Annotated in this window: 153 protein-coding genes and 3 pseudogenes (1 of these 156 cut by a window edge); 59 read left to right on the top strand and 97 right to left on the bottom strand. The window is 62.1% G+C overall.

The genetic code is table 11. From position 1 onward, the window contains the following. Together AC1D10_RS09585 and AC1D10_RS09580 are read right to left on the bottom strand one after the other, a co-directional pair. Window positions 1-267 (bottom strand): annotated as a pseudogene (locus tag AC1D10_RS09585) (adenylate/guanylate cyclase domain-containing protein); the annotation flags it as partial. A 187-nt stretch (window positions 268-454) separates the two neighbouring features. After that, the gene (locus AC1D10_RS09580; protein ID WP_477270928.1) at window positions 455-1,528 is read right to left on the bottom strand and encodes an aminopeptidase; all 1,074 of its coding nucleotides are present in this window, start codon (window positions 1,526-1,528) and stop codon (window positions 455-457) included. A 395-nt stretch (window positions 1,529-1,923) separates the two neighbouring features. Between AC1D10_RS09580 and AC1D10_RS09575 the strand changes: the two genes are divergently transcribed. After that, window positions 1,924-3,705, top strand: coding sequence for an adenylate/guanylate cyclase domain-containing protein (locus tag AC1D10_RS09575; protein ID WP_477270926.1), 1,782 nt, complete (start codon window positions 1,924-1,926; stop codon window positions 3,703-3,705). Between the two features lie 287 nt (window positions 3,706-3,992). Here AC1D10_RS09575 and greA read toward each other — a convergent pair whose 3' ends face one another. Beyond that, on the bottom strand, window positions 3,993-4,475 hold the full coding sequence (gene greA, locus AC1D10_RS09570) for a transcription elongation factor GreA (protein ID WP_477270924.1): 483 nt from the start codon (window positions 4,473-4,475) through the stop codon (window positions 3,993-3,995). A gap of 175 nt (window positions 4,476-4,650) precedes the next feature. After that, on the bottom strand, window positions 4,651-4,905 hold the full coding sequence (locus tag AC1D10_RS09565; protein ID WP_477270922.1) for a DUF1127 domain-containing protein: 255 nt from the start codon (window positions 4,903-4,905) through the stop codon (window positions 4,651-4,653). 163 nt (window positions 4,906-5,068) lie between these two features. On the opposite strand from AC1D10_RS09565, the gene AC1D10_RS09560 reads away from it, so the two are divergent. Then, window positions 5,069-6,502: a LuxR C-terminal-related transcriptional regulator gene (locus AC1D10_RS09560; protein ID WP_477270920.1), complete on the top strand. Its 1,434-nt coding sequence runs from the start codon at window positions 5,069-5,071 to the stop codon at window positions 6,500-6,502. A 189-nt stretch (window positions 6,503-6,691) separates the two neighbouring features. Here AC1D10_RS09560 and AC1D10_RS09555 read toward each other — a convergent pair whose 3' ends face one another. Together AC1D10_RS09555 and AC1D10_RS09550 are read right to left on the bottom strand one after the other, a co-directional pair. Further along, entirely contained in the window at window positions 6,692-7,777 is a 1,086-nt protein-coding gene (locus AC1D10_RS09555) for an alkene reductase (RefSeq protein WP_477270918.1), read from the bottom strand. 126 nt (window positions 7,778-7,903) lie between these two features. After that, window positions 7,904-8,692: an SDR family NAD(P)-dependent oxidoreductase gene (locus AC1D10_RS09550; RefSeq protein WP_477270916.1), complete on the bottom strand. Its 789-nt coding sequence runs from the start codon at window positions 8,690-8,692 to the stop codon at window positions 7,904-7,906. A gap of 110 nt (window positions 8,693-8,802) precedes the next feature. Here AC1D10_RS09550 and AC1D10_RS09545 point away from each other — a divergent pair, with 110 nt between their 5' ends. Beyond that, window positions 8,803-9,381 carry a TetR/AcrR family transcriptional regulator gene (locus AC1D10_RS09545; protein ID WP_477270977.1) on the top strand — a complete coding sequence of 193 codons (579 nt, stop codon included), beginning with the start codon at window positions 8,803-8,805 and terminating at the stop codon, window positions 9,379-9,381. A gap of 160 nt (window positions 9,382-9,541) precedes the next feature. Here the strand turns inward: AC1D10_RS09545 and AC1D10_RS09540 are convergent, their stop codons facing one another. From AC1D10_RS09540 to AC1D10_RS09530, 3 genes are all read right to left on the bottom strand, one after another. Then, complete coding sequence (locus AC1D10_RS09540; RefSeq protein ID WP_477270914.1) at window positions 9,542-10,546, bottom strand: NADP-dependent oxidoreductase; 1,005 nt, start codon at window positions 10,544-10,546, stop codon at window positions 9,542-9,544. A gap of 32 nt (window positions 10,547-10,578) precedes the next feature. After that, window positions 10,579-11,445 (bottom strand): alpha/beta fold hydrolase, encoded by an 867-nt coding sequence (locus AC1D10_RS09535; protein WP_477270912.1) that lies wholly within the window; start codon window positions 11,443-11,445, stop codon window positions 10,579-10,581. An 86-nt stretch (window positions 11,446-11,531) separates the two neighbouring features. Beyond that, window positions 11,532-12,347 carry an oxidoreductase gene (locus tag AC1D10_RS09530; protein ID WP_477270910.1) on the bottom strand — a complete coding sequence of 272 codons (816 nt, stop codon included), beginning with the start codon at window positions 12,345-12,347 and terminating at the stop codon, window positions 11,532-11,534. A 103-nt stretch (window positions 12,348-12,450) separates the two neighbouring features. Here AC1D10_RS09530 and AC1D10_RS09525 point away from each other — a divergent pair, with 103 nt between their 5' ends. Continuing rightward, window positions 12,451-13,017 (top strand): TetR/AcrR family transcriptional regulator, encoded by a 567-nt coding sequence (locus AC1D10_RS09525; protein ID WP_477270908.1) that lies wholly within the window; start codon window positions 12,451-12,453, stop codon window positions 13,015-13,017. 185 nt (window positions 13,018-13,202) lie between these two features. Here AC1D10_RS09525 and AC1D10_RS09520 read toward each other — a convergent pair. The 4 genes and pseudogenes from AC1D10_RS09520 to AC1D10_RS09505 form a co-directional block, all read right to left on the bottom strand. Beyond that, window positions 13,203-14,146 (bottom strand): annotated as a pseudogene (locus AC1D10_RS09520) (sigma-70 family RNA polymerase sigma factor). Continuing rightward, window positions 14,143-14,901: an SDR family NAD(P)-dependent oxidoreductase gene (locus AC1D10_RS09515; protein WP_477270906.1), complete on the bottom strand. Its 759-nt coding sequence runs from the start codon at window positions 14,899-14,901 to the stop codon at window positions 14,143-14,145. Before AC1D10_RS09515 ends, AC1D10_RS09520 begins: the two are co-directional and overlap by 4 nt. Before the next feature lie 273 nt (window positions 14,902-15,174). Further along, window positions 15,175-16,545, bottom strand: a complete 1,371-nt coding sequence (locus AC1D10_RS09510) for a glycosyl hydrolase (protein ID WP_477270904.1) — start codon at window positions 16,543-16,545, stop codon at window positions 15,175-15,177. Between the two features lie 308 nt (window positions 16,546-16,853). Next, a complete protein-coding gene (locus AC1D10_RS09505; protein ID WP_477270902.1) occupies window positions 16,854-17,051 on the bottom strand; it encodes a hypothetical protein in 198 nt (65 codons plus the stop codon). Between the two features lie 559 nt (window positions 17,052-17,610). Here AC1D10_RS09505 and AC1D10_RS09500 point away from each other — a divergent pair. From AC1D10_RS09500 to AC1D10_RS09485, 4 genes are read left to right on the top strand one after another with little or no spacing between them, the layout of a single operon-like run. Then, window positions 17,611-18,615, top strand: coding sequence for a sugar ABC transporter substrate-binding protein (locus AC1D10_RS09500; RefSeq protein WP_477270900.1), 1,005 nt, complete (start codon window positions 17,611-17,613; stop codon window positions 18,613-18,615). Next, window positions 18,612-19,616 (top strand): ABC transporter permease, encoded by a 1,005-nt coding sequence (locus AC1D10_RS09495; protein WP_477270898.1) that lies wholly within the window; start codon window positions 18,612-18,614, stop codon window positions 19,614-19,616. Before AC1D10_RS09500 ends, AC1D10_RS09495 begins: the two co-directional genes overlap by 4 nt. Then, entirely contained in the window at window positions 19,613-20,377 is a 765-nt protein-coding gene (locus AC1D10_RS09490) for an ATP-binding cassette domain-containing protein (RefSeq protein WP_477270896.1), read from the top strand. The genes AC1D10_RS09495 and AC1D10_RS09490 overlap by 4 nt, the downstream gene beginning before the upstream one ends. A gap of 39 nt (window positions 20,378-20,416) precedes the next feature. Next, window positions 20,417-21,502 carry a Gfo/Idh/MocA family protein gene (locus AC1D10_RS09485; RefSeq protein ID WP_477270894.1) on the top strand — a complete coding sequence of 362 codons (1,086 nt, stop codon included), beginning with the start codon at window positions 20,417-20,419 and terminating at the stop codon, window positions 21,500-21,502. A 128-nt stretch (window positions 21,503-21,630) separates the two neighbouring features. Here the strand turns inward: AC1D10_RS09485 and AC1D10_RS09480 are convergent, their stop codons facing one another. Next, on the bottom strand, window positions 21,631-21,969 hold the full coding sequence (locus AC1D10_RS09480) for a hypothetical protein (protein ID WP_477270892.1): 339 nt from the start codon (window positions 21,967-21,969) through the stop codon (window positions 21,631-21,633). Window positions 21,970-22,109: 140 nt separating this feature from the next. Between AC1D10_RS09480 and AC1D10_RS09475 the strand changes: the two genes are divergently transcribed. Further along, window positions 22,110-24,131 carry an amidase gene (locus AC1D10_RS09475; RefSeq protein ID WP_477270890.1) on the top strand — a complete coding sequence of 674 codons (2,022 nt, stop codon included), beginning with the start codon at window positions 22,110-22,112 and terminating at the stop codon, window positions 24,129-24,131. A 173-nt stretch (window positions 24,132-24,304) separates the two neighbouring features. On the opposite strand, the gene AC1D10_RS09470 is transcribed toward AC1D10_RS09475, so the two are convergent. From AC1D10_RS09470 to AC1D10_RS09460, 3 genes are read right to left on the bottom strand one after another with little or no spacing between them, the layout of a single operon-like run. Next, on the bottom strand, window positions 24,305-25,798 hold the full coding sequence (locus tag AC1D10_RS09470) for an aldehyde dehydrogenase family protein (protein WP_477270888.1): 1,494 nt from the start codon (window positions 25,796-25,798) through the stop codon (window positions 24,305-24,307). Between the two features lie 30 nt (window positions 25,799-25,828). Further along, window positions 25,829-26,473 (bottom strand): ThuA domain-containing protein, encoded by a 645-nt coding sequence (locus AC1D10_RS09465; RefSeq protein WP_477270886.1) that lies wholly within the window; start codon window positions 26,471-26,473, stop codon window positions 25,829-25,831. Between the two features lie 40 nt (window positions 26,474-26,513). Beyond that, the gene (locus AC1D10_RS09460; protein ID WP_477270884.1) at window positions 26,514-27,536 is read right to left on the bottom strand and encodes an LLM class flavin-dependent oxidoreductase; all 1,023 of its coding nucleotides are present in this window, start codon (window positions 27,534-27,536) and stop codon (window positions 26,514-26,516) included. A 319-nt stretch (window positions 27,537-27,855) separates the two neighbouring features. Between AC1D10_RS09460 and AC1D10_RS09455 the strand changes: the two genes are divergently transcribed. Beyond that, window positions 27,856-29,061 carry an ROK family protein gene (locus AC1D10_RS09455; RefSeq protein WP_477270882.1) on the top strand — a complete coding sequence of 402 codons (1,206 nt, stop codon included), beginning with the start codon at window positions 27,856-27,858 and terminating at the stop codon, window positions 29,059-29,061. Here AC1D10_RS09455 and AC1D10_RS09450 read toward each other — a convergent pair. The 12 genes from AC1D10_RS09450 to AC1D10_RS09395 form a co-directional block, all read right to left on the bottom strand. Next, the gene (locus AC1D10_RS09450) at window positions 29,058-31,082 is read right to left on the bottom strand and encodes a beta-N-acetylhexosaminidase (protein ID WP_477270880.1); all 2,025 of its coding nucleotides are present in this window, start codon (window positions 31,080-31,082) and stop codon (window positions 29,058-29,060) included. The two genes, AC1D10_RS09455 and AC1D10_RS09450, sit on opposite strands and share 4 nt — an antisense overlap. 15 nt (window positions 31,083-31,097) lie before the next feature. After that, the gene (locus tag AC1D10_RS09445; RefSeq protein WP_477270878.1) at window positions 31,098-31,574 is read right to left on the bottom strand and encodes a GNAT family N-acetyltransferase; all 477 of its coding nucleotides are present in this window, start codon (window positions 31,572-31,574) and stop codon (window positions 31,098-31,100) included. Between the two features lie 20 nt (window positions 31,575-31,594). After that, a complete protein-coding gene (locus tag AC1D10_RS09440) occupies window positions 31,595-32,533 on the bottom strand; it encodes an ABC transporter ATP-binding protein (protein WP_477270876.1) in 939 nt (312 codons plus the stop codon). After that, the gene (locus AC1D10_RS09435; RefSeq protein WP_477270874.1) at window positions 32,530-33,345 is read right to left on the bottom strand and encodes an ABC transporter ATP-binding protein; all 816 of its coding nucleotides are present in this window, start codon (window positions 33,343-33,345) and stop codon (window positions 32,530-32,532) included. The genes AC1D10_RS09440 and AC1D10_RS09435 overlap by 4 nt, the downstream gene beginning before the upstream one ends. Next, complete coding sequence (locus AC1D10_RS09430) at window positions 33,342-34,244, bottom strand: ABC transporter permease (protein ID WP_477270872.1); 903 nt, start codon at window positions 34,242-34,244, stop codon at window positions 33,342-33,344. Before AC1D10_RS09430 ends, AC1D10_RS09435 begins: the two co-directional genes overlap by 4 nt. Beyond that, complete coding sequence (locus AC1D10_RS09425; RefSeq protein ID WP_095091099.1) at window positions 34,241-35,224, bottom strand: ABC transporter permease; 984 nt, start codon at window positions 35,222-35,224, stop codon at window positions 34,241-34,243. Before AC1D10_RS09425 ends, AC1D10_RS09430 begins: the two co-directional genes overlap by 4 nt. A 183-nt stretch (window positions 35,225-35,407) precedes the next feature. Continuing rightward, a complete protein-coding gene (locus tag AC1D10_RS09420; RefSeq protein ID WP_477270975.1) occupies window positions 35,408-37,111 on the bottom strand; it encodes an ABC transporter substrate-binding protein in 1,704 nt (567 codons plus the stop codon). Between the two features lie 348 nt (window positions 37,112-37,459). Further along, window positions 37,460-38,347 (bottom strand): ABC transporter permease, encoded by an 888-nt coding sequence (locus tag AC1D10_RS09415; protein WP_477270870.1) that lies wholly within the window; start codon window positions 38,345-38,347, stop codon window positions 37,460-37,462. Beyond that, the gene (locus AC1D10_RS09410; protein WP_477270868.1) at window positions 38,344-39,303 is read right to left on the bottom strand and encodes an ABC transporter permease; all 960 of its coding nucleotides are present in this window, start codon (window positions 39,301-39,303) and stop codon (window positions 38,344-38,346) included. The genes AC1D10_RS09415 and AC1D10_RS09410 overlap by 4 nt, the downstream gene beginning before the upstream one ends. A gap of 76 nt (window positions 39,304-39,379) precedes the next feature. After that, window positions 39,380-41,017: an ABC transporter substrate-binding protein gene (locus AC1D10_RS09405; RefSeq protein ID WP_477270866.1), complete on the bottom strand. Its 1,638-nt coding sequence runs from the start codon at window positions 41,015-41,017 to the stop codon at window positions 39,380-39,382. Window positions 41,018-41,056: 39 nt separating this feature from the next. Then, window positions 41,057-41,833 carry a DUF427 domain-containing protein gene (locus AC1D10_RS09400; protein WP_477270864.1) on the bottom strand — a complete coding sequence of 259 codons (777 nt, stop codon included), beginning with the start codon at window positions 41,831-41,833 and terminating at the stop codon, window positions 41,057-41,059. Window positions 41,834-41,848: 15 nt separating this feature from the next. Next, window positions 41,849-43,207, bottom strand: coding sequence for an LLM class flavin-dependent oxidoreductase (locus AC1D10_RS09395; protein ID WP_477270862.1), 1,359 nt, complete (start codon window positions 43,205-43,207; stop codon window positions 41,849-41,851). A 156-nt stretch (window positions 43,208-43,363) separates the two neighbouring features. Here AC1D10_RS09395 and AC1D10_RS09390 point away from each other — a divergent pair, with 156 nt between their 5' ends. The 11 genes from AC1D10_RS09390 (at window position 43,364) to AC1D10_RS09340 (ending at window position 56,079) form a co-directional block, all read left to right on the top strand. Beyond that, entirely contained in the window at window positions 43,364-45,202 is a 1,839-nt protein-coding gene (locus tag AC1D10_RS09390) for a dipeptide ABC transporter ATP-binding protein (protein ID WP_477270860.1), read from the top strand. Window positions 45,203-45,370: 168 nt separating this feature from the next. Further along, window positions 45,371-47,284 carry an ABC transporter ATP-binding protein gene (locus AC1D10_RS09385; RefSeq protein ID WP_477270858.1) on the top strand — a complete coding sequence of 638 codons (1,914 nt, stop codon included), beginning with the start codon at window positions 45,371-45,373 and terminating at the stop codon, window positions 47,282-47,284. A 9-nt stretch (window positions 47,285-47,293) separates the two neighbouring features. Further along, window positions 47,294-49,186 (top strand): ABC transporter ATP-binding protein, encoded by a 1,893-nt coding sequence (locus AC1D10_RS09380; protein WP_477270856.1) that lies wholly within the window; start codon window positions 47,294-47,296, stop codon window positions 49,184-49,186. 104 nt (window positions 49,187-49,290) lie between these two features. After that, window positions 49,291-49,539, top strand: coding sequence for a hypothetical protein (locus AC1D10_RS09375; protein ID WP_477270854.1), 249 nt, complete (start codon window positions 49,291-49,293; stop codon window positions 49,537-49,539). 87 nt (window positions 49,540-49,626) lie between these two features. After that, entirely contained in the window at window positions 49,627-50,319 is a 693-nt protein-coding gene (locus AC1D10_RS09370; RefSeq protein ID WP_477270852.1) for a helix-turn-helix domain-containing protein, read from the top strand. Window positions 50,320-50,322: 3 nt separating this feature from the next. Beyond that, window positions 50,323-51,405 (top strand): extracellular solute-binding protein, encoded by a 1,083-nt coding sequence (locus tag AC1D10_RS09365; RefSeq protein WP_477270850.1) that lies wholly within the window; start codon window positions 50,323-50,325, stop codon window positions 51,403-51,405. A 76-nt stretch (window positions 51,406-51,481) separates the two neighbouring features. Next, window positions 51,482-52,339 (top strand): ABC transporter permease, encoded by an 858-nt coding sequence (locus AC1D10_RS09360; protein ID WP_477270973.1) that lies wholly within the window; start codon window positions 51,482-51,484, stop codon window positions 52,337-52,339. After that, on the top strand, window positions 52,336-53,124 hold the full coding sequence (locus AC1D10_RS09355) for an ABC transporter permease (protein WP_477270848.1): 789 nt from the start codon (window positions 52,336-52,338) through the stop codon (window positions 53,122-53,124). Before AC1D10_RS09360 ends, AC1D10_RS09355 begins: the two co-directional genes overlap by 4 nt. A 1-nt stretch (window position 53,125) precedes the next feature. After that, window positions 53,126-54,244, top strand: a complete 1,119-nt coding sequence (locus tag AC1D10_RS09350) for an ABC transporter ATP-binding protein (RefSeq protein ID WP_477270846.1) — start codon at window positions 53,126-53,128, stop codon at window positions 54,242-54,244. 30 nt (window positions 54,245-54,274) lie between these two features. After that, window positions 54,275-55,660: an NAD(P)/FAD-dependent oxidoreductase gene (locus AC1D10_RS09345; RefSeq protein ID WP_477270844.1), complete on the top strand. Its 1,386-nt coding sequence runs from the start codon at window positions 54,275-54,277 to the stop codon at window positions 55,658-55,660. 59 nt (window positions 55,661-55,719) lie between these two features. Beyond that, the gene (locus AC1D10_RS09340) at window positions 55,720-56,079 is read left to right on the top strand and encodes a cupin domain-containing protein (RefSeq protein ID WP_477270842.1); all 360 of its coding nucleotides are present in this window, start codon (window positions 55,720-55,722) and stop codon (window positions 56,077-56,079) included. Between the two features lies 1 nt (window position 56,080). On the opposite strand, the gene AC1D10_RS09335 is transcribed toward AC1D10_RS09340, so the two are convergent. The 11 genes from AC1D10_RS09335 to AC1D10_RS09285 all read right to left on the bottom strand — a co-directional run bounded on the left by AC1D10_RS09335 (window position 56,081) and on the right by AC1D10_RS09285 (window position 69,279). After that, complete coding sequence (locus tag AC1D10_RS09335) at window positions 56,081-56,335, bottom strand: BrnA antitoxin family protein (RefSeq protein WP_477270840.1); 255 nt, start codon at window positions 56,333-56,335, stop codon at window positions 56,081-56,083. 162 nt (window positions 56,336-56,497) lie between these two features. Further along, window positions 56,498-59,212, bottom strand: a complete 2,715-nt coding sequence (locus AC1D10_RS09330; protein WP_477270838.1) for a nitrate reductase — start codon at window positions 59,210-59,212, stop codon at window positions 56,498-56,500. 3 nt (window positions 59,213-59,215) lie between these two features. After that, window positions 59,216-59,551 carry a nitrite reductase small subunit NirD gene (nirD, locus tag AC1D10_RS09325; RefSeq protein WP_477270836.1) on the bottom strand — a complete coding sequence of 112 codons (336 nt, stop codon included), beginning with the start codon at window positions 59,549-59,551 and terminating at the stop codon, window positions 59,216-59,218. After that, window positions 59,551-62,001: a nitrite reductase large subunit NirB gene (nirB, locus tag AC1D10_RS09320; protein WP_477270834.1), complete on the bottom strand. Its 2,451-nt coding sequence runs from the start codon at window positions 61,999-62,001 to the stop codon at window positions 59,551-59,553. Before nirB ends, nirD begins: the two co-directional genes overlap by 1 nt. Window positions 62,002-62,021: 20 nt before the next feature. Beyond that, window positions 62,022-63,323, bottom strand: coding sequence for an MFS transporter (locus tag AC1D10_RS09315; RefSeq protein ID WP_477270832.1), 1,302 nt, complete (start codon window positions 63,321-63,323; stop codon window positions 62,022-62,024). Window positions 63,324-63,381: 58 nt separating this feature from the next. Next, window positions 63,382-63,579 (bottom strand): hypothetical protein, encoded by a 198-nt coding sequence (locus AC1D10_RS09310; protein WP_477270830.1) that lies wholly within the window; start codon window positions 63,577-63,579, stop codon window positions 63,382-63,384. A 403-nt stretch (window positions 63,580-63,982) separates the two neighbouring features. Next, the gene (locus AC1D10_RS09305; protein ID WP_477270828.1) at window positions 63,983-64,780 is read right to left on the bottom strand and encodes an ABC transporter ATP-binding protein; all 798 of its coding nucleotides are present in this window, start codon (window positions 64,778-64,780) and stop codon (window positions 63,983-63,985) included. A 10-nt stretch (window positions 64,781-64,790) separates the two neighbouring features. After that, a complete protein-coding gene (gene ntrB, locus AC1D10_RS09300) occupies window positions 64,791-65,681 on the bottom strand; it encodes a nitrate ABC transporter permease (protein ID WP_477270826.1) in 891 nt (296 codons plus the stop codon). Between the two features lie 79 nt (window positions 65,682-65,760). Then, entirely contained in the window at window positions 65,761-67,077 is a 1,317-nt protein-coding gene (locus AC1D10_RS09295; protein WP_477270824.1) for a CmpA/NrtA family ABC transporter substrate-binding protein, read from the bottom strand. 358 nt (window positions 67,078-67,435) lie between these two features. Beyond that, window positions 67,436-68,674 carry a CmpA/NrtA family ABC transporter substrate-binding protein gene (locus AC1D10_RS09290; RefSeq protein WP_477270822.1) on the bottom strand — a complete coding sequence of 413 codons (1,239 nt, stop codon included), beginning with the start codon at window positions 68,672-68,674 and terminating at the stop codon, window positions 67,436-67,438. A gap of 2 nt (window positions 68,675-68,676) precedes the next feature. Beyond that, a complete protein-coding gene (locus AC1D10_RS09285) occupies window positions 68,677-69,279 on the bottom strand; it encodes an ANTAR domain-containing response regulator (protein ID WP_379098428.1) in 603 nt (200 codons plus the stop codon). Between the two features lie 397 nt (window positions 69,280-69,676). On the opposite strand from AC1D10_RS09285, the gene AC1D10_RS09280 reads away from it, so the two are divergent. The 9 genes from AC1D10_RS09280 (at window position 69,677) to AC1D10_RS09240 (ending at window position 77,279) form a co-directional block, all read left to right on the top strand. Continuing rightward, window positions 69,677-70,726: a PilN domain-containing protein gene (locus AC1D10_RS09280; protein WP_477270819.1), complete on the top strand. Its 1,050-nt coding sequence runs from the start codon at window positions 69,677-69,679 to the stop codon at window positions 70,724-70,726. A gap of 2 nt (window positions 70,727-70,728) precedes the next feature. After that, window positions 70,729-71,328, top strand: coding sequence for a type II secretion system protein GspM (gene gspM, locus AC1D10_RS09275; protein WP_477270817.1), 600 nt, complete (start codon window positions 70,729-70,731; stop codon window positions 71,326-71,328). Further along, entirely contained in the window at window positions 71,325-71,918 is a 594-nt protein-coding gene (locus AC1D10_RS09270; protein WP_477270815.1) for a hypothetical protein, read from the top strand. Before gspM ends, AC1D10_RS09270 begins: the two co-directional genes overlap by 4 nt. 77 nt (window positions 71,919-71,995) lie before the next feature. Next, window positions 71,996-72,832, top strand: coding sequence for a hypothetical protein (locus AC1D10_RS09265; protein WP_477270813.1), 837 nt, complete (start codon window positions 71,996-71,998; stop codon window positions 72,830-72,832). Beyond that, window positions 72,829-74,484 carry a GspE/PulE family protein gene (locus AC1D10_RS09260; RefSeq protein WP_477270811.1) on the top strand — a complete coding sequence of 552 codons (1,656 nt, stop codon included), beginning with the start codon at window positions 72,829-72,831 and terminating at the stop codon, window positions 74,482-74,484. The genes AC1D10_RS09265 and AC1D10_RS09260 overlap by 4 nt, the downstream gene beginning before the upstream one ends. After that, complete coding sequence (locus AC1D10_RS09255) at window positions 74,484-75,701, top strand: type II secretion system F family protein (RefSeq protein ID WP_477270809.1); 1,218 nt, start codon at window positions 74,484-74,486, stop codon at window positions 75,699-75,701. Before AC1D10_RS09260 ends, AC1D10_RS09255 begins: the two co-directional genes overlap by 1 nt. Further along, window positions 75,698-76,168, top strand: a complete 471-nt coding sequence (locus AC1D10_RS09250) for a GspH/FimT family pseudopilin (RefSeq protein WP_477270807.1) — start codon at window positions 75,698-75,700, stop codon at window positions 76,166-76,168. The genes AC1D10_RS09255 and AC1D10_RS09250 overlap by 4 nt, the downstream gene beginning before the upstream one ends. Beyond that, the gene (locus tag AC1D10_RS09245; RefSeq protein ID WP_477270805.1) at window positions 76,165-76,536 is read left to right on the top strand and encodes a PulJ/GspJ family protein; all 372 of its coding nucleotides are present in this window, start codon (window positions 76,165-76,167) and stop codon (window positions 76,534-76,536) included. Before AC1D10_RS09250 ends, AC1D10_RS09245 begins: the two co-directional genes overlap by 4 nt. Continuing rightward, window positions 76,533-77,279 carry a PulJ/GspJ family protein gene (locus tag AC1D10_RS09240; protein ID WP_477270803.1) on the top strand — a complete coding sequence of 249 codons (747 nt, stop codon included), beginning with the start codon at window positions 76,533-76,535 and terminating at the stop codon, window positions 77,277-77,279. The genes AC1D10_RS09245 and AC1D10_RS09240 overlap by 4 nt, the downstream gene beginning before the upstream one ends. A 7-nt stretch (window positions 77,280-77,286) precedes the next feature. On the opposite strand, the gene gspG is transcribed toward AC1D10_RS09240, so the two are convergent. From gspG to gspD, 3 genes are read right to left on the bottom strand one after another with little or no spacing between them, the layout of a single operon-like run. Further along, window positions 77,287-77,772 (bottom strand): type II secretion system major pseudopilin GspG, encoded by a 486-nt coding sequence (gspG, locus tag AC1D10_RS09235; RefSeq protein WP_477270801.1) that lies wholly within the window; start codon window positions 77,770-77,772, stop codon window positions 77,287-77,289. After that, on the bottom strand, window positions 77,772-78,266 hold the full coding sequence (locus tag AC1D10_RS09230; protein ID WP_477270799.1) for a prepilin peptidase: 495 nt from the start codon (window positions 78,264-78,266) through the stop codon (window positions 77,772-77,774). The genes gspG and AC1D10_RS09230 overlap by 1 nt, the downstream gene beginning before the upstream one ends. A 2-nt stretch (window positions 78,267-78,268) precedes the next feature. Then, the gene (gene gspD, locus AC1D10_RS09225) at window positions 78,269-80,392 is read right to left on the bottom strand and encodes a type II secretion system secretin GspD (RefSeq protein ID WP_477270797.1); all 2,124 of its coding nucleotides are present in this window, start codon (window positions 80,390-80,392) and stop codon (window positions 78,269-78,271) included. Between the two features lie 87 nt (window positions 80,393-80,479). Between gspD and AC1D10_RS09220 the strand changes: the two genes are divergently transcribed. Further along, window positions 80,480-80,875, top strand: a complete 396-nt coding sequence (locus tag AC1D10_RS09220) for a KTSC domain-containing protein (protein WP_477270795.1) — start codon at window positions 80,480-80,482, stop codon at window positions 80,873-80,875. On the opposite strand, the gene AC1D10_RS09215 is transcribed toward AC1D10_RS09220, so the two are convergent. The 7 genes from AC1D10_RS09215 to AC1D10_RS09185 form a co-directional block, all read right to left on the bottom strand. Beyond that, complete coding sequence (locus AC1D10_RS09215; protein WP_477270793.1) at window positions 80,865-81,296, bottom strand: hypothetical protein; 432 nt, start codon at window positions 81,294-81,296, stop codon at window positions 80,865-80,867. The two genes, AC1D10_RS09220 and AC1D10_RS09215, sit on opposite strands and share 11 nt — an antisense overlap. 596 nt (window positions 81,297-81,892) lie before the next feature. Then, a complete protein-coding gene (locus AC1D10_RS09210) occupies window positions 81,893-82,654 on the bottom strand; it encodes a methyltransferase family protein (protein WP_477270791.1) in 762 nt (253 codons plus the stop codon). A gap of 130 nt (window positions 82,655-82,784) precedes the next feature. Further along, on the bottom strand, window positions 82,785-83,306 hold the full coding sequence (locus AC1D10_RS09205; protein ID WP_477270789.1) for a prepilin peptidase: 522 nt from the start codon (window positions 83,304-83,306) through the stop codon (window positions 82,785-82,787). 1 nt (window position 83,307) lies between these two features. Next, the gene (locus AC1D10_RS09200; protein WP_477270787.1) at window positions 83,308-83,856 is read right to left on the bottom strand and encodes a tetratricopeptide repeat protein; all 549 of its coding nucleotides are present in this window, start codon (window positions 83,854-83,856) and stop codon (window positions 83,308-83,310) included. A 68-nt stretch (window positions 83,857-83,924) separates the two neighbouring features. Next, window positions 83,925-84,881: a type II secretion system F family protein gene (locus AC1D10_RS09195; RefSeq protein WP_477270785.1), complete on the bottom strand. Its 957-nt coding sequence runs from the start codon at window positions 84,879-84,881 to the stop codon at window positions 83,925-83,927. A gap of 12 nt (window positions 84,882-84,893) precedes the next feature. Beyond that, a complete protein-coding gene (locus AC1D10_RS09190) occupies window positions 84,894-85,865 on the bottom strand; it encodes a type II secretion system F family protein (protein WP_477270783.1) in 972 nt (323 codons plus the stop codon). After that, a complete protein-coding gene (locus tag AC1D10_RS09185) occupies window positions 85,865-87,238 on the bottom strand; it encodes a CpaF family protein (RefSeq protein ID WP_477270781.1) in 1,374 nt (457 codons plus the stop codon). Before AC1D10_RS09185 ends, AC1D10_RS09190 begins: the two co-directional genes overlap by 1 nt. A 667-nt stretch (window positions 87,239-87,905) precedes the next feature. Here AC1D10_RS09185 and AC1D10_RS09180 point away from each other — a divergent pair. Then, window positions 87,906-88,085 (top strand): Flp family type IVb pilin, encoded by a 180-nt coding sequence (locus AC1D10_RS09180; RefSeq protein ID WP_477270779.1) that lies wholly within the window; start codon window positions 87,906-87,908, stop codon window positions 88,083-88,085. A gap of 852 nt (window positions 88,086-88,937) precedes the next feature. Further along, window positions 88,938-89,117, top strand: coding sequence for a Flp family type IVb pilin (locus AC1D10_RS09175; RefSeq protein ID WP_379098369.1), 180 nt, complete (start codon window positions 88,938-88,940; stop codon window positions 89,115-89,117). A 333-nt stretch (window positions 89,118-89,450) separates the two neighbouring features. Here AC1D10_RS09175 and AC1D10_RS09170 read toward each other — a convergent pair whose 3' ends face one another. After that, window positions 89,451-90,452 (bottom strand): phosphatase PAP2 family protein, encoded by a 1,002-nt coding sequence (locus tag AC1D10_RS09170; RefSeq protein WP_477270777.1) that lies wholly within the window; start codon window positions 90,450-90,452, stop codon window positions 89,451-89,453. Window positions 90,453-91,046: 594 nt separating this feature from the next. On the opposite strand from AC1D10_RS09170, the gene AC1D10_RS09165 reads away from it, so the two are divergent. From AC1D10_RS09165 to AC1D10_RS09120, 10 genes are all read left to right on the top strand, one after another. Further along, window positions 91,047-91,226: a Flp family type IVb pilin gene (locus tag AC1D10_RS09165; RefSeq protein ID WP_379098363.1), complete on the top strand. Its 180-nt coding sequence runs from the start codon at window positions 91,047-91,049 to the stop codon at window positions 91,224-91,226. Window positions 91,227-91,314: 88 nt separating this feature from the next. Next, window positions 91,315-92,391, top strand: coding sequence for a Flp pilus assembly protein CpaB (gene cpaB / locus AC1D10_RS09160; RefSeq protein WP_477270774.1), 1,077 nt, complete (start codon window positions 91,315-91,317; stop codon window positions 92,389-92,391). A gap of 76 nt (window positions 92,392-92,467) precedes the next feature. Beyond that, window positions 92,468-93,913, top strand: a complete 1,446-nt coding sequence (locus AC1D10_RS09155) for a type II and III secretion system protein family protein (protein ID WP_477270772.1) — start codon at window positions 92,468-92,470, stop codon at window positions 93,911-93,913. Then, entirely contained in the window at window positions 93,900-94,196 is a 297-nt protein-coding gene (locus AC1D10_RS09150; RefSeq protein ID WP_379098354.1) for a hypothetical protein, read from the top strand. Before AC1D10_RS09155 ends, AC1D10_RS09150 begins: the two co-directional genes overlap by 14 nt. 92 nt (window positions 94,197-94,288) lie before the next feature. Continuing rightward, the gene (locus AC1D10_RS09145) at window positions 94,289-95,785 is read left to right on the top strand and encodes a TadE/TadG family type IV pilus assembly protein (protein ID WP_477270770.1); all 1,497 of its coding nucleotides are present in this window, start codon (window positions 94,289-94,291) and stop codon (window positions 95,783-95,785) included. Window positions 95,786-95,790: 5 nt separating this feature from the next. Next, entirely contained in the window at window positions 95,791-96,318 is a 528-nt protein-coding gene (locus AC1D10_RS09140) for a TadE/TadG family type IV pilus assembly protein (protein WP_477270768.1), read from the top strand. Window positions 96,319-96,320: 2 nt separating this feature from the next. After that, complete coding sequence (locus AC1D10_RS09135; RefSeq protein WP_477270766.1) at window positions 96,321-96,959, top strand: TadE/TadG family type IV pilus assembly protein; 639 nt, start codon at window positions 96,321-96,323, stop codon at window positions 96,957-96,959. Continuing rightward, window positions 96,956-98,119: a CpaE/TadZ family protein gene (locus tag AC1D10_RS09130; RefSeq protein WP_477270764.1), complete on the top strand. Its 1,164-nt coding sequence runs from the start codon at window positions 96,956-96,958 to the stop codon at window positions 98,117-98,119. The genes AC1D10_RS09135 and AC1D10_RS09130 overlap by 4 nt, the downstream gene beginning before the upstream one ends. Beyond that, window positions 98,103-98,693 carry a L,D-transpeptidase gene (locus tag AC1D10_RS09125; RefSeq protein ID WP_477270762.1) on the top strand — a complete coding sequence of 197 codons (591 nt, stop codon included), beginning with the start codon at window positions 98,103-98,105 and terminating at the stop codon, window positions 98,691-98,693. The genes AC1D10_RS09130 and AC1D10_RS09125 overlap by 17 nt, the downstream gene beginning before the upstream one ends. Next, window positions 98,690-99,277 carry a hypothetical protein gene (locus AC1D10_RS09120; protein ID WP_477270760.1) on the top strand — a complete coding sequence of 196 codons (588 nt, stop codon included), beginning with the start codon at window positions 98,690-98,692 and terminating at the stop codon, window positions 99,275-99,277. The genes AC1D10_RS09125 and AC1D10_RS09120 overlap by 4 nt, the downstream gene beginning before the upstream one ends. Window positions 99,278-99,334: 57 nt before the next feature. Here AC1D10_RS09120 and AC1D10_RS09115 read toward each other — a convergent pair whose 3' ends face one another. Further along, window positions 99,335-99,871, bottom strand: coding sequence for a hypothetical protein (locus AC1D10_RS09115; protein ID WP_477270758.1), 537 nt, complete (start codon window positions 99,869-99,871; stop codon window positions 99,335-99,337). A gap of 405 nt (window positions 99,872-100,276) precedes the next feature. Here AC1D10_RS09115 and AC1D10_RS09110 point away from each other — a divergent pair, with 405 nt between their 5' ends. The 3 genes from AC1D10_RS09110 (at window position 100,277) to AC1D10_RS09100 (ending at window position 103,189) form a co-directional block, all read left to right on the top strand. Continuing rightward, entirely contained in the window at window positions 100,277-101,827 is a 1,551-nt protein-coding gene (locus tag AC1D10_RS09110) for a polysaccharide biosynthesis/export family protein (protein WP_477270756.1), read from the top strand. Further along, window positions 101,827-102,753: a hypothetical protein gene (locus AC1D10_RS09105; RefSeq protein ID WP_477270754.1), complete on the top strand. Its 927-nt coding sequence runs from the start codon at window positions 101,827-101,829 to the stop codon at window positions 102,751-102,753. The genes AC1D10_RS09110 and AC1D10_RS09105 overlap by 1 nt, the downstream gene beginning before the upstream one ends. 202 nt (window positions 102,754-102,955) lie before the next feature. After that, window positions 102,956-103,189 carry an alpha/beta fold hydrolase gene (locus AC1D10_RS09100; protein WP_477270752.1) on the top strand — a complete coding sequence of 78 codons (234 nt, stop codon included), beginning with the start codon at window positions 102,956-102,958 and terminating at the stop codon, window positions 103,187-103,189. Between the two features lie 244 nt (window positions 103,190-103,433). Here AC1D10_RS09100 and AC1D10_RS09095 read toward each other — a convergent pair whose 3' ends face one another. From AC1D10_RS09095 to AC1D10_RS09055, 9 genes and pseudogenes are all read right to left on the bottom strand, one after another. Beyond that, window positions 103,434-104,165 carry an ABC transporter permease gene (locus tag AC1D10_RS09095; RefSeq protein WP_477270750.1) on the bottom strand — a complete coding sequence of 244 codons (732 nt, stop codon included), beginning with the start codon at window positions 104,163-104,165 and terminating at the stop codon, window positions 103,434-103,436. Window positions 104,166-104,169: 4 nt separating this feature from the next. Then, a complete protein-coding gene (locus AC1D10_RS09090) occupies window positions 104,170-104,877 on the bottom strand; it encodes an ABC transporter permease (RefSeq protein WP_477270748.1) in 708 nt (235 codons plus the stop codon). 162 nt (window positions 104,878-105,039) lie between these two features. Next, window positions 105,040-105,837: a transporter substrate-binding domain-containing protein gene (locus AC1D10_RS09085; RefSeq protein WP_379098308.1), complete on the bottom strand. Its 798-nt coding sequence runs from the start codon at window positions 105,835-105,837 to the stop codon at window positions 105,040-105,042. Window positions 105,838-105,913: 76 nt separating this feature from the next. Beyond that, window positions 105,914-107,929, bottom strand: coding sequence for a DUF2817 domain-containing protein (locus AC1D10_RS09080; protein WP_477270971.1), 2,016 nt, complete (start codon window positions 107,927-107,929; stop codon window positions 105,914-105,916). Window positions 107,930-107,951: 22 nt separating this feature from the next. Next, on the bottom strand, window positions 107,952-108,962 hold the full coding sequence (locus tag AC1D10_RS09075; protein WP_477270969.1) for an FAD-binding oxidoreductase: 1,011 nt from the start codon (window positions 108,960-108,962) through the stop codon (window positions 107,952-107,954). Between the two features lie 6 nt (window positions 108,963-108,968). Further along, window positions 108,969-109,478: pseudogene (locus AC1D10_RS09070) on the bottom strand (FAD-binding oxidoreductase); the annotation flags it as partial. After that, complete coding sequence (hisC, locus tag AC1D10_RS09065) at window positions 109,475-110,596, bottom strand: histidinol-phosphate transaminase (protein ID WP_477270746.1); 1,122 nt, start codon at window positions 110,594-110,596, stop codon at window positions 109,475-109,477. The pseudogene AC1D10_RS09070 and the gene hisC, both read right to left, overlap by 4 nt. Before the next feature lie 43 nt (window positions 110,597-110,639). Next, window positions 110,640-111,770 (bottom strand): 2Fe-2S iron-sulfur cluster-binding protein, encoded by a 1,131-nt coding sequence (locus AC1D10_RS09060; protein WP_477270744.1) that lies wholly within the window; start codon window positions 111,768-111,770, stop codon window positions 110,640-110,642. Then, window positions 111,767-112,807 (bottom strand): aromatic ring-hydroxylating dioxygenase subunit alpha, encoded by a 1,041-nt coding sequence (locus AC1D10_RS09055; RefSeq protein WP_477270967.1) that lies wholly within the window; start codon window positions 112,805-112,807, stop codon window positions 111,767-111,769. The genes AC1D10_RS09060 and AC1D10_RS09055 overlap by 4 nt, the downstream gene beginning before the upstream one ends. 122 nt (window positions 112,808-112,929) lie before the next feature. Between AC1D10_RS09055 and AC1D10_RS09050 the strand changes: the two genes are divergently transcribed. Continuing rightward, window positions 112,930-113,856 (top strand): LysR substrate-binding domain-containing protein, encoded by a 927-nt coding sequence (locus tag AC1D10_RS09050; protein WP_379098293.1) that lies wholly within the window; start codon window positions 112,930-112,932, stop codon window positions 113,854-113,856. Window positions 113,857-113,996: 140 nt separating this feature from the next. Here AC1D10_RS09050 and AC1D10_RS09045 read toward each other — a convergent pair whose 3' ends face one another. The 13 genes from AC1D10_RS09045 to AC1D10_RS08985 all read right to left on the bottom strand — a co-directional run bounded on the left by AC1D10_RS09045 (window position 113,997) and on the right by AC1D10_RS08985 (window position 129,201). Further along, complete coding sequence (locus AC1D10_RS09045) at window positions 113,997-115,841, bottom strand: mechanosensitive ion channel family protein (RefSeq protein ID WP_477270742.1); 1,845 nt, start codon at window positions 115,839-115,841, stop codon at window positions 113,997-113,999. Window positions 115,842-116,218: 377 nt separating this feature from the next. Beyond that, on the bottom strand, window positions 116,219-117,535 hold the full coding sequence (locus AC1D10_RS09040) for a hypothetical protein (protein WP_477270740.1): 1,317 nt from the start codon (window positions 117,533-117,535) through the stop codon (window positions 116,219-116,221). A 237-nt stretch (window positions 117,536-117,772) separates the two neighbouring features. Next, the gene (locus AC1D10_RS09035) at window positions 117,773-118,783 is read right to left on the bottom strand and encodes an Lnb N-terminal periplasmic domain-containing protein (RefSeq protein WP_477270738.1); all 1,011 of its coding nucleotides are present in this window, start codon (window positions 118,781-118,783) and stop codon (window positions 117,773-117,775) included. 155 nt (window positions 118,784-118,938) lie between these two features. Then, complete coding sequence (locus tag AC1D10_RS09030; RefSeq protein WP_477270965.1) at window positions 118,939-120,195, bottom strand: alpha/beta hydrolase; 1,257 nt, start codon at window positions 120,193-120,195, stop codon at window positions 118,939-118,941. 339 nt (window positions 120,196-120,534) lie between these two features. Next, window positions 120,535-121,491: a DUF2950 domain-containing protein gene (locus tag AC1D10_RS09025; RefSeq protein ID WP_477270736.1), complete on the bottom strand. Its 957-nt coding sequence runs from the start codon at window positions 121,489-121,491 to the stop codon at window positions 120,535-120,537. A gap of 24 nt (window positions 121,492-121,515) precedes the next feature. After that, window positions 121,516-122,850 carry a DUF3300 domain-containing protein gene (locus tag AC1D10_RS09020; RefSeq protein WP_477270734.1) on the bottom strand — a complete coding sequence of 445 codons (1,335 nt, stop codon included), beginning with the start codon at window positions 122,848-122,850 and terminating at the stop codon, window positions 121,516-121,518. A gap of 294 nt (window positions 122,851-123,144) precedes the next feature. After that, on the bottom strand, window positions 123,145-124,179 hold the full coding sequence (locus tag AC1D10_RS09015) for a DUF2955 domain-containing protein (protein ID WP_477270732.1): 1,035 nt from the start codon (window positions 124,177-124,179) through the stop codon (window positions 123,145-123,147). After that, on the bottom strand, window positions 124,169-125,293 hold the full coding sequence (locus AC1D10_RS09010; protein WP_477270730.1) for an HlyD family secretion protein: 1,125 nt from the start codon (window positions 125,291-125,293) through the stop codon (window positions 124,169-124,171). Before AC1D10_RS09010 ends, AC1D10_RS09015 begins: the two co-directional genes overlap by 11 nt. A gap of 365 nt (window positions 125,294-125,658) precedes the next feature. Further along, entirely contained in the window at window positions 125,659-125,907 is a 249-nt protein-coding gene (locus tag AC1D10_RS09005; protein ID WP_477270728.1) for a hypothetical protein, read from the bottom strand. Between the two features lie 104 nt (window positions 125,908-126,011). After that, a complete protein-coding gene (locus AC1D10_RS09000; RefSeq protein ID WP_477270726.1) occupies window positions 126,012-126,671 on the bottom strand; it encodes a L,D-transpeptidase in 660 nt (219 codons plus the stop codon). Between the two features lie 68 nt (window positions 126,672-126,739). Continuing rightward, window positions 126,740-127,708, bottom strand: coding sequence for an ABC transporter substrate-binding protein (locus AC1D10_RS08995; protein WP_477270724.1), 969 nt, complete (start codon window positions 127,706-127,708; stop codon window positions 126,740-126,742). 381 nt (window positions 127,709-128,089) lie between these two features. Continuing rightward, window positions 128,090-128,536, bottom strand: a complete 447-nt coding sequence (locus AC1D10_RS08990) for a BA14K family protein (protein WP_477270722.1) — start codon at window positions 128,534-128,536, stop codon at window positions 128,090-128,092. Window positions 128,537-128,724: 188 nt separating this feature from the next. Then, window positions 128,725-129,201: a hypothetical protein gene (locus AC1D10_RS08985; protein ID WP_477270720.1), complete on the bottom strand. Its 477-nt coding sequence runs from the start codon at window positions 129,199-129,201 to the stop codon at window positions 128,725-128,727. A gap of 228 nt (window positions 129,202-129,429) precedes the next feature. Here AC1D10_RS08985 and AC1D10_RS08980 point away from each other — a divergent pair, with 228 nt between their 5' ends. Next, window positions 129,430-129,891 (top strand): hypothetical protein, encoded by a 462-nt coding sequence (locus AC1D10_RS08980; protein WP_477270718.1) that lies wholly within the window; start codon window positions 129,430-129,432, stop codon window positions 129,889-129,891. Window positions 129,892-130,077: 186 nt separating this feature from the next. Here AC1D10_RS08980 and AC1D10_RS08975 read toward each other — a convergent pair whose 3' ends face one another. The 7 genes from AC1D10_RS08975 to AC1D10_RS08945 all read right to left on the bottom strand — a co-directional run bounded on the left by AC1D10_RS08975 (window position 130,078) and on the right by AC1D10_RS08945 (window position 136,490). Further along, a complete protein-coding gene (locus tag AC1D10_RS08975) occupies window positions 130,078-132,042 on the bottom strand; it encodes a DUF3604 domain-containing protein (RefSeq protein WP_477270716.1) in 1,965 nt (654 codons plus the stop codon). 13 nt (window positions 132,043-132,055) lie between these two features. Next, on the bottom strand, window positions 132,056-133,102 hold the full coding sequence (locus tag AC1D10_RS08970; RefSeq protein WP_477270714.1) for a HupE/UreJ family protein: 1,047 nt from the start codon (window positions 133,100-133,102) through the stop codon (window positions 132,056-132,058). After that, window positions 133,099-133,974: a peptidyl-prolyl cis-trans isomerase gene (locus AC1D10_RS08965; protein WP_477270712.1), complete on the bottom strand. Its 876-nt coding sequence runs from the start codon at window positions 133,972-133,974 to the stop codon at window positions 133,099-133,101. Before AC1D10_RS08965 ends, AC1D10_RS08970 begins: the two co-directional genes overlap by 4 nt. Beyond that, window positions 133,971-134,105 (bottom strand): hypothetical protein, encoded by a 135-nt coding sequence (locus tag AC1D10_RS08960; RefSeq protein WP_477270710.1) that lies wholly within the window; start codon window positions 134,103-134,105, stop codon window positions 133,971-133,973. Before AC1D10_RS08960 ends, AC1D10_RS08965 begins: the two co-directional genes overlap by 4 nt. A gap of 249 nt (window positions 134,106-134,354) precedes the next feature. Further along, on the bottom strand, window positions 134,355-134,753 hold the full coding sequence (locus AC1D10_RS08955; protein ID WP_477270708.1) for a hypothetical protein: 399 nt from the start codon (window positions 134,751-134,753) through the stop codon (window positions 134,355-134,357). A 591-nt stretch (window positions 134,754-135,344) separates the two neighbouring features. Further along, the gene (locus AC1D10_RS08950) at window positions 135,345-136,145 is read right to left on the bottom strand and encodes a hypothetical protein (RefSeq protein ID WP_477270707.1); all 801 of its coding nucleotides are present in this window, start codon (window positions 136,143-136,145) and stop codon (window positions 135,345-135,347) included. A 129-nt stretch (window positions 136,146-136,274) separates the two neighbouring features. Beyond that, window positions 136,275-136,490, bottom strand: a complete 216-nt coding sequence (locus tag AC1D10_RS08945) for a hypothetical protein (RefSeq protein WP_477270705.1) — start codon at window positions 136,488-136,490, stop codon at window positions 136,275-136,277. A 214-nt stretch (window positions 136,491-136,704) separates the two neighbouring features. Here AC1D10_RS08945 and AC1D10_RS08940 point away from each other — a divergent pair, with 214 nt between their 5' ends. After that, the gene (locus AC1D10_RS08940) at window positions 136,705-138,420 is read left to right on the top strand and encodes a hypothetical protein (RefSeq protein ID WP_477270703.1); all 1,716 of its coding nucleotides are present in this window, start codon (window positions 136,705-136,707) and stop codon (window positions 138,418-138,420) included. Here the strand turns inward: AC1D10_RS08940 and AC1D10_RS08935 are convergent. Continuing rightward, on the bottom strand, window positions 138,385-138,855 hold the full coding sequence (locus AC1D10_RS08935; RefSeq protein WP_477270701.1) for a sensor histidine kinase: 471 nt from the start codon (window positions 138,853-138,855) through the stop codon (window positions 138,385-138,387). The genes AC1D10_RS08940 and AC1D10_RS08935 overlap by 36 nt on opposite strands. 491 nt (window positions 138,856-139,346) lie before the next feature. Between AC1D10_RS08935 and AC1D10_RS08930 the strand changes: the two genes are divergently transcribed. The 6 genes from AC1D10_RS08930 to AC1D10_RS08905 all read left to right on the top strand — a co-directional run bounded on the left by AC1D10_RS08930 (window position 139,347) and on the right by AC1D10_RS08905 (window position 143,716). Beyond that, complete coding sequence (locus tag AC1D10_RS08930; RefSeq protein WP_477270699.1) at window positions 139,347-140,105, top strand: SDR family oxidoreductase; 759 nt, start codon at window positions 139,347-139,349, stop codon at window positions 140,103-140,105. Between the two features lie 535 nt (window positions 140,106-140,640). Beyond that, window positions 140,641-141,477, top strand: a complete 837-nt coding sequence (locus AC1D10_RS08925; protein ID WP_477270963.1) for an alpha/beta fold hydrolase — start codon at window positions 140,641-140,643, stop codon at window positions 141,475-141,477. Window positions 141,478-141,567: 90 nt separating this feature from the next. Then, window positions 141,568-141,984 (top strand): cupin domain-containing protein, encoded by a 417-nt coding sequence (locus AC1D10_RS08920; RefSeq protein WP_477270697.1) that lies wholly within the window; start codon window positions 141,568-141,570, stop codon window positions 141,982-141,984. Between the two features lie 29 nt (window positions 141,985-142,013). Beyond that, window positions 142,014-142,466, top strand: a complete 453-nt coding sequence (locus tag AC1D10_RS08915; protein ID WP_477270695.1) for a CBS domain-containing protein — start codon at window positions 142,014-142,016, stop codon at window positions 142,464-142,466. Between the two features lie 86 nt (window positions 142,467-142,552). After that, window positions 142,553-143,011, top strand: coding sequence for a carboxymuconolactone decarboxylase family protein (locus AC1D10_RS08910; protein ID WP_379098275.1), 459 nt, complete (start codon window positions 142,553-142,555; stop codon window positions 143,009-143,011). A gap of 57 nt (window positions 143,012-143,068) precedes the next feature. After that, on the top strand, window positions 143,069-143,716 hold the full coding sequence (locus AC1D10_RS08905; RefSeq protein WP_477270692.1) for an HD domain-containing protein: 648 nt from the start codon (window positions 143,069-143,071) through the stop codon (window positions 143,714-143,716). 125 nt (window positions 143,717-143,841) lie between these two features. Here the strand turns inward: AC1D10_RS08905 and AC1D10_RS08900 are convergent, their stop codons facing one another. From AC1D10_RS08900 to AC1D10_RS08880, 5 genes are all read right to left on the bottom strand, one after another. Beyond that, window positions 143,842-144,540 carry a response regulator transcription factor gene (locus AC1D10_RS08900; protein WP_477270961.1) on the bottom strand — a complete coding sequence of 233 codons (699 nt, stop codon included), beginning with the start codon at window positions 144,538-144,540 and terminating at the stop codon, window positions 143,842-143,844. Beyond that, window positions 144,530-144,919 (bottom strand): response regulator, encoded by a 390-nt coding sequence (locus AC1D10_RS08895; RefSeq protein WP_477270690.1) that lies wholly within the window; start codon window positions 144,917-144,919, stop codon window positions 144,530-144,532. The genes AC1D10_RS08900 and AC1D10_RS08895 overlap by 11 nt, the downstream gene beginning before the upstream one ends. Window positions 144,920-144,921: 2 nt before the next feature. Continuing rightward, a complete protein-coding gene (locus AC1D10_RS08890) occupies window positions 144,922-145,563 on the bottom strand; it encodes a response regulator transcription factor (RefSeq protein ID WP_477270688.1) in 642 nt (213 codons plus the stop codon). After that, the gene (locus tag AC1D10_RS08885) at window positions 145,560-149,174 is read right to left on the bottom strand and encodes a PAS domain-containing protein (protein ID WP_477270686.1); all 3,615 of its coding nucleotides are present in this window, start codon (window positions 149,172-149,174) and stop codon (window positions 145,560-145,562) included. The genes AC1D10_RS08890 and AC1D10_RS08885 overlap by 4 nt, the downstream gene beginning before the upstream one ends. Window positions 149,175-149,736: 562 nt before the next feature. Beyond that, window positions 149,737-150,090, bottom strand: a complete 354-nt coding sequence (locus AC1D10_RS08880) for an SPW repeat protein (protein WP_477270684.1) — start codon at window positions 150,088-150,090, stop codon at window positions 149,737-149,739. 1,510 nt (window positions 150,091-151,600) lie between these two features. On the opposite strand from AC1D10_RS08880, the gene AC1D10_RS08875 reads away from it, so the two are divergent. From AC1D10_RS08875 to AC1D10_RS08860, 4 genes are read left to right on the top strand one after another with little or no spacing between them, the layout of a single operon-like run. After that, a complete protein-coding gene (locus AC1D10_RS08875; protein WP_477270682.1) occupies window positions 151,601-153,160 on the top strand; it encodes an ABC transporter substrate-binding protein in 1,560 nt (519 codons plus the stop codon). Between the two features lie 49 nt (window positions 153,161-153,209). Continuing rightward, on the top strand, window positions 153,210-155,012 hold the full coding sequence (locus AC1D10_RS08870) for an oligopeptide/dipeptide ABC transporter ATP-binding protein (protein WP_477270680.1): 1,803 nt from the start codon (window positions 153,210-153,212) through the stop codon (window positions 155,010-155,012). After that, window positions 155,009-155,872: an ABC transporter permease gene (locus tag AC1D10_RS08865; protein ID WP_477270678.1), complete on the top strand. Its 864-nt coding sequence runs from the start codon at window positions 155,009-155,011 to the stop codon at window positions 155,870-155,872. The genes AC1D10_RS08870 and AC1D10_RS08865 overlap by 4 nt, the downstream gene beginning before the upstream one ends. After that, complete coding sequence (locus AC1D10_RS08860) at window positions 155,873-156,862, top strand: ABC transporter permease (protein ID WP_477270676.1); 990 nt, start codon at window positions 155,873-155,875, stop codon at window positions 156,860-156,862. Here AC1D10_RS08860 and AC1D10_RS08855 read toward each other — a convergent pair. The 10 genes from AC1D10_RS08855 to AC1D10_RS08810 all read right to left on the bottom strand — a co-directional run. Next, complete coding sequence (locus AC1D10_RS08855; RefSeq protein ID WP_477270674.1) at window positions 156,852-158,717, bottom strand: PAS domain-containing sensor histidine kinase; 1,866 nt, start codon at window positions 158,715-158,717, stop codon at window positions 156,852-156,854. The genes AC1D10_RS08860 and AC1D10_RS08855 overlap by 11 nt on opposite strands. A 114-nt stretch (window positions 158,718-158,831) precedes the next feature. After that, on the bottom strand, window positions 158,832-159,488 hold the full coding sequence (locus AC1D10_RS08850; RefSeq protein WP_477270672.1) for a response regulator transcription factor: 657 nt from the start codon (window positions 159,486-159,488) through the stop codon (window positions 158,832-158,834). Between the two features lie 499 nt (window positions 159,489-159,987). Continuing rightward, a complete protein-coding gene (locus tag AC1D10_RS08845) occupies window positions 159,988-160,203 on the bottom strand; it encodes a (2Fe-2S)-binding protein (protein WP_477270670.1) in 216 nt (71 codons plus the stop codon). Window positions 160,204-160,264: 61 nt separating this feature from the next. Next, the gene (locus tag AC1D10_RS08840; RefSeq protein ID WP_477270668.1) at window positions 160,265-161,194 is read right to left on the bottom strand and encodes an MBL fold metallo-hydrolase; all 930 of its coding nucleotides are present in this window, start codon (window positions 161,192-161,194) and stop codon (window positions 160,265-160,267) included. A gap of 572 nt (window positions 161,195-161,766) precedes the next feature. Beyond that, on the bottom strand, window positions 161,767-163,389 hold the full coding sequence (locus AC1D10_RS08835) for an MDR family MFS transporter (protein WP_477270666.1): 1,623 nt from the start codon (window positions 163,387-163,389) through the stop codon (window positions 161,767-161,769). Between the two features lie 42 nt (window positions 163,390-163,431). Then, window positions 163,432-164,676 (bottom strand): HlyD family secretion protein, encoded by a 1,245-nt coding sequence (locus tag AC1D10_RS08830; RefSeq protein ID WP_477270664.1) that lies wholly within the window; start codon window positions 164,674-164,676, stop codon window positions 163,432-163,434. Between the two features lie 1,322 nt (window positions 164,677-165,998). Continuing rightward, complete coding sequence (locus AC1D10_RS08825; protein ID WP_477270662.1) at window positions 165,999-166,223, bottom strand: DUF680 domain-containing protein; 225 nt, start codon at window positions 166,221-166,223, stop codon at window positions 165,999-166,001. Window positions 166,224-166,627: 404 nt separating this feature from the next. After that, the gene (locus AC1D10_RS08820) at window positions 166,628-167,383 is read right to left on the bottom strand and encodes an ATP-binding protein (protein ID WP_477270660.1); all 756 of its coding nucleotides are present in this window, start codon (window positions 167,381-167,383) and stop codon (window positions 166,628-166,630) included. Between the two features lie 827 nt (window positions 167,384-168,210). After that, a complete protein-coding gene (locus AC1D10_RS08815; protein ID WP_477270658.1) occupies window positions 168,211-169,248 on the bottom strand; it encodes a trans-3-hydroxy-L-proline dehydratase in 1,038 nt (345 codons plus the stop codon). A gap of 106 nt (window positions 169,249-169,354) precedes the next feature. After that, window positions 169,355-169,558: the 3' portion of a GNAT family N-acetyltransferase gene (locus AC1D10_RS08810; protein ID WP_477270656.1), read on the bottom strand. Its footprint extends 234 nt past the window's final position; 204 of the gene's 438 nt are visible here — the last part of the coding sequence; the start codon falls outside the window, past its right edge — the gene reads right to left on this strand; the stop codon is at window positions 169,355-169,357.

Below are 169,558 nucleotides of genomic sequence, written 5' to 3'. Positions count from 1 at the left end.
GGCATCAGTTGTGCCCTCGTTGCGCTCCGCCATTCGGCGCTGGATCACGGCAGCGCACTGGACGGCATCGACGACGCTGGCGAACTCGACGAGCGCGCCGTCGCCCATGAGCTTGATAATGCGGCCGTGGTACTCCTTGATCGCCGGGTCGATCAGTTCGCGACGGCAACCCTTCAAGCGTTCGAGCGTGCCTACCTCATCCTCGCCCATGAGGCGGCTGTAGCCAACCACATCGGCAGCAAGTATCGCCGTAAGCCTTCGCTCCATACCTGCCTGCGCCCTCCCCGGTCGATCAAGCGGCTTTGCTGCAGCCTAATCTAGTCCCGCCTCCGACGCGAGCGTGCGCGACCGCTATCCCGAGGATGCTTGGCTGAGTGTCCGCTTTGGAGACGCCGAAATGCCGTGGGAGCGACCGACTCGCAAAGCCATTCCTGCACAGCGCCGCTTAGGGACTTCAGCTTGGACCGGCTCCATCACATGTAGCTGCCGCCTTGAGCGCTGCGGCGCGGTGAGCCCTGTCTAATGCTCCGATCCGTCGAACCGACGCGTAGAACCGTGGATAGTCGCCCGAACACAAGTCGAACAAGCGGAGAAACGTCGCCACCTGATCACTGTAAACGGAAGTCGCGGCGAGTTTCGCGTTGTTAATCGGAGCATTGAACCAGACATCATATCCCCGGTATCCACCCCAGCGCCTGTCGCGCATCTCGCGGTAGCGCATCCGCAGCCGTTCGATCGCGGCTGCCTTTGCAGCCCGCTTCTGGTCCGTGGTACCCGCGTCGACATAGATATGCGCCAGCGCGCCCCGGGTGTGCGACAGCAGCGCAAGAAATTCGGTCTTGCGCTTTCGATCGGCCTCGTAACGGCGCAATCCGGCGGTATCACCAGCCGCGCGCAGCCATTTCCTCACGCCGGTTGTTTCGACGGCAACAGCGAATGCCTCGTTGAATGCGGAATCGTCGTTCACATAGACGCGCTGGTGGGCCAGCTCGTGGAAAACCAGCCCTGCAAGATGCGTTTTATCTTGGCTGAGCATCGTGCTTAGCAGCGGGTCACTTGACCAGCCAAGCGTGGAATATGCAGTGATGCCCGTCACATAGACGTCCAGGCCCTGTCTTTGAAATTCGACAGCGGTTTCAATCGCAGACCTTTTGGAGAAGTATCCTCGGTACGGAACGCATCCGAACACCGGAAAGCACCATGTTCGTGGCGTCAGCGAGAATTCCGGCGCAGCGAAGATGGCCCATGTCACCGAGTCCCGACCAACGTCAACATAGCTGCGGTAGCTATTGTTATCCGGCAGCGCCAGTTCATCTGTCGCAAACTGCCGTATGGCGCTCGCCGATACCATTCGAGCGCGTAGTGCCTCAGGGGTCGAAGGATCGTCGATCAGCTCTCCGACATCCTGGCGCGCCGTCATGATCTCCACATGACCCTCCAAGGATTGCGCGTAGTAGGAAATGCTGGTGCAGCCTGTCACGCCGGACATCACGATCATCGCGGCAGCCGAACGAAAAAATGCACGCATCACGGTTTGCCCACAGCACTGCTCACACGTCCGGATAGGGCAAATGTCGCAACTACGCCCGGTCCCAAACAGTCGCACCAATTTGTTTGAGGTCCGGGATGGGTTTATGTCAGACGTTCGTCCTCGGCAAGGTTGGCACAATCTGGTCACTCGCTGCCAAATTGCCGAATGTCCGTCATAGGCCGACTCGGCGGCACGCGAGCTGTCCGCCTGGGAGGCCTTTTTTCCTCAAGCTTCCGGTCCGCATCCCACCAAAGAGAGGCACTTCCTATCGTTCGTTTTCCTATCGGATTTCCGGGTTTAACCCGGGCTATCGTACGTTGACGTGACCGCTCTATGCCGAGACGGGGGTCTCTGATCGGGCTATGGTGCTCGGCTGGACAGGGAAGGACGGAATGAGCGAGTCCCGAAAGCTTGCTGCAATCCTGGTCGCCGACGTCGTTGGCTACAGCCGGCTCGCCGGCGCGGACGAGGATCGCATTTTGGCGCGGTTGCGGGCACTTCGAAGCGACCTGATCGATCCCACGATCGCCGTTCATCATGGTCGCGTGGTCAAGCGTACCGGGGACGGAGCCCTCGTCGAGTTCCGCAGTGTGGTCGACGCGGTGCGCTGCGCCATCGAGGTGCAGACCGCCATGCTCGAACGCAATGCAGGTGTTACGCTCGAGCGCCGTATTGAGTTTCGCATCGGAATCCACATAGGAGACGTCGTTGAGGAGACCGACGGCGACCTCATGGGTGACGGCGTCAACATCGCGGCGCGCCTGGAAGGCGTCGCTGCCCCCGGCGCCATCTGCCTTTCGGAGGATGCCTATCGGCAGGTCAGGTCGAGGCTCGACCTCCTGGTCAGCGATCTCGGCCAAACCCAACTCAAGAACATCGCCGAGCCGATGCGGATCTATTCGCTCGAGGTCGGCGCCTCGGCGAAGGCGGGCGCTGTCACGCCCCTGGCCGCGCCCGTCCGACCTACCCCCCCGATAGGGCTTCCAGAAAAGCCTTCGATTGCCGTTCTGCCATTCACGAACATGAGCGGCGATCCCGAGCAGGAGTACTTTGCCGATGGGGTCACTGAGGACCTGATCACCGCGCTGTCGCGTATTCGGTGGTTCTTCGTGATCGCCCGCAACTCCTGCTTCGCCTACAAGGGGAAGTCCCCGGACATCCGCGCGGTGGCCCGCGAACTCGGGGTGGCATATGTGCTCGAAGGCAGTGTGCGCAAGGCAGGCAACCGCGTTCGTGTCACCGCGCAATTGATCGAGGGCGCCTCGGGCAATCATGTCTGGGCGCAACGCTACGACCGGGACCTGGAAGACATCTTCACCGTCCAGGACGAGATCACAACGACATTGGCCGGCGCGATTGAGCCGGAACTTGGCCGGGCCGACCGGGAGCGGGCAAGGGCCAAACGCCCGGACGACCTGCGAGCATGGGATCTTTGCCAGCGCGGCTTCTGGCACATCTACAGACGTACCGAAGCGGACCTTGCACAGGCGCAGCATTTTTTCCGCCAGGCGATAGAAGTCGATTCCGGCCTGGCTCGTGCCTATGCCGGTGCCGAGGAAGCCTGTTTCTTTCAGATCATAGGCGGCTACGTCGACACGGTGGATGCGAAAGCCAATGCACTTCGGTTGGCAGGGAGGGCAGTCGAACTCGACGGCCAAGACGCGTTCAACCGCTACGCTCTCGGACGAGCGCTGACGATGGTGCGTCGCCACGAGGCGGCCATTTTTGAGCTTCGCAAGGCGACCGAACTGGATCCAAGCTTTGCACAGGCCCACTACGCGCTCGGCATGGCGCTCTCCACCAGCGGACACCCGGAGCAAGCGTTGCCGCATATAGACATCGCGATGCGACTCAGCCCGCAAGACGCATACTATGGCCAGTTCTTGCTGCGAAAGGCGGAAGCCTGCCTCTTTCTGGGAAGGCTGGATGACGCGGTTGAATGGGCCCAACGGTCACTCCGCGAGCCCAATGTCCAATGGTCGCGGTGGGCCATCTTGTCTGCCGCTCAAGCACACCTCGGGCGCCTGGACGAGGCGCGGCGTAGCGTCGACGGGCTAAGGGCTCTGCGCCCCGATATAGATCTGGCATTCGTCCGCGACTATTGGCCGATCGCGGACATCGGAGCGCTTGATTGCCTGGTCGAGGGTCTACGAAAAGCTGGATTGCCGGACTGAACGCATGATCGCCGATATTGGCGCAAAACCGCTCGCGGTATGCTCGACGCGAAGGTCGGCTTTTCAGCCCAATCACCCCGAAAGGGGATCTTCCGCTGTCGGCCCGTTACTCGCCCGACTTGCCGCGGAATGAGGGGCTCGCGGTAGCTGTCAACCTCCATGTGACGGCGACGGGTGTAACTCGCTGCGCTTCACTCACGGAATATCAAACGTGACAGTGGTGGATGACCGTGACGAGGTCCAGAACGTACCTCAATTCGGTCGCGCGTCGTAACCCCGATGTCCAACTAGGAAATGGACAGGATCTCGATTTCGCGCTGCCCTAGCTGGACAACGTCGCCAACGGTTTTGCCAATCAGCGCGATGGCAACCGGCGAACCATGCGATATGGAAGCTTGAGACGGGTTGGCCTCATCCTCGCCGACGATGCGGAAGGTCTGAGTGCGGCCATCATCACGCTCGAAGGTAACGGTGTGTCCGAAGGCGATCACTTCATTAGAAGTGGGGACCGACATAAGCCGAGCCGTACGGACGCGTTCCGAATAATAGCGCATATCTCGAACCGGGACCGCCGACTGCCGTCGCCTCTCGTTGACATCTTCCAGCACGTTAGCGGCCTCGAGAGCCTGCTGAGCGCGAGCCAATTCATCCTGCAGCATCTTGAGGCCCGCGTCTGTGACGAGGTTGATCCGATCGGAGATAGGGCGAGCCGGCAGGATCGTTTCCGATGCTGCCTCGGCGCTTTCCTCCTTGGCAAAGGCTACGCTCAATTTGTCGGGACTCCGTGTCGAACACTATTAGTAATCGGATAACCTACAGCCGACAACAAAGTTGCAACAATTTGACGACTGGCTTGGGCAGAAACGGAATGTCCACGAGTGGTCGGTAGCGGCAGCGCTGCTCCCTTGCCTTCAATGCCAGAACCAGACGGTCCTCATTCGGCCTTCAGCGGCGCCAGAAGGGCTTGGCAATTTCCGCATTCACCTCAACCATGGTCAGCCCGATGTCGTCGATCAATTCGGGCGTCTCCCTGGCCATTCTTGCAAGCTGCCAGCGAAAATAGGCGCGCTTGTCCCATGCAGCGATCAGGCTCCTCAAGCCGTATCGGCCCGACGTCCCGGTCGCCACGACCGGCGGTACGCGAAGGTCGAGCTGCACGGCATCGCAAAGCTCGGATACGGTGGTCAGCATAGTTCTCATCCCTTTGCTCCTCGGCATGTGCCCTGTTAGGGGCATGCGAGAAGCTTCCGCCTCAGTCGGCGATCACGCCATCGGCCGGATGCTGTGTTTGGGGTCCTGCATCTGTAGTATTTTGCAGCAGATGCAGTTGAAACCGTGCGGATCCGATGGCAGGAAACCTTTCATGAACCGCATCGCGACGTCTTCACCGGCTGACGCGCTATCGGACCGCGAGCGCGCGGTGGCGGAAAAATTTGCCTCAGGTCTGACCTATCGCGAGATCGGCGAGGTGTTGTTCATCGCCCCTTCAACCGTCCGCACCCATCTCGCCGCGATCTATGACAAGCTTGGCGTCCGTAACAAGATAGCGCTCGCATCGCACTTCAACGGTCCCCAAGCCGCGCAGCCTGACGCATTTCCGTCCTTGTCCGACGAACTGCCGGTGCTCGCGGTGTTCCCGATCGAATGCCTGAATTCCGAAGAACGCTGGCACCGCTTTGCCGCCGGTCTGTCGTCGGATATCACCATCGACCTGGCGCGCTACGCGGATCTGCCGGTCATCGCTTTCCATACCATGCAAGCGCTGGGCAGCAAGCCCGCAGACTTCGCCGCCGACGGCAAGGCGTTGGGCGCCACCTATATGGTGTCGGGCCAGTTGCGCGCCGATGACCGTCGCATCCGCCTAACGATCGAACTGGCCGATGCGCTGAACGGCGTAAGCTTGTGGAGCGATCGCTTCGATCGCCCGATCGAGGACGTGTTCAACTTGCAGGACAGCCTGACCGACAGCGTCATCAATGTGCTGGCCGGCTGTGCTGGGGCTATCGCCACGGTCGGTCGCAACGCCATTCGCCGCAAGCCGCCCGCCAGTCTGCGCGCCTATGACCTCTATCTGCTGGGCGTCGAACAGCACAACACGTTCAGCCGCGCTGGCAATGCCGAGGCAATCAGGCTGTTTTCGCGCGCGCTCGAGCTCGATCCCACCTTGGTAAGGGGTTGGATTGAGCTCGCCTACGCCTATTCGATTCAGTCCTGTCACGGCTTCAGTGGCGATCTGAAGGGAGCGCTCGAGAGGTGGCGGACGGCGGTCGAAAATGCACTTCGGCTTGACCCAATGGATAGCAGCGCCCAGACTTGCCTCGGCGATCTCATGGGGTGCCTGGGCGATTTCGAGGCAGCGGAGCACGCCTACCGGCGCGCTTTCGAATACGGCTCCAATCATGCCGACACGCTTGCGCTGCTGGCTGGCAGCAGGGCGCTGGTCGCCGGCGATCCGGCCGAGGCGATATCGCTCATTGAGCGCGCCATGCGCCTCAACCCGCTGACCCCGCCCTGGTATTTCGGCATGCAGGGCCGAATCCTGTTCGCCGCCGGCAGGCATCGTGCGGCCATCGCATCACTACATAGGGGCACGCCGGATTCCCCAAATATACTGATGTTCCTGGCGCTGGCCCACGCGGCGGTTGGGGAGGGCTTGGAGGCGGCCGGGTTGGCGGCCCGGTTGCATACCGAGTTCCCGGAGTTTTCGGTCGAACGCTTCATCTCCGGCTACCCCGTGACCAACCCGGATGCCGTCAAGGCCATTCGTCAGGCGGCAAAGCTGGCGAAACTCGGATAAGTTGGCGCAGGAGCCGGGTGGCGCGCGCCGAACTGCTTTTCCCCCAACTCGGGCTTAGCGGCGCGGTTGTACCCCAGAAGCGCAGCTGGGACGTCGAGTTCGGACGCCCCAAGGTCGCCGCGTCCGCTTCGTGACGACCTGCCGGCCACAGGAGGGGAAGGCGCCGCGCAATAGCACGGCGCCTGTCGTTCAAGCGCGGCTGGAGGCAGCGACGAACGGATAGTCCGTATATCCCTCGGCGCCGCCGCCGTAGATGGTCTGCTGGTTCACCTCAGCAAGCGGAAAGGCAGTCTTCAGCCGCTCAACGAGATCAGGATTGGCGATATAGGGTCGGCCAAACGAAAAGAGATCCGCCGACCCCTGCGATAGTCGCGACGATGCGCGTTCGACGTCAAAGCCATTGTTCGCGATGTAGGTATTTCCGAATTTTGCTCTAAGGTCTGCGTAGCTGAAGGGAGCGACGCCCTGCAATCCGGCTGTCGCACTTTCAACAACATGGAGATAGGCAATTCCCAACTCGCCCAACTTTTCGGCAATGTAGTTGAATTGTGACTGCGGATCAGTTGAAAAGACCCCGTTAACCGGTGAGATGCGGACACCCGTACGCTCGGCTCCAACCTCCGCAGCCACAGCGGTCGCAACCTCGAGTATCATCCGAGCACGATTTTCGATCGAGCCGCCATAGGCGTCGGAGCGTTCGTTCGAACCGTCCTTGGCAAACTGTTCCAGCAGATAACCGTTGGCACCATGGACTTCGACACCATCGAAGCCTGCAGCAATTGCGTTGGCGGCTGCCCGGCGAAAATCAGCGATGATGCCATGAATTTCATCATGTTCAAGCGCGCGAGGTTCGGACACATCGACGAACGCATTGTTGACGAAGACTTTGGTCGCCGGCTTGATCGCTGAGGGCGCGACAGGCGCTTGTCCATTCGGCTGCAGATCCACATGCGACACACGTCCGACATGCCAGAGCTGCAAAAAGATATGCCCGCCTTTGGAATGCACAGCGTCGGTCACTTTTCGCCAACCGTGGATCTGGGCTTGCGTGTAAATACCCGGCGTATCCTGATAACCCTGCCCCTGCTGGGAAATCTGTGCACCTTCAGTTATGATCAAGCCTGCGGCGGCGCGCTGGGAATAGTATTTGGCGGCAAGGTCACCGGGGACGAATCCGGCGCCGGCTCTGTTACGAGTCAAAGGCGCCATGACGATACGGTTCGCCAAGGTCAGAGTGCCGAGCTTATAGGGTTGAAAAAGGGCGTTATCCGTCATTTTACGTCTTCCGTCTGGAGTTGCAGTCTCTGAGATGTCAGGTTTCGCGCTGGCAGACAGGCAGGCTCTAGCGACACCGGGTGCCTGTCCTCTTGGCGGAACGTTGCCGTCTCGCCACGGCGCTTTCTAAAGGGCAGTGCGGTAGCGTTCTGCGGCAAGGACTTGCGCAAATTCGGGAACCATCGTTTGGCGCGCGGCGTGATACGCATCCCACTTGGTGGCATCGTGCAGCGTTGGGATTGTCACACCCTCGCGCCGGTCGAAGCCGACCATTGCTGCGTCTACGAGTTCGTCTACTTCCATCACGGCCGGGAGCGTGTTGACGTCGATCCCAGCAAGCTCCCAGATTTCCGTTCGTGTCGCCGCAGGCAAGACTGCTTGTACATAAATGCCCTTGGAACCGAGTTCGAGGCTCAGTCCCTGGGAGAGGAACGTCACGAATGCCTTGGTCGCGCCGTAGACGGACATTCCGAATTCCGGTGCAAGCCCGACGACCGAGGAGACGTTGACGATCGCGCCGGAGCCTGCCTTGATGAACCGTGGCGCGACGGCACTGGCGAGGCGCGCAACCGCCGTCGCATTGAGCGCGATAAGCTGGGACAGATCACTGGCAGTTTGATCTACAAATGTCCCTCCTAGGCTCGCACCGGCATTGTTGACCAGGATCCCGATCCGATCATCGTCGCGCAGACGCTTTTCCACAGTTGCAAGATCGTCGGAGTTCGTTACGTCGGCCTGCAGAACATCGACGGCAACGCCATATTCATTGCGGAGCTGTTCCGAGAGAGCCTCCAGTCTTGCCTTGTTGCGGGCGACCAGAACCAGATCATGCCCACGTCGGGCAAAACGTTCTGCATACGCAGCGCCGATACCTGCGGAAGCACCGGTGATGAGGACGGTTTGAGTTTCAGTCATTCTCTTGCTCTCTTTCGACGAGGTGCTATATTGATGATGGCTATCATGATTGTTGCCTTAACATGATGACTATCATGAAAAAGTCAATGGCAAAGGTGGAGAAATCTGAAATGAAGGTTAGCCGCGAACAGATGGCCGAAAACCGCCAAAGAATCCTGGAGGTCGCAAGCCGATTGTTTCGAGAAAAAGGGTTTGAGGCAGTCGGCGTCTCGGAGGTCATGCAGGCCTTGGGACTAACGCATGGCGGCTTCTACGGTCATTTCAGCTCGAAGGATGACCTCATCGTGCAGGCGCTCACTCACGCGCTTGGCGAACGCAGTGGCGCGACACTTCCCCTTGGAGCATACATCGACGAGTATCTGTCGCCGCGCCACCGCGACAACAGGGCTGGTGGTTGTCCTATCGCCGGGCTTGTCGCCGACACGCTGCGCCAGACACCAGAGGCCCGTGCGGCGGTGACAGATGGCGTGCGGGTACAGCTAGACTGGATGAGTGAGAAGTCTACAGAGGCCGCCGAAGCCGATCGACGACGCCGGGCGATCGGAAGTTGGTCCGCGATGGTCGGGGCAACTATCCTGGCCCGGGCCATTGTCGATCCCGACTTGTCGAGGGAGATCCTAACGGAGACCCTGGCCTGGATCGATGACCGCCCCCGCCGGCCCGCCTCCGCACTTTCAGAACGTCAATGAGGAACTATGGCGCACGGTTTCCGTGTCTCGCCGCCCTGTGACATGGTCATGCCATCGCCGGAGCAGTCGTGCGCTGGCGTCCAAAACCCCTGCCTCCAGCCGCGCAGCCAGCATGGCGTCGCTCCGTTGCATCGCCCGTGAGCAAAGGTGAACACGGGTGCTATCGTTTCATGGTGACGACGACCTTGCCCTTGGCGCGCCCTGTTTCGACGTAAGCCAGAGCCTCATTGGTCGCTTCGAAGGGAAAGACCCGATCGACAACCGGGCGGATCGCTCCGGATTCGACGAGGGAGGTGATTTTGCTCAGCTGATCACCTTGCGCCCGCATGAACAGGAACGAAAACCCCACGCCCCGGCGCTTGGCTTTGCTCCGGATGCCGCGACTCAGCAGGCGCAGCACCAGCCTTAGCACCAGGTTCAGTCCCTGCTTCCTGGCAAATTCCGGATCCGGCGGACCGGAGATGGAGATGAGCTTGCCACCCGGTTTCAGCACAGTCAGGGACTTTTCAAGCGTCTTGGCGTCCTGGCTATTCACCACGACGTCGTAGCCCGACAGGACTTTCTCGAAGTCATCTTTCCTGTAGTCGACGACGACATCGGCGCCGAGACCCTTGACCAGGTCGGCACTCGCCGCGCTCGCTGTTGTCGCAACGGTCGCGCCGAGGTGTTTTGCCAGTTGGATGGCGAATGTCCCGACGCCGCCGGAGCCAGCCTGGATGAAGACCTTTTGGCCTTTCTTCATGTTTGCCCTCTCGATGAGAGCCTGCCAGGCAGTCAGGCCAACCAGAGGAATAGAAGCCGCTTCTTCCATGCTGAGGTTCTTTGGCTTCAGGGCCACGTCGGCTTCATCGATTGCTATGAATTCGGCGAATGTCCCGATCCGGCCATCACGCGGCCGCGCATAGACATCGTCGCCGGGTTTGAACTTGCGGACTTTCGGTCCCACCCGGACAATCGTCCCGGCCACGTCGTGGCCCAGGATGAAGGGCCGGCGATAGGGCAGGATGAGCTTGAACTCTCCGGTCCTGATCTTCGAATCCAGCAGGTTCACCCCCGCGGCATGGATCTCGACCAGGATATCGTTTTCCCCGAGCTGCGGCACCGGCATCTCGGCCAACCGCAGGATGCCTTTCTTGTTATATTTGTCGACGACGAATGCTTTCATGGCAGTTACTTTCTAAAATTGTTTCTTGGGCGCTAGGCCGCGAGGAAAGACTGGGCTTTCGGGACGAAATCGGCGTAGTTCTGGAAGACCCCGCCATGCCCGGCATCCGGGTAGATCACCAGTTGTGCCCCCGGGATTCGCCGGGCGAGATCGTGGGTATTGCTGCTCGGCACCATCCTGTCCTGGTCGCCATTCGCAACCAGGGTAGGAATGTGGATAGCGCTCAGATCTTGCGGCGCCTGCAGTCCATAGGCCCTGATCGCCTTGAGTTGCGCACCGAACGCGCTCAGCGATATCGGCTTGTCCCGGTTGGTCCGGCGCTCCTTCAACCGCTCCAGAAATGCGTTCGCGGCGCGCCGCCCATTCAGCGTCGTTGTGAAGAAGAGATAGTATTTCGGATCCCGAAAAGTCAGCGCGCCCTTGATCATGTCCACGATCGTCAGCGACGTCACCTTGTCGATGCCTTGGCCACCGGCCGGCCCCGTGCCGGCCAGGATGAGTTTGCGCACGAGCCTGGGCTCGGTCAGCACAATCTCCTGCGCCACGAAGCCGCCGAGCGAAAAGCCGAAGAGATCGACTTCTTCGAACCCCAACGCCCGGATAAAAGCGACCGCATCCCGTGCCATCTTGGAAATGGTCGACGGAGTTTTGCCACCCGAAGCACCAATGCCGCGATTGTCGAAGGCAATCACCCTCCGGGCCGCAGCGAGGCCATCGACAATGCGTGGATCAAAGTTGTCCAGCTGGGCGGCCAGATGGTTGAGCAGGATCACCGGCACGCCCGTCCTGGGCCCGAGTTCCCGGTAGACAAATGCGGTTCCGCCGACATCGACAGAGCGAGTTGGCGCGTCTTGGAACAATGCCGGGGAACGGGGCGGCTTATTGAGTGTATGTGTCATGCTTGGCACCTCCGTCTTGTGGGGCCTGGCCAATTGCGTTGTGGTTGCTGGTCGCATGTGCGTGAAATCCTTCTCCTCGCTGACGTTCAGACCGGCAGGCGGAACTGATTGCGCAAGGTCTTGTCGAACATCCCCGCGGGGGCAAAGCGGCGCAGCAGGCTGACCTGCCGCGCAGCCTTGCCCGCGGTGTAGCGCCGTCGCGGACGGGCATCGGTCGCGGCCTTGACGACCACATCCGCCACCACTTCCGGCCGATCGGCCTTGGGCATCACATCGCGAAGGAGAGCGTCGACCCCGGCCCGAGCCTGATCGTATTCCTTCAACAGCGAATCCGGTTCGATGCCGTTCTGGTCGAAGACGGTACGCACGTATGCCGGCTCGATGACCGAGACACGGATATTAAATGCACGAACCTCGTGGTCGAGCGATTCCGAATAGCCCTCGAGCGCGTGCTTGACCGCCGAGTAATGCGCTGAGTATGGGGCGGGTACCAATCCCAGAATCGAGCCGATGTTGATGATGCGCCCTTCGCCGCGCCGCCGCATCGACGGCAACACCGCGTTGGTCATGCGGATGACACCGAACAGGTTGACGTCGAACAGGGCCTGCACCTGTGCGATCGAGGATTCCTCGGCGCCTCCGAGCAGGCCGACGCCGGCATTGTTGACCAGCAGGTCGATCCGGCCGGTCCGCGACAGCACCGTCGAAACGAGTGCAGCGACGGCTTCACCGTCGGTCACGTCGCAAGCCAGCATGGTCACCCCGTCCGGCCCGTCGCTGGCTTGGCGGCGGCTCGTCCCAAAGACAGTAAACCCCGCTCGCGCCAGGGCCTCGGCGCTGGCGTGACCGATGCCCGACGAGGCTCCGGTCACGACAGCGGTTTTTCCGGAATTCATATTCATTTCGTGCTCCAAACGCATGAGGGCTAGCTTTTTCGCCCCGATTAAATTACACTCATAATATCAAATTATGACCATAATGCAATAGCGGAAAGGAAGTGCAGCCATGCGCTACGAAAAGGGCCGAAAGGACGCGTCACGCGGCCGGATCATGGAGGTCGCCGCCGACCGTTTTCGCAGCGACGGCATAGCCGCGTCCGGACTGGCAACCATCATGAGCGACGCCGGGCTTACCAACGGCGCCTTCTATCCCCACTTTCAATCCAAGGCGGAGCTTGTCCGTGAAAGCGTGGCAGCGGCCATGGAGCTTCAGTCGCAGCAACTGGCCGAAGCATTGGCCGCCGGTGGCCCGGAGATGGGCATAGAGGCATATCTGTCAGCCGAGCACCGGGACAATCCGGAAAAAGGCTGCGCGTCTGCCGCGCTGCTGCCGGAGCTCGCGCGTCAGCCATCTGAAACCCGCGAAGTCTATACCGACCACTTGCTGACGTTGGTGCGCCAGCTGGCTGAAGCACTTCCGCAGGCCAGGGATCCGGAAGGCGCGGCGCTGGGTGTCTTTGCAACGCTCATCGGCGCGCTGCAACTGGCCCGCGCGGTGGAAGGAACGGAGTTGTCGGATCGCATCCTCGCGGCGGGGAAAGATGCGGCGCGGTCACTGATTAAGCCGCGTTAGGGGCAGCGGCCCATCCTTGCAAACGCCCCGACCTTGCCGCCCCTCGCAAATCCGCGCGAAGGCCGCGCACGCCACGTCCCAGGCGCTGGCGCAGGAGCGTGCGCGATGTTGCCCCGTCGATGTAGCCGACCTCGGCCGCTATGGCGTCGGGGCGGACACAACGATGCGCGCCAAGCCATCTCCTATCAGTGCGCGGTGCCACGACCGGAAGGACCAGCGTCTCCCACCAGCACCAGTTCCGCATCGTCGGCGACATAGCGGACATAGCGATAGTCGCGAATGAAGCTGATCCGCCCTTCCCGCCACTCCAGCCACGTGAAATAGCCGGGCTTCGGGTCGCTCCGCCGTTCGAACACCGCGATCACCTCGCGGCCCTCGAGCCAGGCCGGCGTCACCCATACGCCATCGTCCTTGGCATAGATTGTGAAGAACATGCCGACATCCGCGGCACCCGAGCGCGGCGGGTGCAGGGACTGATTGAGCTTCACGTCGTCGGCAAGCAGCGCGCGCAAGCCGTCCCAGTCGCGCTGGTTGAACAGGGTGACATAGCGGACCACGGCATCGGATGGGATGCGCGCATCGGGCAGCGGAGTGGCATCGGCATTGATCTCCCGAAGCCGGGCCCGACCACGAGCCAGATGCCCTTTCACGGCATCGACCGTGATATCCAGCAGGCCAGCGATCTCGGCCAGCGGCTCGTCGAGCACGTCTTTCAGGATGATGACGCTGCGCTGGAGGATCGGCAGTTCCGCAAAGCGCGACACCGCGGTTTGGACGGCTTGCCTGCGCATCAGCACCTCCACGGGGTCGGCTTCGGCGTCGTCGACAATTTCGAGGGCCGCCTCGATGGGCTCGGCAACGCGGATCGCGCGACTGCGCAGCAGGTCCAGCGCACGGTTGTGAGCGATCCGGAACAACCAGGGTCGCAGTTGCGGCACCTCGCACAGCTCGTCGAGGGCAATGAAGGCTCGGGCACTCGGGCAAAGGTGTCCTGCACGACGTCCTCGCCGTCGATGACCGATCCCATCAGGCGCGAGCAATAGCGGTGCAGCTCGGGCCGCAACGCGACAGCAAGGGCAAGCAGCCCCTCCTGGCGGTCGTGATCCACGGCAGGTCCTCTATCGCTCAAGGCGTCGCGCCCTCCATGACCGTGACTCCCGCGTCGCCGTTGAGGCCGAAGACGACGCCCTCGGCATATTGCGGATCTTCCAGCACGGAAACCACCCTATCGCCAAACGCACGGGGCGGCATCGGCGCACCGAAGCGGGCGACGAATTGTTCCGGCGTGATGCCCATGGAGCCCGCGTAGGCGTTGGCCGCAGCATCGCCGATCCCGGTGCCGAGGATCATCTGGCGCGGCACGATCGCCTGGAAGCGGATTCCGAGGTTCTTCTCCTGCGAGACGCCATTGGCGTATTTGGCCATGAACCACAGCATGCGTTTGGAGCCACCATAACCGCCCGACATCTGCGATCCGGTAACGGCCGCGCCACTCGATCCCACCAGCACGCGGCTCCCCGGCTTCAGCGGCAGGTTGAGCGCTGCCTGCAGCCAGTAGAGTCCCGCCTTGACGTCGGTTTCCCAGGCCACGGAGAAGTCCTCCCACTTCAACTGATCCAACCGGCCCATACGAGGCGTCGCACCGGCATTCAGCGCCAGGATATCCGGACGAACCTCGCCAAGGATACGGTAAGCAGAGTCTTCGTCCGTAACGTCGGCGGCGATGGTGGCGACCCCGAGCCGCGCACTGACCGCTTCCAGCGCTTCGGCACCGCGGGCGACGACCGTCACCCTGGCGCCCTGTTCGACCAGCGCCTCGACCAATCCGAGGCCAAGTCCGCGGCTTCCACCGGTGACCACGACAGTTTTATCCCTGAGGTTCATTGAGCCTGCTCCAATGCTTGACTGAAGCTATGACGTTTGACGTTCGGGAAAAGAGTCAGCCCTGCCGCGCGGCTCGGGCGTCAGAGAGGAGAAATCGCCTGCGGATGTCTTTACCCCATAGGCGCCGTAAAATGATCAAAATCAGAGCAAGATCCGCCGACTCCCCATGGTTTCGGATGCATTTGGAACCCGACCGTTACCGCTGAGCTCAATAGCCAGACCAGTGTGCGAGTGCAGGTCGAGGCATGGCGGGAATGCAAAGCGACGACTCCATCATTGCAGGCTGGGCGAAAGCGCGATGACAATCGGATGGTCACTGAGCGTAATTTCGACCGAACGCACGTTGCTCAGTGTTCCGACAGGCTCAACGCCAAGTGTTGGATCGTAGGTTCGTACCGACGCGCGCGTCTCGCCAAATTGGACCGTCACACGATCTTGACCGCTCAACCGTTCGCCCCACACAATAAGTTGGAACGTGCCGTCGCTGTCCTGCAGGAGTAGATCGTGAACGGTCTCGGGTTGATCTGCGATCGTGAAGTCGAGTTGGCCGGGTCTGGCGAGGATACCTTTGTCCGCCAAAATCGTCGTAAGGTTGTGAAGGTAGATCGCGGCCAAGCGGCGTGAATAATCAGCCTTGTAGAAGCCAAAAGATTGGTTGCCGTCTTCGTCGCTGCGGTCCCGCAACAGATAGACCGATGTATAGGCGTAGCCGCGCTTGAACTGCGCGAGGTACAGGCTCATCAAATTCAAGCCGTGCATTTGCTCCGTGACCGGACCTCCGATCTTGGTCCCGGTCTCGGTCGAGACACGCGGCAGGGTATTGAGTTGCTCCTGGGTATAACCCCGAAACCCTCTCGCCCACGTGACGCCGAAGTTGCCGAATAGCCCGTCCACTCTGGCTGCGGCGGTCGGATCGGCAGCGTGCCACGTCTTGTTGTCCGCCGGATACGGCGAATGTGGGTGGTAGATGTAGTTGTGCACATTGGCGTAGTCGGCATACGTCGTGCCGTCCGGCATCTTGGTTTGTGCGCGGGGCGGGATCGTAAGGAACTGAAGGCCGACATTGTCTCGCTGCGCGCCGGGTTCGGAGATCGACCAGACAGGATACTTCGCAAGGACCGGATCACTTTTGACAGCCTGATAGAGATCGCGCTGAAGCTTTGCGACCGCCATCCACGAAGTCTCCGCACCGCCGCCTTTCTCGCCCTGATAGGTGACACCCCAGGTGTTCGGCTCGTTGTTGCCCTCGAACGCGAGTAGCGCGCCGGCATCAGCGAGCACCTTACCTGTTTCGACCAACTTCTTCACATCCGTCCCACCACTGACCAATCCCCAACTCAGGCGCACGCCGGTTTCGCGATGTAGATCCAGAAAGGTTTGGATGGTTGTGGGACCCTTGTCGCTCAGACCTTCTATTCCCGCCCTTACCCATCGAAAGCCGCAATAGCGGACCATTTCGACAGTCCTGGCCAAAGGCTGGCCTCGATCGGGGAATGTGGTAACGACGCCGATGCTATTGAGAAAGTCGTTCGTCGCAACGGCGGTTTTGGGCGCTGCCAATGAATGGCGAGGTGATATCGACACCACAGCCAGCGCCACCCATGCGCCGACGAGGGAGCGAAGCATTTTGGACGGATTGATCATCACCTGGGACTTCAAGCCTCCTCTAACCCGCATGTCGCCACGGCGCATCGCCCGCCTTGGCGAGCCGATCAATTCTCACCGGCCGCGCGCTCGGAAACCTAAACAGAGTACCGCTGATGATGTCGCTCCCTCGATTTGTCGCCTGTGGGATCTCATACCGGTTCCGGGTGAAGCCGCACATATCGCAATTTGGATGAATCATCGACAAATGGGGCACAACGCGTCGGACTTGACCCGGAGGGGTATGGAGCTTGTTCAATACGTCGCGCGGGGTCTCTCATGGCACGACCGACCGGCCGGTCGAGGTCCTAAAGATCGAGAGTGACCATCATGCCGCGGACTTCGGCCATTTCGAGCAGCAGGTCCTGCAGGCTTTCGTCCAGTGCGGCACCGGTCAGCGCCAAAAGCTCGGCAATGCTCTCTCTCATCGATATGACGGCGGCGCCGGTCTTCTCGGCGAGCAACCGCCCGATGGCCGTGCGGATCAGGTCGTCCTGATCAGACATCGTGTCACCACCCACAGCTCCACGGCCTCCCCCATACACCCCATGCCTCACCGGCGCTTTCTACGACAGGGCGTGGTTTCCCTTACGGTATGATTTTTGAAGCGGCGTCCGCCGCTGTGCTCACGCCTGCAAATCATCTGAAAGCGGCCGATCGTCTTCAGGATTTCAAAACGACCCATTCCCCACCCTGCACAAAAGTAGCGGCCAACGCCGGTGCTAGCCAATAGCGCACAGCTTGGCTTCTGTCATGCAAACCAGCCAATGCCGCGGCGCAGCACAGGTAAAATCACTGCGCACCATTTTAAAACTTGACGCGTGTCAATTTTTTATAAAACATGCGGAAATGCTGGCAAGTCATCGGCCAGCGCTCTGGGAGGAGCAATGCCTGACACGAAAGAGCGCCCGAACCTGGGCCGCAACCTTCGCATCCGAAGGCCGGCATCGGCTTGTCGGCAACTCGTTACGCCAGGCGTTGGGGTCGCTTGCGTCGTGTCAGCCATTTCAGTCGCCGAACAGCGAACCTTATGCAGGTCGTCGAAATAATCAGGAGGAGGAAACCATGCGCATGTTCAATTGCCCGAAACTCAGCACAGGCCTGCTTGGCGCAGGCATGCTTGCAATCATCATCTCAACGCCCGTCCACGCCGAGGACGCGGCGAAAGTCGCCGCCATCGTCAAAGGCCTCGACAACCCATTCTTCCAGACCATGCAGAAGGGCATCGAAGAGCAGGGCAAGGCCAGCGGCGTCAATGTCAGTGTCCAGGCCGCCGCCAACATGGGTGACGCCACCGGCCAGGCCGACCGCCTGACCGCCATGGCCATGCAGGAATTCGATTGCTACCTGGTCAATCCGATCAGCGTCTCCAACCTCGTCCAGGCGCTGGTGCCTGTCGCCCAGAAGAAAAAGCCGATCGTCAACATCGACAGCACCATCGACGCCGAGCAGGCCAAAGCCGCCGGTTTTGCCGTTTCGACCTATATCGGCACCGACAACGTCGCCGCTGGCGCGCTGGCCGGCGAGGAGATGCTGAAGCTGGTGCCGAAAGGTTCCAAGGTCGCTCTCATTGCCGGCATCGTCGGCGATGTCGGCAGCAACGCCCGCATCAAGGGCTTCAAGCAGGCCGTCGAAGGCAAGCTCGAGGTGGTGGTGATGGTCAGCGCCGACTGGGACCGCGAGAAGGCGCTGACCGCCGCCACCGATATCCTCGCCGCGCATCCCGATCTCGCCGGCTTCTTCGCCGCCAACGACATCATGGCGCTCGGCGTCGAGCGCGCCGTCCAGACCTCCGGCAAGGACGTCAAGGTGATCGGCCTCGACGGCATCGTCGACGCGCTGAAATCGATCGCCGCCGGCGAACTCTCCGCCACCGTCGCCCAGTACCCCTATGTCGTCGGCGCCATGGGCGTCGAAGCCTGCGCGGTGGCCGCCAAGGGCAAGGAACTGCCCGCCAACGTGCCGGCACCGGTGCTGCTGATCAACAAGGACAATGCGGAAGCGTCCTTGAAGAACTTCCCGCGCCCCGGCGGCGACTATCCCGATCCCTTCCGCGAGATGCTGAAGTGAGCTTGCCTTCGGACAACGCACCCGCCGCCCATTCGGCGGGCGCGGCGGAGGAGAGCCGCCCCTCCCTGTCGGCTCTCCTCCTTGATCCCTCCTTCTGGGCCGACTGGGCATCCGTCGTCGGCCTGGTCGGCCTCGTCATCGTCTTCGGCATTGCCCAGCCGGTCTTTCTCAGCGTCGCCAATCTGCAGGCACTGCTGCTGGCGGCGGCGATCCTGGTCGTGCTGTCGATCGGCCAGACCTTCGTCGTCGCGACGTCAGGCATCGACCTGTCGCTGGCGGCCGCCGTCATGCTCGGCGCCATCATTCTCGGCCTCGTCAACGGCGCCGGTTACGGCATCTTCATCGCCTGCGTGCTCGCCGTCGCCGCCACCAGCGCCGTCGGCTTCCTCAACGGCCTGATAATCACCGCCGGAAAAATCCCCGATTTCGTGGTGACGCTCGGCACGCTGTCGGGCATCACCGGCCTTGGCCTCATATTGTCGGGCGGCGAGCCGACCATGGTCGGCTCGACCTTCCTGCTGCGCCTGGCGTCGGGTTCCTTCGGACCGTTCGGCTATCCGGTCTGGGTGGCGATCGCGGCCGTCATCGTGGCCCATATCGCGCTCTACCACACCCGCTTCGGCGTCCATCTGCTGGCGACCGGCGGCCAGACCGAAAGCGCCGGCGCGCTCGGCATCCGCACCGACCGGGTCAAGATCGCCGCCTATACGATTTCCGGTTTTTGCGCCGGCATCGCATCGCTGCTTCTGGTCGCGCGCATCGGTTCGGCCGAGCCGCTGATCAACACCAGCCTGCTCCTGAACTCTGTGGCGGCGGTGGTGCTGGGCGGCGTCAGCCTGTTCGGCGGCCGCGCCAGCATTCTCGGCCCGGCCATCGGCGCGCTGATGCTCACCGCGCTCGTCAACGGCCTGACTCTGCTCAACGTGTCGGCCTTCTACCAACCGCTTGCCGTGGGCGCCATCGTGGTGCTGGCGGCGCTGATCATGCGGTACCAGAAATGAGCGCTGCCAATCACATCCTCGCCGCCGATGCGATCATCGCCTGCGAAGGGCTGAGCAAGCATTTCGGCGGCATCCGCGCCTTCACCGATGTCGCCTTCCAGGCCCGCCGCGGCGAGGTCACCGCCGTCATCGGAGACAATGGCGCCGGCAAGTCGACGCTGATCCGCAGCCTGGTCGGCGTCCATCAGCCGGATGCCGGCAGCCTGTTCTTCGACGGTCGCGCGCGACCCTTCGCCAATCCCGACGAGGCGCGCAAGGCCGGCATCGAGACGGTGCACCAGAACCTGGCGCTGATCGACGAACTGACGGTCGCGCAGAACCTGTTCCTCAACCGCGAGATCGTGCGCCGCATCGGCCCCTTCGCCTTCCTCGACCGCAAGGCGATGAAACGCGAGGCCCGCTCCATGCTGTCGCGGCTGTCGATCAACGTGCCATCGATCAACCAGCGGGTGCGGCGCCTGTCGGGCGGCCAGCGGCAGGCGATTTCGATCTGCCGCGCCGTCGGCTCCGGCGCCAAGCTGGTGGTGATGGACGAGCCGACGGCCGCACTCGGCGTGCAGGAAACGGCCAATGTCGAAGCGCTGATCCGGCGCCTGCGCGATCAGTCGGTCAGCGTCATCCTGGTCAGCCACAATTTTGATCAGGTCCGCCGCCTGTCCGACCAGATCTGGGTGATGCGGGCGGGAAAGATGGTAGCGACCGTGCGCGCCTCGGAAACATCAGGCAACGAACTCGTCGCGCTGGTCACCGGCGCGGTGTGAAGACAAACAAGTTGGCTGAAGTTGAAACAGGAGTGTGCCGTGGCGGTGATCCGTGTCGGGCTTGTCGGTCTTGGAGAAGTCGCGCAGTCGATCCATTTGCCGGTGCTGAGCGATCAGCGCGACCGCTGGGTGATCGCTGGCGTGCACGACGTGTCGCCGAGCCTGGTGGCGCTGTGCACATCGCAGTACCCGTCGGCAAAAGCCTTCGAGACGGCCGAGGCACTGATCGCTTCGCCCGACATCGACGCGGTCTTCGTGCTGTCGTCCGACGACACCCACAGCCGCTTCGTGCGTGCCGCGATCAAGGCCAACAAGCATATCCTGCTGGAAAAGCCCGCCTGCCTGACGGTGCGCGAGATCGACGACTTGCTGGCGTTGATGCCGGGCTACGACAAGACGCTTTTTGTCGGCTACATGCGCCGCTACGCGCCGGCCTATCTGGCGGCAAAAGATGAACTGCCCGCCTTCGCCGACATCACCCATGTCCGCATCTTCGATCTGATCTCGGAAGGCCGGCATTTCCTTAGGAAAAGCCACAACGTCCTTTACCCCCAGGACATCGATCCTGCCCTGCTTTCGCGTGGCGCCAAGGAACGCGATGCGCTGATCCGCGAAGTCGTCGGCGCCGACGCGCCCGCCGATCTGGTGCGCGCCTATCGCGGGCTGACCGCGCTGTCCTCGCACCACATTTCGGCGATGCGCGGGCTGCTTGGCGAGCCGGCCCGCGTGCTTGCCGCGCACCGCACCAATGGCGGCGCCAACACCAGCGTCACCTTCGACTACGGGCATTTCGCCTGTCTGTATGACGCGGTGGTCGACGATCTCGGCCTGTTCGACGCCATGATCGAGGTGCGCTCCAACACCAGGCGGGTGCGCATCATCTACGACACGCCCTATATCCGCAGCCTGCCGACCCGGCTGGAGGTGACCGACGCCGGCCCGCTCGGCCCGGTGACCAGGGCCATCGCCCCGCTCTATGGCGACGCCTTCTCCAACGAGTTGGAGGCTTTCCACCGCCACATCCGCGAAGGCACCAGGCCACTGACCGACCTCGCCGATTCACGCCGCGATCTGGCGCTGATGGCCGATATCATCGAGCGGATGAAGGAGAGCGGCCGGCACTGAGCCTGTTCGAAACTCGCTCTGGTGAGTCATATGGTGGTGGTTTCGAGAACCGGCGCGCAGCGGACATTTGGGTCCGTGAGCACCGGAAGCGCAGAAAACGCCATCACATGGCCGCCAGAGTAGAGTTTCTACTTCCCGCAATGATGATCGTTGATCTTGTTCAATGCATACGCGTCGGGTCCAACGCGATCGTAGGAGCACGCGCCGGCCGCCGTGGTGACCAACTGCTGATCATAGTAACGCGGGCCGCCGAACAGGAAATTGATGAGATCGTCCCCGGCGGGAACATGGCGTTCGGATTGGGGCCGGTGATGCCGGTCGCCCGCGAATGCCGAGGCGCAAAAGCTTGAGCCTGTCGCGAAAGCAAGAGCCAAGATCGCAACGCATTTCGTGGTCATCGGCAACCCTCCCGGCAATTCGGAATCACACCATACATCCAAAATCGCCAGCCGGACAAAAGTTCCCAAAGACCGCGGTTTCGTGAGCCCGGCCAGACGCGATACCGCAGGAATGCCAAGTCCCGCCGAAGACCAACCGCGTTTGGCTCTTGCCGAAGCCGGCGGCCTCGCTCATCCATGACGCTGTGCCGACAGCCTTGGAACCAGCGATGACCGATGCCAGCCTTTATCTAGTCGAAGCGACGATCGACCAATTGCGCCGCGCGCTCGACGAGGGCACGGTGACCAGCGTCGAACTGGTCGGAGCGTATCTCAGGCGCATCGCCCATTTCGACCGCCACGGCATCACGCTGAATGCTGTCCCGGTGCTCAACCCAACGATGTTCGAGGAGGCCGCCGCTTCCGACCGGCGCCGCCGCAACGGCACCGTGCTCGGGCCGCTCGACGGCATCCCCTACACCGCCAAAGACAGCTACAAAGTCGCCGGGCTGACGATGGCTGCCGGCTCGCCGGCTTTCGAACATCTCGTCGCCAACGAGGATGCCTTCACCATCGCCCGGCTGCGCACCGGCGGCGCCGTGCTGATCGGCCTCACCAACATGCCGCCGATGGCCAATGGCGGCATGCAGCGCGGCGTCTATGGTCGCGCCGAAAGCCCCTACAATGCCGACTATCTGACCGCCGCCTTCGCGTCGGGCTCGTCCAACGGTTCCGGCACGGCGACATCAGCCAGCTTCTGCGCTTTCGGGCTTGGCGAGGAAACCTGGTCGTCCGGCCGCGCACCGGCTACCAACAACGCGCTGGTCGCCTACACGCCGTCGCGCGGCGTCATTTCGGTGCGCGGCAACTGGCCGCTGGTGCCGACCATGGATGTCGTGGTGCCGCACACGCGCAGCATGCCCGACATGCTCGAACTGCTCGACGTGATCGTCGCCGACGACCCGGAGACGAGAGGCGATTTCTGGCGCGCGCAGCCCTGGGTCGCGCTGCCGAAAAGCTCCGACGTGCGCCCGCCGCGCTACACGGACCTCGCGCTTATGGGGTCGCTGAAAGGCATGCGGCTCGGCGTGCCCAAAATGTATATCGGCCGCGACAGCGGGGCCGATGCGCCCATCGAAACCCGCGCCTCGGTGCTTGCTTTGTGGGAGCAGGCGGCGGCCGATCTGAAGCAGCTTGGCGCCGAGGTGATCGAAGTCGATTTTCCCGTCGTCTCCAACTATGAGCGCGACCGGCCCGGCGCGCGCAGCATGGTCGAGCGAGGGCTGGTGCCGGAAGAATTCGCCGACCGCGAAATCTGGGATCTCTGCATCTGGGCTTGGGATGATTTCCTGCGCGCCAATGCCGACCCGGCGCTGCCCGATCTCGTCTCGGTCGATGGCGGAAAGATCTTTCCGCAGCCGCCGGGCACGCTGCCCGACCGCTATGAGGGCGGCTTTGACCTCTCGGAATATGTCGAGCGGGCGCGGTCCGGCGTCACACCGGTCGCGGAGATCCCAGCGCTCGCAGACGGCCTGAAGGGGCTGGAAGCGACAAGGCGGATCGATTTCGAGGACTGGCTGGACACGCAACGCATCGACGCCGTGGTGCTGCCCGCCGCCGCCGATGTCGGGCCGGCCGATGCCGACATCAACGAGGCGTCCGCCGCCCTTGCCTGGCGCAACGGCACCTGGGTCGCCAACGGCAATCTGGTCTGGCGCCATCTCGGCATCCCGACCGTCACCGTGCCGATGGGAACCATGGCCGACATCGGCATGCCGGTCGGCCTCACCTTCGCCGGCAAGGCCTATGATGACGAAAGGCTCTTGCGCATGGCCGGCGATTTCGAACGCTCCACCCAGCGCCGCCGCCGCCCGCCGCGCACGCCTGAACTGGCCGACGATGTCTTTTCGCACCGTCCCGGCCAAGCCGGGAACAGCACGGCGCCTGCGCTCTCCATCGCGCTTGCCGCCGAGACGCGGCCGTCCGGCGATCAGCACGAGATCGCCATCACGCTCGACCTGCCTGGCGAGGCGAACGAAGCGACCAGCGTCAAGGTGCACGTCAACGGAAAGGCCGTCGCACTGCAGCAAAGCGGTTTGCGCTTCAGCGGACGTGTGCTCGTCCCGGCCGCCGAACATCAGCGCTTCCACAGCGTCTGGCGCGGCTCGTACGGCTCGATCGTGACGGCAGTGGTGCGGCTGGAGGATGGCCGCACCGCCGGTGCCTATGCGGTCACCGGCGGCATCGGCTGAATATCGCCTTGCGGATCACGCGGCGTTCAGAGACCGTTTCGAAACTCGCTCCTGCGAGTCATATGGTGGTGTCTTCGAGAACCGGAGCGGAGCGTGCATTTTGAGTACGTGAGCACCGGAAGCCCAGAAAACGCCGCCAGATGGCCGCAGGAGTAGAGTTTCCAAACGGTCTCTCAATCCGTCCTGATCCAGACCCCCTTGGTGTTGAGATATTCGTCGAGATGCTCGGCACCACCCTCGCGGCCGTAGCCGCTCATCTTGTAGCCGCCGAAGGGTACCGCCGGATCGATCGCGTGATAGGTGTTGACCCAGACGGAGCCGGCGCGCAGGCGGTTTGCCAGTTGGTGCGCCTTGCCGACGTCGCGGGTGAAGACGCCGGCACCCAGCCCATAGGGCGTGTCGTTGCCGCGCCGCACCACCTCGTCCTGCGTATCGAACGGCAGCGCCGAAATCACCGGGCCGAAGATTTCTTCCCGGGCGATGCGCATATCGTCGGTCACGCCCGAGAACACACTCGGCGCGATGAAATTTCCCGCACCGAGCCCGCCTTCGGTGATGCGGTTGCCGCCGGTGACCAGGCGGGCGCCCTGCCTGGTGCCGTCCTCGATGAAGCCGGTGACGCGTTCGAGCTGCCTGGGCGAAATCAGCGGCCCGATCTCGGTTTCGGGGTCGGCGCCGTCGCCGATCCTGAGTTTTGCCGCATAGGCCGAGACCCGCTCGACGAATTCCTCGTAGATCGGCCGCTCGACGAACAGCCGCGAGCCGGCGATGCAGATCTGGCCGGAATTGGCGAACACCGACATCGCCGCTATCGGCACGGCGCGTTCGAGATCGGCGTCGGCGCAGACGATGACCGGCGACTTGCCGCCAAGCTCCAGCGAAACGCGCTTCATGTTGCCGGCCGAGGCGCGCAAAATGCTCTGGCCGGTCACTGTGGAGCCGGTGAACACGATCTTGTCGACGTCCATATGGGCGGCGAGCGGCGCGCCGGCCTCGGCGCCGGTGCCGGTGACGACGTTGACGACACCGGGAGGCAAGCCGGCTTCCATCATCAGCGCGCCGATCAACAGCGGCGTCAGCGGCGCTTCCTCGGAAGGCTTCAGCACGATGGTGCAGCCGGCCGCCAGCGCCGGCCCGATCTTCCAGACCGAGGCGGCTGTCGGCGCGTTCCACGGAATGATGGCGCCGACGACGCCGACCGGCTCCTTGCGCGTGTAGGAGACGATGTCGCCCGGCAGCGAATTGCCGATCGTGTGGCCATGGATCGACGTCGCCATGCCGGCATAGAAGCGTAGCATGCCGAGCACGCGGTTCTTGTTGGCGAGCGTGCGCACGATGGGCATGCCCATGTCCGTCGTGTCGGAAAGCGCGATCTCCTCCCAGTGGCGTTCCATCAGGTCGGCGATCCTGAGCAGCAGCACCTGGCGCTCATAGGGCTTGAACCGGCTCCACGGCCCATCGAAGGCGCGCCGGGCAGCGGCCACCGCGAGGTCGATATCGCTGGAATCGGACAATGGCACGGTGCCGATCACGGCGCCGGTAGCGGGGTTTCGGGTCTCGAAAGTCCGGCCACTGCGCGCGTCGCACCAGGCGCCATTGATCAGCATCTTGCGGTGCCGGCCATCGATCGGCGTGTGCAGCGGCAGGCCTTTAACCGACACCGTCATGCTCCTGTCCTCCTTCCGCAACCGACCGACCTAGCGGGCGGCCCAGACAAGGCCACGCTCGACAATCAGCGCCATCTCCGGAACCGCGAACTCGTCGGCATTGTGTCCGAGCGCACTGTAAAAGACCTTTCCAGCCCCGTAGCGACGCTTCCAGACAACCGGCATGACGACACCGCCTATCCCGGGGAAATGTGCGTCGGTGAAGGTGGTCGTGGCCAGCACCTCGTTGCCCGGATCGACATGCATGTAATATTGCTCCGATCGATAGGCGAAATCACTGATGCCGCTGGTGATCGGATCATCCGGTCTGGTGACAGCGACCGTGTAGTCGATGATGTCGCCGGGATGGGCAACCCATTGGCCGCCGGTCATGAACTGATAATCGGTTTCGCTGCGGAAACTGTCACACATCGTGCCGTGAAAGCCGCCGAGCCCGCTGCCCTGGCGAACGGCGAGAACCAGGTTCTGAAGTTCGGCCTTTTCGATCGTCGACATCGTGATCACGGGCACGATGAGGTCGAAGGAAGCAAGCGCCGGATCGGCGAACATCGCCGTGCCCTCGCCGAGCGTGACGTCGAATCCGTTGCGCTCAAGCAGCGCGCGCACGACCTTCGCGCTCTGCTCCGGTGTGTGTCCTTGCCAGCCACCCCAGGCAATCAAGGCTTTCTTCGGCATCTTGTCTCTCCCTGCACTATCCGCCCTGATCGATCCGAGGTCAGCGCCAGCCCAGCGCCGGAGCGACATGGATCAGGATCGCCTCGATGACATGCGCGTTGTAGTCGACGCCGAGCTGGTTGGGCACGGTGAGCAGCAGCGTGTCGGCCTCGGCGATCGCCTCGTCCTGCGCCAATTCCTTGACGAGCACATCCGGCTCGGCCGCATAGCTGCGCCCGAAGATCGCCCTGGTGTTCTCCTCGATGAAGCCGATCTGGTCGCTGCTCTGGTTGCCGCGCCCGAAATAGGCGCGGTCGCGGTCGTCGACCAGCGCGAAGATGCTGCGGCTGACCGAGACGCGCGGTTCGCGCTGATGCCCGGCCGCCTTCCAGGCCTCGCGGTAGATGCGGATCTGCTCGGCCTGCTGGACGTGAAACGGCTTGCCGCTCTCGTCGAATTTGAGCGTCGAGCTCTGTAGGTTCATGCCAAGCTTCGCTGCCCATTCCGAAGTGGCGTTGGTGGCCGCACCCCACCAGATACGCTCGCGCAAGCCCTCGGAATGCGGCTCCAGGCGCAGCAGGCCGGGCGGGTTGGGGAACATCGGCCGCGGATTGGGCTGTGCGAACCCCTCGCCCCGCAGCGTGTCGAGGAAGACCTCGGCGTGATGGCGCGCCATATCGGCGTCGCTCTGTCCTTCCGGCGGCACGTAGCCGAAGTAGCGCCAGCCATCGATCACCTGCTCGGGCGAGCCGCGGCTGATGCCAAGCTGCAGCCGGCCGCCGGCAATGATGTCGGCAGCACCGGCGTCCTCGGCCATGTAGAGCGGATTCTCGTAGCGCATATCGATGACCGCTGTGCCGATCTCGATGCGGCTGGTCCTGACGCCGACAGCCGCCAGCAGCGGAAACGGCGACGCGAGCTGGCGGGCGAAATGATGGACGCGGAAATAGGCGCCGTCCGCGCCCAGTTGCTCGGCGGCGACGGCGAGGTCGATGGACTGCAGCAGCGCGTCCGATGCCGACCGCGTCTGTGATTGCGATGAGGGCGTCCAGTGCCCGAATGACAGGAAACCGATTTTCTTCATGCCATGCGATATATGGAAGTGGCGGATGGATTGCAAAGCGGTTCGCCCTGGCTGCAGCCTCCCAGCCATCGCGGCGGATCGATGCTTTGCGAAGGGAGAAGCCGATGCTGAAAAGGACCTGCATCGTCGAGATCCAGGCGCTTGTGTCGCGCCCTTCGTCGCCATGTTGCTCGGCGTCGGCCAGCGACGCTGGTCCATCAAATAATCCTGATCCGCGTGGCGCTCCCGTTGCGAAACCGGCTAGAAGTGGTAGCTACCATTGCGTATAATTAAATCAACTTGATTTGTTTTCTGCGGAAAGTTTGTTGGTAACGCACACATGACCCCTAGGAAAGCCATCGCTGGCACCAATCTCGAACAGGCCAAGTCACACAATCGGCGCGTGGTGATCGAAGCGATCAGGACCAATGGCGCATTGTCGCGGGCAGCGATCGCGCGCCTGACGGCGCTGAGCACGCAGACCATCTCCAACATCGTCGAGGAACTCGAGCGGGAAGAGCTGCTTTGCGCGCAAGCCACGCTGAAGGGCGCGCGCGGCCAGCCGGCGGTCCCCTATTCGATCAATCCCGACGGCGGCTATTCGATCGGCCTGCAGCTCGACCACCAGTTGGCGGTGGGTGTCATCACCGATCTCTCCGGCACGGTTCGCGCCCGCATCGAGCGCCGGATCGACCGGCCGACCCCGGCGCAGGCGATGCCCTTGCTTGCCGCGATAGCCGGGGACCTAATGCGCAAGTTTCGCTTCGACCGCAACCGCCTGCTTGGCATCGGCATGGCGATGCCGGGTCCGTTCGACGTCGAGGGCATGACCTCGGTCGGACCGACCGCACTGCCCGGCTGGCAGGATTTCCCCGTCGCCGAGGAATTGCAACGGCTGACCGGCATTCCGGTGACGGTTGAGAACGACGCCACTGCCGCCGCGATCGGCGAACGGCTCTATGGCGTTGCCCGCAACCTCAGCAGTTTCGTCTATTTGTTCATCGGCACCGGCCTTGGCGCCGGCCTGTTCCTGGACGGCCATCTCTACAAGGGTAGCCGCCACAATGCCGGCGAGATCGGCCACATGATCGTCAAGCCCGGCGGCCTCGAATGCGGCTGCGGCAAGCGTGGCTGCCTCGAACGCTACGTTTCGCTGCGTGCCGCCTATGAATGCCTGGAAATCCCCGACCCCGATCATGCCTCGCCGGAATTGCTCCAGACATTGCTGGCCAATGGCGACAGCCTGGAAGCATGGGTCGCCCAGGCAATCGATCCGCTGCGCCAGGCCATCAACATGCTCGAACTGGCTCTCGATCCGGAAACCGTGGTCCTTGGCGGCTTCATGCCGGTCGGCGTCATCGAGCTTCTGGCGAGCCGGCTCGACCCATTGTACCTCTCGGTCAGCTCGACCAGCGCCCGCACCGTGCCACGGGTCCTTGTCGGCGCTGCCGGCAAGGACACTTCGGTCCTTGGTGCCGCCGCGCTGCCGATCTTCTCCGAGACCAATCCTCAATTCGACGTTCTGCAGAAGCCGCATGCCGGCTAGGCTCTTAGGCTGCCCCCGTAGAGCACCGGCATCAGCCCGGCCAGCGCCTTGAACCGTTCCCAGGATTTCCGCTCCGGCCGCGTCCAGCCGGTTTCCGCCAGCGCCGAGATGCGGGGAAACACCAGCCGGTCGAAGACGGCGCGGTCGGTCATCGGCTCCGACCAGATGCAGGCCTGCACGCCGAGCAGTTTGGCCTTCTGATCGTCCGTCCAGCCCTCGACGGGATCGAAGCCATACAGCTTTTCCGGGTCGGACCAGCCGGCCCAGGCCGCACCCGGTTCCGACCAGGCCGGGCTGTTGGCCATGTCGAGGTAGTAGACCTGGCCGGGGCAGACCACCATCGCATAGCCCTCCCCCGCAAGGGCGGCCGAGGCTTCGACCGTTCGCCAGCCGCACAGGTAGCTTTTCTGCTTGTCGATGACGTTGCCGTGCGCCGCCTCCTGCCAGCCGCCGGTGATGCAGCCGCGAGAGGCAAGGAACGATTGCATGCGCTTGAGAAACTCCGCCTGCAGCACCGCCGCGCCGGAGCCGTCGATCTCATCGGCGCCATGCGTGTTGGTGACCACGTTGAGACGCTTGGCATGTGCTGCCGCCAGCCCCTCGCCGCCAACCTCCGTGAGCCGCGCCAGCGCCAGCGGCGAGCCGGACCAGGCGCCCAGAGGCACCTCGTCGGCGCCGATATGGATGGTCTTGAACGGAAACAACTCGATCAGTTCGTCGAGGATTTTTTCCAGCACATGGTAGGTTTCCGGCCGCGCCGGATTGATGCAATTGTTGGGAAACCCCTGCACGGAGAAGTACTCGCCGCTTTCGCCGGGGTCGCGCAGCTCCGGGATCGCCTGCAGCATCGCATAGCAATGCCCCGGTACGTCGATCTCCGGCACGACCTCGATGCCGAGTTGGCCGGCCAGTTGAACGACCTCGCGCACGGCAGCCTTTGTGTAGTAGCCGCCGCTCGGCTCTGGGCCGGAGCCCAGCAAGGGCGGCACCGGCAGCCCATGGCCGCGCCATGCGCCGACCTTCGTCAACTCCGGATAGGCCGATATCTCGACCCGCCACGCCTCGTCGTCGGACAGATGCCAGTGGAAGCGGTTGAGCTTGTTCCAGGCAAGGATCCGCAGGAAGGTCTTGATCTCGGCCGTTGCATAGAACTGCCGAGCGACGTCGAGATGCGTGCCGCGCCAGCCGAGCGCCGGCTCATCACGGATTTCGCCCTCGGCCGGGAAGAGAAACGTCTCGGGGTGCGACCGCGCCCCGCGCAGGATCTGGCCGAGCGTGACCAGCCCGTAGACCAGTCCGGTTTTCGTCCCCGCCGAAACCGCGACGCCATCGGCTGAAAAGCGGATCGCATAGGCCTCCGGGCCAAACCCATCCGCGATGCCGAGATCGACCGGCAAACCGCCTTCGGCCTCGTTACGCACAATGCCTTCGACGGCGAACAAGCTGTCGACAAGGTCGCCGAACGCGCTGACCGCATCGGCTGCTGCCGCACCGTTCGGCAGAAGTGCCAGGCCTTGCGGAACCGCGCGCCGGCCGGAGATCGCAACGGTTTGCGGCCACGGTATGATCGAGACCGGCACGGGCGCCCGCGCGGGCACCGGATAGATTTCGGCGCCGCGCTTCAACACCGCATTGTCGCCGATCGCCTTGGTCGGAACCAATGCAACGGGAGCTACGGTGCCATCGGCAAGCACGAGGTAGGCAGCCGTGGCGCCGTCGGTCCAGTGCCGCAGCGGATAGCTCAGCCCATGCGCGGTGATGGTCCATGTCTCGTTCGGCTCCAGCACGAAGCCGTCCGGCGGCGCGAATTCGGAATGGTTGGACAGCCGCTCCGCCAGCCTGCCGCCTTCGACGGTGACAGCCGGATCGATGCGGGCCGGACCGCTGACGCACAGCGCAAACCCTTCAATCGCCTTCGACGACAAATTGGTGAGCGTCAGTGAATAGGCGAGTTTTTCACTGGCGGTGGCCGGCGCCCAGGTGGTTTCCAGCCGGAATGCGGATTTGGATTGAAGTGTCATGATGAGCTTTCGAAATCAGTGATTGGTCTTGAGCAGGCCGGCATAGACCCCGGGCGCGGAATCCGGGATCTGCCTGGCGCCAACGGTGCGCTCGTAGAATTCGGATGGACCGACATCGCCGATGATGCCGTAGCCGTAACCCATGACGCGCATGTCGAGCAGCGTGGCCAGCAGCAGCGCGTGGCCGATGCCGGCGCCGCGCGCGGCCTCGTCGACGCCGGTCGGGCCGAAGAAGCCGCGCGCGATCGCATCGTAGACGGCAAAGCCGACCAGCCTGCCGTTGCGTGTCGCCAGGAAGCACGAGACCGGCTGGCGCGAAAACGCCACCGTCGTCTCGCTCGACCAGCCCGCGCTGAATGTCTGCCGCACCCAGCCGGTCACCAGTTCGAGTTCCGGCGCCAGCGCCCGGCGGATGGTGACGGCGGCGCCCCGAATGCGCGCATCGAGTTCGGGATCGGGAGCAAGCAGCGAAAGATTGACGAGATAGTCCATGGAAACCCTGTGATGTCAGTTCAGGAAACGGCGCCCAGCGCGCGGACGAAATGGTTGGGGCCGACCTGATCGACCTTGGCGCAGGATGGCCGGCTCAGCCGTCGCACCTCCTCGGCGTGGCCGAGGAAGCGCGCGCTGTCACCTGCCACGAACGGCCGGTCGGGGTCCGGCACCGCCGAAAGCAGCAGTTGCGTATAGGGATGGCGGGCATTGCCGATCACCGAGAGCGTGTCGCCCCACTCGACCATCTGGCCGGCGAACATGACGATCACCTCCTCGGCGACATGGGCGGCGGTGGCGATGTCATGCGTTATGTAGAGCAACGCCAGCTGCCGCTCCTGCTTGATGCGTGCCAGGAGTTCGAGGATGCCGAGGCGGATCGAGACGTCGAGCATCGAGGTCGGCTCGTCGGCGACCAGCACATCGGGCTGCACGGCGAGCGCACGCGCGATGTTGACGCGCTGGCGCTGGCCTCCCGACAGTTCGTGCGGAAACTTGTGCGCGGTCAGCGCCGGCTCCAGCCCGACCCAGTTGAGGAGATCGGCGACGCCTTGCACCTGCTCCACCCGGCTCTTGGCGTGGCCATGCAGCGCCAGCGGTCGCGCCAGATGATGCTGCACCGAGAACACCGGGTTGAGCGAGGCGAACGGATCCTGGAACACCATCTGCACGGCGCGGCGATAGTCCTTTTCCTCGGCGGCCGTGCCGATCTGCGTGATGTTGCGGCCGCGGTAGAGCATCTCGCCGCCGGTCGGGGTGTCCATGCGCGAAATGATGCGCGCGCAGGTCGTCTTGCCACAGCCGGATTCGCCAACCAGCGCCAGCGCGCGGCCGCCTTTCAGCGACAGCGAAACACCGCGCAATGCCTGCACCAGACCGAAGCTGCGTTCGATGCCCTCCAGCCTGACGATCGGCTCGGCCGCAATGGCTGCCGGGGGAACAGTCGTCACCGCATTCATGCGATCGCGTCCTTCACCGCGGGGTGGCCGGGCAGTTGCGGGATCGCGCCCCAGAGCTTTCGCGTGTAGTCATGCGCCGGCGCGCGGCTGACCTGCCGGACATCGCCGACCTCGACCAGTTCGCCCTTCAGCATCACCCCGATGCGGTGACAGAGCTGCGCCATCAGATGCAGGTCGTGGGTGATGAACAGCACCGAGAAACCATAGCCGCGCTGCAGGTCGATGACCTGCTCGAGGATTTCGCGCTGCACGACCACGTCGAGCGCAGTCGTTGGCTCGTCCATGATGATCAGCTCCGGCTTCAGCGCCAGGCAGATGGCGATGACGATGCGCTGGCGCATGCCGCCAGAGAACTGATGCGGATAGTCGGTCAGCCGGCTGGCTGGAATGCCGACCAGCTTGAACATCTCTTCGGCGCGCGCCCGCGATTTCTCGTGTGTCGAGCCCGTATGCCGGCGCAGCACGTCGTGGAACTGCGCCTCGACCCGCATCAGCGGATTGAGCGAGTTCATCGCGCTTTGGAACACCATGCCGATCCGCCGCCAGCGTACCTCCTGCAGCCGGCTTTCCGGCAGCTTCAGGAGATCCTGGCCGTCGAGCAGGATCTCGCCGCCTGCCACCCAGGCAGGCGCCTTGGCCAGGCGCGTGATGGCGTAGGCGATCGTGCTCTTGCCGCAGCCGGATTCGCCGGCAAGCCCGAACAACTCGCCACGGCCGATGTCGAAGGACACGTTCTTGACCGCGCGGAAGGCGCCCTTGTCGAGCAGGTAGTCGACGCTGAGGTCACGGATTTGCAACAGCGCCTCGCTCACCGTGCCGCCTCCAGTTCGCGCTTGCGCAGGCGGCTGAGGCGCAGCCAGCGGCTGAGCGCCGGGCCGGAGCGCAGCTGCGGATTGGCGATCTCGTCGAAGGTGAAGTTCAAGAGCGCAAGGCCCAGGCCGACCAGTGCGATGCCGGCCGCCGGCGCGCTGATGTCCCACCACGCACCGACGATGATGGCGGACGAATTCTGCGCATTGTAGAGCATCGTGCCCCAGGTGACGTTGAGCGGGTCGCCGAAGCCGAGATATTCGAGCGTCGTCTGCGCGACGATGGCGTAGATGATCGAGCCGACGATATTGATGCCGATCAGCGGCACCAGATTGGGCAGGATCTCGACAAAGATGATGCGCCAGGCAGGCTCGCCGACCATGCGCGCCGCGGTCACGAACTCACGGTTTCTGAGTGCCATCGTCTGCGACCGCGTCATACGCGCCCCCCACGGCCATGAGGTCAGCGCGATGATCATCATGATGGCGACCGGCCCGACCGTGCCCGCGAAGGAAGCGAGCAGGATCAAGAGCGGAATGTTGGGGATGACCAGCACCGCATTGGTGATCAGGTCCAGCGTCGCGTCGGTGCGGCCGCCAAAATAGCCGGCGACCAGCCCGATGATCGTACCAAGCGCGGTGATGAACAGGCCGGTGGCAAAGCCGACGGCCAGTGACGGGCGCGCCCCCCAGACGAATTGCGCATAGACGTCGCGGCCCATCTTGGTGGTGCCGAAATAATGCTCGACGGTTGGCGGCTGGTGCGAGCGGCCGACGCGCTCGCCCGGATCGGTCGGCGCCAGGATCGGCGCCAGCAGCGCCATCAGGCACAGCGCCGTGACGATGATCAGGCCGGCGACGGCCTTCTTCTGCCGCCACAGGAGTTGCCAACCGAAGTTCATGCCCGTTCCTCCCGGATGCGCGGATCGACGACACCGTAGAGGATGTCGACCAGCAGATTGGCGCCGAGCGTCGCCATCGTCATCAGCAGCAGCTGGCCCTGGATGACCGGATAGTCGCGCGCCACGCTGGCGGTGAACAGTGTCAGCCCGAGGCCGGGATAGTTGAAGACGATCTCGGTGACGATCGAGCCGCCGAAGACAGCGCCGAGCATCAGCGCCAGATTGGTCAGCACCGGCAGCATGGCGTTTCGCGCCGCATAGGAAAACATCACTGCGGTCTCGCCGAGCCCCTTGGCGCGGCCCATGGTGACATAGTCCTCGCCGAGCACCGATATCATCGAGGAGCGCATCGTCGTCTGGAATTCACCGATCAGATAGGGCGACAGCGTCAGCACCGGCATTACTGCGTGCCAGAAGACACTGCCGAAAAAGGTGAAGTTCAGGCCCGGATCGAGATCGGGATTGTAGGCGTAGCCGACCGGAAACCAGCGCAGCGTTACGCCAAAGGTGAACAGGGTCGCCAACCCGATGATGACCGGCGGGATTGCGATCAGCACGACAGAAAACGGCGAGACGAACGCATCGAAGCGTCCGCCTCGCCGCCAGGCTGCCACTGCGCCGAGGGAGACTCCGACGCAGAGGGAAAAGATGATCGCCGTGGTGACCAGGAAGGCGGTCCAGCCGGCCGAACGGGCGAGGACCTGGGTGACGGTCTGCGGATAGTATTTCACCGACACGCCGAGATCGAACCTCGCAAGGCCGGTGATGTAGTCGACGAACTGGCCGAGGATCGGCTGTTCGACAGCGCCGAAGCGGGCCTTGATCGCCTCGATCGCCGCCGGTGTCGCGCGCGGCCCGAGCTGCGCGATCATGCCGTCGACCGGGCTTCCCGGCATTAGCCGGGGAACGGTGAAATTCATCACGATGGCAAACAGGAAGGCGACGAAATAGACCCCAAGCCGTCGAAGAGGAATCCGCATCGGCTATTCCTTGTGCTCGGTTTCCTTCTCCGTCCGGCGGAGAAGCTGTCGCCGAAAGCGACGGGCGAAGAAGCGACTGCAGTCGTTTGTCCATGTCCGGCGTCTGGCCCCGCAGCGACCGCCACCGAAGCCAGAGACACTGACCCTTCTCCCCTCATGGGGGAGAAGGGCGTACCGGTAGGCCTATTGTACCGGCTTCAGGCGCAGCAAATGCATCAACCGCATGCGGTTGTTGTCATGGTCCTCCGGGTTCATCACCGGTTCGTCCTTGGTCACCCAGCCGGTGAAGCGCTTGGTCGAATACTGGTACCAGGTCGGTCCGTTGAACACCGGCACGACCGGGAAATTGTCGGCGATGATCACCTGCACCTGGTCGAACAGCTTCTTGCGCTCCTCGTCGGTGGTCGCCTTGCGGTAGGCGTCGAACACCTTGTCCAGCTCCGGATTGGAGTAGCGCGACGGCGCACTGGTGATGCGCCCGGCAAAGGCCGTCGATAGCGACTGGTAATAGCCGCGGAACGGCGTCGGTCCGTCGGCACGCGAGTTCATGACCGCATCGAACGAGCCATCGAGAATCTGCTTTTGCCACTGCTCGTATTCTGGCGTCGCCACCGAGGCGTTGATGCCGGCCTTGCGCAGGCCTTCGGTGGCGATCTGCACGGCATCGATCCAGTCGGTCCAGCCATTGGGAACGATGATCGAGAAGGCGATCGGCTGGCCCTTCGGCGTGGTGCGCATGCCGTCGGCGCCCTTCTTGTAGCCGGCGTCGTCAAGCACCTTGTTGGCCTTGTCGACGTCGTAGGTCATCCATACGTCCTTGTCGCCTTCGGCCGCCTTGTTGCGCCAGGCGTCGAAGCGCGGCGGCAGGCCGCTGGCGTGCAGATTGACCACCGGATAGCCGAACCCGGCAATGTCGACCATCGCCGTACGGTCCATGACCAGACTGAAGGCGTGGCGGAAGTTGATGTCGTTGAAGGCTTCGGCCAACGCCGGGTTGGCGGTCTTGAAGTTCATCTGGAAGGCGATGGTTTCCGCCGGCGGCTGCCAGTAGCCATTGTGGTCCTTGTCGAGCGCGACATAGGTCTTGTCGATCTCGGGGAGGAACGAGCCGATCCAGTCCATCGAACCTTCCGGCAGCAATGCCAGCATCTGGTCGTTGCCTGAGATCTGCGGCAGCTTCAGGCAGTCGACATGCAGCGAGGCGGCATCCCAGTAGTTCGGGTTGCGGCACTGCTCGTAGACCTGCGGCGTGAAGCGGCGGATCTCGGTCATCGGACCCGACCCCACAGGCTTCTCGTTCTTGAAGGCGAGCGGATCGGCGACATCCTTCCAGATGTGCTCGGGCACGACAGGGAAATCGGCCATCGATTCGGGAAAGTGCGTGTCGACGTCCTTCAGTGTGATCTTCACCTCGGTCGGCGAAGGCGCTTCGACCGAGGCGACGCTGCCGCCGACGCCGACAATGTCGACGGCCGGGTTCTTCAGCATCAGCTCGAGCGTGAATTTCATGTCGGCCGAGGTCAGCGGCTGGCCATCTGACCATTTGACGCCGTCGCGCAACGTGTAGGTGATCGACTTCAGATCGTCGGAGAATTTGTAGCCCGTCGCCAGCCGGAAGATCGGCTTGCCGCTGTCATAGTCGTTGAAGATGACCAGCGGCTCGTAGACGAAATCCATGGTGCTCTGGCGGCGCCCGCCAAGGTCGAACGGGTTGAAGTTCTGCACCCAGCTCGTCTGCTCCTCGATGTGCATGGCGAGCACCGATTCGGCGGACGCCGGCCGCGCGCCGAAGGAGAAAGTCGTGGCAATGGTCGCGGCGACGAACGCCGCGCCGATCAACAGCCGCCGGCGTGAAATGGCCGTCGACGGGTCGTGCGGATAACGCATATGCGGGTCTGGCAGCCTGGCAGTCATACTTCATCTCCCATTGTTGATCGGCATTTCCGCCTCTTCGGGCGAGTAACGTAAATCAATTTGATTTAATCCTAGGAGGTAAAGGGGGCCACCGTCAACGGCCCTGTTTGGCCGTCCCCATAAAGCGTGCCACCCCGCCTGTCTGGCGAGCAGCAATGATTGGAGGTTTTGTCCGTGTGAGGATCGGGATCGAGATGCCGAGGGATCGCGCTGAGCCCTATCCTGGCGCTCAGCGCACCCGGCTTCGCAAGGTCACGACGGTTCCGACAGGATGGCTTTCCGCTCCGCCATCAACCAGTGGTGGCGGAAAAAGATCAGGACTTACACATCGCTATTTTCAAAGGCACCTATGCCTTGTGCGATGAGATTGGTCGCCATCACCAGCGAGACGATTGCCGCGGAGTTGAAGACGACGACCCACCATTTGCCACCCGTCAGGAAGCCGTAGCCGTCGGCGACGGCCAGCCCCCAGTCGGCGGAAGGCGGCTGGATGCCAAGCCCGAGAAAGCTCAGCGTGGCGATCGAAAAGAACGCGTAGCCCAGCCGGGTGACGAGCTCGATCAGGATCGTTTCCCTGATATTGGGCAGGATCTCCAGGAACATGATGGCGAGCGCACCCTCCCCGCCAAGCCGGGCGGCGCTGACATAGTCGCGCTCTTTCTGCTCGCGCACGGCGGCGCGGACGGTGCGCGCCACCAGCGGCGCGTAGGCGATGGCGATCACCAGAATGACGGTCAGGTTCGATGGCCCGATCGCCACAAGCGTCATGGTGACGAGGACGATGAACGGGAACGCCATCAGCGTGTCGAGCAGCCGCGCCCCGATCGCATCGACGAGGCCGTCGAAATAGCCGAGCACCAGCCCGATGATGCTGCCGGCGGCGACGCCAGCAAGCGTGGCGAGCGGCGCAACCAGCAGGATGTCGCGCGATCCGACGACGATGCGGGACAGCACGTCGCGGCCGAGCTGGTCGGTGCCGAACCAGTGCAGCGCGTCGGGCGGCGTCAGCATCACCAGAAAATCCTCGGCATAGGGATCGTAGGGAACGAAGAGGTTGCCGAACAGCGCGCAGGCGACCCAGAACAGCAGCACAAGCGAACCGGCCACGACCGACGGGGGCAGTCGGGCAAAAGCACTGCCGATCCTGCGCGCTGCCGGCAGCCCGACCGCGGCGCGCCGCGGCGCGGGAAACTCCGCCAGATCCGTCATGACGATGCCCGGCGGCGTTGCCGCGGATCGAGCAAGGCCAGCACGAGGTCGCCTGCCGCTGCCGAAAGCACGAATATTGCCGCCATCACCAGGACGCCGGCCTCAAGCATCGGGAAATCGCGGGCCTTGGCCGCGTTCAGTACCAGATTGCCAAGGCCCTGGATGCCGAACAGCGCTTCGATCACCACCAGCCCGCCAAGCATGTATCCGGTCTGGGTCGCAAGCACCGCGACGGTCGGCGTCAGCGCGTTGCGCAGCACGTGCCGAAAAATGATCTCGCGCCGCTCGAGCCCTTTCAGGACGGCGGTGCGTGTATAGTCGGCGGCCATCGCCTCGATCACACCCGCCCGCGTCATCCGGGCGATATAGCCGGCAAGGTTCAGCACCAGCGGCAGCGCCGGCAGGATCAAATAATAGCCGTTCGTCCAGAAGCCGGCGCCATCGGGCGCGACACCCGAGATCGGGAACCAGTTCAGCCACAGGCCGAAAACGATGAGCAGCATCAGGCCGGACACAAAGTCAGGGACGATGCCGAAGGAAACGCCCGCCATCACGATCAGCCGGTCGATCAAACGGCCGGCATTGAGACCGGCGATGATTCCGGCGCCGCCCCCCAGCGGAACGAGGAAAACAAGGATGATGCCGGCAAGCGCCGCGGAGCGCTTCAGGCTTTCCAGCACCAAGGGCGCCACCGGCGCGCGCATCGACAGCGAGGTACCGAAATCACCGGCGAGCGCGTTGCTGAACCAGTGCCAGTACTGGACGAGAACCGGCTGGTCGGCGCCCAGCCGCTTGTTCAGTTCCGCCACCGCCTGCGCGTCGGCAAAGGGCCCGAGCATGACGCGGCCGACATCGCCGGGCAGAACCTGCCCGGCAAAGAACACCAGGATGCTGACCAGCCACAAGGTCAGCAGAAGCGTGCCAACGCGCGCCGACAGAGTGCGGCCGGTCACCATCGCGTCTTGCCGCCTCGTCTGGCGCCTGCCCCATCCCGATGCGATCGGGACAGGGCTCTGTTGCCGTCTTCCGGCATCATGCCTGCACGAAGGTAACGCGGTCGAGCAGCAGATGCGAAATGGCGGTGAAGCGCACGCCCTCGACCTTGTTGCTGGTGATGCGGCTGTACTGCGAGAAGTAGCTGATGATCACTGGCGTCTCGTCGAGCAAAAGGTTTTGGATCTTGCCGGCGGCCAGGCGCTGCGCCTGGAGGTCACGTGCCTTGGAATAGTCGAGCAGCAAGGCATCATAGGCCGGGTTGTTGAAATGGGCTGCGTTCCAGGCCCCCGAACTCTTCAGCGTGGCGTTGAGGAAGATGTCGGGCGTGCCGCGATGGCCGAAATCGGTGATGCCGAGAACCGAATCCAGCCAGGGCGAGCTGCCGAACGTCGCCGAACCGTAGTAGGCGTCCTGCGGCAGAACATTGAGCTTGACGTCGATGCCCGCCTTCTTGGCGAAGTTCTGGATCAGCACGGCGTAGTCGGGAATGTCATAGGCACGCTCGGTGGTCAGCGTCACCTCGAAGCCGTTCGGCACGCCCGCCTCGCCGAGCAGCCGCTTGGCCTCGGCGATGTCCTGCTTGCGCTGCGGCACCGACGGATCGGCCGAAGGGAAGATCGGCGCGAACGGGGTGTCGTTGCCGGCGATGGCACGGCCTTTCAGCAGCCCCTTTACGATCGCCTCGCGGTCGAGGGTGAGCGCCAGCGCGCGGCGGATGCGCTTGTCGGTGAACGGCGCCTGGTCGGTGCGCAGATGCACCTCGTCATGCGAGCTCGCCTGCACGCTGAGGAGCTTGAAGTTGGGATTGCCTTCGATCGCCAGTTCGAGCCGCGTCGTGCTCGGGATGACATCGAGCTGGCCGGCCTGCAGCGCCAGCACCTGGGCCTGCTCGTCGTCGAAGAACTTGATCTCGACGCGGTCAGGCAGCGCCTTGTCGCCCCAATAGTCGGTGTTGCGCACGAAGCTTGCGCCTTGCTTGGGACGGAAGGATTCCAGCTTGAACGGGCCGGTGCCGTTGAACGTCTTCTCGAAATCACCGGCATAGTCGGCCGGCAGGATGACGGCATTGTAGACGTCGGAGGAGACATAGAAGGGGAAGTTGCTGTTCGGACCGTCGAGATCGAAGGCGACGGTCTCATCGTCGACCAGCTTGGCGCCACCCTTGGACAGGATGCCCTTGTAGGCCGACAGTGCCGACGAGCCGCTGGCCGGATCGACAAGCCGCTCGAAGCTCGCCACCACGTCCTTTGCGGTCACCGCGCGGCCATCGTGGAATTTCACCCCTTGCCGCAGTTTGAAGGTCCAGCGGCTGGCCGTCTCGTTGGCCTCCCAGGACAGAGCAAGCTTCGGTTGCAGCCCGTCCTTCGGATCGTCGAGGATCAGATATTCGCCGACCTGGCTGATCACCCCTATGCTGGCCGGATCTGTCACCGAGACCGGATCGATCGCCTTGGTCGGCTGGCCGAGGCCGACGCGGACCGTGCCGCCGCCGGCAGCTGCGGCGCGTGCGGCTCCAAGCCCCTGCGAGGCGGCAAAGCCGGTGAGGCCGAGCAGCGCGGCATATTTCAGGAGATCCCGGCGCTTGAGAAAACCGCCCTGATATTCGTCGACGGCGACATTCCAGATGTCCCCCGACAGATTGCGAAGTGCGTCGATGTCGTTGCGTCCAGTCATGTTGAAACCCCTGTCTGAAATGAAGATTGAAAGAATGCTCTAGGCGACGGGTTCGCCGTCGAGATGGATGCGGTCCACCGCCTGCGGATAGAAGGCGACGAGACCCTTGATCTTGGGCATCTCGGCGATCGGGTCGCGGTAGCTCCAGGCGATGTCCGGGCGCACCGAGCCGTCGCTCAGCAGGCCCGACCAGTAGGAGGCGATGCCCTTGTAGGGACATCGCGTCGTTGTGGCAGACGCCGTCAGCCGCTCCAGATTGATGTCATCCGGATGCAGGTAGAAGCGCGTCGGCAGATGCGTCTCGAACAGCAGTACCGGGCGGTGGCTGTCGGCGATCGGCGCGCCGTCGAACCAGACCTGCACATGGCTTGAGCTTTGCAGCACGTCGATGCGCGCATAGGGATCGCGGGCATGGACGAAGACCTCCTCGTCCTCCTCGAACCACTGGTCGACGAGCTTCCAGCTGAAGGCGATGCGCCCGGCCAGCGGCGACAGGTTTTCACCCGGCGGCGACACGAACGACCAGGCCGCGTTGGCGCTCCGCCTGTCGCCGGTATCGATGTCCCAATAGGCGGTCTCGCCACCGACCGCGTGCGGTTCGCGATGCAGCGAGGGCTTCAGCACCGAGGCATCGACCGACGCCACCGGGAAGAAGTAGATCGGCAGGAAATGGTTGGAGCGCAGCACCAACACATTGCGGCTGTCGGCGATGATGCGGCCGCCGAACTTGACGCGCACCCGCTTGGGGCTGTGCAGGACATTGATGAGGTGCGGAGCGGTCGCTTCGCGCGGCTGCAGTCTCGGTGCGGCGGTCATCATCGGTCTCCGGGGTCAGGACACGGCGCGCGCAGTGTCGCGCTGCTCGGCGAAGCGGTTGGCGGGCCGCGCCAGGCCGAAGCGGTCGCGCAGCGTTCCCGGTGCGTATTCGGTCGGGAACACGCCGCGGCGCTGCAGCTCCGGCACCACCTGTTCGGCGAAATTCACCCAGTCCTCCGGCAGCAGCGGGAACATCAGGTTGAAGCCGTCGGCGGCACCCGAGACGAACCAGTCCTGCAATTGGTCGGCGATCTGTTTCGGCGTGCCGGCGAGGGTCGGCACCGAGCCGCTGTTGGCGAGCTTGCGGGCAATCTCGCGCAGGCTGAGATTCTGCTTCGACCACTGCTTGACCCGGTTGAGCGACGTGCGCCCGCCATTGAAGGTGCTTTCGTCCGGCAGCGGCGGCAGCGGTCCGTCCGGCGGATAGACGGAGAGATCGATGCCGCTCCAGCTGGACAGAAGGTCGATGCCGACCTGATCGGGAAGTAAGGTCTGCAGATACTCCTGCTTTTCCCGGCCTTCCGCCTCGGAGGCGGCGACGATCGGCAGAATGCCGGGCAGGATCTTGAAGCTCTCCGGCCGCCTGCCGTGCCGGGCAAGGCGCTCGTTGATATCCCGACGATACTTGATGCCGTCTTCCTTGGTGCTGTAGATGGCGAAGTGCGCATCGGCCTGGGCCGTGGCGAAGTTCTTGCCGTCCTCGGACGAGCCGGCCTGGACGATCAGCGGATGACCCTGCGGCGGCCGCGAGACATTGAGCGGCCCGCGCACCTTGAAATGCTTCCCCTTGTGATCGATGGGATGGACCTTGTCGGGGTCGGCGAAATAGCCCGACGCCTTGTCGACCAGCAGCGCCTCGTCTTCCCAGCTGTCCCACAGCGCCTTGACGATATCGAGGAATTCGGCCGCTCGCTCATAGCGGAACGCATGTTCGATATTGCCGTCGCGGCCGAAATTGCGAGCCTCCTCGTCCATGGCCGAGGTGACGACGTTCCACGACGCCCTGCCCTTGCTGATATGGTCGAGTGAGGCGAACATGCGCGCCACATTGTAGGGCTCGCTGTAGGAGCTCGATGCCGTGGTGATCAGGCCGATGTGCTTGGTGACGCCGGCCAGCGCAGACAACAGCGTCAGCGGTTCGAGGCGGGCATTGGCGTAGTGAGCGACGCCGCTCTTGACCGAATCCCAGATCGACACGTGGTCGGCGACGAAGATCGTGTCGATCCTGGCGCGCTCGGCCGCCTGCACGAGATCGCGGTAGAAGTCGAAGTCCAGCACCTCCCGGCCAGGTGCTCGCGGGTGGCGCCACGACATCCGGTGATCGCCCTGCGGGTTGAAGAAAAATGCGCTGAGGATCATGTGATTTCGAGCCATGCCGGCCTCCTTCCAAATCTGCTCCGGAGACCGCCGCGCCGCCTCGGCAGGCGGCGACAAATCTCTCCCGAGCGACGAAAGGTAGATTGCGTTCCAGCTTTATTCGAGTAATTTTATAGAGATTATGTATTGCGAAAGCGGAAGCGATTGCCCTCGATGGCGGCGCTCGAAGAAAGTGGTTTCAAGCTGCCAATGTCCTCCACGGTTCTCAAGGTAGATCAGCTCTCAGTCGCCTATGACGGGCGCAAGGGATCGCATCCCGCCGTCAGCGGCGTGTCGCTGCACATAGGCGAAGGCGAAGCCCTTGGCCTGGTCGGCGAGTCCGGATCGGGCAAAAGCTCGGTTGCGCTCGCCATCCTGCGCTATCTGCCGAAGAACGCACGCATCGCGGCGTCGGCGCTGGAATTCCAGGGCCGCGAAATCCGCGATCTTTCCGCCGAGCAGTTGCGCCAGCTGCGTGGCAATCACATCGCGGCCGTCTATCAGCACCCGGGTGCTGCCCTCAATCCAAGCATGACGATCGGCCGGCAGATCACCGAGACGATCATGCGGCATCGCCCGGTTCGCCACGACGAGGCCCGCGCGCGCGCCGCCGAACTGCTCGGGCGGGTCCGGGTCGGACATCCGGACCGGGTGATGGATCTCTATCCGCACGAATTGTCCGGCGGCATGCAGCAGCGCGCCAACATCGCCATTGCGATTGCCCTTGATCCGTCGCTGCTGGTGCTGGACGAGCCGACGACGGCGCTGGACGCCAGCGTCCAGTCCGAGATCATCGCCATCCTCTCCGACTTACGCAAGGATCACAAAACCAGCGTGCTGTTGATCAGCCACGACATCAACATGATCCGCCGGTCCTGCGACCGCGTGGCGGTGATGCAGTCGGGCACCGTGGTCGAAAGCGGCGCCGCTGCCGACGTCTTCGACAACCCAAGCCATGCCTACACAAAGGCGCTCATCGCCTCGATCCCGGCCCTCAACTACACCAAGCGGGACGGCAGGCTGGCGGAGACGGACGGACTCGGCCTGCCAGCGGCAGTCAAGGATGAGGACGCCGGCGCACGGAAAGAGCGCCGGATCGCGATCGCCTGCAAGGGCATCAGCCACTCCTTCGGCAGCCAGCCAGTGCTCAGCGATATCGACCTCGACATAGCCCAGGGCGAAACCTTCGGGCTGATCGGCGAATCCGGTTCCGGCAAGTCGACCTTGGCGAGGATCGTCACCGGCCTGCAGACACCAGACTCCGGATCGGTCGAGCTGTTCGGCAGGACGGTCGCGCCGCGCGTCGAGAAGAGAAACCTTGCCGAACGGCGCGACGTGCAGATGGTCTTCCAGTCGCCGGATCGCACCCTCAACCCGCGTCAGCGCATCGGCAGGATCCTCGGCCGTCCGCTGCGGCGGCTCGCCGGCCTTCGCCGCAGCGAGGTGAGAGCCCGCGTCAGCGACCTCTTGCAGTCGGTCCGCCTCGCCGGCACCACGGCCGAGCAGAAATCGCGATCGCTGTCCGGCGGCCAGCGGCAACGGGCGGCCATCGCACGGGCCTTCGCCGGCGTGCCGAAGGTCGTCGTGCTCGACGAACCCACCTCGGCGCTCGACGTTTCCGTCCAGGCGACCGTCCTCAACCTGCTTAACGACCTGCAGCGCGACAAGGACACGACCTATCTGTTCATCAGCCACGACCTCAGGGTCGTGCGCTACATGGCCGACAGGATCGGCGTGCTCTATCGCGGCCGTCTGGTCGAAACCGGTTCATCCGACCAGATCTTCCAGGGACCCAATCACCCCTATACGCAACTGCTCCTGGCGGCGTCCTCCGATGAAGCAGCGCCGAAACTATCCGCGCCGGTCGAGATCGAGACCACCGGCATCGCCAGCAAGGGATGCTCCTTCGCCGATCGCTGCCCCCTGGTGCTGCCCGATTGCAGAAAGGCGGAGCCACCCGCCAGGCAGGTCGCGGCCGGCCACCGGATCGCCTGCTGGCGGCAGGGGTCGTAAACGGACCACCCGCGTCGAACACCGCAACGGCGCGTTTCCGGTCAGGCACAGTGCGATGCCGTCATTGGCTCTTGAACGGCCAAGCCGGACACGCGTAACATCGCATCATCTGAACTGAGTCTGCTTCATTCATCCGGGCCAAGTCCCGGATTGGTCTGGATATTTCCCTTGCATACGCAAGCAACCAGCGGCGCCGAGAAGCGCGGCAAATCGTTTGCCCATGTGGCGGAAGCCTCCTGGGGCAAGGGCCTCAGCACCTTGCTCCGTATCGTGCGCATGACGCTGCGCCATCCCTGGCAAGTCGCGATCACCCTGGTCTCGACCTTCATCGCCGCGACGCTGCAGCTTTTCATTCCCCGCCTGCTGGGACGCGCCATCGACCAGGCGCAGGGCGTCATGGCCGCGGGAGCCGGTGCCGCGGCGGAGCACGCGCTGTGGAACACAGCGCTTACACTGCTCGTCGTCAGCATCCTGCGCGGCCTCTTCACCATGGCGCAGAACTATTTTGGCGAGGCCGTTGGCCACCGGACCGGCTATGAACTGCGCCTGGCCTTCTACGAGAAGATCCAGCGCCTGAGCTTCTCCTTCCACGACCGGGTCCACACCGGCGATCTGATCACGCTCGGCCTGCTCGATCTCGACGGCGTGCGCATGTTCTTTTCCACCGGCATCCTGCGCGTCGTCCTGCTCGGCGTGCTGATCGGCGTCGGCGCCTATCTCCTGATCAGCACCGATCTGGTGCTTGGGTTGTTGAGCCTGAGTTTCGTGCCGTTCGTCGCCTGGCGCTCCTCGGTCACCCAACTGGCGCTGCGCAGCACCTGGCTGACTTTGCAGCAGCGACTGTCGGTGCTGAGCCGCGTGATGGATGAGAACCTCGGCGGCATTCGTGTCGTGCGGGCCTTTGCGGCACAGCGGCACGAGCTGGAAAAATTCGACCGCGCCAAGCAGGACGCGCTCGACCTCGCTAACCAGCGCGTCGATATCCGCGTCGGCAACACCAGCGCCATGAACTTCTCGTTCCTGGCCGCCATGGGCCTGGTGCTGTGGTTCGGCGGCCAGAAGGTGATTGCAGGCCAGATCAGCGTCGGCACGCTGGCCCAGTTCCTCACCTTCATGACCATCCTGCAGATGCCGGTGCGCCAGCTCGGCCTGATGGTCAACTCGTTCGCGCGCGCCTCGACCTGCGGCACGCGGCTGTTCGAACTGCTCGACGCCGAACTCGACATCGAGGACGCGCCCGGCGCCAGGGACCTCGCCGTCACCGATGGCGTGCTGCGCTTCGACAATGTCGGCTTCCGCTATGCCGGCGCGGGCGGCCGGCCGACGCTGTCGGGCATTTCCTTCGAGGCGAAGTCCGGCGAAACCGTCGGCATCGTCGGCCCGCCGGGCAGCGGCAAGTCGACCATCGCGCATCTGATCCCGCGCTTCTACGATGTCACGTCAGGCACCATCACCATCGACGGCCAGGACATCAGCAAGGTCACGCTGCAATCGCTGCGCAAGGCCGTCGGCGTGGTGCAGCAGGACGCGTTCCTGTTCACCACCTCGATCGAGAACAACATCGCCTACGGCAATCCCTGGGCGCGCGAGACCCGCATCGGCCAGGCAGCCGAATTCGCCCAGTTGCACAACTACATCATCGGGCTTCCCGCCGGCTACACCACGGTCGTCGGCGAACGCGGCGCGTCGCTTTCCGGCGGCCAGCGGCAGCGCCTGACCATCGCGCGCAGCCTGATGCTGCGGCCATCGGTGCTGGTCTTCGATGATTCGACCGCGGCCATCGACGCCGGCACCGAGCAGCGGATCCGGGCGGCGATGAAGCGCTTCGCCAAGGATCGCGTGACGCTGATCATCTCGCACCGGCTGAGCTCGCTGATGCATGCCGACCAGATCCTGTTCGTGGAGGGTGGCCGGATCGTCGAGCGCGGCACGCATGAGGAGTTGCTGGCGCTCGGTGGACGCTATCGCGCACTCTACGACCTGCAGCTGCGGCCGGACGATGAGCGGCCCGTGGCGGGAGCAATTCCAGGAAAAGTGGAAACCGGTTTTCCGTCCGGAATCGCGTCAAAATCAAAGAGATAGAGCCGCGTGATGTCGACACAGAGCGACGACGAGAAGGAAGACACCAGCAGGCGGCCGACAAAGGCTGTCGTCGGCTCGCACCGCGACGAGGAAGAGGTTTTCGGCAAAGCCTACGACCCGCGCATCGTGCGGCGCATCTGGAGCTTCGTGAAGCCGTATCAGGGCCGGATTTTCATCTCGGTCGCCGCCGTGCTGGTGTTCACGCTGACCCAGCTGGCGATCCCGCTGGTCATCCGCTACGCCATCGACCACGGCATGGCGGCTGGCAGGCTCGACCAGTCGGTGATGATCTCTGCGATCGGCGCTTTCACGCTGATCATTCTCATCAACTATGCCGCCAGCCATGTGCAGGAAGGCGTCGTCGGCAAGGTCGCCGAGAACGTGCTGTCGGACCTGCGCCGCGCTATGTTCAGCCATTTGCAGCGGGTCTCGCTGAGCTTCATGGACAAGACCGAGGTCGGCCGGCTGATGTCGCGCCTGCAGGGCGACGTCAATTCGATGCAGGAATTCCTCGAGACGTCGGTGATGTCGGTGGGCGACATCGTGCTGTTGTTCGGCATCGTCAGCGTGCTGCTCTGGCTCGATTTCCGGCTCGGTCTGCTGACGCTGTCGACCATGCCGGTGCTGTTCATCGTGCGCCTGTTCTGGCTGCCGCGCGCCAAAGTCGCCTTCATGGCCGCGCACGAGACCAACTCGATCGCCAACGGTGCGCTTGCCGAAGGCATCCATGGCGTGCGCACGGTGCAGAGCCTGGAGCGCCAGCACGTCAATTTCGACCTTTACGACGAGAAGGTGCTGGCCAATCTCAATGCCCATTTGACGTCGGCTAAGTACGCGCAGGTGATGGTGCCGATCGTCGACACGCTGACCGGCATCGCCATGGCGACGGTCATCGTCGTCGGCGGTTCGATGGTGCTCTCGCACAGCCTCGACGTAGGCGTCATGGTGGCGTTCCTGTTCTACATCCAGCGCTTCTTCGACCCGATCCGCTCGCTGACCATGCAGTACAGCGTCATGCAGCGCGCCATGGCCTCGGGCCAGCGCATCTCCGAAGTGCTCGACGTGCCGGTGGACGTCAGCGACAAGGATGGAGCAGTCGCCCTGTCGCGCGACATGGACGGCTCGGTCGAGTTCAGGAACGTCACCTTCGGCTACCGGCAGAACCAGCCGGTGCTGAAGAACATCTCCTTCCGCGTCAATCCGGGCGAGACCGTTGCACTTGTCGGCCCGACTGGATCGGGTAAGTCGAGCTCGATGGCGCTGGTGCACCGCTTCTACGATGTCTGGTCAGGCCAGGTCCTGGTCGGCGGACATGATGTACGTAACCTGACCCAGGACTCGCTCGGCGATCAAGTGGCCATGGTGCTGCAGGAGCCTTTCCTGTTCTCCGGCTCGGTGCTGGAGAACATCCGCTATCACAAGACAGGCGCCAGCCGCGAGGAAGTGGTCCGCGCAGCACAAGCCGTCGGTGCGCACGACTTCATCGAGAACCTGCCCGAAGGCTACGACACCGAACTCGAACAGCGCGGCGGCAATCTCTCGCTTGGCCAGCGCCAGTTGATCAGCTTCGCGCGGGCGCTGGTGGCCGACGCCAAGATCCTGGTGCTCGACGAGGCCACCGCCAGCATCGATTCCTACACCGAGATGCTGATCCAGAAGGCGCTGATAACACTGCTGGAAGGCCGTACTGGGCTGGTCATCGCCCACCGGCTGGCCACCATCCGCGGCGCCGACCGCATCATCGTCCTGCAGAACGGCGAGATCGTCGAAAGCGGCAACCACGAACAGTTGATGGCACGAAAAGGCCTCTACGCCCGCCTCTACAACATGAACTACGCCTCGTTCGACGACATCTCGGAAGGCGAGCTGGAGCTGGACGCGGCGGTCGGCAAGGCAACATGACCGTCGACGACAACAGCCGATTTTTTGGCTTCAGGGCTTAACTTTCGCGGCAGCGGTTTTTACATGTTGGACAGCTGGGGACGATCGAGCTTGAGGAGGCTCCCTTGCAGCAACCAGAAGACATCGCCGCCCGCAGATTGGGCATTCTCATCGAGCAATATGTGGAAGCGCGCAAAAAGCGCTACGACTATGTGTCGACAGAGCAGGCCTACCGGGCCATCCGGCAGGTCCTCAAACCTGCCATTTCCGATCGCGAACTCGACGACATGGTCGCCTCGCTTGCCGTCAAGAACGGGCTGGCGGTGGTTTTCGATCGCCAGACCAAAGCCGACGATCGGGCGGCAAGTACATAGACATCAGCAGTGATTTTCAGGTGGCATGCGAATCCGCTTGCCATGCGGTCTCACTTAATAGCATGTTAAGTGAACCCTGAGATCACCATGAAAATTGCCGAGGATCACATCCCAGACGACAGCGCCACGTCCAGCGCGGAAGCGCGCCGGTCGACGGTGTTGGGCAATCGCATCAAGGCCTATCGCACGGCGCGGCGCCTGACGCTGCGCCAGCTCGGCGACATGATCGGCACCACCGCCAGTTTCCTGAGCCAGCTCGAGCGCGGCCTTTCCGGGGCCAACACCAGCACGCTTATGCTGATCGCCAATGCGCTCGGCATCGGCCTCGCCGATCTTTTCGACGAATGCGAAGTGTCGCCGCACGCGGTGCTGACACGCGCCGAGCGGCCGGCGCTGCCGACCAGCGAAGGCTACCGCAAGACGCTGCTGTCGCGCCGGCCGATCCGTGAGATGGAAGTCTATTGCGGCGAATTCGCCGTTGGCGGGTCGACCGGCGACGTGCCCTACACGCATGGCAACGCGCACGAAATGTTCCTCGTGCTGCGCGGCCGGGTGCAACTGACGCTCGGCGACGAGAGCTTCATCCTCGAAGAGGGCGACAGCATCGAATATGCGACCTCGACGCCGCACAGGACCATCAATGTCGGCAACACGGTCGCCGAAGTGCTGTGGATCATCGCACCGCCGACAAGCGGCGCCGTCGATCTCGACCAATATGTAGCCCGGAAACCACTCGCAGCCGGGCTGCCAAAATCAAACAGCGAGTCATCGGAGGGTTAGAAAATGGGAAGCAGATCAATAGTCACCGGATTTCTCGGTGCAGCCGCACTGGCCTTGATTGCAGCCGCCGCGGCTCATGCGCAGAGCGCACCGCCGGCCGGCACCGTGGTGGACGGTTCGTTGAAGGGCAAGACACTGACCTTCGTGTCCTATGGCGGCATCTACCAGGACGGCCAGGTCGCCGCCCTCAAGGAGTTCGTCGACAAGAGCGGCGTCAAGCTGCTGAACGATGGGCCGACCGAAATCGCCAAGCTTCAGGCGCAGGTCGAGTCCGGCAATGTGACCTGGGATGTCGTCGACACCGACGATTTTCCGCCATTCGTGCATTGCGGCAAACTGTTCCAGAAGCTCGACCTGACCAAGCTCGACGTTTCGCACATCCCGGCCGGACAGGTCGGCGAATGCAGCGTGCCGGCGATGAACTACGGCACCGTGCTGATGTACAAGAACGCGACCTATAAGGACAATCCGCCGAAGGACTGGAAGGATTTCTTCGACACCAAGAAATTCCCCGGCACGCGCGCCATCGATGGCAGCGGCAGCCCGATCGGCGGTCTGATCGAACAGGCCATTCTGGCTGACGGCGGCTCGGTCGACAACATGACCCCGGCCGACATCGACAAGGGCATCGCCAAGATCAAGGCCATCGGTCCGGACACGATCTTCTGGAAAACCGGTGCCGAGTCCCAGCAGCTCGCCGAATCCGGCGAAGCCGACATGATCATCATGTGGACCGGCCGCGCCATGACGGCGGTCAAGAACGGCGCTGCCTATACGCCGGTGTGGAAGGACTGGCTGGTCGTCATGGATCAGCTGACCATCCCGGTCGGGGCCAAGGACACCGACGCCTCCTACGCGCTGATCAACGCCTATCTCGGCAAGAAATCGCAGGAGATCCTGACCGAGCAGACGTCCTACTCGCCCATCAACACCGAGGCACAGCCCAAGGTGGACGCTTCCGTCGCCGCCTTCCTGACCAACACGCCGGAACACGCCAAGCAGGGCTACCAGCAGAACATCAAGTTCTGGGTCGCCAACTTCGCCACAGCGTCCGACAAGTGGACGGCGCTGATGGCCGGCAACTGAGCCGGCTGAACGCCAGGGTGAAGGCGTGAGCCAGACATCGCATACGCTGGCGGCCGGGGGTGAAAATCCCCGGCCGGTGGGTGCCCTGCAGGGGCCGCAACGGCGCCTGCGGCTTGCCGCCTATCCTTCGCTGCTGGCGTTGCCGGCCCTGCTCCTGCTCATCGCCGCGATGGGCTATCCGCTGCTGACCGTCACCCTGCGCAGTTTCTCGGATCCCGCCTGGGGCCTGCAGAATTACGTCTGGTTCTTTTCCACGCCGGTGAACGTCACGGTCCTGTGGCGCACCTTTTCCATCGCCGCCTGGGTCACCATCGTCTGCGTCATCGCCGCCTATCCCTATGCCTATCTCATGACGGCGGTCGGGCCGCGCATGCGGCTCGTCCTCATCCTATGCGTGCTGGTGCCGTTCTGGGTGAGCGGCGTGGTACGCACATTGGCGTGGGTCATCCTGCTGCAGGATTCCGGCATCATCAATTCCATCATCAGGCTGCTCGGCTTTGACTCGGTAAAGCTGATCCGCACGCAGACCGGCGTGGTGATCGGCATGGCGCAGGTGCTGCTGCCGTTCATGATCCTGCCGCTCTATTCGGTCATGCGCGGCATCGACCTGCGCCTCGTCCAGGCGGCGCGAAGCCTCGGTGCGCGGCCTTTGCTCGCCTTCCTGCAGATCTATCTGCCGCTGTCGCTGCCCGGCGTTTTCGCCGGCGCCATCATCGTCTTCATCCTGTCGCTCGGCTTCTACATCACGCCGGCACTGCTTGGCGGACCCCGCAGCACCATGCTGTCGACGCTGGTTCAGAGCCAGGTGCTCAGCCTGCTCAACTGGGGCCGTGGCGGCGCCATGGGCGTCGTGCTGCTGGTCGCGACCTTCGTGCTGCTGGCGCTCGCCGCACCGCTGATGCGCCAGCGCCACAAGCAGGCGTCGAGATCATGAGGCTGGCCCCGTTCCGCATTCTGCTCGGCCTGTTCTGCCTGCTGGTTGCGGTGTGGCTGGTGATGCCGACACTGGTCATCATCCCGATGTCGTTCAACGAGAAGAAGTCGCTTGCCTTCCCGCCGTCAGGCTTCTCCTGGCAGTGGTACGAGAATTTCTTCACCAACCCCGATTGGCTGTCCAGCTTCTTCAATTCGCTCAAGGTCGCCGGCCTCGTCGCTGTCGCCGCCACGCTCCTCGGCACGCTGGCCGCACTTGGCCTCAGCCGCATGAAGCATTCAGGCGCCGGCCTGCTGCGCGCCATCCTGATCACGCCGATGATCGTGCCTGGCGTGGTGCTGGCGATCGGCATCTATGCCGTCTATCTCGACTACCATCTCGTCGGCACCACCACCGGCTTCGTCATCGCCCACACGATGCTGGCCATACCCTTCGTCATCATCGCCGTATCTGCGAGCCTCGAGGTCTTCGACGTGCGGCTGGAGACGGCGGCGGCAAGCCTTGGTGCCGACCGCTTCACAGCGTTCCGCACCGTGACCTTGCCGCTGATCGCGCCCGGCATCCTGTCGGGGCTGCTGTTTGCCTTCGTCACCTCCTTCGATGAAATCATCGTCGCGCTGTTCATCACCAGCCCGTATCTGAAGACCTTGCCGGTGCAGATCTTCACCAGCATCACCCGCGACGCCGACCCGACCGTAACCGCCGTCGGAACGATCATTTTTATTGCCACGACGCTGGTGATCAGTGCCGGGCTGATCATCAGCTCGAAATCGACGAGGGGTTGAGATGGCTGCGTCCGACAGCAAAGAACGTGGCGCGGCCATCGACATCAAGGGCGCAACCAAGCGTTACGGCAATTTCACCGCGCTCGACGATGTCAGCCTGCATATCGAGCCGGGCGAGTTCATGACGTTGCTGGGCCCGAGCGGCTCGGGCAAGACCACCACGCTCAACGTCGTCGCCGGCTTCACCGACCTGACCTCCGGCGACCTCGCCGTTGGCGGCAAGAGCATCGTCGCGTTGCCGGCGCACAAGCGCAACATCGGCGTCGTCTTCCAGCACTACGCGCTGTTTCCGCACATGACCGTCGGCAAGAACGTCGCCTATCCGCTCACCCTGCGCGGCATGGACAAGCAGACGCGCGACCGCCACGTCGCGCGCGCCCTCGACATGGTCAAGATGGCCGACTTCGCGCATCGCTATCCGGCCGAGCTTTCCGGCGGCCAGCAGCAGCGCGTGGCGCTGGCGCGCGCCATCGTCTTCGATCCGCCGCTGCTGCTGATGGACGAGCCGCTCGGTGCGCTCGACAAGAAACTGCGCGAATGGCTGCAGCTGGAAATCAAGCGCATCCACCGCGAACTCGGCACCACCTTCGTCTATGTGACGCATGATCAGGAAGAGGCGCTGGTGCTCTCCGATCGCATCGCCGTGTTCAACCGGGGGCGCATCGAACAGGTCGGAACCGGACGCCAGCTCTATGACGAGCCGGCGACCTTGTTCGTGGCGAAATTCATCGGCGAATCGACCAGTTTGCGTGGTGATTCCCAGACGTCGGGCGGCGAGACCAGCCTGACGATTGCCGGCCAGAAGATCGTTGCCGGCGGCAAGCTCGCCGGCGGCCAGAAACCGGTAGTCCTGCTGCGGCCGGAAAAGCTTTCGCTTGCCAGCACGAAGACGCCTCCAGCCGCCGGGCAGAACAGCCTCACCGGCCAGGTCAGCGAAGCGATCTATCTGGGCTCGGGTTCGAAATACCAGGTGACGCTCGGCGATGGTTCGGTGGCCATCGTGCGCTCGTCGCTGGAGGCCACGCCCTTCTCGATTGGTGACGCGGTCGATCTGCGCTGGTCGGTCGTCGATGCAAAACTTCTTGCCGACGACGACCGCGCCGACATGACGATGACCTGACCGCTCCCTCCCCCCGCAGGATTTTTAGACATGGACGCCAAAGTCAACGGCAACGTCTCGTTCTGGTATGCCGACATTGGCGGCCTGCCAGCCTATCGCGCGCCGCTTCCGGGCGACCTCGAAGCCGACGTCTGCATCGTCGGCGCCGGCTACACCGGCCTGTGGACGGCCTACTATCTGAAGCAGGCCGATCCTTCGATCCGTATCGCCATCGTCGAAAGGGAATTCGCCGGCTTCGGCGCGTCCGGCCGCAATGGCGGCTGGCTGTCCGGCGGCTTCAGCTGGTCGCGCGAGAAATATCTGCAGACATCGACGCGCGGCGCCGTCATCGACATGGAAACCGCCATGCATGGCACGGTCGACGAAGTGATCGCAGTGACCGAGGCCGAAGGCATCGATGCCGACATCCGCCGCGTCGACAATCTGACGGTTGCCACCAACCCGCCGCAGCTGGAGCGGATCAAGGCCGCCTATGCCGACGCGATCGGCTGGAGCGTGCCACAGGAGCGCGTCAGCCTGATCGGCCAGGCGGAGGCCAAGGCCCGCATCGACATCCGCAACGTGCTTGGCGGTTATATCCACCACGGCACGGCGCGTGTGCAGCCGGCTAAGCTTGTCCGCGGCCTGTCCGAAGCAGTCGAGCGGCTTGGCGTGCCGATCTACGAGCACACTGATGTGACGAGTATCGAGAAGGGCAAGGTCACGACCGATCGCGGCACGGTGCGCGCGGCCGTCATCATCCGCGCCACGGAAGGGTTCACGGCCGGCATATCAGGCAATGAACGGCTCTGGCTGCCGCTCAACAGCGCGCAGATCATCACCGAGCCGCTGCCGCAATCGCTGTGGGACGAGATCGGCTGGCAGGGCCACGAGCTTCTGGGCGACGCCGCGCACGCCTATTGCTACGCGCAGCGCACCCGCGAAGGCCGCATCACCATGGGCGGACGCGGCGTGCCCTATCGCTACGGATCGCAAACGGACGTGCGCGGCCAGACGCAGCAGGCGACGATCGAAAGCCTGCACGCAATCCTCACCCGCCTTCTGCCGCAGACGAAAGGGCTTCGCATCGACCATGCCTGGTGCGGCGTGCTTGGCGTGCCGCGCGACTGGTGCACGACCGCCGGCCTCGACCTTGAGACCGGCATTGGCTGGGCCGGCGGCTATGTCGGGCTTGGCGTGTCGAGCTCCAACCTTTCCGGCCGGACGCTGCGCGATCTCATCCTGCGCCGCGACACCGAACTGACCCGCCTGCCCTGGGTCAACCGCCAGGTCAGCAAATGGGAGCCGGAGCCGATGCGCTGGCTCGGCGTCCACTCGATGTATCAGCTTTACCGCGTCGCCGACCAGCGCGAGGAAGCCGGCCTCCGGCATACGTCGAAACTGGCCGCCATCGCCGACCGCATCACCGGCCATTGAGCCCTGCGCCGCCACACATCGGATTCAAAAACATTTTCAGTGCCTGCCCGGAGACTGCCATGACCGACTTTCAGACCTTCGCCCATCTCGCCTCGATCGATCTCGGCGAGCCCGAGCCCAAGCCGACCTCGATCAGCGGCGATCAGCTCGAAGCGTCGAGGACACTGTGGACCTCACCGGACGGCACGCTGGAAGTCGGCGTCTGGGAGTGTACGCCCGGCCGGTTCACCGCATCGCGCGACAGCAATTCCGAAACCTGCCACATCGTGTCGGGCCGGGTCTCGCTGCATGGTCTCGATGGCCGCAGCAAGGACGTCGGCCCCGGCGAAATGCTGGTGCTGCCGAAAGGCTGGAAGGGCGAATGGACGATCCACGAACCGACGCGCAAGCTTTACATCCTGCACTTCGAGGCGGCGTGAGCTAATCGCCGTTCCCGGCGGCGTTCGGCCTGCCTTCTATTGCCTGCCGCAATGCATCGTTGATCCGATCCTGCCAGCCGGGCCCATCCGCCTGGAAATGGTCCAGCACGGCTCGATCGATCCTGATCGAAACGAGCTCCCTGACACCTGGCGCGGCCGAGGGCTCGCGAACCGGGGCAACCGGCTTCTTGATCGGCTTGAAGGCGGCTTCCGCCGCCGTCATCGGATTTGTCGGTCGGCGCGGGGGATTTGCCATTGGGTGACCCTGACTGGAGACAATTCATGCTCGCCGGGAAGGCTCAAAATTGCGCCAGCATAGCCCAACTAGTGCCATCGCGCAGGCCCATTCGGCCAGGACCGTCTCGATCCCCGCACGGCGCGGTTCGCGTGCCGCCTTCGCGGCACGCGCTGCTGCTCGTCACTCGGCGGCCTGAAGAATTTGTGCGTCGACGATGATCCTGATTTCGGCACGGCAAGAGCCGCAATTCGTGCCGGCATGCAGGGCAGCGCCGATCGCCTCGACGCTGGCGCAGCCGCCTCGCACCGCCTGCGCGATCTGGTTGGCGCCGACGCCGAAACAGGAGCAGACGATGGCGCCGCGGTCGACGCCGACCCCGCCCGGCCGCCCGGCCACGATCGCCAGCCTGCCGCGCCGGTCGGCATGATCGGCAGTTAACTGCTCCGCCGCCCACCCGCGCGACACCGCGACCGGACTGGGCGCGACGAACAAGGCGCCGGACAGGTGATCGCCGTCGAAAGCCGCGATGCGATGCTGGCCGGCATCGCGGTCATGATAGGCGAGCATTTCGGCGGCCCCCGGCGGCGTGCCGAACAAGGCTCCGGCGAAGCCGGCCCAGTCGATGTCGTCATCTCCAAAGGCAAGTTCGACCCGCCAGCCACCCCTGCACTTGGCCACGGCCCAGTAGCTTGCCGTATCAGGCGCCGGCCTCTGCCGCATCACGGCGAAGCCAAAGGCTTTCGCTGCGAATTTCTCGATGCGGGCGGCGACATGTTTCAACGCCGGCTGGCCGGAGACCGGATCGGTGAGCGGCGCGGTCAGCGCGTCGAGCCGGCCCTTAGCCGAGAACTGATCGGTCCAGTGCATAGGCGCAAACAGGCTGCCCTGGCGCTGGCGTGCCGTCACCAGCGCGCGCACCAGCACGTCGCCGCGTGGGCTGGAAACGCGCACGATGTCGGCGTCGCCGATGCCGAAGCGCTGCGCATCAGCCGGGTGGATTTCGACGAAGGGTTCGGCAATGTGCTGGGACAGCCGCGGGCTTTTGCCGGTCCGCGTCATGGTGTGCCAGTGATCGCGGATGCGGCCTGTGTTGAGGATCAGCGGATAGTCCGGGCTGGTACGGGTCTCGACGCTGGGGCGAATGGCGATGAAGCGCGCCTTGCGGTCGGGCGTGTAGAAATTGCCGTTAGCGAAGAAGCGGCTGCTGGAAGGGCCATGTCCAGCCTGGGCGCCCTCGTCTGGCTGACGTCCCGCCAGAACTGGGCCCGGCGCCGGCCACTGGAACGGCTCAAGTGCTGCGTAGGCCTCTGCATCAACCCCCGCATAGGCACCAATATCGAAATCCCGCGCGCCGTCATTCTCGAACCCCGACAGCGCGGCGTGCTCGGCAAACACCTCCGACGGCGTCGCCTGCGAAAATGCCTCGTCAAAACCCATCCGCCTGCCGACTTCGGCGACGATCTGCCAGTCGGGCCGCGCCTCGCCGGGCAGGTCCAGGAACGCGCGCTGGCGCGAGATGCGGCGCTCCGAATTGGTGACGGTGCCGTCCTTCTCGCCCCAGGCGGCGGCGGGCAGCCGGACATGGGCGTGGCGGACGGTGTCGGTCCTGGCCAGCACGTCCGACACCACGACGAACGGACAGGCCTTGATCGCCGCTTCGACGGCATCGGCGTCAGGCATCGAATCGACTGGATTGGTGGCCATGATCCACAGCGCCTTGATGCGCCCGTCGGCGACCGCCTGGAACATCTCGACCGCCTTCAGGCCGGGCTTTTCGGCAATGGCCGGCGCAGTCCAGAAGCGCTGCACGCGCTCGCGGTGTTCTGGATTTTCGATCTCCATATGGGCGGCCAGCATGTTGGCCATGCCGCCGACCTCGCGGCCGCCCATGGCGTTGGGCTGGCCGGTCACCGAAAACGGCCCTGCCCCCGGGCTGCCGATACGGCCGGTGGCGAGATGGCAGTTGATGATGGCGTTGACCTTGTCGGTGCCCGAAGACGACTGGTTCACCCCCTGGCTGTAGACCGTCACGGTCCTGGAGGTCGCGGCGAACAGGCTGTAGAAACGGCTAAGCTCGTCCTCGCCAAGGCCCGTGGCAGCGGCGACGCCGGCAAGGTCGAGCGCCGATGCCGCGAAAAGCGCCTGCCCGAAACCGGTCGTGTGCGCCGTGATATAGGCACGGTCCAGCGCGTTGTGCTGGCCGAGATAGGCGAGCAGCCCGGTGAACAGCGCGGCGTCGCCATCGGGCGCGATCGCCAGGTGCATGTCGGCGATGTCAGCGGTCATCGTGCGGCGCGGATCGACCAGCACGATCTTCATCTCCGGCCGCTTTTCCCGGGCCGCCACGATGCGCTGGTAGAGCACGGGATGGCACCAGGCGAGATTGGAGCCGACCAGCACGATCAGGTCGGCAAGCTCCAGATCCTCGTACGTTCCCGGTACGGTGTCGGAGCCGAAGGCGCGGCGGTGGCCGGCGACCGACGAGGCCATGCACAGGCGCGAATTGGTGTCGATGTTGGCCGAGCCGACAAACCCTTTCATCAGCTTGTTGGCGACGTAATAATCCTCGGTCAGCAACTGGCCGGAGACATAGAAAGCGACGGCATCGGGGCCGTGCTCGGCGATGGTTTGCGAGAAGGTCGAGGCGACAAGGTCGAGCGCCTCGTCCCAGCCGGTGCGGCGGTCGTGGATCTCGGGATAGAGCAGCCTGCCGTAGAGATCGATGGTCTCGGCCAGGGCCGAGCCTTTGGAGCAGAGCCGGCCGAAATTCGCCGGATGGTCGGGGTCGCCGCGGACGGACACTTGCCCGTCCGCGGCGACCTTCGCCAGCACGCCGCAGCCTACCCCGCAATAGGGGCAGGTGGTCCTCACCTCGCGCGCTACGTCAATCTCCATGGTTCAGGCCGCGCGGCTGGCCAGCGCTTCCAGCGCAATGAACAGACGCTCGCCCTCGACCCGCACCGGAATGGTGCGCACCGCGCCCTCGTCCGCGCCCAGTGCCTTGCCCGTCTCCAGCGAAATCACCCAGCTGTGCAAGGGACAGGTCACCGCCGTGCCGTGCACGATGCCCTGGCTGAGCGGCCCGCCCTTGTGCGGGCAATGGTCGTCGATGGCATAGACCTGATCGTCGGCGGTGCGGAAGATGGCGATCTTGCCTTCCGGCGTGTCGACGCAGCGCGCGCCACGGCGGGGGATGTCTGACAGCGAGCCTATCGATACCCAGTTCATCTCCATCACTCCGCCGCCTGCGCAAACCCGACCGAGGCCATCGGCCGGAACTCGTGCTTGTCCTTGCCGGACACGCGTTCCGACCACGGGTCGACCTGAGCGAATTTCTGGCTGAAGACGAAGCGATCGAAATAGGCCATGCGCTTCTCGCCATCGTCCATGATCTGGCGCTTGATCTCGGGGATCCCGATGCGCTTGGCCCATTTGTAGATGCGCTCGAGATAGCGGCCCTGCTCGCGATACATCTGCGTCAGCGCCACGATATGCTCCAGCGCCTCGTCCTCGGTCCTGACCAGGCCGAGCACTTCGGTGCCCTTGATGTCGAGACCGGCCGCCCCGGCGAAATGGATCTCGTAGCCACTGTCGACGCAGATGACGCCGACATCCTTGCAGGTCGCCTCAGCGCAGTTCCTCGGGCAACCCGACACCGCCATCTTGACCTTGGCAGGGGTCCACGAGCCCCACATGAATTTTTCGATGCGGATGCCGAGGCCCGTCGAATCCTGCGTGCCGAAGCGGCACCAGTCGGAGCCGACGCAGGTCTTCACGGTGCGCAGGCCCTTGGCATAGGCGTGGCCGGAGACGAAGCCGGCCTGGCCGAGGTCGGCCCACACCGCCGGCAGGTCCTCCTTGCGGATACCGAGCATGTCGATGCGCTGGCCGCCGGTGACCTTGACCATCGGAATCTCGAACTTGTCGACGACATCGGCGATGGCGCGAAGTTCGGCAGCGTTGGTAACGCCGCCCCACATGCGCGGCACCACCGAATAGGTGCCGTCCTTCTGGATGTTTGCATGGACGCGCTCGTTGATGAAGCGCGACTGGTAGTCGTCGGCATAGTCGTCCGGCCAGTCGCAGACGAGATAGTAGTTAAGCGCCGGCCGGCATTTGGCGCAGCCGCAGGAAGTCGTCCATTCCAGCTCCTGCATGACGGCTGGAATGGTCTTCAGGCGCTTGGCCATGATCAGGCGGCGCACTTCGTCATGGCCGAGCGTGGTGCAGCCGCACATCGGCTGCACGGCGGCCGGATTGTATTTGTCGCCGATGGTCAGCACCATCAGCTTCTCGACCAGCCCGGTGCAGGAGCCGCAGGATGCGGATGCCTTGGTGTGGGCGCGCACATCGTCGAGCGAGGTCAGGCCCTTGGCCGTGATCGCGCCGGTGATCTTGCCCTTGCATACGCCGTTGCAGCCGCAGATTTCCGCATCATCCGGCAAGGCTGCAACGGCCGCCATAGGGTCCAGCGGGGCACCCCCCTGGTAGGACTGGCCGAAAATGAGCGTGTCGCGCATCTCCGATATGTCGGTCTGCTTCTTCTTGAGGTCGTTGAACCAGGCGCCATCCGCCGTCTCGCCGTAGAGCACGGTGCCGATGATGCGGTCGTCCTTCAGCACCAGGCGCTTGTAGACGCCGGCCGCCGCATCGCGAAGCACGATCTCCTGGCGGTCCTCGCCCTCGGCGAAGTCGCCGAGCGAGAACAGGTCGATGCCGGTGACCTTGAGCTTGGTCGGCGTGTCCGAATGGACGAAGGCGGCAGCCCCGTCGCCGGCAAGCTGGCTGGCGGCGACGCGCGCCATTTCGTAGAGCGGCGCGACCAGCCCATAGACCTGGCCATTGACCTCGGCGCACTCACCGAGCGCGTAGATATCGGGATCGTTGCTGCGCATGCCGGCGTCGACGACAATGCCGCGATTAACGGCAATGCCGGCCTCCTTCGCCAGCGCCGCGTTCGGCCTGATACCGACAGCCATCACCACCAGCGTCGCCGGGATGACTGTGCCGTCGGCGAGCTCAATTTGCTCGACCTTGCCGTTGCCGGTGATCGCCTGCGTGTTGGCCTTGGTGATCACCTTGATGCCGCGCTGCTCCACCGCGCGCTGCAGGAGGTAGCCGGCGGCTGGATCGAGCTGGCGCTCCATCAGCGTCGGCATGACATGCAGCACGGTGACGTCCATGCCTTGCGAATTCAAGCCGGCTGCGGCCTCGAGCCCGAGCAGGCCACCGCCGATGACCACCGCCTTGGCCCGCGACTGGGCCGCCAGCATCATCGCCTGGACGTCGTCCAGGTCGCGATAGGTCAGCACGCCCGGCAGATTATGGCCGGGTACCGGGATGATGAACGGTACCGAGCCGGTGGCAATGACCAGCTTGTCGTAAGGCTCGGTCACGCCATGATCGGAGGTGACGGTCTTCGCGGCCCGGTCGATGGCGACGATCTTGTGGCCCTTGTAGAGGGTGATGCCATGCTTGATGTACCAGCCGTCGCCATGGATGATGATTTCCTCATAGGCCTTTTCGCCCGACAACACCGGCGACAGCATGATGCGGTCGTAGTTCACCCTGGGCTCGGCGTTGAAGATGGTGACCTGGTAGCGGCCGGGTGCCTTTTCCAGGAGATGCTCCAGCATGCGCCCGGGGGCCATGCCGTTGCCGATGATGACGAGTTTTTCGGTCATGGTCCTGATCCGCTCCAGTCTCACTCTGCCGCGTAGGAAAGGGCTGGAGCTTCGGCAGCCGCCACGCGCTCCATCCGCCGGATGCTGAAGTGCATCCAGGCAAAGCCGGCGACGACGATCACGAAGAGCAGCATGAAGCAGCTCGACCACAGGCCCGTGAGGTCGTTCAGCGCGCCGAAGGCGATCGGCAGCACAAAGCCACCGAGTCCGCCGATCATGCCGACAAGGCCGCCGACCGCGCCAACGCTGCCCGGATAGTAGGCCGGGATGTGCTTGTAGACGGCAGCCTTGCCGAGGCTCATGAAGAAGCCGAGGATGCTGGCGACGGCGATGAAGGCGACCGGCCCGATGGCGAAGTGGAAGGCGATCGGTCCGCTGGTGCCGTGCACGACATAGTCCGCGGGGGGCAGCGACAGGATCAGCGTGGCCACGGCCGACACCGCGAAGGTCCAATAGAGCACTGTGCGAGCGCCGATCCGATCGGAAAGCACGCCGCCATAAGCACGGAAGATGCTTGCCGGGATCGAATAGGCTGCGCCGATCATGCCGGCGGTCGCGAGCCCGAAGCCGTAGACACCGATCAGATAGCGCGGCAACCACAGCGATAGCGCCACGAACGCACCGAAGGCGAAGAAATAGTAGAAGGCGAAGCGCCAGACCTGCAGGTTCTTGAGCGGCGCGAATTCCTGCCAGAAGCTTCTCGGCGGTGCGACCTTGCCCGCGCGGCGCTCACGGATCACCGGATCGTCGCCGGTCGTGAACCAGAAAACGACGGCCATGACGACGAGCGCGGCTGCCCAGATCTGCGCAACCGACTGCCAGCCCCAGGCGAGAAGAACGAACGGTGCCAGGAACTTGGTGACCGCGGCGCCGACATTACCGACGCCGAAAATGCCGAGAGCCGTTCCTTGCTTGCCGGTGGGGAAGAAGCGCGAGACATAGGCGACACCAACGGCGAAGGCGCCGCCGGCGAGCCCGACGCCGAGCGCGGCGATCAGCATCTGCCCATAGGTATGCGCAAAAGCGAGCAGAAAGGTCGCGACCGCCGCTGCAAGCATGGTCGCCGTGTAGACCAGCCGTCCGCCGTACCGGTCGGTCCAGATGCCGAGCACCATACGCACGAGCGAGCCGGTGAGGATCGGCGTGCCGACGAGCAGGCCGAACTCCGTCTCGTTCAGCCCCAGCTCCTGCTTTATGCGCACGCCGATGATTGAAAAGATCGTCCACACCGCGAAGCAGACGGTGAAGGCGATGGTGGACATCGTGAGTGCCTGCCGGGAAGCATTGTCCTGGCTCGGCGCGGCTGGGAGATTTGCGGTCATTGTCAGGCTCCGGATTGCGGCGTGGGAGGCACCGCCCTTGTCTCTTCGTTCGCGAATGTCAGCGGTGCGGTATCGGCGAAATTGTTGAAACCGACCTTTGCGCGAACACGTCGAGACCCTTGCCGTCAGTCTTGGCGCCCGCGGGAAAGAGGAGGAGCGCGGCGGTGAACAGCGCCGCCGTCAGCGCGCTGCTGGCCAGGAAATCGCGGCGCGTGAAGTCCGCGAGGGACGCGCCAGTTCCGATCCGTTTCGTCATCGTCGTCTCCGGTTGGGCGCCGCTTGGGACCAGCGCCGTCGTTTGCGTGTTCGGTCAAAACAAAAAAGCTGCCGGCCAGGCCGCACGCGTCCCTCCATCCGGGATCGCGCATTGACCTGAGCGGCAGCTTTGCCTGTAGCGCCCGCCATTGGACGCCGTGTCACTTGGCCCTACGGACCTACGTTCTCAAAAGCAGGAAGCGTGCCAATTGGACAGCGCTCTGAATTATCGAATGAAATCAACGTGAACCGCAGCCGAACGACGTTCGACCAAGCCCGGCGACGGTTCAAAGATTAATCAGAATGCCTTGCACGGCAGCATAATATTTGTGCAATGCGATAGACTGCCCATTGCCGATGCAGATTGCCAATTGCCGATGGTGAAGTGTCTGTCGCTCATGATGCTATTCCGCGGCTTCGACGAAGCGGTGGCGTTCGTAGAGGAACTTCAGTACCGCCTCGCGGCAGCGCAGGAAGGTGCGGTCCGAAGAGAGTTCGACGCGCCGGCGCGGACGGGCGAGCGGCACCGCAAGCACCTCGCCGATGGTTGCCGCCGGGCCGTTGGTCATCATGACGATGCGGTCGGAGAGCAGCACCGCCTCGTCGACGTCGTGGGTGATCATGATCGTCGTCGAGCCGAGCCGTGAATGGATGTCCATCACCGCGTCCTGCAGATGGGCGCGCGTCAGCGCGTCGAGCGCGCCGAACGGCTCGTCGAGCAGCAGGATCTTCGGCTCCATGGCCAGCGCCCGGGCAATGCCGACGCGCTGCTTCATGCCGCCCGAGATTTCCGCCGGGCGCTTGTCCCTGGCATGCGCCATCTGCACGAGGTCGAGATTGCGCATGATCCAGTCATGCCGCTCGGCCTTGCTTTTGCTGCGGCCGAAGACTTTCGACACCGCCAGGTTGATGTTCTCGTAGACGGTCAGCCACGGCAAAAGGCTGTGGTTCTGGAACACCACGGCGCGTTCGGGTCCGGGGCTGTCGACCTCCTTGTCCTCGAGCAGCACGGCGCCGGCGGAAACCTTGGTCAGGCCGGCGATCAAATTGAGCAAGGTCGACTTGCCGCAGCCGGAATGGCCGATGATGGAGACGAATTCGCCCTTGTCGATGGTCAGCCTTATGTCTTTCAACACCTCGCTGACCTGATTGCCGCGGGCAAAGGTTTTGTCGATATGGTCGAGTTTCAGATAGGCCGTCATCGCCCTCTCCTCACTTTGCCGTTGTGCCGCGGGTGACGAAGGCGCCGACCGCCGCGACCAGGCGGTCGAGGCAGAAGCCGGTGACGCCGATATAGGCGAGCGCGACGATGATGTCGGGCAGCCGCGACGAGTTCCACGCGTCCCAGATGAAGAAGCCGATGCCGACGCCGCCGGTCAGCATTTCAGCGGCGACGATGGCGAGCCAGGACAGGCCGATGCCGATCCGCAAGCCGGTGAAGATGTAGGGCGCCGCCGCCGGCACCATGATCCTGGCGAAGAACTCGAACTGGTTGAGCTGCAGGATGCGTGCGACGTTGCGGTAATCCTCGGGGATGTTGCGCACGCCGACGGCGGTGTTGATGATGATCGGCCAGATCGAGGTGATGAAGATGACGAACAGCGCCGACGGGCTGGAATCGCGAAACGCCGCCAGCGACAGCGGCAGCCAGGCCAGCGGCGGCACGGTGCGCAGGATCTGGAACACCGGATCGAGGCCGCGCATCGCCCAGATCGACTGGCCGACCAGCGCGCCGAGCGCGACGCCGACGATCGCCGCCAGGCCAAAACCGATGGCGACGCGCTGCAGCGAGATCAGCACCCGCCACGCCAGCCCGATATCCTGAGGGCCATTGTTGAAGAATGGATGCGCGATCAGGTCGTAGGCCTCGTTCCACACCTGGCTCGGCGGCGGCAGGCTGGCGGTCGGCGACGAGCAGGCGATCTGCCAGACGATCAGCATGAGGGCAATGACGATGGCCGGCGGCACCAGCGCACTCGCCAGTTTGCCGGCGATCACGATCGGATCGAAGCGGCGCCGCGCCTTGACGGTCAAGGCGATGACCTCCGCTGGCTTGGCCGGAAACGCTTTCACCGTTGTGTCCTCGATTGCCTGGATCGACATGTCTGGGAAAACTCCGTGGGGCAGGTCCTGGATCGGAATTGAAGGCGGCAAGCGGCGCCATGGGCGCCGCTTGCGCCGACTATGCCGAGGCCTTGATTTTCAGGCTGTCGAGATAGGCGGACGGGTTGGCCGGATCGAAGATCTTGCCGTCGAAGAAGGTCTCGACGCCGCGCGACGAGGACGCCGGAATGTCGGCTGCCGCGACCCCGAGGTCCTTGGCCGCCTCGCGCCAGAGATCCTCGCGGTTGACCTGATCGACCAGCGCCTTGATGTCGGTGGTCGGCGCGAACTTGCCCCAGCGGATGTTCTCGGCAAGGAACCACGAGTCATGGCTCTTGAAGGGGTAGGACACGCCGCCCTTCCAGAACTTCATGTAGAGATCGGTTCCGGTGGCGACGCGGCCATTGCCGTAGTTGATGTCGCCCTTGAGGCGGCCGATGATGTCGGCGACAGGCACGTTCATCCATTGCCGCTTGCCGATGATGGCGGCCATCTCGTCCTTGTTCTCCTTGGCCTCGCACCATTGCTGGGCCTCCATGACGGCCATCAGGATGGCCTTGGTGGCGTTCGGGTATTTGTCGATGAATTCGGCGCGCAGGCCGAGCGCCTTTTCGGGGTGACCCTTCCACACTTCGCCGGTCGTGGCGGCGGTGAAGCCGACGCCCTGGTGTACGAGCTGCTCGTTCCACGGCTCGCCGACGCAGAACACGTCCATGTTGCCGACCTTCATATTGGCCACCATCTGCGGCGGCGGCACGACGATGGTCGAGACATCCTTGTCGGGATCGATGCCGCCGGCGGCCAGCCAGTAGCGCAGCCACAAATCATGGGTGCCGCCCGGGAAGGTCATGGCAGCCTTGACCTCCTTGCCGGCCGCCTTCTTGGCGGCGAAGGCTTCTTTCAGCTTCGAGGCATCGAGACCGACGCCGGTGCCGGCATATTCCTGGGCGACCGAAATGCCCTGGCAGTCGTAGTTGAGCCGCGCCACGATCGCCATCGGCATCGGCTGGTTGTTCTGCGTCACCTTGCCGGTGTGCATCAGGTAGGGCAGCGGCGTCAGGATATGCGCGCCGTCGATGCCGTTGGCAGCACCCCCGAGCATCAGATTGTCGCGCGTCGCGCCCCAGGAAGCCTGCTTGAGCACCTCGACATCGGGCATGCCGTATTTGGCGAACAGGCCCTTCTCCTTGGCGATCATCAGCGGTGCGGCATCGGTCAATGCGATGAAGCCGAGCTTGGCGCCGGTGACTTCCGGCGCGGTCGTGGCGGCGTAGGCGCCAGAGGGGAAGAGCTTGCGGGCCGCCATGAACAGCCCCGCCGTCAGCGCGCTGCTGGCGAGGAAATCGCGACGCGTCATGTCCTTGAGTATCGTTCCAGTTCCGATCCGTTTCGTCATCGTCGTCTCCCGTTGGGCGCTGCTTGGGATCAGCGCCGTCGATTGCGTGTTCGGTCAAAACAAAAAAGCCGCCGGCCAGGCCGCGCGCGTCCGTCCATCCGGGATCGCGTGTTGACCTGAGCGGCAGCTTTGCCTGTGGCGCCCGCCATTGGACGCCTGTTCCGTGACCCGAGAAGAGTCTGCTTATTACAAAGCAGGAACCGTGCCAGTTTCGCAATGGATAACAAAAATCAATGAGATCAACGACATGTCACAATCGTCAGTGCGCCGGCCCGCCGGGCGAGCAAGCCAAAGATTGTTCATTAGCGCAGGTGCACGCACAATTTTTGTGCAATGCACAAGAATGGCGCGGAAATGATCAGGCTTCCGCGCGGACCGATTTCTGGCCGGCAATATAGGCGTCGATCTCGTCGGGATCGAAGATCTGGCCGTCGAAGAAACCATCGGGACCGAGCACCAGGCTTGCCCCCGCTGAACCGACCGGAGTCGCGGCCTTCAGCGCGCCCTCAACCTTGGCATTGGCGCCGGGAAGTGCGACGCCAAGCGGCTTCAGCGCCGAACGGTAGAGGTCGGGACGGTAGCAGTCGCGGGCAATGGCGAGATTGTCCGGCGTGTGTTCGACATGCCCCCAGCGGACCATCTGCGTGTAGAACCACAGCGCATGGCTCTTCCAGGGAAAGTTCGCCGCCTTGTCGAAGGGCAGGAAGAAGTCGTCGATGGTCCGCTCGGCGCCACCGCCCAACTCAAGGCGTCCCGTCAAGATCGGCATCTGGACTGCCGGCGGCAGGCCGAGCAAGCCGGGCTGCGCCATCACCGCGGCCAGTTCGCCATGGTTGGCCGGATCCTGGCACCAGCGCGCCGAGTGGTGCAGCGCGCGCAGCAGTGCCGCCAGCGCCTCGGGGTTCTGCTCGGCCCAAGCCTTGCGCACGCCGATCACCTTCTCCGGGCTGTTGCGCCACAACAGTGCCTTCACGGTGACGATATGGCCGGTGCCGGCGGCGACCGAGGCGCTGTTCCAGGGCTCGCCGACGCAGTAGCCGTCGATGCGGCCAGCGGCCAGCGCGTCGGCCATGAAGGGCGGCGGCACGATGACGATCTCGATCTCGCGCTGTGGATCGATGCCGCAGGCGGCGAGCCAGTAGCGCAGTTCGTAATTGTGCCCGGAATGCGGATGCACCACGGCGAAGCGCAGCGGGTCGTGGCCGGCCACTGCACGCTCACGGATGAGCGCGCCAAGTGCGGCACCGGCGCGCGCCGGATCGAGATCGGGCGCAGCACCATGCCCTGCCATGCCGGCCCAGACGGCGTTGGAAATGGTGACGCAATTGCCGCCGAGACCGAGGGAGAACGGCACGATGGTCTCGGAGGCGAGCGGCGTCAGCCCGAGATTGCAGGCGAGCGGCATCGGACCCAGCATGTGCGCGAGATGGAAGTGGCCGATGGCGATACGGTCGCGGATGTTGGCCCAGGACGTCTCGCGGTGCAGCGTCAGGTCGATGCCTTCCCGCTCGGCGAAACCGAGTTCGCCGGCCGCGACCAGCACGGCGCTGTCGAACAGCGGCATGAAGCCGGCGGTGATCTGATGCCTGGCGCCCATGCTCATTCGTCCTCCGCCGGTCCCAGCAGCCCGGCGGCGGTCACCAGGCTCTGGGCGATGTCGCTTATCTTGCGGTTCTGGTTCATCGCCGTCTTGCGCAGGAGCGTGTAGGCGGCCTCTTCGCTCAGGCCGCGCGACTTCATCAGGATACCCTTGGCGCGATCGATCACCTTGCGGCTCTCGAGTTCGCTGCGCGCCTCTTCGAGTTCGCGCGCCATGCGTGAAAAGGCGTTGAAACGGCTGACCGCCATGTCGAGGATCGGCTTGACGCGCTCCTGCCGCAAGCCGTCGACGACATAGGCTGAAACGCCGGCATCGACCGCCGCCTCGATCGAGGCCTGGTCGGAGCGGTCGACGAACATGGCGATCGGCCGCTTCACCGCGCGCGACAGCTGGAACATGTTTTCCAGCATGTCGCGGTTCGGATTTTCGAGGTCGATGACGATGACGTCGGGCTGGATCTCGGCGATGCGCCGCGCAATGCCGGTCACGTCATGGACGACGGTGACCCGCTCATGGCCGGCCTCCCGCAACCCCGCCTCGATGATCGCGGCGCGGATGCGGTTTTCATCGATCACCAGGACGGCGAGTGCGGTTCGAACCATGCCCTGCATTGTCACCAAGCGAACGAATTGTGCAATGCGGGATGATCCAAAGCTCGCAACATTCGCCGAGCATGGCGATGGTTTTGCCGGCCTGCACCTCATGGGCGTTCTGCTTGTTGAACAGGCCTAGCGCGGCATCTGGGGCACCCGCAACTGCTGCAGCGTCAGCCTGGACAGCCGCTCACCTTGGCGCGGTCAGCGCTTTGGGCGGGTGTTGTCGCGCTCTCCGGTGCCAAAATCGCGGCACGGATCGGTTTCACGTCAGCCCATCCGCAACAAAACCTGTGGCTAATCCCCCCTCCCCGCCTTCGCGAATATCCGCATCACCTCAGCATTTGTAGTAGTCTCAGCCTGAAAATCTCGGCTGAGAATCAGCCGGGGTGGCGGGCGGCTGGTTGTGGCGACACTCAACGCGCAGGTTCTGGATTTTTTCGACTGGTGGCTCGATGAGTTGCGAGGCGTCTGGTCGCGGGTCGCGCCCAGGCAAAAGCAATCTTCCACAGGCGATTGGATCGTCAGCCTGGCGGACGACGGCATCCGCGCCCGCGAGGCCAACGGGCCGGAGTTCCAGTCGATCCCGCTGGCGCTCACGGCGTCCTCGGACGAGATCCTGGCGCTTCTCCAGGGCGGGCCTCGGCGCAAGCGGCCGAGCTTCGACATCGCGATCCAGCCCGGGCTGTTCCTGACCCGGCAACTGGCGGCGCGGCGGCTGCCGCTTCGGCAGGCGCGCGACATGGCCGAGCTCGACCTTCTAGCCTCGACGCCGATCGACCCGACGCAGGTGCATGTCGTCTTCGCCAGGCAGGTCGGGCAGGACTGCGTCTACCATGTCGTCAAGGCGAAGACGCTTGCCGCGGTCCTTGACACGGTTCGCCGGGCCGGCGGGTCGGTCCGCTGCCTGACGCTGTCGCAACCGGAGAGCACGCTGCGGGCCGATCCGCTCAGCCTCGCCGCCATCTGGCCACCGACCGCGCGTGACCGGCGCGCCAGGACCGTCTGGGTGACGGCCTGTTCGATGCTGGCCGGGGCAGCGCTCGTCACCTTCGCGCATGCGCATTGGCGCACCTGGCAGGCCGGCGCGGAACTCGACGCGCAGATCGCCGACGCACAAGTATTGGCCAAGGCGGCACGCACCGCGCTGCAGAAGCGCCAGACCGGTATCGAGCAGATTGAAAAGATCCGCACCGAAAAGAAAACGACGGCGTCGCTGGTGCGCGTCTGGGCCGAGCTGACGCACCTGCTTCCCGACTCAGCCTGGCTGACCGATCTGTCGGCCAAGGGCGACGACCTGACCATCACTGGGTTTTCCGCTTCCGCCGCCGAGCTGATCAAGCCGATCGACGCATCGCCGCTGTTTTCGGCGCCCGAATTCGCCTCGCCGGTGGTCAGGGTTCCCGGCCAGGACGGCGAACACTTCACCATTTCGGCAAAGATCGGAGCGCTCTGACCATGCTCTCCGCCATCCTCAACACCAGCCCGCTGGTCCGTCGCCTGATAGCGCTCGCCCTCGCGGCGGTGACGGCCTGTGTCCTGGCCTGGGCAGTGCTCGCGGGGCTCGACAGCGTCGCCTCGGCGCAAGCCGGGATCGAGGAAAAGCGGGAGCTTCTCGGCCAGTTGCAAAGCGTGGCGGCATTGGCAAAGCGCCTCGACAGCGCCGTCAGCCCGGTGGTGGCGGCAAATCCTGAGTTTCTCACCGGCGAAAGCGAAGCGATCATTCGCGGTGGGCTGCAAACCCGACTGAACACGATAGCCACTACCAATGGGGTGAATGTGCTATCGGCCGGCAATGCGCCGCTGTTGAGCGAGGCCGGCGTCGATTACATCGGGCTGCGGGCAAACCTTTCGGGGCCGCTGGAAGGCATTCACAACGCCATTCTCGCCATCGAAACGTCGTTGCCGGTGCTGTTCATTCGCGAGGCCACGCTGCGCACGACCGATGTCGGGCCGGTCGCAGGGCGCAGCGGAGACCCCGAGATTTTTGCCGAGATTCTGTTTTACGGCCCGCTGCAAACGGCGGTGGCGCCGGCGCCCGGCGGGGTCAAACCATGACCGGGAAATTCGCCGCCCTGGCGATTGCGGGTCTGATCGCGGGCCTCGTCCTGGTCAATGTCGCCCTTTACGACACGCCGGTCGACATCTCACCTGTCGCTTCCGGCAAGGGACATGACGGCGGCGTGGCTTCGGCGACAGGATCGCTGCAATTTCCAGAGGGTGGCGATTTCAGCGAGACGTTCCAGCGGCCGCTGTTCACGCCGACACGCCGGAAATTCGTGGCCCCGCCGGCCGGGCCGCCGCCGGTCGAGGTTGTCGCGGCCGCCGTCGAACAAGCACCGTCACCCCCCGAGGCCCCGCCCGCCGCCGCGCCTTCGCTTCTGGGCATCAGCATTCACGGCGGGGCGGCGAAGGCCCTGCTGCGCGTCGCCGGCAGCGAAGCCGCGATCTGGTACGGCAGTGGCGAGACCGTCGACGGCTGGACGGTGTCGGCGATCGACAAGGATCAAGCCGTGCTGGAGCGCAGCGGCAAGGTGGCGCGGGTCCCGCTCTATCCACCATGGAAGAACGCCCCGCCGCCCCCCCCAAATGCTCAGCTACCAGCCCCGAATGTCCCGCTGCCAGCCCCGAATGAACCGCAGCTATGAGCGACCGCCACGAAAGCCCAGACACAGCCGGTGAAAGAGCGAGCAGCGGCTTTTCGCTGGTCGCCGTGCTGGTGTTCATGCTGATCGTCTCGGCAATCGTCGTCCCCTTCGCCGTGACCGCGAAAACGCGGCTGATGATCGCCAACAACGAGGTCGAGCAGGAACGCCTGTCGCTGCTTGCCGAAGGCCTGGGCAATGTGGTTGCGAGCGAATTGGTCGGTGGCTCGGGGGCGAAAACATTCCCGCTGGATTCCACACCCGCGGCGTGTCGGGAGGGAGACTTCAGCTTCGATGTCCGCGTCCAGGATCATGACGGGCTGATCGACCTCAATGCCGCGGACGATCAATTGCTGGCGCTTGGTTTCGCATCGCTCGGCTTCGAGCGGGAGAGAGCCCAAGCCTTGGCCAAGGCCGCGATCCGGTTTCGTGACAATGCCACGCTGTTGGCTGGCCAGCCCCAATCCAGAAGCCCTGTCGGACCGCCCGAAGACAAGCTGGCGCCGTTCGAATCGGTTTCCGAACTGCAGGAGTTTTCAGCACTTGCGTCGACGCCCTTGCAGACCCTCCACGCTGTTTTCACGGTCAACTCGGAGCGCGGCACGATCAGCGCCGATCGTGCGCCGAACCGTCTTCGCGCTGCTCTTGCCGGCAGCAGCAGCGCGTCGGTCACTGAAGCGGCGGCCGATGCATCGGCCTACACGGTCGACGTGGTGGTAAGACGCGACGAATCCGGCATCACAGGCGAAGCCGGGTTCATCATCAAGAGGTCTCCGGTCAGCCCCACGGCATTCCGGCGCGTCTCCCGGAGCCCGGTCACCGACCCTGGCACGCTGCCAGCCATCGCCGCCATCGCCGACTGTGAGGTGCTTTTCGGCACTGAGGCGGCGCAGCTCCTGCGCGGGTGGAGCTCATGAACGCTTCTTCGCAGCCCCTTGGCCAGACCCAGGGGATCGAAGCGTTTCTTGCCTTTCTCGAGGGTGAGAAAGTGCTGACCGCGCATGCGGCCCAGCGCGCTCTGGGGGCATCGCGAACATCCGGGCACCCGTTCGATACGGTGATGACCGAACTCGGCCTGATCGGCGAGCAGGAGCTTGCCAACAGCCTCAGCCGCTACCTCAACGCACCGACGCCGGTCGAGATTCCCGAACAGGTCAGCCCCGAAATGCTGGCAGGCGTGCCGCTGACCTATCTGCGCGAAAACGCGATCCTGCCGCTGCAGATGGATGCCGAGCGGCTGGTTGTCGCCGTGGCCGATCCGTTCTCGTCGGCAACCATCGACGCGCTCGCCTTTCACTATGAGCGGACACTGGCGCTGCGCATATTGCCAAGGCGCACGATTGGCGAATGCATCGACCGCATCGAGCAATCGGTCATGGCGGCCGTTGCAAATGGCGGCAACGGCGGCGAGACCCTGGATTTCGGCCCCGACGACCTCGAACGGTTGAAGGATTTTGCCCGTGAGGCGCCGATCGTTCGCTTCGTCGCCGAGACAATCCACAAGGCGGTCGATGCGAGAGCCACCGACATTCACATCGAGCCGCTCGAGGATCACGTCCGCATTCGCTTCAGGCATGACGGCATGCTGTCCACCGTCGACACCGCATCGATTGCGATGCTGTCCGGCATTTCCACCCGCATCAAGATCCTGTCGCGGCTCAACATTGCCGAACGCCGCTTGCCGCAGGATGGACGCATGCGCATTGCCGTGCGCGGCCGCGACATCGACCTGCGCGTCTCGGTCATTCCGTCGATTCACGGCGAAGCCATCGTGCTTCGAATTCTCGACCGCGCCGGGGTCGAATTGCGGTTGGAGAAACTGGGTTTCGACGGCGCCGCGCAAGCGAAAATCCGCAGCATGTCGCAAGCCGCCAACGGCATCGTGTTGATCACCGGGCCGACCGGAAGCGGCAAGACGACGACGCTCTATTCCATCCTCGCCGAGCGTTCGCGACCGGATGTCAAGATTTTCACCGTCGAGGACCCGGTCGAGTACCGGATGGCCGGCATCACCCAGCTGCAGGTCAATCCGGCGATCGACCTCGACTTTGCCGCTGCCCTGCGTTCTATCCTGCGGCAGGACCCCGATATCATCCTGCTCGGTGAGATTCGCGACCGCGAGACGGCGCAAGTCGCGGTCCAGGCCGCCCTGACCGGCCATCTGGTGTTTTCGACACTCCACACCAACAGTGCGGCGGGGGCGCTCACGCGCCTTCGCGATATGGGCATCGATGGCTATCTGCTCGGCGCGACGATCCGAGGCGTCATCGCACAGAGGCTGTTGCGTCGCATCTGCCCGACCTGCCACGGCGCGGACCAGACCGTTACAGCCTGCCGCACCTGCAACGGCTCCGGCTACAGCGGGCGCACGGTGACCTACGAAATGCTGCAGGTGTCGCCACGCATCGCCGAGCTTATCGACCAGGGTGCCGGCGAAATGGAGATCGGGAAAATTGCCGCCGAAGACGACCTCGTGCCGATGTCCGTCCACGCAACCGCACTTGCCCGATCGCAGATCACCACGATGGACGAAGTCCGGCGTGTCATCGATCTCGCAGGAGGCGGCTGATGCCGGCCTTTGCCTATCGAGCCTATCTCGTCGACGGTAGCACCGAGACCGGCGTTCTCGATGCTTCGACCAAGCAGGAGGCCGCCCGCAAACTGGCGCAGCAGGGCCGCCGCTCCTATCATCTTGCCCCGGTGAACGGCGAGAGGCAGCAGCTTCGCCTGCCGGGGCGCAGCGCGCTGACTTTTACCCGCAGGGTCGATCTCAGCCGTCTGTTTTCCGAGCTCTCGGTGCTTCTGAACGCCGGTTTCACTGTCGATCGCGCCTTGAGCGCGGTTATTTCGGGCGAACCCAACCACCAGCGCCGCCAACAGCTGCAATCGGTGCTCGATCACACGACAGGCGGCCGGCCGGTCGCCGAAGCATTCGCCGGCATGCCGGGCATCACCTCCGACGTTGCCGCCTTGCTCGCCAGCGGCGAGCGCAGCGGCAAGATGGCCTATATATGCCAGCGGCTGGCTGATACGTTTGAGGCGACAGCCAAGCGCCGTGCGGCAATCGTCGAGGCTTTGGCCTATCCGGCTTTCCTGCTGCTGGTCATGAGCGGTGCGCTGGTCATTCTGGCGACGGTTCTGGTGCCGGCACTGGAACCTATCTTCGAAGGCTCATCCGCCCCAAAGCCGTTCACCATGACCATGCTTTCGGCGCTCGGCACGGTATTCAGGGACTATCCGTTCGTCTTCCCGCTGGGGGCGGTCCTGGCCCTGCTTTCCTATCTTTTGCTGTCCCGGTCCGCCGACGCCAGAAAACGCCTGTCGCATTGGCTGTTGAAGATTCCGCTGATCGGCCCGCTGGTCAAGGATGCGGTGATCGCGCGCTATCTGGAAACGCTTGCGCTGCTGCTCGGCAATGGCGTGGCGATGACCGAGGCGCTTGGCCTGGCCGCCAAGGTTTCCAGGCAGAGCTCACTGGCGGCGAGCTTTGCAACGATCGAAGAAACCGTCGCGAACGGCGCCCGCCTGCATGGCGCGATCGTCAAGGCGGGGATTTTCGACAACGCCACGATGTCGCTGGTCTCGCTGGGCGAAGAGGCGAATGCACTTCCGGTGGTGCTGGATCGCGCCGCGAAAATGCTTCAGCTGACGCTGTCGCGGAGGATCGACACGGTGCTGAAGCTGTTGACGCCGGCGCTGACGATTTCGCTCGGTTTTCTCGTCGGCAGCCTGGTCATTTCAGTGATGACTACGATCCTCAGCATCAACGACCTGGCGCTGCAATGATAGCGCCGGGAGCCACCGCGCCGGCGGACGCAACGGCCGGATTCACACTGGTCGAAATGCTGGTCGTGCTGGCGATCATGGCCCTTGTCGCGGCGATAGCCGCACCGGGGCTCGTCAGCAATTATCGGACCAAGAACGTGGAGACGCTGGCCGGCGAGATCACCATGCGGCTGCGCCTGTCGCGCACATCGGCAATCGCCACCGCCAGGCCGAAGCAGGTCGTTGTCGATCTCGGCGCTCGTGTCATCCGTTTTGGCGAGCGAGACATCGTCACCCTGCCGGACGACGTCAAAATGACGGTCGTCACCGGCCAGGAGACTGTCGTCGCTGGCCGGCAGACGGTCCTGACCTTCCTTCCTGACGGCAGCGCTTCCGGCATGGATATCGCCCTGCAGCAAAAGGGACGGACCGCGCGCATCGCCGTCAACTGGCTGACCGGGCTTCCAACGTGGCGCGCACTGCCATGACAGCGCCATCGTCGCGAGCCTCCTCCGAAGACGGGTTCTCGATCCTGGAGATGATCGTCGCCATGACCATTCTGGCGCTTGTGCTGGGCATCGCCAGCCAGTCGATCGTGCTGGCGAGCCGCAGCATCGCCGCGGCCAAGCGCCAGGTCGAAGCCGCCAGGACCGTCCGTATGATACTGGCCGACTACGAAGCCCACGTCCAACCCATGGCGCAGACCACGACGCAAACCGGCTGGACCTTGAAGACCCGCACGATGGACGTGTCGAAGGCAAAGGTAACCGCTGTTCTCATCGAGAAGACCGGTGGAGCGTTTCCAGGCAGGCCGTTTTTGACCTTCGTGCCCGTGCAGGACCCGGCGCGCCGATGAACGGCCTGTTCTCTCGCGCTCGCTCGAAGGTCCACGCCGATCGCGGACGGTGGCGTCTTTCGGGCGCCCCTCCGCTCGGCCGCAAATCGCCGCCGGGACCATCGGTGTCGGTTGAGGGTTTTGCCCTCATCGACGTGTTGGTCGGACTGGCCCTGATCGGCGTGATCACATCGCTGATGATGGTCTTCCTGAGCCAGGCCCGAACGGTGGTGCGTATTGAAAAGGCAACCGAATTCCAGATGGAGGTCGACGCCGCATCGCGGTTTCTTGAAACCGCGATCAGCCACGCCGAGCCATTGCCACTGTCCAAGTCGTCGCCGGACATGGTGCTTTATCTCAACGGCGACAGTGCCCGGATCGAATTCAACGCCGTTCAGGCGATCGGCTTCAAATCCTCCGCACTGCGCGAAATAGCTGTTTCGCTTGGCGATGGTGGCCAGGCCGGAGGCGCGCTGGCCATTGTCCAGAAGACACGGCGCGGCAGCGGAGCCGGCACGTCGATGCAGAGCCAACCGGTGCGGCTGATCGGCGGTGTGAGTGCCATGAAATTCGAATATCTCGACGGTTCGGCGGCGGCCTCATCGTGGTCGCCGAGCTGGAATGTGCCACGGCGCCTGCCCGCCGCCGTGCGGTTCACCATCTCGGTTCTGCGGGATGGTGCGGCCTATTCGGCGAGAGGTTTTGCACGCCTCGACCTGGCAAATGCCCAGGTGCAGCCGCGCACCTCGTTCCTGTCGGAATGAAATCCGGTCAGTTGGTGACGTCCTGGTCTTCGCCGGTTCCGTCCGGCTTCCCGTCTTTGCCAAAGGTGCGGATGATCACGCCGCTCGCGTCGGCCTTCACTTCGTACGAATAAGGCCTCCCCCACGGATCCTTCAAGCCGGTTGTTCCCTTGAGGTAGGGGCCATTCCAGCGCGCTTCGCCGGCGGGCGCCGTGACCAAAGCCGAGAGCCCCTCTTCCGCGGTCGGGTATTTCGCGTTGTCGACATAGTAGAGTTCGAGCGCACTTTCGATGTTGCGAATTTGCGCCTTGGCCGCATTGGTCCGGGCCGAGCCGAGATAACGCAGGACCTGTGGCGCGGCGAGCGTCGCGATCAACGCGATGATGGCCAGCACGACCAGGAGCTCGACCAGGGTGAAGCCGCTTTCGCGATCGTCGCGTTCGCCGACAGATTTTCTGGCGCGCCCTTCGGACGCGTGTTTGTCTGAAGGTTTGATAAAGCGCAGAGTGATCATCAGAGCAGTCCCATGTTCAAACCGGCAAATTGCTCCAGCGCCCAGCTGCAGCCGAGGCCGATGGCGACAAACGGACCGAAGGCGACGCGGGCCCGCGCCGCCGCAGGCCCTGTCGCAAGCACTTGCCCGCCGACGAACAGCAAAGCGCTGGCGCTGGCGATGAACAGCAGCACAGGCAGCAGCAGCGGGCTGATCCAGCATGCGGCGGCGGCGAGCATCTTGACGTCGCCGAGGCCGAGACCGATCCTGCCGGTCATCAGGAAATGACCGCGTCGGATCAGCCAGGCAGCGGCAAAAGTCGCGGCGGCGAACAGCAGCCGCACGGGGACGCCGTCTGCGTCTGTCGCCATCTGGTAGCCAAGGCCGACGCCAGCCAGAGCCAGGTTGAGCCCGTCCGGGATGATCTGCCTGCGGAAATCGGCAATTGAAATGGCGACGAGAATAGCCGCCAGGGCGACCGTCGCAGCCAGCACCAGAGATGGGTGCGTAGCCATCGTCAATACGCCAGCCTCTTCAGATCCTGTTGCAGCTTGGTGCCGCCGCGCCGCTTCTGGATCGGTGTCTGCAGGCTGATCTTGCCGCGGAATTCGTCCGTCACTTCGCGGGCTTCGTTGATGTCACGGACCACATGCGGCCTGATGAAGATGATCAGTTCGGTGCGTCCGATGCTGTCCGTCTTTTGCTTGAACGCGTTGCCGATAATCGGGATATCGCCGAGGATAGGCACTTGCGTGCGGTCGACATTGTTGCGCGACTGGATGAGACCGCCCAGCGCCAGGCTCTCGCCATCGTTGACCAGGACGCGGGTCTGGATCTTGCGCTGCTGGATGGTCGGCGAATCGATGCCGGAGCTGGTCGTCTTGGTCACATTGCTGACCTCCTGCTCGATGTCGAGCATGACCCTGCCGGCATTGTTGATGCGTGGCGTCACCGTCAGGATGACGCCGGTGTCCTTCATCTCGACCGAAACGACCGGCGAGCTGCCGAGCGTCTGGTCCACCACTTGCCGTGTGGCGATCGGCACCTGGTCGCCGACCTGCAATATCGCTTTCTGGTTGTTCAGGGCCATGATGGTTGGCGCCGAGATGACATTGACGTCTGTGATGCTGGACAAGGCGTTCAGCGTTACCTGGATATTGTCGGTTGCGTAGCTCCAGTTGAAGCCAGGCAGTGCTGCCGCGGCAACTCCCTTTGCCACGTCGGACACCGAGATCTTCATGCCACCATTCTCGAAGAACCAGCGCAGGCCGTATTTCAGGTCGTCGTTGAGCGTGACTTCGGCGATGACGGCTTCCAGCATGACTTGCGTCGGCAGCACGTCGACCTTGGTCAGGATCTGCTCGATGCGTTCATAGTCGCGCGCCGTGGTCTGGATCAGCAGCGCATTGTTTTCGATATCGGCGACGACCGTGGCGTGGGCGGGAGGCTGTCCGTCCTGCGCGGGCAGCGAAGGCGAAGGCCCGGTCAACGGCACCGGCGTGACGCCGTCCGACTGCATGGCGATCGGTGTCTGGTCGGGCGACACGCTCGAGCCACCCGAGTCTCCTTCGGTCTTCACCGTGGTGCCGAGAACGGAGCTCAGCACCGCGGCCAGTTCCTTGGCTGGACGGTTCTGGATCTGGTAGACGAAGAGCTGGTTTTCATTGGTCTCGGCCAGTCTGTCGAGCTTGTTGATCCAGGTCGCGGCACGGGCGAGATAGGCGGGGCGCGACGTGATCACCAGCACCGAATTCAGCCTGTCGTTGGGAATGAACTGGATGAGCTTGGCGCCCGGCCCGTCCTTGGTACCGAAGATCGAATCGAGTTCGGCGGCAACCGCTTCCGGCTTGGAGGTCTTCAGCGGATGAAGCGCCACGGACATGCCGCGCATCCAGTCGACGTCGAACACCGAAACCGCTTCGCGAATGGCATTGAGGTCGCTGTCGTTGCCGGCGACGGTGATCAGGTTGCGGGTGGAATCGACCCGCAGCACCGAGCCCTGGCGGGTAATCGGTTCGAGAATGGTTTTCATTTCGTCGGCGGCGATGAATTGCAGCTGCAGCACCTGCACCTTGACGCCGGGGCCCGACGGCGAAACTGACGGCACGCTGACCGGCGGCGTGCTCGACATGATTTCGGAAAGCGGCACGACCTGGTAGGTGCCGGCGCGGTTGGTGATGCCGGCACCGTTCACCGCGAGCGCCGATTGCAGGATGTCGACCAGCGCATCCTTCGACACTGGCTGCGAGGTCTGCAGCGTCACCGTGCCTTGCACGCGCGGGTCGACGATGTAGTTGAGGTGCAGCGCGTCGCCAAGCACGGCCTTGGCCGCCTCGGTAATCGGCGCATTGACCAGATTGAGCTCGAACTGGCCCGAGCCGTCGGTCGTCACCTTGGTGACAGGGGCGCCGGAGGAGACGAATTGACCCGAGCCCTGATACTGCGCACCGTTGAAGCGCTGCGCCTGGCCGGCGGCCGACGTGACGGCGCCATGCCCGGTATATCCCGCCCGCAAGGGCGAGTTCTTGGCGTGCAGGCTGTCGATGGTTTCGGTGAAGAAGTCCTTGCCCGGCGCCGACGTGCAGCCAGCAATCGCCAGCAGCGTGCACAACACGACGCGATGACACGGCTTGATCGACATTCACCCGATTCCCCTAGGTTTTTAGTCTAGGGCTTCTTGCAAGCGGATGTTTGGAATGATGGGGGTATTCGGGGTCTATCCACAGGGATGGTGGCGAAGGGCGGGGACAGTAGAACTGCGGAACTTGACCACTTCTGGCGGGTTTATCCGGTTGATCATCGGGTGCCAGAAATGCCGTCGACCGTGATCCAAAACACCAGATACGATCCGGCAACCAGAACGCTCTCCGTCTGGTTTGTGCCGAGCGGCAATCGCTGTGACTATGAGGATGTTGCCCCGGCGACCTATGCCGCTTTCAGAAAAGCCTCCTCAAAGGGCCGTTTCTTCAACGAATGCATTCGGGATCGCCACAGATATCGTCGTTTGGGGGAAAAGCAGGAAGCCGGCGGATCGAGTGTTTTAGGGCTACAGTCCCGACAGCTTCCAAGCAGAGGTCGGGTGAGGACACGTGCCGATCCTCACCTCGACCAACTCAGAACATGATCCTTTGCCTCAACCACGCAAGGAAACCGTTTCCTTCAACTGTTGCGCGAACTCGTTTGGCAGCCCAATGCGCTTTCATGGTAGCGCCGACATGGCAATCGCAGACGATCTCGTGCAGTTGCCAGTCGCTCAGTTTGAAGAAACGCCTGGCCTCGCCATACGTGTCATCTTTCAGGCCCGACGCGCGCAATACCGGGTCGTCGAAGGCAACGGCAATTGCTGATCCGTCCCCACGCAAGCTGGCACGTTCTTCCATGTGCAAATATTCGGTACCTGTAAACGCGGCAACGCATCGCTCGGGGTGTTGCTCGAGAAGTTCGGCCCAGCGCTCGATACGCTGGTTCCGTGTCATTGCCGAATACGCCGCCGAAGATTCAATCTTGGCGACCGCATGCAGTTCATCGAGTGTCTGGTGTTTCATGGCCGGCTCCTGTTCGAGAGGGAAACGCCCACGCCTTCAAGCAAATTATCGCGCGCTGATGCTTCGACAAGAGCCGGAAGCCGCAGCAAGAAACCTATATTCGACACCGTTCAGGCCGGGTCGGCTGCGATCATGAACACCTACCCGGCGGTCATGGCAGAGCCGGTAGCGCAGCCCCGGGTCAGTTGCCAGGTCGTCGCCGCAACACCGATGGCACCCTGACATTGGTCATCCAGACAACAAGCTGGATTGATTGGCCATCGTCGGTGCGCCGATCAAGATCTTTGTGTTCTTGATTTTCGAATGAAGCCCACCGGCGCAAAGCGCCGCTGCGCGCCCGCGCCGTCTCACGAGGAGACCGAGCGCCGGCAGACTGGAGAGTCTGGTGAGCGCGAGCCTGCCGGCGCTCGGTGGTCGCAGCGCCCGGGGGGGTTGGGGTGTTTTTGGGGCTGCGGCCACAGTACGTTAGCACAAGCTAATATAGAGGTATATGGCCATTTTGCTGGCTAATCCCGGCATCGCCGGCTTGATGAAGGCGCGTCTTGCGGTGCTTCAGATCACCGGGCCAGAGTATTCGCAGGCGCGGCGGCGTTCGATCACCGAAATGAAGACAAGGAAGGAAACAGCATCGGCGTCCGACGCTTGTAGGACTCGTATTCGGGGAAGGCCGATTGCAGGACCTTTTCCTCGTTGACCAGCCGCCGGTATTGGAAGGTGAGAGCAATCGCGCAAATTGCGACCGTTATCCACGTCGGATTGCGCAGCACTATGCCCAGCACGACAATTGCTTCGCATGCGTACAGTGGGTGCCGCACGAAGCGGTATGGCCCTGCTGTGACAAGCCGCCTGGCCTGGGCGGAGATGCTGAACGATCTGCCGAGCCACCACAGGCACCAGATGCAAAGCGCAAAACCGCCGAGGATGATGAAGTCCGCAACCAATTCAAGCTGCGGAAGGATCTGGACACGAGGGACAACGACCAAAGTTACCGTGGCAAAGCATCCGATCAGCGCCGCGATTCGAGGTTCAAGTCCCTGCGCTGTCTTCACCGGCGGAAGACGCGTCACGGTTGAAAAAACCATGAGCACCAGGAAGCCGAGAGAGGCAACGTCCGCCGCGAAGTCGACGCTGGATGCTGTCGTCCACACAATATCGCGCAGAACCAATATCAGAGCCGCCACCTTGATGACCGCGCCGAACGCGAAGTAAAATGTCAGCGTTGCGCGACCAATAAAGTCACGCATCGCTGGTGGCGGAAGCAAGCGCATGGATCGCTGAAGAATGCCGTCCTGGACACCTTCCGGCGGCGTCTCAGAGCGAACGGATATGCGATCCCCTTCAGAATTGGAAATGTTCATTTGGAGCCCCACCGACAAGATGCAATCCAAGCATTTTGCCGGTCCCACGGCAAGTTATTGGTTCCCAAAAGGTTAATCTGGGTATCAAAGCTTCGGCGAAATCAACGTGTGATCTTGTGAATCACAACGGTCAGGCAAATAGACTGCCAGGGGCGACAAAACTTACGATCTGGAACACGATCGTACATATCGACGCCAGGGAAATCGGCACTCCAAACGGCACAACACCTTTGCGATCCAAATGCTGAATGTACACGCGGAAGGCGCCTTCCGGCAGTAGCGTTGGGTTTTTCACGACGAGCGCCGTGACGAGAGCAAAAAGCAGCATCAGAAAGGAAAAGACGACGAGCGCGCTGCCACCGATCAGAAAAGGCACGGTCGCCATCAGCTTGATATCGCCGGCGCCAACCTTGTGCAGCGCCCAGAAAGGCAAGAGCGCGACAAACAAGAGAAGCCCGGCAGCGGCACTCAACCCCATGTCCAACCAGGATCCGGACTGCAGCGACAGCAGCAACTGCGACCCCGCCCCCAGGCAGAGCAGCAGCAGCACGTCGCGATTGGCTATCTGCTGGGTGGTGAAGTCGAGCCACCCAATCCTTGCCAGCAGGGGGATCGCGAGCGCCATCAGCAGCAGCGATTCGACAAGCAGCATGCTAGCGTTCGATATTCTGCACGCTCGACGACAAAAGCTTCAGATTGTTGGCCACTGTCGGATCTTTGGGCGCCAGTTCATAGGCTTTGAGGAAATTCGCGCGCGCGTCCTGCAGCTTGCCGCGAAGCAGGTAGGAATAGCCGATATTGTTGTAATATTCCGGCGTCGCGCCAAGCAGCTTGAAGGCTCGGGCATAGGCTCGATCGGCGAGGTCGAAGCGATGAATCCGGTCGCTACAGGCGGCCAACCCCATCCACGCGTTACCGTCATTAGGCGACAGTTGCGTCGCCTTGAAGAACAAGGCGCCGGCATTGCCGTAGTTTTCCGCGCGGAACTGGTTCTTGGCTTCGGCCACGGCCTGGTCCGAGGCGTAATATTCGACGTCGCCGACCGTCTTCAGCCCGTCGAAAGCATCGCCGAAGGACGTCACGTCGCCTTTCGACGGCTCGTTGGTGCGAACGACACCATCGAGGCTGTCGTTCGTTTGACAGCCGGCAAGGGCCATCAAAAACAGACTGGCTACGACTGCGAGGCGCATTGGCCCTGTCATTTTGTCCCCCAAGAGCTTGTCCCCACGAGCCCTCCGACTCTAGTTTTAGAACCAAAGCATATATGGAACTAGAAGAAAACGCCTTTCATTCGGATGACAACTGGTAGCATGACAATCATCATCACGACAGGAAAGATGCAAAGACCGAGCGGAATCATCATCTTGACCGGAAGAGCGTTGGCGATCTCCTCCGCGCGCAGGATTCGCTGACTGCGCATTTCCTCGCTGTAAACCCGCAAGGCGTCTGTCAGGCTGGTTCCGAGTTCCTCCGATTGCCGGAACAGCACGGCCAGGGATCTCGCCTCTTCGAGGCCGATTCGGTCCGCCAGTTCGCGCAGAGCTTCCCGCAACGGCTTGCCGGCGCGCAACTGCAAATTCATGATCGACAGCTGAATACCAAGCCATTTGTGGGTGGCGGCAAGTTCTGTCCCGACGCGCTCGACCGCCGCCTCGAGGCTCATGCCGGCATCGGCGCAGGTGATCATCATGTCCATGAAATCGGGAAAGCCACGGCGATAGACCTGCTTTTGTGCACTCTCGAACCGATCGAGAGCGATGCTTGGGACCACTATGCAGGCAAGCCCGAACACGGCAGCGATGACAAAGGCGATGACTACCGGCACCTGAGACGGCAGTATGCGCGACAGGATCGCAAACGTCACAGCGAAGCCTATCAAGACTGCACCTAGGCGCGACAAAGTGTAAACCGCCGGCGCGCTTGATTGATAGAAGCCGGCGCGGAAAAGCTTGGCATCCAGGGCGCTGGGTTCGTCCCGTTCCTTTTCGATCGACCGAAAATATGCGTCGACCGGGCGCTGCGCCGAAATCTTGGCCAAATGGTCCTGGCCCATCAGTGAGCGACGGCTGGCAATACCCTCGGCCTTCAGGCTTTGCGCGACCAGCTTCCGTGTCTGCATGGCCGGCAAAATTATCAATGCGCCGAACAGGAAAAGCGCCATCGCCGCCATGAAAACGGCGAACGAGATGAGCATCCCCGAATTCTGAAGGCTTGCAAAAACGGTCATGGCGCGCCCTCCTCAGAAATCGAAATTGACCATTCGAAACATGATGAAATCGCCCAAAAGCGCCAATAGTCCAAATATCACGAATACCGGCGTTATCAGCGGGCTACCCCAAATATCTCCATAATAGCTGGGGGCAACTATAAAAAGTATTCCAAACATAACCAAGGGAAATAGAGATATTATCCATGCCGATGCTCGGCCCTCGGCGGAAAGCGCCTTGATCTTCAGCCTCAATTTCTGCCGCTCGCGGAGCGAAGATGAAAGATTCGATAGCATCTCGGTCAGGTTGCCGCCGGTTTTGGCCTGAATGGAGAGTGAGATGGTAAGGAGATGGAGGCCTTCGAAGCCGACGCGTTGCGAGAGTTTGCGCACGGCCTGTTCGAGGCTGAGGCCAAAGGTGATTTCGTCGGAGACGATGCCGAATTCGGTACCGAGCGGGTCGGGCATCTCACGTGCCACAAGCCCGATTGCCACCGATGTCGGATGACCGGCGCGCAACGAACGCACGATCATGTCGAGTGCGTTGGGAAGTTGGGCGGCAAATTTCTGGATTCGCTTGTTGCGTGCACGGCGCAAGACGAGAAGCGGCAGGATAAGGCCGACGACGAAAAAGGCAATGATCCCGGCCACAGTCGAAAAGCCCAGAACCAGCGGCAACACCAGGGCCGACACCAGACCGGCCAGCAGGAATACCGCTGCAAAGGCCAGCGGGTTGCCGGTTATGCCGGATTGCGTGTAAAGCCGGTTGAGCGCGACTGCACCGAAGATGTAGTCGCCACTCGCCGTCAGGCCACGTTCCTGCAACAGGCCCTGCAACGTCTGTTCGGCCGGGGCCTCCTCTTGCAACCGCTTGATACGCCGGTTGACGGTAGTGATGCGCGCGCGCCGCCCTGAAAATGACACGTAGAACGATTCCGCGGCGAGAATGACCGAGGCCGCTGCCAGCACGTAGATGAAGTAGAGTAAGGTCTGTCCGGTCGGCATCAAAGCGGAACCTGAGGATTGAAGGCATCCTTGGCGAACTGATGGCCAAGCGTCGCCGCCTCCTGGGCAAAGCGCGGTCGAACGCCGGTGGCACGAAAGTCACCGATAATGGAGCCGTCGGCGCCGACGTCGCGGCGCACGAAATGGTAGATTTCCTGAAGCTGGATAACATTGCCTTCCATGCCGGTGATTTCCGATATGGATGTTACGCGCCTGCCGCCATCCGAAAGACGCTGCGTCTGCACGACAATATCGATGGCCGAGGCAATCTGCGCCCGGATGGAATCGTTGCTCATCGGCATGCCGGCCATGCCGACCATCTGCTCCAGCCGCGAGATCGCGTCGCGTGGCGTGTTGGCATGGATGGTGGTCATCGACCCCTCGTGGCCCGTGTTCATCGCCTGCAGCATGTCGAAGGCTTCCTCGCCGCGCACCTCGCCCACAATGATGCGATCGGGCCGCATGCGCAACGCGTTCTTCAGCAACTCGCGCTGGCGCACCTCGCCCTTGCCCTCGACATTGGGCGGACGCGTCTCCAGCCTGCCGACATGCGGCTGTTGCAGCTGCAGTTCGGCCGCATCCTCGATGGTGATCAGTCGCTCTCTCGAGGGGATGTAACTTGACAGCGCGTTGAGCAAGGTCGTCTTGCCGCTGCCGGTGCCACCCGAAACCAGGATCGACTTGCGCGATTGCACGGCGATGCGCAGGAGATCGACCATCGGCGGGCGGATGGAATTGAACGCCATCAGGCGCTCGAGCGAATAGGGATTCTTTGAGAATTTGCGGATCGACACCAGGGGCCCATCCACGGAGATCGGCCGCACCGCGATATTGACGCGCGAGCCGTCGGCCAGCCGCGCATCGACCATCGGCGCCGATTCATCCACGCGCCGCCCAATTGCCGAGACGATCTTGTTGATGATACGCAGCAGATGCGCCTCGTCGCGAAAGCGTATCCCGGTCTCCTCGATCACACCATATCGCTCGATGAAGACGCGCTTGTGGGTGTTGATCAGGATGTCTGCGATGGAATCGTCCTTGAGCAACGGCTCGATCGGCCCCAGGCCGAGCATCTCGTCGGCGGTGTCGCTGGTCAGCTGGTCGAGTTCGCGGGCATTCAGAGGCACGTTGCGGGCACGAACGAACTCACGCACGATCGGACGGATCTCGTTCAGGATCTCGTCCTTCGACGCTGTATCAAGCGCCGCGAGGTTGAACCGGTCGATCAGATGTCGATGGAGTTCCACTTTCAAGGCCAGGAATTCATCGCCATGTGGCGCAAGATCGGGGATTGCTGGCGATGGCGTCACAACGGGCAGCGGCGCAGCTTGCGCCAGCGGCTCGGCAGCCCCCTTGATGAAACGGCCTAACATTTTGTGCTGCCCCCGAATTCTGGTGCCCTGAGACTATTTCTTGACCGCGAGCTGCGCGCACCGCCGGCCTGGCCCATCTGGGTCACTCCGCATGCAGGATCCTGAAACGGTCTCGCGACCCGCTCCCCACTCCCTGCCTGCCCCGTTTCCGATCGCCTCGACACAACGATTAGCCCCCGCTAAATTCGTAAGGCATAAACTAACCATTAACCACGGGAGGGGGCAAGCGTCTGGCGACGGACCGCAAGTCAATACTTGCAACATAGTTAAGGCCTCTGCCCCGAAGCCCGTGGCGCCCTCCCCCCCAGTCTCAAGGGACCTTACAGACCGCAACAGGTGGTGCGGAGCCATGAACAAGGCGTAACCCCTTCGATATAAAGGAATATGCGCTACACCTAATGCAGTAGCGGCATACCCCCAGCTGCGACGGATTTATGAACGAATGGTTAAGAGCTCTTGAATAACTAGTTGAATCAAGGTCTTTGCCCAAATCTAATTCGGCTTGTGATGCGACAGATCAGGTATTCAACCGTTAACGAACCCTTAATCGCATTTGACTCTGCTTTTTCGTGAGACCTAGGATTGAGATGACGGGGGATGCTTGGGCATGGGGTTACATCCTTGGCTCGTCTCGTCGGGTTCAAACCTCCAAAAGGGCGAAATTGACATGAAGAAGCTCATGACGATGACCCGGCAGTTCCGCGACGACGAAAACGGCGCTGCCATGGTCGAATACTCGATCCTGATCGGTCTGATCAGCGCCGCGGCAATTGCGGCGATTGTTCTGGTCGGTGGCTATGTGACCAATTCTTGGGCCGTGCTGACCAACGTGCTCAATCTGGGCTAACGGCAATTTGGGCTCAGGCTTGGTCCCGGCTCGGCCCGGGGCCCAGCATCTCGTCGGCGGTTGCCGGCGGTCAATTGGTCGAGTTCGCGAGCATTCAGCGGCACGCGTTGCGGCCACGAACGAACTCACGCACGATCGGGCAGATCTTTCAAGATCTCGTTCTTCGACGCTGTTCAAGCGCGGCGAGGTTAACAACCGATCAATCAGATGTCGCTGGAAATCCGCGTTCAAGGCCGGGATTTCATTGCCAATTGCTGGCAGCGGCGCAGGTTACGTCAGCGGCTCGGCTGGCCCCTTGATGAAACGGTCTAGCATTCCCGAATTCCCGTGCCCTGAGACTACTTTGAACTCGAGGTGCGGGCGCCGCCGACCAGGCGCATCTGGGTTACATCGCATACGCCATCCTCAAGCGGTCTCGCTAACCGCCCCCTCAATACTTTCAACATAGTTAAGCAGGCTCCGCCGAAATATCGTTTTATTTTGCGCGAAGCGACCTTCCACCCCACCTCACGGAACATTACAGACCGTAACAGGCGGTACAGCGCCCATGAGCAAGGCGTAACCTCTTAGATATAAAGGAATATGCGGTACACCTAATGTATGAGCGGCTGCGACGGAATTGTGAACGAATGGTTAAAAACGCTCAAAAAATTAGCCGAATCAAGGTCTTGCTAAACTTAGAATCGACTTGTGATGCGATAGATCAGGTATTCAAACGTTAACGAACCCTTAATCCCATTTGACTTCGCTTTTTCGTGGGACCTAGGATTGAGATGACGGGGGATGCTTGGGTATGGGGTTCATTCCTAGCTCTGTCTCGTCGGGTTAAACCTCCAAGAGGGAGAAATTGACATGAAGAAGCTCATGACGATGACCCGGCAGTTCCGCGACGACGAAACCGGCGCTGCCATGGTCGAATACTCGATCCTGATCGGTCTGATCAGCGCCGCGGCAATTGCGGCGATTGTTCTGGTCGGTGGTTATGTGTCCACGTCCTGGAACACACTGACCAACGCGCTCAATCTGGGCTAACGGCAATTTGGGCTTGGCCCCGGCTCGATCGGCCCCGGGGCCCAGCATCTCCGTTGGCGGTGCCGCTGGTCAATTGGTCGAGTTTCGCGAGCATTCAGCGGCACGCGTCGTGGCCACGAACGAACTCATACATCATCGGCCGGATCTCTTGTCCTTCGACGCTGTTTCAAGCGCCGGATTCCCATCGACATCTGATTGATCGGTTTAACCTCGCGCACGAGGATTGCTGGCAATGGCGTCACAACGTGCGGCGGCGCAGGTTGCGCCAGAGGGCTCGGCTGGCCCCTTGAACAAACGGCCTGGCATCTAGTGGCCCCGTCCCTTGTCCTGAAATTATCTGTTGATTGCACGGGTGCCGCCAATCCAGCGGACCGTTTGAATTGCCGCAACGGCGACCAAGACCCCGGCGAGAACGTCGACCAGATAGTGGCTGCCTTCGGCTGGCGTGGCCAATATGAGCAGCGCGTTGAGCAGATACACCGGCACTGCAACGAAGCGGATGCCCCGCACCGAGTAGGCGAATATCACGGCCAACGCGGCGTGGAAGGACGGGAAGGTCACAAGACCCTCCGGATGTTCGATCAGGAACGGTTTCAGCGTTCTCAGCGCATGCAATTGCTCCAGGTGACGGGTCGAGGCACCAGCACCAAACGAGCTCAAAAGATCAGGTGAAGGATGGTAGAAATCAAAAGCCCCAGCTGCCGGCACCACCAACATGATCAGGCAAGTCAGACAACCGGCCAGCTCGAATTGGGCAATCATTTCCGCCACCCGGTCCGGGCGGGCGATCAAGGCCAACATGGCCGGCAGTAACGGGAGCTGAAAACTCAGGCTGAAATAGGCCTTCGAAAGTATGGATGCAATCAAGTAATGGCTGTCGAGCCATCCAACGTAAGCTGTCCAATTGAACCCAAGGGCGGCGTCGCCGGATGCCAAATACATGTCCATCAAGGGCTGGGTCGTTGCGGTCGCCATATAAGAGAACAACAAAAGCCACGTCGAAAAGAAAAGGATGGAACTCAGGGCGACGACAAGCACTTGAATGCGGCGTGCGAAATCTCTCCAAACCTCACGATGCCGAAACGGTGCTTTGCGAAGCCGCCACCGTATCGCTTCAAGTAAGGCCAAAAGGAAGACGCTGGGCAAAAGGATCGCCGCGTCGCCGAGGTTCCCATTCGAGTCTACTGTTGAGAATGGCAGCCAGAACAAAGTTGCGGCCATGAGTGCAAGGAGCGCCACGCCACTGAAAATGACGAGTCGCCGATTTCGCAAATCTGTCGCCGGATTGGATCCCCACCATTGCGCGGATCTGGCGCGCGGCAAATCGGCAGGCATTTCGCATCCAGGATGCGATCCGTGCATCACCACCTGCTCCCCACCCATTGCCCTGTTGGCCCACCCGGCTGCCGACTATGCGTAGCCATCGCTAAGTTTGCGATGCATAAACTAACCATTAACCACGGGAGGGGGCAAGCGCCTGGCGGCGGACTCCGAGCCAGTACTTACAACATAGTTAAGGCTGTTCTCCGGAAAATATCGTTTTTATTTTGCCTGAAGCGCTCTCCCACCCGATCTCACGGAACCTTACAAACCGCAACAGATGGTGCGGTGCCGTGAACAAGGCGTAACCCCTTAGATATAAAGGAATATGCGATACACCTAATGTATGAGCGGCGTACCCCCAACTGGGATCGAATTGTGAACGAATGGTTAAGAGCGCTTGAAAAATTAGTCGAATCAAGCTCTTGCTTAAATCTAAATCGGCTTATAGCGCGATAGATCAGGTATTCAAACGTTAACGAACCCTTAATCCCATTTGACTTCGCTTTTTCGTGGGACCTAGGATTGAGATGACGGGGGATGCTTGGGTATGGGGTTCATTCCTAGCTCTGTCTCGTCGGGTTCAAACCTCCAAAGGGAGAAATTGACATGAAGAAGCTCATGACGATGACCCGGCAGTTCCGCGACGACGAAAACGGCGCTGCCATGGTCGAATACTCGATCCTGATCGGTCTGATCAGCGCCGCGGCAATTGCGGCGATTGTTCTGGTCGGTGGCTATGTGACCAATTCTTGGGGCAAGCTCACCACCGCTCTCAATCTGGGCTAACGACAATTTGGGCCCGGGCTTTGTACCGGGCCCAAAGCTCTACAAGGGGCGACGAGTGTTTGCCTGGGGAATCTAAGGGGCTAGGGCCATGCGCGCAAATACAGTTATCATGATTGTTCTCGCCGGCGTGTTCGGCGTTCTTGCGGTCGTGCTCGCCAACTTCTGGCTGGCAAATCAACGCAGCGCGATGGCGCAAACAGGTAATGTCCCCCACGATACAGTCGTCGTGGCTGCGGAGGCACTGAAGTTCGGTGACATTCTGACCGCCGACAAATTGCGCGAAGTCGAGTGGCCGTCGGGTGCGGTTCCGGCCGGCGCTTTCAAGACCACACAAGAACTTCTCACCAAAGACCTTCCGGCCGGCGGAGGCAACAAGCAGGCGCTGCAGGCGATCGGCGTCAACGAGCCCGTCCTCGCCAGCAAGATCACCGGCCCCGGCCAGCGCGCCACGCTTTCGGCAGTGCTCGGCGAAGGCATGAAGGCAGTTTCCATCCGCGTCAACGACGTGCTTGGCGTTGCAGGCTTTGTCTACCCAGGCGACCGGGTCGATGTGTTGCTGACGCGCACGGTGCACGCCAATGACGGCCCGGACCAGAGTTTTGTCGACGTGCTGCTGCAGAGCATGAAGGTGCTCGCCGTCGACCAGGTTGCGGATGAAAGCAAGGACAGCCCAACAGTCGTCAAATCGGTGACGCTCGAGGTCAGCACCAAGGACGCGCAGAAGCTCACCTTGGCCGCCGGCGCCGGCCAGTTGTCCCTGGCGCTTCGCCAGGCAGCTGCCAGCAAAGGCGAGACGACCGAGCGCGTGACTCTATCCGATCTGACCGGGGAGATGCCGGCTGACGTCGCCAAAAGGCAAGCCGACCTCGCCAAACAGGCTGCAGCCGACGCTGCCGCCGCAGCCGATCGCCAGCTTGCGGAGGACGCGCGCAAGCGTGCCGACGACAAGATTGCAGGATTGGCACAGGCAGTCGACCGAGTCGGAAACAAGCTCGACGATCTGAGCAAGATCAAGCCGGCTCCGGCCGTGGCAACGACCCCGGAAGTGCGGGAAGTTGTTAAGGAAGTAGTCAAATATGTCACACCCGAGCCGCCGTCGCGTGCTAGCGTGGGCGTTTTCCGGGGCGTGAAGCTTGAGACATATGACGTACCACGACAACCATGATAAGGTGCAGTGAGTAAAGTGGCTGCCACCGGCGAATAAAGTGGGGCTGCCACCGGCAGCGAGTGGGGAGTTGGGGATGCAGGGGTCTTGGTTAAGGATGGCGGCGGCCGCCTTGTCGTGTCTGGCAGCGCTCGCGCTTTCGAGCCTGGCGGCCGATGCCGCAGACCGTTTCATCGACGTGTCGAACCCCAGCGTCCATAAGGTCTTCCTGCCGATGTCGCAATCGGTAACGATCCAGGTGAATGCCAATCTGGGCGACATCGTCGTCGGCGACGAGAAAATCGCCGATGCCCAGCCGATGACCGACCGCACGCTCTATGTCATCGGCAAGGGCGCCGGCACCACCACGGTCAATCTGTTTTCCACGGACAAGCGTTCGCTCGGCGTCATCCAGATCGAGGTCGGCGTCGACGTCAGCGACATGGCGCAGGCGATCCGCCAGGTCGCGCCAACGTCGCGCATCGAAGTCGGCTCGGTCAACGGCAGGGTCAGGCTCGGCGGTCATGTCAAGGACGGCGCCACGCTGGCGGCGATCATGGCGGTTGCTCAGCAATATGGTCCCGACGCCATCATCAATTCCGTCATCGTCGACGACAGCCAGCAGGTCAATCTGGAAGTGCGCGTGCTTGAGGCCAAGCGCAATGCGGGCCGCGATCTCGGCGTGTCGATCAGAAGCACGAACGGCAGTGGCACGACTAAAGTCGGAACGGGCATTGCCGCCGTGGACGAAGACAAGGTGGTGCTCGGACCGGGCGCTCTGCTCAGCAACCTGCTGTCCAACTCCACTCCCTTCGGGGCACTGCTCACGCGCGTGATCGACAGCAACATCAAAGTCGACTTGTACATTGAAGCGCTCGAGGCCAAGGGCGTGGTGCGCACGCTCGCCAACCCCAACCTCACCACGCTTTCCGGCGAGGAAGCCAGCTTCAATGCCGGCGGCGAAGTCCCTATCCGCTCCCTCGACAAGGACGGCCAGATCAACATCGTCTACAAGCAATTCGGCGTCAATCTGCGGTTCACGCCGGTCGTACTCGACGACGGCAAGATCCACATGAGGCTGGCGCCGGAGGTCAGCGACCTGACCGGCTTCACCACCGCCGGCGATCCGATCTTCACCAACCGCAAGCTGGAAACCGTCGTCGAGTTGCGCGACGGCCAGAGCTTTGCCGTCGGCGGGCTTCTGTCGAGCAAGACCACCAAGCTCCAGAACCAGGTGCCGTGGCTCGGCCAGGTGCCGGTTATCGGGACGCTGTTTCGCAATTCGAGCAACCAGAAGGAAGAAACCGAACTGGTGGTCATCGTCACGCCGCACCTCGTGCGGCCGGTGAAACCCGGCGAGCAGCTGGCGACGCCATTCGACAAGACGCGGCCGGCCAACGACCCGGAGTTCTTCGTGCTGGGCCAGCTCGAGGTGAACAAGGACATGATCCGAAAATATGAAACGGGTGACGGCGTGACGGGCCCCTATGGCCACATGCTCGACTTCAAATCGAAGGACAAGATGCTCTATGTCAAGAAATAGCGCCTTGATCCTCGTGCTGGGCACCGGTCTGCTGACAGGCTGCGCCGCGGACTATCTGAACAACTACGATACGGTCACTTTGGCCGCCGGCGACACGCAGAGATATAATTCGCTGCTGCAGACGGTCGACCCGTTCAATCCGGCCTCCAAAAACACCAGGATCGAAGGCGACGGCACACGCGCCGCCGCTGTTGCAAACCTCTACAAATTTCCGCCGCCGCCGCCGCCGCCGCCAGCGATCACGGTCAATGTCGGCGGGGCGGGTGTGACGACGAACCAGTGAAGTGAGACGCCGTGAACTGAACAGAAGGATGCGGTTTTAGTGCGCCAGGCCATACGAGGGACCCTGGCGTCAGGGGAGCAAAGAGTAAGGCCATGCTGCGGACCATTCGCGCGTTCTGGCACGATCAGAGGGGAATAGCGCTGATCCTCGTCAGCGTCACGCTGCCGGCGATCATCGGTTTTTCGCTGCTGGCGATCGACATGAGCCGGGTCAACAACCTACACAACGATTTACAGAAGGCGGCGGATGCCTTTGCGTTGGCTGGGGCGGCGGAACTTGACGGCTTGCCCGGCTCATGGGTTAGAGCCGAGCGCGCCATGGCAAACCTGGTTATCAACGAGGCCACCTTCTCGACCGTTGGCCTTACTGGCCGGTTCAATTTGGCTTCCGGGCCACCAGTCGGCACCGCACGATGCAACAGCGCCGGCAACATTTCGTGGTGTTTCCTCAAGACGCTTCCGAGTGATAACCAGCCGATCACCAGCGCAAACTATGCCGATGCAATTCAAACGGTTGGCGAAGACGAGACCCGATTCATTGAAGTGAAGGTGACACCGACTGGTTTCGCCGCGATTTTCCCCGCTTCATTTCTGACGGGCAACTCGGCAAGCAACGCCTTCAACGTTGCCGCCGCGTCGGTCGCCGGTTTCACGTCGGGCGTTTGCGATTACACGCCCGTTTTCATGTGCAACCCGTATGAAAATACAGCCCTCACAGGGGGCGTCACACTGGAACAGGCGGCGCAAACCAGGCAATACCGTCGCCGCCAGATCAAGCTGCGCGGAGACGGGGCTTACGCTCCCGGCAACTTCGCTTTCCTGGCTTCGCCGTTTGGCAATGGCGCACAGCAGCTTGAAAAGATGCTCGCTGACTCCAAGCCGCAGAATTGCTATTCGCGCGACGGTGTCGACACTGAGCCCGGACAGAATTCCGGTCCGGTGAAAGATGGCATCAACTCGCGCTTCGGCATCGATTCGTCATCGTTTTCGGACGGACCTGCGGTCAATGTGCGCAAGGGTGCCATAAACTGGGATCAATTTGTCAAGGACAACAAGGTCAACTACCAAACAGATCCGACCAAAGGCATCGGGCTTGAACGCGACTCGTGCCAGATATCAGGCACATGCACCATGATGGGCGGTCGCATGGGCGCCGGCGACTGGAACTTCGCGCGCTACTGGGCTGCCAATCATCCGCTACGTTCCGTGCCCTCGGCTCTATCCGGCACCGGCGCCGATCTCCCGACGCGGTATGAGGTCTATCGCTATGAGATCGACAACAACATGGTTTCGGACGCCTCCGTCGGCGGCGAACAAGGCACGCCGCCGAGTGGAGCCCTCACGCCGATCGCAAACCCGGATCGCCGGTTGCTTTACGGTGCAGTCCTGGACTGCAATGCGATTCAGGCTGGGGGCCTGAGTTTCAATGGCCGCGTAAATGTTCCGGCCAGGAGATTTGCCAGTTTCTTCATCACGGAGCCCATCATCGACGGCAAAGACATCATGGTGGAACTCGTCGACATCACAGGCAAGGGCGGCAGTGGCACGCTCGACAACTTCCTGCGCGACGAACCGCAGCTCTACCGGTGACCGCGATGTTCAAGATGCTGTCCCGATATCTCAGTCGATTTCGCCACGACCAACGCGGCGCGGTGATTGTCGAGATGACCCTGATCACGCCGCTGATGCTGTTCCTGTCGGCCGGGGTGTTCGAGTTCGGCAATCTGATCCATGACAAACTGCTGATGGAGGCAGGGCTTACGGACGGCGCGCGCTATGCCGCGCGCTGCAACACCAAGTTGTATACAGACGCGGGGCTGACGATCGACTGTGCGGCCGTCGCCAAAAATATTGCGGTGTACGGCAAGCCGACGGTGACACTGGCGGACAGCCCGCGCGTCAGCGGCTGGACGACGTCGGATGTCACGGTGACCTTGAACAACTCCTGCCAGGACGCCGTGTCGTCGACTGGCGTTACCGAATATCGCTCCACCACGGCACAAGTCTGCGCCGTCCGCGCGGCCGGCACCTACGCATACACCGGGGTCGGAATGCTGTCGATCATCGGCATCGGGCCACTCACGCTTCATGGCTCCCACGACGAGCGGTTGATCCGGTTCTGACCATGATCCAGCGTTTTGCAAAATCGGAAGACGGCGCGGCGATGGTGGAAATGACCATCGTCTCGTCGCTGCTGTTTGCGCTTGTCCTCGGCTTCGTCGATTTCGGTTACGCGTTCTATCAATGGAATGAGGCGACCAAGGCCGTGCAGATCGGCGCCCGCTTGGCGTCGATCTCCGATCCGGTTGTCAGCAACCTGACGGCCTCCGCCCCCATCGCAACACCGGGTGCCCCCATCGCGGCTGGCGCCTACGGTCCGTTTGTCTGCAAGTACACCGGAGCCACCGGTGCATGCAGCAATGGCGGCACATTCGATGCTGTCGCCTTCAGCCGTATCTTCCGCGGCGACACCGCAAACACCGCCAATGACGTCTGTCCGGCGCTGGCTGCCAACCAGCGGCCCGGCATGTGTCACTTCTTCGCGGGACTGCACCGCGACAACGTCGTCGTCACCTACTCGGCCACCGGCCTCGGCTACCAGACCCGTCTGGGCGGACCGGTGCCGACGATCACCGTCAACCTGCAGAACCTGACCTTCCAGTTCTTCTTTCTGAAAGGACTTATGGGTTTTAATGACATCTCCATGCCCTCCATGCTGAGCACGGTCACGGGCGAAGATCTGAAGAGCGCAGCGCCAACATGAACGCCATCAACACCAAGGTTACGCCGACCAAGCGAAAGCAAGTGGCGTTATTTTCGTCGGATCCGAACTTCAAGCGCGACGTGGCGACACGGCTCGATGCGCTGGCGATCTACGATGTCCGGATTTCGGAGACGGGCGACTTTCTCAAGGGTCCGCCCGCGGAATCGCGCCCGGGGATCGTCATCCTCGATCTCGGCAATGGCGAGTTGCTCGGCAGGCCCGGCATCGTCGAGGCGCGCGCCCTGTGGGCGACCGTGCCGCTGATCGCCGTTTCCGGAGAGCTGACCTCGGAACAGACGCGCGTGCTGGTGCGCATGAACGCCTCGGACTGGCTGCACAAGCCGCTCGACGGCAAGGAGCTGCTCAACGCGGTGACCTTCCACGACACCGGCAACCAGGGAACGAAAAGCCGGATCATCACCTTCATCGGCGCCAGCGGTGGCGCCGGCGCCACGACGCTCGCGCTGTCGGCGGCCGAATTCCTGGCCTCGAAATCGACGGAGCGCGCGGCGTCCACCTGCCTGGTCGATCTCGATTTCCAGAGCGCCAATTGCGGCGCCTACCTCAACCTGTTCAACCAGTTCGACCTTGCCGGCATCATCGGCCAGCCGGAACGGCTCGATGTCGAGCTGATGGATGTCATCAAGCTGTCGCGCCCGTCCGGCCTCACCCTCTACGCGTTCGAGAGGCCGCAACTGCCATTCGAGCCGCACGGCAGCGATTTCGTCTTCCGGCTTCTGGACCTCGTCGCCTACCGCTTCGACGACATCGTCATCGACCTGCCCAATCTCGAAACGCCCTGGCACAATTCCGTGCTGTCGACGAGCGACGAGATCTTCATCGTCTTCGAACTCAATGTCGCTTCGCTGCGGCAAGGCAAGCGGCTCTACAGGAAGATCCGCGAGCTGCGCGGCAATGCGGTCAGCATCACGCTCGTCGCCAACAAGCACAAGCGCAAATGGTTCGGGAACCATTTCTCGCGCAGCGAGCTCGAGAAGATCTTCAAGGCGCCGCATATCAAGTCGGTCGCACTGGACAACGCCCTTCTGACCGACGCGCTGAACAGGGCCATCACGCCTTCCGAAGTGGATGGGCGGGCGCGCTTCAACAAGGATCTCAGTCGGATGTTCAAAGAGCGGCTCGATGAAGCTGCCCGATAGACATCGGTTCGCGACGAGGCTGGCCGGCGCCTGCGTGCTCGGCATGGCGCTGGCGCTGTCCTTCCAGGACTTCGCCGGCGCGCGATCGGCGCTTTCGGATCGTCCGCCGCTGCCGGCGATGGGGCCCAGCCTGCGCAAGACGGTTGCCTTCGCAACCACCGAGCAGCCCGGAACGATCATCATCCGCAAGAACGAGAAGGCGCTTTACCTGGTGACCCGCCAGGGGCAGGCGCTCCGCTACCAGATCAGCGTCGGACGCGACGGGTTTGGCTGGACGGGCGTCGTCAAGGTGGGAGCCAAGACCGAATGGCCGGAGTGGCGCCCGCCGCGGGAAATGCGCGCCCGCCAGCCGGAGCTGCCGAAAATGGTGCCCGCCGGCCCCTACAACCCTCTCGGTGCAAGGGCGCTCTATTTGCTGCGTGACGGTCGCGACACGCTCTACCGGATACACGGCACCAACGATCCGTCTGGTGTCGGTTTTGACGGGACATCGGGATGTTTTCGGCTTACCAACACCGATGTGATCGATCTTTTCAAGCGCGTCGCGGTCGGCGCAAAGGTGGTTGTTCAATGACGACGATCAGCGAACCGGAGATGCCGACGATCATTGCCGAGCAGCTGGAACCGCCACTGCTCGACCGGACCACCAGCCGCTCCCGGCTGGCCATCGCGGTCGGCGTCGGACTGACGCTGTTTGCCGTCCTCAATGCCACGGCCGCCGTCTATCTCTTCCGGGGGATCTCCGACCTGCGCGTCGTCGAGTCGCGGCTCGAGGAACTCGGAGCGTTCGAGCAACGGATCTCAGCACGGCTCGACACGGTCAACAACGGCTTCCAGAGCCGGTTCGAGAAACTGGACCGCCAACTGCAAGGCAGCTTCAACGAGATCAATAGCAACGTTGCCCAACTGGCACTGACGAGGCCGATCGCCGGCGGCGAGGCCACGCCGGGTGCGGTGGAGCCGCCGGAGATGACCACCAGCACGCTGGCGGAAGCGCCCGAAGCTCTCGAAGGCGAAAGCGCGAGCGAACCCGGTGTCATCGAAGCGCCGCGTGCGCCCAGGAAAAGGGCCGCACCGGCAGCGCCCCCTCCCCCAAGCTCCAACTACCAGCGCATCCAGCAGGCTGACGGCAAGGTCACTTACCGCAGGATCAATTAGACCTTGTAGGGCATAGACTTGGCGGGGACGCAGGCGGCGAATGCTGCCTGGAATGGTTTAGATATCCCGCTGCAGGGCCAGGATGCGGACGGTCCGGGCTTCGGACCGCGCCCGCGCTTCGGCGAGGAAGGCGACGTGGCAGTATGCACACGCCGCGGTGCCCAGAAGCAGCACCAGGCTGCTCTTCAAGGTGAAATCAACCGTCAGCGAGAACGGAAGACCGCTGGGCGACGTGAACGCGGCGATCGTGCTCGCCGTTTCCGAGTTGCCGCCGACCGCGATCATCAGCCCGGCGAAAATCAAGGCGACGTGGTTGGCGAGGAAGAAGAAAGCCGACTTTCTGGTGTGGCACGCCATCCAGCAGGCGATCGCTGCGGCAGCAAGGACGGCGGCGTCGACAGTCATCGATTCACCCAGATTGAAATCGATCTGCTGCCAAAGCATCGTCGACCAAGGGCGCAGTTCAAGCCATATCCACCATGCGGTGGGGCTGGCTGGATAGGTTCCCAGCAAGACGGTCGCCATGCGCTCCGCTGCCAGGATCGCAAGAATGAGAAACGGGAAGGCAAAAAGCAGAAGCGGCTTGCGTTTCATGTTCCCCTCGACAATCTGCCAGTCAAGATAGACTGCATAGATTGCTCAAGGCTTAACGGCCCTCGCCGCCACTGGCAGTAAAGCCGATCGTTGTCGTCGCAATGAGCGAAGTCTTTGCGGCCCGGACAACGGCCCCACCGAGACCTGTGACTCGATGTGACAGGCAAATCCGGATCCGATTATGGACTTTCCCGAGAACTGATATGGAAGGTCGAATCGCAGAGCATTTGGCTGTCGAACCTGGTACGGACGCGTCCGCTTACTCAATTGGGCGATGCAACTACGCTCTATTTGGTACTCATCACTGCTGATCGATCTTGCTAGGCTCACGCCGTGAGCTTTGTGCTGCGCGTGGTCCGTGAGCCTTTGTGCTGCGCGTGGTCAGTGAGTCATGGAGGTCCAGCGATGGATCATGTCCACAGGTCCAAGCCGGATTGCCACAGCCCTGCATTCCACGGCGGTAACCGGCAATTCTCAACCACGGCAGCCTCGTTTCATGACACCCGCAAGAGGTCGCGCGGCGCCACGATAAGCCTCATCCCGTTCTGCCTCATCCTGTTATTTGGTGCCCCAGCAAGGGGTCAATCGGAGACTGACGACAGGCTCGTCCCCCAAGACACTGTCGAGCTGAAGGTCTCGGGGTGGGATGCCTTGCGCGGCGGTGTTACGGAGGGCGTGGAGCTCAACGGTGCTTTTACGATCGGTACAGCCGGGGCGCTGGACCTTCCGGTCGTTGGGCACGTTCCGGCTGCGGGTCTGCGTGAGAGTGAATTGGCAAAGCTGATCACCGATCGCCTGCAGGCCAGAAGTGGCTTCGACGTGCGTCCCGTCACGATCGTCCAACGCAGGCAATCGGCAGCGTCTTCGGGCGACGCCAAGGTCGAGGGACACCCGCTCGGGGCGCCACCAGACGTGAACGGTTCTCGCACATTGGTGGCGGCTGCCGCGACCGGGCTAGAACGGGAACGATCCAAGACGGATGCGTCACCGGATGAACTATCGGCCGTTCGCAAGGAGCTTGAGGCGGCTCGCCAGCAGGCGTCTGCAGATCGTCAGTCCGCAGACAAGGTGGAGCAAGTTCTCCGCAGCGAGCTGGAAGCGGCGCGAGAACAACTTGATACGATGCGGCGCGTCACAGCCGACGCAGGCGTGCGGGCGCGTGCGATTGCAGACGCGACGGCTCTTCAAGGGCAAGCCCTTGACGAGCAGAAGCAAAGAGCCGAACGGCTCGCGCGGGATCTGGCGACGGTGCAGCGCGAAGTCGAAACCTTGCAGGCCAAAGCCGCTGTCGCCATCCACGAAAAGGCCGAAGCACTCGGAGCGCACCAGGCCGCGGAGGCATCCCTGTCTGGAGCGAGGCGCGCGCTTGACGAGGAGCGGCAGAAGGTTGAGCGCTTCGAACGCGATCTTGCCGCGGCGCACCAATCTCTCGATGTCCTGGAGGCAAGCGGAAAACTGGCCGCGGCTGCACAAGTGGCCAGCATTCAGGGCCGCCAGGTTGCCGAGGCCGCTGCAAAGCGAGCCAGCGAAGACCTCGCATTGGAACGCGGGAGAGCAGATGCTCTCGAGCGCGATCTCGATGTCGCTCGCCAGGATCGCGACGCGGCAAAAGACGAAGTCGCCCGGCTCTCTGCTGCCTTGGAGCAACAGCGCGAAAGGGCCGTTGTCCTGGCCCGCGACCTCGCTGCGGCGCAAAACGAAACCGACATCCTGAAAGCTCGCGATGCGCCTCGCGATCAGCGCATCGAGCCCGCTCCCAAAGCACCCGCCGCTGATCGCGCAGGCCCTCATACCAGTGCACTCACAGGGAAACGGGCCCGCGAGCCCGAACGGCGTGAAATCCGCAAAGTGGTGGTCCGCAAGTCACCGCCACCTGTTCGGCTGACGACGATTAGTCTTCCCGCCGCGTTGCTCCCGACGAGGGCGCCATTGCGCCCAGCACAAGGAATATGGTGATGCGCAAGTTTCTGGCTGCCGCATTGGCGATCGCAGTTGCGACCGGGCCTGCTTCGGCTCTTGATGCAGGCCTTGGAGGCAAAGTCGGTGGTATCGGGGTCGGCGCCGGCCTGGGCGTTGGCTCGGGCGGCGCCTCCGTTGGCGTTGGTGCGAGCGTCGGCGGAATCGGGGGAGCAACCGTTGGAGGATCGGTCGGCACGAGCGGGGGATCGGCGAGCCTTGGCGGCAACGTCGGTGGCGTCGGGGTCGGCGCCGGTCTGGGCGCCGGCTCGAACGGCGCCTCCGTCGGTGTAGGCGCGAGCGTCGACGGAATCGGGGGAGCAACCGTTGGAGGGTCGGTCGGCACGAGCGAGGGATCGCTTGGCGCCAACGTGGGAGCCGGCACCAGCCTCGGCGGCGTAAGCGGCGGCGTTTCGGCGCCCGCTGCGGGAGACCAATCAGCCGGTGCTGGCGCAGCTCCGCCCGGCACGGTAAGTGGTCGAGCGGACGCTGCGTTGGGGGGCGCCACAGGGCCAGCGAGTGTCGGTGCCGGCAAGAAGGCGGCTGCTATAGTCGTGGCCAGGGGCGTGCGACACGCAATCGCCCTACCACGCAGCCTCTGGCCTTCCAAAGGTGGTCGCGACACGTTCGGGTCGAGCACCACAGCCTATCCCATGCGACGGCTTCCGGTGCCGTCAAAGGTACCTGGCACTCCGCCTGCCGTGGTTCGCGTCTGCCGTCAGGCGATCATGGCGGCTGCGAAGCCCCTTGGCGCCGTGCGTGTGCACGCAGCCAGCGCTGGTGCCCTGCGCCGGCATCGTCGCGGCGCCCTCACCGCACCGATTGAGGTGCGGATAGACTATGCAAGACAAGGCGGCATCGAGGTAAGGCAGGCGCGGGTCGGATGTCGCCTCGACGCGGCGGGCTGGGTCGTCGCGGTGATATAGGTTTGATGAATCTGGCGGGTGTCCAACGTCTCACTGGCAGCCACCTCACCTGCGCCGGCGGGCAGGATGTCGCGGCCGATCGCGCAGTATCGGCCACCAGCTCTCCGGCTGCGAGCGCCTGATCAGGCTCGGCCGGGACGCCGCGCGTGCCCTACAAGGCGACCCGCCGTCACTACCCTGCGATCTACGCCAGGCCGGCGCGATGCATTCCGCATTCGCCCAGTTCCTTGCGATCGACCAGAAGGACGTGGCCGACAACCTCAAGCCGATGGAGACGAAGCTGACGATGCCTGTGCTCCGCATCGGCGCCGAGAAGGTCTTCGGCGCCAACGTGGCGGTGCAGATGCGCGACGCAGCGACGAACGTGCAGGAAGTCACCGTGCGGAACGCCGGCCACTGGCTGATGGAGCGCCTGCGGCGACGATCGCCGCGGTGAAGGGCTTCCTCGCAGCGTAGTGAGTCCGGCGGCCGCTCCTTCGCCCAAGCCACCTCGATGCCCGTGGATCGCAGGAGCGAATGCAGAGCCATCAGCGGACCGTGGCATCAGTGATAGGGATCTCAAGCCGTGCGAGGCAGCCCGCCCGCGTGACGCTGGCAACAGGGAAGTTAGAACGGCAGAACCACTGAAGTTGGTAACCTAGCTTGAAACTGCCGGATCCGCCGGTGTCCAACGCCAAAAGTTACAAAACGGCCGCAGAACCCTCCGGGCGCGGTGCGCTCAATCCTTGGCGAGATTGCGTCTCATGCCGCATGAGAAAACGCTCTGACAAGCGAATGATCGCAATCAACAACAGATTGATGACCAGATAGAGTATTCCGGCAATGGCGAAAATCTCGAAGATTGCGAAGGTCTGACTCATGAGCCGCTTCGCATAACCAGTGATTTCGAGCACAGTAATCGTGGATGCCAAGCTTGTGCCTTTGACGACAAGAATAAGCTCATTTCCATAAGCTGGCAGCGCTTGGCGGATCGCAAGTGGGAACTCGATGCGACGGAAACGCAGCATACGCGACATGCCGCAGGCCTGGGCCGCCTCGACAAGACCTACCGGGACGGACATCAATCCTCCGCGCAGAATCTCGGACGTATATGCGGCGGTGTTGAGCGCAAGTGCCAGTACAGCGCAGCGCGAACCATCGCTGATGATCCACCATAAGAGAGCATTATCCCTGATCAGGGAGACTTCCCCAAGCCCATAGTAGAACAGGAAAATCTGCACCAGCAGCGGCGTTCCGCGAAAGATATTGCTGTAATATTTGGCGAAGCCTGACAGGAAGCGATTCGCAGATAACCTCATCAGGGCCAATCCCAGACCAAGATTGAAGCCTATCAGAACCGAAATCAGTGTTAGCGCGGCCGTAACCCATAGGCCTTTGAGCAGAACTGGAACCGCGAGCTGGATGAGGTCCATCGTGTTACTTTCTTGTCCGGAGCCTGAGCACGCGTTCGATCCCGTCGAACCCGGCTTGGCTTACAAGCGCGACGACAAGGTAGACGACGGCCGCGATCAGATAAAAGATGAACGGATGGCGGGTGGAGTTTGCACCTACGTATGAAATACGCATCAACTCCTGAAGGCCAACCACCGAGACCAAGGCCGTATCTTTGATGGTGGTCTGCCAGACGTTGTTTATACCGGGAACTGCGATGCGCAGCATCTGCGGCGCGATAATTCGGCGAAAGATACGGCTACCTGGCAGCCCGAGAGCGCGCGCAGCCTCGATGTGCCCGTTGGGAATCGCTCCCAATGCCCCACGCACGACCTCGGTCGAATATGCGCCAGAGATAGCGCCGATGGCGATCACTGCGATGACGAAGGCGTAGCCGCTCTCCGCTACCCCTGCGTAGCCGAAAGCGGTGACGACCTTCGTCACGAATTCAACCGAACTGAAAAACAGCAGGTAAATAATGAGCAGTTCAGGAACGCCGCGCACCACCGATGTGTAACCGTCGACTAGAACTGAAAGGGGAAATATTCTGGCCCACTTGATGAGACCGCATACGATGCCGATCATCAGCCCGGCCGCCATACTGACCACGCCTACGGCAATCGTTATCGCAGCACCTCGCAAGATGGCGGTCACCCAACCAGCTTCCCAAACCTGCCAGAGACCGAATTCCATCTGAGTTGCCCTAGTCTGCCGCGCTAAAGAGACAAATTTGGATGTGAACCGCGCTGGCCGAGATTGTCAGCCCCGAGGCCGGCGCCATCAGACGAGCGGTAAGCCCGGCTTTCGCATGCGCCTGGCTTGGCCAGGCGCACGCGGTGTCGTTTTTGAACGCTGTTATTTGCAGGGCCGGGAAATGTCCGATTTGAACCATTTCTGGCTGGCCTTGCCGATCGAGCCGTCAGCGATCAGCTCGCAAAGTGCCTTGTCGATATTGGCCTTGAGCTCGGTGTTCTCCTGCGCGATGCCAACGCCTATTCCCTCGCCAAGCGTGGGATCGAACGTGCTCTGGATCTTGACGCCGACCAGTTGGAAGTTTTTGCCATCCGGTTTGTCCAGGAAGTCCTGCAGCGCGGATTGATCAGCAAAAGCAGTGTCGATACGACCACTCGCAAGGTCGATCTGCATTTGGTCGAGCGTATCGTATGTTTTCAGGTCGGCATTCGGCGCACGCTTCTCAAGAAAATGGGCGTGTGTCGTGCCGGCCTGCACGCCGACCTTCTTGCCATCGAGCGATTTCAGCAGTGTGTCGACGTCGGTAACGCCCGCAAGATCTGAGCCCTTTGCTGCGATGAACATGTTAGCCAGTTCGGCGTACCCGACGCTGAAGTTGATTTCCTTTTTTCGATCGGCGGTGATCGACATGCCCGAGATGATGACATCGAACCGCTTGGCTTTGAGCGCGGGGATGAGTCCGTCGAAAGCCTGCACGACGAAATGGCACTTCACACCAAGCTTGGTGCAGAGCAAGGCACCAACATCCGCGTCAAAACCGGTGACGTTGCCGTTGGCGTCGGACATGCTCCATGGAGGATAGGCACCCTCCGTGCCGATGGACAGTTCACCTTCAGCGGCAACGGCGCTTGCCATGCCACCCACAAGAAATGCGAGCAGCGTCAAGATTTTCAGTCTCATAGTCAGTTCCCCTTGTTGTTGGTCTTCATTGTTGTTGTCCGGTGCGAACCGAACGCTTCGAGGACGCGGCTTCTACTCACAGTGTCCGTGCCAGGAATTGACGCAGACGCTCCGAGCGCGGGCTGCCGAACAGCTCCGCGGGTGCGCCCTCTTCCTCCACCTTTCCCTGGTGGAGAAACAGAACCTTGTGGGAGACCTCGCGCGCGAACTGCATCTCGTGCGTCACGAGGATCATGGTGTTGCCTTCCTCCGCCAGTTGACGGATCACCCTCAGAACCTCGCCGACCAGCTCGGGATCGAGCGCCGATGTCGGTTCATCGAAGAGAATGACTTTGGGACGCATCGCAAGCGTGCGGGCGATCGCGGCACGCTGCTGCTGCCCGCCTGATAACTGGCCGGGATAGTGGGCGTGCTTGTCGGCAAGCCCGACCTTCTTCAGCAAGGCGTGCGCGTGTTCGACGGCCTTTTCGCGAGGCTCCTTCAACACATGCCGGGGCGCCTCGACAATGTTCTCCACCACCGTCATGTGCGGCCAAAGATTGAAGTTCTGGAAAACCATGCCGACGCGGGCACGAATTCGCTCGACCTGAGCCATATCGGCCGGTCCAAGACGGCCGTTCGCCAACGGCTTCATCTTGATGACCTCGCCATCGATGGCGACCTTGCCGCCATCGGGCTGTTCCAGAAGATTGATGCAACGCAGGAACGTGCTCTTGCCGGAGCCGGACGAGCCGATCATTGAAATCACTTCGCCGGCATGGGCGGTGAGATTGACGCCCTTCAACACTAGAAGGGAACCGAAGCTCTTGTGCAGCTCGTCGATCTGCACGGCAGGCGTCGTGATCTTGCCGTCGTCCGCTGGAACCGAATCGGTCACCGCGGCGAGAGCAGTTGGCGGCGTTTGTCCGTGATGGCGGCTGTTGTCCTTCGCGATCTCGACGGCCTGCAGATCGGTCAACGCGCGGTCGAAGTAGCGCAGGCTGCTGGACAAGCAGGTCCGCTGCCAATCCGGATCGTCCGGGATGAAGGCGGCGCGCAGCGTTTCACGGATCCGCTTGCCCAGCGGCGAATCGATCTTGCCGAAAAGATGCAGCCAGTTGTCTGCTTGCACCGCCTCCATGACGGCAGGTCCGTCCAGCGTGCCGCATTCAACGACAAGCGGCAGCACGCGCGCGTTCGGTATCGCCTTTCGGACGGCATCGGAGACATAGCCGGTCGCCGTGGCGGCGATGCCGGTGCCTGTCTTGGCACTTGGACCTGTCAAGACTGTCGCAAGCGCTGGGCCGAAGATGGATTTGCCCCAGGCAAGGCCGGGGTGCTCGGTGCTGGCGACCGAAAGCAGAGCCGGATAACCGTAGGGTCCGGCACCCGTATGCAGGTCGAAGACGATGGCCTGGCGCGCATCCCCCGCAAAGGTCGTCAGGATTTCGTTCAACGTGCGGCTCGACCAGACAGGACCACCGCCGCCATAGAACATCCCATCGGCGAATTCATACTGACCGGCCTCGACGATCGCCGCCAGCCCGGCGTGCCCGAGTTTTTTCCTCGCCACAGCGAGTTTCTCGTCAGCACTTATGCGATCCGGCCCTTCCCATTCACGGCAAGTGAGGGCGTCGTGAAGACCGGCATAGCCATTGTTGACCGGCGCGGGTCCCGACCAATCTATGAAGTTGCGGTTGAGGTCGACATTGTCTTCGTTGACGCGTCTCGACCACGCTGTTCCCCAAGGATTGATGAGATGGATCGCAAGGATCGCGGTGTCCTCGGGCAAGCGCCAGGGGCTGTTCTGGTTCAGCCAGGCCGTCTGGCAGGTCGAACCGAATGGTCCCTCGACACCATGCGTGCCGGAAATCAGCACGAACAGTTTCGTCGCGTCGCGGTGTCCAAGCAGCGCAACATCGGTAGCCAGGTCCTCGCCATCTGGGCCGTTAAGCGGATGAAGGTATTCAAACAGTTCCGCGCCCGCCCGCTGGGCCGCCGCGCGAAATCCCTGGCGCAAGGTGGCGAAACCTGCAGCATAGTGTGACACCTGCTCATCATGACGCGCTGTCGAGCCCGCGGGGCGATTGGCAGCTCCGGTCGATCCGTTCATTCCCAGTCGTTCGGCGGCGGGGCTAATCATGGGTGAGATCGTTCTCGTTTTGAGGTGGCAATCGACGCGCTTCGTTGGAAACGAACGGCTCAGCAGACCTGACAAACCAGGCGTCGCAAGGCAGAACTTTGTCGGGATTCATAATCGACTGATCGTCCAGCACTCGTTTCACCCGCTCCATCACGGCGAGCTTTGTCGGGTCAGCCGTCGCCAGGAGGGAATGGATGCGCTTCGACCCAACCCCGTGCTCGGCGGAAAATGACCCGCCAATCTCCCGGATGCGGTGGTAAAGAACGCCCTCGACCGCATCCGCGATCTGGCGAGGAAGCGGACCTCGGCGGTTGAGCACGATATGCAGGTTCCCATCTGCAAGATGCCCGAAGACGTACGGAGCCAGGTCAGATTCGATCGCCGCAAGCCCGGCCAGGATCCTTTCGAGATAGGCTGGAATTTCCGACAATGGGACGGACACGTCGAAGGAAGGTGCGCCGGGATGGGTGCGGTAGACCACGCTGCTGTCCTCACGCAGCCGCCAGAGATCGTTCTCTTGTCGCCGTGAGCCGGCAATGATGCCTGTCGCCTCCGGAAAACACTCCATCGTTTCTGAGAATATCCGCTCGAAATCCTCTCGCAGCGCGTCCTCTCGCGCTCCGCCCAGCGACAGCAGCAGGTATAGCGGCTGGTCGAGCGCAACGCCGGGTTCGGACCACTCATGGGCGGCGGCGGCCCGGCTGAAATATGAGTTCCACATTGCTTCGGCCGCGCGCAAATGCCCGACATCTGATTCAAGAGCCATACGAATGGTCTGGAGAGCCGCCTCGACCGAAGGCAGCCCGAACAGCACGGTGGCGGTGGCGCGCGGCAACGGGTCGAGCTTGACGACCACGCGGGTGACGATACCGAGCGTTCCTTCGGCGCCGATGAAGAGATGCTTCAGATCGTAGCCGGCGGAATTCTTCACGACCCGCGTAAGATCAGAGTAGACGGACCCATCGGCAAGCACTGCCTCGAGCCCAAGGACGCGATGGCGCATGACGCCATTGCGAAAGGCCATCACACCACCCGCATTGGTGGACACCATGCCGCCGATCGTCGCCGAGCCGCGCGCGGCAAGATCGATACCGGGCTCCAGCCGATGTTCAAGTGCGGCAGCCTGCAAAGCTTCGAGGGTGACGCCGGCACAGACGACGGCCACGCGTTCGACCGGATCGAGCCGCTCGATGCGATTCATGCGTGCCATCGAAAGGACGATCTCGCCCGACCGCGAGACACTTCCACCGACTAGACCGGTCCGCCCGCCTCGCGGCACGATGGGAATCTCATTTTGGGCGCAGATGCGAACCACCGCCGCGACCTCGTCCGTCGATGAGGGCGCGACGACAATGCCGGCGCCGCAATCTACGCTGTTCGAGCCAAGGTCGATCACCCCGGCATCCGCTCCCGTCAGCACATTCGAGGCACCGACGACGGCACGAATGCTATCGACGACTGGCAGCGGTAGCGCATGGTCGATCGAATTCGTTTGCCTTGGGGAAGCGGGGCCGCTCATCGATCCATCAAGCCATGAAGCGCGGCGATCAGCCGGTCATTGTCTGCGGGTGAGCCGATGGTGACGCGCAGATAGCGTTCGTAGCTGGTTTCGCGCCATGCCTTGACGATAATCCCCTGCTTCAGGAGATCGTTGGCGAGGCTCGAACTATCGCCTTTGCAGTCGAAGAACAGAAAGTTGGTTTGCGACTGTGCAACCCGAAAGCCAAAGCCGGCAAGTGCGGCGGCGGCACGCTTGCGCTCAGCCCTGACGCGGCTCGCCGAGGCCCTCATCCAGCTTTCGTCGGCAAGTGCAGCGATGGCCGCTATCTGCGCCGCGGCGTTGACGTTGAACGGCGTCTTCGCTGCGGCGACCACCCTCGCCAGTTCAAGACCGGAACAGACGGCATAGCCCACGCGCAGTCCCGCCAGACCATAGGCCTTCGAAAATGTCCGCAGCACCACATAGTCGATGCCACTGCTGCGCAGAACCTCGATGCCGTCAGGGGCGCCGGGATCAGCAAATTCGAAATAGGCCTCGTCCAGGACAAGAAGCGTGCCGGGCCGCACGGCGCCGATCAGCCTTTGCAGGCTGGGATGGTCGAGACCCGGCCCGACCGGGTTCCATGGCGAGGATATGAAAACGATCCGTGGCCGGGCGGCGATCGCCGTCTCGAGCGCGGCAAGATCGAACCCCATTTCGGGTGTCATCGGAATCTTGACGACATCGGCACCGGCCGCCAGCGGCTCTATCTCATGCAGGCCGAAGCTCGGCACCGTCGTGACGACCGAGGCGCCCGGCACCAGGACGGCGCGCGAGATGGCGGCGATCATCTCCTCGGAACCATTGCCGGCAACGATCTGGCCAGGATCGACCGCCAGTTTTTCGCCAAGCGCCGACCGCAGCGCCGTGCAGGCCGGATCGGCATAGCGCCATGGCTCGAACGATGAGGAGGCCAATGCCGCCATCACGGCGGGAGAACACCCATCCGGGTTCTCGTTGCTGGCCAGGCGCGCGATGTCGTGGCGGCCACTCAGCGCCCGCGCCATCGCGATGTTCATGCCGGCATTGTAGGGCGGCAAGGCGGCGATATGTGGATTGAGCGGTAGGCTCGACGCTGGTTTGACCGACTGTTCCAAATCCCGACTTCCGTTTCCTTGCGCCCACGCGCGCACAATCTTGTCAAATATCCAGAACAACTGATCCGCGCGGCTTGGAGCAGCACAGCAACACTTCGCCTGCCCCAAGCTCATCCAGCGGTTCTTCGAAATAGGTGACGTCGCCCAAGATCAGCCGCGACTTGCATGTGCCGCAGATGCCGGCCCGGCAGCTGAACTCCGGCAACAGACCCTGGTTCTCGGCGAAGTCGAGCAACGATGCGGCCGAGCCATCCCAGACGGCCGTCAGGCCCGACTTCCGGAATTCCACGGTTGTCGCCTCCCCGGCCGCCTCGATCCTTGCCGGCTGCGCCGGAACTGCGGGAGCTCGCACGGCATCGGGCTCAAGCACCGTCGCCGGGCCGAAGAATTCGTAGGCAATGCGTTGCTTCGGCACGCCAAGCTCGCGAAGCATGCCGTAGATCGCCTGCATGAACGGCGGCGGACCACACAGGTAGAAATCATAATCATCGATCGGCAGCAGTCGTTGCAGTATTTCTGGCGAAATCATGCCCTCGCTGTGGAAGCGTCGGTCGGCCTTATCGCGTTCGGTCGGCGATCGGTAGCAGTAGTGAACAGCCAGCCCAGGTCGCGTGGCAATCAGGTCGGTCACCTCGTCGCGCAAGGCATGCACGTCGCCGCTTTCGCAGGCGTGAATGAAGACGGCGCGGCGATCGGACATCGAAGCCAGTGCATGCAGCATCGACACCATCGGCGTCAGGCCGACGCCGCCGCTGAGTAGAACGACCGGCCGGGTACTGGTTTTGTCGAGCACGAAATCGCCGCGCGGCCCTTGCGCAGTCAGCACGTGGCCGACGTCAACCTCGTCGTGCAACAAACATGAGCTTTTCCCGTCGGGAATTCCCGGCGCGGGTGCAGCCTCGCGCTTGACGCTGATCCGATAGCGACCCGCGGCACCCGGCGAACTGGAGATACTGTAGTTGCGCAGCACATATCCCTTGTCGCCTGCGGCTTCCCGCGGAACCGGAACCTGAAACACCAGGAACTGGCCCGGTTCGAATGCGAGCCAGTCCTGTGGGTTGACCGGCTCGATATGGAACGATGTGATGATGGCGCTTTCCTTCACCTTCGCGACCACCTTCAGGTCGCGAAACCCGCTTCTTGCAATACTGTCGCGGGCGGTGAATGCGTTCATTCGGCGGCCGCCAGTTGCTGGCTCTCGCTGGCGATCAGCTTGGCAAGGTTGCGGCGAAAACGCAGCGGCCCGACATCGATCTTGAGGTCGAGATTGGGCGTCCGCTTGTTGGCCATGCCCTTGTGCACGGCATTGAGCACGGCGCGATCCTCATCGAACGCGCCGCGAACCGAGGTGGCAAACTGGCGCGAAACCTCCAAATCGTCGGGCGCGAAATTGCGCATCTGGAACCAGTAGTATTTCGTCTGGTTCTCATCGACCGGTGTCATGAAATTGTAGCTGTCCATGAGGAACACGTCCTCATGGAGTGGCTTGCCCTCGCCGCCAGTGCGGGCCGGAACGAAAATCGCCTTGATGATCGCGTTGGAGGGGTAACGCACCTCGTAATGCTGCTTGCGGTCGCAATTGCCAGCGAATTTGAGGAAGGGCGCATAAAATGGCGCGGGCTTGGCATCGACGACCCAGCGCCACACGGTCACGCCATCTGCACCTACCGTGGTTTCGAGCGGCGCATCCTCCATTGCCTGGACACCGCCGAAAGACGACTGGTGTACCCATGACACATGGGAAGGATCGAGCAGGTTGTCGGTCATGTAGAGGTAATTGCAATCGAGCAACATCGATTCGCCGCGATTGACCCCCCAGGTCGGGTCTCCCCAGTGATCGACCTCGAAAATCAAGCCAGGATCGGCCTTTTCTGCTTGGCCCATCCATATCCAGAGCAGCCCGTAACGTTCGGCAATCGGGTAGGAACGAACGCATGCTACATGCGGTATCTTTTCAGCACCGGGCACACGCGTGCAGGTTCCAGTGCTGTCAAAAGTCAGACCGTGGTAGCCACACTCAACCGTGTCGCCCTTGATGCGGCCCATGGACAGCGGCAGCTTGCGATGAGGGCACGCGTCTTCAAGCGCCGCCACGGCACCATCCGTCCGGCGAAAGAGGACAATGTCTTCGCCAAGGATTCGGGTGGGCTTCAGCTGGTCTGTGACCTCATGGTCCCATGCGGCAACGTACCAACAGTTTCGAAGAAACATGGCGTCCTCCCGAGCTTGTGAACGCCTACACGGGTACCTCTCGGGCACGAGACGACATAGTGCTTGCATCTGCGTTCTATTTTAGAAATGCTAAAACAAGCCGACCCCAGGATCTTACCCAGGTGAAAAAAACGCCCCCCCTGCGCGCGATACAGGCCTTCGAGGCTTTCGGTCGATGCGGCAGCGTGACGGCCGCGGCCAACGAGCTTGGTGTTTCCGTTGGCGCGGTCAGCCAGCAAATCCGCAAGGCTGAAGATGTGCTCGGGCTCAGTTTGCTGGAACGCCGTGGCAGGAACGTTGCCCTCACGTCATGGGGGCGAACCTACCATGCTGCCATTTCCTCAGGCTTCGACCAGATTCGCAACGCCCAGCACATTGTCGAGCGGGCGCGATCGGAAAGCGCGCTGACCATCTCCTGCCTTCCATCGCTCGCCAGCAAGTGGATCGGGCCAAAGCTTCTGGATTGGCAAACAGGCCACGCCGGTGCGACGGTGCGTCTCATCGGCGCCGAGCAGGAACCGCGCTTTGACAAGGATCAGGTTGATTTCCGGATCTCATACGGCACGAAGATTCACGACTACGATCACTATACCGAACTGTTCACGGATTGGGTGGTGCCTGCTTGCGCACCCGGATTGCTGGCCAATCGACCTGTCCGCAAGCCCTCGGATGTTCTTGATTTTCCTCTCCTGGGCATAGAATGGGCACGAGATCATCAATCGCCGCCAAGTTGGGCTGAATGGGCGAGCAGGATCGGCGCGTTACATCGAAAGACGTCCGGCGAAGTTGCCTTTTCGTTGTCGAGCGCCGCGATCGACGCTGCGGTAAATGGAAAGGGGTTTGTGCTTGCCCAATTGTCCATGGCCGCTGACGATATCGCTGCTGGCCGGCTCATCGTGCCATTCGATCAGCGGATCAAGTTGTCTGATGCCTATTTCCTTGCCTGGGACCGTGCGGCGCTGGAGAAGCCATTTGCGCCGGAACTCCGTGCCTGGATCGTTTCGATCTCCAAACGCCTGAACGCTTCTCCAGCCGATCGGGATCGGTGAGTGGCATTTCACACGCTAACGAAAACCAATCTCGATCGTCACAGAGAGCGGCATTTCGCGCCAGCTGGCAGGCCGCCGCGGCATTCTCGCTCAATCGCTTAAACCATCCCCAACGTCGTAGCCGTGACTATCCAGAATGCTCAGGCAGCCCCGGGATTGGATGTCAGTGGCTTTGGGACGGCCTTGATGCCGTTTTCCTGAAATGCCTGGTGCACGGCGAGCAAAACGGCCCGGCGGATCATGAAGTGTTTGCCCGCCTTCGCCATGAATTTGGCCCGGATGACCAGCGTGCCGTCCTCGACCTCGGCAATTCCCTGGCTCTTGAAGGGGGCCAGCAGATCTCCAGCAAGTTCCGGGTTGGCCGAAATATCCTGGCCGATCTTCTTGAAAATCTTGCGGACTTTCTCAACATCCGTGTTGAATGCTACGCGAAAGGTCAGTTTCTCGATCATCCAGTCGCGGCTGAAATTCTGGATCTTGCCAATCTCGCCATAGGGAATTGTCGCCAAGGCACCGCGCTGATGGCGCAGGGAAACCGACCGGACCGAGATTTTTTCTACGGTCCCCTTGGCGCCTGACGTTTCGATATATTCGCCGAAGCGGAATGCATCGTCGATCAGGAAAAACAGCCCGGAGACCAGGTCCTTCACCAGCGTCTGCGAGCCGAAGCCGATGGCCAGCCCGAACACGCTCAAGCCGGCGATCAGAGGCCAGACATTGACCCCGATCGACACCAGGATCGAGAGCAGCGCCAAGGCCACAATGCTCGATTTGCCGACCGCGCTGAGCAGCGGCACCAGCGTGCCCAGCCGTGAACGCGGCGCACCCAGCGCCTCCTCGTCACTAGCTACGGCCGGTAACTCGGCGCGCAAGGCGCGAATCGTCCCCGTGCCGACCAGGTTCCACAGAAACGCCGCCCCCAATATGATCAACGCCACACCGGATGCGCCCTTGGCGACCTCTCGCAGATCTATGCCGAACCCGGCAGCCAGCGGTGTCGCCCATAGTGTTCCAAGCATGGCAACCATGATAGCCACGACCGTGAAGCGGGCGGTCTGTCGCCCTGCCGCTGCCAAGATCGAGATGTCAGGAGACTCCAATCCGCGCTGCGCCCAGTTCCCGATCATTGCGTCGAGATGCGGCGCGGCGAGAAATATCAACCCGGTCAGCAGAACGGCCGACCCGCGAAGCGATGCCCCCAGGGTCAGCGCGGCCTGAGTGCTGAGAAAAGTGATTATCAGGAACGCGATCACGATTGCCGGCCACATTTTGGCGAGACGGGTGCGCCAGCGGCTTCTGGGGCGCGGACCGGCGACGGCGGCTGCCATTGTGCGTCTGTGCCGCCATACCGCCCATGCAAACAGAACGTAGATCGGAATTGCCAAGCTTGTTCGCAGCAGATCCCCCAAGGCCGGCCCGACGGTCCAGAGCCGCAACGTCGCGATCAGCGTTGTGCCGATGATCGCCAAGCCAATGGCAAGCGAGAGGTCGCGCACGAGCGCCGCCAGATGCGGGGAGTGCTCCACGAACTCGGTTCGCCGCGATGCCATCAACAGTGATCTGACGGCGGCGAGGATGATGAAGCCGAGCACGGTCACCACCGTCCAAAGGCGAAGGGTTTGCAAAGGCACGCCAGAACCGGCCAGCAGCCGTGCAGCAATGAAACCGATCACCAGCGCCACCACAATAGCCGCCACGCCCGCAAAGAATCTGCGCCATGCACTGCTTGTGGCACTCGCCTTCGCGAACCGCCGGGCGAGCAGGATGAACACGCCGGCGACGAGCGCAACAACCAACACAATCTCGAACAGGAGCCCAAGGAGAGACGTTCCCCCGGCTGCAAGCGAGGCCCGCAGGTTTTCAAGCTCGACGGGGACGTCGCCCAAAGCGGCAAACCGCGCGAACAGTCCGGAGAGGAAACGATCGGCGAGCTGTTCGAAGCCCGAAATCAACGAAGTAACGTCCGGTTCGGCTGTAGTGTCCACTATTTCCCCCTCTTCAGCGGCGCGGAAGCCAGTTCCGGCGGTCGCGGCCGCTGTCTCGCTATCCAGCACCCGACCGTCGCACAATTCAAGCTTCTTTTCTGCCCTGACCTTTTGCCCCGCGCGGGGGCCGGGCGCACTGAACTTGTCGACCCAGAACGCAACGACCGCGATGATTTCGTAAGCCTGATTTGTACTTACTATCAGACATTTTTTGCGGATTTAGTCTTGCTATATTTTTGGAAAACCAACATATTTTTCGAAAATATATTTTAACGCGTCACCGAAAGCAAGTACACTGGCAACAGCAAGGCCAGTTCGACGGTAGTTTTCATCGTAGCGGAGCGGGGTTGTTGAGGCGTTTGCGCGAAATACGATCGCTAGGTGGGAGGCACCGCCGCGAGGAAGCCACTGGCCAGCAGATATTCATAAAGATGCCGTAGAGGCGGTGCGGGACGCAACTGATCGGCAGTTATCCATTGCCCGCTGCCGTCAACCTCCCATCCGCGTCCCAGTTCGGAGTTGAGCAGGTGAAGCAACTCCTCGCGAGGGCACTGATAGGCCAGCACGCGCACGTCGGAGCCGAAAAGCCGCGCGATACCCTCGAGCAGGCGGCCTTCCAGGTGCTGGTATCTCACATCGTCGAAAATCCGTATCAACGCAGGCAGCGGCACGGCAAAACGCAACGGAGCCTGCGTATATCGACGCACAAATGCGGTGGTGCGATACAACTGGCGATGCCGCGTCATCATCGCTGCGCCCTTGCCAATTGCAAGCAGCGGTACATCAGAATCGACGGCCGTCAGGCGCACGTCGATGACATCCTTCACCTCAGGATTCCCGGCGACCTCGCGGCGCAGCGTTTCCAGGCACGCTTCAATCGCTTCCGCTGAAAGGTCGTCTCGCGGGTCCCTCGCCAACGGCACGATGGCCACAGCCTTCTTATACAGAAATTCGTTGGCAGCGACGGCCGCACCGTCACCGTCCAGCATCACCGCCTCAGCCTGACCGTCACGTGCCAATGCCATGTGCAGTTCGCGCATGTCGCAACCCGCGAACGCGCGGCCTCGCATCACGATCTGATCAATTTCGAGGCGATCGTTTGCAAGGTTGTCGAACATCCTCGCAGGCAAATCACCGGGGGCTGCCCGCTCATTCAGCAGCGCATGCAGCAGGTTCACACCGAGAATGCCCACCGCCTCCTGCTGAAGCAGGTTGGCATTATTGCGAAGGTTTACGTGCAGCAGTATGTCGCTCGCCTCAGCCCGCGGGTGATCCTGAAAGCGGACTCCGATCCAGCCGTGGCAATCGTTGGTGCCCGCAAAATTGCGGGCGGCGATGGTATCGGCGAAAGCAAACAAGCGCGTATCTCTGCCGCGCGTGTCGCCGATCTGTTGCACAAGCGATTTCCATTCACAATCAAGCATCGTCTCAAGCCGCGGCCTGGACACGTAGCGTGTTCCGGAACCGTACAGGTCGTCGCTCACTTCCTTGTCGTAGGCTGAGACGGTCTTGGCCACCGTGCCAGACGCGGCGCCAACGCGCAGAAACCATCGCGCCACTTCCTGACCCGCGCCGATCTCGGCGAACGAGCCGAAACTCGTTGCGTCGAGATTGACCTCCAGCGCCTTCCGATGCGTGTCGGCAGCGGCGTTATCCGATCGACCAGTCGCATCGGAAGTGGCAGTGTTATTCATGGCGGGGCCTCTGCGGTGGACTGCGGTTGCGTCTCGATACTGCCGCCCAACGCCAGGTGCAAATATTGTCCGCGGGGCGAGTTGTTCGCTCGGAACGAGCAGCAAACCAGCTGCGCCCATGCGCATTCACCTGTTGCTCTCGAACCGCGCGAAGATCGCCGCTGCCTATGAGGCCGACAGAACTTGCAATAAGCAACCCCTTGGCGTTTCGATCCCACGTGCGCGGCCGCTCCCAGATCAATAGCCAAAGCGAGGAGACGGCACACCAACCCGGATCAATCTCGAAAAATCCGGCGACAGGCCTGACTTCCGGGCACGGTCGTCTATGTGGGCTAATTCCCGCAAGGTCGACAATGGCAAGCGGGTGTCGAGCGCACCCCGGTCGTACGCATATTCGGGGAGATAGCCGTTGACGATAAGGCGCCAGTCGAGAGGAACGGCGTCGCCGACGGCTCGCATCATCTTGACGATTGTCGTCGTGCAGTTCGTCGTAATGGAATTGTAAAACGCCGGCGTCGTGGAAAGCGCGTTTGCGTCCGAGACGTATTCCAGCAGAAGCGCCCGGGCCGCGTCTGGCGACGCTTTCAGGCGATAGATCTGGACATCCTCTCCCCGAACATTTGACCTGACGCCGACCACATCTCGCTCGTCGGCCGCGATAATGACCAGGGGATTGCTCTTGAACAGGTCCGCTATGGGCGAAAACTCGCCACCGGCTCGACGCCGCACCTCAATGGACCAGGCAAGATATTCACCGTCCGAGAAGCCAAAGCTCATGATGACATGGGCCATTTTCGGTCCAGCCCAATAGGACATGAAGAGGTCGGCGGTCTGAACGGTGGAAAGGTCGTAGGTCCGGGTTGTCCAACGTTCGGTGAAATCCGTGTCGCTGTGCCATTCGAAGTCGCGCACGTCTTTCAGCGTCAACAGGTTTCCGTCACGCGTCCCGGTTACCTGACGGGCGACATCTGGCGCCCAGTCGGCGTCTCCCAAAGGCTTGATGGTGCTCCACCAAACCAGAACCGCAGCGAACGCAGCGATAAACAGGACGAACGCCCTGAAGCGAAAACGGCTGAAGAGGGCAATGACGGTGCCGATGCCGAATAGGATGAAAAGGGCGAAGGCCACAGCCCGCCCAAGCTCTGCCGAGGGCATGCGGTACCAGATGGCAAGTCCGGCCCAGGCGGTCAAAATTGCAACGGCTAGTGACAGGATGATGGCAAGTGATATCCGAGCGATGCGATGCATTCATTTCCCTTCCGGCCAGATGGGACCAGCAGAGGCGTCGCTTCAGCTGTGGGGCTCGCTCTCTGCCCACTGAATGCCACTCTCAGGGAACGTTCAACGCAACTTCGAGATGAGGCATCAATAAGCTTCGCTGCCGCCTTGAGTTCGTATATTCGCTATTTCTTGCACCCTTTTGCGGATGCCGCGGGCAGATTGCAATTCTTGCTGCCGGCATTCGTCTTCTTGCTGCTTGGAGAGCCGGTCAAGTTCTCGACCTCGTTGCCATAGTTTTCCCTGGTGTTCTGATCGACCATGGCTACGGGTGCCGAAATCACCAACCCTGCAGCACTGCCAGCCGCCGCCGCCGCGCCGGTGGTCGCTTGCACGATTGTGTCGCCAAGGCCGACCCGGCTGTCGGTCAGGGTCTGGCCGTCAGCCATCCGCGCTCCAATCAATTGCACAATCTGTGGCGACGAGGCGAACTTGCCGTGATTCAAGCTGTCTCCGGACTTGACCTTGGTCAGGTCGATGACGGTTACATTGTTGCTCGCAAGTTCTTCCTTGTAGGGCGTCTCTTCCGGATTAATAGAGCCGAGCCGCGGGATGTTGCCCCAGACCCGTCGCGAAAATGCGAGCGCCCGGTCATCCTGCGAAACAAACAAGGTGAACTGCGGGTGCTGTTTGCCCATGTCGGCAATCTGTGTGCGGAACACGTCGACATCGACGTCTGGCGCAGCCAGCATGACGTTCTTGAACTTCGCCGGCAGGCCGCCATTGCGGATGGCCATCTGGCGCAGGGATTCCAAGGCAAGCCAGTTGCCCATCGAATGGGCGAGGATCGAAACCTCTTTTACTTCAGGATCGTGAGCGAGATACTGGAACAGCGTCTCGAGCGCATCTCGCGTGTAGTTGGTGCTTTCGCGATCGTAGCCATAGGCCAGCGTGCTGCCTCGGGACGGCCATGTGACCAGGATCGGTGCGCTGTCGGTGCCCGTATCGTGAGCGATCTGCGCAAACCGATAAAGAGAGTCCTCGAAGCGGTTGTTGAAGCCATGGATGAAGACCAGCACGCTGTGGTCCGGGCTCTTCCTGACAGAGGCGTGCAACCATTCCTTCGCGCCATCCCGTGTTAGTTCTTCGGCTTTCACCACCGCGAAATCGGTTGCAGGGTTTGACGGCAGCTTCTTGGGCCAGGCGACCTCGCCGACCTTGCGCACCGACGCTGGTGGGATAGACACCGTGACATCCGCGAATGAAGGAGCCAGTCCGCGCTCGCCCGTATACATCTCGGCCGGATTGGCGGAACGAGCGCGGGTCGTCGTCACCAGCATCTCCACCTTGCTGGATGACGCGGACGTATCGGCCACCGGCAACAAGACATTCGTCGGGCGGGACGCGCAACCGAAAATCAGGCCGACCAATACAAATGCCAGCAATGCGTTGGTGGTACGCCCGACTTTTAATTTACTTGTGACGCCGGTTCTCAAAACGCCCCCAAGTGCGCAACCTTGACAAGGTGGTTAGTACCGCCCTGTCGCCAACCGATCAGTCGATACAGATTGCCACGATAGTGGCACCCGAGGACTGATGGGCATGCCGCTCCACACTGCCAAATGAAGTATCGGAATCCTCTGTTTTGCGCAACTGCTGGGAACTGTCGTGATGTTTCGCCTGGGAGCACAGCGGGGCCCGCCGGAGTACCAGGGCGTCGTCCGACGCTCCTCGATCTCCAGAGAGAGGCAGGCGACAGGGCGTACGGTTTCAAATTGAAGCTAGTCACCTGTTAACTGCCATGTGTCACCGGGATTGAATTGCTTTATCGCGCCAGCCACAGCCTGCGTTTTCCGGCCTAGGTCGGCCTCGTAGACAATGCCTTGCTGATTGACCGCAAAGGTTTTGACGCCCGTTTCCGCATATTTCACCGGCCAGGCCAGAAGCGCAAAACCGGCGATCATGTTGCCGTTGATGACATAGTCGTAAGCGCCGCCGGCGATATTCTTGCCTTGGCCGGCCAGGATGCGGAAGCGATAACCAAAATAGCCATTGCCTTTCTTCGCCTTGTCGAGAGCAGCCTGGTTGATGAAGTCGCCTGCCGGACTGACGCCATGGGCTTCATCGGACGGCCAATAAAGTCCGTCGGCCTGGCCCTCGCTGCTGACCAGCTTCTGGGCGTACTCGAGCACGCCATCGCCATCGCGGTCTTCTGCCGCGTAGTCACGTTGGGCGTCCACGTAGGCGCGAACCGTTTCGATTGCCGCGATCTCATTTTCGCCGACGCGCCGGTTGATGATCTCTTCGATGCCAGCATAGGTATCGAAAGCCCATTTGCCGTCCTTACCCTTGGTGATCGGGAATGGCAGCGTCCATAGCGCGTCGCCAATACTGAGTTCCTTGCGGTCGCCAAGATCGCGCACGATCACCGTCTTGGCAGCGCCTTGCTGGATCTGCGCGTAGGTATCCATCACGCCTTCGCTTGTCCGCAGCTTCACGGCATCCAGCCCAAGCAATGCCGCCAGTCCATCGAAATCATCCTTCGCCAGGACCGACTTGAACGCTTCCACAGCCGCTGAGGGATCATCGAAGAGCGGTGGATCTTTCTTGGCCACGTAGTCCGAGAGGCTGTACACCTCCTGCGCGCCGGCAAAATTTGCGGAGCCCGCGCCAAGGCTCAAGATCATTCCGGCACCGAGCAGCGAACGTAGAACAAGACTCCCGACGGACGTTTTCATGTCGGTTCTCCTCTCGCCAAAGTTTTAACGCCTGCGCCCGCCACCGGCCTGCCTGCCACCACCCTGCCTGATCATCTTGTGGCCGCCGCCGCCGCTGCGAATTCCGCCTCCCATGCTCCTCGCACCGCGGTTGGAGGCAATCTGCTGACGTTTTCCGGAGCTGACGTTGCCAAGAACCGAAGGATTCCTCGGCCTGTTGTCCATTCTCATTGCCGGCTTCGGCTTGCCGACCGGGCGATTGACAGAGCGGTCATTCTTTCGTGCTGAAGCAACCGGCTTGGTGTTGGTTGGCCTTTTGAATTCCGAACTCGACGCCGGGGGCCGGTTTTTCAAACCCTCTCTGATCTCACGTTGGCGGACGTCCTTCACCCTGCCGGACTTTCCGGCAAGCGCGTTCACCCGGCCATTTCTCAGATCGGACGCTTTGTTGCGCATATTGTTGCGATCGTCGGACTTGATCCGGTTGCTGATCTTCGTTTTGTCGATGTTGGCGAATTGGTTCTTGTCGAAATTTATTTTCGAACGGTCGACATTTTTCCAGTCGACGTCGTTGAAATTGACCTTGCCGTTTATGTTGTTGAAGCAATTGTTGCAGTCGATATTGATATCGTTGCCGTTCCAGCGCCCTCCCCACACACCGCCACCATTCCAGTCCACCGCCGCTGCCCAGACGGCCCCAGTCACGAAGGCCGCGAAATAGGGAGCAGTGGGATAATAATAACTTGGGTAAGGGTCTGGATAATAGGAGATCGGAACAACCGGATAGTCGGTGGCGTAGAGCATTTGCGGCTCATATCGTGGAACATAGATCGTTTCCACGCTGGCGGATCGGATGACCACATTGTCGTTCTCCTCGACAACCTTGATCTTGTCATCGGACTTGATCACGCCTTTGGCGACAGCCGTGTCGCGCAACTGCTGAATAGCGACCAGAACGTCTTTTTGCTGATACGTCAGTGCGTCGCCAAGTGCCTGGGTCCACTCCAGATCGTCGCTCATCATTTTGGCGATGTCGGGATAGTTGAGCAGTGAGATGACGCTGCCGTCCCAGCTTTCCTTCGGTTTCAGGCCTGGCTTCTTGGCGACCTGATCCAAAAACCGGCTCGCTTCCACGATCTGCAGTGGATACAGCGCCGCCTCGGAAATGACCGCGACAAGTTCATCGGGATAGAGCGCAATTCGCGCCACCAGGATTTCAAGTTCATCCTCGTCGAGCGGTTCGGGCGCTTGGGTTGCCGCTGCGCCATCGGTGGCAGCGGCCTGATCCTGAGCAACCGCGAAAGAGATCTGAGCGGAGCACATCAAGAGCGCGATCATGGCCACGGCGCCGGCATGCCGGCGCGGAAACTTGATCTCCATTGTCATCCTCCCAGGTTGTGACAACCCGGTTGTCAGCGACGTCCGTGTCGCCAAGTCCGGGGCGACGTTCTTGCCTTGGCGTTACGGTGGCGTATTGCCTGCCGATGCGGAAGGTAAGTAACTGTATGCTACGTGCAGAACTGAGAGACTCTGCCAGCAGATCAGTCGTTCCGACCGGCGATTTCGATGGGATCGGCTAGGGCTTTTCTCGGCTGCTTCGGCGAAACGGAATACCGCTAAGACGAGGCCATGGTGAAACGGAAAGGACTTACAGCCCGAGCGGTCAAAAGCGCGTCATGACAGCGCCCTGCCTTCAGCGCTGCGCCTCTGTCCTGGCCAGAGCAACGCCGTCATGAAGATCGTATAGGCGATGGCCATCAGTATGTAGTTGACCCGCGTGGCAAAAGATTCCGCTGCCGATCCCGGCAACGGCGAGACGCCCGTTCCAAACAGGATGAGGAAGATCGTCAGCGCGCCTGCGTAAAGCTTGGCGGCAGGATTGCTCAGCGCCGCGCGGCCGCCAAACACCAGGCCGGCGAGCAGCACCAGGACAAAAAGCATGGGGGTCGTGGGATGAACCTGCAGCAAGGCGAACGCAAAGGATGCAACCACGCCTCCGAGCAGATTGACCATGACGAGGCCGAACGCCGCCCTTGCGCTTGCGATGACATCGAGCTGCGACAACAACGATGCGACGGTGATCGGAATGACGATCGCCGTGGCGAGGCCGTCCCGTGTCAGGCAAGCGAGCACTGCGATCAGCAGAATGGCGGCATTGGCGGCGGCATAGCGCGCAGCGCGAGGGTTCGCAGCAGGAGCCGGGGCCTGAATATCGGTACTGCCTCGGTCGGGTATGACCGCATGGGCAATCCACATCAGGATCGCTCCACTGACCACGCCCTGTACAAGGATCGACAGGATGGAATCGCCGAGATCGCGGTTGAGCACGGTCAGCAGCGGCACCATCACGGCGACCACCAGGACAAGAAAGATCGCCCCGCCACCCTTGCCGTTCGCCTGCAGGTAGAAACACATGAAATAGACGAGCCCAAGCAGCAGCAACAGGACCGGCGGCCGGTCGCCTGTCAGCACCGTGACGGCCTGCAGAAACGCGCCGGCGACAACAATGAGGATCGCCATTCCCAGGGCCTGTTTCAGCTGCAACGGGCGGGCGCTGGAGATCAGGAACTGAGCCGCGAACAATGGTCCCAGAAAGGGGATGATCGCCCCCGACAGAACCGACCACGTGAAGCCGACGGCTACGGCCAGCGCGATACGCAGACCCTTGCGCCTGGCATTGGCGTAGGCAAGCTCGCCGTCAGCTGGCATAGGTCAGGACCGACAACACGCGCATCCAGATGCGGCCGATTGCGTTGGTCACGGGATTGTCACCGGTATAGATCACCACGTTCGCCTGCGACCCGTAGCGCACACCCTTTGGCCTGCCCTCGTCGAGGATCAGGCGGACCGGAAAGCTCTGTGGCGTTCGCACCCATCCGCTTTCGGTGGAGATCTTCGGCAGCCCGGTCTTGGGGTCGACACTTCCCTGGGCCACGCCCATCCCGACGCTCTCGACCGTCGCGCCAAAAACCTGGCCAGGCAAGAGGTCGAACAAGACGTCCGCATGGTTGCCGGCTGCGACGTTTTCGAGGCTGTTTTCCTTGAACGCCGCGGTGATCCACACCGTGCCGACGTCGATGAAGGTCATGGCACTCTGGCCGGCGCTGACAACGCCTCCGACGGAAAGCTGGAGGTTGGTGACGACGCCCTCGGCCGGCGCCAGCACCGTGGTGCGCAACAGATCAAGCTGCGCGCGTTCAAGCGCGGCGAGCGACTCTTTCAGTTGCGGATTGTCGGCGCCGGCGGGTCCAAGCTCTTCCTGCGCCTTCTTGAGGTCCGCTTCAGCGGCGACGACCGAGGCATTTGCCTGGTCCACCGCCGCCTTCGCCTCATCGTACTTCGCCTTGGCATAGACGCCGCGCTTGACGAGCTCCATGGCCCGGCTGGCCTGGTCCTGCACGTTGTCGCGAATTGCCCTTGCTTCCACGAGGCGTGCCTGGACGGCATCGACGGAGGCTGTCGAAGCGCCGATCGTCTGACCCACCCGGGCAAGCCGTGCTTCGGCCTCCGCGACGGCCAGTTGGTATTGCTGCGGATCGATGCGAAACAGCATCTGGCCAGGCTTCACGCCGCTGTTGTCAGCCACGCCCACTTCGATGACCCGGCCGGTGACCTCCGGCGCAATGCCGACGACATACGCGCTGACCGTCGCCTGCGATGAAGAAGGCGTGCGCCTTTCCATGAAGACCGCTACCACGAACAAGAGGCAAGCCAGCAGCAGCACGATAAGGGCGACCCGGCGCAGCGGGTTGCCCTTCGTCGCCTGAGTATCTGTGCCGTCAGCGGCGTTGTCTTGAGAGGTTCCGGTTGCATCGGACGCCATGGCATCTTCTCCCCTGTCAGACCAAGCGGGCATCACGCCGCGGACGGATGCCTGCTTCCTTGTCGGCTTCGGCCCAGGCAAGCCTACATGCGAAACCCGGCGCGCAGGCACGAGTAATCATGACCTACCGGCCGCTCGGTTTTCATTGCGTAAGCGTCCCCCCAGCGCGTCCACACTATACACGGTCTTTTGACGGTTCCAGCCAACTGGGGTGTTATTTACGTGGTAGCAGCGGGGCACATTTTCACGACAAGCAATTGTTTGAAACGGAGAACAATTGCGGAGTGCTGAGCGAGCGATAGCGTGGTCGATAACCGCCAACTCCCGCCGCTGGAGCGACCGCTCGAGACTCCGACCGGAGCAGATCAGACAGGCTCAACCGATTTGACCGCGCCGTCCGTATCCACCAGGCAGCTTGTCTTCTTGCCGCCGGCATCGAGCTCGACCTGGTAAGTTTTGGAATCGATCTTGCTCGACGAGACCGGAAGTATCTTGGCGCTGTCGACGCCGCTCGACTTGGCCACGGCGTTGGCGCAAAGAAGCTGCAGGTCCGCCGGAGCCGTCTCAACCTGCGTCCTCGACATCTGCTCCGGAGCAGGCGGCGGCGTGCTCACGCAAGCGCTCAAGCTCTGCGCCATGAATCCAAGCGCTACAACCAGGATTGATCTTCTCACTGCACGTTTTTCCGACATTTGCTTGTCCCTCTCGGAATGCCGCTTCAAACGCCCTTGTAAAGGGCCGCCCCCTGCATGAGGACGATGACCTTGGCGCCGACCTTGACGCGGGCAGCGAAGTCGGTGATGTCGTCGTTCCGCATCCGGATACACCCTGAGGACACGTCGAGCCCGATCGTCCAGGGCTCTGGCGTGCCGTGTATCCGGTAGATCGTGTCCTGATCGCCCTCGTACAGATAGAGCGCCCTGGCGCCGAGCGGATTGTCGGGCCCTCCCGGCATGCCTGCCGCATATTTGACCGCGTTCGGATCACGAGCGACCATTTCGGCCGGGGGCGTCCAGGTCGGCCATTCCGCCATGCGGCCGACGCGCACGATACCGGCCCATCCAAAGCCTTCCCGACCGACGCCGATGCCGTAGCGCATGGCCTGCTGGCCTGACTGCACAAGGTAGAGAAAATGCTTGTTGCCATCGATGATGATCGTACCGGGCGCCTCCGCCGTGCGGAACTTGACCATCTGCGGGCGAAATGCCTCGGGCACCTCTTTATGGGCCGCGTAGTATTTTCGCGCTTTCTTCTTGTCGTAATCGACCCACTTATGCGTCTGCGGATCGAATACCTGCGTCTGAGCGGCATACGCCAACGTTGCGCCGATTGCGGTCATGACAAGCGCTGCGCCGAGAACGAGGCAGCGGCCAGCCATTCTGCGATCATTGCTTTTCGGAGTGACGGGCCGGTTTGCGAGCGAAAAGGTCATGGTCGTCCCTGCCTCTACTTCGACCAGGCGCTAAGCCGGTCTTGATGCTTTGCAACCCAGGCCTGTGCGAACTTGGCGGGATCCTGCCGATCGACCTGCAATGCGTAGCTCATGTCGGTGACTTCGTCTGGGGTGAAGTCGACATGGGAGAGGAAGGCCGCCACTTTCGGCAGGCGCTTCGCCATCGATGACGCAAAGCCGATGTAGAAATGTGATGCGTCCCACGCCACCGGTGCCTCCGATTTCGTGAGCCAGTCGGGGTCGTCGCTTGGCATCACGATGTGCCACTTGGCGGGATCGTGTTTCGGCTCGGTCAATTGGACGATATCATGGAGCTTGAACATATGGTGCGGACTGTAGCAGTAGAATGCCATCGGTTGCCCGGTTGCCGCGGCCGCATCGACGGCAGCCATTGCCATGTCTTCTGGCATTTGCAGCAGCGTCATCGTTTTTTCATAGCCGTAGCTCTTGGCCCGGATCTTCTCGATGCTCGTCGACGACCAGCCCAGCGCGCCAATCCACATTTCGCCCTTGCCATCGCCGTCGGTATCGAACACGGCCGCTTTTTTCGGATCGGCCAGATCTGAAATGTCCTTGACGTCAAATTTGTCAGCCGTCTCGCGCGTCACGCAGATGGCCTGCGTGGCCGACACACCCTTGGGGCTGAGGTCCACGGTCTTGCGCCCGTCGACGTATTTCTTGACGAGTGAATCGAGATTGGGAAGCCAGACTTCTGGATAGACGTCGACCTCCCCGGTATCCATTCCGGCGAATGCGGTCATGGAGCCCATCTCGCGCACGTCGGCGTCCAGATTGAGTTTTTCCTTTATGCCGTACTTGATGATATTGGCCGCCGCCTGGCCAGAGGGCCAGTTCGGCATTGCAATAAGGAGGTCAGCCGCAAGGGACCGACCATGTACCGCCAGTATCGTCAGTGCCGCCAGCGACACTTTCAGCAGATGTCGCCGAAATCGACTGTTCATTTTCTCCCCTCCTGCGGGACTGATATGAACGGCGGCTGCAACGAGAGGACTCCCGATCTGCCACGGCCCCCTGTGAGACCAATCATCTCCAGGAAGGCTAACGGCGGACTCCGCGCACCGCCGCCAAGACCGTTTCTTGTCTGCTAGCCGGCGTTCCATCCGTTTATTGGTTCGTGTTGTCCCGAGACTACCGGTCCGAGCCGGCAGCGGAACGTAAGTTACGTGGAGGGCAGGGTAAGTTTCTGACTGCAAGGCCGTTCGAAGCAAGGTCTCCTCGCGGAAAGCCATGAAGGGCTGTCCTGGCGCGTCGGCAGTGAACTGTGTCGATCACATCGATCGAAAATCGGTCAAAGGGCGGCGGCCTGCAAATGACGACCATCGCTAGTAACAATTACCGGAATCCGCTTCCCTGGGCGAGCATGGGCGATAGGACCTGTTTGAGTGATACCCGTTGCCGTAATAGCGGTAATACCGGTCGTGGTAATACGGATCGACATAATACCGATCGCCGTAGTACGGATCGCCATAATACGGATCTGCGTAGTAATCACCGCCTCGGTAATATCCGCCATAGTAGCCGTTGCTGTTGGCGATCATGCTGCCGAGCAGCGCTCCGGCGACAAAGGCACCACCGGGGACCCAGAAGTCGTTGTGCCGGTGATGGCGGTAGCCGCGATAACCCCTGTGCCAGCCATCCCGAACCTGGATGACATCGGACTGCGCGCCTTGTGCCCTGGGCACGAAGGTCGGGGCGGCCTCAACGGGAACAGTGCTCGTAAGCGCAAAAGTTGCGACCAGGGCAGTCGCTATGCCTGACAGGAACCTCATGATCGCGTCCTCGCTGGTGGCAATGTTTACCGTATGCGAAACGTCGTCATTAGCCTGATGGAACGTCGCCGATCCAAGATTGTTCCAGACACCTGGAAATTGTCTCAAGCCGCTCCGAGACTCTGACGGGCAGACAAGGCCGCCCGTCGATCGGCACCTTGTCGCGGGCTGGATTTGGCCAGCCTGAATTATCTGCTGCGGCCAGGTGCGGCGGAATGGTCTTCCCTTGCCCTGCCCAATCGTTCTATTTCCAGCGAATAGCAAAACAGGCTGAACAGAACCAGCAGGACTTCCAACAGCCTGACGGCTCCCTGAATGGAAGAAGGGGATTGATCGAGTTCCGGTACGTGGCGGAAAAAGAGGACCGAAAACAAAGCGCCGCCAAAGAAGAAGCTGACCCGGCTGGCAAACAGGAACAGGTGCCTCACCAAGGCATTGCGAAACGGTGCGGGGATCGCAACCCAGCGAAACCTGGCCCAGTAGCAGGCCTGCAGAACGAGCGCACCACAAACCACAGCGGACTGCTGATAGGGGCTGATGTCCTGTGCTTCTCCCAATTGCGTGATCACTTGCCGGAAGATCGGGAAGATCGTCAAAAACAAGAACATCGCCGCGGCCGTCTCAACGACCATCAGCAAGACGTAGCGGATGTTGTTGCTGGTCATGCTGGACTGTCCTCGACGCAGACATGGCGCCTTCGGTCGGATAGCCACCGACCATGCCTTTCCCGGTAGAAAATGCAACCGCCACCACGGCAAGCTAGCGATCCTTTCGCACCAGGGGCCGATGGCCCCACCGCACTTACCGTTAGTTACGTACCGCGTCGAAACGGCCATGCTAAAGTAATGCCGAGATTCGCACCACTCGGCAGGGGTGTTTTACAAGGGGACGTCATGGCTGACAAAATCCACGGTTTTCTACCGGCCACGGCCGAAGCGCCAACCGACCGCCAGCGATTGATCATACGCTATCTCTTTGGAGTCCTGATCGACCTCGTGGTCCTAAACCTGTTCGACGAGTTTTCGGACAGTGTCACGGTCTCTTCCTTCAGCGTGTCATTGCTCGCCGCCATCTTGTTGCAGGCCCTTCTGAAGGGGACGATCGCTGTCGAGCACCAGGTCGCCGTGTTCTTCCAGGCAAGGCAAGGTGCCTTCATGAAGTTCATGCGATTCTTCGGCGCATGGGTGGTGCTGTTCCTATCCAAGTTCGTGATCCTGGAGGTGATCACCTTTGTGTTTGGGGACAGGGTTCGCTTTGAAGGCATGCTGCACGGCGTGGTTCCCCTGATTATCGTGGTCGTCGTCATGCTCGTCGCCGAGGAAGCGATCGTGCGGTTCGTCAGATGGGTGCGTTGACAGCGTACCGCGGGGCTCACTCCACATAGGAAGCAAGCGACATTTCCGCCTCTCCGGCATGTCCTTGACCCGCCACGACGCCCGCCGCCTCGTACGGTTTGGTCGCGCCCGTCTCTCGTTTGGCGACGCGTCCGCCGCATCGAAAGGTGCGGCGGACCCTTATGCTTCCACTAGCGCCGAAACTGTTTAGCCGGCCGGCGTGTACCAGATCGGTGACGTGTAGGCCCGCTCCTGTGTTGTCATGGTCACATCCGGCGACATCTTGATGCCAAAGTATTTCGCATCATAGGCGGGCCAGCGCGGCGTCGGGATTTCGATGACACGGCCATAGTAGAAGGCCCGCTGGGACGGATCGAAATCGGGGTCCTTCCACACGGCGACAAGCTCTGGCGCTCCGATCGTGTTGGTCCAGGTTGCGTTGGGCACATCGACGGTATTGCCGACCGGCGGCAGCTTGCCGTCGGTGCCCGGCTTGCGGTCGCCGGACCAGGCGACATCGTAGACCTGTTCATGCACCTCGCCGCCGGCGTCCAGCCAGCCTTTGACGATCTGATAGCGGTCGAGATTGGCGCCGATCGGATCCTTCAGCGCCGCGACCAGGAAGGTCGGCACCTTGCCCGCGGGCGCCTGACTGAGGTCGCCGCCCATCGGCACGCCCTTGGTGTAGCCGGCGATCGCCGGGCTGCGGGTATCGGCGTCGGCTTCGACGAAATCGAAGCCGCCGAAGAAGCGCACCGCCATGCGCGGTCCGGTCGTGGCATAGGTCTCGCGCCGCTTCATGGCGTCGAAGATCGAGGCGCGTGTGTTTTCCTGCGCCCAGACGGCAGCATAGCCCGATGCAGTCGTCTCCCAGCCCAGGATCTTGAGCCCGAGCTTGGGGTTTGCCATGAAGGGGTGCGACCAGCGTTCCGGGTTCGGCTCGCCGGTCGCGATCTTGCCGAAGAAATTGTCGTCGTCGGCAGTGGAGAGGCCCGTGTGGGAATCCGTGCTGCCGACCAGGCCGAATTTGTAGGGGTTTACCCCCAGCTTGGCTTCCAGCTTCAGCCCGTTCTTGAGCGCCGAGCGCGTATACTCGAACTCCAGCATGTCCGGTGTCTTCTTCACGCTGAGGTCAAGATTGCCCTTGTCCCATTTCTCGAAAGTGGCGAACTCGTCATTGGGCGAAAGAAAGGGGTGGCTCTCGCCGTCGCCCTTCATCTGCGTGGTCTCGTAAAGCACCTCCCAGTGGGCGCGCTGCTCAGCGTATTCGCGATCGATCTCCTTGCCGGTGACCGGCTCGATGATCGGGAACATCTCGCCATTGCTCAGATTGCCATTGTGGGCGATGGCAAGCACATCGCCACCGGTCTTGTCCTGATAGTTCCGCAGCCATTTCCACAGGTCGCGCGGGTTGTTACTGCCGACGGGCGGCTGCGTCGTGTACGGCTCGATGAGACCGGCCTTTTCGGCACCATCGCGGAAGATGACATTGCGGTGGAGATTATTGCCCTTGGACAGCGACGTCCATTCGAAGCCGATGAAAGCGGTGAAGCGCCCCGGATCGTTGGCTTCTTCGGCTGCCGAGATAATGCTTTGCCATACCGAGCGATAGGCTGGGTTGCCAGGCTGGTAGATGATGTCGGGCGGAAATTTGCCTTGCGAAAAGGTTACGACGATAGCCCACGCCGCTTCCCCGGCATGCCCCGACTGTATCATGTCGTACCACTCGCGGGCCTGTGCGTTCTGCAGGATCTCCGGCTTTCCGGCCATGAAGTCGGTGAACCATCCCATGTTGTCGGAGTGATCCGCGACGACCAGGAAGTCGAGCGGACGTGACAGCTTGGCCGGCTGTCCGGTCGAGGAAACGACCTCCTCGCCCTTCGCAAACTTGTAGGCCTCGCGCGGTCCTAGCCTGGCGCCGGCCGCCCCGGCGTCGAAGGACAGGGCCGTGTGCAAATGCGTGTCGCCAAACAGCGGCCGCGTCGGGAAATTGCGTCCGGCATAAGGTGAGTATGGCCGTTTTGCCGGAAAGACCTTCGCGATGCTTGCCTGGTCGATGTCGCCGACGTCGGTGTTCACGACCTCCTGCGTCCAGGCCGGGCAAGTCACCAACGACAAGCCCGCGACCGTGGCACTCCGAAGAAGAGCGTCTCTCAGATTATGGATTTTCATGAACTTCCTCCCTTTATGAAAACATCGCGTCCAGACGCTGCACGGTCCAGAATGCCGCGACGATTCCGATGGCGTAGGCCGAGGCGACAATCACCTGCCGGGGAATGGCGATGAGGCGCCCCACTGCATAGACTGCGGTCAGCAAGACAGCGATGAAGGCAAGCTGTCCGAGCTCGACGCCGACGTTGAACGCGAGCAGCGCCAGCGGAATGTCGCTATGCGGCAGGCCGAGCTCGACCAGCGCACCGGCAAAGCCGAAGCCGTGCAGCAGGCCGAAAACGAAGGCCACCATCCACGGCCGCACAATGGCCAGGCTGAGCTGCCCGCGCTCCATCCGAACAACTTCGGCAGCGACCATGACGATGCTGATGGCAATCATCGCCTCCACCGGCCGCGACGGCAGCGTCACCCATCCGAGAGTGGCGCAGCTCAAGGTGATCGAGTGAGCGGCCGTGAAGGCGGTGATCGCTTTCACCAGCTTGCGCCAATCGCGCACGATCAGCATCAGCCCGCAGACGAAAAGCAGGTGGTCGAAGCCAAAGGCGATGTGTTCGATGCCATGACGGACGTAGGTGACGAACACCGCCCAGGCGCTCTGCGACGCCGGGATGACCGCCGACGGCTCGCTGGGGGTGAGTCGCGCCGTCCAACTGTTGCCGTTCGCGAACACCACATGGACCAGCGCGTCGGTCATGGTGTTCTGCAACCCGTCGATCACGACGTTCTGGCCGGCGAGCGGCTCCAGGGTGCGCATGCGCCAGGTCTGCACCATAGCATCGCCGGTCGGATGCGAGACGATCGGTGTCACCTTCTCGATCTTGCCGGAAAACAGGGCCGACAGCGCCAGGCGCGCGTCGCCCTGCATCGGCGTCTTGAGCAACACGCTGAATTCATTGGGCGCCTCTTCCCGGACGCTCAGATAGGCCGGACGGACCTCATGCGCGGCGGCAACGAGCGGGACCAGCATGGCGATGCAAGCGGTCAGCACAGCCAGCCGAACACACCGCATCACTGCCCGGACAACCCGTATGAGGGCAGGCCATTTGGCGAGCGGGGTCATTGAGCGGCCACCTTCGGTGTGGTCTCTTGCCCGAGCAGCGCTTTTGCACTGTCATCCAGCGCCGCGTTGTATTTGTTGCGCAGCTCGACCAGGTAATCTCGGCTGAGTTCGATCTGTTTCGAAGCGCGCCACTCGGCAAGGACGGCATCCTTCACGGTCTCGAAGGGCTTCGGCGTGGTCGCCGTGCGCTGCGTGACGAGCACCAGATGAAAGCCATAGCCGGATTTCACCGGACCACGCCATCCGCCCGGTTCAAGTGCAACCACCTCGCGCGCGAAATCGGCGCCGAACATTCCCGACAGCGCCTGCTCGTCAGTGTCGGCAAAACTGTCGCCGAACAGCAGCCGGTCGCCCTCGATCGAACCGTCCTCGACATTCGCAGCAAGCGCATCCAGCGCGGCGGTCGCGTCCGCCGCGGCATCCTTGCGATGTTCCGGGTTGAAGTAGACCTGCCGCAATGAAAGTTTTCCGGGCGTCTCGAAGTGCGCAGGGTTGGCGGCATAGAACTGCCGCAGTTCCGCTTCGGTCGGCTCGGCAAGCTGGGCCGTATCCTCGACAAGGAATTTGAGCTTTTGCGCCAGGCGGCGGCGGATGATGGTGTCGTCCTTCTCAAGGCCCATCTCCTGCGCTTCGCGCGCCATCACTTTCTCATTCAGCAGATCGTCGACAAGACCCTTGAGCTCATCGGCGGTTGGCTCGCGCAGCCACTGGCTCGACCAGGTCTGCTTGAGCCAGCGCACGTCGCCTTCGCCGAGGCTGATCCGCTCATAGGCTGTTGTTTCGACATGCCTGTTGTTCAGCCAGGAATAGCCGCCGAACACGATCGCGCCGACGACGGCAAAATGCAGCAGAGGCTCTCTGAGCAACGTCATGCGTTTTCCTCCGCTCCGGCTACGGTAGCATCGCGCACGCGGGCCACGCGGGCATTGCCAAATGCCGCGTTGCCTTCGACGCCGAAAACCAGCGGAACCGCCAATAGAAAAACCGACACGACGTCGCCCATGTTTGCCCCTCGTTGCGAACGCGCTCCGGCAGCCGACAATGGGAATGCTCTCGAGTTACCCGTGCAATGCCATTGGGGCGGGCGTGATACTCGATGAGCACTTCCTGCATTCATTCGTGGATAGTAGGCCCCAAAGAGCTGGCGCTGGAATGTAAGTTACGTGGGGTAAGCATGTAATCGCGCTACAGAACCGCTGTCGTTGCCGGGCACGAACTCCTAAATGTGCCCGCGCCGTCTTGCCCTCGGCTGTCACCGGTTTCCCTGCGGAAGGCCCCGTAGAAGCAGACCACCCCAGACGGCAAGAAGTGCGTGGAATGCAACCGTGGGCCAAAGCATGACGCCGGTCATCTTCAGGACTACGGCCGCGTAGACGAGGAGAATCGATACGGCCGTGTTGTAAATCAGAATGCCAGCTAGCAATCCGAATAGTGAAGGATTTAACGCGTCTTTCCTCGCCATCCAGCTTGCGGCACCTATGGCAAGCAGCGCCGCGCCCGCAATGCGGCCGACAAAAATTGATTCAACCGTGGCGCTGTCCAATCCAAGCAGGAGAGCAAATGGAACGGAAGGCAGCAAAAGAAGACCGAGACCTGTCGCCGCTTCGACCGCGGCAATTACGACCAGGAATAGCTTTCGTGTCGCGTTCATTTGTTGAGTTTGTCCATCGTTGATCCGCCAATTTGGCGCGGGCAGTGTTCTAGCGCACGACCGACCGATCGGACGCGATGCACACCCGCAGAGCTGGCCGACACATACCGCTGCCGACAAAACGTCACGCACACGCCCGGTAGTTAGACTGGTTACCAGGTTCGCACCCAAACTCCCTTTTCACAGCCCAGTCCGGATCTGCTTTTGTCGGCCGGTCACAGTCTGATCAGTTGACGTGGACGACCACGTACTTCGAGCCCGAGTGCTGGTAGTATTTCCCGCCGCAATGCCAGATTGCCGTTCCGTTGACCGAAGTCTTGACGCAACCAGCAGGTAGCCTGGCTACGTAGATACTCGTTCTGCGGWTGGTTCGCCGCGTCGCGCGCCGCGCGACGCCGGCTGCGCTTGTGGCCGTAAGAGGGCGGCCAACGCGGGCCAACGCTTCAGATGAAATAGATCCCTGTGTGACCAGGGAGACCGGATCGACTTGCACGAAAGTGGCCAAAGCCAGGGCCAGGACGGTACAGTTGCGGAATGTAAGTTTCGTTGTCATCGCTTCCTCCTTTGTTGTCCATTGATGCAAATCGAATCCTAGAAACGCATGACCAATCCCATGATCGGTCCCTGCTGGACGACATCGAAGACGAAGCCGTCATTGCGGTAGTTGACGCCGAGCGCGCGATAGCCGGCGACCGCCGAAAACCGTTCGTTGAAGCGGTACCCCAACGCGGCGGCGACATCCCAGTCCACCTTGGCGCCGCCTGCACCAACCATGCCCCAGCCCGTCAGATAGACTTCGGGCGTCAGCGAGTAATTCGCCCGAACGCCAACCAGCCCATCCACCCAGGTCGCCCCATCGCTGCCGGATACGCCGTCAAGGATACCGCCATGGAAGTCGAGGTCCGTGTCTACGGACCAGACCCTCATGGCGCCGACGAAATCGAGACGTCCGGCGTCACTCTGGAAGATCGAATAGCCAGCTCCGACCAGCCCCGAAAATGTTTGCGACGAGACCTCGACACTGTCGGCGACGACGCCTCGCGGCGTGCCGTTTTCTCCCGATAATTTCACATACATGAGGTCGCCGAAAATGCTGTAGCGGTCGTAGCGCGCCTCGGCGACAGCCATGGCCGCGAAGTCGAGATTCTTCAGGATGTCGCTGAAGCTCGCATCGACGTCGATGGAGGGCAGACCAAACTGCGCCACTTCCCCCGACATTCCAGCCGCCCAGAAATACGGCGCCACGGAGAACGTCCATCCTTGTTCGGTGACCACCGGTTTCAGGTCCGGCGTCACTGGTGAGACCGCATCCGCGGCCCCCACGGGATGGGTAAGCCAAAGGAAAGAAAGGACAGCACAACCCAAGGCTTGTGTCCGATAGAAAGTCATCATGTCAGGTGTCCCCTCCTGAGGCTGGCCGCCGTTTGCGGATTTGTTGCTTGGGGAAACGGCAGTGTCTTACGGTGCGAAAGCCGTCCATCGGCATGTTTCCCACGCTGTCGGCATGCGAGTCATGGCCGTTCACCGTGGCGGCCACAGTTTGATACCCGATTTGCGGGCGGCATCGGTATTCAGCACTGCAGCTCCTACCTCTCCAACCAGGCGATCCACGAGTTCCTGCCATTCGGCTCGTCTGGCTTCGCGCAATGCCGGCGGGGTCTGGTCGACCTTCGAAAGCGCAAACTCCGCATCGGCGAGTTCCTCGCAGATGTCGCGAAAGCTCTCGCTGCGGTCCATCAGCCGATGGATCGTCAATTCAAACTGGGGGTATCGGCGCACTGCCGCCGAGACCGCTCGGTGTCTGTCAGACGATCCGTCTTTTGTGTTCATGACGCCAGTTCATCGACCTGACGCAATCGTATTGCAAAGAGACGGCAGCAGAAGGTAAGTTACGTGGATAAGCATGTAACCGCACAACAAAAAAGGCGGTTGCAAGGGACCAAGCGAGGGCATGGCGATCCAGGCGGAAACGCCCCCACCGAGGGAGCATGAGCTCCCTATCGAGGCTTGTCGCGCCCAACTTGCCCTTATCCTCGACAGTGCGGACTTCGATGCCACTGGCCGCGAGCGCCGCTTCCTCAGCCATGTGGTGGAAGAAGCCTTGTCGGGACGTGGCGACCGTATCAAGGCCTATTCCATCGCAGTCGAAGTGTTTGGTCGCGGCGAGGCGTTCGACCCGCAGACGGATCCGATTGTTCGCATCGAGGCCGGCCACCTCAGGCGTGCGCTGGAACGCTATTATCTGACGGCCGGACACACAGACCCAATCCTGATCACGATTCCAAAGGGGGGGTATGTCCCTGTCTTCCTGCTTCGTTCGCAGCCTTTGTTGCCGCTGCCGCAGGCGGCCGTTGTTTCTCCAACAGTAACCCCCTCTCCGGTCCGATGGATTGCGTTCCTGCTGCCGGCGATGCTTGCAGCCATCCTCGCGGCGGGAGCGTCGGTATTGGCGTGGTCGTGGACGTCTGTCAGGTCAAGCGCGCCAGAAACGCCCCGTGTGCTTGTTGAGCCGTTTGACGATCTGACCGGCACCGCCGCGGCGGCAGCCATTGCGACCGGATTGAAGCAGGAAATTGTCAGCCAACTTTCGAAGTTCAAGGACATTGTGGTCATGGAGTCGGCGCCTGAGGACGGCGATACGTCGACCGCGCCACCACGATTTGTCCTTGCTGGAAGCGTCAGCCTGTCGGTCGATACCTTTCTGCTTCGGGTCAGGTTGATCAACCGAGCCAACGGTTCGGTTCTGTGGGCAGACAGCTATGATGGCCGGATGAAAGTCGCGGAACTTGTCGGGGCCCAGTCAGACATCGCGCGGAATGTATCGACGAGCCTGGCTCAAACCTATGGCGTCATCTTCCAGGCGGATGCCAATCTCAATGTCGACAATCCGCCCGACGATTGGGTGGCATATTCTTGCACGCTGTCTTTCTATGCATATCGGATCGAGCTCAGCCCCGAAACCCGTGCATCCGTGCGTACGTGCCTCGAGAACGCCGTGGGGCGCTTCCCGAATTACGCCACCGCCTGGGGTCTGCTTTCGCTTGTCTACATCGATGACTATCGCTTCGAGTTTCCCACCGACGCCACATCGTCCGCCGCCGTGCTCGAGCGCGCCCTGGCAGCCGCAAGGCAGGCGGTGGAAGTCGACCCTCTCAATGTACGAGGGCTTCAGGGAGAAATGCTTGCGCTCTATTTCAGCAAGGAAATCAATCTGGCGCTGGGAGTGGGCAAGCGGGGTTTGGCCATCAATCCCAACGATACCGAGTTCATGGGTGAATACGGACAGCGGCTGGCGGTCTCCGGAAATTGGCAAAACGGCTGCGCGTTGATTACGGAGGCGCGCCAAAAAAATCCGAGGTCGTTGGGCTATTATGAGGTGGATTTGGCTCTTTGCTCTTATTTCAGCGGTGATTATCCGCAGGCGGTCATGTGGATGAAGAAATCGCCGGTTCGATCGAACCCGATCTACCATATTGTTGCGGCTGCCATTCTGAGCGAAGGAGGTTACAAGATCGAGGCTGATCGCGAGCGCGCCTGGCTGGAGCAAAATCAACCGGCTTGGGTGAAGAACATGCGCCAGGTCGTATCGATGCGGTTGGCCCGCTCGCAAGACGTCGAAACCTTCATCGTCTCACTGAGGAAAGCCGGCTTCGACGTGGCGGACTGACCGCCGTGGCGTCACGGCGGGCTCTATCGAGATCGAGCCGCCGTCGGGCATCGCGTCGCGCGCATTGAACACGAGATTCAGGACCGCGTTCTGCAGGCCCAAACGATCGCATATCGCGGGAGGCAAATCGGATCCGATACGGACCTCGAACCGGATCTGCAATTCCCACGCGCTTCGGATGAGAGTTTCGACCTCAGCCAGGCATCTACTCAAGTCCGTGTGTTCGATTCCTCTGGGAGCCTCCAAGGCTCTGCCCATTGTATCTCGGACGAGCGCGCCAGCGCGTTGCAGCGCCGTCCTGGCACTGGCGATCACGGGCTCAAGGGCCGGAGCCGTTGAGACGCTTGGGTCCCGCGCGACGCGGTTCAGCGCGGATGACGCAACCTGGATGAGATTGCCCAGGTCATGAACGATGCCGGCGGTCGGCTGCTCCATGCGACGGGCGCGCGGGGCAACTTCGGCGTTCCTATCAAAGCCAATCGTGCCTGGTCTTGCTTCTGAGCGTGACAATTGACGTCCCTCCGATCCCCGGGCACGAACTGCTGTGTGGTGCCGAAACGTTATGCGGGCGGGCACCCCACGGGGTCGATTGCCTCGAGGACCAGGACGACGCACGCAGCCAGATAGGATGGCCTACCGCCAGCTCCCCAGGACGGGGCTCGATGTGTGTGGGAGGATCGACCAGATACGCCGATGGTGCGTTCGACCAATGCACCGGCACTACCATTCGCCTCATATGACTAGCATCCCCCAGCCTCTGAACGCATCGGTACTAGACCTTCGCATCAAACGACAGATGCTTCCGTTCAATAGTTTGGCCGGCGTCTCCGTCGCATTGTTTACAGCGAAGACAGAGTGATGTGCCGGCTCGATGGCCGCTCAATCAGACAACCCAACCCCTGGAATGCGAACAAGGAGGTTCGACCATGAAAATCGTCGTGATAGGCGGCACCGGACTGATCGGCTCGAAGACGGTCGAGAGGCTGCGCAAGAGGGGTCATGAGGTGCTCGCTGCGTCGCCGAACTCTGGTGTCAACACCATCACAGGCGAAGGATTGACCGAAGCTCTTGCGGGAGCGCAGGTCGTCATAGATCTGGCGAATTCGCCATCCTTCGAGGACAAGGCCGTCCTGGAGTTTTTCGAGACCTCGGGGAGAAATTTGCTCTCCGCAGAAAAGCGGGCGGGCGTGAAACACCACATCGCGCTCTCTATCGTGGGCGCCGAGCGCCTACCCAAGAGTGGATACATGCGCGCCAAGATGGCCCAGGAGCGGCTGATCAAGGACTCGGGGATACCTTACACCATCGTCCATTCGACGCAGTTTTTCGAATTCCTGGGCGGCATCGCTCAGTCCGGAACTGTGGGAGATATTACAACGGTTTCGTCTGCCTATTTTCAGCCGATCGCTTCTGACGACGTCGCGGACATCATGACCGATGTGGCGCTCTCGCCACCGGTCAACGGCGCGATCGAGATCGCCGGCCCCGCGCCGGTCCGCATGAGCGATCTCGTTGCACAGTTTCTGAAGGCAATGAACGATCCACGCAAGGTAACCGCGGATCCCCACGCGCCCTATTTTGGCACGGAACTTGACGACCGCTCGCTCGTACCAAGCGACCACCCGCGCATCGGTGCAACGCACTTCGAAGACTGGTTCAGCCACGCCCCACACCAGCGGAACTGAGCCGCTGCTCGCGCGCCGCTCGACGCCGCGCGAGCCTCAAGGTCAAAGGCGAATTAACGAAAGCGCAAATATAAATCCCCTCGGACGGGGCATACAAGCTTGCCCGATGAAGTAAAATCCAGGAACAATAAAAATGGCATACCAAGTAATAGAGAAAGCAGACGGCAATGGCTACTCTCGTTTTTACGTCTACGACGACGAGAATTACATAGCCGGCCCGTGGTTAGAAGACTGGCAGGCTACACATTTCATCGAAACGCAGACTGAAGACCGCTACATGGCCAGAGCCGACAGAACGGCTGTGATGCGCGGCCGCAGGAGCAACGGCAAATTGGTATTGCGCGATGAGCGGGAGCGTCAATCCCGCGCTGTAGGCGACATCGAAGGCGATCCGGTTCGCCGCGCATCGCGCCGCGATGTTTTGTTGGGCGCCCTTACCGCCACAGTTGCGGCTGGTCTGGCCCGAGCCACACCCGCTTGGGCGGAGGGAGACCAAAAGCTTCCATCTTCCGAGGCAAGCAAAGGAGCAGCAAGCATGGGCATGATCACTACCACTGACGGCACAGGAATTTACTACAAGGATTGGGGGCCCAGGAATGCCCAGCCGATCGTCTTCCATCACGGGTGGCCTCTGAGCGGCGACGATTGGGATGCGCAGATGATTTTCTTCCTCGACAAGGGCTATCGCGTCATCGCCCACGATCGGCGCGGCCATGGACGTTCAGCGCAAGTGAGCGAAGGCCACGACATGGATCACTACGCCGCTGATGTTGCCGCTGTGGTCGAGCATCTCGACCTGAGAAATGCGGTCCATATCGGTCACTCCACCGGCGGCGGCGAAGCCACCCACTATGTGGCGCGGCATGGTCAGCCTCAGGACCGCGTCGCGAAGCTCGTGCTTATCGGCGCTGTGCCGCCGGTCATGGTGAAGACGCCTGCCAATCCAGGCGGCTTGCCAATCGAAGTGTTCGACGGCCTGCGCAAATCGCTCGCCGGTAATCGGGCGCAGTTCTATCTCGATTTCGCAAGCGGTCCCTTTTACGGCTTCAACCGGCCGGGCGAAAAGCCAATTCCGGGTGTCATTCAGAACTGGTGGCGGCAAGCGATGGTGGGCAGCGCCAAAGCGCAGTATGACGGCATAAAGGCCTTTTCGGAGACCGACTTCACCGACGATCTGAAGGCGATCAAGGTGCCGACACTGGTGATGCATGGCGACGACGACCAGATCGTCCCGATCGCCGGCTCGGCACTGCTCTCATCGAAGCTTCTGAAAAAAGCGACGCTGAAGGTCTACGAGAAATTTCCACACGGCATGTGCACCACCCACGCCGATGTGGTGAACCCCGACCTGCTCGCCTTCATCACTTCATAGGCTGGCGCCGTATCTTGGCGCGAGCCCGGTCGCCGGTCGTCCCTCCCCGGCCGGCGATCCTCCATCACACACCCAACTGGAGTCATGACCATGATCCGAACAATCCTCTGCACCGCTGCTATCGCAACCAGTCTTGCAACGGGCTCAGCGCTCGCCCATGATTCCCATGGCGACAAGGCCGCGCTGATTTACGACCACCCGCTGCCCAATGTGCCGGGCAAGAGCATGCGCGCCGTGCTCGTCGAGTACGAACCGGGCGGCACTTCTGCGGGACATACGCATCCAAAATCTGCGTTCATCTTTGCGACGGTTCTCGAAGGCGCAATCCGCAGCCAGGTGAATGACGGGCCGGTAACGACATATCGCGCCGGCGAAAGCTTTTCCGAATTTCCGGGCGACCGCCACGGCGTCAGCGAAAATGCCAGTGCGACCGAACCCGCCAAGCTTCTGGCTGTGTTCGTTGTCGACACCAGTGAAACCGAGCTCACCACATACAGCGACGACTGAGGTCGAGCATCTCACGGATCGGTTTGAACATGGAGGTGGCTGCAATGCTTATCGACAAACTGCATGCCTTGACTTCGCCACGCCTTGCCGTGATCGACGTCAATGCCCCTGTGCAAGCGGCCGCCCTTTCTCTTTCCAGGCCCGGCATCGGCCTTGTCGTGGTCTGCAATGGCAACGGCGGCGCCGAAGGCGTGCTGAGCAAATCTGATCTCGTCCGCCATCTCGTCAGTTCGGCGTCGTCAGTGCCGCCAGTTTCTGCCCTGATGAGCAGACATATCGTGTCGTGCACGCCAGAGGATGATCTGCATGAGGTGTGGCAAACGATGGCTGCCACCAGCCTGCAGAACATGCCCGTGGTCGACATAGGCGCCAAGCCTATCGGTATTCTCGACATACGCGACGCGATGAAAGTTCTGTTCGAGCGGGAAGAGATCCAGGAGCAGATACTCTCCGACTACGTTGCCGGTGTCGGCTTTCGCTAACCGCGATCGTCAATCGGCACCGATGAAACAGCACCGTGGCCCCCTGCGAGAAAATGAAACCTTCAATCAACATCATGGAGTCTCACATGACCAAGCGTCTGAATTTCCTGGCCCGCAAGAACGGCGGTATCGAGGGCCTTGTCGCCGTCGAGAGCTGGCTTGCCAGCAGCTTCGATCCGAAGCTGCTCGAACTCGTCAAATTGCGGGTGTCGCAGATGAACGGCTGCGCGCATTGCCTGCACATGCATCGGCAAGACGCCATCAAACTGGGCGAGACCGACGATCGGCTGCTGCTGCTCGACGCTTGGCGCGAATCTGCCCTCTACACGGAACGCGAGCGGGCCGCCCTCGCCTGGGCCGAAGCGCTCACCCGCATCGCCGAGACCCATGCGCCCGACGCAGCCTACGAGGAAGCTCGCAACGCCTTCTCCGAAGATGAACTCGTCGCGCTCTCGATCGGCGTGGCTATGATCAACGCCTGGAACAGGCTGGCTATCGGCTTTCGCCTGCAGCATCCGGCGGACCGCATGCGCGCCGCCGCCTGAAGCCTGCGATCAAGCGCGCCGGCGAAACCGCCCGAAACGCAGTGAGGAGGACGCGACATGAACGGAATCACCAGCCGGATGCTTGCAGGGGTCTCGGTCCCCGATACCCCGCTCGTGCAGCAGGCTCTCGAATATGCGCGGAGAGAATGCGAGGCCTATCTGTTCAATCACGTCGTCCGCTCCTGGTTGTTCGCGGCACGACTCGGGCAGCTCCGCAACATCGACCATGACGCGGAAGTCGTCGCGGTCGGGACCTTGTTGCACGACATCACGCTCAACGAGCGTTTTGACGGTCCGCGCCGTTTCGAAGTCGAAGGCGCGGATCTGGCTAGGATCTTCTCACGAAAAGGCGGTGTCGACGAGCGTCGGGCCCAGCTCATCTGGGACAGCGTGGCCCTCAACTCGACCCCGTCGATCGGCCTCTACAAGGAGGCGGAGGTCGCCCTTTGTACTGCCGGCATCTGCCTGGATGTTGTCGGACTCAAGTACGAGACCATCCCTGCGGCAGAAATCGCCAAGGTTGTAGGTGAATTCCCGCGGCTCGAGATGAAGCGGCGCATGACGCGGTGCTTCTGTCACATCGCCCAGATGCACCCGGAAACGACGTACGACAACTTCGCCCGGGACTTTGGCGAACGCTTCGTGCCCGGATACCGGGCGCCTTCTTCCGTCGACATCGTGTTGAACGCGCCCTTTGCAGAATAAGCACCTCCAAGCGCTGGACTGTCCTCTTGGATTCGTCGCACTCGACGAGTTCGGCCTTCAACTCGTCGCCCCCTCGCCGGCGACGAGTTGCAGTGCAAGGCGCGCTGGTAGACCCATTGGGCGGCTCAAGCCAAAGTCTTGGTCGAACCGGCATCGCGCATCGAAGCCGGCAGTGTTTCCCATGCCCGGATCAGCTCACCGATGGACGCCACCTCCATCTTGCGCATCACATTGCCGCGGTGGAGCTTGACGGTGATCTCGCTGATTCCGAGGTCGAATGCGATCTGTTTGTTGACTCGCCCATGCGCGACTTCGCGCAGGACCTGACGTTCGCGTGGCGTCAGCGTCTCATGGCGTTCGACATTGCGCTTGACGACCACTGCAGCCGCCCGCCGAGCGGCGTCCATCGCAATCCCCGCAACCACCGCATCAAGCAGGGTTTGGTCGCGTGCTGGCTTGGTGAGAAAGTCGACGGCGCCGGCCTTCATCGCCTGGACAGTCATTGGAATATCGCCATGCCCGGTCAGGAAGATGATTGGCTTGGGGTTGCCGCTTTGGGCCAGACGATGCTGCAGGTCGAGGCCGCTCGCTCCTGGCATGCGCACGTCGAGGATCAAGCAGCCGGGGCCGTCCAATACGTCGGCGTCGAGGAATTCGCGGGTTGAGGGAAAGGAGATTGACTGGAAGCCCGCCGACAGGATCAACTCGGACAGCGCCTCACGAACAGAGGCATCGTCATCGACAATGATGACGAGCGGCTGCTCCGTGTCCCGCTGCTGTGATAGCGGTGCCGATCTCCGCGGGAGCGGCTGCTCACCTGTCATGATCATCCTCCATTTGTTGATTGCGCAAGGAGTCGCCGACCGCCGCAAGCAGGGCCTGGGCATCGAAGGGCTTGCGGAAAAATCCGCTGATGCCCTGCGCGCGGCCCTGATCGGCTATCTCGTGGCGGCCTGTGATCAGGAACACCGGCAGCTCCGGACGCGTCCTCTTCACCAGGTCACGAAGTTCAAAGCCGTTCATGCCAAGCATCCCGATGTCGGTGATGAGCACATCCAGGCCCGACAGGCCGCTGATGAGCAACTGTCGCGCCGATGAGAAGCTGCGGGCCACATAGCCGGCTGACTCCAGAAGTTCCTCCAGCGACTCGAGCAGCCGTGGATCGTCGTCGACAACCGCCACAACAGGCCTGACGTTGCTCACGCTCAGCTCCTTCTCGCCCGGCGCGAGTGGGTGATCGGTATTTCCAATCGCTCTGCGATACGCACGAGATCGGCGAGCGACGCAGCGACCATTTTCTGCATGACGTTCCTTCTATGGATTTCCAGCGTGACCTCGCTGATCCCCAGTTCGGCGGCGGCCTGCTTATTGAGCAACCCACTTACCACCAGCGGCAGCACGTCGCGTTCGCGCGGCGTCAGGTCGAGATAGCGTTGCCTCAGCACGCCAAGCTCGGCGCGCTCTGACCTACTTGCCTGATCCTGGGCAATCGCCGCATGGATTGCGGCCATGAGGTCCGCATCACTGAAAGGCTTGGTCAGGAAGTCCACGGCACCGCGCTTGATCGCACGCACGGATGACGGGATGTCGCCGTGCCCTGTTATGAAAACGATCGGCGGATGGTCCCCCTCGGCGATCTGCCTCTGCAGATCGAGGCCGTTGATATCCGGCAATTCGACATCGAGGATGAGGCAGGCCGGCACGTCCGGCTTGTCCATGCCGACATAGTCGCCGGCCGATGCGAACGCGATAGCGTGCATATCGTGTGACGCCAGGAGTTCGCCGAGCGCCTCGCGAATGCGTTCATCGTCATCGACGATGAAGACAATATGGTCTTCGGTCGTCATGGCGCCGCTTCCGCTGTAACCGGCAAGGTGAAGAGGAATGTCGTTCCGTGCGGTTCGTTCGTCTCCACCCACAGCCGGCCGCCGTGGGACTCGACAATCGAACGGCAGATCGCCAGCCCCATGCCCATCCCGTGCCCTTTCGTCGTGAAGAACGGCTCGAATATTCTCTCTGGAAACTCTACGCCCTGCCCGCGATCGCTGATCTCCGTCTGGACCACATCGCCCAGTCGGTGCACGCGGACCCCAAGAACTCTGTCGCCCGCAACAGAGTCCATCGCATCCATACCGTTGCGCATGAGATTGACCAGGACCTGCTGGATCTGGACGCGATCGAGCACCAGAAGCGGAAGATCGCGTTCGACGTCCGTATTGATGCGGACACGATGCCGCCCCGCCTCCTCCGCCATGAGATCCAGCGCCTCGGCAATGACGCTAGACAGCGTTGTGTTGGTCCTCTGAGTTTCTATGGATTGTTTGAACAAGGCGCGGATGTGGCTGACGACATCCGCCGCCGAGTTGGCGTCCCGGATGATGCGCTCCACCGTTTTCTGCGCCCGCTCGATATTTGGGGGGGCGGCCGTGAGCCAACGCTGGCATGCGTGCGAGTTCGCCACAACGGCCGCCAAGGGCTGGTTGACCTCGTGCGCGATCGACGCGGAGAGCTCGGCCAGGCTTGCCGCCTGGGTCTGACGCGCAAGGTTCTCCTGGGCAAGACGCAGTTGTTCCTGCACCCGAACCTCACCGTCGATATCCAGGCAGATCACGTTCCACTGCACAATGGCGCCTTCGCCGTTGCGCATCGGCGCGGCGCGTGTCTCGACCCAGCGATATTCGCCATCGAAACGGCGCAGACGATGCCGCCGCGCGTAAGGCTCACCGGTGGACAGCGAATGGGCATATCTCTCCTTGACGCCCGCCACATCGTCGGGATGAACGCCGGCGTCGAGTGTGCCGACCAGCCGGGACTTTCCTGTCCCGTCCAATTCTTCGAGATTGTATCCGAGAAATTCGCGGAGCTGCTGGCTGCGATAAACTGGCTCGCCATCCGGCGCGGCGCAATCGATCATCGCCGGCAGCGTTTCGACAAGCTGCCAGAGGAAGCGTTCTCTCTCGCGTAGCGCCTCCTGAGAAGTCACATGATCGTGGATATCAACGTTGGCGCCGTACCATCGGATAATGCGACCGCTCTCATCGCGGAGTGGATCCGCGTGGCCCTCTGTCCAACGATATGAGCCATCCCATCGACGGTTGCGAAACTTCAGCTCGAACGGTTCGCCCGTGCTGAAGGAATGGGTCAAGGCGCCCAGCAACGCGGCCCTGTCATCCGGATGGACGATGGTTTGAATGGCACTCGGCAATCCGCCCTGAGCATCAAAATCTTCAAGCTTCAGACCGATATAGTCCACCATGGTTTTGTTGATGTATGCCGGCTCGCCGCCAGGCGTTACACACCACATCTGCACTGGCACGGTGTCGATGAGCTGCTGCAGCTGCCGCTCGCTGCGTCGCAGCGCCTCCTCGACGAGCAGCTGATCGTCGATGTCATGCGAGAGCCCGTACCACTCGACGATGCGCCCGCTCTCATCTCTCAGCGGCTCCGCGCTGCCTTCGACCCAGCGGTAGACGCCATCCGCACGCCGTAGGCGATACTTCTTGGAGAAGCGCTCGCCCGTGACGAAGCAATGGTTGAGCGCTTCCGCCAGGCCTGCGGCATCGTCGGGATGGACGGCCGTCTCTATGACAGCCGCCAGCCGGGTCATGCCCGGCTTGTCTGCATCTCCTATGTCCAGACCTAGAAAATTCATTAAGCGCTTGTTGAAGAAGGTCGGCTCGCCCTCCGAACTCAGCCGCCAAAGCAGGCTTGGAACCATATTCACCAGTTGCGCGAGTTCCCGCTCCCGGTCGCGCAATGCCTCCTGCGCGCGCACCTCATCGTCGATGTCCATGGCAGCCACGTACCATTGCACGATTGTTCCCGTTTGATTCCGCAGCGGCTCCGCACGGCCCTCCATCCAGCGATACACGCCGTCTGCGCGGCGTCGACGATACTTCATGGTATAGGGTTCGCCGGTTGCGAGGGCGTGGCCAAGTACCTCCCTCATGCGGGGTCCATCCTCCGGATGGACGGTTGCCCCTATCATCGCCGCCACGCGGCTCATCCCTGGCCTATCCAAAGCCGCGACGTCATCCAGGCCGATAGATTCTAGCGTACGCTTGCTGAAGAAGGTCGGCTCGCCGTCAGGCGCCATGCGGCCAATGTTAACGGGGACCATGTCGACCAGCAGTGACAGCTCTCGCTCACGCTCACGCAACGCCGCCTGCGCGCGCACCTCGTCGTCGATGTCGAGGGAAACGCCGTACCATTCGGCAACCGCTCCGTCCTCGTCACACCGTGGTTCTACCCGGCATTCCGCCCACCGGTAGTCACCCTCCTTCTCGCGCCAGCGAAACCGCATCGTGGAGGCGTTGCCGGTTGCGAAGCAGTTCGACAGCGTCCGCTGCACCTCGGGAGTGTCCTCCGGATGGGTCAGTTCCTGCACCAATGTCTCGATACGCGGGGGCTGGAGAGGATCGAACGTCGGGATAACGGCGCTGAAATGGTCCTGGTATCGCTTGTTGAAGTACAACGGCTGGCCCGTTGCCGTAGCGCTCCAAACGCGGACTGGGAGTGCATCGATCATCCGCTGAAGTTGGCGTTCGCTTTGGCGCAATGTGCGCAACGCCATCTGATGCTGCTGGGATATGGCGGCAACGATGAGCGCCGAGAACGCCGAAATGGCCAGAAACAACTGCAGCATGATGTGCTTTTGTTTCAGAGATTCGGGATCGCCGGCAAATTGGCTGGCACCGGATATCGTGAATACCGCCGTGATCAGCGCGAGGAGGATCAAGGCGACGGCGGCGCCTTTGAACTCGAAGCGCACTGCAGCCCAGAGCAGAGGCGGCATGATTATGTAGGCGAAGGGCAGGTAACCGCTGAGTGAAAGAGTTGCGACGCCAAGAAAGATCAGACCCAGGATGCAGACTTCCATCCAACGCTCCCTCGAGAGCTGAGTCACGTCACGCCAGTTCTGGAACACGACCAGCGCCAGCGGCGCGACGATCAGGACCCCTGTGGCGTCGCCGATCCAGAACAGCGGCCAAGCCGCCGTGAAAGTTTGAGATTGCATACCAAACCACGCAAGGGTGGCACTTCCGACCGTCGCGCTTGCGACAGGCGCGATTCCGGCGGCCAATACCACGAATGCGAGAACTTCCTGCAAGGTTTCCAGCCGCACCGGGCGCCTGCAGGTCAGGTTCACGAGCCATGCCCCGACCACAGCTTCAAGCGCGTTGCCGGCATAGATCAGGACGGCCGCAGGCAGCGGACTGTGGAACCACAGGAAATTGCTGAACAGTTCGGCCAGACAGCCCGCCGCTACCCACCACGGCCAGCTCGGCCTGGAGGCGAGGACAAGCGTAGCGATGAAAAGTCCGCTCGGCGGCCAGATGGAAATACCTGTTCCAGGCACGATTGCAAGCAACTGAGCGAATCCGCAGCCCAGGACATATGCCGCAAAAAAAAGCCCCAGGTACGAGAATTGGGGGCGATGCGACCAGACGTGCATCATTGGCTGCTCCTCCAGGACAAGCAAAGCATCGGAACTGTCAGTGCCGCGTATAGCACTTGTGCTAGGTGTCTGGATCTGGGCTTGCGAACTCACGCCCCACCGTAGTCTCACCATGCCCCAGCCGCACCTCATGGAAATCCATGAGGCGAGTCGAACTGAGTGGCATGCACCTAACCTCCGGAGTGACGCCCCTAAACGACCGGAGCGGGTAGACCCCGCTCGCTGTTGGCAAGAGCGCGAATTCCCGTGCTCATCTCACGGTAGAGTGCATACTTTTCCGCGTCCGCTCAGTCGTGTCCAGCCGTTTGATCGGTTTTGGTCGGCGCAGTTCAGTGGCGGCCGCCGCATTGGAGATCGCCGGGCTTGTCGAGCAGCAGCGTGGTTGCCAACGCGATCCCTGGCGCAACACCGAAGGCCATGACATAGGCCTCCGGGCGAAACCTCAACGCGAGGGGTGGCCGTCTCGGTTGCGTCGGCGTTTCCCGGGGACGGCCGCGGCAGCCACTCCGCGAATCCGTCCCCGGTGGTCACGTTTGGACCACATCATCTGCGGGCTTCGGACTTAGTGCTTGAGGGCACCTGCGGACTTGCGACTTGCGATAAGCTGCATGACAGCGATGGTCGCAACGCAAAGGCCGATCACAACGTGCGTCCACATCGGTCCCTGCGCCGACCCGAATCCGAGCAGGAATGGAGCAACCACTGCCCAGCACCCCAAGGTGAGATTGGACCATTCAGTCCAAGCTCCGTAGCGGTAGAGCGCCACAGCAGAACAGCATACAATCAGCGCACCCACGATCCCCGCGTTCCAAACCGCGAGGGGTAGTCCGGCGAACATGAAGGCAGCGCAGGCCAGGCATGCGCCCAGAATGAGGTTGGTCCATTCCAACCCCTTGCTTGGTACTTCACTTGTCATCTTCTTCTCCTTTGAGTTCATAGATGCCATAACCATTTCGAATTACTGAGATCGAGGCAGGCTGGAGAAGAATGGGACAGTCCGATGCACTAGACTATTCTACGCAGGCATCTGTTGGGCGATGCAAAGGGCTAGGGCAGTTGGTCGCGGGGATGGCACGCACGCGTCGGGGCACAGGAATGCGCATCACTCGCGAGAGCAGCGCGCTGCCTTGGAGCAGGCCTTTCACCGGCCACTGCGCGGCGTATATCTAAAAGCCCTTCGGCGGCACGAAGAGACAAATCGTATGGCCAGCATCAATGCCCGCCTGATGCGCGCACCAATGGTATTCGCCATCGGGCGAGTTCTTCACCCGCTTGTTTTGGTAGCCCGCCAGTGAATTGAATGACGTAGCCTTCCTTTCTATACGACCGGCGACTGCACCTCCTTTACAGGCCATATTGCTGCAACAAGTCCACGGGCACTTCCACCCTGTCAGGGCGTCGTGTGCAATGGCCCAGGTCGAGGATACCGAGCAGAAGGAGTGGACTTAACAGGCGACGTGAACGGGCCGAAACCATCCGACAGGATCCTCCAAGGTGTGTCTCTCTTGGCGACCTCCCAGCACATTTGCGAGCAGAAGTAATAATGGTACGGTCGCCGGTGAAACGTGGAGCCGCAGTGGATACAGTTCATTGGCTGCTTCCAAGGTATCTGTGCCAGGCTGTATCGTCCCGTTGTTGCCGGCCTGCCAGCTGGTCTTGCCTCGATTTAACCTTGATCGCACGACGCGCGCAGGCCGGCCCCGCGCCCCGCATATAGTGCAGCTCGGGCCTGTAGCCGGGTGATATGAATTCGCGAACCGCAGATGCCAACTGTGTGGCCAGTGACATCCCTATAGCGGTCCAGGCTACGAAAGCTGACACGGCAAGGGGTGTGCGGCGCGACGGCATTCCCGTGAGACCGTACATCGACTCCTCCATGAGGATTGCGGCTGTGGAACAGAAGGCGCCGGCTCCTCCCGCGAACCAATTCTGCAACAGTATCTGCGATGCGATGCCATGGTCTTGGCAGGATGCGCCCAACGGATGGCGATCCTGGATCAAAGCAAGCCCTGGACCGATGCCTCAGTGTGTGAAGGCAACCCTGGGCGACAGGGTGGATACATCCTCAACACAATGCCGCAAGGTCGGATGAGAATTGATGTCGACGTCAGTGCTGTCAGCGATCTCATTCGGTTTGCTCGAAGTTTGCTGAGCCGGCGTCCTCGTTTCAAACAATCTATGCCTGAGGATAGGGTATCCTCTGCTCGAGACTCATAGACTGCGATCGGTGGGCTGACGTACAGTGCAACCAGGCAGTGTATGTCTGGCTGACAGCGCCGATGTGGAGCGACGAAGGAAAGTCTCGACGGGAATCGGCGGATGCCGAGTTGAACAAGGGCCTGAGATACCCTCTTCGGCTAAGGATTTGAGTGCGTATGGCTTGCCGCAGTCCCCTCGCCGAAAGACCAGGCCAACAGGGACAATTCATGCAAACGTCCTACTCTCGTGCGGCCAAACAATCCTCCAGACCTAGCTTTGGCCTCCGCATGCTGGGACTCGCGCTCGGTTTGCTGCTTTGGGCGGCGCCAGCGTTCGCTCAGGAGGTATTGCGCATTCCGTATGTGGCCGATATCGGCACATTCGATCCGGACAACGGGTTTGAAACCGGCGCGATGAGCGCGATTAACAACGTCTACGAAGGCCTTGTCGAATACGATCCGGGTTCGACCAGGATCGTTGGTCGGCTCGCCAGGAGTTGGGATATCTCGGACGACGGGCTGACTTACACATTCCACCTGGTCGAAGGCGTCAAGTTCCATGATGGCACGCCATTCAATGCGGTAGCGGTCATAAACTCGTTCGAAAGGCGCCGCGATCGTGGGCTGAGCCTGAGCTACTCCCTGGCCAACGTGAAGGACATGAGGGCGCCCGACGATTCGACGGTCGTGCTCACGCTAGGCCATCCTCAGCCTTCGCTCCTCGATGCCCTTTCCAGTCCGTGGGGGCCTAAGGTTATCAGTCCCGTAGCGCTCGCCGAGCATGACAACGGCGACTTCGCGAAGACCTGGCTCAATGAGCATGCGGTCGGTACTGGTCCATTCAAACTGGCTGAATTCAAACGCGGTCAGCGCTATGTGCTCGAACGCAACGACGACTACTGGGGTGACAGACCGTTCTTCCGGCAGATCCAGATTTCGGTCGTGCCCGATATCAGCCAGCAGATACTTCAATTGCAGGCGGGTTTGATCGATGCCGTGCCGATCAACTACCCGTTCGCGCAACTAACTAGCCTGCCAGGGGGTCTGGAGATCACCGCCGCCCCGAGCATGATGCCGTACGATCTCTTCGTTAAGCCGAACTCGCCGCTCGATGACGCGGAGGTCCGCAGGGCCGTTTTGACAGCAATCAACCCGGCGTTGTGGGTCAAAGACGCCTTTGGAGAGTTCGCAAGCCTGTCAAGGTCGGTGTATCCGAACGTGATGCTCGACCCAATGAATCCGATCCGGTTTCCGACCGACTTCGAGGCAGCGAAAGCCGCGATCGCCAAACATGGCGCGGTCAATTTGGTCATTGGCCTCCATAGCGCGGCTCCGAGCTACAGCCGCATCGCCGACCTGATGATAGCGCAACTGGCGCTGATCGGCGTAAAGGCAACGGCTTACGTGCTGCCCTCCGGCGCTGCTTACACCTTGAAAGACGACCCAAACCCTCCCGATTTGCTGCTTACGATCGCGGGCCCGGATGCCGCTCATCCGGAGAGCCAGGCCAAGGTGTTCTTCACAAAAGGTGGTCCCCTTAACTTTTTTGGCCGGGTCGTGCCGGAAGCCGATGCCATCGTGGATCAGGCCGGGAAGTTGACCGACGTCAAGGAACGCGACGCTCTCTACGAGAGAGCGGGGCAGATGTACTTCGATGCCGGCGTCGTGATCCCGCTTGTCGACGTCAATGATGTGGTTGTCCACGCCAAGGGTCTGAAAGACCTTGGACTCCGTCCCGTGTATCCTCCCGGCAACATCGACTTCAGCACGGTTCGCTGGGGACACTGAACTCCGGCCGTCCGGTTGGTTCCGGAAGCAGGTCAGGCTCGCACCGCAAATGATCAAGCTTTCGCACCGAATGTCCGAACCTGTGACCGAGTCCGTTCTCGCCGTCAAAGGCCTCTCCGTCTTCCTCAGCCGCGAAGGCCGTCCTTCCCGCGTCCTCGATGGCATCAGTTTCGACATGTTTCCGGGGGAGATCATCGCGCTGGTCGGGGAAAGCGGATCTGGCAAGACAAGCATCGGGCTGACGCTTCAGGGACTTCTGCCGCGCGAACACCTGCCGCAGGTTGCAGGCTCGATCCGGCTTGCAGGGATCGAGCTTGTCGGCGCGGGAAGGCGCACCTGGCGGTTGGCCCGCCGCCAACTCGTCCGTGCCATCTCGCAAGATCCGATGGGCGCACTCAACCCCACGATGACGATCCGCCGACAGATGCGAGAATCCACTGGGGGAGCCGAGGGATCGATCGAAGGCTGGCTCAGCAGAACCGGCGTGCCTGACCCGGATCGCATCGCCGATGCGCTTCCGCATCGCCTGTCGGGGGGGCAGCGTCAACGCGTGCTGATCGCCATGGCAATGATGGCAAGACCGAAGGTGCTCATCGCCGATGAACCGACCACCGCGCTCGATGTCACCATGCAGGCGCAGATCCTTGACCTGTTGCGCGGTCTCGCCCGCGAGCAGCAGACGGCAATTCTGTTCGTCACGCACGATCTGGGGGTGGCGGCCTCTCTGGCCGACCGCGTCCTGGTTCTCTACGCCGGACGTATCGTTGAAATGGGCCTCATGCAGGACGTGGCCCGCAATGCCGCGCACCCCTATTCTGCCGGCCTGCTCGCTGCTCGATTCGATCTGGACTCCGACCGAAGGCGCCCGCTTCCCACGCTCCCGTCCGAGCGCACGCCCTCCATGAATACTGAGAACGCCTGCGCCTACGCGACACGTTGCCCGATCGCCCAGCCAGATTGCACGGCGATCCGCCCACCGCTGGCGCCTGCTTCCGTCCACGGTGGCGCGGTCGCCTGCCTTTACCAGGAACAAACCCCATCTCTCTCAGCGCAGCGCGCTGGTGCGGAACCATGGCCGGCCCAGGCGATCCAGGAAACCGCCGCCTTGAGGTTGTCCAACATCGGAAAAACATATCCGACAGGCGCCCGATCGTTTTGGGGACGGCGTCAACCGGAGCCCGTTCTCAGGTCGGTGAGCCTCTCGATCAAGCTTGGCGAGTGCGTGGCGCTGGTGGGCGAGAGTGGCGCCGGCAAGTCTACCCTTCTGAGGATTGCTGCCGGGCTCGTGGCACCGGACAGCGGCACTGTTACGCGCTTCGACAAGCTTCCTCCGCAAGTCGTGTTCCAAGATCCCGTGGCGGCGCTGACGCCGTGGCTCACGATCGGCGAGCAGATCGGCGAGCGCCTGCGGACCATTTCGCTGGACAGTGACTACGGCCGCCGTCGCGTCGGTGAGGCAATAAAGCTGGTCGGACTAGATCCCGTCCTGATGGACGCGCTGCCGGCCGAGATGTCGGTCGGGCAGTGCCAGCGCGCCGTTCTAGCTCGCGCGGTAATCGTCCCCCCAAGGCTTCTGCTCTGCGATGAGCCGATCAGCGCCATGGACGTGTCGCTGGCGGCCACCACATTGAACCTTCTTAGTGACCTTCGGAGGCGGCTCGACATGGCGATGCTGTTCGTGACCCACGACCTGGCGGCAGCCAGGTTCATCGCCGACCGTGTCGCGGTGCTGAAGGACGGCGAGTTGGTCGAGGTTGCCGATCCAGATGCCATCATTGCCGCGCCACAGTCCGCCTACACGCGCTCGCTCATCGAGGCGATGCCGAGCCTGCAGGCGGGAGGCGGACGATGACCGGCAGGCCGATCCCGGACACCCTGCCTGCGCGACCTCGGTTCAACTGGCGTGATTTCTTCCGGCGTGCCGGTCGGCTTGAAAGCATCGGCGTTGTCGGCGTACCTGTCGTCACCGTTGTGGCCATGCTGGCGCCCTGGATCACGCCGTTCGATCCACAACTGCGCGTCGCCGGGGCCTACCTGCCGCCTTCGGCCGAACATTGGTTCGGCACCGACGAGATCGGCCGCGACCTGTTCTCGCGGGTGATCCTCGGCGTTCGATATACGTGGCTGCCAGGGCTTGCTGTTATCGGTTTCAGTCTCACTTTGGGCTCTCTGCTCGGACTGATTTCGGGCCTAATGGGCGACAAGGTCGACCTGGTCATCGAGCGGATCGTCGACTTGTTCTTAGTCCTTCCAGCAACGCTCATCGCGCTCGCTGTCGTGGCATCGCTTGGCCCCGGGCTCGTCAACACGATGATCGCGCTCGCGATTTTCTGGTGGCCCTGGTACGCGCGCATTTCCCGGGATGAGATTCGTCGCCTCAAGGCCCGTCCTCATGTCGAGGCAGCGCGTATGGCGGGGGTCCGCGGTCCGCGCCTGCTGTTGCGTTACTTGTTGCCGGGTGTGGTCCCGGCGTTGGTCATCGGGGCGTCATTGGATGTCGCCAACATCATCATGACGTTGTCGCTGATGTCGTTCCTTGGCCTTGGACTGCCTGCACCGGCGCCTGAACTCGGAGCGATGACGTCACGCACCCTCGACAGTCTCACCGTCCATTGGTGGCTGCCGATCCTGCCGGCCGCGATCATCTTTCTCCTCTGCCTCCTTGCCAACCTTGCGGGCGACGGCATTCGCGCCGCGCTGAGGGGGACCTAGATGCTGGCATATCTCATCAAAAGCATCGCCGGCGCCGTTGTCGTTCTCCTCGTGATGAGCTTCATCGTTTTCGGTCTCCAAAGCATCATACCTGCCGATCCAGCGCGGGCCATTGCCGGGCCGAGCGCTCCGCCAGAAACGGTCGAAGCGATGCGCAAGCAGCTCGGACTGGACGACCCGGCTGTCGTTCAGTACGGGCGCTTTCTATTGCGCCTCGCGCATGCGGATCTGGGGACTTCGGTAAGAACCCGGCGGCCGGTGTCTGACGACATACGGCAATATCTTCCCGCCACACTTGAACTCGGACTGGCGTCAATCGGTTTGGGAGTGGCGCTGGCCGGCGTCATGGCGGCACTTCAGTTCCTGATTCCAAGATCGGCCGGCATAAGGCTTGCTATGGTGGGGGTGGGCTCCACGCCGATCTTTCTATCGGCCTTACTTCTCACCTACTTTTTCTGGTTCCGACTCGATTGGCTTCCAGGAGCGGGGCGGCTTGCCAGCCGCGACTTCGCAGGCCCTACGGGATTCAACCTCATTGATGGAATACTGGCCGGCCGGCCCGAGGTCAGCGCCGACGCGCTGCTGCACATGATCTTGCCGGCGCTCGCACTGGCGTTGCCCATCGGCGTCGCAGTTGGGCGAAGCCTGAACGGAGCGCTTCACGACGTTATGAGTCAGGCGTATGTTCGGACAGCACGCGGCAAGGGTCTCAGCGAAATAAAGGTGCTATTGCACCACGGTTTGCGCAATGCTGCCACGGCCCCACTGTCCATGCTCGGCCTGCAGATCCGCCTTCTCTTCGGCAATTTGCTGATTGTCGAGCGCGTCTTCGGATGGCCTGGTCTGGGTCTTTACACAGTCCAGGCTTTTGCCAGCGCCGATCTCCCAGCAGTGCTGGGCGTCGCTATGGTCTTCGGAATTTTGTACATCATGGCCAACACGCTGATCGAGATCGGGCAGTCGATGGCCGATTCCCGGATCAGCCTCTGAAAGCGCCCACTCCGGCGCTAACTGTCGCAGCGTTAGGTGACTTGGCCGAGTTGGCAGCACTGGTGGGCAGGCTAAAGGTTATCGAGGCCCCCCCTGTCTCGACATTTTCGGCCCAAAGCCGTCCGCAGTGTGCCTCGACAATCGATCGGCAGATTGCCAGGCCCATTCCCATTCCATCCGGCTTGGTTGTGTAGAACGCCTCGAAAATCAGTTCCGGATTGCTAAGCCCGCGGCCGCGATCTCGCACTTCGACCTCGACTGTACCGTCAATCTGACGCCGCGACACGATCCGCAGGCTTCGCACGTTAGTGGCGACATCATGCATCGCTTCGATGCCATTGCGGACCAGGTTAAGGACGACCTGTTCCATCTGAACGCGATCGGCAGCCACCGCAGGAAGGTGGGGATCGAGGTGAAGGTCCAGCTTGACGCTGCTCGATGCGAACCTGTCAACCAGCAGATCACAAACTTCGCGGATCACGGCGTTCAGATCGATCGCGCGCGGTTCGCCTTCGGTCTTGCTGAACAGCGCCCGGATGCGGCTGATCACCTGCGCCGCAGCGTCGGCGTTTCTGATGATTTTTTGGGCGACCCGACTGGCGTGATCGAAGTTTGGCGGATCGGCGTTCAGCCATCTCTGGAACGCGCCGGCGTTGGACACGACTGCCTGCAGCGGCTGGTTGAGCTCGTGTGCGATGGACACCGACAGTTCGGACAGGCTGGCAGCGCGCAAGGCGCGCGCGAGCCGTTCGTCCGCCAGACGCAGGGATTCCTGAGCGCGGACCTCATCGTCGATGTCGAAGTTGACGCCGTACCATCGAAGGATGGTGCCGTCTTCGTCGCGTAGCGGTTCGAAGCGCGAATCGATCCAGCGGTATTCGCCATCCTTCCGGCACAACCTGCCTTTGTGCTGGAGTGGCTCTCCACGGGCAAAGGACTTCTGGAACACGGCCTTGACAGCCGCCCGGTCATCTGGATGGAACAACTCCACATGCGAGGCGAATTGGCGCGTGCCACGCGGTTCCACCTTGGTCGAGTCGATGCCTGCCCAGTCGACGAACCGTTTGTTGAAATAGTACGGCAATCCCGCGGGCGTCATGAGCCAGATCATGGTGGGAACCGTATCGACCAAGAGCCTGAGTTCCCTCTCGCTCTGGCGCAGCGCGGCTTCCGCCTTGCGACGGTCGTCGATGTCCTCGGTATGGCCATACCAGCCGACAATTCGCCCCCGCTCATCGCGCGAGGCAACACCCGTATCGCGAAACCATCGATAGGTGCCATCGAACCGGCGCAAACGCTGCTCTTCGATCATCGGCTCGCCCGTCTCTAGGCTGTGGCGCCATTGCGCCATACTCGTCTCGACATCTTCGGGATGGACAAATCTCAGCCACCAGGAAAAGTCGTCGGCATCCATGATCTCGCGCATCTCTTCGGCGGAGACGCCAACGTACTCGAGGGCTGCAGCATTGGGGAACCGAAGGCGCCCGTCCGGATTGGCGGACCAGCCGAGGCCCGGAATATCGGCGATACTAGGTCCGGCTCCCTGATAGGCCTGGTCAAAAAAGCTCATTCTTCTGAATATGTTCACGACCAGCCAGAGGCCAAAAGCGGCGGCAACAAACGCGACCCACCTGACGGCGCCATCCTCGGCCCCATATGACGGAAACATCACAGATGAAAGCAGACCACCTGCGACAATCGCCGCCAATCCCGCCTTCCATCCCACGCAGATGCATATAGCTGCAATGGCGACCAGCAGGCCGGAAGGCTCGCCGGCAAACAATGCAAGTGAGACTGTCGCAGCGCCGATCGCCGCAGCCACCGCGCGGCGTTGTGTCATTGACGTCAGTTCCATTTCAGACCCTCCCGAAACCGCCTATGCGCCGGTTTCGGCATCAACCCCCGCGGACCACTGCGCCTCGCTTCGCCCATATCCTCCCTACAGCGAGAGCCGCATCTCAAGCGGCGTTCAGCGCATCTCAGCCGGCAGAGACTGCCAAGCACTCAACAGATGCGTGAGGGACCTTACATTCATCTTCTTCATCATGTTGCTGCGATGGAGCTTCACGGTGATTTCGCTGATGCCAAGATCGAAAGCGATCTGCTTGTTCATCGCCCCGGAGACTACAAACCTAAGCACCTCACGCTCGCGGGGAGTGAGCGTCTCGTAAAGCGCCATGGTCTTGCGCGATACGGTCGCCGCGGCTCTTCGGGCAATATCGGCAGCGACGGCTGCCGATATTGCGTCGAGGAAGGTCTGGTCGCGCACAGGCTTGGTCAGGAAGTCAACCGCTCCCGCTTTCATCGCCTGCACGCTCATGGCGATGTCGCCGTGGCCCGTCAGGAACACAACCGGCGTCTGTATGCCCTTTGTCACTAGGAGATGCTGAAGATCGAGGCCGCTCAGACCCGGCATTCGCACATCGAGAACCAGGCAAGCCGGGCGATCGGGAAGCTCTGCATCCAGCACTTCCTGGGTCGAAGAGAACGATATCGACTCAATGCCGACCGAATTCAGCAACTCCTCGAGGGAATCGCGGACCTCTGTGTCATCATCGACGAGAATCGCTATGGGGCTGCCATCGCTTCCTGAAAATCCTCGGGGTGCTGAATCTAGCGCGCCCATGATCCTCGCCTCAGGGAGATCTGCTGGATACGAAATTGGCTGCATTTACACAGTATATTATCAACCGCGCATCCGCCGCACGTCAACCAATGACCTGCGCTTGATGCCTGCCGCTGGGAGCCGATTGAGCGACAGGCAGTCCCGTACATGCCCCCTCCAACGTGTGACGCCACCATGAACTTAGATAGCGGAATTAGGATCGGCAGCGCTACTACGCCAAAGTGCGATCCAGCAGAGAGGTTTCGATGCCCAGCCTATACTTCGGTATGGGTCTTCATAACCCACGGAAAGCCGGGCTATGAGCTGTTTGACCTTTTCAGACGGGACGGTCGCCTGCGCCTGTGCCGGACAAGCCAACAAGAGGGCAAAGATGAGCGGCCTGGCAATCAGGACAAACATCGCCGCCAGGTCGTGCCGGGCGCGCCGGATTCCTGGCTCCCACCTCGCTAATCCTAAAAGGCGCTCAATACTCCCAGAAGGTCGGCAGGCGGCAGACGACTCAGGATTGCGAGGACCGCGCGCAGCCTCTGCGGGATGCCGCACGGGCGGTGCCGAGCGCCTCGTCCATCATGTGGCGGATGGTGAGCGCGCAGCGGCCGCACTTGGGGCTGCGGCCGATACGGCCATAGACCTGGCTGGTCGAGCGCCGCCGCCCCGCCGTGACGGCGGAGCGGACATCCCGATCGGTCAACACATTGCACGAACAGACGATCATGGCGCTATGGTTCTCGACGGTGACGTTGTCTGGGCTGGTTCGGTCCTAGCCCGGCAAGCGGTCAGTAGTCCCAGACGGCCGGAACGCAACGAAAGGCGTCGCCGTCCACCGCCACATGGCAGAGGGACGGGAACGGCAGGTGAGTGGCCACCAGCGGCTCGCGGTTCGCCGCGAGCTCCCGCATAAGGCTGACGCGGACGCGGGCCGCCTCCTCGGGGTCGTGTTCGAAGCCATTGTGCCAGTCGGGATGGTCGAACCCGACCTGGAATACGAGGTCCCCGGCGAACGTCAGCCGGTCGCCGCCGGACGCCAGGCGGACCACGCTGTGCCCGGGGGTGTGGCCGCCGGTACGGCGGACGACTACGCCTGGCGCCACCTCGTGCTCGTCCTCGAACGTGCGTAGCTGGCTGCGGTAGTCCTGCACGAACCGCTTGGCAGCACGCCGAAGCGCGTCCGGGAACCCCTGTGGCATGGAGACGCGAGAGAAATCGGGTGACTCCCAAAACTTGAGCTCAGCGGCTGCCACGTGAATCCGCAGGTCCGGATGCAGCCGCTCCTTCACTCCGTCGACGAGCAGCCCGCCAATGTGGTCCATGTGCATGTGGGTCAGCACCACGTCGGTCACTGATGCGAGATCGATGCCGGCGGCCTCCAGTCGATGAATCAACTGGCCGGCCCGCGGCAAGTGCAAGTCCGGGTCCGCCCCTAGCCCGGCGTCGACGAGAATAGTCTGGGCGCCGCTGCGCACCACGACCACGTTCAGCGGCCACTCGAGCATCTCCGGCGACAGGAACTCGTCCTCCAGCCAGGCTGCCCGGACGGCCGGGTCGACATTGTATGCCATAGTCTGGGATGGAATTGGTAGTATTCCATCGCTGACAATCAACACGTCAATCTCGCCGACCTTGAGTGCGTAGCGCGACGGAACCAGCTCGTCAGGACCCGGCCGACCGGCGTGTGAAATGTCGTCCATGCTGATGTTTGTGTTCATCTTTGTCTCCTGTTGATCGCCTTTCCCACGGCCATATCGGCCGCCTCCACCGCTGGCCCCCGTGGAATGGCACGCGCCTCCATGGACAGCCGGTCGGCGTCTGCTGAGGAGATTGCGCCGCAGCAGCCTGCGCGACCATCGAACGGAAGCGTCGGTCATGCCATGCAAAGGTCTATGGCAGACCCTTCGCGAGCGTGGGTGACCCCAGAAGGCTCGCTTAATCCAAGTTAATGGCGGCCGTGCCTCTTGCCTGTCGGCGCTACACCAGCGCGTGGGACATCCTGTTCAGCGGTATTAGCCGCCCACGGCCTTGGATGCAGTCGACTTCACGCGCGCCCTCAACATAGCGTTCTGATGGCTCTTATCGGCGCGCCGGTCGATCGAGCAAATGAGGAATGCGGGTACGGCGTGAAGTGGACGCCTGAACAGGTGGGGTCCCTCTCGGATGGTGATAGGTCACAATCACCAACCTTGGAGGATATGCATCAAGAGCTGATCTCGCGACAGTCGGAGACTTAACGCGAAGCCGTGTCGGCCGTGTCTAGTCTGGCTGATCGCGTTGGCCAAGTCGCTCAGTGCGCGCCGCCGGCTTCGATTCGGCCGGGCTTCTTCAGGAGCAGAGTGGCTGCGAGCGCGATCACCAAGGCAATCCCAAGCAGGAAGAACGTGTCGCTGAAAGCCATAATGTAGGCCTGCTGTCGGACTCTCAGTGCAATCGCAATCACCCCTTTATGCGCGGCCAGCGCGTGGTCGCTAACGCCATGCGACAGGAAGTAGGCGGTGAGCCTCTCGCTGCGGGAACGCGTTGCCTCTTCAAACAGTGAGACCGACTGCACCAGCACGTTCGAATGGTACTGCTCGCGCTTGGTGAGGAAGGTCTGCAGCAGAGCGATGCCGACGGCGCCGCCTAGGTTGCGGATCATGTTGAACAAAGCCGATGCTGAGCCGGCGTTCTCCTGCTCGATGCCTGATACGGCGATCGCCGAGAGCGGTGCGAAAACCAGAGCCTGGCCGATGGCCCGCACAATGTTCGGCCAGAACAATTGGTCGCTGGCATAGCCGGCGGTCATGTGCACGTTCATGAAATTCGAGGCGGCGAAGAGTGCAAAGCCGGTCACAATCACAAGGCGCACGTCGAAGCGCTGCATCAGATAAGGAACCAGCGGGATCAGCACGAGCTGCGGCAGGCCGGTCCATGCGAGTACCATGCCGATCTGCTCGGCATTGTAGCCTTGGATGCGCGCGAGATAGACTGGCAGGATGAACACCGACCCGTAGAGTGCTGTTCCCAGCATGAAATTGGCCAGGATGCCGAAGCCGAAATTGCGACGTACGAGCAGCCTCAGGTTGAGCAGCGGATGGCTCGAGGTGAGTTCGATCCAGACGAATAGCGAGAGCGACACGGCCGCGACGATCGCCAGCCGCAGGATGAAAGGCGAGCCGAACCAGTCCTCCTTGTTGCCTTCCTCGAGCACGGTCTGCAGCGCGGCGAGCCCGACGGCCATGGTCACGATGCCGGACCAGTCGCCCTTGCCGAGCAAGGCGAGCCGCATCGGCTGGCGGTCGAGCGAGAACCACAGCATGCCGACCATCAGCGCGCCGGGCACCAGGTTGACGTAGAAGATATACTGCCAGCCCCAGTTCTCGGTGAGATAGCCGCCGATTGTCGGGCCGATCGCTGGCGCGAACGTTGCTGACATTGCGAAGAGCGCCAGTCCGATCGGCTGCCTGGCCTTGGGAAGCAGTGTGATGACGATGGTGAAGGCCATCGGGATAAGCACGCCGCCAGTGAAACCTTGGATGGCCCTCAAGACGATCATCTGCCCGAGGTTGGCGGCAAAGGCACAAGCCACTGAAAAGGCGAGGAATAGTAGTGCGTTGGCGATGAGGTAGTTGCGCAGCGAAAAGACCTGGGACAGCCATCCTGTCAGCGGGATTACGACGATCTCCGCGATGAGATAGGCGGTCGAGATCCAGCCGCCATCGTCGATGCCGGCTCCGATGGCGCCCTGGATGTCGGCCAGCGAGGCATTGACGATCTGAATGTTCAGCACGGCCATGAAGGCGCCGAGGGTGGAGCCGACCACCGCCACCCAAACCCGCGGCGAGGCGGCAGTGCCAGCGGTTGCGGTCTCGTTCCGGGGAGTTCGAGCCGGAGTTGGGATCGACGACACGATGCTTGTCACGGCTGCCACTCCTAGCGTGCAGGGAAGACGAGCCTAGATGCTCGCGAATTCCTACTCGGTGCGCCCCGTCGCGGCCTCGGCGTTCCAATTGAGGGAGAGCGTATCGGACTGTGCGGACCTGCCATTCGCGGCAAGCACAGTTGCCTTGGTGTCGATGGTCGGTTCGACCGACATTCCGGCCCTTAGCAGGCCACCGAGCTCGTGGTCGTCGATCGCTATCTTCACCGGGATGCGCTGCACGATCTTGGTGAAATTGCCGGTCGCGTTGTCGGGCGGCAGCAGCGCGAACTCGAGGCCGCTTGCCGGTGACAGGCTGTCGACGTGGCCCTCCAGCTCGACGCCAGGGAAGCCGTCGACGGCAACACGTACCGGTTGGCCGTCGCGAACATATGTGAGCTGGGTCTCCTTGAAGTTCGCGACGACATAAACGGCATTCGGCACCACTGCCATCAACTGCGTGCCGGCCCCGACATACTGGCCAACCCTAAGCGTGCGCGCGCCAACGGTACCGTCGACCGGCGCAGTGATGGTCGCATAGGAAAGATTGAGCCTAGCCTGCTCGCCCGCGGCCTCCGCCCGGTCCACCTGCGCAAGCGCCTTGTCGCGTTCGGTGGCCAGAACATCAATCCTGATCTCAGCAGCAACCACCGAAGCCTGGTCGCGCGCCAGCCCGGCGGCGAGCTGATCCGCCTCGGCACGGCTGGCGTCGGCCTTCTGGGCTGTGCCAGTGCCACTCTTGGCCAGCGTGGCGTAACGGTCGGCGTCGGCCATCGCGAACCTCAGCGAGGCCTGCGTTGCAGCGACCGTTGCCTTCGCCTGCTCGATCAGCGCCCGCTGCAGAACGATCTGTGCGTCGAGATTGCGGACGGTCGCCTCGGCGGCCCGCATGTCGGCCTCGGCCTGGTCGAGCGCGGCGCGGAAGTCGCGGTCGTCGATGCGTGCCAGCACCTGTCCCACCGTGACCTTCTGGTTGTCGCGGACCAGCACCTCGGCGACGTAACCTGAGACCTTCGGTGCGACCGTCGTCGAATCGGCCTTCACATAAGCGTCGTCGGTCGACTCCAGATATTGGCCTGTCGTCCAGTAATCGTGGCCGTAATAGGTGCCAGCAATTGTGCCCGCCAAAAGCGCAACGGCGGCAAGGACACGCTTGAAGCTCCGACGCCCCGTCGGCGATACGATTTCGTTCGAGGTCACCGGCGCCAGGAGCGGCAAAGGGGCCGAAACTGGAGATCGAAGGTCGCCCCTAGCCGCAGCGCTGGAAGTAGCTCCAGGATCGAGAAGGTGCTGCGTCATTGCCGATGTTCGCCGCGCAGTTTTTGCGATACGCATCCTGCGTCGACCATACATGCACAGCCCCCGCAGGCAGGCCCCGGGCAGCGCATGTGGTGGAGCTCCGGCTGGTAGTGTGGATGCAAGGACGTCCTGAAACGTTCGGTCGAGTTGCGCAATGTGAGACCAAGCTCGCATGCCGCAATTTCCTCCCCGCTCGAAGCATCCCTCGGTGCGACAGGAGCGCGGTTATCGCCAGACAGCGCAGCGAGTTCTGTTTGAATCGGAATAGTCCGTCCGGGTGTTCCCTCCCCTGCCATCCGCAGAAATTCCGGGCGCAATCCATCGCCGCGCTGGGCAGCAATTCGATGCAATGCCTGCAGCAGAGGTAGCATGAGAAAAACTCCTGTAGATCGGTGGTTATGGGTTGTGTGCATGATCCAATGTCTTCCAAAGAGCCAGGCATCGGCATCACCGTGTCAGCGGCTTCAGCAAGAAGATCGCCTCCGAAAAGTCGCACCTGGTGACTAAAAAGGCTACGCTGCCAAACAGATAGGCTTGCCTATCCCGTCGTATCGTGGATCTACAAATTGTGTTTCCGCTTGATCGCTGCGGCTAGGGACGGCGGTACGCGAAAGTCCCTGGCTACTAGAATACCTACAGCCTGCGGCGAGCCCGCATTTGCCATTTAGCCAGTCTTCCTAAGTCGTTCACTCAGGAAGCATATACGGAGGTATTGAACGCCCGCTTTTCCTACTGACCGAGGGCGCCGCGACGAGGAGGCAACAGTTCGCCCGGATCCTGCGACTATCGCCGAAAGGGCGCCCGATCCAGCGTTTATAGGCCGGCGGCATGTGTTCCAGTGGGAGACTGGTTCTTTTGGGTCAGGCAACGCTCTGGCACGACCATCGCATCCAACAGCTCCTCGATCTCGAAAGTTCGAGCGCGCTCCGAACGCCGTTGCGGGATAGCTCGTTCTCTATCAACATGCGCCAGTGCTGAAACGGTCGTGGACAAGCGGCGAACATGGGGTCGCCGCGTTGGTGCTGCAAAAAGTTGTCGAGATCAGTTGCCCCAGATTCCCCGGTTGAATTCTGGCCAGGATTCATTGGTCGGCACCACAGTCATCGTCCTGGGGTCGACAATGATATGCTCGCCCGTGGTGGGCTTGTGGATCGATGCGGTGAGGTTTCGTCGACAAAAACCGAGTGGTCGCTATTGATCGCGCCCGAAGCGGTCGCTGCCGGCAAGGGCTATTCCGGACATGGCGAGCACCGCTGCGCCAGCAAGTGCGATTTTGGTCACTTCTGTTCTCGTAACATCAGGTCATGGGTGACTGGGACGGCTCAGCGGCCCCATATGCCCTGGCCAGGCTCGGACTGGAAGACACCAGTAGCCGAGTCCGGGTTGTTGTGATTGACCGGGGTGCGAGTGGAGGCGGTGACGCTGTGGTCGATTCCGACAGGCGACTGCGGTCTGTCGACATTCTCCGACCCGTAGTGGTCGCTACCGGCGAACGCGGCGGCTGTTGCGAGAAGAATGGCGGCGACGGTAACTGCGATCTTAGTCATTTGAAATACTCTGGTTTGTACGTGCCTGATGGGCACCGAAACTTTCGATAGGACGGGTTAGGGGCTGTTAAGTGCGATGTGGGCGAGCGATGGCGAGCACTTGGCTCGCCATCACTCAGGCGGCTCAGACAGGAATCGGACCTGACTTGGGAGGATCGCGAACCGCCAAACGCTCTCAATTCACTGCAGACGAATTGACGAGCCTATCGAGGAGGGTGGCGCAAGAGCGGCAGCACCCGTTTGGATTCGACCAAGATCGTTTGTGGATGTGCGCGGCGGGTGCCACGCATGTAATGCAGTTCCGGCCTGTAGCTCGGTGCCAAGAACTCTCGAAGCGCCGCCAAGCATTTTGCGAGCAGAGCAGAAACTTCCATCGTTGCATTCCTTTCCTGGCTAGTTTGAATTCAATTGCTTGAATCCGCGGAGATTGCTGGCAGCCACAGATCGATCGTAGTGCCATGTTCGAAGGTGCTGATTATCGAGAGCCCGCCACTCAAATTCTCCACGATCCGCCTGAGGATCGCGAGGCCAAGGCCGCTTCCGTTCGCCTTTGTCGAGAAATTCTTCCGACCCGCCATTTTGAGCGTCCCGTCATCCATCCCGACACCGTTGTCGCAGACGGACAGCCGGATCATCCGCTGTGGCCGACCCATTTTGCTCGAAGGTGGAAACTCCAAAGCGGCGGCAATGGAGATATCGCCGCCAGCAGGCATCGCATCGCGTGCATTTAGGACGAGAATAAGAAGTGCACGTTCGACGAGTTCCCGGTCGATGAAGGCCGGTGAAAGTTTGCCCGCGACGTGCAGGGTCAGCCTGATGTTTGGTGAGAGGACGTTCGCAAGTACGACCTGGAACTGCTCGAGCAGCTGGCGAATATCCGTCGGCTCCGGTCGTGCCGGCCGCGAATTCGCAAGTTCGAGAAGTTGCCGGGCGGCGACTTTCGCACGAAACGCGCAGTAGATCGCTGCATCGATCTTTCCGAGTTCTCTCGACGTGCCGGCGCGGCGGCGCTGCAAGTCTTCCAGGACAATCACGACCGGCGTGAGGAGGTTGTTGAAATCATGAACGATCGATGACAACAGGCGGGTGTCGATCCGCGTATGTGGAGGAACGGCCCCATCTGGACCGTTGTGACTGAATTGCGAGGATGTATCTCGCATGGTTGTCTCCCTGAAACCGTTCTGAACTGCTCCAACGGCAAGCAAGCTAACAACAGAGCAAGTCCGGCGCGCTATTATGCCGACGTATGAAACGGGCACCCTTTCGGACACAGCCACTGACCGGAATCGACAACAGAAACGTCTATTAGGGTTGGACGATGTCATGCACCCTGAACGCGACGGCAAATCCGCCAAGAAGCCATTGCGCGGCCCTCTCGCAGCACGCCGCGGTGGTGAAGGTGATTAACTCCGCCGACGCAAATTCCGTCACCGGCTTAGCGAATGGCCATCGCACGGCGCGGCGTTCGACGGGTTGGCCCCGTCGAGTTACACTCACTTCGCCACATATTGGTGGCGGCGCAGAGTTCAGCCGACGGTCCCGGACTATTTCATGCGCCTTTGGAAGGCTTCTGCTCCCGATTCGCTCACCCGGACAGGAGGGCTGCATCTGATCATTTGCCGCGAGCTCGATCCGTGTCGTTGCGACGCCGAACGATCTAAGCCAGCCGCTAACTACTGGATCCTGAGTGCCGGGGTGGTCCGTTCAGTCTTTCAGGGCTCTTGGGACTGGTATCTATCACGAAGCTCCCACCACTCGCGTGTTGTGGAACTTTCGATTTTCGAAAGACCCGAAGTGGTTCGAATCCAAAAAGCGAGAGCGCTGCGAGTCAAAAGGCTAAGTGATATAAAATGGTTAGAGTTTTGGTGGGCCCGGAGGATGTCTTAAGATCGTTGATTTTATTGAGTTTTTCGTGGGCCAAAATCAGAAATCCTCCCGTATCGTTCCGTATGGTTCCGCGCATGGTGCTTGTCTGCGGGCTCAGGATTCAGCTGATACTCTCAGCCGGCCAAGTGTCAGAAACCCTGTAGCCGGTGGGAAACGGATCGCGTGGGTCGAGCATGTGCTGATGAATCCCCGTAATCCAAGCACTTCCCGAAATGACCGGAACAATTCCGGCTCGTCCCTCAACTGAGATCTCCGCATCGATGTGGCAGTCGAACTCAGACCCGATTATGGATTTTCCCACAAAGCGTTGTCCGATACCCAGGCGACCCTTCGCATGCAGGATCGCCATTCGCGCCGAGCAGCCGGTGCCGCAGGGCGAGCGATCGACTTTTCCAGGCCGAATGACAACTGCGTTGACGCCCGTAAGTGTATTGTTTTCCTGAAAAACCGGGCCGGCGAACTGACAGAACGAAATATGGTTCCAATCAGACTTTTCAGGGTGTGAGAAGCCGAGCTGCTCATCCGCGGCCCGGGTTATCCTGACACCCAACTCTGCCATGTCGCGCGCCTCGTCAGGACGCAACGCAAATCCGAGCGCCTCGGCGTCGACAACCACAAAGCTGTCGCCGCCATAGGCAGTGTCCACGGTCAAAGTGCCAATGCCTGCCACTTCGATCCGGGCATCGAGCTTGTCAGCGAACGATGCGACATTGCGCACGCTGATCTTCTCGGCCTTGCCGTTTCGGCAACGTGCGGTCACCTCGATCACCCCGCCTGGCGGCTCCAGCACCATACGCGTCTCCGGCTCCTGCATCGGCACCATGCCCGTCTCCAGCAGAACGGTGGCGACGCACATCGAATTCGAGCCTGACATCGGCGGCGTGTCCGCTGGCTCCATGATGATCCAGCCGAACTGCGCGCCTGGCGTCTTGGGCGGCACCAGCAGGTTCACATGCCTGAAGACGCCACCGCGAGGCTCGTTGAGAAGAAAGTTTCGCAGGGTCTGATCGGCGGCGATGAACCGGGCCTGCTCCCAGACGGTCTCGCCGGGCGGCGATGCAACGCCGCCGACGATTACATCACCGACCTCGCCTGCAGCGTGACAACTTACGACGTGAAGCACTTTCGAGGTGCGCATCAACGACACTCGCTCATTTCGGAATGATCAGAGGGAATGCGCTCCAATCAGCAGTATATCTGCTGCACCGGAACACCTTAGGCAGAGGCGACCTGACCTTGCGCCGTCAGGCGGATTTCCTCATGAAATAGAGGCCCGGCAGCTTGTCCGTGAACCCCCATTTTTCATAGAAAGGCACCATATCCTCCAGGCAGTAGAGCTCTCGGTGCTTGACATCGACGAGCGCTGGATCGTTCAGCACGGTCTCCATCAACAGGGCGCCCAACCCCGTGCCGCGCCATGTCGCCTTGACGATGATGTCGAAGATCAT

It is taken from the genome of Mesorhizobium sp. P2_A8 (assembly GCF_056404935.1).
The sequence above is the reverse complement of the archived record's forward strand: the minus strand, read 5'-3'. Positions and strand labels throughout refer to the sequence as shown.

Coding starts and splice junctions, on each gene's coding strand:
- AC1D10_RS08985 (WP_477270720.1), bottom strand. CDS start 129,201: ATGACCAGCAACAACATCCGCTACGTCTTGCTGATGGTCGTTGAGACG.
- AC1D10_RS08975 (WP_477270716.1), bottom strand. CDS start 132,042: ATGAAAATCCATAATCTGAGAGACGCTCTTCTTCGGAGTGCCACGGTC.
- AC1D10_RS09580 (WP_477270928.1), bottom strand. CDS start 1,528: ATGCGTGCATTTTTTCGTTCGGCTGCCGCGATGATCGTGATGTCCGGC.
- AC1D10_RS09270 (WP_477270815.1), top strand. CDS start 71,325: ATGACCGGGAAATTCGCCGCCCTGGCGATTGCGGGTCTGATCGCGGGC.
- AC1D10_RS08945 (WP_477270705.1), bottom strand. CDS start 136,490: ATGGACCGCAGCGAGAGCTTTCGCGACATCTGCGAGGAACTCGCCGAT.
- AC1D10_RS09330 (WP_477270838.1), bottom strand. CDS start 59,212: ATGGAGATTGACGTAGCGCGCGAGGTGAGGACCACCTGCCCCTATTGC.
- AC1D10_RS09315 (WP_477270832.1), bottom strand. CDS start 63,323: ATGACCGCAAATCTCCCAGCCGCGCCGAGCCAGGACAATGCTTCCCGG.
- AC1D10_RS08850 (WP_477270672.1), bottom strand. CDS start 159,488: ATGGGCGCGCTAGATTCAGCACCCCGAGGATTTTCAGGAAGCGATGGC.
- AC1D10_RS09355 (WP_477270848.1), top strand. CDS start 52,336: ATGAGGCTGGCCCCGTTCCGCATTCTGCTCGGCCTGTTCTGCCTGCTG.
- AC1D10_RS09470 (WP_477270888.1), bottom strand. CDS start 25,798: ATGACGGTGTCGGTTAAAGGCCTGCCGCTGCACACGCCGATCGATGGC.
- AC1D10_RS09150 (WP_379098354.1), top strand. CDS start 93,900: ATGTCAAGAAATAGCGCCTTGATCCTCGTGCTGGGCACCGGTCTGCTG.
- AC1D10_RS09010 (WP_477270730.1), bottom strand. CDS start 125,293: ATGGCGTCCGATGCAACCGGAACCTCTCAAGACAACGCCGCTGACGGC.
- AC1D10_RS08905 (WP_477270692.1), top strand. CDS start 143,069: ATGAACGGAATCACCAGCCGGATGCTTGCAGGGGTCTCGGTCCCCGAT.
- AC1D10_RS09220 (WP_477270795.1), top strand. CDS start 80,480: ATGGTGGCGAAGGGCGGGGACAGTAGAACTGCGGAACTTGACCACTTC.
- AC1D10_RS09410 (WP_477270868.1), bottom strand. CDS start 39,303: ATGGTGACCGGCCGCACTCTGTCGGCGCGCGTTGGCACGCTTCTGCTG.
- AC1D10_RS09295 (WP_477270824.1), bottom strand. CDS start 67,077: ATGACGAAACGGATCGGAACTGGAACGATACTCAAGGACATGACGCGT.
- AC1D10_RS09510 (WP_477270904.1), bottom strand. CDS start 16,545: ATGATCAATCCGTCCAAAATGCTTCGCTCCCTCGTCGGCGCATGGGTG.
- AC1D10_RS09475 (WP_477270890.1), top strand. CDS start 22,110: ATGACCGATGCCAGCCTTTATCTAGTCGAAGCGACGATCGACCAATTG.
- AC1D10_RS08900 (WP_477270961.1), bottom strand. CDS start 144,540: ATGACAGGTGAGCAGCCGCTCCCGCGGAGATCGGCACCGCTATCACAG.
- AC1D10_RS09080 (WP_477270971.1), bottom strand. CDS start 107,929: ATGAACGGATCGACCGGAGCTGCCAATCGCCCCGCGGGCTCGACAGCG.
- AC1D10_RS09425 (WP_095091099.1), bottom strand. CDS start 35,224: ATGCGGATTCCTCTTCGACGGCTTGGGGTCTATTTCGTCGCCTTCCTG.
- AC1D10_RS09335 (WP_477270840.1), bottom strand. CDS start 56,335: ATGGCAAATCCCCCGCGCCGACCGACAAATCCGATGACGGCGGCGGAA.
- AC1D10_RS08915 (WP_477270695.1), top strand. CDS start 142,014: ATGGAGGTGGCTGCAATGCTTATCGACAAACTGCATGCCTTGACTTCG.
- AC1D10_RS09370 (WP_477270852.1), top strand. CDS start 49,627: ATGAAAATTGCCGAGGATCACATCCCAGACGACAGCGCCACGTCCAGC.
- AC1D10_RS09365 (WP_477270850.1), top strand. CDS start 50,323: ATGGGAAGCAGATCAATAGTCACCGGATTTCTCGGTGCAGCCGCACTG.
- AC1D10_RS09460 (WP_477270884.1), bottom strand. CDS start 27,536: ATGAAGAAAATCGGTTTCCTGTCATTCGGGCACTGGACGCCCTCATCG.
- ntrB (WP_477270826.1), bottom strand. CDS start 65,681: ATGTCGATCCAGGCAATCGAGGACACAACGGTGAAAGCGTTTCCGGCC.
- AC1D10_RS09565 (WP_477270922.1), bottom strand. CDS start 4,905: ATGAGAACTATGCTGACCACCGTATCCGAGCTTTGCGATGCCGTGCAG.
- AC1D10_RS08860 (WP_477270676.1), top strand. CDS start 155,873: ATGCTGGCATATCTCATCAAAAGCATCGCCGGCGCCGTTGTCGTTCTC.
- AC1D10_RS09015 (WP_477270732.1), bottom strand. CDS start 124,179: ATGCCAGCTGACGGCGAGCTTGCCTACGCCAATGCCAGGCGCAAGGGT.
- AC1D10_RS09405 (WP_477270866.1), bottom strand. CDS start 41,017: ATGACTGGACGCAACGACATCGACGCACTTCGCAATCTGTCGGGGGAC.
- cpaB (WP_477270774.1), top strand. CDS start 91,315: ATGCGCGCAAATACAGTTATCATGATTGTTCTCGCCGGCGTGTTCGGC.
- AC1D10_RS08920 (WP_477270697.1), top strand. CDS start 141,568: ATGATCCGAACAATCCTCTGCACCGCTGCTATCGCAACCAGTCTTGCA.
- nirB (WP_477270834.1), bottom strand. CDS start 62,001: ATGACCGAAAAACTCGTCATCATCGGCAACGGCATGGCCCCCGGGCGC.
- AC1D10_RS08950 (WP_477270707.1), bottom strand. CDS start 136,145: ATGATGACTTTCTATCGGACACAAGCCTTGGGTTGTGCTGTCCTTTCT.
- AC1D10_RS09130 (WP_477270764.1), top strand. CDS start 96,956: ATGAACGCCATCAACACCAAGGTTACGCCGACCAAGCGAAAGCAAGTG.
- AC1D10_RS09250 (WP_477270807.1), top strand. CDS start 75,698: ATGATAGCGCCGGGAGCCACCGCGCCGGCGGACGCAACGGCCGGATTC.
- AC1D10_RS09170 (WP_477270777.1), bottom strand. CDS start 90,452: ATGCCTGCCGATTTGCCGCGCGCCAGATCCGCGCAATGGTGGGGATCC.
- AC1D10_RS09240 (WP_477270803.1), top strand. CDS start 76,533: ATGAACGGCCTGTTCTCTCGCGCTCGCTCGAAGGTCCACGCCGATCGC.
- AC1D10_RS09430 (WP_477270872.1), bottom strand. CDS start 34,244: ATGAACTTCGGTTGGCAACTCCTGTGGCGGCAGAAGAAGGCCGTCGCC.
- AC1D10_RS09285 (WP_379098428.1), bottom strand. CDS start 69,279: ATGGTTCGAACCGCACTCGCCGTCCTGGTGATCGATGAAAACCGCATC.
- AC1D10_RS08940 (WP_477270703.1), top strand. CDS start 136,705: ATGGCGATCCAGGCGGAAACGCCCCCACCGAGGGAGCATGAGCTCCCT.
- AC1D10_RS08875 (WP_477270682.1), top strand. CDS start 151,601: ATGCAAACGTCCTACTCTCGTGCGGCCAAACAATCCTCCAGACCTAGC.
- AC1D10_RS08965 (WP_477270712.1), bottom strand. CDS start 133,974: ATGACGTTGCTCAGAGAGCCTCTGCTGCATTTTGCCGTCGTCGGCGCG.
- AC1D10_RS09340 (WP_477270842.1), top strand. CDS start 55,720: ATGACCGACTTTCAGACCTTCGCCCATCTCGCCTCGATCGATCTCGGC.
- AC1D10_RS08845 (WP_477270670.1), bottom strand. CDS start 160,203: ATGATCGTCTGTTCGTGCAATGTGTTGACCGATCGGGATGTCCGCTCC.
- AC1D10_RS09205 (WP_477270789.1), bottom strand. CDS start 83,306: ATGCTGCTTGTCGAATCGCTGCTGCTGATGGCGCTCGCGATCCCCCTG.
- AC1D10_RS08990 (WP_477270722.1), bottom strand. CDS start 128,536: ATGAGGTTCCTGTCAGGCATAGCGACTGCCCTGGTCGCAACTTTTGCG.
- gspM (WP_477270817.1), top strand. CDS start 70,729: ATGCTCTCCGCCATCCTCAACACCAGCCCGCTGGTCCGTCGCCTGATA.
- AC1D10_RS09515 (WP_477270906.1), bottom strand. CDS start 14,901: ATGAACCTCAGGGATAAAACTGTCGTGGTCACCGGTGGAAGCCGCGGA.
- AC1D10_RS09560 (WP_477270920.1), top strand. CDS start 5,069: ATGAACCGCATCGCGACGTCTTCACCGGCTGACGCGCTATCGGACCGC.
- AC1D10_RS08885 (WP_477270686.1), bottom strand. CDS start 149,174: ATGATGCACGTCTGGTCGCATCGCCCCCAATTCTCGTACCTGGGGCTT.
- AC1D10_RS09490 (WP_477270896.1), top strand. CDS start 19,613: ATGAGCGCTGCCAATCACATCCTCGCCGCCGATGCGATCATCGCCTGC.
- AC1D10_RS09230 (WP_477270799.1), bottom strand. CDS start 78,266: ATGGCTACGCACCCATCTCTGGTGCTGGCTGCGACGGTCGCCCTGGCG.
- AC1D10_RS09415 (WP_477270870.1), bottom strand. CDS start 38,347: ATGACGGATCTGGCGGAGTTTCCCGCGCCGCGGCGCGCCGCGGTCGGG.
- gspG (WP_477270801.1), bottom strand. CDS start 77,772: ATGATCACTCTGCGCTTTATCAAACCTTCAGACAAACACGCGTCCGAA.
- AC1D10_RS08880 (WP_477270684.1), bottom strand. CDS start 150,090: ATGACAAGTGAAGTACCAAGCAAGGGGTTGGAATGGACCAACCTCATT.
- AC1D10_RS09105 (WP_477270754.1), top strand. CDS start 101,827: ATGCGCAAGTTTCTGGCTGCCGCATTGGCGATCGCAGTTGCGACCGGG.
- AC1D10_RS09290 (WP_477270822.1), bottom strand. CDS start 68,674: ATGGGCGCCAGGCATCAGATCACCGCCGGCTTCATGCCGCTGTTCGAC.
- AC1D10_RS08970 (WP_477270714.1), bottom strand. CDS start 133,102: ATGACCCCGCTCGCCAAATGGCCTGCCCTCATACGGGTTGTCCGGGCA.
- AC1D10_RS08840 (WP_477270668.1), bottom strand. CDS start 161,194: ATGAACACAAACATCAGCATGGACGACATTTCACACGCCGGTCGGCCG.
- AC1D10_RS09000 (WP_477270726.1), bottom strand. CDS start 126,671: ATGGCTGGCCGCTGCCTCGTTCTCGGCGCAGCGCTTGTCATGACCGCA.
- AC1D10_RS09125 (WP_477270762.1), top strand. CDS start 98,103: ATGAAGCTGCCCGATAGACATCGGTTCGCGACGAGGCTGGCCGGCGCC.
- AC1D10_RS08855 (WP_477270674.1), bottom strand. CDS start 158,717: ATGGAACTGACGTCAATGACACAACGCCGCGCGGTGGCTGCGGCGATC.
- AC1D10_RS09265 (WP_477270813.1), top strand. CDS start 71,996: ATGCTGATCGTCTCGGCAATCGTCGTCCCCTTCGCCGTGACCGCGAAA.
- AC1D10_RS08930 (WP_477270699.1), top strand. CDS start 139,347: ATGAAAATCGTCGTGATAGGCGGCACCGGACTGATCGGCTCGAAGACG.
- AC1D10_RS09575 (WP_477270926.1), top strand. CDS start 1,924: ATGAGCGAGTCCCGAAAGCTTGCTGCAATCCTGGTCGCCGACGTCGTT.
- AC1D10_RS09245 (WP_477270805.1), top strand. CDS start 76,165: ATGACAGCGCCATCGTCGCGAGCCTCCTCCGAAGACGGGTTCTCGATC.
- AC1D10_RS09075 (WP_477270969.1), bottom strand. CDS start 108,962: ATGCGCCATCGCGTCCTTGGGCTCGAGGCAGTGCTTGCCGATGGGTCC.
- AC1D10_RS08815 (WP_477270658.1), bottom strand. CDS start 169,248: ATGCGCACCTCGAAAGTGCTTCACGTCGTAAGTTGTCACGCTGCAGGC.
- AC1D10_RS09145 (WP_477270770.1), top strand. CDS start 94,289: ATGCTGCGGACCATTCGCGCGTTCTGGCACGATCAGAGGGGAATAGCG.
- AC1D10_RS09445 (WP_477270878.1), bottom strand. CDS start 31,574: ATGGACTATCTCGTCAATCTTTCGCTGCTTGCTCCCGATCCCGAACTC.
- AC1D10_RS08820 (WP_477270660.1), bottom strand. CDS start 167,383: ATGCGAGATACATCCTCGCAATTCAGTCACAACGGTCCAGATGGGGCC.
- AC1D10_RS08890 (WP_477270688.1), bottom strand. CDS start 145,563: ATGACGACCGAAGACCATATTGTCTTCATCGTCGATGACGATGAACGC.
- AC1D10_RS09140 (WP_477270768.1), top strand. CDS start 95,791: ATGTTCAAGATGCTGTCCCGATATCTCAGTCGATTTCGCCACGACCAA.
- AC1D10_RS08960 (WP_477270710.1), bottom strand. CDS start 134,105: ATGGGCGACGTCGTGTCGGTTTTTCTATTGGCGGTTCCGCTGGTTTTC.
- AC1D10_RS09110 (WP_477270756.1), top strand. CDS start 100,277: ATGGATCATGTCCACAGGTCCAAGCCGGATTGCCACAGCCCTGCATTC.
- AC1D10_RS09545 (WP_477270977.1), top strand. CDS start 8,803: ATGAAGGTTAGCCGCGAACAGATGGCCGAAAACCGCCAAAGAATCCTG.
- AC1D10_RS09035 (WP_477270738.1), bottom strand. CDS start 118,783: ATGCATCGCATCGCTCGGATATCACTTGCCATCATCCTGTCACTAGCC.
- AC1D10_RS09255 (WP_477270809.1), top strand. CDS start 74,484: ATGCCGGCCTTTGCCTATCGAGCCTATCTCGTCGACGGTAGCACCGAG.
- AC1D10_RS09085 (WP_379098308.1), bottom strand. CDS start 105,837: ATGAGACTGAAAATCTTGACGCTGCTCGCATTTCTTGTGGGTGGCATG.
- AC1D10_RS09090 (WP_477270748.1), bottom strand. CDS start 104,877: ATGGAATTCGGTCTCTGGCAGGTTTGGGAAGCTGGTTGGGTGACCGCC.
- AC1D10_RS09530 (WP_477270910.1), bottom strand. CDS start 12,347: ATGAATATGAATTCCGGAAAAACCGCTGTCGTGACCGGAGCCTCGTCG.
- AC1D10_RS09195 (WP_477270785.1), bottom strand. CDS start 84,881: ATGACCGTTTTTGCAAGCCTTCAGAATTCGGGGATGCTCATCTCGTTC.
- AC1D10_RS09550 (WP_477270916.1), bottom strand. CDS start 8,692: ATGACTGAAACTCAAACCGTCCTCATCACCGGTGCTTCCGCAGGTATC.
- AC1D10_RS09190 (WP_477270783.1), bottom strand. CDS start 85,865: ATGCCGACCGGACAGACCTTACTCTACTTCATCTACGTGCTGGCAGCG.
- AC1D10_RS08955 (WP_477270708.1), bottom strand. CDS start 134,753: ATGAACGCGACACGAAAGCTATTCCTGGTCGTAATTGCCGCGGTCGAA.
- AC1D10_RS09025 (WP_477270736.1), bottom strand. CDS start 121,491: ATGAAAACGTCCGTCGGGAGTCTTGTTCTACGTTCGCTGCTCGGTGCC.
- AC1D10_RS08825 (WP_477270662.1), bottom strand. CDS start 166,223: ATGACTAAGATCGCAGTTACCGTCGCCGCCATTCTTCTCGCAACAGCC.
- AC1D10_RS09380 (WP_477270856.1), top strand. CDS start 47,294: ATGTCGACACAGAGCGACGACGAGAAGGAAGACACCAGCAGGCGGCCG.
- AC1D10_RS09525 (WP_477270908.1), top strand. CDS start 12,451: ATGCGCTACGAAAAGGGCCGAAAGGACGCGTCACGCGGCCGGATCATG.
- AC1D10_RS09020 (WP_477270734.1), bottom strand. CDS start 122,850: ATGGAGATCAAGTTTCCGCGCCGGCATGCCGGCGCCGTGGCCATGATC.
- AC1D10_RS09040 (WP_477270740.1), bottom strand. CDS start 117,535: ATGAATAACACTGCCACTTCCGATGCGACTGGTCGATCGGATAACGCC.
- AC1D10_RS09535 (WP_477270912.1), bottom strand. CDS start 11,445: ATGACACATACACTCAATAAGCCGCCCCGTTCCCCGGCATTGTTCCAA.
- AC1D10_RS09455 (WP_477270882.1), top strand. CDS start 27,856: ATGACCCCTAGGAAAGCCATCGCTGGCACCAATCTCGAACAGGCCAAG.
- AC1D10_RS09555 (WP_477270918.1), bottom strand. CDS start 7,777: ATGACGGATAACGCCCTTTTTCAACCCTATAAGCTCGGCACTCTGACC.
- AC1D10_RS09305 (WP_477270828.1), bottom strand. CDS start 64,780: ATGACGGCCTATCTGAAACTCGACCATATCGACAAAACCTTTGCCCGC.
- AC1D10_RS08830 (WP_477270664.1), bottom strand. CDS start 164,676: ATGACGCAGCACCTTCTCGATCCTGGAGCTACTTCCAGCGCTGCGGCT.
- AC1D10_RS09345 (WP_477270844.1), top strand. CDS start 54,275: ATGGACGCCAAAGTCAACGGCAACGTCTCGTTCTGGTATGCCGACATT.
- AC1D10_RS09200 (WP_477270787.1), bottom strand. CDS start 83,856: ATGACAGGGCCAATGCGCCTCGCAGTCGTAGCCAGTCTGTTTTTGATG.
- AC1D10_RS08865 (WP_477270678.1), top strand. CDS start 155,009: ATGACCGGCAGGCCGATCCCGGACACCCTGCCTGCGCGACCTCGGTTC.
- AC1D10_RS09540 (WP_477270914.1), bottom strand. CDS start 10,546: ATGAAAGCATTCGTCGTCGACAAATATAACAAGAAAGGCATCCTGCGG.
- AC1D10_RS09310 (WP_477270830.1), bottom strand. CDS start 63,579: ATGACGAAACGGATCGGAACTGGCGCGTCCCTCGCGGACTTCACGCGC.
- AC1D10_RS09260 (WP_477270811.1), top strand. CDS start 72,829: ATGAACGCTTCTTCGCAGCCCCTTGGCCAGACCCAGGGGATCGAAGCG.
- AC1D10_RS09215 (WP_477270793.1), bottom strand. CDS start 81,296: ATGAAACACCAGACACTCGATGAACTGCATGCGGTCGCCAAGATTGAA.
- AC1D10_RS09115 (WP_477270758.1), bottom strand. CDS start 99,871: ATGAAACGCAAGCCGCTTCTGCTTTTTGCCTTCCCGTTTCTCATTCTT.
- AC1D10_RS09155 (WP_477270772.1), top strand. CDS start 92,468: ATGCAGGGGTCTTGGTTAAGGATGGCGGCGGCCGCCTTGTCGTGTCTG.
- AC1D10_RS09060 (WP_477270744.1), bottom strand. CDS start 111,770: ATGAACGCATTCACCGCCCGCGACAGTATTGCAAGAAGCGGGTTTCGC.
- gspD (WP_477270797.1), bottom strand. CDS start 80,392: ATGTCGATCAAGCCGTGTCATCGCGTCGTGTTGTGCACGCTGCTGGCG.
- AC1D10_RS09505 (WP_477270902.1), bottom strand. CDS start 17,051: ATGTCTGATCAGGACGACCTGATCCGCACGGCCATCGGGCGGTTGCTC.
- AC1D10_RS09180 (WP_477270779.1), top strand. CDS start 87,906: ATGAAGAAGCTCATGACGATGACCCGGCAGTTCCGCGACGACGAAAAC.
- AC1D10_RS09390 (WP_477270860.1), top strand. CDS start 43,364: ATGGCGGCGCTCGAAGAAAGTGGTTTCAAGCTGCCAATGTCCTCCACG.
- AC1D10_RS09055 (WP_477270967.1), bottom strand. CDS start 112,807: ATGTTTCTTCGAAACTGTTGGTACGTTGCCGCATGGGACCATGAGGTC.
- AC1D10_RS08910 (WP_379098275.1), top strand. CDS start 142,553: ATGACCAAGCGTCTGAATTTCCTGGCCCGCAAGAACGGCGGTATCGAG.
- AC1D10_RS09450 (WP_477270880.1), bottom strand. CDS start 31,082: ATGACACTTCAATCCAAATCCGCATTCCGGCTGGAAACCACCTGGGCG.
- AC1D10_RS09185 (WP_477270781.1), bottom strand. CDS start 87,238: ATGTTAGGCCGTTTCATCAAGGGGGCTGCCGAGCCGCTGGCGCAAGCT.
- AC1D10_RS09210 (WP_477270791.1), bottom strand. CDS start 82,654: ATGAACATTTCCAATTCTGAAGGGGATCGCATATCCGTTCGCTCTGAG.
- AC1D10_RS08935 (WP_477270701.1), bottom strand. CDS start 138,855: ATGGAGCAGCCGACCGCCGGCATCGTTCATGACCTGGGCAATCTCATC.
- AC1D10_RS08995 (WP_477270724.1), bottom strand. CDS start 127,708: ATGAACAGTCGATTTCGGCGACATCTGCTGAAAGTGTCGCTGGCGGCA.
- AC1D10_RS09350 (WP_477270846.1), top strand. CDS start 53,126: ATGGCTGCGTCCGACAGCAAAGAACGTGGCGCGGCCATCGACATCAAG.
- AC1D10_RS08870 (WP_477270680.1), top strand. CDS start 153,210: ATGATCAAGCTTTCGCACCGAATGTCCGAACCTGTGACCGAGTCCGTT.
- AC1D10_RS09400 (WP_477270864.1), bottom strand. CDS start 41,833: ATGACCGCCGCACCGAGACTGCAGCCGCGCGAAGCGACCGCTCCGCAC.
- AC1D10_RS09465 (WP_477270886.1), bottom strand. CDS start 26,473: ATGCCGAAGAAAGCCTTGATTGCCTGGGGTGGCTGGCAAGGACACACA.
- AC1D10_RS09175 (WP_379098369.1), top strand. CDS start 88,938: ATGAAGAAGCTCATGACGATGACCCGGCAGTTCCGCGACGACGAAACC.
- AC1D10_RS08980 (WP_477270718.1), top strand. CDS start 129,430: ATGGCTGACAAAATCCACGGTTTTCTACCGGCCACGGCCGAAGCGCCA.
- nirD (WP_477270836.1), bottom strand. CDS start 59,551: ATGGAGATGAACTGGGTATCGATAGGCTCGCTGTCAGACATCCCCCGC.
- AC1D10_RS09440 (WP_477270876.1), bottom strand. CDS start 32,533: ATGAATGCGGTGACGACTGTTCCCCCGGCAGCCATTGCGGCCGAGCCG.
- AC1D10_RS09120 (WP_477270760.1), top strand. CDS start 98,690: ATGACGACGATCAGCGAACCGGAGATGCCGACGATCATTGCCGAGCAG.
- AC1D10_RS09165 (WP_379098363.1), top strand. CDS start 91,047: ATGAAGAAGCTCATGACGATGACCCGGCAGTTCCGCGACGACGAAAAC.
- AC1D10_RS09135 (WP_477270766.1), top strand. CDS start 96,321: ATGATCCAGCGTTTTGCAAAATCGGAAGACGGCGCGGCGATGGTGGAA.
- AC1D10_RS09500 (WP_477270900.1), top strand. CDS start 17,611: ATGCGCATGTTCAATTGCCCGAAACTCAGCACAGGCCTGCTTGGCGCA.
- AC1D10_RS09095 (WP_477270750.1), bottom strand. CDS start 104,165: ATGGACCTCATCCAGCTCGCGGTTCCAGTTCTGCTCAAAGGCCTATGG.
- AC1D10_RS08925 (WP_477270963.1), top strand. CDS start 140,641: ATGGGCATGATCACTACCACTGACGGCACAGGAATTTACTACAAGGAT.
- AC1D10_RS09395 (WP_477270862.1), bottom strand. CDS start 43,207: ATGGCTCGAAATCACATGATCCTCAGCGCATTTTTCTTCAACCCGCAG.
- AC1D10_RS09100 (WP_477270752.1), top strand. CDS start 102,956: ATGCATTCCGCATTCGCCCAGTTCCTTGCGATCGACCAGAAGGACGTG.
- AC1D10_RS09420 (WP_477270975.1), bottom strand. CDS start 37,111: ATGCGTTATCCGCACGACCCGTCGACGGCCATTTCACGCCGGCGGCTG.